This is a genomic window from Mucilaginibacter sp. NFX135, assembly GCF_048565145.1.
Lineage (GTDB): Bacteria > Bacteroidota > Bacteroidia > Sphingobacteriales > Sphingobacteriaceae > Mucilaginibacter.
Window position 1 is genome coordinate 2,824,108 of the sequence record NZ_CP183412.1, and the last position, 230,686, is coordinate 3,054,793.

Genomic DNA, 230,686 nt, shown 5'->3' on the forward strand with positions numbered 1-230,686 from the left:
GTATCAACAAACTCCGGTGCACCGGGTGGTGAAACCAAGATCCGGATACGTGGCTACAGCTCAATTAATGCGGCAACAGATCCGTTATATGTAGTGGATGGGGTGGTGTGGACCGCAGGTGGTGCATCCCTTAACCCTAATGATATTGAAACCATCGACGTACTGAAAGACGCTTCCTCAACAGCTATATACGGTACCCGTGGTGCTAATGGTGTAATTTTAGTAACTACCAAACGCGGTAAAAAAGGTGGTTCTGTAAGCTACGATGCTTATGGAAGTATCAGCTACATGGCCAAAGAACTGCCCGTATTAAATTCCAAAGAGTTTTTATCAGTTGAAGATCAGTCATATGCCAACATCCCTAAATATGACCCCACTGGCTGGGCTGCAGGTAAATATGTTGATGATGATCCTAAAAAGATCCGTACCGCACTGATTGGTAAATTGTTTGATCAGAATCTGAATCCACTGTATGACGTAGACTGGCAAAAAGCTACCACCCGGACAGCTTACAGCCAAAATCACAACGTTACGTTTACCGGCGGTTCTGACAACCTTACCTACGGTTTGTTCCTGAATTATGCCGATGATGAGGGTATTATATTGAATAGTTACCAAAGACGCTATAATGCCCGCTTAACAATTGATCACCAGGTAAAACCGTGGTTAAAAGTTGGCGCTACTATTAACTATAACAGCTCGGAACAGCGCACCGCAGATGACGGAACAGGTGGTAACAACATCCCGCGTATGCTTATTGAGATGATTCCGATTGTGCCTATAAGGTACCCGGATGGCACTTACGGTAAAAGAACCGACTATCCAAATATGGAGGGTGGCGACAACCCGGTTGCACAGGCTAATGAAATAGAAAACCTTTACAGAAAACGTGTATTTAGCGGTAACGGGTATTTAAACTTAAACCTTGCACCGGGCCTGGAGTTCCGTAGTACATTAGGTGTTACTACGCAGGCCAATTACAACCCACATTTTCAGAGTGGTTTAGTAGGTGGGGCAACGGCAGATCAAAGCAATAGCTCAGCTTCTATAAATGAATATAATGATACTTTCTGGCAGTGGGAAAATCACTTTACCTATAACAAAACGTTTAATAAAATACATTCATTAAATGTTGTTTTAGGTACAGAAAGGCAAAACTTTAATGAGTTGAGTGTTGGCTCATCAACATCGGGTTTAGCAGATAATTATTTTCAATTTAATAACCTCGGTGCTGGATCGGTACCAGGTACACCGGCTTCTGGTTATTATTCATGGCAGATCCAATCCTATTTTGCGAGAGTAAACTATGGTTATAAAGACAAGTATTTGTTAACGGTTACCGGTCGTGAAGATGGTTCATCGCGTTTTGGTACAGGTAAAAAGTATGGATTCTTCCCATCGGCGGCTTTGGCCTGGCGTGTTTCTCAGGAAGATTTCATGAAGGATAACAAAACCATTTCCGATCTGAAGCTTAGATTTAGTTATGGTTTAACCGGTAACTCCGAAATTGGTCAGTACAGATCACAAGCGTCGTTGCCCATAGGCAGCTATCCGTTTGGTGGCAACCGTAACTCGGCAACGGTAATTGATATCGGCAGCCCTGGCAACCCGGATCTGCAATGGGAAAAAACTTCGGAGTATAACTTCGGTTTGTCATTCGGCGTATTGAATAACAGGATCACCCTTGACGCTGATGCTTATTACAAAAAAACCAAAGCGTTGTTGTTAAATGCACCACTACCTGAAACCAGCGGATTTAACAGTGTATATAAAAACATTGGTAGTCTTGAAAATAAAGGTATTGAGTTAACGTTAAACACGGTTAACATTAAGACGGATAATTTTAGCTGGAATTCTACATTTAATATTTCCTTCCTGAAAAACAAGATATTGCATTTAGGGGAGGCAAATGATGATATTTTCCTTGACCCAACATTCCTTTCACAGTTTAACTTACTACGTGTTGGTCAGCCGGCCAGTGTTTTTTATGGTTATAAAGTGTTGGGTACCTGGGGTACCGGAGAAGCCGCTGAGGCAGCCAAGTACAACCTGTTGCCGGGAGACCTGAAAATTCAGGATACCAATGGTGATGGTAAGATCACCGTTGCCGATAAACAGATTCTGGGCAAATCAACCCCATCTGGTTATGGAACGTTTAGCAATACCTTCCGTTACAAAGCGTTTGACCTGGGCATCGAGTTGCAGTTTAACTACGGCAATCAGATCATGAATTTAACTCGCCACTCCGGTCAGGACCGTACTGGTCAGGCCAACAGCTATGCTACTGTGTTAAACGCATGGACGCCTACCAATCAGAATACCAGCATAGCACAGGATCGTCCGGCGTATGTTTATTATCAAACAGAGATCTACTCAACTAAAGTGGAGAGTGGTAGCTTCATCCGCGGCCGTAATGTAACCTTAGGCTATAATTTCCCGGATAATCTGGTTAAGAAAATAAAACTGAGTCGGTTAAGGGTATATGCACAAGGACAAAACCTGTTCCTGATCACCAAATATACCGGGTATGATCCTGAAACTTCAACCTATAACAGCAGCAGTAACTTTACCCAGGGTATACAATTTTACGATTATCCAAAGCCAAGAACCTTCTTATTGGGTTTAAATGCAAGTTTTTAATTAAATACCTCAATACGTATAATTATGAAATTTAATTTAAAAAAATACAGGATCGGTCTTTCAGCGCTGATCGTTATAGCAAGTGTATCTGGTTGCAAAAAATATCTTGATGAAGATAACCGCAGCAACTTTACACAGGAAAATTATTTTACCACTGCCAACCAGGCCCGTACTTTTGTGAACGGCATTTATGGGGGGTATATTAACAATATCAATTATGGTCTTTACTTTTTTCAAAATGGAGACGCATATGGTGAAGCCCCGTTTATTACACTGGAGCTTTTTGCCGGGCATACCACCACATTGGGGCAAAGTGTAAATAATAAAAAAGTAATAAACGAGAATACAGACCCAACCAACCCGGGTTTTGAAACCGTTTGGAAAAGTTGTTATACGGCTATTGAAGAAGCCAACCTTGCTCTTGCGCGCATTCCGGCTATCAGTATGGATGCTACCGTTAAAAAGTCGTTATTAGGTGAGGTTTACTTTTTGAGGGCCTTTTACTATTATCACCTGGTAAGGTTATACGGCGATGTTCCTTTGATAACCCAGCCAGTTGATCTGTCAAGTCCGCTTTTATACCCGGCCCGTACACCACAGGCACAGGTATATGATCTGATCGTTAGTGATCTGCTTGCTGCAGAGCAATCTGGTTTGCCTAATACCGATCAAACAGGTAAGGTATCATTAGGCGCGGTACACACCTTGCTTTCGAGTGTTTATTTAACCATGGCCGGTTATCCTTTGCAAAAAACAGAAAACTACCAGAAAGCTGCTGATGAAGCCAAACAGGTACTGCCTTTGTATACACTGTTTACAGATTATGCTTATTTGCATGACAATCCGCACAAAAATCAGGGCGAACTAATCTTCCAAAGTCAGTACCTGGTAGGTGTGGCTACTAATGCTATAACTCAATTAACGGTGCCTTTCAACTTACAGGTCGGTGCTTATGGGGATCACCTGGGAGCAATGATCCCGACAAACGCTTTCTTTGCCAGTTATGAAGCCGGGGATAAACGTACAGAGGAAAAGCAATTCTATTTTTCTAAATACCCGGATGCTAATAATCCTGCTGATACGATCATTTTTGGAGAGCACTGCCTGTATAAATATTTCCAGGTTGAAAGCTCGGTACCAGGTACGGCTAATAGTGGCAAATGCGATGAAAACTGGACGCTTTTACGCTTGCCGGAAGCCATGCTGATTTATGCTGAAGCATCAAATGAAGTAAATGGCCCCACCGCTGATGCTTACGATGCGGTTAACCAGATACGTGCCCGCGCAAATCTGGCACCATTAAGCGGTTTAACAAAAGATCAGTTCCGCGTAGCTATCTGGAAAGAACGCTATCATGAACTGGCTTATGAAAACAAAGCATATTTCGATATCCAGCGGACCCATCAGATATATGATGTTAAGAACAACACTTTTGGTCCGGCAACCTCTACTGCAAACGAACAGGGGGTTACCATGAAAGATCAATATTACTTGTGGCCAATCCCGCAGCGTGAGATAGCGACAAACAGTAAGCTAACCCAAAATACAGGTTGGTAATAACATTTTCAGAACAACAAAGAAGCCCTCCATTTTCGGAGGGCTTCTTTGTTTAATGCCATTCTTCGTTGTAAACAAATTTGGGCATCTGCCAGTTATAACGGATAGATAACAGGCGTAATGCCAAACCAATAATACATGCCAGTACTATGGCAAGCTCAGAACTACCGCCCAGATATTCTATGCCTAAATAAGCCGCGCCGGTAACTATAGAGGCACTGGCATAAATCTCTTTATGAAACAGCAGTGGGATATCATTACATAAAACATCACGAAGCACCCCGCCCGCGCAGCCGGTGATCATGCCGCTGAACATTACAATAATGGGAGGGAGGTTTATTTGCTGCGCTATCTGGCAGCCTATAATGGTGAATACCACCAAACCCAGTGCATCAAGATATAAGAATAGCTTTTTGAGCTTGGTCATTAACGAGGCGATGATAGCAGCCAATATAGCTGCCCCGGCTGTTATGAGCAGGTATTCCGGGTGTTCAACCCAGCTCATGGGGTAATGGTTAAATAAAATATTGCGTACAGTGCCTCCGCCCAGCGCGGTAACCCAGGCAATGATACAAACACCTACCCAATCCATATTACGCCTTCCGGCTGATAAGGCGGCTGTCATGGCTTCGGCAATAATGGCAACGATGTATAATATATGCAACATGATGATCCAAGGGATTTTGAGTGCGAATTTACGTACAGCTCAAATATAATTATTCGGGGCTACTAAATAAACGATGTTTGGATGACGCTCTGAAGGATGGCTATTCGGCCTTATTAAGCCAGTTTTTGCCTTCGCTAAAACGGGTTACCAGCATAGCGGCAACTGTATCACCGGTAGCGTTTAATAAGGTAGCCATGGGATCAACCAGGGTGCCAATGATCATGGCAGGAGGGAGTGCCTCGGGCGGAAATCCATAAGCCGATATAAATAACAGTTCTCCGATGTAACCTCCATTAGGTATACCCCCTTCAACCAGGCTTACCAGTACCGTCATGCCCAGGGCCAGGGCAATAGTATCGGCGCTATTAAAGCTTTTGCCGAACAGTGCAAAAACCACCACCATTTTTACGATGGAGGAGATACTTGAGCCATCCTTATGCAGGGTACCGCCCAGTGGGATGGTTACATTGGCAATAACATCCGGAATGCCTATTCTTTTTGCGGCATCCAAATTGGCGGGTATCGTAGCTATGCTGCTGCAGGTGCCCACAGCCGTTGCCGATGGGATAATGTTGTTGCGCCAGTACTTTTTTATCCCGTTTACACCACCGGCTATAAAGGCATATAAACTGAAGATCACTACAAAATAAAAAGCTCCCACACCATAATATAAACCCATGGAACGGGCATAACCACCAAACAATTGCGGACCGAATACCCCAACCTGGTAAGCAAAATATGCCCCCAAACCAATTGGCCCTAATTTCATGATCAGGATAAATATATTTTTAAATACCTCGTTACCGCTATGTAAAAAACGGGCAAAGGAGGCTCCTTTTTCACCCGAACGTAAAGTGGCAAAGCCTATCAGTATCGAAAATATAATAGCGGCCAGCATACTTTTCCGGGAGAGCAGTTCATAAAATTCGCTGGTGGTAAATAACTGGGTAAGCTGATCGCCAAAGGGTTTTTTGACAATGGTTTCGGTGATGGGACTGGCAACCAAATGCTGATGAATTGGAAATATCCATGTGGCTATAATGGTGATAATGGCTGCTACCAGCACAGTGCCTACAAATACCACGGAAGTAATACCTAATAAGCGACCAAGGCGTTTTGACCCATCGAGCCCGGCAATGGCCGATGCGATGGCAAAAAACACCAATGGTACCACCGCTGTGAATAATAGGTTCAGGAAAATATCGCCGATAGGTTTAATGAGCTCCACCTTTTTGTCCAAAAATAAACCGGCTATACTGCCCGCTATAATACCAATCATGAGCATGATAATGCCCTTGTAATTTTTGAACCAGCTATTCATTGGGCTAATATAGTTTTTATAAGGCAAAATATCTTCTGGTATAGGGTACGATGCGGGCACATCTTTTTGACGAACTCATAATTTTGAAAAGCTGCTCCAGAGGAGCAATATGTCGGTAGAAATAATAAAATCCCGCCTTTTTAGTGCCGTAGGTACTACACTAACCAGGAAGGTTAAGATTGACGTAACCTACGGCACGTAAATTTTTTAACCCTATTTCTACCGACATTCAACCCCTCGGAGGTATCAAAAAGATGTGTTCACACAATAGCCTGGTATATGGGGCTAAACTCAAGCTGAATTTTTAGCTGATTATAATAAAAATGTATCAGTATTTTTATTTGGATTTATTCTAAATAAAAATAACTTTGCGCCATTGAACCGCTATCGGTTTAAACATATATAACTATTGACCCTTAATGCAATTTATTCCAAAGCCATGACGCAATTTTTACGAAAAAATCACCCTCCCGCATTCGGTTTCATATTCTCTATATTTTTAACACTTTGCCTGAATACCGGTTCTGCATCGGCACAAACACAAACAGGCAGCATAAAAGGTATCGTTAAAACCGGCGATAACGAACCTATAGGCCTGGCTACCCTGCTGATCAAGGAAACCAATCAGCGCACCATGACCAGTGTAAATGGTCGTTTCAACTTTAAAAGGGTAAAACCGGGTACTTATACCTTGGTAGCTTCATTTGTAGGTTCAACCACCAAATCGCAGCAGATTACCGTTGCAGAAAACACCGAGGCTGTTGCCGAATTTATACTGGAAGATGATAGTAAAAACTTACAGGAAGTGAGTGTAAAGGGTCATAAAACCAATAAATTCCTGAAAAAGGAAACGGAAGATGTGGCCCGTTTGCCACTTAAAAACCTGGAGAACCCGCAAGTATACAGCGTAGTAACCAGCGAACTGATGAAAGAGCAGGTGGTAACCAGCTATGTGGATGGCTTTAAAAATATCCCTGGTACAGGTGTGCCATTGGTATACAACAACGGGCGCACCACGCTTTTATCCCGTGGATTTACTACAGGTAACTTTATCCGTAACAGTGTAGCCGGCTATAACTTTAATGCTATTGACCCTGCCGATATTGAAAAAATTGAAGCTATCAAAGGGCCCACAGGCACACTGTTTAACAGTAGCTTAGCCTCATTTGGCGGTTTGTTTAACCGTGTCACCAAGCAGCCTTTTGGTACGCCGCGTACCGAAATAAGCTACAATACAGGCAGTTTCGACCTTAATCGCTTAACCGCTGATGTAAATACGCCATTGAACCAGGATAAAACATTATTATTTCGTGTTAATACCGCCCTGCACACGGAGCACAGCTTTCAGGATGCCGGCTATAACCGCAGTTTTTTTGTAGCGCCAAGCATCACTTATATTATTAATGACCGTTTATCTGTTGATGTTGACGCGGAGATAGGTAACGGCAGCGCCACATCAGCTTACCGCCTGGCACCAGATCCTAAAGCTAAAATATACAATATTAAAGATCTGGGTATAGATTATAAACGTTCCTTTGCCAACAACAACCTCGATTACCAGAGCCGTCAAATTGATATTTATGGATTGATTAATTACAAAATCTCTGATAGCTGGAAATCACAAACCATGTTCAACAAAACCTTTTCTACAACCAAAGGCTATGTAACGGCAATGACCATCGCTGACACAGCGATCAGACGGCAGGTAACTAAAGAAGATTATCCTTACTATATCACCAATGTACAACAGAATTTTATTGGCGATTTTAAAATAGGTAAATTCCGCAACCGTATCGTTACCGGTTTTGAGTACTACAATCAAAAAAGCAACAATACGAATGTTGTTGTAAGCATGCCACTGATCAATTACAAAACACCTGGCGCTGCTTATAATAATTATACCCCTGAGAAAGTTTCGGCACTCATTGCGGCTCAGGCCCCAAAACCGGGTGATTATGTTCAAAATAACCAGAGTTCATATGCCGCCTATGTATCGGATGTTTTTAATATTACCGATAAGTTGAACGCCATGACCAGTATCCGTATTGACCGTTTTATAAACAAAGGCGCTTATACCCCTGCTGATGGTAAAACTACTGGTAATTTTAACCAAACGGCATGGTCGCCAAAATTTGGTTTGGTTTACCAGTTGGTTAAAGACAAGGTATCGTTGTTTGGTAACTATATGAACGGTTTTAATAATGTTACAGCTACCAGCTTTGACAATACGCCGTTTAAACCGCAATACGCCAACCAATGGGAAGGCGGTGTAAAAGTTGATGTGTGGGATCATAAGATCAGCTCAACTATTAGCTACTATGATATTTCGGTAACCAATACCACCATGGATGACCCGGCACATCCGGGATTTTCGACCCAGGCAGGTACCCAGTTAAGTAAAGGTATCGAGGCCGAACTGATAGCCAATCCGTTTGCCGGCTTTAACATTGTGGGCGGTTTTGCTTATAATAACAGTAAAATAACCAGTGCTGCGCCAGGCACAGGTTTACAAGGTTTACGCCCTGCGGCATCGGGCCCTGCACGCCTGGCTAATTTATGGGCAAGCTATCGTATCACTAATGGTATGGTAGAAGGTTTAGGTTTTGGTGTAGGCGGTAATTACGGCAGCTCATCGTACCAAACCAATACGGCAACATTTAAGTTCACTATACCATCATACACTACCATAGATGCCACGGCATTTTACGATCAGCCTAAATACCGCATTGGTGTAAAATTTGATAATTTGACTAACGAAAAATACTGGTCGTTCCGTTTAGCGCCGCAAAATCCAACCAGGTTTACACTTAACCTAACGCTTAAAATGTAAGCTGTTAAAGCATTATAAAAAGCCTGCTGAAACCCAAGTGATCAGCAGGCTTTTTTGTTGATTCTGCTATTGGGATACACAAATATGCGTCTCCCAATAAGGCAAATTATTATATTAGCGATCAATTTTAACCACAGATGCAGATTGAACAGGCCAGGCAATTTATACTGGATAAACTAAAAGAAGAGCTTCCTGAATGTTTTCATTATCATAATGCCGATCATGCTGTGGATGTATACACCGCATCGAAACAATTGGCATTAAGTGAGGGGATAGGCGGTCATGAAACCCAATTACTGCTTACCGCTGCATTGTTTCATGATTCGGGCTTTTTATCGGGACAAAAAGATCACGAAAGCAAATCATGCGATAATGCCCGTTTGTATCTGCCTGATTTTGGTTACACCACAGAAAATATCGACCAGATATGCGATATTATTATGGCCACAAAAATGCCGCAAAGCCCTCATGACCATTTAGGCGAAATTATTTGTGATGCCGATTTGGATTATTTAGGGCGGAATGATTTTTTTGTACTCAGTAAAAAGCTATTTTCGGAACTTGTAATAACCGATGGTTTGAAAAGTGAACTGGACTGGGATAAGCTGCAGATCGTTTTTCTGAAAAACCATCATTATTTTACCAAAACAGCTATCGAAAAGCGCGGTCCTGTTAAGCAGCTGCACCTGGAAGAGATCATAAAAAGAACAGTTTAAAATATAATTCATGACCAAAGCGGAACACAGTTTACCCGAAATAATTAAGGACGTAGTAACGGTAGCAATCGGGATATTATTTTGCGGTTTTGCGCTAAAGGGCTTTTTGGTGCCGAACAGTTTTTTTGATGGCGGTGTTACCGGTATATCCCTGCTTATACACGAATTATATCATTTCAACATCGCTTTTGTTATCGTGGTGGCCAATATTCCCTTCATTATTATGGGGATGTTCCAGGTTAATAAGTCCTTTGCGCTTAAAACCTTTGCCTGTGTAGTTGCGTTGGGTATTTGCCTGCACTATGTGCCATACCCTGTTATTACGTCTGACAAGCTACTGGTATCCATATTCGGTGGTGTGTTCATGGGCCTGGGCGTGGGCTTGTCTATCCGTGGCGGCTGCGCGTTGGATGGTATCGAAATACTGGCGCTTTATACCTTAAAACGAAGCAGCTTCACCATCAGCGAGATTATCCTGGGTATCAATATCATCATATTCTTAATAGCGGCCTTTAAGCTTGGCTTGCCAACTGCATTATATTCCATCTTAACTTATTATACCGCTTCTCGAACCATCAGCTTTGTAATCGACGGTCTGGAAGAGTACACGGCTGTGAACATTATATCCGGCCAAAGCGAGATCATCAAAGAAAAACTGGTGATGGAACTGGGCAGGGGCATTACCATTTATAAAGGCGAACGTGGTTTCCTGAAAGAGAGTTTTGATGTTCACCAGCCGGTTGATATTATTTTTACCGTAATAACCCGCTTTGAGGTACGCCGGTTAAAAAACCTGGTGCATAGCATCGACCCCAAAGCCTTCGTGTTTACTAACAGCATCAAGGAAGCAGCTGGCGGGGTATTGAAGAAAAGGGTTAGGGAGCATTGATTTTAAGTCAAAAGTCAAAATTAAAAAGTCAAAAAGATAAGCCAAAAACTCTAACCATAAGAGACTTTTGGCTTAAGACTTTAAACTTAAGGCTTACGAAACCACCTCGTATATCTCCACAGGCTTGGCTTTGTTTTTTAGGCTTACTTCGCCAATTTTGTTGAGTTCGAATGATTCTTTTGCTTTTTCGTAAACCTCTTCGGTAACAATGATCTGATTGGGCTGAGCTACCGACTGTAAGCGCTGTGCCAAATTAACGGCATCGCCAATTACGGTATAATCCAACCGTTTTAACGAAGCTGAACCGATATTTCCTGAGATCATTTCGCCTGAGTTGATGCCTATAGAGACCTCGGGCTTAAAAGTTTTATCGCCATAAACTATGGCTTCGGCGGTGTGCATTTTTTCGCGTACGGCAAGGGCTGCATCAATAGCCCGGTCAAGGTGATATTCGCCACGAAAAACCGCCATTACAGCATCGCCCATAAATTTATCAATATGCCCGTTTTGCGCTATGATCTCTTTCACCATTACATCAAACAGCTTGTTAACCAGGCTTACCACATTGTTGGCCGGCACATGCTCTGATATGGCCGTAAAGCCGCATATATCGATAAACAGAACGGTTGCATCGATGGTTTCGTTAGAGAGCAGGCTGGTTTCAAACTCTTTGTGAGTCATAAAGTTTAAAACATTCTCATCAACATACATACGCAATATGTTATTCTCCTTGATGGCCTGCATAGTTTTTTTAAGCTCGATAACATGCAGCAGCGTTTTTTCGATGGTAATATCCAGATCGTCGAAATTAACGGGCTTACATACAAAATCAAAGGCACCCCGGTTCATGGCGGTACGGATATTTTCCATATCGCTATAGGCCGATACCATGACCGCTTTTAGTATCGGATTAGCCTCTGGCAGTTTAGTAAGCAGGGTGAGCCCATCCATTTCGGGCATGTTGATGTCGCTTAAAACCACATCAATATCAGGCTCTTCGGCCAGTTTTTTTAGCGCGTCATAACCATTCTGGGCAAATACAAAATCAAATACCTTTTCCCTGATCTTTTTTCTGAATTTCTGCTTGATGAGCAATTCCAGATCCGATTCGTCATCAACCACCAGTATCTTGGCCATTATTGTTCTATATGTTTTAGTTTGTCTTTAAGCGTATTAAAATCAAGGGGCTTGGTTAAAAAATCATTAGCCCCCAGATCCATGGATTGTCTGTAATTTTCATCATCGCCATAAGCGGTTATCATCATCACTACCGGCGGCGGTTTTTCATAAGTGCTTCTGATGTTTTTAAGTAGCTCCAGTCCGCTCATCCCCGGCATATTAATGTCTGATAAAATAAGGATCACCTCAGAATGGTTTTGTTCCAAATATCCCATGGCCTCTTCACCAGATAACGCGAATGTAAAGGCCATTTCGCCGCTTTTGATCTCCTTCCGGAAACGCTGGGTAAATAATGGCTGTACATCGGCCTCATCATCAACAACAAGTATTTTCAATTTATTAGTGAATTATTTTAATTAGTGATTTAGTGAATTAGTGAATTAGTGAATTAGTGATTTTAAAAATCATCAAAATTTTCTTTACTCTTCAAGTCCTTGCTCTTTGTTCCAAAAATCCTTGTTCCATTTATTCTTTACTCTTCAAGTCCTTGTTCCTTGTTCCAAAAATCTTTGTTCCATTTATTCTTTACTCTTCAAGTCTTTGTTCCTTGTTCCAAAAATCTTTGTTCCCAAAGTCCTTCCTCCTCAAATTCTACCCATTTACAGGTATGGTGATAGTAAATTTGGCGTACTCACCTTCCTGGGTATCTACCTTCAGTTCACCATTATGGGCTTTGGTAATAATATCATAGCTCATGGATAACCCCAGGCCGGTTCCCTGTCCGGTAGGTTTGGTGGTGAAAAATGGCTGATATATTTTATCAAGAACCTTTTGCGGGATCCCCATACCATTATCGCTTACTGTAATTTCAACCGCACTGTGGCCATTGGTCAATGTTACATGTTTAGTGGTTACATTTACCATGGGTTCATACCCATCGCCTTTCAATTTTTTCTTTTCGGCTACAGAGTAAAACGAGTTGTTGTACAGATTAAGCAATACCCGCCCCAGGTCCTGCGCCATGGCATCTACATTGCCAATGGTTTCATCAAAACTCGTTCTCATGCCCGCGTTAAATGATTTATCCTTAGCGCGCAGGCCATGATAGCTTAAACGCAGATACTCATCGGCAAGGGCATTAATATCGGTCGGTTCTTTTTTACTGGTTGAGGCGCGCGAATGTTGCAGCATGCCTTTCACAATGGCATCGGCACGTTTACCATGCTGGTTTATCTTAGAAAGATTTTGGGTAAGATCATTGATGATGTCATCCGCATCTTCCTTTGCATCATCGGGCAGCTTTGTGAAAATATCCTCCTTAAGCTCATCCAGTAATTCGATACTTACCTCGCTAAAGTTATTAACGAAGTTTAAAGGGTTTTGTATTTCATGCGCTATACCGGCGGTAAGCTCGCCCAATGATGCCATTTTTTCCTGTTGCACCAGTTGGGCCTGGGTGCTTTTCAGCTCGGCCAGGGCTTGTTGCAATTCTTCTTTTTGGTGGGTAAGTTCCGCTGTACGCTCTTTCACCTGGCTTTCCAGATTAACTTTCATGGCGGCCATCATGCGGTTCTGCTCTTCTTCGTTTCGCCTTTTGATCCGTTCAACTTCAAGCGCTTTGTTTTGTCTGCGGTTGATAAACCACATGGCGCAGAACCAAATTATAGCAAACCATATGGCGCTCTGAAAAATGTTGTCAAGGCTATCGTATAATTTGGGAAATAAATGCTCGAACAGAAAAGTTAAAAAGCCAACCCCCACAAAAGGAATCACTGAATTGACAACAGGACGGTTTGACTTAAATTCATCCCTGACATATGGAAGGGCAACAACACCTATGGTAAGCAAATAGCCCAGTAAATGTGCAAATATCTTGCTGTCAAAAGTATAGCTCATGATCAGCAGCGCCATAGCGGCATACATTACATACAGGAGATACTGATTCCAGGGGGAGTTTATACCCTCCCTTTTTAAGGTTTTGCGCAGTTGCGTGATCAGAAAAATGGTAACAAAAGCTTCGCCTCCCGTCATATAGAGTTAGTTAATACTGGTTTTGGTAATAGTACGTGATAAAATTATCAGTTTTAAGCTAAATAACGGCCTATCCTCATCTCAAAGATATTAAATGTATTAACTGTTGATATATATTACAGTCAATTTTATATCTGCCGGCTGTTTTTTTATACGTTCCGGGTGTTTGCCCGGTTATGTTTTTAAATATCCGCGAAAAATACAACAAGTTTTCAAAACCTGTTTATTACCACTCTCTTAAATTAACCGATAAATAATTTCTGTTTTTGAGTTGGGATACATTGATATTTTGAAAGAAAATATACTACCTTAGCATTATGTTCATACAATAGAACAATTATAAGTCCATGGAGAAATCGAGAAGAAATTTTATAAAGAATTCGGCCATTGCATCCGCCCTGGTTGCTGCCGCCCCCGCAAAAAGTTTTGCTATATTACATCAGGATATGAAACCAAATGACCAAACCATCGGACAGGGAGAGTTTACCTACAAGGCCGATAAAAACTGGGCGAAGATCAGCGTGAACAGTAATCCGCTGGCCAATTGCCACGAAATGGTACAGGACAGTAAAGGCCGCCTCATTATGCTGGGCGACCATACCCATAACAACATCCTGATATTTGATAAATCGGGCAAACTGCTTGATTATTGGGGTACATCGCTGCCTGGTGGTCATGGTTTAAGTATCAGCAAAGAAGGAGGCGAGGACTTTTTATTATTGACCGATTGCGGCTGGGCCCTGGACAGAACGGGTAACAACTATGGCCAATCAGGCCAGGTGCTGAAAACCACACTCGATGGCAAACTGATATTTGCCATAGGCCACCCGCGCACCATTGGTATTTATAAGGATGATGAGCCTTTTAAACCAACCGAGACCGCTGTAGCGCCCAACGGTGATATTTATGTGGCCGATGGTTATGGCTCCGATTATATTATCCATTATAATAGCAAAGGGCAATATATCAATCATTTTGGCGGTCATCACAATACCAATAAAGATCATAACCTGGTGAATGCGCATGGTGTAACAGTTGACACCCGCGATAAAAACAACCCTACACTAATATGTACCTCGCGCGAGGAAAACTGCTTTAAGGTATTTACACTCGATGGTAAATTCATTAAACGTATTGATATGCCGGGCATGTACGTTTGCCGGGCGGTGATCAACGAGCAAAATATTTACGCGGGCGTATGCTGGTCGAAAGATGCAGCCGGCAAACGTTTTGATTATTCGGGTTTTGTAACGGTATTGGATGCGAATAACAAAGTAGTATCAAATCCAGGCGGAGCTGCACCTGTTTATAAGAATGGCGTATTGCAGCAAACTCTACAAGCGGTTAATCCAATTTTTCAGCACGGCCATGATGTTTGTGTTGACGAGGACAAAAATGTTTACGTATGCCAATGGAACGCTTACCACACCGCTCCGGTGAAATTGACACGGGTGTAATAATTATTTCATTCATTGACCCCTTCTCTTGAGAGTAATAGCCCATAAACTACAAGGTTAAAAACAAGTGGCGGAGCAGACTCACCGGTCTACGCTACGCTGGACCACCCTCTTTGCGGCTTCGCCGCATAGAAGGGCGAAAATCCCCTCTATGCGCGAAGCGGAGAGAGGGGTGGCGAGCGCAGCGATGTCGGGATGAGTCGGTATCGCCATAGACATAACAAACAAATAATATCCAAAAAGGGTCTGTCAGTTTGAGCGAATTGAGGTTAGCCCGTGTTTTTCGCTGTAACCCGGTACTGCTCCGGCGATGAGCCAACGTATTTTTTAAAGATGCGCGAAAAGTAATAAGGGTCATCATAACCAAGGGTGGTGGCTATTATTTTTATTTTATCATCATGAGTATAAAGCAGCTGACAGGCTCTTTGCATTTTTAAGTGGATAAAATAATCAATGGGCGGCATGCCGGTAGCTTTTCTGAAGATATTGGAAAAATGCGATACCGATAAACTATGCCTGGTGGCCATATCTTCCACAGTGAGCTTTTGACTGATATTACCGCGCATATTATTGATGGTTTTGGTAATGATATCACCATCTTCCTCTTTGTCATTTTGCACATGTCGCTGGGGAAACAGAAATGTAGCTATCAAATGGTGTAGGCAAAAACTGGCGTTGCACAAGTTCTCTGTGCTGTAGCCCATTTCCAATGTTTGATAAATGTTTTGCCATACCTCTATGGCTTTTTCATTAAAAGGTATGGGTATAGGGCCCTTGTTGGCATTTAGGTTGAGCGACTGGTTAAGGGTTTGGATATTTTCACCGGTGTAGTGTACCCAATAAATTGTCCATGGATCGTGCTTATCGGCCCAGTAGCGGATGTATTTGTCCGTAGCCGGTATAATGATGAATTGGTTTGATGTTACCTCATAACGCTTATTATCCAATATATAATGCCCCTTTCCCTGCAGGCAATAAATAAGGATATTGTCCTCGCAACCCTTCCGGCGCTCGCGGTAATGTGCGGCTGCTTTTGGGAAATAGCCCATATACGTAATATAGATCTGGAAAAGCTCCGGGTTTTTGTCCTTCGCTTCCCGCAGTATTTTTTGCGGAATAGCCAACATCTTTTCCCCTATAAAGCCATCCCGTCTTTTTAAGCTGCTGTTCATGAAGATAACAATTGGTTTTGTAGTGGAATATTACATCATCAAAAGATCTGTACGTAATATATAATGCTATTATAGACAAAACAATCTGCAAATACAATCCTATATGGCATATTGTATACTGGTGACAGCATTTTGCCAATATTCAACACTTATCTGTTTGTTTTTAATTGAATAATCCATTAAAAAAAATGTTTTGCCTATTATAAACAATAGTATAGGGCTTTACTTTTGAATTGTTCTATAAGCATCAATTTAACCGTACTGTTAATAAATTTTAAGGAAGTGATGTATTGAAAAGCCACACATTATGTAGCTGACCTGATACTGATTTAACTATAAAAATATATGTTACTCAAAAATAAAGTGATTTTTTTGACCGGTGGTACCGAGGGTATTGGTCTGGAATGCGCCAAAGTTTACAGCGCTGCCGGGGCGCGGTTAAGTATCATCTCCAATAATGAAACCAGTATTTTGGAAGCAAAGGCAAAACTATCCGCAGGCGGGATATTGTTTATAAAAGCTGATGTTTCCATAGCCTACGATATGCAGCAGGCCATTGCCGAAACAGTGACTGTTTTTGGTAACATTGATGTGATCCATAATAATGCCGGTATATCAAATCCCTCAAAGACTGTACACGAAACTACCGCTGAAGAATGGGATAGGCTATTTGATGTGAATGTAAAAGGTATTTATAACACCACCCGCTTTGGTATTGATGAGCTCAAAAAAACTAAGGGGAATATTTTGAATACGAGCAGCCTTGTTGGGGAGATAGGGCAGGAGATCCACGCGGCATATAGCGCCACCAAAGGGGCTGTAAATGCACTCACCAAATCCATGGCGCTTGATTACGCTTCTTACGGTATCCGGGTGAACGCGGTTGCTCCGGCAGGTGTATGGACGCCCATGTTACGCAGCTGGAGCCAGCAGCAGCCTGATCCGCTCACTATTGAAAATTACCTGAATGGTATACACGCTTTGGGGTATTGCCCCGAAGGTAATGTAGTGGCTGATGCCTGTTTGTTCCTGGTATCTGAACAAGCGCGTTTTATTACAGGCTGTATTTTACCCATAAGCGGCGGGGCCGAGTTGGGTTATCGCCGTATTATTGATCCGGCAAACCCATTAAAACAGAACTAAAATATATGATAAAAAATATTCAAGTTGAAGACGTACGCTACGCCCTTGACGGTAGCGCCGGAAGTGATGCTATACATACCAACCCGGTTTATTCCTATGCGGTAACCCGTTTGTTTGACGATAGCGGACTAACAGGCACAGGCTTTGCCTTTACCCTTGGCGAAGGCAACGACCTGGTTTGCAAAGCCGCCCATTATTATGCGAGCAAACTGACGGGTAAAGATATTGAAGAGACCATGGCTGATTTTGGTCGCTTATTTAACCAATTGTCAAATGATCAGCAATTCCGTTGGCTGGGTCCGCATAAGGGTGTGGTACACCTGGCCCTGGCTTCGGTTACCAATGCCTGTTATGATCTTTGGGCCAAAAAGAGAGGCGTTCCCTTATGGAAATTACTGACTGATCTTTCACCCGAGCAAATCGTGGCCACGCTTGATCTTTCGTACCTGGAAGATGAACTGACCCACGCGCAAGCCATCCAAATGCTGACGAATCAAAGGTCAACCAATCGTCAACGGGAAAATATTTTACAAACAGGCTATCCGGGCTATGATACTTCTATTGGCTGGTTCAACTACTCCGATGAAAAAGTGCGGGAGAACTGTAAGAAAGCGCTGGAAGAAGGTTTCACCGCAATGAAACTTAAAGTGGGTTCTGTTGATCCGGAAAGGGATATCCGCAGGGCGCACATCGTACGGGAAGTGGCGGGTGATAGCATAAAGGTTATGCTGGATGCCAACCAGCAATGGAACCTGCCGCAGGCTATATCAATCTGCAACAAATTCAAAAGCATGAACCCTTATTGGGTAGAGGAGCCTACTCATCCGGATGATGTACTGGCCCATAAAACCCTGGCCGATGCTGTAGCCCCGGTAAAACTGGCCTTGGGTGAGCACGTGCCCAATAAGATCATCTTTAAAAACTACCTGCAAACCGGCTGTGCCTCCTTTATCCAGGTGGATGCGGTGCGTGTAGGCGGGGTAAGCGAATTTATAACCGTAAGCCTGTTATGCAAAAAATATGGTGTACCGGTTGTACCGCACGTGGGCGATATGGGGCAGCTGCACCAGCATCTGGTATTGTTCAACCATATTGCTATGGGGCACGAAGCTTTGTTTTTAGAGCATATACCACATTTGCAGCAGCATTTTGTAAACCCAGTGCATATCAGTAATGGCGTATACATCACCCCGCAGGAGCCCGGCAGCAGCTGCGATCTGATTGCATTAGGGTGAGTTGTGAGTGGTGAGTGGTGAGTGGTGAGTGGTGAGTGGTGAGTGGTGAGTGGTGAGTTAAAATTACCTGGCAATTTAGAGTTTAGAATTTAGTAGTTAGAATTTAGAGTTTAAAAAGAACATGATCCACACTCCCGATTTAGTTATCAGTGCCTTATACATCGCCTTTATTTTTATCATAGGGCTATGGTCGGGCATCCGCCATCTGCGTAAAACCCGGAATAACAATAACGAGGCGGGGGAGTACTTTTTGGCCGGTAAAAAACTGCGCTGGCCTATGATCGGTTTAGCGCTGTTCGCTACTAATATATCCTGTGTGCATTTGGTAAGCCTGGCGCAAAGCGGTTTTGACAAGGGGCTGCTCAATGGCGATTTTGAGTGGATGGCGGCCTTTACGCTCATATTACTGGCTTTGTTCTTCGCTCCGTTCTATATTAAATCTGGCGTGGCTACGTTGCCCGATTTTTTAGAGAAAAGATATGACCGTGCCAGTCGAGATTGGCTGGCTATTATATCGGTAGTATCTGCAGTGCTGATTCATATCGCTTTTTCCTTACTGGCTGGTGGGGTGGTGCTGCATACGCTTTTTGGGGTTGATATGTATACCAGCGTTATCGTTATCTCCATCATTACTACCATTTATACTATTGTTGGTGGCCTAACCGCTGTAGTGGTGACTGAATCTATCCAAACCCTGGTACTGTTGGGCGGCGCTATTATTATGAGCATTGCCGCGTACAATAAAATGGGTGGTTGGGAACCCATGGTTGATGTATTGAAACATACCGGCGAACTGAATAAGCTCTCGATGCTGCGTCCTCATGGCGATCCGAGCGGTATGCCCTGGTATGCAGTATTTTTGGGTTATCCTGTATTAGGGATCTGGTATTGGTGTGCCGATCAAACCATTGTGCAGCGTGTGCTGGGTGCAAAGGACGAGAACCATGCCCGCGTTGGACCTTTATTTTGCGGCTTTATTAAAATATTACCCGTTTTTATTTTTGTGATGCCCGGTCTGTTTGCCTACACGCTGGCCCAAAGCGGTCACCTGGATATTTCGGCATTAAAAACAGTTGTTGCAGGGAAAGAGGTGGTTGACAGCAAAGGGATCTACACCCTCATGATCACGCAGTTAATTCCACAGGGATTGATAGGGGTGTTGGTTGCTGCCTTATTATCCGGCTTAATGAGCCAGATTTCGGGTGCTTTAAACTCCATCTCTACCATTGTGAGCTATGATATTTATAAAAGATACAAGCCGGAGGCAAACGATGCCGGGCTGGTAAAAGTGGGCAAAATAGCTGCCGGCATATCGCTGGTTTTATCGCTGGCCTTGCTGCCCTTGCTTAACCGGTACGGCAGTATTTTCGATGGTTTAAATGATATTATCGCACACATAGCTCCACCTATAACCTGCGTGTTCCTGCTGGGGGTATTCTGGGAAAAAGCTTCGGCGGTATCGGCTAAATATACTTTGTGGATAGGTTCTGCTATTGGAGTGATCGTATTCGCCATGAATAAGCTGTTCCCGGATACCGCGATAGGACAGATCCCCTTCATGATGATGGCTTTTTATCTTTTTGTGATCTGTGTGCTGATACAGGTAACCCTATCCTATGCCTACCCGGTAATACATACCAAAGAAAGCTCGGTATTGTATTGGCGATCACCATGGGAGCCTTTACGCGGCCCTGCATGGAGTGGTTTGGGGAATTATAAAGTGCTCTCGGTATTGCTGGTATTAATTATGGTAGTGCTTTTTTACATTTTTAGATAACCAATGATGTATATAAATAAACGCTGCATAGCGATCATCTGCCTGCTGGCTTTCACCGCGTGTAATCATCAGCAAGCACAACAATCAGCAATTGATACCATCAAAGTAAAACGCTTTGGCATGGTTACCGGCTTAAAACCCGAAAAGATGGCTTACTATAAAAAACTTCACACAGCAGCCTGGCCGGGGGTATTAAAAAAGATCAAAGCGTGCAACATCCGCAACTATTCTATCTACATTCAAAAAATAGAGGGCAGGTATTTCCTGTTCAGCTATTTTGAATATGCGGGGACTGATTTTGATAAGGACATGGCCCTGATGGCTGCCGATACGACCACACAACGCTGGTGGAAAGAAACTAACCCTACACAAAATCCACTGCCCGAAGCAGCCGCCCAGCAAAAAATATGGCAAAATATGGAAGAGGTTTTCCATACCGATTGATCATGATATCCGGTAAAATGTAACAAATATCATATGTGTTTAAATTAAAACTGTAAGTATTACATTTAATTTATATTTTTAACCCAATTGCTACATCTGGGTGCTTTTGGAGATAGAATACGGTATGAATGCCGGAGCAAGCAATAAAACCAATTAAACACATAAATTTTCTTTTCTGATGATTAAAAAGATTGCTTGTTTTTCGCTTTTTTTAACGCAAACCGTATGGGTGTTTACCGCAGGTGCCCAGCAGGTAAACCCGGGCCTGCATCAAAAAAGTTTGATGGTTTGGGATGATAAACCCGCTAAAACCTGGATGACTGAAGCCTATCCCATCGGTAATGGCCGCATAGGCGGTATGGTATTCGGCGGACTGGCGCAGGAACATATCCAGTTTAACGAGATCAGTTTATGGACAGGCGACGAAAACGAAACCGGCGCCTACCAGGCCTTCGGCGATCTGTACATCGACTTTAAGGGTAAAGATTCTACCCAAAAAATACCCGCAAATTATCGCCGTGAGCTGGATATCAGTAAGGCGGTACAGCAAATCAGCTATACCGATGCTGGTGTAACTTACAACCGTGAATATTTTTGCAGCTTTCCCGGTAAGGTGATGGTGCTGCATTTTGGCGCTGATAAAAAGGGCGCTTATTCTGCTACCATTAAATTAAAAGATGCCCATAACTCGGTGGTTGCTGCCAATGGTACAACATTGCAAATTACCGGCAAGTTAGATAATGGCCTGGCCTATGATAGCGAGGTAACTATTAAAACAGAAGGCGGTTCTACCTACGCCGAACCGGACGGTAAAGGCGGATCACAATTAGTGATCAGCAAAGCTGATGGTTTTACCATATTATTGGCTGCAGCTACCGATTACAGCAACCAGCGCGAACAACATTGGCGCGGTGAAGCCCCTGGCATGAAAGTAAAACAGGCACTTGCTGGTACTCTTGGTAAAACCTTTACTCAATTGTTAACAGCCCATTTACAGGATTACCAGGCCTTATTCGGTCGGGTGGCTATTGATCTGGGCAATACCCCGGCTGATCAAGCTGCTTTACCCACATATAAACGTCTTATCGCTTATAAAAACAAAGGCGACCCGCAGTTAGAAGCTTTATTATATCAATACGGCAGATATTTGCTCATCAGTTCATCACGTAAAGGTGGATTACCCGCTAACTTACAGGGTTTATGGAACGAAAGTAATAATCCACCATGGCGCAGCGATTACCACTCCAATATCAATATCCAGATGAATTACTGGCTGGCCGAACCAACCAATCTTTGGGAATGTTATGTTCCATACATTGATTATATAAACAGTATGCGCGAGGTGAAAAAGGAAAGCACCCGCAAACAATACCCAGGCGTTCGCGGCTGGACGGTAAAAACCGAGAATAATATTTACGGTGGTTCCAGCTTTTTGTGGAACACTCCTGGCAGCGCCTGGTATATGCAGGGCATTTGGGAGCCTTATGCCTTTGCGCTCGACAAAACCTATCTTAAAAACTTTGCTTATCCCATTTTAAAAGAAGTAGTGGAATTTTGGGACGATCACCTGAAACGCCGTCCCGACGGAACGCTGGTATCACCGCTGGGCTGGTCGCCCGAGCATGGGCCAACTGAAGATGGAGTTACCTACGACCAGGAAATAGTGTATGATCTGTTCACCAATTACATTGAAGCTGCTGATGTTTTGGGTATGGATAAGGCATATCGTGACCATGTTGCCGATATGCGGGAGCACCTCCTGTTGCCCAAGATTGGTAAATGGGGACAACTACAGGAATGGGAAACCGATCGTGACGATCCTAATGACAAACACCGCCACTCCTCAAACCTGTTTGGCCTGCATCCGGGAAGAAGGATCAGCCCCTTAAAAACACCTGAGCTGGCTAAGGCTGCCAAAGTAAGCTTACTTGCCCGTGGCGATGTATCAACAGGCTGGTCGATGGCATGGAAAATGAATTTTTGGGCCCGTTTACAGGATGGCAACCATGCCTATACTATTCTGAATAATTTTATAACGTTGGTAGGTGGTTCCGGAGTGAATTATAATGAAGGCGGCGGTTTATATTCCAATCTTTTCTGCGCTCATCCGCCGTTTCAGATCGATGGAAACTTTGGTTATACCGCTGGGGTAACCGAAATGCTGCTGCAAAGCCAAACCGGCGAACTGCAACTATTGCCCGCATTACCAAAAGCATGGCTAACGGGCAGTGTACAAGGCTTGCGTGCCCGTGGCGATTTCGAGATCAGTAATATGGAGTGGAAAGACGGCAAAATTACTAAGCTCAGCATTAAATCATTAGCAGGCGGCGAATGTAAACTGCAAAGCCCAAATGCTTTAAAAACCAATGTACAGGTGTCAAAAGCCGATGGAGCAGGCAATGATGTGGCTTATAGTTTTAAAACGGATGCGGGTAAGGTTTATGATTTTGTGGGGAACTGAACAAGATAGGCATATCGCAGAATCGACTCACCCCGTCTGCGCTTCGCTGGGCGACCCTCTCTTCCGCTTTGCGGTAAAGAGGGTTGAGAATTCTTTATTTTTATTTCTATTTTTTCAAATCCCCTCTTTGCGCCAAAGGCGGAGAGAGGGTGACCGAGCGCAGCGATGGTCGGGTGAGAAGTCTACGACATGTGAGGCAAGGGGAATTGTCCATCTACTTCAAAGATTTATCCATTTTTTGAGATACAATTAGCCAATACATTTACCAAACCAGTAAAAGCCTTCCGGCAAAACCATTATAACAGAATACAAGGCATGATAAACTTTAAATACCTATTTATTTTAACGATATCGTTCGGCGCTTTCTTACCGGTAAAAGCTCAGGACAAAACCAACCTTTGGAAAGGTTTTGAAAAAACAGTTGTAAGCATTGATGGGCATGATGCCTATTTTGTAAAACCTGCGCATCCGCTGCCCGGTAATCCCTGGGTATGGCGCGCCTCCTTCCCCGACTGGCATACCGAAATTGACAGCATATTACTTACCAGAGGATTTTACGTTGCCTTTGTGAATGTCGATAATCAATATGGCGCTCCGCGGGCATTGCAGGTTTGGGATAAATTCTATGCCTATTTAACCGAAAAACAATCATTTGCCCACAAAGTTGCGCTGGAAGGGGTGAGCCGTGGTGGTCTTTATGTGTATGGCTGGGCCAAACGCAATCCCGATAAGGTAAGCTGTATTTATGGCGAAACCCCGGTTTGCGATTTCAAAAGCTGGCCCGGCGGCAAGGGGAAAGGTCCGGGTGATGCGAATAGCTGGAAAGAGTTAAAAGAAATATATCATTTTACCGAAGAGCAGGCATTGGCTTATAAAGATAATCCTATAGATAACCTGGAAGGGCTGGCCTCGTTCCGTGTGCCGGTGCTGCATACCATCGGATTGAATGACAAACTGGTGCCGCCCGACGAAAATACTTATCCCTTTGCCAAAAACTACCTGGCTTTGGGCGGCCCGGTGAGCATTCAGCCTATAACCCAGGGACCTGTGGAACTGCAAGGTCACCATGTTAAAATTGATCGCCCGGATTATTACGCCGATTTTATCTACAGCAATTCGTACCCGGTAAAAAATGCACTGCCGTACAGTAATTATGTAAACACGGCCAGCAAGCTGAATAACTTTTATTATGCGGTTACGGTTAAAAAGAAAGCCACGGTTTCATTTTTAGGAGGATCCATCACCTTTAACCCGGGCTGGCGCAATAAGATCTGCCGGTATTTAAAAGAAACTTATCCCGAAACCGATTTTCACTTTATAGCCGCCGGGATACCTTCACTCGGTAGTTTGCCACATGCTTTCCGCGTACAGCGCGATATACTGGATTCGGGCAAAACCGATCTGCTGTTTTTAGAAGCGGCCGTGAATGATCGCGGTACCGACAGCACCACCCAGGTACGCGCGTTGGAAGGTATTGTGAGGCACGCCCGCAACGCCAACCCATATACCGACGTGATACTGATGGCCTTTGTTGATCAGCAAAAAATTGAAAACTATGCCAAAGGCAAATTATCGCCAGAATTATTCAACCATGAATTGATAGCCAAACACTATAACCTGCCTTATGTAAACCTGGCGCTGGAAGTAAACGACAAGATCAAAAATAAAGAGCTCACCTGGGCCGATGATTTTAAAGATATCCACCCGGCACATTACGGGCAGGAGCTTTACTTCGCTACCATCAGAACCTTACTACAGGAATGTGTGGAAGACAAATACAAAGCACCGTTTAAGATGCCTATGCCACAGGTAATCGATAAAGCCCGCTATGAAAACGGCAGCTACTATGATCTTACGAATGCCAAATTGGGCAAAGGCTGGCAGATCACGCCTGATTGGAGTCCGAAGGATGGTCTTTCAACCCGTGCAGGTTTTGTACACGTGCCGGTACTGAATGCCGATGAACCGGGTTCAGAACTTTCGCTGCCATTTAAAGGTAACGCGGTAGGTATTGCCGTGGTAGCCGGCGGAGATGCAGGCACCATATCCTATGCGATTGATAATGGCCCATATAAAGATAAGGACCTGTTCACCGAGTTTAGCAGTTGGCTGCACCTGCCCATTTATCATTTACTGGGCGATAATTTGAGCAATGGCAGCCATATACTCAAAATTAAGATCAGCGACAAAAAGAACAATGCGAGCAAGGGTCATGCCTGCCGGATAGTCCATTTTTTGGTAAACAATAAGTAAATCCCAAATATGATGAAGAAAAAAGCGGCGCTGATCATGGGCCTGGCATTAAGCGTTTTCGCGGCATTTGCCCAGGAAGTTAAAACACCCAAAGTGGTTATGGATCAGTTTATGGACAAACGTTTTGGCATGTTTATCCATTTTGGCCCGGTAACACAACGCGGCACCGAAATTGGCTGGAGCCGCAACAAGGAAGTGGCCCAGGCCGATTATGACAACCTGTACCATGAGTTTGACCCCCAATTATTTAATGCCGATACCTGGGTAAAAACAGCCAGGGATGCCGGTATGAAATACCTGGTTATTACCGCAAAGCATCACGATGGTTTTTGTTTATGGCCAACCGCTTTTTCAGATTATAACATATCTAATTCGCCATTTAAAAGAGATATCGTGGGCGAGCTGGCACAAGCCTGTAAAAAACAAGGCGTAACCTTTTGTATCTATTTTACTGTTTTGGACTGGCATGATCCTGATTATCCTATCCATAACCCTTACGACTCTACTAAAAACGTTACAGGTAATATGACTGCCTTTAAAAGCCGCATGAAAAATGAGCTGAAGGAAGTGATCACCAAATACAAACCCTTTATGCTTTGGTTTGACGGCTATTGGGAAAAGCCATGGACAAAAGAAGACGGTAAAGAAATATACCAGTTTATCAAAAGTGTTGATGCAAATGTTATTGTCAATAACAGGCTGGGTAAGATTAGCGAAAAGCTGAATGAGGAATCGGTAGGCGACTTTTTGACCCCAGAGCAGCGCATAGGGGAGATCAATATGAATGAACCCTGGGAAAGCTGCATCACCATTTGTAATCAATGGGCCTGGAAACCGAACGACCAGATGAAATCGCTGAAACAATGCATCCAGACGTTGGTAACCACCGCGGCCGGCAATGGCAACCTGTTGTTTAATGTTGGCCCAGCCATGGATGGACACATCGAAGCCCGGCAGGTAAAACGCCTGCAGGAAATGGGCGAATGGTTAAAACAATACGGCGAAAGCATTTACAGTACCCAGGGAGGGCCTTATGCCCCTAATGCCGTCTATGCGGCTACCCGTAAGGGCAATAAAATATACCTGCATGTTTTTCAGCGCAAAGATGGGGTGCTGACTATTCCAGCTATTCCGGGTGTTAAGATCAACAAGTCCTATTTTATGAATGGGGACGCTGTAGTTATTAAAGCAGATAAAAACAATTATCAGATTACCCTGCCTGCAATCATGCCCGATGAAAATTGCTCGGTGATTGTTCTCGATCTTAACAAAAGCGCTCAGAACCTCCCGGTAATATCTACCAAAGCCTAATTACTTAAAACTAATGATATCCAAACGTCTCACATCAATAACAAGCATGCTGTTATTAAGCTCAACGCTGAGTTTTGCACAAAAACAAGCATTGAGATTGCATTACGACAAACCCGCCGCAGTTTGGGAAGAAACTTTGCCCCTGGGTAACGGTCGCCTGGGTATGATGCCCGACGGCGGGGTGAACGATGAAAAGATCGTGCTGAATGATATTACCCTGTGGTCGGGTTCGCCGCAGGATGCCAACAACTATGAGGCCTATAAACAGCTGCCGAAGATAAAAGAACTGCTGTTAGCCGGTAAAAATGTAGAGGCACAGGCCCTTATCGATAAGGACTTTGTGTGCAAGGGCCCGGGCTCGGGCGGTGCACAATGGGGCTGCTACCAGGTTTTGGGCGATCTGGACCTGAAATTTGACTATGGTAAATCCGATGCGCAGGCTACGAACTACCAAAGAGCATTATCCCTCAATACAGCAGTAGCCAATACCAGCTATCAGGTTGACGGCGTTACCTACAAACGCGAATATTTTACCAGTTTTGGCGATGATGTGGATATGATCAGGCTAACGGCTGATAAACCCGGCAAACTCAATTTTAGTATCAATATCTCCCGTCCGGAACGCTCGGCAACCAGCACCAGTGGTAACACACTGTTATTGCAAGGTAGGCTGGATAACGGCACCGATGGTAAGGGTATGCAATACCAGGCCAGCGTAAAGGCTAAATTAACCGGTGGCACGCTAAGCAGTACCGCGAATAGTTTGGTGGTTAAAAACTCGACTGAGGTAATCATTTACATATCGGCAGCTACAGATTTCCGCAAACCGGATTTTAAGCAACGGATCCAGCGCGATCTGGATGCAGCTATGAAAAAGCCGTATGCCGTACAAAAACAACAGCATATCGCCAATTTTCAAAAGCTGTTTAACCGGGTCGACATTAATTTAGGATCGCCGGAAAGTACCGAAACTACCGATCAGCAACTGATCAGTTTTCATAAAGAACCCGGCAAGCATAAAGATATGCCGGTACTATTCTTCCAGTTCGGCAGGTATTTAAGCATCAGCAGTACACGCGTAGGTTTGTTGCCGCCAAACTTGGAGGGGCTTTGGGCCAACCAGGTGCATACCCCATGGAACGGCGATTACCACCTGGATGTGAATGTACAGATGAACCATTTTCCGGTGGAAGTATCAAACCTATCTGAACTAAACTTACCCTTGGTTGAGCTGGTACGCGGCCTGGTAAAACCCGGCGAACGTACAGCGAAAGCCTATTACAATGCCGATGGCTGGGTTGCTCACGTGATCACCAATGTTTGGGGGTGGACAGAACCCGGTGAAAGCGCCTCCTGGGGCGTAACCAAAGCTGGTTCGGGCTGGTTGTGCAGCAACCTTTGGGATCATTATGCTTTTACCAATGATAAAGCTTATCTGAAAAGCATTTATCCCATATTAAAAGGATCAGCACAGTTTTACAGCAGTATCCTCACCAAAGATCCTAAAAGCGGCTACCTGCTTACAGTGCCGTCTTCATCACCAGAAAATAGTTTTTACCTGCCCGATGGCAGTCACGCCAGTATTTGCATCGGCGCGACTATTGATAACCAGATCATCCGGGAGTTATTTACCAATGTAATTACCGCCTCTGAAACCCTGGGCATCGATAAAGCATTCCGCGATATGTTGCAGGCAAGGCTAAAACAGATCCCGCCCCCAGGTATCATCAGTAAAGATGGCCGTATACAGGAGTGGATGGAAGATTATAAGGAAACTGAACCTCAGCATCGGCATATCTCGCATCTGTACGGTATTTACCCGGCCTCCGAAATTACGCCAGATGGTACGCCCAAACTGGCCGAAGCCGCTAAAAAAACGCTCAACGTTCGCGGTGACGATGGCCCGAGCTGGTCTATCGCTTACAAACTGTTGTTCTGGGCAAGATTGCATGACGGTAACCGCGCTTATAAGCTCTTTACCGAGATCATGAAACCTACCACGCGTACCGATATCAATTATGGCTCGGGTGGCGGTATTTATCCCAACCTGCTGTCTGCCGGTCCACCGTTTCAGATCGATGGCAACTTTGGCACCACCGCGGGTATTGCCGAAATGCTGATCCAAAGCCACGCCGGTTATATCGACCTGCTGCCTGCCATACCCGATAACTGGAAAGCATCCGGTTCTGTCAAAGGCCTTAAAGCCCGTGGAAACTTTACCGTTGATTTTGCCTGGAAAGATGGTAAGGTAACCACTTACAAGATCACCTCACCAGATTCGCGCAGCGTGAAGGTTAAAGTAAACGGGGTAATAAAAAATATTACTGCGCAAAAAAGCTAAACAATTCAAACTGTACATGAAGCCTATTGCAATAGTAACAAACCTATTCATCCAAAAAATAACCCGGCCGGTTTTAGTGCTCGCACTACTACTACTGGCTTTGCCATTTGTAAGCATAGTTTCGGCGCAGGCACGTAAACAAGCTGCTGCAGACCAGGTGGTAATACCTTATGGCACAGGTAACGTTATCATCTACAACTTAAAAAGCGGCTTGTATTCCGTTATTAAAAATAAACATCAGGTATACAGCAAGGTAAGCGCCATCATTTCACTCAATGGTAAAACAATCTCCACTAAAGATTATACATCACGTACCCTTACTAAAACCAATATTACTGATGGTTTTGGCAAGGGCGTTAAATACACCATTTACACCATTACATTAAGCAGTAAAGGCTTAAAATCCATTAAACAGGTGTTTTATACCTACGCTGGGCACGAATATTTTATCACCCAAATAGAGGCCTCTGGCAAAGGGCTGCAAACCAACTCTATCATCCCGTTCTCGGGCAATATAGCCGCGGTTAGTGGTGATGCGCGGAGTATTTTTGTGCCTTTTGATAACGATACTTTTATCCGCTATAATGCCAAACCTTTTACAGCCCCGTTCACTAATATGAGCGCCGAAGTAGGAGCTGTGTACAGCAACGATAGCCGGAATGGCTTTGTAGCAGGCTCCATTGAGCACGAGGTATGGAAAACAGGCGTCCGCAGTACCACTAAAAAAGACAGCGGTAATGCCGTTGAAGTTTGGGCCGGGTACACCGAAAACAGCGTCACCCGCGATAACATCGCACACGGAACCATCAGCGGAGATGTGGTTAAATCACCAAAAATACTGATAGGCTATTTTGACGACTGGCGCACCGGCATGGAAGAGTATGCCAAAGCCAACCGCATTGCCGAACCGCCTTATGTGTTTAACTGGACAAAGTCCACACCCGTAGGCTGGAACAGCTGGGGCGTGATGCAGGAGAAACTCACCTATGAAAAAGCCACCAAAGTAGCCGACTTTTTTGCCGATAGTTTGGCCGGTTTCCGCACGGGTAAAACCGCTTTCATCGACCTGGATTCCTACTGGGATTTTATGGTAAAAGGCGGTCCTGAAGGCGATTACAGCAAGCTGAAACAATTTGCCGATTACTGCAAAAATAAAGGCCTGGAACCTGGCGTATACTGGGCGCCATTTACCGATTGGGGTTGGAAAGACGGCCCGCAGCGCAAAGTGCCCGGCAGCAAATACACCTTTGGCGATATCTGGACAAAAGTAGGCAACAGCTATCATGATATCGACGGCGCCCGTGCTATCGATCCAACACATCCCGGTACCCGCGAACGCATTGACCTGACTATAGGTAAACTGAAAGCCTGTGGTTTTAAAATGATCAAGATCGACTTTTTAGGTCATGCAACGGCCGAGTCGACACACTTTTATGATCCAACGGTAACCACCGGCATGCAGGCCTACCGCAAAGGCATGGAATACCTGACCGATAAGCTGGGCGATCAGATGCTTATTTATGCCGCTATTTCGCCAAGCCTGGCAACCGGGCGTTATGTACATACCCGCCGCATAGCCTGCGATGCCTTTAAAACCATAAAAGATACCCAATACACCCTTAACAGCGTAAGCTACGGCTGGTGGCAAACTTTTTTATATAATTATGTTGATGCTGATCATGTAGTGTTATCTACCGAGAGCGAAGGGGCTAACCGTGCCCGCTTTTTATCGGTTGTTATCACCGGTACGGTTATTACCGGTGACGATTTTTCTGTTCACGGCCAATGGAGCGACAGAGCCAAAGTCTGGTACCAAAATCCAGGGATCATCAAGCTGATCGAAAACGGTAAAACGTTTAGACCTGTTGAAGGCAATACCGGCGAAAGTGCCTCCGAAATGTTTACCCAGAAAATAGGAAATAGTATCTATATTGCCATTTTCAATTACAGCAACGAGCCCAAGACTTTTGCTATGAATGGCAAGCGCCTGGGCTTGGACGGACAGTACAAGTTACATGAATTGCTGCAGGGGAATGCTCAGGGTAAAACATTAAGCTTTAAACTGAATGGCGGCGACGCGGCTTTGTATAAATTGGATATTGATGCTAAGAAATAGATATAAAAAAAGCGTTGGGCCCATGCGAATCCCCTCTTGAGAGGGGCGGAGGGGTGTGTTTATCAAAGCGAAGAACACATCGCTGTCCGAAGTTCGCCGCTGTCCGAAGTCTCTGACTTCGGACGATTATGCCTGTAGTTTGCAACTACAGAAAGCGGGTAGTCTAAAGACTACGAGCATACAAGTTCGAAGTCAGAGATTTCGAACAGCACTGTGTGTTTAACCAAGCGAAGAACACATCGCTGTCCGAAGTTCGCCGCTGTCCGAAGTCTCTGACTTCGGACGATTATGCCTGTAGTTTGCAACTACAGAAAGCGGGTAGTCTAAAGACTACGAGCATACAAGTTCGAAGTCAGAGACTTCGAACAGCACTGTGTGTTTAACCAAGCGAAGAACACATCGCTGTCCGAAGTTCGCCGCTGTCCGAAGTCTCTGACTTCGGACGATTATACCTGTAGTTTGCAACTACCGAAAGCGGGTAGTCTGAAGACTACGAGCATACAAGTTCGAAGTCAGAGACTTCGAACAGCACTTGAGAATTAATAAAACATATAACACTGAAAATAACCTTATAAATTGAAAAGAATGTTCCGAAATCATTTACTGCCCTTATGCCTGGTGGGTGGCCTGTTTACGGCAGGCAGCAGTTTTGCCCAGGTAGTGACCATCCCGGTCGAAACACAGCACAACGCGCTGGTATTGCAAACTGATGCCAATAAAAATCTGAAGATGGTTTACTTTGGCGCCAGGTTGAGCAACACTGCCGAGTATGCGCGCATCCAAAAAATGTATAACCAAAAGGACGACTCCGGCATCCTCAACTCGGCTTATACACCATCTGGTTCAGCGAACCTTTCCGAGCCAGCCATCACCGTTACCCATGCCAATGGTGATAAATCACTGAGTCTGGCTTATGTAAGCCATGAGGTTACCAAGGTTGCCGACGATATTTCGTTATTAACCGTTACGCTGAAAGACCCTGTTTATGATTTTGAGGTGAAGCTGTTTTATAAAACCTATTTTAAAGAAGATGTTACCGAACAATGGTCGGTGATTAAACATGGCGAAAGGGGTGAGGTGATATTAAACAAATTCGCATCGGCCAATCTCAACTTAAAAGGTGATGGCTTTTGGCTGAAACAATACCATGGCAACTGGGCCGAAGAAATGCGCCCCGAAGAAGCCAGGCTGACTCACGGCATCAAAACCATCGACAGCAAACTGGGTACGCGTGCCAATTTGTACGAGCCATCTATGTTTGCTATATCTGTAGATAAACCGGCAACTGAGGATGAAGGTAAAGTACTATTAGGTGCGCTAGAATGGTCTGGCAATTTCAAGATAGACTTTGAACTGGATGTGGCTGATAACCTGCGACTGATTGCCGGCATCAACAACGCCGCGGCTGAATATCATTTAAAACCGAACGAAGAGTTTGCCACGCCTGCTTTTGTGTACACCTACTCAGATCAGGGTAAAGGCGATGCCAGCAGGAAATTACAGCGCTGGGCTCGTAAATACAAAATTGTTGATGGCGAAGGTTCGAGGCTTACCCTGCTGAACAACTGGGAATCCACCTATTTTGATTTCAACGAAACCAAGCTGGCCGAACTATTAAAAGATACCAAGAAGTTAGGTGTCGATCTGTTTTTGCTGGATGATGGTTGGTTTGCCAACAAATATCCGCGTAATGATGACCATGCAGGCTTAGGCGACTGGCAGGAAAATAAACAAAAACTGCCCGACGGTGTGAGCTGGCTGGTAAAAGAAGCACAAAACAACGGCGTAAAGTTTGGTATCTGGATTGAGCCCGAAATGGTTAATCCTAAAAGCGAGCTTTATGAAAAACATCCGGATTGGGTGATCAAACAGCCAAACCGTCCCGAAAAATATTTCCGTAATCAACTGGTGCTTGATCTGACTAATCCTAAAGTGCAGGATTTTGTATTTGGCGTAGTAGATAACTTGTTCACCAAAAATCCCGACCTGGCTTATATCAAATGGGATTGCAACGCGGTGATCTATAACGCGTATTCGGCTTATCTGAAAAAGGATCAGTCGCATTTGTATACCGATTACGTGCGTGGCTTATACAAAGTGCTGGAGCGTGTACGGGCTAAATATCCAAAAGTGCCATTGATGCTGTGTTCAGGCGGGGGTGGTCGTGTAGACTATGGCGCGCTGAAATACTTCACCGAGTTTTGGCCAAGCGACAATACCGATCCGCTGGAACGTATATTTATCCAGTGGGAGTATTCCTACTTCTATCCGGCCATCACCAGCTCAAACCACGTGACCGACTGGGGTAAACAACCGCTCAAGTTCCGTACAGATGTAGCCATGATGGGTAAACTGGGTTTTGATATTGTGGTAAGTAAACTGAGCGAGCAGGACCTGGATTATGTTCATGGGGCTCTAAAGAACTACGATAACCTGAAAGAGGCCATCTGGCACGGTGATCAATACCGTTTACAAAGCCCATGGGATAACGACGCGGCATCCATTATGTATGTAGATAATGCCAAAGCAAAGGCGGTGATGTTTAATTACCTGGTGAACAATCGGTACGGTACAGGTACCCATGTGCCAATCCGCTTAAAAGGCCTTGATCCGCAGAAAAAATACCAGGTAAAAGAGATCAATCTTTATCCCGGTGCGAAATCACCCATAGAAAACGACCTGGTATTAACCGGCGACTTTTTAATGAACGTAGGTGTAAACCCACGTGTAGACAAAAACAGAACCAGCGTGGTGTTGGAGCTGGATGAAGCGAGGTAGTGAGTGGTGAATAGTGAGTGGTGAATAGTGAGTGGTGAATAGTGAGTGGTGAATAGTGAGTGGTGCCTGGGGAACCGAAACTTCAACTGTCATTTGGAACGGGGTACGAGGAGATGTCTTTTGCGTGGGATGGGTTCTAAATACCACGGCCCGGTTCTCTATTTTGGAGAGAACGGGGCCGTTTGTATAAAAGCCAAAAAGGAACAAAAATTGACCGTTTGGTATTTAGTCATTTGATGTAAATTATTTAATACTTTTTAAACTTTTCAAAACCCATCAAAAATTTGTTAAAAAGTGTTAAAATGGCATTGAAATTTAGTTAAAATGAGCAAAAGAGGTGCGTATTTACCCTGTTTTTAGCTAAAAAATTGTTAAAATTTAAGGTTTAAAAAGTTTTTGTCCGTGGTTTATCGGGCAGTAAAAACAAAAACAGGCTAACAATAGCCAGCAAAAAAATATTGATCCCGGTAGCCAGCCGGTAAGCCGATATATACCCGGCCAAAGTGGTGTCGCCAGCCAGCTTGTAGAAAAATACACCGCCTACAATACCTATCCCCAAAGCAATAGCGGTTTGCTGAAAGGTAGAGAAAGTACCTGAGGCAGCCCCGGCAAAATGGGGCGGGATGCTTTTTAGTGCCATGGTCAATAAAGAAGGTAATACCGATCCGCAGCCGGTACCATAAATAAAGAGCACGGGTAATAGTAAATATCTACTGATGGTCAATGAGTTAAAAAACAATAAATGAAACAGGAGCGAAATAACCATGATTAATACACCTATCTGCAGCACCCGCTTACCATAACGTGGTACCAGACGAAGGGATAACAGCGAGGCTACCACATATCCAACACCCTGAAACACAAAGAATACCCCGGTTTCGGACGAGCTGATGCCGAAGCCATTCTGGAACAGGATCACGTTGATCACAAAATAGGTATCCTGCACCATAAAATAAAAAAGTACAGCACAAAGTCCGATATTGAAATCTTTAAAAGTAAAGAGGCGTACATCAACCAAAGGCTCCTGATCGGTATGTAGCTTACGACGCTGGTCGAATACAAACAGATATAACAATATAAGAGATAAAGCAATAGATACCATGCTCCACCAGGGCCAGTGAAGCTCGGGGCCGCGCACCAGCGGGTAAATCAAGGCTATCAGGGCTACGGTGAGCAAACTAACTCCCGAATGGTCGAACCGTGATTTTTTGATGGTTTTGGTATCCTTTAAAAATACAGCTGCCAGTATTACGGCAACTAAACCCAGGGGCAGATTGATGAGGAAGATTAACCGCCAGCCATCCATCAAAAAGTGAACATCAGGCAGCAGGCCGCCTAAAAACTGACCTATGACTGAGGCAGTACCGGCAATACTTCCGTAAATACCAAGCGCCCGGATACGGTCATGGTGTTGTGGGAAAAGTACCTGGATATAAGTGATGCTCTGGGGGATCATAAACGCGGCGCTGATACCCTGTAAAAAGCGTGCAGTATTGATTTGCCAGGCAGTTTGCGAAAAGCCGCACAGGCAGGAGGTAAGCACAAATAGTGACATGGCGAATATAAAAACGTTTTTCTTGCCATAGTAGTCGCCGGCCCGGCCACCGGTGATCAGGAAAGCAGCATAACCCAGCAGGTACAGCACAATAACCAACTGGATGTCGCTATCAGACCCATGTATCCCCCTTTTAATGGACGGGATGGCCACGTTGACGATAAAAATGTCGATCACCGATAAAAACACCGACGATGACAGGATAATCAGCAGGAACCACCTTGAAATTTGCTTATTCATAATTTGCAGATAAATGAATTTAACCGGCTTTAAGCCTGATTTTGTTAATTTTACGGTTCAAAGATGGGTACGGCAGGAGAGGCTCACAAGTAGTTTGAAGGAGGATACTAAGTATGAAAAATGATACTAATAATGACGATCAGCTGGTTATAAAAACCGAAAATGAAGAATTTTTGGAAGATAACTGTCCTATGACAAATACGCTGGACATTATCGGCGGAAAATGGAAGCTGATGCTGCTCAACAAGATCAGGGAAGAGTGCCCTATGAGATTCGGGGTGCTTCGTAAAAAAATGCAGTATATCACCCAGGCCACATTGACGGCTCAACTCAAAGAACTGGAACGCGATGGCATCCTGTTACGCACCGCCTATGCCGAATCGCCCCCACGGGTAGAATACAAGCTCACAGAGCTGGGTAAAACATTGATCCCTATCATGGATGCGCTGTGTGACTGGGGTAATAATTATTGCCAGATGAAAAAAACAATGGTTTAGCATAAAAAAGCCTACTGATATCTAATGGTCAGCAGGCTTAACAGGGTCATCGCGGCTTTGATCAGGCCTTCGAAGCTAAACCGGCTATTAAAAAAGATATGCCGCTAAATGCAAGGGCTACAAACAGACTTGTCCATTCGGATTCAGTATGTATACCGGCTATAACACGAGGTAAATGGAGTATCAGCACCCATATCAAAAACATGAGACCTAAAAGGCCTCCGGCCAGGCGGGTCAATCTTCCGATAATAAAGCTTATGGCTGATGCAAAAAAAGCAACCATAACCAGATAGTCGCAAAATAAATGAGCGGGTATCCAGGTGGGTATCAGATTGGCTACAAACTGGGCGTACATATAATGTTGTACCCCAAATACCAGCAGACCAATAGCAAAAAGACAGATACCTGTTTTTATCAGCTTAGTGCCATCCTTACTGATATTGCCCAACAGGATAAGCGTACCACCCATGATGCAGATCACCTCAAATACGGCTGCCCACTCTGATGGATTATTAGGATCGGCCAGTACTTTAGGAACATGGATCAGAAGCAAGGCTAATAAATATAGCAATGCTGCTAAAGAAGCGCCGTAAGTGGCGTATTTTTTTGTTAGAACAAGTACACCAGCCATAATCATTAGCGAACCGGTTAAGTAAGCCAGCACTTGTTTTGCCGGCAACGAAGCCGCAACGGGCATAAGTCCGGTGGGAAAATGACCAGATACCATGTGAATTGTGCCGATGGCGATAATACTGATCACCAGGAATAGCTTTCCGGTGTTAAGGTAAAGGTTGTTATTCATTATTTAGGTTTTATGAGTGTGGCATAAGATAAATAAAAAATCAATATATAAATAAGTTAGAATACTCATATTCAAATTATTAATCATGTTTAAACATGATTAATGCCAGCAGATTAAATGGCAGATTTGCTTGTAAATGGAAAATATTTTTTTAATTTTATTTTCCATTTATGACCAGACAAAATATCATCCAGAATTCGCTCAGTCAGTTTTTGCTCAACGGCATCCGGAAAATGACCGTTCAGCAGATCGTGGCACCATTAGGTATTTCAACCAAAACGGTGTATAAATATTTTAGTGGCAAGGAGGAATTATTGGAGGCTTGCCTGTTAGTTCATTACGAAAAAATGAGCCTGGATTTTAATAATCTGATGGCAAATAGTTCCAATCCGGCAGAAAAGTTGTTTCGCTTGTTTTTTATGAGTCTGGAGGAGGATTTTAAAGTGGCACCGGTGTTTTACCACGACCTAAATTATTACTATCCCGAAATGCAAGATAAAGTGATTGCCAGGTATTTTGAAAACAATAGTCAATATATTAATGATGTCGTCAAAAATGGTATAAAGCAGGGTTTTTTCAGGCCAGAGCTTAATACCACCGTGGTAATAACCGCTTTGCACCTGCTGTACAGATCGCTTACCCGTACCGGCGAATATCGAAAATTTAACCTAAGTCCTTTTGATCTCGCTTCCAATACGCTGGTAGTATACCTGAGAGGAATCTGTATGCCTAAAGGAATAAAAATATTGAATAACCTTAAATACTTATCACCATGAAAAAAACACTCCTGACCTGGTTTCTATTTTATGCTGTATTTGCAGCTAACGCGCAAAATAGCTCGCTTTTGCCCGTACCCCAGCATGTATCATTTGGTAACGGACGTTTCCTGCTGAACTCCAGTTTTACTATTTCGATAAAAGCTGACCCAAGCGATAGCGCCTTGTATTTTGCTGTTAACAGGGCTTTTCAAACACTTAACCGGCGCACAGCGCTTTATTTCAGGCAGCAACGGATAACCGCTAAAGATATCAGTGATACGAGTTCACTGATCATCCGGGTTAAACAGAAAAAGGAAGCGATACCGGGTGGTGACGAATCCTATACTTTAACCGTTACACCCCAAAATATACATTTGGAAGCTCCTGCCACAGCTGGCGCCTTACATGGCCTTGAAACTTTATTACAACTGGTACAGCACGATAAGGAAGGTTTCTTTTTGCCTGTAGTCAGTATACAGGATGCTCCGCGCTTTGTATGGCGGGGACTGATGATTGATGTGGCCCGGCATTTTATCCCAGTTGAGGTGATCGAAAGAAATATAGATGCCATGGCAGTCGTAAAAATGAATGTTTTGCACCTGCATCTGTCTGACGATGAGGGTTTCCGGGTGGAATCAAAACTGTTTCCGGAATTGCAGAAAAAAGGCTCCTACGGCGAATATTTTACGCAGGCACAAATAAAGCAATTGATCATTTATGCCAAACAACGGGGAATAATCATTGTGCCCGAATTTGATATGCCAGGTCACACTACCGGGTTTTTAGCCGGTTATCCCAATTTGTCGAGCACTCCAGGACAAAGCTATCAACCGGGCCCACGTTTTGATTTGGGCGATAAGCAGATGGGCCTGATGGATATCATGAAAATGATCAATACTTATCCTACGCCTTCATTTGACCCCTCTAAAGAATCTACCTATACCTTCATTGATAAATTCCTGGGCGAAATGGCGTCTCTATTCCCTTCGCCCTATATCCACATCGGCGCAGATGAGAATAACGGCGTATCCTGGCGCAATAACCCAGATATTGTAGCATTTATGCAAAAGAATAACCTGGCAGACACCCATGCCTTACAAGCTTATTTTGTAAAGCGGGTACAACAGATATTGACCAAACATCACCGGCATACCCTGGGCTGGGAGGAGTTGTTATCCAAAGATCTGCCAAAGGATGTGGCCGTACAAGTATGGACGGACGGTGCCAAAATGAATGAAGCCGCGAAGCTGGGTCACCCGGTTATCATATCAAAAGGCTTTTATCTGGATCTGTTTATGCCTGCTTATACCCATTATCAGAATGATATGCTGGCGGGTAATCTTCCCGATAGTGTAGCATCAAAAGTTTTAGGTGGCGAGGCCGCACAATGGGCCGAAGCGGTTGACAAGGATAATATTGAAACCCGGATATGGCCGCGGGCCGCCGCTGTTGCTGAGAGGCTATGGTCGCCTTATAAAGTAAATGATGTAGATGATATGTACCGTCGCCTGTTTGTGATCAGTTACCAATTGGATGAGATTGGTGTGCAGCATATCAGTAATTATGAACGTGCTTTGCGGCGCTTTACCGGCGGGGCTGATATTACACCATTAAAAACATTAACAGATGTTTTAACCCCGATAAAAGGCTATAAAAAGCTATTTGCAAGAATGACTGCACCTAAAAGCATGAGCTATCAGACTACACCGTTAACGGCCATTTCTGATATTGTTTTTGTTGATCCGGAAGTGAAAAGGCAATTCCGGGTAACGGTGAAAAATTATCTGGATAAACCCAATGATGCAGCTGCCGCATCCATCACCTTGCAGCTTGAAAAATGGCGTGATCACCGAGCTGTACTTGAGGCAATGATCAACAATGGGTTAATGGACAATAGCATCAATGAAAATTCAAAAAAACTATACGCAGCGGCTGTGATAGGGTTGGAAGCCATCAAACTATTAAAAAATAAAGAAAAGCCATCGGTCGATTGGCTAAAACAACAATTGGATGCGCTTGATCAGATGAAAAAGGCCTATGGCGAGGTGGAGTTGTCTATTATCCCTGAGATCAGAGCCTTGGCAAACCAACGGATAGATGCAGAGCCGGCGAGTTATCCTGTTTTTTAAGGTTACCGGGTAATAAGTTAAGTCAGTTTATATTTCTAAATTAGTTGATCAAATACCAGTTATAAGAACCGTTTGATCACGTATTTATCCGGAATGAAAACACAAACTATTATCCCTCATCCGACTATTTTAAATTATGTGAGCCATATTGTGGTAATCGAGAATAACAACATTTACCATGAGGCTATACTACCGCTTATTGCTAATGGTTATCCCAGTATTACCTTCCAGATAACGGATACAGGTTTATCTATAAGTAACAATAAAAAAATGGATAGCCTGGTGCTTTATGGCCAAAATATCAAACCAATTGAACTGCACACCCGTGGATATGTTATCATCATAGCTTACTTCTTATATCCGCATATGCTCAAGGCGTTGTTTGGGATCGATGCTAAAGAATTGACCAATATCAGCATCGATTTAAATTATTCTGAACCGGCCCGTTCAATGAGCTTGCAAGAACAACTCCTGAATACCATTTCATTGGATAAACGTTTGCAGCTGATGAATAATTATGTACTTAAACTGGCTGATCGTTATAAACCAGGGATCAACAATACTATTTCATTCGCTGCCCAGGCTATACAAAAGAGCAGGGGTTTGATATCGCTTACCCATGTGCAGCAAGAGTTTTTTGTAACTGAGCGTACCCTCCAGCGTATGTTTGAGTTACATGTAGGTGTTTCCCCAAAAACCTTCAGCCGGATCTGCCAGTTTCATTATGCCCTTCAGCAACTCAGTCAAAACCAATTTACCGGTATGACAGATATAGCCTTTGAAAGCGGTTATGCCGACCAAAGCCATCTGATCCGCACATTTAAAGAGTTTACCAATTATACCCCTTTGGAATATTTTAAAAGTGCTTCGGAGTTTCCGCGTTAATTTCAGATTGTCGGGTTTATTCTATCACAAGTTGCCCGGGTGCCGTTTCTTTGTGGTATAAAAACAAATAAGACGCACAATTTAAATTAAAAGAAAATGAGAAAATTAATAGTTTCAGAATGGATAACATTAGACGGTGTATTTGATGCAGATCGTATGGGCGAATGGTTTATGCCTTATTTTGGCGAAGCCAAGGCTGCTTACATTCAGGATTGTCACAATACTTGTGATGCTATGCTTTTTGGCCGTAAAACTTATGAAATGCTTGCACCATACTGGTCAACCAAAAAAAATAACGAAGATGGCGTTGCCGACAAATTAAACAGCGTACCCAAATATGTGGTTTCAACTACTTTGGAAAAAGCCGACTGGAATAATACAACCATCATTGGCAAAAATGTGGAAGAGGAAATTGCCCGCCTCAAAGAATTGCCCGGTAAAGAGATCATGCTGGAAGGAAGCGCCGAACTGGTAAAGGCATTAGCAAAAGCCGATCTGGTTGATGAATACCGTTTGATGGTTCATCCCATTGTTTTAGGCAGCGGAAAACGTTTTTTTGTAGATGACTTTCAGGCCTCGGGCTTAAAACTGGCTAAAACCCAAATATTAGATGCCGGTGTGATCGTGCTATACTATCAGAGAGAGAAATGAGAATGCAGGCCCGGTATATAAACAACAGCAAGTCGCTAAGAGATTGGCGGCTTGCTGTTGGGTTTAGCAAAGTTAAGCTTCAAGCGCCGGTGTATATTCACCACGCCTGGCGGCATTATTGATGCTCAGCCGTTTATAAAATAGTTGCTGGGCAACGGCTACATTTTCATCTTTTCCCTTCCAATATTCCATAGCTGGTTGCTGAACCGCCCTGGCAAATGAAAAAGTAAGCGCCCACGGTAACTTGTTTTTGTATTTTACATGCATGGCACTTAAATGCGCGCTTGCGGTCGGGGCCGGTTGCCCACCCGACAGAAACGCCACCCCTGGTACAGCAGCAGGCACACAACGTAGTAAACACTGAACGGTTAGGTCGGCAACCTGTTCAACGCTGGCTTGCACCGATGCATCAATTCCAGAAACCACCATGTTGGGTTTTAATATCATGCCTTCCAGGTAAATACGTTGTTGTATCAGCACTTCAAATACAATATGTAACACTCTTTGGGTTACTTCAAAGCAGCGTTCAATGGTGTGGTTGCCATCCATCAATACTTCTGGCTCTACTATAGGTACCACATCCGCTTCCTGGCAAAGGGCGGCGTAACGGGCCAGTGCGTGGGCGTTGGCGTAAATGCTGCCATCAGTTGGCGTATCGCCCGAAATAACGATCACAGCACGCCATTTGGCAAACCTGAGGCCGGCTGCTGCATAGTTTTTCAATCTTTCCCGCAGTCCATCAAGGCCTTCGGTTATTTTTTCTCCGGGGAAGGCGGGCATGTCTTTAGCGCCCTCATCCAGTTTTATGCCCGGGATAACACCGGCTTTAACCAGCAGTTCAATAAATGGGGTATCATTGTCAGCCGCTTGTTTGGTAGTTTCATCAAACAGGATAGCGCCGCTGATGCATTCGCCCAGTTTGGGGGTGGTTACTATCAGTTCGCGGTATTTTCGGCGGTACTCTTCTGTTTGGGGTATGCCGGCTTCTGCAAAGCGTTTATTACAGGTGGCTATACTTTCGTCCATGGCCAAAAGGCCTTTGTCGCCCGCCATTAGTTGTTGGGCGGTACTTTTTAAAGTTTGTTTATTCATGGGGTATGCGGTATATAGGGCAAACGTTTGGGAATGTTGCTTTGTTGTAAATATAAATAAATGATTCTGTATGGTTGATCTCTGTATTTGGTTCTACTATAAAATCAGATAAAAGTGACAAAAACAACAATGAACAACCGGTGTTTATTTAGAAATACCTAAATTGTAATCGATTACGAACCTTAAAAATCAATACCTATGAATTCACGTCGCGACTTTTTGCAGAAGTTGGGAATCTCTGCTTTAGCCTTGCATCTGGCCCCGCTTTCGGGATGGGCCGACTCAAACAGTAATAACGAAGCTCCTTATGAAGGCCGTGTGCTTCGCGTAGCCATTATGGGGCTGGGCAGCTATGGAACACGGGTGGCCGAAGCCATGCAGTCATGCGTAAAAGCCAAACTGGTTGGTGTGGTAAGTGGTACGCCTTCAAAAATTAAGGACTGGCAAAGCAAGTATGGCATCCCTGCAAAGAATTGCTACAATTACGAGAATTTCGACAGCATCAAAAATAATCCCGACATTGATGCCGTTTATGTAATCACGCCAAACGCGTTACACCATGATATGGTATTGCGGGTGGCCAAAGCGGGCAAACATGCCATTTGTGAAAAGCCCATGGCTGTAAACGCCAAAGAAGGGCAGGAGATGGTGGATGCCTGTAAAAAGGCCAATGTGAAATTGCTGGTAGGTTATCGTATGCACTTTGAACCCAAAACACTCGAGGTGATCCGGATGCGTAATAGTGGCGAGTTTGGGAAGATCCTATTTTTCCAGGGCCAGTGCGGTTTTAAAATTGGCGACCCTACACAATGGCGGCTGAATAAGCAATTGGCCGGTGGGGGCTCTATGATGGATATTGGCATTTATGCTATCAATGGGGCACGCTATATGACTGGTGAAGAGCCTGTTTGGGTTACCGCCCAGGAAACCAAAACCGATCCTGTGAAATTTAAAGAAGGAGTTGATGAAACCATCCAGTTTCAGTTTGGCTTTCCAAGCGGAGCCGTGGCATCCTGTTTATCAACCTATAATATGAATAACCTCGACCGCTTTTTCCTGAATGGTGAAAAAGGTTTTGCAGAGATGCAACCATCTACAGGTTATGGCCCCATACAGGGACGTACCCACAAAGGCGAGCTCACTCAGCCGGTTACAACACATCAAACGGTACAAATGGAAGAAATGTCGGCCATTATTTTTGATAACAAACAGCCCGTAGTGCCCGTAAATGGCGAGGAAGCGGTAAAAGACCTGAAAATCATTGATGCTATTTACCAGGCGGTAAAAACCGGATCAAAGGTGACGTTAAGTCTTTAGTCCTGAGCCTGAAAGCATAAGTGTCGTTTTTTTCTTGCAAGTGAAAACTTTAGACTTACGACTTCAGACTCAGGACTCAGTACTATTCATTCGTCAGGAAACCACCTTTACCGCGATAAAGATCGAGTTTGCCATTCAATTCAACTTTTATAACAGACATGTATTTGTCCTGTACGCTTTCGGGGATGGTGATGTACGTTAAACCTGGTACAACACTCCAGGATATCTTACCCACAACTTTATAGGTCAATGGTTTATCGCTGCCCAGCACGCTTACTTTTTTAATGCTATTTTTTAACCCTTTTATCAATATCGGCGCGCTTGTTTTGGCGGGTACAAATAAGTATACAATGGTCGAATCTTTTGACAAAGTACTTGCCCCGTAATAATGGCCCTGTGGCATTCCGGCAATGGTATTAAAACGCCTTCACCATTCTTTTTGTTCCAGGTGCCCAGTTCTTTAAGCAGATTCACTTCCTCTGGCGGGATACTGCCATCGCCCTTTGGGCCAATATCCAGCAGCAAATTTCCTCCGTAACTAACAGCATCAGTAAAAATATTGATGATCTCGTAAGGGGTTTTAAAATTTTTGTCTTGTGGCTGGTAGCCCCAGTTATCATTACTGGTTAAGCAAAGTTCCCACCATTTATAGGCAGGCCTTGATACCGGGAAATTTTGTTCTGGTGTATCATAGTCGCCGTACCCCTGTAAACGGCCATTGATGATGGTGTTGGGATTGTAACTTAATAGTTTCTGTCTCACCCCAGCTGCATTCCATTCTTCGGCGCTGTGTTCCCAATCGCCATCAAACCACCAAAGGTCAGGGTTGTATTGTTTGGCAAGCTCATCCAGCTGACCGTTCATAAAAGTTAAATATTTAGTCCACTTAGCTGGCTGATCTTTTACCTGGTACCTGCTACTATCCTTTAAAAAACCAGGATAATTGGCATGGCTCCAGTCAATCAATGAAAAATAAGCGCCGGTTTTTACACCACGCTGGCGTAAAGCGTCATAAAGCGGTTTTAACAGGTCTCTTTTAGCAGAGGTTTTCTGCACCACATTTAGCGGACCGTACTTACTGTTCCATAAAGCTACGCCGTCATGGTGTTTGGTGGTCATTACTGCGTAACGGGCGCCGCTTTCTTTGATCAGATCGGCCAGTTCATTGGGTTTATACTGGTTTGCCGTAAAGCCCTTTAATTGACTCATATAGTCAGCATAGCTGATCTTTTTGTTATGAAAACTCCAGCTTTCATCTATTCCCTTTACAGAGTAGATGCCATAATGAATAAATATGCCCAGTTTGGCATCAGCAAACCATTGCATTTTTTCTTTGATGCCATCGGGGTTTATACGGTGTTGTGCTTGTGCAAAACCCGAGTATAGCATGATAAATATGGATAAAAAGTAGTGATAAAGCTTTTTTGACATGTAGACTAATTGATTTTTTTATATAAATTTAATATCTTTTTAATAAATTTAAAAAGAATTCTTTTATTATTAAATTTTTTTTTATAAATATGCAAATATAAAATCTGTTTAAAATGTTTTTCAAGCACATAGATATTGTTAAGGGATTGTACTACGGCAAAACTGCATCGTTATATGACCTTAGCATCAGTGTCGGGAGGAGTATTCCATATATAACCAAAGGTGTAGCTGATTTAGTCAAGTTAAATATTGTAAAAGAAATTGGCATAAGAACATCAAGCGGTGGCCGCAAACCCGCAACCTACTCACTGGTAGCTGATACCGGCTTTATCATTTCGGTGGCAATGAACCAGTTTATGACCCGAATCGTTATCGTAAACATGAACAATGAGTTTGTAGATGATGTGCAGGAGTTTGAGCTGAAACTTAATGATAACCATGATGCTATTCATTCATTAGTAGCCCATATTAAAACTGTGGTTATTAATTCAGGACTGCCAAAAGATAAATTCCTGGCCATAGGCATTACCATGCCGGGCTTTATCGATGTCATTCAGGGTAATAACCTGAGCTTTCTGCAAACGCCCGAAGATACCTTAGTAAGCTATATAAACAAGCAGGTTGAATTACCGGTTTTTATAGAAAATGATTCAACAGCCATAGCCGTGGCCGAGCAAAAATTTGGTCTTCCTATTGCACAAAATAATTCTATGATCATTAACCTGGGTTGGGGTGTTGGTTTGGGAATGATCATCAACAAAGAAATGTTTAGGGGGCACAGGGGGTTTGCAGGAGAATTTAGTCACTTGCCGCTTCATAAAAACGGTAAACTATGCTCATGCGGAAAGCAAGGGTGTTTGGAAACAGAAGCCTCCCTGCTGGCTATTGAAGCCAAAGCCATTGAGGGCTTAAAACAGGGGCAGGTAAGTAGTTTAATAAAATACGATACCATATCGGCAGATAATATCATGGATGAAGCACTTAAAGGAGATGCTTTTTCTGTAAAAATAATTGCTGAAGCAGCCTATTATATTGGACAAGGGCTGGCTATACTGTTGCACCTGATGAATCCGGAAAGTATTATTCTAAGTGGAAAGGGGAGTGTTATTGGCAAATTATGGCTTAGCCCTATTCAGCAAGCCATAAATGAACATTGCATCCCTCATTTAGCTATTGATACGCAATTAGCGGTCTCTAACCTGGGTAATAATGCACAACTATTAGGAGGTGTAACCACAGTAGTAGAAAATTTATATAAACTTAATCCGGAGGCCAATATTTCTGAACCTGTATAAACAGGTATTAAAAAGCTTTTATACTTAATTAATCATATAACAAACCAAAACAATTTTACATGAAACAACTTTACTTAATTTTCAGGAAATGGGTGGTGCTGCTACTTGTACTGATTTCGGCAAGTTCATTTGCCCAAACAACCGTTACCGGCGTGGTTCGTGACGAAGCCGGGCCGCTCCCCGGTGTATCTGTACTTATAAAGGGTACAACAACCGGCGTACAAACCAACGCCAGCGGTGCGTACAGCATCAAAGCGGCAAAAGGTACGGTGCTTAAATTTTCGTCTATAGGTTATGCAGTAAAAGAAGTTACTGTTGACGACAATTCTGTTATCAATGTAACCCTGGCTGCAGGCAACAATGAATTGAAAGAAGTTGTTGTGACCACCGCCTTTGGTATTAAAAGACAGGACAGGTCTGTTGGTTATGCTACAAGCACAGTTTCGGCCAAAGAAATTACCGAAGCCGGTAATACTAATTTTGGATCGGCTTTGTATGGTAAGGCAACGGGTGTACAAATTACTACAGCTCCGGGTGGGTCAAGCAGTGCCGTTAACATCCAGATCCGCGGTTTAAATTCCCTGAATTATCAGCAGCAACCCTTATTTGTTGTGGATGGTGTAATTATCAGGAGCGAGGGCCAATATGGTGCCACCGGACGTAATAATGGTGGTTTTTATGATGATCAGCGGATCAGGGGTAATGGTATATTGGATATAAATCCCCAGGATATTGAAAGTCTTACCGTTCTTAAAGGCGCTGCGGCATCTTCACTATACGGATCTGATGCCAATGCTGGTGTAATTGTGATCACCACTAAAAAAGGCACTAAAGGTAAGGGACCAACTGTTGATTTCAATTATATTGGAACTACGGAAAGAGCCGCTTTTTTACCACAGTATCAAAATGTTTATGGCCAGGGATATGACAGGGCAACTAATTTGGCGGTAGGTGCATCAGAGGATGGATCTTTCCCAGATTCAAAGTCACCGGCAGGCTGGAGACCGAACTTTAGAGCTTATGCTGATTTTGGTCCAAAAATGGAGGGGCAACAAGTACGTTGGTGGGATGGTTCAATCCAGTCCTATTCTCCGCAGCCTGATAACTACAAAAACATTTTCAGGAACGGCTTTAGCTCATCAGCTAACGTGGCGTTATCAAACCAAACAGATGATTACAATTACCGTATTTCTGCATCAAGATTGGATTATAACAGCATCCAAAGAGAATCTGATCAGAAAAAAAATACGTTTAGTTTAAACAGCGGCTTAAAATTAAGCAAACGCGTAAGTGTTGACCTTATAGCCAACTATGTAAATACCTTAACCCATAACAGGCCTTACCAAACAAACAGGCTGGCTCAATCATTTGACGGTTTTTTTGGCCGCCAGGAAAAAATGGACCTGGTATTGGATAAATATCAAACTTCGCAAGGTTATTCATGGGTGCCTTATAACCAAACTGCCCGTAACCCTGGCGAGGCATTTACTTTTAACGTGCGCCCTAACCTTTACGACTATTTTTTCACAACTTTAAAGAACACGTATGACGAAAATGAAAACCGTTTATACTCCAGTGCAACTTTAAATATCGATCTGCTAACACATTTAAAATTCAGAGGAAGGATAGGTCAGGATTATACAGGTCGTAACAGCGAGGAAAAAGATTACAATCAATATCCGGTTGCTTTTAATAATCCTGGCTCAAGTACCGGCGCGTACAGCGTGGGTACAGGGATTTACTCCATTGTTTATGGCGATGCCTTGTTAACCTATTCCAATACCGTTAAAGACTTTGGCTATTCATTGAGTGGTGGTTTTACTTCAAGATCTGAGCGTTATAAAGATGAAACATCAAGTACCGATCAAGGTTTAGTTTCTGAAAACTTCTTTTCGATAAGTAACTCCTATGGCATACAAAAAACAACCTACGCCAGGCAGTCGCTGTTAAAATATGGTTTCTTTGGTATATTGGATTTGTCATACAAAAACTATTTGTTTTTAGAAGGAACTTATCGCCAGGAATCAGCATCAACAGTGCCTCCGCAAAATAATCGTTATAACTATCCTTCCGTAAGTGGTAGCTTTGTATTTACCGATGCCTTTAAAGATAATTTACCGGCATTTATCAGCTATGGTAAAGTACGTGCATCATATGGTGTTGTAGGTAATCCAGCAGCCATTTACAGAGCCAACATTTTGTATGAACAAAGCTCTTTACAAACATTAAACGGCTCTGTTGCCCAGGTATCAATTCCTAATAGAAACTACGGTAATAATACGCTTCAACCAGAAATGAAGCATGAAAGTGAATTTGGTCTGGAAAGTAGGTTTTTTAATGACAGGGTAGGATTTGATTTTACTTACTATCAGAACAGAATTAAAAATCAAATATTAAACCTGCAGATAGCCCCTACAAATGGTCAATCGAGCCAAATTGTTAATGCTGGTGAAATTGGCAGCCATGGATTGGAACTAGGTATTAATGGCAGTCCTTTAGTTGGTGCCTTCAGATGGCAAACAAGATTGAATTTTTCTTTCAACCGCTCCAAAGCTTATTCGTTAAATGGAGTTTCACAAATTACTTATGTTAACGTTGAAGATAGCGGCATACAGCTTTTAGTAAAACCAGGCGAGGATATAGGTAATATTTATGTTCACCCGGTAGCTACAGACAGCAAGGGTAACAAGATGATTGATGATAACGGTTATTACATCATTGATAAATTATCGTACAAAAAAGCAGGTAACGTATTGCCAAAGGTTGTTGGTGGTTTTTCCAATACATTCGGGTATAAAAACTTCTCGCTTACGGTGTTAGCCGATTACCGTTTTGGTAGTAAGGTAATATCTACACCATTGAAATATGGCATAAGCAGTGGCATGTACCAGAGTACATTGAAATACAGGGATGCCGAGCACGGTGGTATATCATACTATGATGCGGGTAGCGGAAATTATATAGGTGTGCCCGCTTCAACCACTGCCGGTCCTGGAGGACAGAAAGTTTATCATGATGGTTTGATCCAGCCGGGAGTATTGGCTAACGGACAAGCTAACACTAAGATCATAGATGCGGCTTCGTATTACGAAAATGAATTTGCTGCGGGCAGCTCTGATGCATTGAACGAAGAAGGCGCCATTTTCAAAAATGATTACATCAAATTACGTGAAGTAACTTTTGGTTACACACTGCCAAAGTCTTTAACTAACAAGTTACACGTATCAAACATCAGATTTTCCTTAATAGGAAGAAACCTTTTATACTTCTACAGGACATTGAAAAACCTGGATCCTGAAACCTTAATTGGTAACCAGTGGTACAGCCAGGGTGTTGATAACGGCTCATTGCCGGCAACACGCAGTTTTGGTGCCTCATTAAACGTGACTTTCTAAATTATTAACATTTAAGTAATTAATGATGAAAAAAATATTCATACACATCAGCTATATACTTGTTCTTGCTGTTTCTTTCAGCTCTTGTAAAAAGAGCCTGACAGATCAGTATAACAATCCCGAACTTACATCAAAAGCCAGTTTGGCTACTCTTTTTACAGGCATATTAAATAATGACAGGGTAAGACCCGCTTATTGGAACCAACGTACCTATTTAATGCCACACGCGGCGGTTTATGCTCAAACGGCTTCATTTGATAACGTAAATACTGCTTATCAGCAAATTGACGGATATGTTGGCAATTATTGGTCAGATTTTTATTATCCTGCTGGTAATGGCAGCGGTCCAATGGCAATTTACCGTACGATGGAGAAGGCCTATGCTGCATTATCTCCGGCAGATCAGGCAAGCCAGGCTGTATTTTTACAGGCTGCTAAAATAGTAATGTATGATCAGGCTTCTAAAATGATCGATGCCTGGGGCGATATCCCTTTTACCGATGCAGGTAGCCTTGAAACATACAGCATTATCAAAGATCCGAAGTTTGATGATGCCAAAACAACTTATAATACGCTTATCAGTGGTCTTAATGATGCGGCAACATTTTTTAAGTCGGCTGTTTTGCCAGCTAATACTGCCGCTGCATTTAGCAAGCAGGATATTTTGTTAAGCGGCAGTACCGATCAGTGGAGAAGATATGCTAATTCTATCCGCTTACGTTTGTTAATGCGTATATCATTTGTTGATGAAGCAAATGCTAAAACAGCGGTAACAGCCATGCTGGCCAATAGTACCGAATATCCGTTAATAGACGGTGCAAATAGCGGTACTTATAACCCGGCAACTACCGATGTGTTATTACAACCTTTAACTAATTATACCAATACACCACGGAGCGCGTTAACAGAAATAGATAGCTATTTTGCACCGGACTATATGCTGAACACCGTAATGGCGCCAGCTAACGACCCTCGTTTACCGGTTATGTTTGATAAATTTGGTCAAACAACTGGTGGTGTTTTTGTTCCTAACCCTACCTACAAGGCTATGCCGATAACATTCACAAATGATCAGCAAACTACGCAGTACACTCAGTACGCTATTATCGACTCCGCTACATTTGTTGATAACGGTAAAATACCAGGTATCGCCATAACAGCCCCTGAGGTTAACTTTTTAAAGGCTGAGGCTTTTGAGCGTTGGGGATCAACAGGTGATGCGGAAGCCGCTTATAAAATAGCATTGCGACAATCCATATCTTTTTATTACTACTTAAACAGCATTAGCTCGAGCCCGAGGGCAAAAACAAGCCTTCCATCAGAAGCCGCGATAACCGCGTTTATAAATGCGACAAATGTTGCTTATACAGGTTCATCTGATGACAAAAAGGCTAAAATCTGGATTCAGAAATGGGTGAATTTTGGCTTGCTTCAGTCAGACGAGGCCTGGTCTGAGTATCGCCGCACCAAATATCCAAAATTGACAATTGTTCCGCAAACATTGAATCCTTATCAATTACCTCCAACCAGGTTAACATATCCAAGTGTTGAAACCGGCTTTAATACCAATTACAACACAGTAAAAGCCAAAGATACCCGCACAACAAAAATATTCTGGGATGTAAACTAATACAATGGTTGATTAAGGGGTGGCTCGCCATGGTGAGTACCTCTTTTTTACTGTTTTTTCTATAGCAAAGAGGCTGTATCATCAATCATGATCAGCCTCTTTTTTTGATTTATTCAGATAGTTAAGCGATGTATAGTTTTGGGTTGGATCTATTAACAAAAGTGGGTTTACATGGTTTATCATTAGTATTGACTGTTTATAGTCAATCAATTGTGTGTTTTTTAAAAAACATGTAAACCCACTTTTATATAAATATTAAGGGCTAAATTTCAATTCATAGGTGACACCAAGGGGAGCAATTTGATTGATGATACTGCTTCTTTATGCCACCTGAGGACATCCGATCAATTTTTTTGAATAGGCGTAACGCGAAACTCGGTTTTATAATTGTTTCTCAATATACCTATAAATTGAAATTGCCCGATCTTCTCTTCAGATAACAATTTAAAAAGGGCATCGGAGCTTTCAATGGCCACATCATTAAATGAAAATAAGATATCCCCGCTTTGGATCCCGGCTTTGTCAGCAGGACTTCCTTTCGCAACATCAGAAATAAACAAAGCTTGCCGATTAGCCACTTCGGCTATTGTCCGTAATTTGGGTACAATATCTATTTGCTGTAATACCAAACCCAGATAGGCTCTTCTAACTTTTCCAAAACGTATCAACTGACTGGCTATATCTTTTGCAGTATTGATGCTTATCGCAAAACATAATCCCTGGGCACCGTTTATGGTAGCCGTATTAACACCAATTACCTCTCCATCAGTATTGATGAGTGGGCCGCCTGAGTTTCCCGGATTTAATGCCGCGTCCGTCTGGATCATGCTGTCCATTAATCGCCCATTCTGGCTTTGGAGTGTACGGCCAAGAGCGCTTACAACTCCTGCGGTTACGGTATGTTGAAAACCCAATGGGTTCCCAATAGCTATAACCAGCTGCCCTATGGCCAATGCTTCTGAGTCGCCCATGTGAACGGGTATAAAATCCGGAGCCGAAATTTTTAGTATGGCCAGGTCCGTATCCTGATCCAGACCAACAAGGGTAGCTACATGCGTTGTACCATCATGCATCTTAACTTTAATAACCTCTGCCCGCTGCACCACATGGCTGTTGGTAAAAAGATACCCATCCGAAGAAAATAAAAAACCCGAACCCGAGCCAACGGGTTGTTCCCTGCCTTTTTCTTGTTTAAAAAGCTCAATTTTGACCACTGCTGTTTTAACTTTCTCTACAGCATTAATAATGGTCGAAGAATACTGATCCATACAAATCCTTTCAATAGTTGGCCCTCAATAAGCGAACCCATTGGAAAACACTGTAATAATTTCCGTATTTGGTGTAAAACCACGAAAGAAACATGCTGTTTTGTCATCAATTAGCTTTAAAAGAAAGTTGACTCATCGATCCCTTATCTTTTTCCTTAGCAGAAATATTTTCCATGATTTATTAATATTCTTATCCTGTGTACAACTTATTTAAATATTATTATATTAGCTCTGCCAATTAAAAGAAGTGTTATAAGGACAATTATTGTTCGGTTAAACCTATTGATAATTAAATATTTACCTGATAATTCCTGGTTGATAAAGTGCACTTATCAACTTTTATCAGAAACAGCAAGTATACACAGCACCCTCTTACTCCACCTCTGAGTATCAGGACGTGATATTATTTGTCCTTGCCCTGGCATCCCGGTATCGGGCATTGCCTATATCAGCCTTTTTATTGAATTAACCAATTAGTAAAAAATAAACTAAAACAATTGCCTATGGGAAAAATGAGCTAAAACGATTATTTATTATCAGAGAGGCTATTATATGTTGATCGCCTCCTGAAAGTATCTACACATCTTATTACACGCATTAATTATTAACTAATTAAAAAAGCTATGAAACACAATTTGGATAGAAACTATCCCCTGCTAAAAGTTTATAAAACTATTTTGTGCCAAGTATTAATAATGCTGATATGGGCACCGTTTTCCTATGCGGATGCTATTAATACCCGAAAAATACCACACAAAGCAATATCGTGGAGAAAAAATAACATAAATGCCCCTGTAAAAATTTCCGGTAATGTGAGTGATCAGGCCACAGGCGAGAAATTGATCGGCGTATCGGTCATGGTTAAAGGCACTAATAACGGTACTGTAACCGATGTTAATGGGCGCTTTACTATCACCGCCCCTGAAGATGGAATCCTGGTGATAACCTATATTGGCTATAACACTTTAGAAGTACCTGTTAATGGAAAAAGTGCCATCAATATTAAATTACAAGCCTCATCAAAAGGGCTTTCAGAGGTGGTAGTAGTGGGTTATGGCGTACAGAAAAAGGTAACTGTTACAGGAGCGGTAGCCGCTGTAAGAGGGGCCGAACTTGAAAAATCGCCCACGGTAAACTTATCAAATACGCTGGCCGGCCGTTTACCGGGGGTTACAGCCGTACAATCAAGTGGTGAGCCTGGGTATGACGGTTCTGCTATCCATATCCGCGGAACAAATAGCCTGGGTAACAGTGATGCGCTGGTTGTTATTGATGGTGTTCCAGACCGAGCCGGAGGTTTAGAACGGTTAAACTCTGCTGATGTGGAAAGCATATCGGTACTGAAAGATGCGTCTGCCGCTATTTATGGTTCAAGGGCGGCAAATGGTGTAATCCTGATCACCACCAAGCATGGTAAATCGGGCAAAACACAACTTTCATACGACTTTAACCAGGGTTGGGCACAGGCAACGGTAATACCCAAAATGGCCAATTCTGCAGAATATGCAACCATGCTCAATGAACTTACTTTATTTGGGAATGTAGATCCTTCAGAGTGGGGCGCCGCATGGACCGCTTTTCAACAAACAGGTAGTTACAAGCACCTGGACAAATCTAAAATAGTTCAGCCTGTCGATCTGCAAAAATACCGGGACGGTTCAGATCCGCTTGGTCATCCCAATACCGATTGGTTTGGAACTACCTTAAAAACATGGTCGCCTCAAAGTCGTCACAATCTTCAACTTAATGGCGGATCAGAAAATTTTAAATTTCTAACCTCCCTGGGTTATACTAATCAGGATGGCTATTATAAAAATTCTGCCACGGGCTATAAGCAGTACGATTTTCGTATAAACCTGGATGCCAAGGTAAATAAGTATATCAATACCAGTATCGGCGTAACGGCACGTGAGGAGGCCCGGAATTTCCCGACCCAAAGCGCGGGATCTATATTTCGGATGTTAATGCGAGGGAAACCAACAGAGCAGGAAGTTTGGCCTAACGGCTTACCCGGCCCGGATATCGAAAACGGCCAGAACCCTATTGTAATTACAACCAATAAAACAGGTTATGACAAAGATCGGAGAGACTATTTTCAAACCAACGGAAAGGTTGAGTTGCAGGTTCCCGGAGTAGAAGGCTTAAAGTTAACAGGTACGGCTTCTATTGATAAATATATCAAGCGGGAAAAGGTATGGTCAACACCATGGACATTATATTTCTGGGACCATAAATCATATGAAGAAGATGGCAAAACCCCAGTACTTACACCCAGTGTGCGTTCTACTTTTACCGATCCGCGGTTATCACAAAGTGATGAAAATAAGCTGAATGTTTTACTCGGTGGCTTTGCTAACTACGATCGTACTTTCGGCGATCACACCATTAACCTGATGGCTGCCGTAACAAGGGAAACGATAAGTGATGATTATTTTAGCGCCTATCGCCGTTATTTTCTTTCACCAGATGTTGACCAGTTATTTGCCGGCGGTGACGCGGAAAAAGATAATTCCGGTGGTGCTTATGACCGCGCCCGCTTAAGTTATTTTGGTAGGGCGGCCTATAACTATAAGCAAAAATACCTGGCCGAGTTTTTATGGCGTTACGATGGATCATATATATTCCCGGCAGCACACCGTTTTGGGTTTTTCCCAGGTTTTCTGTTAGGATATAATATTTCTCAGGAAAATTTCTGGAAAAGTAATTTTAAGGCCATCAATTACTTAAAGATAAGGGCCTCATACGGGCAAATGGGGGCAGAGCCATATTTCAATAACAACTTACAGGAAAATCAATATCTATCAACCTACGGCTTTGGAAGCTATATACTAAATAATCAGGTAACGAAGACATTATATGAGCTTCGGGTACCTAATCCTAATTTTACCTGGGAAGTAGCCAATAATTACGATATAGGTTTAGAAGGCGAGCTGCTTGAAGGCCGTATTAGTTTTGAGCTGGATTATTTCTACAACAAACGAACCAATATACTTTGGGCACGTCAGGGTTCGACACCTGCCAGTACGGGCATAAGTAATCTTTTACCTCCCGAAAATATAGGTAAGGTTAATAACAAAGGTTATGAGTTTAAAATAGGGTATAAAGGGAAGATCGGTGAGCTTAAATATAATGTGAGCATCAACGGTGGATATGCTAAAAACAAGATCATCTATCAGGATGAAGCGCCGGGTGTCCTTCCTTACCAACGTCAAACCGGAATGCCTATTGGGTCGCCGCTTTTGTATGTTGCCGATGGTGTGTTTAAAGATCAGGCCGAAATTAATGCCAATAAGTTAGATTACAGCGAAATGACACCTCAGCTTAAACCAGGTGACCTGAGATTCAAGGATGTTAATGGCGATGGTAAAATAAATGGTGATGACCGTAAAATAATGGATATGGGCATAACACCCAAGTTTACCGGTGGTTTTGCTATTAATCTGCAGTACAAAATGTTTGATCTGTCTATATTATTTCAAGGTGCAACAGGCGGTTATCTTCCTGTTGATACAGAATCCGGGGATATTGGTAATTATCTGCAGTTTACCTATGATCACCGCTGGACAGTTGATAAGCCAAGCAGTGTTGACCCGCGTATAGCTAACCGTGGCGATGCTTGGTACTCTTTGGGTAACAAAGCCAATACCTATTTCTTCAGAAGCACCAATTATCTCCGGTTAAAGAATGTGGAACTGGGTTATAATCTGCCTGGGCTGATAGCTCAAAAAATTGGGATGAGCAATTTACGAGTATATGTAAGTGGTCTTAACCTGATCACCTGGGATAAATTGCATATATGGGATCCGGAGTCGCTTTCTGGCAACGGGCAGTATTATCCGCAGTCAAGAATTTTAAACACAGGTGTCAGAGTAACCTTTTAATAACGAAAACCATGAAAAATTTAATCAAACCTATTTTAACTGTATTAATTGTTTCGGGCGCGTTACTTACCTCATGTAAGAAAGATTTTTTAAATACCAAGCCCTTAACAGAAGTGCGTTCTGAGGATACGTGGAAAAATGACAATCTTTCTGCCGCTTTTGTAAACGAAATTTATAATGGCTTAGGCAACGGTGGTTTCGATGAACAGGAGCTGGCCTCCCTGTCAGACGAAGCTGTATTTACACATCCGGGAAGAAATATAAATATCATCAACGAAGGTACTGTTGGGCCAAGCAATATTGGCTGGACAAACAATACCTACGAATGGGGAAGCATGTACAACCGCATCAGAACATGTAATGTGGCATTACAGAACCTGGTTAGCGCACCAATTAATCAATCGCTCAAAGAACGCCTTCAAGGGGAGGCACATTTTTTAAGAGCTTATTATTATCAACAGCTGGTGCGTTATTATGGCGGAGTACCACTCATTACCAAAGTATATAAGCTAAACGAAGCAGATTATTCGGCCGCGAGAAACAGTTATGCCGACTGTATTAAGTTTATTACCACCGATTGTGACAGCGCTATTACCCTGTTAACTGGTAAAACGATGGATGTCGGCAGGGCAACTGTGCCTGCTGCGCTGGCATTAAAATCACGTGTATTGTTATATGCCGCGAGTGATCTGCATGATATTCCTACTGCAAAAGCCAAATCTGCAGTGATTAGTGCTTACGCGCATCCTGAGCTTTTAGGTTATATAAGCGGCGACAGAACAGCCCGCTGGCAGGCAGCAAAAGACGCGGCCAAAGCGGTTTTAGATGCGGCAGGGACTGGATATAAGCTGGACTTAGGTTCACCGGTCTCGTTTAATGATGCCAAAACCAATTACATTTCTATAGCGATGGGGGGTGGCAGTAAAGCCTCTTTTGTTGACCGGGCGGCGGCATCTGAACTTATTTTTGCCCGGTATTTTGTTGCTGGTAAGGATGAAGGAGGTGAGAATGTAGGTTTAAATAATGGGCCCAATGGATATCATAACTGGGCTGGTAATACACCAGTTGAAAATTTAGTGAGCGATTATGAAAATATCGATGGAACTAAATTCGACTGGAGTAATCCGGCCAATAAAGCCGCGCCTTATAAAAACAGGGATCCACGGTTGTATGCTTCTATTTTGTTTGATGGTGCCGATTGGAAACCCCGTGATAAGATCTCTGGTAATGTTGACCCGGCTAATCAAATTCAAACCGGGAGCTACCAGGTAGGCTCAGGAACGTTGGCTGGTTTGGATACCCGTCAAAGCAGTATCGAAAACTGGAACGGCAGCTGGACAGGCTACTACATGCGCAAGTTTATTGATGTCGATCCTAACGTGGTGGATAATAACACTAAACAGTTTATTCCATGGCCGTTTTTTAGATATACAGAAGCGGTGTTTAACTATGCCGAAGCCTGTATTGAGTTAGGTGAGGATGCTGAAGCCCGGACCTGGCTCAACAAGATCCGTTTCCGCGCGGGGATGCCTGCCCTTACAGAATCGGGCGACGCGTTAAGGCAACGTTACCGCAATGAGCGTAGGGTAGAGATGGTTTATGAAGAACAGCGTTACCATGACGCCCGCCGCTGGATGATTGCGCCAACTACCCTGGGTCGAAAACTGGTCTTTATAACCATAACAGGCACCTTAAAGTCAGGTCAAACGGCCCCATCGCCTTATAAACACGATGAAACTATTTATAACTATACCTATACGCCTGTTATTGATAACAGTATCGAGAATAGGCAATGGTTAGATAAGATGTACTTTTTACCTATTAGTTTAACAGAGGTAAATAAGAACCTCAAGTTGGTCCAAAACCCAGGTTATAATTAAAAAAGGAGTAATTTTTAACTAAAATAATATACTCCGAAAGCCATGCCGTTATTAATGGCATGGCTTTCTTTTTTTAAGCAGGTTAACCCGTGTGCTTATTATACACAGCTAATATTAAGCTATAACTTATTGAAATGGTATTTAAGTTTAATTCGGTCGGTTTGGTGTAACAAACCTATGATAATTGAAATATTTGTTTTTTTTCTGAGCTTAATTGATAAATTTAGAGGTAAGTCGATATATATGAAAAAAACAATACTTTTTTGCTTTCTCTTTTTTGCTCTTAAAATTTCCAATGCACAGGAAACATTCCCGGTTAATGGTGCATGGGATATCCGCCCTGGGCAGTACGCTTTTACCAATGGTACTATAGTAACCAGTGCCGATCAAACCATAAGCGGGGGTACTTTATTGGTTAAGGACAGGATAATTGAAGCCGTAGGCAAAGATATCCCCATCCCTAAAGGATATACTGTAGTAAATCTGGAAGGAAAATACGTTTATCCCGGTCTTATCGATGCATACACCACCTATGGTATGCCCGAACAACCAAGACAGGCATTTGGAGCAGGCGGTTTTGGAGGGCGCACTATAGTCCCCGTATCAACCAAACCTGGAGCTTATGGCTGGAATGAATCTATAAAACCCGAAATGAATGCCAAAACGGTATTCCATGGAGATGCTGTAAAGAGCGAAGATCTAAAGAAAAATGGTTTTAGTACCGTACAGTCGTTGATACATGACGGCATCGCCCGCGGAACTTCGGTAGTAGTAAGCTTAGGTGATGAGCGTGATAATTTAGTGATGCTAAATGATCAGGCAGCCGCACATTATTCATTTAGCAAAGGAACGGCTGCTACCAATTATCCATCATCATTAATGGGTAGTATAGCACTATTACGCCAAACTTATTATGATGCGCAATGGTATAAAACACAAAAAGCAGAGTATAATATCTCCCTTGATGAGTTTAACCATACGCAAAACCTGCCTCAAATTTTCGAGGTAAGTGATCCGCAAAGTATTTTACGGGCCGATAAAATAGCCAGGGAGTTTGGCCGGCATTATATTTACAAGACTGATGGACTGGAGTACCGTCGTATCGCTGCTATAAAGGCCACGGGCAGTGAGTTTATCATTCCCGTAAATTTCCCTGAGCCATATGATGTGGAGGATCCTATGGATGCCCGGAGCATTAAATATGAGCAATTAAAAAACTGGGAACTGGCCCCAACAAATCCTGGTGTTTTAGAAAAGGCAGGAGTGAAATTTGCCATAACCTCCTACGGGCTAACCAATGCTCATGATTTTTGGACAAACATGAGAATTGCCATTAGCAATGGCCTGAGTGAAAAACAAGCGCTGAACTCATTAACAACCATCCCGGCAGAAATACTTGGTGTAGCCGACAAAGTAGGTACTTTGGCAAAAGGCAAGCTGGCCAGCTTTATTATTACCTCGGGCGAGCTGTTTAAGCCTGATAATATCATTTATGAAAACTGGACCGAAGGTCGCCAATATGTAGTTAGTAAAATGAATATTGCCGACCTGCGTGGTAATTATTTACTAAACGGAACAGGCTTTGCCAATAGCACTTTAACCATCAGCGGCTCGCCCGGTGTGTATGAAGTGAGCGTTAAACGCTCTGGTGTGGATAGCACCCGTGCCAAGGGCACAATTACCAGAAATGGCGACCGGTTAAGCATCTATTTTGATTATAAGAAAAGCCCCGAAGGCATTATCCGTTTATCCGGATATATCGCTTCTGTATCACCGGTAACCTTGAAGGGAGACGCCATATTTCCGGATGGATCATTGAGCAAGTGGACAGCAACATTCACGAGTGCTGCACCGCCATCCAGATCTCCGCAGGATACCCCAAAGTCTAATTTAAATGTTGGGCCGGTCATTTATCCGTTTACAGCGTTTGGTAATACTGAAATACCCAAGGCTGAAACTGTGTTGTTAAAAAACGGTACAGTTTGGACAAATGAAAAAGATGGTATATTGAAAAATACCGATGTTTTATTGGAGAACGGCAAGATAAAGGCGATAGGTAAAAACCTTTCAGTGGCAGGGGCAAAAGTAATTGATGCCACAGGCAAGCATATATCTGCCGGTATTGTTGATGAACACTCGCATATCGCGGCAACCGGAGGCATTAACGAAGGTACACAATCGGTTACTTCAGAAGTTCGCATTGCTGATGTTATTGATGCGGAAGATATCAACCTGTACAGACAACTGGCTGGTGGAGTAACCACATCGCATATATTGCATGGTTCGGCTAATGCCATTGGCGGCCAAACGCAATTGATCAAACATCGCTGGGGTATGCTGGCCGAGGAGATCAAGGTTGCAGGCAGTGATGGCTTTATCAAATTTGCCCTGGGCGAAAATGTAAAAGGAAGCAATAACGGCCCCATAGCCAATAATGCAGCCCTGCGCTTTCCGCAAACACGTATGGGGGTTGAAGAGGTTTATATAGATGCCTTTACACGTGCCAAAGAATACAAGGCGGCCCGTGCTGCAAAGGGGAGCACCACCCGCAGGGATCTTGAACTGGATGCCCTGGTAGAGATATTGGATAACAAACGCTTTATTACTTGTCACTCTTACGTACAATCGGAGATCAATATGCTGATGCATGTTGCTGATTCCATGGGCTTTAAGATTAATACCTTTACCCATATATTGGAAGGCTATAAAGTAGCCGATACGATGAAGGCGCACAATATTGCCGGTTCTACATTTTCGGACTGGTGGGCATACAAAAGTGAAGTGGCCGAAGCTATTCCATACAACGGTAAGCTGATGCATGAGGTTGGTTTGGTGACCGGCTTTAACTCTGATGATGCCGAAATGGCCCGCCGCCTGAACCAGGAAGCCGGGAAAGCAATAACCTACGGACACATGAGTGAAGAGGATGCCTTAAAACTGGTGACCCTGAACCCTGCAAAAATGATGCATGTAGATAACCGGATAGGCAGTATTAAGCCAGGTAAAGACGCAGATATTGTCTTATGGTCGGCCAATCCATTGTCTGTTTATGCCGTTGCCGAAAAAACTTTTGTTGATGGGGTGCTTTACTGGGATATTGAAAAAGATGCCGAAAAACAAAAAGCTATAGCCACGGATGGAGCCCGCATCATACAAAAAATGCTGGAAGCTAAAAGCAAGGGTGCTGCTACGCAAAAGCCAACAGCTACCCGCCGCCGTTTGTACGAATGTGAAAGCGTAGAAGAAGACAATTTTGTAGTAGCTGACGATTATACAGAGATGGAACGGGCTAAACAGGCTGCACGCGAAGCAAGAGATCATAATGAGCAATAATTTATATGAATCAGGAATCAAGAGTCAGGAATCAAGAGAGAAATTAACCTTCTGTCTTAATTCTAATATCTTGGATCTTAGTTTAAAATCAACATGAAAAAAACTATATTAAGTTTAGGAGGATTATTGCTTGGCATTTCCTTCACTTACGGACAGGCAAACATTTCGCCGGCCAAACCACAGATAAAGCCCGTAGTCATAACAGGTGCAACAATACATATTGGCAACGGACAAGTAATTAACAACGGCTATATCACCTTTGTAAAGGGTAAAATTACAGCTGTTGGGGAAGGCACCGCACCAAGCGTTGCCGATGCGGATATAATTGATGCCACCGGCAAACAGATATATCCTGGCTTTATAGCTCCAATGACCACATTAGGTTTGATCGAAATAGAAGAAGGTGCCCGTGGTACGGTTGATGATACAGAAACCGGCGAGCTTAACCCGCATGTACGCTCCTTAGTGGCTTATAATGCCGATTCAAAGGTTATTCCGACGGTACGTTCCAATGGTATTTTATTGGCTCAGCCTACTCCAAATGGTGGTGTCATCTCCGGTGAGTCCTCAGTGGTACAATTGGATGCCTGGAATTGGGAAGACGCAGCTTATAAAAAAGATATCGCCATTCATTTAAACTGGCCCGTAGCTACCGGCGGTCGCGAAAGGAGAGGGGCCATAGTGCCGGTACCCGGAGTTGTTCAGGAAACACCCGCCCAGCGTGCCCAGAAGAAGATTGATGAGATCACCAGCTTGTTTGAGCAAGCTAAGGCCTATGCAGAGATCACTAAGCCTGCAGTAACCAATATCCGCTTTGAAGCTATGCGGGGTTTATTTAACGGCACAAAAAAACTGTTTATCATTGCCGATAATGCCAAAGAAATAGGGCAGGCCGTTACATTTTCTAAACGCCTGGGCATCTCGGCAGTCATTGTTGGCGGTAAGGAATCATATCTGGTTACAGACCTGTTAAAAGATAATAACGTACCGGTGATCATCCGCGAAACACAAGCCTTGCCGGATAGGGACGAAGATGATGTTTACCTGCCTTATAAGCTACCTAAGCTGCTGCAGGATGGGGGTGTACTTTATGGCTTAACCGGTACAGGTTTTTGGCGCCAGCGCAATTTGCCTTTTGAAGCAGGGCAGGCGGTAGGATATGGCCTAACCAAGGAGCAGGCTTTGTCAATGATCACCCTGAACAATGCCAAAATATTAGGTATTGATAAAACCACAGGCACATTGGAAACCGGAAAAGATGCCAATCTTTTTATATCCAAAGGTGATGCCCTGGATATGATAGGCCTCGATGTGGAAACCGCTTTTATACAGGGTCGCAATATCAACCTTGATAACCTGCACAAGCAGCTTTATAAAAAGTTTAGCGACAAATATGGCTTAAAACTATAATCAGCTATTTCTTAAACAGGGGGTATAAATGAAAGAATAATAGTAAAAAGGATGTCACTTGGTGGGCTATTACCTTTCCAGCAGCTTCTCTAAGCCATAAAATGATGTTAGGAAGTTGTGTAAAAAACTTGTTTATTATTTCAGTTGCTTATTAGTTTAATTTTATAAATTGCCGGCGCAATATGAGTAAATATCTGATCCTTCTTCTTTTTATAGGGCTTACCACATCGCTGTTTTCAAAAACACATGTACGCAAATTTAAATTAACTCATAAAATAAAACATGCAAGCGCCAGTTTATCAACAGATAGCGTTTCGGCAGATACGCTGCTGCATTTTGCACAATCCCTCTTAGGCACGCGGTATCGTTCAAAGTGCTCTGATCCATCAACGGGTTTCGATTGTTCAGGTTTTGTAAGCTATGTTTTCAAAAAATTCAACTTTAGTGTCCCTCGTTCATCCTGCGAGTTTATTGGTGTAGGTACAAAAGTGCGATTAGAGGATGCCCGGCCAGGCGATATCATCCTGTTTACAGGTACCAAGAAACATACCCGCCGGATTGGCCATGTAGGTATCGTATATTGTAATTCAAGCGATGAATTTAAGTTTATCCACTCCACATCCGGTAAAGAACACGGCGTTACCATATCCAATATGGACGAAAGGTATAAACGCCGCTTTGTACAGGTTATCCGCCTCTTAATTTAACATTTTCTTATCCTTTTGATATAAAAAGAGCTTCTGTTATGGTACAGAAGCTCTTTTATGATGATAGAAATCGACAGATTTAACAAAAATAATTTAGTTTTTTTGCTGCGAAAGAAAAGTGATGAGGGAAGCAAATTCATCGTATGACAGCGCGTTGGCCAAACCGGTTGGCATCATAGATGTTTTCAATTCCTTACGGCTGATCACGTCGGCAGCCTTTACTGTAAAAACATTGCCTGTGATATCCCGCATCACTATTTTTTGTGCCGATTCCTCGGTGATGAAACCCATGTAGTTTTTGTTTCCCTTTGCCGATATAACTACTGTGGCAAAGCCCTGTGAAATTGACGCGTTAGGTTTAAGGACCGACTCGGCAATTTGCTGCCGTGTCATAATGGAGCCGATCTGCCCCATAAACGGCCCTTTCAGTTTCTCGCCCCTGGTGAGGCTATGGCAGGCTATGCAACCCTGACGGGCAAAAAGTGCTTTCCCTTTTAAAGGATCCCCTTTTATTTTGGCTATCATCAGCATCACATCCTCGATAGAGGATTTCCCGATCTGGCCTTTTTTATTGGTGATCTTGGCCAGATCGATTTTAACTTCTTTTGTGGCAACACCTTTTTCTTCACCGCCAAATGCCGTTATGCCCATTTGATGGCGGGCATTTAAATTAGCATAAAATTGTTTCCCGGTAGGGCTCGATTTTGTCCATTGGGCCTTTAAAAACTGCTCGATCCGTGCCGAACCGGCCCAGGTAACGCCTTTGTAAATTGGGCCATGCGAATCCGGTCTTGTACCCCACCACCAGGAGGCATCATAATCAGCCTCCTTTTTATAAAGCCGTGATAGCGTTACCAGTATTTGCTTTTTAGTTTTATCGTCCTTGACTTTGGTGTAGGCTTTAATTAATCCATCAACAGCTTTAGCATCATACATATATCTTAAAGCCCATAAGGCCAGTGTTGAATTCGGAGTGCCAATGGCGTTAACACAATCATCAACCGCGTTCATACTCACCAAAGCCCTTACCGCAAGGTGCGGTAGTATAATAGGCGAATTTGGTTTGGCATGAGGACCCTCTTCGTTTTTGCCCGGCGCCACAAAAGAAGCCGGAACCGGTGTGGCTAATAAGGCCTGCGCCGCGGCTATTCTATCCAGGCGACCTAAGCCGATTATAGCGGCTGCTTCAACCCGGTCAGAAGGATCTTTCAGGCCAGCTAAAAATGGTTCGGTGGGAACCTTTTCAATGCCAGACTTCCGATCTGCGAGTGCCCTTAAGGCGAATTCTCTTAAGTCTTTATCCTTTGTAAGTTGCACTAATGCCGGTATCCCATTTTCACGGCTTGCCTGGGCATAGGTATAAATACCGGCCACCCGGGCATATAATGGCAAGCTTGTATCATTGGCAATGTCAAGTGATAGCTTACCGGCCTCATTGGCATGATGCGCAAGGAGTTCCTGGGAGGCATTTAACCGGGCTACAGCGCTTGCCGATTTAAGTAGGTTTGCCAAATCGCTTGCTGATGAAGCTTTAAGATCAGGAAAGGCTTTATAGGTCCAGCCTTTGTGCACAGCTCTTACCACATAGCCTTTAGCAGCATCGCCCGAATAACCGGCGCCATCCCATGCCGAAAGATAGAGCCTTCCGGAACCATCAACATCCAGATCTGTAATTTGCGGTAATTGAATAAATTCTTCTTCTTTTTGCTGAAAGCTGGCCCCATCGGGTTTTAAACGATTAATATACAATTCGCTTCTTCCCCAGTCGGCGGTCATGGGTACGTGGTTATATTTTTCGGGCCAGGTGGGTTCGTCCATAAATAAAGAGCCCGTGCCCGATCCGCCTCCTAAATCAACCAGGGCCGGCAATATCTCATCTGTAAAATGCTGAAACAATACGGGGTATCCATATTCGCCCGATTGGATGTGATGAGAAAAACGGATGTTCCATCCACCGCCGTCATTGGTATTGTCCCGGGTGAAAATATTCATATAGGGGTCAATAGCTACATCATAAATATTCCGGGTGCCATGAGTGTAAATCTCCATCTCGGTTCCATCGGGGCGTACCCGAACGATGCCGCCGCCCAGCATGGTTAGTTTTTTGCCGCTGCGGTCTGTAGCATCATGAAATCCAAAATCACCAACAGCAATATATATCCAACCGTCAATACCCATGCGTATGCCATTAGTGGCGTGATCTGTACCCCGTTCGGCCAGCATGTGCGCGTTACTTATGTGTTCAATAAGCGGTTTGGGTGGCCCATCGGCAATACCGTCCTGGTCTTTGTCTGTAAAAACTTCCAGGTTCATTCCGGTTGCCTTTCCAGTTTCTTTGGAAAATACAGTGTGCATTACAAAAACCTGATCGCCTATCACCAAAATACCGCGGGGATCGTCAACCTCGGCAAATTCTGTATGCTTGTCTATCTTCCCGTCATTGTCGCTGTCTACAAGCCTGATAATTTTTCCTTTCCCGGGAGTTTTGCCCAGAGAGCCTATCATATCTACACCAACAAATACCTCGCCGGTTGGCGCTGTTGCAATACAAGCCGGACTTGGCGTAAGATCCGGGCCTGCAAAGCGGGTAACCTTTAATTCATCAGGCCAGTGTAAGGTATCTGGATGAGTAATACTTAAAACATGTTTTTGATTGAGCGAAGTACGTTTAATTTGAGGTTGATCTTTCTGAAAAAAAGCGCTTGTAAAGTACCGGAGCGTACCAAGAAAAATGACAACAAAAAGCAGGGTGAAGGACAGTTTTAACATAAGTATTTAGAAATTTAGGAGAATAATAAGTGTTATTAAAGTGATAAATTTATGTGTTTCATTTTAATGATAAAGCACATTTTTTTACTTAATGGCTAAGTTAGCTGCTGATAATGATTTTTTAACCAATATCTGATAATAATTCAATAAGTTTTATAAAATACGCTGTGTTAAGGCGATTATTTAAAACTCAATGAAATAACTGGTGTTATCAAGATGATAAGTATAAAAGATTAATCTTTAAAACCCAAAAGCTATGTCAGGAGTTAATAAGGTTATCCTGGTCGGCCATATAGGAAAAGACCCGGGGTTTAGATATTTGCAGGATAATACCGCCGTTTTAAGCTTTCCGCTTGCCACGTCTGAGTTTGTTATCAAAAACGGTATCAAAACAGAACATACCGAATGGCACAATATCGTGATGTGGCGTTCGCTGGCCGAGGCTGCTCACAAAACGCTTCGTAAAGGAAAATTAATTTATATAGAAGGAAAATGCCGTACCCGGTCTTTTGAAGATAAGGAGGGCATTAAACGATACACGACCGAGATCATTCCGGAAATTTTTACGCTATTGGGGCGAAACAGTGATTTTGAAACGGATGAATTTCTGGAAAAGATTGTCCGCTCGGAAAAATAACTTTCTTTATCTGTTTTCAATGCGTTCCTCTATTGCCAGCAGGATCAGTTGTTCATCGCCTGGAATATGTATAGTCCGGGCGTTCAGGTACAGTTCACGCTTACCTGTTTTCTGAAAATCATGCGCCACCTTAAAATCTTCCATCACTGTCTTTTCAGGCAGGATGCGTTCCAGCAGTTTTTTCAATGAGGGGATGTTCCATTTGCCCTTACCAATCTCATATAATAATTGGCCTTCTACTTCTTTTTCACTCAGCTTAAACTTTAAATAAAAGCTGCGGCTGGCACGTTTGATACGCAGTTCCTGATCAATAATAAGTAGTGGGTCGCGGATGGTATCAACAATTGCTTCTGTATAAAGACGGGCACTATTAAGTTGCTCGTTGCGGTCTATCAATTCCTTATTGATGATAATGATCTCTTCGTTGGTGCTTTGCAATTCCTCCTTTGAAGTTTCCAGTTCCTCATTCAGGCTTTGCTGCTCTTCCCCCGCCGATAGGAGCTCCTCATTATAACTTTGAAGCTTTTCGTTGGTGGCTTCCTGTTCTTCGGTGATCATGCGCATATTGGCCCGCGTTTGGATCAATTCCCTTTCCAGGTGCTCAATACGGAGGGAGGAAGCGTCATACGAATCGTCGCCGCCACGCCTGGCTATTTCAAACATATTGGGCTGGATACCCGTTGATGATGCCGGCTGGAAAACAACCAGGAAGAAGATGTCGGCTGCTGATTCTAAAGGAATAGCCTGCAGATTTACAAAATGCTGCAGATCGTTATAGGTATAAGGAATTGCATATTTGTGTGCAGTTTCCCGCGATTTCTTAGCCTGTAATAATATGGTTTGTACTTCATGTGCTATTTCGTCCCTGGCAATCTTCAGCAGGTTAAAGCTGGGTTTGCCATTTGGCAAAGATAACCAGTGATCGGTAGCCCCCTTAAATTGGATGATATCGAATTTTTCGTTCACTAAAACGCAAGGCGGGATCAATTTTTGAAGCATGGCTTCTTCGGCTATTTTAAAAATATCTTTTTCTTCCTCCCTGCGTAAATCATCGTTTAATTCTTTAAACATCGTTTCGCCGGCTATGCCGGCGACATTCACATAGCGGCCTGTCGGCCCTTTGCGGCGATACAACTTATCGGCAGCTTTGTGGGGATTGAATATATCGGTATGTCTTCCGATAGTTTCTGATTTGCCCAGCCACAGAAAACCATCCTTGTTTAGCGCATAATGAAAAATAGCTAAAGCCTTGGTTTGCAGCACGGGCTCCAGATAGATCATCACATTGCGGCAACTCAGCAGGTCGATCTTGGAGAATGGCGGATCCTTCAGTAAATTATGATGGGCAAATACACACATATCCCTGATCGATTTATTGACCTGATAGCTGCCATCCAGCTTCGTGAAAAACTGCTGAATCCGTGATACACTTAATCCTGTCATTTCTGCATGCCGGTACATACCGGTGCGAGCTTTGGTAATGGCCGTTTCAGAAATATCGGTCGCGAATATCTGGATCCTCAGCCCGGTGACTTTATCGCCTAATTGCTCTTGTAAACAAATAGCCATGGAATAAGCCTCTTCGCCCGTAGCGCAGCCGGCGATCCAAATGCGCAGCGGATCCTGTTTATCGAGCTTTGAGCGCAGAAGTTCAGGGAATACCTCCGAGCATACCACATTGAAAGTTTCCGGATCACGAAAAAAGTTGGTAACCGAGATCAGCATATCATTGTATAAGGCATCGAGTTCATTTTTATTTTCCCGTAGAATTTCGAGATAAGCAGAAGGGTTTTCTGTTTTATTAAGCGCCATGCGACGGATAATGCGGCGTTTGAGGGTGCTGGATTTATAGTTTTGAAAATCGACACCCCGGCGGGTCCTTAAAACGGCAAGTATTTGCTTGAAGATCTGCTGTTCAGATTTGGCGAGTTCGTTATGATCAACGGTGGCATCTGATTGAAAAAGTTTATTGATCCCGACTAATTGTTCGGCAATTTTTGCAGGCGGCAGTACAAAATCAATAACTCCTGCCTTAACAGCGCTACTGGGCATGCTATCAAAAGCTGCCGAGCCTGTGTCCTGTGCAAAGGTTAAGCCTCCGTAAGACTTAATAACCTGCAGCCCAACCGTACCATCGCTCAATGCACCGGATAGTACAATGCCAACCGCGTAACTTTGGTGTACCACGCCCAATGAGGAAAAGAACTGGTCTATAATATCATTTTTTTTAAGATTCTTGATCCGTGGTTCCAGATGTAGGATACCATCTGATGTAGTGACCACTTTATTTTCCGGTACGATGTATAACCGGTCCGGTTCAATCCGCATGAGGTCTGTCACCTGTTGCACAGGAATAGGGGAAAGCCGCTCCAATATTTCCGGCAGAACGCTGACGTGATTAGGGTTCAAGTGTTGTATAAAAATATAAGCCATTCCCGTTTTAGCAGGCAAGGCCTGTAAAAATTGCTTGAGCGCGTCCAGTCCACCCGCGGATGCACCGATACCAACAACCGGAAACAATAATGTTGAAGTAGTAATTTGTTTTTTGTTTTTTGAGGCTGTCATTATATTTCGGCTTAAGGCAATATTAAATCTTTTAAAGCAAAAAAAAGCCGTGAATTATATTTTTAGCAGAGGTATGCGATTGAATGGGCACAATAAACCAACAAGAAAATGATATTAATAAATTAAATACATTCTCTTGTTGGTATAGGTCAGGTATAGGATTCTGAAACGCGGATTAAAAAACGCATTAAAAGTTAAGGTTCATCACACAGTAGGACTGGATCTTCTGATAATGCCCAGCAAAAGCGCAATTATTGCGATAACAAGCAAAGCATGAATTAAACCGGTTGCTGAATAAGCAAATACGCCGATCGCCCATCCTATGATCAGGATGACTGCGATCAAATACAATAATGATCTCATAGTTTTTCAGATTTGATGTATTTAAACTTTACAAAAAATCATGCCAGTTTTTAGCATTGCTGTGGAATTGGTCCAATTAAGTGTTATGCCAATAGAAATTCTGGCTGTAATTAAGGATTGCCCTATAGGGCGATCCAACGAAGCCCGGATCCAAAAAGTGATTTTGTCTTATGCGGCAGTTATATTAGTTAATCTGATCAATAGTTTTCATATTATCATTTGGATTTCTATCCACCAGCGTGCCAAACGGATCAACTCCGGCAGCGTTTGGTTTACCTTTAACTATAATTGTAAATTGGTGTTCGCCCCGGGTTAGTTTATATTTTTTGAGATAAAGGAGATTCGCCTGATTTCTTCCATTTTTATCAATCGTGTCCGCGGCGAAGATCCCGATATCGATATAGTCATTCATCTTTAATGCGGGCACGTCGTTACGATTGTTATCTATCCAAACCTTATTGATATTTATCTTTATAGTTACTTTATACTCGTTCTTGCCTGCTATTTTTATAGCTGTTACAGCGTTAACCTTACTGTCATAAAGCGTTACCTTTTGCCAGGTATCAGTCATGTAATACTGTAAAGAATCAGGTACATGTTTTTGCAGATAACGATAAAGATCATTTGTGCCCGCAAAAGGCGGCTGACTTTTAAATGCGTAGGCATTTTTAAACTCGCGGAGCGCGTTGTTCAAACTATCTTCGCCAATGAGGTTGCGTAAACCGTACATGGCTACACTTGCCTTTCCGCTCCATTCAAACCATTGATTGGCCCTAATCAGCGGATGTTCCCCTTCTTCCAGCCGGCGTCTTACAAACAGGTAATACCATAATTGGTCAAGCAATACAGCTCGGATGTTGGCTTTTCCGTATTTTTTTTCGGTCATGATCAACGCATCGTAATTGGCAAGTCCTTCGGGTATTACCAATGAACCTACCGTATTGTTCGGGGCCACCTGAAAGCGCCACCATTGCTGGGCAAGATTACGTGCAGTAGCAAAATACAGGTAATCAAACTCATTTGGTTGGGTGAAATGAGCATGCCAGCCATTGTACTCCGCATAAGTATCAAGCGTGGTTGTTGAAGATTCACGCGGGCCGTAAATGGAGGTTTCCGCAAGTCTGATGTTTTTGAATGGATAGGCGCCATATACAGAGCTGTAATATTTAAGACTCTCCTTATAAGCATCTATAAAACGGGCCGTGTTTTCATTATGAGCAGGATGATGATAGACATCGATAAATATTTTATGATCAAGCATGATGCTATCACGGCTATCGGTAAACCGGGCCGAAATAATGCTGAATGGTACGTACATGCCTGGTTTATCTTGTACGTAATGGAAATAGTTACGACCGTTCTGTTTCCATTGTTTGATCAACTCGCCGTGGGTTACAACAGTTTGATCGCCAGAGGTGCTTACCGTAACGTCAAGGCTTAGCAAGTCCGCAGATTTTCCTGCTTTCAAAGTTCTTATGCCAATTGGATCATTTTGAGGTATTTCAGTTTCTGCTGTTTTGGGTGGTAAGCCTGCCTTTTTACGTACATATGGGCTACCAACTTCATCATCGTCGTCATAGCCCAAACCAGGCAGGCCGCCTGTAAAAAAGGTGCCGTTATGCAACAGATTAGTTGAATAAAGTCCATTTGTGAAACCGATATGTGAAACCGATGAGTTAACCTCCAAAATAACCGAATCCCCGGGTGCAAGCGGTTGTCTCAATTGGTATAGTCTAAAATCGGCTGTATCCTGCTTCGGCCTAAACCAATTAAAAAATCCCCGCGAATAAAATAACGGATTAGTGAACGGAACTGGTTTTCCATTAATAGCTATGGAATAATTGAGGTCATCGGCATCAAGCAGCATTTTTGAAATAGGCTTATCTGTTTTGTTTATTATAGTGACCTGAGCTTTTACAAACTCCTGCTGCTTATCCGGAAAAATATCAACAGCCATCTTTATGCGGGTTACTTTGGGTAATGGCAGCGACTGATATTTTTTTAAGGCCTTTTCATAAATAATAGCACGGTCTTCCTGCTCATCTTTGCTTAAATAATTATTGAGGTAACTTACATTATAATAAATATATGCGCCTACAACTAAAAACAAAGGGATGAGTACCGCTGCAAATAGCTTCGTTTTTTTATCAAAGCGTTCTGATATCAGCCGCAACCGTTCTTTAAATGACGAGCTTACACCCCGGTAATAGAATAATGCGGCTACAATGATGAGAATTCCACCGCCTAAAAGCCAGTAAAGATTAAACCAACTTATTGGTGCCATCATGTGCCCCATGCCATCCATATCCGAGATGCCTGTGTTTGGGGTGTAGGAGTACAGCAATAAATGATAATTGAACATACCGGTAAGCTCCAAAAAGAAAAAGCCTATCCATAGGGTGACACCTACCGCGTAAGCAGCAAATTTATTGTTGATGATTACATGTACCAGGTAACAAAACACAACGATCAGCAGTAGCTTTGGTAATAGTATAATGAAAATATAACTCAAATATGTACTTAAATGGAGTGCTGTATATCCTTTGGTAAGCTGTACAATTACGCCAATAACTAAAGGGATAAACGACAGGCCGGCGCCAATAACGAGTAAAGGGATCAGCTTTGAGCCGTTTAATACCCAGTTTGGGGGTGGTAACGAATCATTAATAAAGGCATAGCGGGTAAGCCGGTCGCGCTGAAGCGTTTCACCGGTATAAAACATGATAATAAAGAAGATGAAGAATGGGAAGGCATCATTGAAGATACTTAAAAGCATTACGGTTCGTGGCAGATCGGGTATGCCATAATTTCTTTCGCCCAACCAAAATACAAAGCCTAAAAAGATGCTGCCGCTGCCTACAATGATCCAGAAGTAATTATCGCGGATGATGTTTAACAGTTCCAGCTTTACAAGGTTTGATAAAACCCGCCGTTCATATTTACCCGCGAAACTTACAGCTGGTATTTTAATAGGATTATTGGTTGCCTTTGTATTTATCTCATCAATGGCTGCTTTATCGCGCTTGCCGCTAAAGAATTTTTCAAAATTAAAGCGGATGTAGGTAAACAGCAGAATGACAAGTCCCAATCCTGGCCAAATAATTCTGTTAATGGCCATGGAGCCGTTGATCAGGATCAGGTTATTGTTTTGTTCGGTGGCTGTGGCATTGTTCATTTGATACCGGATGCCGTTCATTCCGAAGGGATCAGATATGCCGATAACCGTTGTGTTGTTTGTATGATTGAGGAAGAACAGGGCGATAAAATAAAAAAGAAACAAGAGGATACCACCAAAATAGATCACCTTCACATTACGGGTTATGGCTACCAGGCCAAAGAATAACGATGAGGTAAAGAACAGGTTTGGTAACGCGATGGTGAAAAATGGATATAAGTAATATAACAGTTGGTTTGGCCCATATTGAGCGCGGTCGGTTTTACCAATAAGAGGGCCTATAATGGTACCGAGATATATACCGAGTAAAATAGCCAGCGCTATAATGAGCATAAAAACAAACGAACCCAGGTATCTGCCCCAGAAATAGCCGGCCTTGGTGATGGGGTAGGTGAGGTAATAATCTTTAGTTTGATATTCAATATCGCGGTAAATTGCCGAACCCATAACCGACGAACTGATAAGCATCATCATCATGGTGATACCCGCACACCAAAATGCTATTAAAAAAGGCGAATTGATGTGCTCTTTTTCGGCTATAGGCAAAGCGCCTGTAGAAAATGCAAACACGGTAAAAAGCAATACTGCGAAAAAATACAGGTAAAAGGCTGGCCTGCGGACCCTATTCTGGATCTCGAACAGAAATATTTTCAAGAACATAAGTTATTGTTTTTTAATTGTTTACATGGTATTTACATCTACCCGTTTGGCAATGTTGCTGAAGTATACATCTTCGAGATTAGGGGTGGCCGGAACAAAGCCATCCTGTAGCCCGGTTTCCTGTAATATCCTGATATGGAGCTTGCCCGTTTTAAGCTGGGTGGATATCACATTATAAACATCACGGTAATATTTAATCTCCGAACGATCGATAGCTTTGGAATAGATCTTTCCATTCAATTCATTTACTGCAGTTTCAGGATCACCGGCATAAAGTACCTCGCCCTGACAAATAATGGCAAAGTTGGCGCAAAGAGTGCTTACATCCTCAACAATATGGGTTGACAGGATAACGATGGTATTTTCGCCCAGTTGGCTCAACAAGTTGTAAAAACGATTCCGTTCGGCCGGGTCAAGCCCTGCTGTAGGTTCATCGACAATAATAAGCTTAGGATCGCCAATGAGTGCCTGCGCTATGCCAAAGCGCTGCTTCATCCCTCCGGAATACGTGCCGAGGTGCTTTTTGCGATCCTTGAAGAGGTTCACTTTTTCAAGCAGGCCCTGTACCAGATCTTTTCGTTCGGCATTATTGCCTACACCCTTTAGCTGGGCAATATGATCAAGCATCCGTTCGGCCGATATTTTGGGATAAACGCCAAACTCCTGCGGTAAATATCCCAGTAACTGACGTACCTGTGTTTTATTTTTCAATACATTAAGGTCGTCAAGAAATACACTTCCTGAATCGGCCTCCTGTAATGTGGCTATAGTACGCATCAACGATGATTTACCTGCTCCGTTAGGCCCAAGCAAACCAAACATGCCATTTGATAGTGTGAGCGATACGTTTTTTAACGCATGCACACCATTGGCATAGGTTTTTGAAAGAGAATCGATAATTAATTTCATGGCTGTTTAAGTTTTAAAATATTTTGCGATGAACCGTTTATAATAAGTTTGGCGCTATCGGCTATATGATAATTGAACTGTGTATTGCCGGCCTCTCTGATCCATAAACGACTGCTGTTCCTGATATCAAGCTGAGCCTTGCCAATATGATTACCCTTGCCGATGGTAAGATTTGATGCGCTGCCATTAGTTATACCCGTTACAGCATCTAATACCGCTATACTATCATTTTGCAGCAGGATATTGCTGGCATGATCCTGCGTTATTTTTAAGTGATTGCTTGTAAAGCCGCTTATAATAGTTGAACGCCATTTAAAATCCTCAGCAGCAAGTGTATCTGTTACCTGATTTTCGCCTGCTGTATAACGGGCATCGGCAATAAAGGCATGGAGTTCAGGACATGAAACATACATGACGTAGGAGGAGCGCACATTATGAAAATTGGATTTAAAACTGGCTTCTACATTTAATGTATCTCCGTGCTGGTTTATTTTAGCATATTCAATGGCGTCCGGATCGGTAAGCACCTTAAAAGGTCCTTTCACAACTTTCATATTTATAGCGGTAGATGATTTGAGGTTAATCACCTTAAAGCCACTTAAATTTAACTTGATAAAGTTGCCAAATGGGTTTCTGAAGTCTCCTTTTTTATATTCAGCCCTGAGCTGAAAATCGTATAAGATCACCGATAGCAGGAGCAAGATTATGGCGGCTGCTAAAAATTTATTACTTGTTTTCATCCTGGTTATGTTGAGGTGTTATGGTGGGCTGGCTCATTTGAAATTGTCTATACTGTTCGCTGATCTCCGTTATTGAAATATCAAGCAGGTACATGTTCTTAAATAGCTCAGGCAGGTTTTGGCGCACAAAATTTTGTTTACGGTATGCTTTAACTTTGGCAAAGCCGTCGGCAGCAACAAACAAACCAAGTCCGCGTTTATTGTAAACTATTTCCAGTCCCTGCAAAAATTCGTATGATCGCATAACCGTATTGGGATTTACTTCCAGTTCAACAGCCATTTCGCGCACTGATGGTATTTTCTGATCGGCGGGCCACTTGCCCATCAAAATCTGATCGCACACAAAAGCAGCTATCTGGAGGTATATCGCTTCGTTATCCTTAAATTCCATTTCCTGTTCCTTTAAACCTGTTTTTCCTTAAGCCTGAAATAAGTAGCTATCCAGAATAGTAATATTACTATCGATAAGGATGCAAAAATCCAAAGCGTTTGTTCGTAACCCACACTAAGAGAATAAAAGTTATGGCCCTCCATAAAATTCAGGAAACCGAACGGTGTTGCCGGAAATATATTACGCCCCATAATTGATTGCAAAAAGAACGTATTACAAATGATAAGCAAGGCATAGCATATGAAAAAGCAAAAGGCAATTTTAATAAAATGCAGTTTTTCAAAAACGATTGCACCATACATGCTAATAGCGTGCAGCAACGAAAAAAGAATAATTAATATCGAAAATCTGTCCTGAAAAATGCTGAAGACTTCACTGTTATGGCCGGGCCAGTGTTTTATGCTGATGAGGCCAAGCAAAACAAGATAAAATACAGACGTATATATGATCATGAACAGCGGGTAAGAGTAAAACCAGCCTACCAGGTATTTTTCAAATGTAGACGCAGGCAGGCTTAAAGCCGGTATGGCTTTTCTTTTATCGCCCATATCTGCAAAAACGGTGCTGGTGAAAAGACTGCCGGCAATGAGCATAAGAATAGCAAACAACGCGGTTTGGAAGCCGGCATCCATTGGCCCTGGTATCATATAAAATATAAATGAACCACCAAGCAACATTACACCCGCCAAAACACCAATCGACATTAAATAAGTTCGATAATGCTCGGCGCTGTGCTTAATAAGCAGCCGTGAAAAACGTTTGAAGCTGAAAAAATTATTCATGATAGGTAGTCGGCTTTAGAATATTTAACAATTTAGTATTACTGCTGGTTGCTGCGTTAAAAAGCAGCTCGAGATCCATTTTACTGAACTTGCCGCTGGTGTTTTGTAATATGGCATGTTTGCCTTTAAGCGTATCTTCTTCATACAGTACAGGCAGCCCGTCGGTATCATTAAACACGCCAAAAATTAGTTTTTCGGTAAGTTCATCAATTGATTGTTCAATTACTATCCGGTGATCGTCCAATATCAATACGGTATCAATAAGGCTGTCCAGATCGCGTACTTGATGAGTTGATATTACAATACACCTGTCATCATTTAGTACAGATGCTATTAGTTTCCTGAATTGTACTTTCGATGGGATATCTAATCCATTGGTTGGCTCATCCATGATAAGTGTACCTGTATTAGTAGCCAGTCCGAAAGCTATAATTGTTTTCTTTTGTTGCCCGTATGACATTTTACTCATTGGCAAAGCATCGTCAATATCCAAAGTTTTCAGATAGCCATAAAAATCAATGGTGCTGAATTTGGGATAAAAACCGGCTGTGCGTTTGAGGAATTGAGCAGGTGTTAATACAGGTACATGGACCTCTTCGGCTATAAAATAAAGCTCTTGCAAAACGGATACAGATCTTTTGGAACTTTCTATCCCGTTGATCATGCATTTGCCCGATGCCGGGAATGTTAAGCCGGCAATGTTTTTTAACAAGGTTGATTTGCCTGCCCCGTTTTTTCCGAGCAGCCCATAAATATGACCGGCATTAAGGTTAAGGCTCAGGTCCTTAAACAAAGGGCGTTTGCGATCATAGCTAAAATTCAAATTGCTTATTTGAATCATTGTTTTAGTGTATTAGTTTGGTAGTACAGTCAAATGTAGAAAAAAGAATTTGTAAATCAAGTCTTATGATAAAATTATTTGTTATTACGTTTTTATATGTTTTGCCTTCCCGTTTGTTTACCATTTTTGGGATGGTATAGTAAATGGTGCTAAGGCAAATATTCTTTTGGGTAGATAACGCCTGGCTTAAAACAAACTAACCTGCTCTGTTCCGGGGTTTTGTAATTCATGCTGATAGGTGCGGATCAATCCGATCAGTTCAGGTCCATATTGCGTTGCCTTATGCACACCGATCCCTTTGATGGTGCCCAGGGTCTTAAGCGTATCCGGTAGTTTTTCCGCTATTGTCATCAGGGTCTTTTCAGAAAGTACCATATTGGGCATGATATTTTCTTTAATCGCCGTTTTTTCCCGCCAATCAAGTATTTGTTGATATAGTTTTTCATTGGGCGGGGCGTTCAGTACCTTCAGATAGGATCTGTCATATGTTTTAATCTTGTCTTTGGTCAGTTCCAGGTAGGTAGCAGTCGTAAAAGGAGCTTGCGCAAAATATTCCAATAAACGGATGCGGTTCATCAGCCAAACAACGAGCTGGTCGGCTTTTTTGGCTAATTCTTTTGATTGTTTGATCAGGCCAGGTAATTGTTGATGCAGGCTTTCGGTAGCGGCTGTAAGTTTTTCAAGAAAATAAATAGCTGCCTGTTGGCTGCGTTCGGTTTTGAGTTGTTTAGTGAACTTACCCGCAATGCTAATAATGTCTTTTTCCAGGTCGGGAAGTAGTATTTCGAAACCTCTGAGCCTGGTTTGCAGTGCATGGAAATTAAATAATTCACCCAACAAGTATTTTTCATATAGCAGTTGGTCGCGTTGAAGTGTATGTGCATCAGGAGTAATCAAAGCTGCCTGCTCGTTAAAGCGAATGACCGCCAGATCAGCAATAATATTATGGGCGCTAATAGGATTGCGTAAGACCATACCCGATAAAGTGCGGCAACGGCTTAGTGCAACATAGGCCTGTCCGGAGGCAAAGGCTTCACTAACATCAATAATAGCTTTGTCGAAGGTTAAGCCCTGGCTTTTATGGATAGTGATGGCCCAGGCCAGTTTTAGGGGGATCTGCGCAAAACTACCAGCATCGCTTTCACTGATAGCCTCACCATTCAGTTGGTATTTCACATTCGTCCATTCTGCAGTTTCTACCGCAAGCTCTTTATCTTCCCGGCTGCATTGAACAAATACGGTATTGCCCTCGATGCGGCTAACTGTACCGATCTTGCCATTATAATACAGCTTTTCTGCTGATCCATCATTTTTGACAAACATCACCTGAGCTCCTATCTTGAGTTTGAGCCGGGTTTCGGTAGGGTAAGCATCTTTAGGGAAATCACCACGTATAGTGGCTGCAAATTCAAATTCCTGTTCCGGCAAAGCCGCTAAAAATTCCGTATTCACCTGTTGGGCAATGCTGTTATGTGTGGTCAACGTAATATAAGGATCGTCGGCGGCCGATCGAAAATCAGGCATGTAGCGTTCATTCAGCAAGGCTAAGCTTTCCTTACTGATCTGCTGGTTTCGCACTTCATTCAGGATATCCACAAAAGCTTGTTCCTTTTGCCGGTAGATGTGATTCAGTTCGACCCGGACATAAGATGCCTTTTGCATAGCCAGAGCACTGAAAAAATAGGGCGTTGCATAATAACGACTTAATAATGTCCATTCTTCATCCCGGATGATGGGACTCAGTTGTGAAAGATCTCCGATCAATAATAGCTGTACACCGCCAAAAGGATGGGGAGATTCCTTAACATTCCGCAAGATCAGATCAATCTGATCCAGTATATCCGGGCGTACCATACTAATTTCGTCAATGATCAGCAGCTCCAGATTGCCCAGCAGTTCCTTCTTTTCCTGGTTATAATGGATGTCGGGTCGCTCATTCCCACCGGGTATAAGCGGTCCAAATGGCAATTGAAATAAAGAATGGATGGTCATGCCCCCTGCGTTAATCGCCGCTACACCGGTTGGCGCCGCCACGGCCAGTTTCTTTTTCGAAGTATGCTTTAAGTTTTGCAGAAAAGTGGTTTTGCCAGTACCCGCCTTACCTGTAAGAAAAATAACCGTGTTGGTCAATTCCAGGTAATCGGCGGCCAATTGCATCGCGGGATTAAGTTCAGTCATTCGTTTACAATAATAACATTATCAATAGAATTCATCTTATATAAAAAGCTCTTTCCATAAAGAAAGGCTCTTGCGTAACAGTAAATGATATCTGCTTTAATTTCTGACATATTAAATCATGAGGGTAAAGTTAATACTAAAAATATTAGTATTTTATTTATCTTTGAAAAAATTATAACCGTTAAAAATGACCACGCATAGCTATCTGACCAGGGAGGCTAAAGCTTTTGTAAAGCGCATTAATGGCCCCGATGAAATTATACGGGTAGTGCCAGGTAATCCGCCTGGTAAAGTAGCCCAATGTTATCAGCTGTATACCGCTTTTGATGAAAAGCCTGATGACCTGGGCTGTATCTTATTTGATGAGCAGGGATATTGGATCTATGATGGTGATCTGTTATCTATTGGGGAGCAGGAGCAGCTTGCGAATTTTATCATCAATTATATAGAAAGACTATGAAAAAAACGATCAGCTATCGACCTGCCCTGGCGGAAAAACAAATACTTATAGCTAAAAGGTAAGCCAAAAGCTATTTTTATGGAAGATCTGAAGAAATTGGCTTCAATCACTTTAAACTCCTCATTAGATTTTCGCGATAAACTTTCCCTACCGGCAATTTTATGCTATTAAGGGCTACTTCGTTACCCTCCAGATATTTAACGGCTTTCAGCGATAATAGGTAGGATTTGTGTATCCGTATAAATTTATGTACAGGTAATTGTTCCTCAAACTGTGTAAGGGTTTGTTTAGACATGATGCGGTCGCCGGTGTTCCGGTATATAAAGATATAATTGCCATAAGCTTCCACATATTCAATTTCCTCTAAAAATATTTTGGTTAGTTTTTTATCGGATTTAACCATCAGGAAATCTTCATCATAAGCCGTTATTTTATAGGCCGCAGCCGAATCATTGTTCCTGTTTACTGCCTTTTCGGTAGCCTGCACAAAACGAGGGAAGGAAAAAGGTTTTAACAGATAATCTGTTACCGATAGTTCAAAACCTTCAAGTGCATATTCAGGATATGCTGAAGTGATGATCACCGCCGGATGTTTCTTTAGGGAGCGCAACATCTCAAACCCGGTGAGGCGCGGCATATTGATATCCAGAATAATCAGATCAATCTCATTCCTGTTCAGGATCTGCATTGCTTCAAAGGCATCTTCACAGCCAGCAATTAGTGTTAAATACGGTATCTGCTCAATATAGGTTTTGAGTATGTCACGGGCAATGGGTTCATCGTCAACAATGATGCAATTAATATTCATTTAGCTTAAATCTATTTCAAGGTTTACTTCATAATAAGCATTTTCTTTTGCTGTTTTTAGGGTATATTGTTGCGGATAGATCAAATCTAACCGTTGTTTGACATTGCCCAGGCCCAGACCGCCTTTGGATTTATTTTGAACAAGGATATAATTCTCATCAATCGAGTTTTTAACGTGGAAGTGTAAACGATTTTCCCTGATTTTAAAAAAGATATGTACAAAGGCCTGCTGACCTTTTGCAGCCGAAAAATGTTTAAAACAATTCTCGACAAAAATGATCAGTAATAATGGTGCAATATACTGATCTGTAAAGTCCCCTATAATATCCAGCTTAATGTCAGCCTTGTCACTCAAACGTATTCTTTCCAATTCTATGTAATTGCTGATGTAATCCAATTCTTTTTGCACTGCTACATAGTTTTGATTGGTATCGTATAATGAGTAGCGTAGCAATTCAGACAATTTCAGCATCAGACCCGGGAGTTTTTTGGATTCGGCTACGGATAAGCCATATAGATTATTTAAGGTGTTGAACAAAAAGTGTGGGTTGAGCTGAGCTTTCAAGTGCCGTAGTTCATTTTCCTTTCGCTGTTTGTCAAGGATCAGCTTGTCAAGGCCCATTTTAAAGATGGAGGCAATGATCGTAAAGGCTACTACGCTAAAAGCAATGTGCTCATTATGCCAGTTTACCTTGTCCCGGATGGGGAATATTAAACCTATAGTATTAAGAAGATAGGGTAAACCATAAATGAGCACCACCAGTTGCACCAGGTAAAGCAAACTGCCCAAAAGCCACTGTCGACGTTTGAAAAAAGGCAGAATGAACAGGTTTTGTGAGTAGGAGGGTATCGCCAGTTCCAATGTTTCCTGCAAAACCAGACAGATCAACGTTGCGCCAGTCATCCGGTTAGGGTATTCTTTCAGTACAATATAAAGAATGAAAACAATAACCCAGAACACGAGCTGGGTGTAAACCTTGTACGGCCCGGTAAATAATTGTGTCCAGTCAAATTGTTTCATGATTCAAAGAAAGCGCAAGCTTTAACATAAACCAAATTTTGGTGATGAACGTATACTTTTTGATGATAAACGTTTTATCACCGCCGTAAGTGAGTTCATCATCAGCCTGGTTATGTTCAACACTTATATTTTGGCTGGTGTTTGAGCCAAAATACTTTTGAGTAAATCTTTAAAAAACATGAAAACTTTCCTTACCTCTTTCATTAGTTTATTTATGCTGATGGGTTTAGCTTTTGCTCAAACAGACACGGTTCAATCAAATCTGTTAAAGGACATCCCGGTTTGGATGACTGAGTACCATGTGCCTTGTGTAGGTGTAGGTGTAGGTGTCATCGAAAACGGGAAGATTAAATGGATGAAAAACTTTGGTGAATTGCAAAAAGGGCATTCCGCACCAAAAAATACTTTATTCAATATTGCCTCACAAACCAAACCAGTTACTGCAATGATGACGCTAAAGCTGGTGGAAACGGGGCAATGGGATCTTGATGAGCCGCTGGCTCATTATTGGATCGACCCGGATATAGCAGGTAATCCTTATTTGATGAAGTTAACTACACGCCTTGTACTGAGCCACCAGACCGGTTTTCCAAACTGGCGATTGGACAATGGCAGCACTAAATTGTATTTTAAGTTTGAGCCGGGCACTGCTTCTGGTTATTCCGGTGAGGGTTTTGAGTATTTACGCAGGGCGCTGGAAGCAAAGTTTCATAAATCACTGGCAGCGCTGATGGACTCGCTACTGTTTAAGCCTTTGGGCATGAAGGATACCTATTACTGGAATGACCGGCTGGATACCAGCCGTTTTGCGATGTGGCACGATGGGCAGGGCAAACGCTATAATACTTCGATCCAAACCCCAATAAACGCTGCTGATGATCTGATCACTACTATAGCTGACTATTGCCGCCTGGGTATTTATACCATGGATTTGGTCGATAAAGGCAGCCCGATTTATGGCGAAATGATCAAACCGCAGAGACGGACTAAACCTGGTAATGCCTCTGGCCTGGGCTGGGGCCTGGTTGATGGTCTGCCGGACGGCGGTTATGCTCTCCAGCATGGCGGCTCCGATATTGGCGTACGGACAATGGCTGTTTTCCTGCCCAAATCAAAAAACGGTATTGTTGTAATGACCAATGCTGATAATGGCGAATTCATCTGCGATCGGATCATTAAACGCGCGCTGACAGCGGGTACGCAGATCCTGGCCACAATGAACAGATCGGCAACCAGTCACGAAAGGATCGTCATCGCTGACAAGTTGATCGAAGGCTATACCGGCACCTATGAACAGAGCAATGGCAAACTGGTAAAGGTAGAGAAAGAGGGTAACGCATTAAAAATTTCCGGTGACGGTGTACCAACTGTAGTCGTATTCCCAGAATCAGCCAACAAATTCTTTATGGAAGGTTATGACGTACAGTTACAGTTCCCTGATGTAAACTCGATGATTGTTTTTGAAGGTGGTAAACAAGTATTAAAAGTTAACCGCAAATAAGATTGTCGCCACTCCTGGTTTTAAGAAAAAATTTATATCGTGGGACAGTGCTTCTAAAGCCAGACCTGAAATACACCAATTGATAGCCTTTTAAATGAGCTCAGTAATACAAATACATATCGTTTTATAAAAGCGTTCCTTCTGTTTTACTGTCTTCCGGTGGTTTTGATGAACGTCATTCGCCATTAGATAAAATCGCGCTGATTGCAGGCGATTGATTTATAATAAATATCCTTTCCCTTATCCATATAAAGGTAAACCTCTTTTATTCCAATAAACCAAGTTATAAAGGTTGAGATTCCCAACTTTATATATTATGAAACCGATTGTATTTATTTACAATTTTATAGGTTTTAGGATGGATAACTTTGATTGATAACACTACCTGTCTGCTACTCAAATGTTTTGCTTTTCTTTCCCCTCAATGATCATAAGATTGTATTTACATGTCTTATTTATAGTTAATTTAACTTTATTTGGCTGGTTTTAAACTTGTAAAAAGAGAAGCTCCTCTTTTTTAATAATCACTATGCCTTAAACTCAAACGAATAAGGTAGGGAAAAAAATATATTGCAATCGATTGCATTTTTAAATAAATTCTTCTACTTTAGTCATCTGATTATAAACCAGCCGGATAAATCCCGGCACTGTACACCATAATTAATCTTTTATTAACCTATTTAATTGTACGCTTATGCGAATGACAGTTTACTCAAAAAAAAAGGTAACTGAGTCGTGCAGGTTTCACTCTAAAAGCATTTTTACCATCGCTTTTATGGCCCTGTTGACTCTTTTTTCCTTGTCGCTTTATGCACAAAACATCAAAATTCACGGACGGGTAATGGACTCATCCGGTCAACCAGTTCCCGGAGCCATAATTAAGGTAAAAGGTTCTCAGATTGGAGTAGTAGCCGATGCTAACGGCAGTTTTCAGCTTTCTGCACCTGGCAATGCCATATTGCAAATATCTTTTATAGGCTTTACCAGACAGGAAAAGGCTGTAAATAACCAAACTAACATCATTGTTACATTGGCATCAGAGACAAAAAATTTACAGGACGTGGTGGTAGTAGGGTATGGCAGCCAGCGCCGGGAGGCCGTAACTGGTTCAGTGGCTTCTGTAAGCGGGGCTAAATTGAATGAAGTACCCTCGGCCAATATTGCGCAGGCTTTACAAGGCCGCGTGGCAGGTGTGGAATTGGCTCAAACATCAACAAAGCCTGGCGCCACTATGCAAATCCGCATCCGCGGTACACGTTCTATCAATGCCGAAAACGATCCTTTGATTGTTCTGGACGGAATCCCTTTTGGCGGAACTATTGCAGATATTAGTCCGGACGATATTAAAAGTTTAGACATTTTGAAGGATGCTTCTGCAACCGCTATATACGGATCTCGAGGAGCTAATGGTGTAATATTAATTACTACAAAAAAAGGCAGCAAGGGGCAGGAACCGCAAGTATCTTATAACGGTTATTACGGCATTAAAGACGTTATGAAATATCCCATGATGCAAGCCGATCAATATATTGCATTGCGGAAAAGAGCCGGGTTGAATATGAATCCGGGCGCTGACGAAGACCCGACAGGAAAGATAAATACAGACTGGCAGGATTTATTTTATAGAAATGCCGCTGTGCAAAATCATGATATAAGCGTAACGGGAGGTGCAACCAAAACAAGCTACAAATTTGGTGTGGGCTATTATAGGGATGAGGCCCCTATACCCTTGTCTCAATACAACCGTATTTCACTTCGTGGCTCTGTAGATCAGGAAATAGGTAAGTTGTTCCGTATAGGGTTTACTACTAATAACAGTTACAGTATCACCGATGGCGCCAACTTAGGTATGTACGGTGTTTTAAGCATGTCGCCGATCGCAAACCCGTTTAATGCCGATGGAACTACCAAAAGAGTAGTTACCATGCCACAAGATATTCAATGGGTTTATACCAAAGGAACGATGAATGCATTGGGTGATAAATACGTAAACAGAACAAAGGAATTTGGTTCATATAATTCAGCTTATGCCGAAATGAAAATTCCCGGGGTGGATGGACTGAAATATCGTTTAAATCTGGGAGGCAACTATCGTACCGGATACACAGGAAGCTACACGGGTATCGGTGTTTTTAGTTCCGATGTAGCAAATCCTAACACGGCATCAGTTAATAATTCGCTTACCACGCAATGGGCAATTGAAAACCTGCTTTCATACGACAAAACTTTTGCCCAAAAGCACACTATTAATGTGGTAGGATTATATTCATCAGAACAAATAAGCTATAACAGCTCATCTATCGGCAGAAAAAACCTTGCCGGCGACGATTTTCAATATTTCAACCTGGGGCAAACCTCAACAGGAAGTAACGATGATATCACAATAGATCCCAACAACCAATCTTATTGGATTAGTGGCTTAAAGTCGTATATGGCCCGCGTAATGTACTCTTATGACGATCGTTACCTGCTGAGTGCTACCTTCCGCAGTGATGCTTCATCAAGACTGGCTAAAGGCCATAAGTGGCACAGTTATCCAGCGGTTTCGGCCGGATGGAACATTCATCGGGAATCGTTTATGCAAGGCCTGAACTGGATCAATTCCCTGAAACTTAGGGTAGGTTACGGGCAAACATCCAACCAGTCTGTAGCGCCGTATGCCACCCTCGGACAATTGAGTGTAAGACCTTATAACTTTGGCGCTACAAACGCCAACGGATATTATGTAACCCAATTGCCTAATAACGCATTAGGGTGGGAGTACTCCAAAACTAAAAACCTGGGATTAGATTTCTCCTTATTCCAAAGCCGACTTTCGGGTACGGTTGAAGGCTATATTACCAATACCAATGATCTTTTACTTAGCGTAGGCTTGCCTGCTACTTCTGGTGTAAGTAGCTATACCGGGAATGTTGGATCTACACAAAACAAAGGATTTGAGATTTCACTTAACGGAGTGATCTTCAGCAATAAAAATGGCTGGACGTGGGAAGCTGGTGTGAATTTATATCGTAACGTTAATAAAATCACCAGCCTTGCATCCGGACAAACACGTGACGAAAGTAACTGGCTTTTTGTCGGGCATCCTCTGAACGTGATATTCGATTATCAAAAGGTAGGGATCTGGCAGGCAAATGAAGCTACCGCGGTGAAGCAATATGAAGGAAGCGGCGGGCAGGTAGGTATGATTAAAGTGCTTTATACAGGTGATCACAATCCTGACGGCTCACCTACACGTGTTATTGGGTCTGATGACAGGCAAATTATAAATGCTGACCCTAAATTTCAAGGTGGATTTAACACACGGGTAGCCTATAAAGCAATTGACCTTACAATTGTAGGAGTTTTCCAGAATGGTGGGATATTAAACAGTACCCTGTATGGTTCCAATGGCTATCTGAATCTTGAAGATGGACGGCGCGGGCAGATTGCCATAGACTACTGGACCCCGGATAACCCCAATGGCCAATACCCTGATCCTAACGGACCTAAAAATAGTAACAACCCCAAATACGGTTCTACTTTGGGTTATTTCAGCGCCTCTTATATGAAAATACGTACTATTTCGCTGGGTTACAATATAACAGGTAATTGGGCGCAAAAGGCCGGCATAAAAAGGCTACGTGTTTACGCTACTGCACAAAATCCATTTATATTCTTTTCTCCTTATTACAGTCAGTCAAAATTGGATCCAGAACCTAACTCATATGCAAACGACAACGCAAATATGGCTGTTGCCTATGGATATGGACAACGAAGGCTGCTGACAGTGGGGTATAATACACCTACAACACGTAACTATCTATTGGGTATTAATGTAACATTTTAAAATATAAGACAATGAAGCGTGTATATACAAACATATTTAGACTAACAGTCTTAACCGCATTCGTCTTAACAGGATGCAAAAAAATTCTGAATGAAAAACCGCGTAGTATTTTTACGCCGGAGTATTTTAAAACACAGGCAGGCGTAGTAGGTGGAATCACCTCATGCTACGCTCACCTGCGATTGATGTATGGTAATGGCTATTTTTTAAATTCAAATGAAATTAGTACGGATGAGGCAACCTGGGGGCAAAACTCGGATGGAAATGTAAGAAGCCTTGATTTTTCAGGTGTAGGAAATATAGATCCATCAACAAGTAATACGGGTATTCTTTGGGGAGCCGCATTTCCCAATATCAATACGGCCAGCGGTGTAATTGAAAATGGCGCGGCCGTAGGTGTTTCCGATGCCCTGATTGCAGAAGCCAAATTCTTCCGGGCGTTTGATTACTTTCTGCTGGTACAAACCTTTGGTGGGGTACCATTGGATCTGGGTGGAGGTGAATTGAAGTTTAACACATCTACCATAAGAACTTCAAAACGAAATACGGTACCAGAGGTTTACACGAAAGCAGTGTTTCCGGATCTGTTAACCGCGATAGATAAGTTGCCGCCCACCGGGCGTGTTGTTGGTGGAGTTACCAAAACGGTGGCGCGTCTTTTCCTGGCGAAAGCTTATTTGACCTACGCCTGGTGGCTGCAAAATCCCAACAATATCCCAACTTTTCCAAGCACACCAAGAACCGATCCCAATGGTCATGATGCGGCATGGTATTTTCAGCAGGCCTATGATGTTGCAACCTCTGCTATCCAGGATCCCGGGACGTTTGGTTTACAGCCCACGTTTTACGACGTGAACGTAGCCACCAACGATCGTAATAACGAACTTTTGTTGTATGCTGATCACACACAAACCAGCAGCATTTACAACGGCGGCGATTTAGGCTATAGCGGTGGCGGCTTTGGTACCGACAGCTTTGCACAATGGTTTGAGCAATGGAATTATACAAATATTAAAAGCAGCACTTCCAGTAATAGTTGGACACCTGTAAGCTCTGTACAACGTGCGGCAGTACAGTCATTGGGCCGCCCATGGACAATGCTCGCTCCCCCTCAGGCTATATTTAAAAGTACTTTTGCCGATAAAACGAGCGATTCGCGTTATGACGGTACATTCGTAACCCGCTACCGTACAAATTTTGTGGAGGCAGCTGTAAAAGTAAATAATGCAACTCCGGCTTATTTGTACAACGCCAACTTTTTGCCGGTAGCCGAAGGTGAGCCCGTACTTACTTTTTTAAGTGACGATGTAAATGGTGTGGATTATTCCAATTCACAATTTAAAAGCACGGTTGGTGCCGGAGTATTACCTGGCCGGGCAGATTTTGTGATTGAACCAAGTGCATTCAGCAGAATTTGTTACCCTGGCAACTGGAAACTGGGTCCTTACCGTACGGATAATAATGGAGGTTTGGGTCAGCCTAACGGTAGCCTTACTCGGCCATTTCCGGTAGCTAAATTCTCTGAGCTGTTCTTCATAGCAGCTGAAGCCGCGGTTAAGGGCGCTGCTACAAAGGGAGTTGGCGGTACCTACGCAAATGATGGTACTGCGAGAGGACTCATTAACGTTATTCGCGGGCGCGCCGGGAAATGGCGTTGGGATAATGGCAACAATGTGGCTAAGGTACAGGATAATAGTGCTGCAGTGATAGCTGCTACGCCGGCTTCTATCGATATTAATTATATTTTAGCCGAAAGAACCCGTGAGTATTTTGGAGAAGGTTATCGCTGGTTTGATCTTGTGCGTACACAAAAATGGGCCGAATTAAGCAGCTCCTTTGTAATTGCAGGCAAAACAAACGCGAATGATTGGAACGATCATACCGTTGGTACATTTACACGTACTATTGCACCAAATTATTACCTGCGTCCTATTCCCCAATCACAATTGGACGGAATGGATATGAGCGCGGCAGATAAAAAGAGCTATCAAAATCCGGGATATTGATTTGTTTATGTATCTGTTGATTAACAATTAAGATTGTACTAATAAGGGGAGGTGAATTCACCTCCCCTTATTATTTTTTAATAAAATTACTCACCCGAACCACTTTGTCTGATATGAAATCTTCAGTCCTCATAGTTTTTAACCAGCAAAATATTTTAAAGCGGTTTCTTTTTCATCCAAGTAAAATCGGTTTGAATTTTTTGTCATTCATTTTGATATTAATCCATTTTCAATCCATAGCTCAGCAAAAAGTGATTAATCGGGCAAAAGCGAGAGAAAGAATCAATATCAACAAGGGCTGGATGTTTATGCGCTACAATGGCAAAGCTGACGATCTGATTTATGATGAACGCCCCGCTGTTTTCAACCACAAAGATGACGTCATAGCAGACAGCAGACCGTCTCAAACCGTATTTGAAGGCACTTCCGAAAAAGTATTGAAAAAATGGATACTGCCAACAGCAAATGATTTTATTAAGGATTCTTCAAAGCGTTTTGTACGACCGCAGGGAAATCCCGGCAGTGATTTTCCCTTTGTACAAAAGGGCTTTAACGACAAAAACTGGGAAAATATAAACCTGCCCCACGATTGGGCTGCAAAAGGACCTTTTTATAAAGACGCAGATGCCATTGTTGGCGGTGGCATGGGGCGGTTACCTATCCAGGGTGTTGCCTGGTACAGAAAAAAGATCAATATTGTGGGGACAGACCGGGGTAAGTCCATTTATCTGGAAATTGATGGCGCCATGTCTTATGCTATGGTATGGTTAAACGGAAACCTGGTAGGAGGATGGCCCTATGGTTACAATTCTTTCAGACTTGATTTAACCCCATACATCAAGTTTGGTCAGAACAATCAAATAGCCATCAGGCTGGATAATCCTCCCAACTCATCCCGATGGTATCCGGGCAGTGGATTATACAGAAATGTCTGGCTGGTTAAAACCCACGCGGTGCAAATAGCGCAATGGGGAACCTTTGTACATACATCAAATGTTTCTGGATCCTCCGCAACTGTGGCCCTGGACTTAAATATCGAGAATAAGGGAGCGACAAACAAACGGGTGAATGTAGTGACAGACATATACAGTTTGAGCGAGAGAGGTAGAAAGTTAAAAAAGATCAGCAGTTTTCCTGAGGCAGCAATTAATCTTGGCAGCCATGCTAAATATTTGGTAAAAAGCCAAGTATTGCTACATCACCCAGCTCTATGGGGTCCTCTGCCAAAGCAAACCCCCAATTTGTATGTAGCTGTAACCCGTTTATTTACGGATGGCCGGGCCACTGATACATATGAAACCCAATTTGGTATCAGGGATATCAGGTTTGACCCTGTTAAAGGTGTATTGGTTAACGGAAAGCCTGTTAAAATACAAGGTGTTAACCAACATCATGATCTGGGGGCACTCGGTGCCGCATTTAATTACAGAGCGGCAGAAAGACAACTGGAATTATTGCGGGAACTGGGATGCAATGCGATCCGATTGTCTCATAATCCGCCAGCTCCTGAACTATTGGATATAACAGACCGGATGGGGTTTTTGGTAATTGATGAAATATTTGACTGCTGGGAACAGGGAAAAACACCCTTAGATTTTCATCTCATCTTCCCGGACTGGTACGAGGCGGATACCAGGTCGTTTATCAGGAGGGATAAAAATCATCCGTCTGTCATAGCCTGGAGCTTCGGCAATGAGGTAGGGGAACAATACACGGCAGAAACAGGGGCAGGCGTGGCCAATAAATTAAAAGCTATTGTAAAAGATGAGGACCCAACAAGGCCTGCCACGGCTTCAATGAATTATGCAAAGCCGGAAATGCCGTTTCCGAAGGTTATGGATATTATTTCGCTCAATTACCAGGGTGAAGGCATCCGAGATGCACCGGCGTATGCTCATTTGAAGGGAATTAAAGCGCCGCCGTTGTATCCGGCCTTTCATGACAAGTTTCCTGAAAAGCTTATCATTAGTAGTGAAACCGCGTCTGCACTGAGTACACGCGGTACCTATATATTTCCGGTATTTAGTGGGTTTAGTGCACCGGTGAGTGACACCACAGGTGGCGATCCTAAGAATCAATATGTGAGTGCGTATGAGCTGTATACCGCTCAATTTGGTGCTTCGCCCGACAAAGTATTTGCCTCACAGGACAAGCATCCTTTTGTAGGCGGCGAGTTTGTTTGGTCGGGTTGGGATTATTTAGGAGAGCCGACCCCTTATTACGGGGCCCGGAGTTCATACTCCGGTATCATAGATCTCGCTGGTTTTAAAAAGGACAGATTTTATTTATATCAGGCGCGATGGAGGCCCGATTTGCGATTTGCTCATATTCTGCCGCATTGGACCTGGCCTGGTAGGGAAGGGCAAGTTACCCCGGTCCATGTCTTTTCTTCTGCAGATGAGGCCGAACTGTTTCTTAATGGAAAATCAATGGGGCGAAAAAAGCGCGGTGAGTATGAATATCGTTTCAGATGGGACGAGATAAAGTATGAGCCTGGTGAACTCAAAGTGGTGAGTTACAAGCATGGAAAACCTTGGGCAACAGAAACCGTTAAAACTGCGGGCAATTCAGCTAATCTGCAATTAACCGCCGATCGGGATGAGATCAGGGCGGATGGATCTGATTTATCTTTTGTTACGCTAAAGGTTTTGGATAAGGATGGAAACCTGGTACCACAAGCTAACAATAGCATTACCTTTTCCATATCCGGACCGGCAGAAATTGCAGCCACGGATAATGGAGATCCAACAGATCTGGTGGCTTTTTCTTCAAAAGTGCGAAAAGCATTTGGCGGCATGGCCTTGGTCATTATCCGCTCGAGAAGCAAACAAGCAGGTAAATTGATATTGACCGCTAAAGCACCAAACATGAAAACGGCTAAGCTTGTTTTGTCGAGCAGAGATTAATTTAAGACGAGATACATCTTTGCAGTGAAGGAAAATACTTTATCAAAAAGAGCAGCCGGTTGGAGAAGGTTAACCGGCTGCTCTTTTTAATTTAAGGTTTGTCCGTCCGGAAAGGAGCGGCGGGTAAACCTTCTTTATTAATCAGGTTTGGATTAACCGGATCATCTGCCCAGGCATAGCGTACATACATCGGGTGAGGCACTTCATTATTTGTCAGTGCTATTTTATTGCCCTCAATTTTTGCTTTAGCCCAAACAAATACCTTATCGGCACCCGCTATAGCAAACTCTTGTGGCTCCTCACCATCTTTGGTGGCCAAACCAGAGCCAACTGAATTAAAAACAACGGTGATCTTATGGTCATCAATCGCTGCCGATTGGAAAACCGGTCCGGATGCCACTACCTTATTATCATGATAAGCTGTTTTTTCCGCTGCTAAGGCTAATCTTTGGCCTACTTCCTTTTTTGCATCAGGATGAATGTCGTTCCACTGACCAGCATCAATCGCCACAGCCATAGCTGTGTTTGGAACGGATAGCGAAGCCGCCTGCGCCTCGCGAAAGGCCGCCCACTGGCTTTCGGAAGGCAGATAATTCATATCCATGAAGCCGGGGAGCTGAACAAAAAGAAACGGCGCATCCGGTTTTTGAAATTTTTGCCGCCAATCAGCAATCATTGCTGGTTGTAGTTTGGCATACTGGGCAGATTTGCCTGTATTTGCTTCCCCCTGGTACCACAGAAATCCCTTAATTCCATAATTAAGCAAAGGGGCAATCATCGAATTATATAATGCAGTTGGCTGATTTTGCGCAGCAAAGCCTCCCCCGCCCGTAGAAGTGCGCTGGGGAACTTTTACGAGGCCAACCTTATATTGCCAGTATCCGGTCAACTCAATCGTGTCGGCTCCGGCAATAAGCTGATAGGGTTTATCAGGCACAAAGCCACCTTTACCAGTGTTATTGGTAACGCGCACTACAAACAGGTTTTTGCCCGGTTTTAGTACCCCGTCGGGAATGGTATAACGCCGTTGCGGATACAAATAAGAGGTAGTGCCAACCTGCTTGCCGTTTATATACATGACATCCGCGTCAACAATACGCCCCATAAAAACCTTTGCCTGCGCAGTAAGCATCGACTGTGGAATGTTAATCTCCCTGCGATACCAAACTATGCCATCCAGATTGTGAATACCCTGGTCTTCCCAATAACCAGGGACGGCAATTCTACGCCATCCTTTTGGTGTGTAAGCCGGATCAAACCACTTTTCTGATAGGCCTTGATCCTGTGGAGGATGCGACTCGGTAGTATTTGCAGGTATCTTTTTTATTTGGTTAAGGAAGGTTGTGTCTCTGTTCCTCATTACTATATTTTCCAAATCCGGAAAAGTTTTAAGACTTTCATCACTCATCCAGGCCTCAATCGGTGTGCCGCCCCAACTCGAATTAATTAACCCGATAGGCACGTGATATTTTTGATAAAGCGCATCAGCAAAAAAATAAGCAACTGCAGAAAATTCTCTGATATTAGCAGGCTCAGCCTTTTTCCATGAACCGCCAGGTACATCCTGTTGAGGTGCCAGCATGTTGGTGGTATTGGTTACCCAAAAATGCCGGATTGCCGGGTTGTTTGAGTTGGCAATTTCTTTGGCGTACCGGACGCTATGTAATTCCATTTGATGAACCATGTTTGACTGCCCTGAGCAAATCCATACATCACCGATAAGAATATCGCTTAATAAAATTTGATTTGTTCCGTCAATTTTCATGGTGAATGGTCCGCCGGCTTTCATAGCGGGCAGGGTAACGGTCCATTTTCCGTCCGATGTAGTAATCGTTTTAAATGTTTTGTTATTAAACTTAACAGTAATGTTTTCTCCTGGCGAGGCCCACCCCCATATTTTTATTTTGGTATCTCGCTGCAGCACCATACCATTGCTGATCAATTTTGGCAATCGCACTTCCGAATGCGAGGTATATCCTGTAAGCAGAAGCATTGTCAATATGAATAGGCTCTTTATTTTTATCATCATATAGGTTTTTGGATTAATCAATTAAAAACCAACAGAATTTCCGCCGTCTACAACTAATACAGTGCCGGTTACATACTTAGCAGCGTCAGAAGCCAGGTAGTAAATAGCTTCGGCAATATCGGCTGGTTCGCCCAGTGTTCCCATTGGTGTTCTCGACATTACTTTGTTTTTCCGCTCCGGGTCGTTATTAAGTGCCTGGGCTGACATGTCTGTGGCGATGAAACCCGGAGCAACGCAATTGACACGGATGCCTTTTGGCGAAAGCTCTGTTGACATGGCCCTGGTCATACCTTCAATGGCCGATTTGGCTGCCGAATAGGCAATAACGTAAGGTATGCCGTATCTTGATGCCATTGAACTGATATTAATTATACTCCCGGATTCTTTTTCAATCATGTATTTGATCACCTCCCGGCTGATGACAAATACCGATGTTAAGTTAGTTTGCAGAACGCGCTGAAAATCTTCATCAGTAACATCAAGAAAAGCTTTTTTTTGATTGATACCGGCATTGTTTACCAAAATATCAGGTATGCCGTATTCCTTTATAATTTCATTAATAAGCGCAGGAATACCCTCCAGATTATTTAAATCATATGATTTGTAAATACAAAGGGGGCCAAATTTTGCTACTGCTTCAGCCAGTTTTTGTTCATTGCGACCAATTATTATAGTTTTAATGCCGCTTTCAACAAACTTCTTAGTTGTTGCCAAACCCAGGCCTGAGGCGCCTCCGGTAACAATAGCAACTTTAGTTTCAGAAATCATTTATTATTATTTAGGTATAAAACAGGTTATTTTCTCAGTGATGATTCCCTTATCAAAAGCTCATAGCGTAAGATAACGCTATGGGCAGGCTGAGCATCATCTTTGTCAATCAGATAATTGATCATCATTTTAGCGGCTACTTCTCCCATTTCATAGCCTTTGTAGTTTACCGTAGTAAGATTTGGTTCAACCACACAACATGTGGGATCGTTGTTAAATCCAGCAAAAGCAAGTTGTTGGGGGATTTTAATTCCCGCTTGCTTAACCGCTAACATACAGGCAATAGCGCAAATATCGTTTGAAGAAAATACACCATCAGGTAAAGGAGTCATTTGTAAAATTTGTTCGGCGGCGGCAGTACCCGCGGCTGCACTTAAATCGTTAACAATAACAAAACTATCATCAAAAGGTATCCCTCTGTCTTCCAGGGCTTTTTTGTATCCGGCAAACCGATCTGCATAAACGTTTCTTAACAGGTTACCCGTAATATGAACAATGCGTTTACAGCCCTGGTCAATCAAATGCAATGTGATTTCATAAGCCGCTTTAAAATTGTCAATATGAATAAGCGGGCAATTTTCGAGCTCTGTTACCCGGTCAAAGAATATGACAGGAGTTTTTCGTCTGATAAATTCTTTGAAGTGATCAACATCAGTAGTATTATAAGCAAGAGACACCAGCAAACCCTCCACCCGGTTATTTAACATGGCTTCAGCGTTGGTAATTTCCCTTTGCATGGTTTCCAGCGACTGGCTGATGAAAAGGCCGTAATTGGCATTATTTACAACTTTTTCAATGCCGGCAATCACATCCGACATAAAGTTGCTGTTAAGGCGGGGAACGATTACTCCGATAACTTTACTTTTCTTTTTTCGTAAATTACTGGCAAAGCTGTTAAAATGATATCCCATTTCTTCGGCGGTCTTTCTAATCAGCTTTTTGGTGTTTTTGTTAACGCGGGGATGATCTTGAAGCGCCCGGCTCACGGTAGCTGCAGAAATGTGAAGCTTTTTCGCGATATCATAAATTGTTATGTCTTTCCGGTTGTCTGCCATCTAAGTTTTTTTAGTTAACAGGTAAAGATAAAAAAATGAATTAGAATTGCGGAAAAATAAGGCAATCGATTGCCTTATTTTTTTATATTTGAATTTAAGAAAAAATACCGTTATGATACCCAATTTAGAGCAGACCTTTCGCTGGTTTGGACCAAATGATCAGGTTACTTTAGAAGCCATTAAACAAACGGGTGCCACCGGAATAGTAACCGCATTGCATCACATACCTTGTGGGGATGTTTGGAGTATTGAGGAGATACAACAAAGGAAAATATTAATTGAGGCGGTCGGCTTCAGATGGTCGGTTGTGGAGAGTGTAAATATTCATGAAAGTATTAAGATCGGTTCGTTGGGGCGGGATGAATACATCAATAAATACATTGAAACACTTAACAACCTGAAGAAATGTGGTATTAACATTGTTTGCTATAACTTTATGCCTGTGCTTGACTGGACACGTACGCATCTGGATTATCGTTTAAACAATGGCGCTTCGGCTTTGCGTTTTCATGCACCTGCACTTGCCGCATTCGATTTGTTTATTTTACAGCGGGATGGTGCTTGTGATGATTTTACTTCTGAACAACAAAAAGCTGCCAAAGTTTATTTTGATAATCTTAGCGAGCAGGAAAGAGAAGTGCTGAAAAATACCATACTGGCAGGTTTGCCAGGTACAGATGAAGTATTTACTGTTGAAGAGTTTAAAGGGCATCTACAGAAATATTCAGCGGTTAATGCATTAGCGCTCAAGGATCATCTTGCTTACTTTCTGCGTGCAATTATGCCTGAAGCGGAGCGTTTGGGTATCAAAATGTGCATCCATCCTGATGATCCGCCATTCCCGGTGCTGGGTCTGCCGCGCGTTGTTTGTAGCGAGCAGGACCTGCAAGATGTTGTGAATGCCTGTCCGTCACCGTCCAATGGTTTAACTCTTTGCACAGGCTCACTGGGTGCTAATCCACAGAATGATGTTCCTGGCATTATAGATCGATTGGGCAATCATATTCACTTTTTACACTTACGCAATGTAAGGATTGAGCCCGATGGTAGCTTTTATGAAGATGAACATCTGGCTGGTAATATTGATATGGGCGCGGTGATGAAAAGTGTCGTAAAGGAGCAAATACGGAGAAAATTAGCCGGAAGAGATGACGTTGTTATACCCATGCGCCCCGATCACGGACATAAAATACTTGATGATTACCGCTATGATACCTATCCCGGCTACTCGGTTATCGGTCGCTTGAAAGGACTGGCGGAATTGCGTGGTTTGGAAATGGGAATTAAGCAAGGGATAGAGAGGAGTGGGCTCTTCCCTAATGATTCTGTAACGGCCTAATGTTATTGTTATAAATTAAGCAGCTCTTGAAAATATCAATAAACATTTATATATTGGCAATCGATTGCATTGTGTGTTTGTAGATAAACTTGTCCGAACACCGCATCCGGTTGTAATCTTTAACCTACTTTTATGAAATTAGTGATATTATTCAGAAAAATCTTGTTGACTGTTTTGGCAATTGCAGCAAGTAACAGCGTTAGGGCTGATAACGGCTACAAACTATGGCTGGAATATCATCAGATTACGGATGCTGGCAAGGTGAAAGCCTATACTTCACAATTGGGGAAAGTCTTTTTTTCGGCTAAATCCGAACAACAGCAGGTTGCCTTCAATGAACTTTCTACCGGATTGGTTGGCACACTTAATCTCAGGCCCATTAAAGTAAGCAGCATAACCGATGGCGAGCTGATTATAGGCACACGCGACGAATTACGCACTATAAGTCATGTTATTGCACCCGATAGTGTTTTTGAGCGCATAGGCAATGAGGGATACGTGATTAAAAGTGTAGTTATAACCGGCAGAAAAAGGATAGTAGTGACCGCAAATACTGATATTGGAATATTATATGGTGTTTTTGGTTTTTTACAGCTGCTTGAAACGCAAAAGGATCTTGATAAAGTAAACATTGTTGATTATCCGCGAACGATGTACCGCATACTTGATCACTGGGATAACCTAAACCGGACAGTTGAACGTGGATATGCAGGTGCGTCTATATGGAATTGGCATAAATTACCGGAGTATATTGATCAGCGATATATTGATTATGCACGCGCCAACGCCTCCATTGGTATTAATGGTTCTGTATTAAATAATGTAAATGCCAATGCACTGATCCTCACACCTGATTATTTGATAAAGGTAAAAGCATTGGCAGACGCCTTTCGGCCTTATGGCATTAAGGTTTACCTGTCTGTTAAATTTAGCAGTCCGATAGAAATTGGTAAGCTAAAAACAGCCGATCCACTAGACTCGCAAGTACGGCAATGGTGGAACGATAAGGCAAATGAGATTTACCGGTACATACCCGACTTTGGCGGCTTTTTGGTTAAAGCCAACTCTGAGGGGCAACCGGGGCCACAAGCTTACGGGCGTACCCATGCAGATGGCGCCAATATGCTGGCAGATGCCTTAGCGCCTCATAAAGGGATTGTGATGTGGCGTGCGTTTGTATATGACAACAATGTTCCTGATGATCGGGCCAAACAGGCTTATAACGAATTTAAGCCTTTAGATGGTAAGTTCCGGCCGAATGTAATTGTTCAGGTTAAGAATGGTCCGATAGATTTTCAGCCACGTGAACCGTTTCACCCATTATTTGGTGCAATGCCCAATACTTCGCTGATGATGGAATTTCAGATTACCCAGGAATATCTGGGATTCTCCACTCATTTGGTTTTCGAAGCGCCTTTGTTTAAGGAGTGCCTTGATGCCGATACCTATGCCCACGGTAAGGGGACTTCAGTAGCAAATGTCCTGGAAGGCAAATACAATCGCAAATTGATAACTGGCATGGCCGGTGTTGCAAATATTGGTTCTGATATCAACTGGTGTGGTCATCCGTTTGCTCAAGCCAACTGGTTTGCATTTGGCAGATTAGCGTGGAACCCGGGTACAAGCTCAGATGAAATTGCGGATGAATGGCTGCGTTTGACCTTCAACAATGATCCCGACTTTGTTAAGCCTATGAAGCGGGTTATGCTACAATCGAGAGAAACTACCGTAAACTATATGACGCCCTTGGGCCTGCACCATATTATGGGGGTCAATACGCATTATGGACCTGGTCCCTGGGTAGATAACGCCGGGCGTGCCGACTGGACAGCTGTTTATTACCATAAAGCAGATTCCAATGGAATAGGTTTTGACCGGACAAGTACGGGGAGTAACGCTGTTGATCAATACATGGCACCCGTGCGTGATAAGTTTGAAAATTTGAACACTTGTCCAGACGAATATTTGTTATGGTTTCATCATGTAAAATGGACTTATCCTACAAAATCCGGCCGCAATGTTTGGAATGAATTAATATATAGATATTATTCAGGTGCGGACTCGGTTAAAAGTATGCAGCAAATATGGAATAAGATGGCTTCAAAGGTAGATGCAGAGCGTTTTATAGCCGTGAAGCAACTGATGACCATACAATATCAGGAGGCGCTGCGCTGGCGCGATGCATGCGTGCTGTATTTTCAAACCTTCTCCCTGTTGTCGATTCCTGCCGGATATGAAAAACCGGCTCATTCGCTGTCCTATTATCGAGACCAAAAGTTTTTTATGCCGCCCGGGATAGGCGGTAATCAATAAATTAAATTACATTAAAATAGTTTTAATATGTTTATTATCAACAGCAAAAAGAAGCTGATGTTGCCGTTCCTGTTCATGCTCACAGTCTATCTTCCAACATCACTCGCGCAATCGAAAAGGGAGTTTTTAACAAAGCCACTTATTAAAAATATATATACCGCCGACCCATCGGCGCATGTATTTAATGGCAAAATTTACATCTATCCGTCGCATGATATAGACGCGGGTATTCCTGAGAATGATAACGGCGACCATTTCGCTATGCGCGATTATCATATCCTTTCGATGGACAAAGTAGGAGGAAAGGTTACGGATCATGGAGTAGCGCTTGATATTAAAGATATACCATGGGCAGGCAGGCAACTATGGGCACCTGATGCAGCTTATAAAAATGGCGTTTACTATTTGTACTTTCCGGTGAAGGACAAGAATGATATTTTTCGTATTGGTGTTGCTACGTCTAAAAATCCATCGGGGCCTTTTAAAGCAGAGCCTGCTCCCATACCTGGGAGTTTCAGTATAGACCCTGCCGTGTTTACAGACACAGATGGTAAAACCTATATGTACTTTGGGGGTATTTGGGGAGGGCAACTACAACGGTGGGCAACGGGTAAGTATGAAATGAATGGATCGAAAACGGATTTACAGCAAGACAATGCACCAGCGCTGAGTTGTAAGGTGGTGCTGCTAAAACCCAATATGAAGGAATTTGCCGGAAAAGTAAAAGATATAGTGATAGTAGATAAGGCTGGAAAGCCGTTACTGGGGAAAGATCATGACCGCCGCTTTTTTGAAGGCTCCTGGATGCATAAGTACCAGGGCAAATACTACTTTACATACTCAACCGGCGACACTCATTTCCTGTGCTATGCCATTGGTAATAACCCGTTAGGACCGTTTACTTACAAAGGTGTATTCATGAAACCAGTACAAGGATGGACAACGCACCATTCAATCGTTGCATTTAAAGGCAAATGGTACATTTTTTATCACGATACAGAACTGTCTGGAAAAACGCATTTGCGCAATATTAAAATGACCAAACTCCATCATAACAAAGATGGCGGTATACAGTTAATTGATACATTTAAATAATTGAAATGGTGTATACGCGCATTTATATCATTAGAAAGCAGCATGTTTTTTGAATGAAAAGCATCAATGCTGCGCAACATTTGCCTCCCGTTCCTCAGGTTAAACCCACTATCATCATTCCTCAGATTGAACTTAAAAATGTCGCCAGCCTGGATGATCATAAATTTAAAGGTTTGTAAAACTCCTCACCGGGGTTAAAATGAGGTCTGCACATACAGAATGCAGACCTCATTGAATTTAAATCGTTATAATTTGATCCGGCTATTGACAAATAAACTCATCGCCTGATCAAGACAACGTTTATAGCAATCGTTTGTAATTAAATGATAGGCTGCCAAAATAGTACCCGCTGGTGTTGCCGGGTATATAATCAACGGTATTTAATTGCAGCACATATAATACAGTTGCTTGATGAATGCTTGATCCTTTAAACAGTACAACATAGCGATCTTTTACAGGAATAAGTCCGTATTGCTTGCTGTCGGTATAGGTGTACCAATTCTTTGTACTGTTTTCCTTACCTTTTGCTGTTGTATCAACAAGCTGTAATGAAGTTGCGAGTATATCCTTTAAAGTAATGGTACTTAATGAGCTACCGGTTATATCTACATAACCTAAAGTATAACCATTGCCAGCGTGGATTTCCTTACACAAAGTACCATCAAAGCTAAGGAGCACCGAATCACCGGCCGCTTTGTTGCTGGCCAGATCGTAATTTACCTTTCCCCCGTTGCTACCAACTATACCTGCAACAGAATCTGGAGTGGTAAAGGTAGCTTTGGTTACGGCATTGAGCGTTAAAGCGGATGTTTTTGCATTGGCAGTAGCCGGACTTTCCGTAATCTGTTTTTTACAGCCCATGAAAGAAATCAATGCGATAAACACGCACAGGACGGGCAGGAATTTATTTGTCTTCATTTTAAGATATTTTAGAATAATAATTTGAGGAATTATGACAGTTGATTAATGCTTTATTTAAACTGATCTGCCGAGATCAATAAAAGTAACTTGTATTTCTGAAGCCTTGTTTGTTAAGATAATCATTGATCAGGTTTACTGGCTCATCAGTAGTAATCCAGCGTACGCCGATGTCAACTAAAAACTGCCAACTGCCCCGGTTATCCTGGGTGTCGACTTTGCTTGGGTCTTTAGCAGATCTAAAGTAAAGACTTGCCAGTGTATAACAACAAGTTCCATTAGCGTAGTAAAAATTATTACCCCCTGCATCTGGTATAGCATTAAAACAGGCGATAGTTTTATGATCTCCCCATGCCTGGTTCATCACATCCTGATGAATGCCATTACGTTGTTTGATATCAATTTCGGCTGCTATAAAATAGGGTTTGCCTCTGAACGACTTATACTGCCCCAAACAGTCAATCTTATCAATCATATTAGTGGTATAAACAGGTACAAATCTAAAGTCATTATATCTGCTTCCGCTTAATCCCAAGCTTTTTTCCAGATCACCCGGTCCATTATAAACAGTGGCGTTAATCTTAAAGATAGTCCATTTCGCGGCAGGATTTCCCCAATGATTCTTCCAGCCCCCGCCTTCGTTCATGATGTTCCAGCAGGCCCATGCAGCATTTTTATCCTTAATATCTAATGCCAGTATTATCGCGATTTGATGGTCACGGATATAGGAAAGTACCTGTCTGAACGTAGGTAAATGCTCGTTAGTTAAATTTCCGTTTTTGTCTTTTAAACGGAGGGTTTGTAATGCACCGTTTGGCCAACTGCTCACCAGGTCATTTCTACCCATTCCCAGTTCTGTAGTGCGGCCCAAATTCCAATCATGCATCAGCACCGGCTCACCGTCGCTGCTCATTTTTATATCAATTTCTACCATTTCGATCTTATTGTCAAAAGCCCGCTGAATGGCACGTAAAGAGTTTTCAGGTACGCCATTTTCTCGCCAGTAGCCCCGGTGGGCACATACCGTAACGAGGTCATTTTTCCATCCAGATTTTAATGTATTGATTACTTTATCTGTGTTTAAAAGCTGTGCCTGTAACAGGTTGGAAGCACAGACCAGCAATAGTAATAGACTTAATTTTTTAATGTTTTTCATAATAATGATGAATGTCCTTTTTTCTTTTTTTTTTAGTTTTTTAAGCGATGTTTTTCTTTGACGCAATTGGCATCTGCGAATTGCACATTTTGTGTGTGGGCGATGTTTTTAAGGTGGTTTCATTTTAATAGGGGTTTTATAATTTAATTTGTTGATTAGTCTCGTTTCAAAGGAAATGGATGTCTTTATCGCTTAGACCACAGTAGCCGGCGTGCTCAATCATTAAACCGACTTTATAAGCAATAGCAGGCACAGAAAAGCCTACCATTAGTAAGTTTCATGGAATATCCCGGTAAAAAGTATTTGAATGAGTTAGCTGATTTTTAAGGGTGCAGTTTTCCTGATCTTAAGTAATTAAGCAGATCCCTGGGCCTGTCTGTCTGTATAATATTTGCGCCATGGCTAATCAGCCATCCCCATGTTTCATCTGGTTTATTTTCTTCAACGGCAGTATCGTCATCATGCCCGCCATTTTGCTCAGGCCATAAAGCGTTGAACCAGATCGAGTAGCTTTTCTTTAAAGCGTGAACTTTACCGAGAATGGCATCGGCATCATTACTGAAAATAATCTGTATAATGGTTTTACGGTGGCTTTTGTAGGAGCTAATGATGTTTTCAGCATTCGGATCTTTGGGGTTCACGATTACCTGCAAAGTCAATTCTTCGGGGATGTTTTGATGGTGAGCCTTTACGCTGTCCAATGGCAAACTATAGATATTAAAAATAGACTGATCAAACATCTTAGCCGAGTCCAGTTTTTGGATGATCTCATCATAATATTCATACCCTTTATCAATATCGATAATAATTTTCCCCTTTGAGGCAGCCAGCATTTCATTAAATGTAGGGATGGGATGTACGGTTGGATGCCCGGTACCGCTTTTTAACCGGAACTTCCTGATCTCTGCCAGTGTATAGTCTTCCGGTTTACCTTTTCCGTTAGTACTGCGGTCAATGGTTTTGTCATGCATAATAATCAGCCGCCCATCTTTTGTTTTACCCATATCAAACTCTGCAATATCAACCCCCATTGCTATACAGTTTTTTAATGCCTGAACAGAGTTTTCGGGCGAGCTCCGCCAATCGCACCGGTGTGCGGTAACTAAAACTGATTTTGAATTTTTATTATTCAGTTGCTCAACCGTCCATTGATAATGCTGCTGAATATTATTAATGGTGTTATTGTTTTTTGACTGACAGAAGCCTGTAACAGGGATCAGAAAAAAACAAAAGTTTATAATGTTTTTAATAGGGATCATTTTGAAAATTTAATTAGCAGATGCCTATCAGGCACCTGCTTGGTTAGCAATTTAGTAACCCGGGTTTTGTGTATACCCTGCCAGATCCTTCTCTGTTTGAGGGATGGGATAGTATAACAAATAGGTACGCCCATTCAGTGTAGTCAGCAAATCTGTGCGACCGGTTCTTTTAATGTCATACCACCAATGCCCCTCGCCAAAAAACTCACGACGTGATTCATTCAGGATCATGTCCTGGTATTGTGAAGCCGTTAAGGCAGCAATTGATGCTGCGGTAGGCGCTAACTTATACCGGTTGGTAAGGTAGGATGCAAGTGTAACCGAGCCAGCCGATGCACCCTGTGCTTCTGCTTTGATCAGATACATTTCGGCCAGCCTGGATATGATGATCGGTGTGGCGATAGGGGTGGAAGATACGGCTAATTGCTGCCCTGTTTTACCATTCGGGAATTTGATGATCCGGGTAGGATCTACGGAAAAGACCGCTGCTTTTCTTTTATCTCCCGTTTTGATCAACGGCGCAGATGCATCGCTATACAAATTTTTATAAGTAAGCATGGCGGGCGAATACGGCCAGGTTGCTTTGGTATCATTTACCTGGCTCAAAAATGAATGTGTACTGGCCGTGCTGTTATTGGCCAGGGCAAATATGATCTCTTTACTGGTTGTGCCTGCAGTAAACATAGAAGAATAAGACATGGAGTCTGTAGATAAAGCAAATTTACCACTGCTGTAATTAATCAGAGAATCGGCATAGGTTATGGCATTGGCGTTGTCACCTGTAGCCAGATAAACCCTTGCCATTAATGCTTTTACGGCCTGGTCAGACACGTAAAGGTTATTGCTGAAAGCGCTAACCAATGATCGAGCAGCTATCAGATCGCTTTTTATCTGTGCCCAAACCTGCGCTTCACTTGAACGCTGAACGGCATCAGTTGAGCTTTTTAAAAGGATAGGCACACCACCGTACCTGATCACCAGATCATAATAGATGAGCGCCCTGAAATACAAAGCCTCGCCTTTATAGGATAGTTGTGTTGTGGTAGCGCCAGCGCCTAAATTATTAACATTCTGAATTAAAATATTGGCGGTATTTATGCCTTTATAGCAACCTCGCCAATAGCTGGTTATATCTGCATCAGAAGCATTCATACTTACCGGGTCGACTACATTATAGCCCGGGCCACCCGTCAGGTTTTCGCCCCTTTTATCAAAATCAAACCAAAAATTGAACAGTACATCTTCCATGGTAGCATACAGGCCTGTTCTTAATTGTGGTATATCGTTTACGCCAAGTGAACTCACGGGTATGGCATTTTGTGGCGATAGATCCAGTTGTTTGGAGCAGCTCCATAGGGTTATGCTTAAACAGGATAGTATCATTAATCTTTTTAAGTTTTTCATCATCTTATATTTATACATGATTAAAATTTTAAATTAAATCCGAAAAGGATAGTTCTTAATGCCGATTGTAAGCCAAAATCAACTCCATAGTTAGAATCACCAGGATTGGTAACATATGATTGTTCCGGATCGTAACCATCATACCTGGTAAAGGTGTACAGATTATCGACAGAAGCAAAGATCTTAAGTGCGCTGATATGATATCTTTTTAAAACAGCAGGAGGGATATTATAGCCCAGGGTAACTGTTTTTAAACGCAGGTATGATCCGTTTTCTAAAAAATGCGTTGATGGCTCCTGGTTGTATCCATTGGTATAACCCGTAAATACACCTCCTCTTACTGCTCTGGGCATAAAGTTGCTGGTACCGGGCCCGGTCCAATAATGCGTTGCAGCATAAGCGTCAACATTGTAAAACTGCTCGGTTTTACTGCCATCATTTAAAGTCGCGGTTGAAAAGGCATTTCCTAAAGATTCGATCCCTTCCGGGCTACCTCCTTTATAGGAAGCATATACTTTAGCGCCTACTGAATATTGTGCAAATACACTCAGATCAAAACCTTTATAGCTAACATTGTTGGTAAAACCGCCATAATAATCAGGGGTAGCTTTACCAGCATATTGCCGATCGGCAGCGGTAATATCACCATCGCCATTAATATCATCATATTTAATATCACCGGCCCTTACACCTTTTGCGTATAATTTGGCCGGCACCTCGTTATCCTGTTGGTAGATCCCGGTTTGTTTTAATAAATAAAACGCGCTGATAGGTTCGCCATTGATCAGGGCATGAATACCGGTTCCGCCGCCTAATAAACTGCTTCCCGTAGCAGGGATAATATACTGCTGACTGCCATCATACAAGGAGAGCAGTTTGTTTTTAACAAACGTAATATTGGCGGAGGCATCCCATTTAAACTCCCCTGTGAGTATTTTAGCAGTTAAACTTAACTCTAAACCTTTATTGTTTAATGCCCCGATATTGGCTGCTACAGAAGTAAATCCGGTTGTAGCATAAACGGGTTTATTATACAACAGATTGGTTGTTTTCTGATAAAAATAGTCTGTTGTAAATCCTACACGTCCGTTCCACAACTCGGCATCTATCCCTACATCAAACTGACCGGCTTTTTCCCAGGTAAGGTTTTGGGCATTTTGTGTAATAACCAGGCCACCCTGGTTATTATAGGAATTACCACCCGAAACCAACGATTGATTAGCATAATTACCAATACCCGCCAAGCTTCCGGTAACACCATAGCTCGTTCTTAATTTAAGTTGCGAAAGTGTATTGGCAAGTGGGCTGTTTTTCATAAAAGATTCATTCATTACCTGCCAACCAACAGAAACTGAAGGAAATGTGCCATACCTTTTACTGGAGGAGAACCGGGAAGAGCCATCAGTGCGTAAACTCGCGTTCAGGATATAACGGTTATCATAGTCCAGGGTCAACCTTCCAAAATAGCTTTCCAACGCATATGAATCATAACTAACCGCATCCGGGTAAATATTTGTTCCGGCATTAACTGAATTTAAGTTAGCTGAGGGATATGCGGCGTTAGCATAATTGCTGCTGTACACACCCAATTGATCATTGGTGTATTTTTCATAAGAATGGCCTGCCAGTACATTGTAGTTTAATTTACCTATGCTGTTCTTATAATTAAGTATATTATCCACCACATAGCGGTAGGCAAGGTTTCTATCCTGTAAAATGGCGCCATTGCCTGCTGTAACATTCCTGGCTACCATTTTATCCGTTAACTTTTTATTATTATTAAATAAGGAGCCAAACGCACTTACAGACGGTGTATAGGTTAACCCTTTTATGGGGGTAATATCCAAACTTATCCTTCCTATTCCCTCTGTAGTATTTGTTTTCCAGATCTCTTCGTTAATCAGCATCACCGGATTATGGCGAATGATGCCATTTACCCCGTTTACAGCATAACTGCCATCTGCATTATAGGGGCCATACCAGGGTTGCTCTTCTCTTGCGGTGTATAATACTTTGAGTCCTACGTTACCTTCTTCCAATAAGCGTTGAGCGGTATAGGAGCCGGATAAATTGGTATGCAAAGTAAAGTATTTGCTAATAGTATGATTAAGATTTAAACGATAATTGTACTGATTATAATTACTGTTCTTCAAAATACCCTGCTGACCAAAATACCCAAAAGAGGTAAAAACATTGGTGTTTTTGTTTCCTCCGGAGATATCAATGGCTGCGGAATTGTTAACAGCCGATTCGCGAGAAATTAGTTTTACCCAATTAGTTTCCTGAATTACCGGGGGAACGTATAAGGTAAGGCTGGTACCTTTCTGAATATTATAGTTTTTAACCGCGTCCTGCATCACGGCAGTGTATTGCGCGGCGTTGGCCATGGGGATATCATTATAAATCCTGCCTGTTCCGGTATGAGCCGTTACATTCACTTGCGTTTTACCCTCTTTACCCGATTTGGTGGTGATAATGACCACACCGCTGTTTGCCCTTGAACCATATATGGCTGATGCTGCAGCATCCTTTAATACATCTATGGATTCTACGTCATCCGGGTTTAGGTTAGGCGCAGTTTCAAAAGGCACGCCATCAATAACATATAACGGTGAACTTGCCCCACTAATGGAGCCCGTACCGCGTACCAGCACAATAGGTTTTGCACCAGGGATACCCGATGGGGTTAATACGTTAACACCTGTAACCCTTCCCTGTAAAAATTTAACAGGATCATTGGTTGCTCCCTTATCTACTTTATCAGGTTTTATCGAAGCAATAGATGAGCTTATATCCTGCTTTTTCTGGCTGCCATAACCTACTACCACAACCTGATTAAGCGCGGAAACCCCGGCGAACAGCTTAACATCAATACGCGATTGTGTACCAACAGGAATCTCTTTTATGGTGTAACCAATGTAAGAAAATACAAGCACAGCATCCTCACTGACCACATTGACACTGTACTCACCCCTGGCGTTGGTTATGGTCGATTGGTTGCCTCCTTTAATCGTTACCGTTACACCAACAAGGCTTTCGCCGGTAGTTGCGTCAATAACGGTACCTGTAATAATACCAGACCTTTTTGCTGATGCTGCTTTTTTAGGTTTGATCAGCACATAATTGCCGGAATACTCAATATTAACCGGATAGCCTTTAAGTAAACGCACCAGGGTGTTATTTAGCGACTGATTTTTTACCTCCAGCGATACAAGTTCAGTTAAAGGCAACACGTCTTCACCGTAAACAAATTTACACCGGCTTTTATTTTCAATTTGTGAAAGGGCGTTTTCTAAAGTAACATGTTTAAGTTTTAACGAGATGATCTGATCTGCTATTGATTGCGCCTTTACTGGTTCAGCATAGCTTAAGGTATTCAGTATAACGATGACGACTGTTATCAGCGTACTGTATTTCATGATCTTCCATGTTTTTTTTGGTGCATTTATAGAAAGGCACAAAAGATTATTCATAATTTTGATTTGGTTTTAAGTAAACGCTTAAAGCAATAGAGCTCCCTGTTAAGGTCCCTTGGATCTTAATGATAGTGTTTAGCGACATCTGTATGGGAGAAGGATCAATACCGGAGGTGTTAGTAGCATCTTCGGTATTTTTATTTTTGGTTCTTTATTTTATCATCAATAATTTTTAAGGTCAATAGTTCAGGTTAATTGTTGGTTATCTTATCAGGTACGTTGTACCTTCGCGCTTATACCTGGCATCAACATAGGTGCATAAAACGCTGATCACATTTTCGAGCGATTCATTTTTATCAAAATGCGCGTTCAATATCGACTCAGCTATACGGTTATTCTGAATAATGATATTTGTGTTGTACCTGCGGATCAATGTCCGGGTAATTTCGTTCAGTGTCTGGTCTCTGAAAATTAAGGTGCCGTTTGTCCAGGCTTTCAAAGTCGATGCATTTGTTATAGTGCTTTTTAATAGTTTACCATCTTTAATATAATAATCAGCCGTTTGGTTGGGAATAAGCAACGCAGATGATTTCCCGGCTACAACACCTACTTTACCGCTGGTTACGGCTACCATGATTTTAGGTTCATTGGCATAAGCTTTTACATTGAAACTCGTTCCCAAAACCTGGGTCTTTACTTTACCTGTATATATTAAAAATGGCTTTTCGGGATTGTGCACTACCTCGAAATAGGCTTCGCCTATCAAAGTAACCTCCCTGGTTGTCGTGTTGAATTTACTGGGAAAGCTTATCCGGGTAGCGGCGTTTAAAAATACCCTTGAGCCATCTGGAAGGGTTATCGTTTTGAGCTGGCCGGCAGGGTTGTAAATGCTGGTATATTGCTCGGGTTGTTTACCGCTATATTTATTCCAGCCCCAAATACCAATAGCACTCACTAGTAATAGCATTGCGGCGATTTTCAGGATGCTTTGTAAATGGATATGGTCGCTTTTTTTCTTTTTAGCAAATAAGCTGCTTTTTATCTGGAAACGGATATCTTCTTTTAGTCTGTTTTCCTGCTCATCGCTTTGGAATTGATAATTGGGTTGACCATGGCCCTGCTCATCGATCCATTGGTTCAATATTTCCATTTCTTCCTCGGAACACAAACCTTTTTTATATTTTGTAATGAGTTCAAGAGCTTGTTCTTTATCCATCGTACGCTTGGCTTTATAAATACATTATCAGTTATGAGGCCACATAGTACTATACCCAATTAAAATTTATTTAAAAAAAGTTTGTTTCACGCGGGATGTTAGCCCAATAACGAAGATTAGGAATGGTATTCAAACTGAAAAGACAGACAACTATTTCAGAAGAAAGTAGATCACCGCGATGGTCAAGTAATCGGCGAAGTTTAATTTCAATCGTTTTAACGCGGTCGAAAGCTGGTTTTTAACAGTTTGTTCAGAAATATTAAGTTGTTCGGAAATTTGCAGTGTTGAATGACCGTCAATACGGCTTAGCTTAAAAATTTCCTTCATTTTACAAGGTAAGTTCTGTATAGACGAGTTTAATAAGCTGTTCACTTCATTGATATGAACTCTTTGATCTATGTTGTTTTCTGAAGGATGATCATGTTGATTAACACGCAAGGCATGTAGTTTCCTGACCTCATTGGCGTGGTAAAAATTGATTAACTTAAACCGGAGTATCGAAAAAAGATAGGCAGATAACGAAGAGTTTAATTTTAAACCATCTCTTTTGTTCCACAGTGAAATAAAAACATCCTGCACCATGTCTTTGGCAATATCCTCAGACTGTAATCGATTGTGAGCGTATTGAAAAAGTTGCTTCCAGTAAAGATCATAAATGTAATCGAACGCCCTTTCACCATCCTGCAGTAGTTGTTCAATTAAAAGCTGGTCATCGTGGTAAACAATATTCATAACAATATATAATCGCGCAAAAATAACGACATATTAAAGACTCTGCATTAACTTATCATTAAGTTAAATCATTATCAAGGAAATTTGATTGCCCCCTCAGCAATTTAAAATCATTACCTTGGCGTTAACATTAAGAGATTACGCCATACTGGTTTATCTCGGTAGGCACTTATACCGGGAACATACTGGACATTGCGAGGCATGTCAATGCAACTTGCTTTTTTTAAACTCGCTTGGTGTGCAGTCATATTTTGCTTTAAATACCGTTGCAAAATAGTTCGGGTTGGAAAAGCCAACCATATAGGTAATTTCGGCGATGGTATAGTTTTCATTAATCAGCAGGTATTTAGCTTTTTTTAAACGCCTGTTCAAAATATAATCAGTAATACTACAGCCCATCAACGCTTTAACCTTACGATAAAGTTGCACCCTTGATATACCTATAATTTTACAAATATCATCAACACTCAAATTCTCGTTTGACAGGTTTTGCTCCACAATTCCAGAAAAATCGTTAACGAATTTTTTGTCGAGATTTTTTGAAAGCGGGAGCTTATCTAAACCACTGATATCACTGGAAAAATGCTCTTTTAATATCAACCTGTTTCTAAGCAGATTTTGAATATTCGCTGCCAGGTAAGCCAAATTAAAGGGCTTGACTATATACATATCCGCCATGGACTTCAATCCGTCAATCTGCTGTTCAACACTGGCCTGCGCCGTAAGCAGAATAACGGGGATATGTGAGGTTCGCAAATCTGATTTTAACTTTTCCACTAAAACCTTGCCGGTGAGGCCAGGCATCATTACATCAGCAACGATAAGGTCAGGGACTTTTTCAAAAGCCTCGTTTAAAGCCTCGTTACCGTTGCTTGCCGTATAAATATCATATTGTTCAGAGAGCTTTTCCTTGAGGTAGCATAGCAATTCGGCATTATCTTCCGCCAGCAAAAGCGAGTACTCTTTGGGCGCACTGAGGGCATCGTTTGGGCCATCCGGGTTTATCCGTTCAAGATCCGCCTGATAAATCTTCGACTTTTCACCGAGGTCATCATGACCTAAAGGTATATCTGATTTTTGTTCTTCATTGAATTGGTGAGCTCCCAAAGGTAAAGCGACGGTAAAAGTAGTTCCTTTCCATTTTTGACTGTGGACTTCTATTGTGCCGCCATGGAGCAGCACAATCTCCTGGGAAAGTGAAAGCCCGATACCTGATCCCTGACCTTTATGATGATCAACCTGGTAAAACTGGTCAAATATCTTAAGTTCCTCCTCCGGGGTCAGCCCAACTCCGCTATCCGCTATGTCAACATACACTTGTGATTCGTTTTTCCTGACATGGATGCTGATCTGTCCCTTTTCCGAACTAAACTTGATCGCATTGGATATCAGGTTAAAAAATACCTTGTCGAGCATATTCACATCAAACCATAACTTAATTTCTTTTTCTGCCGGGAAAAATTTAAGATCGATCTGCATTTTACCGGCATGATGTGTAAAGCTTTCGATAATATCCTGTAAAAACTTAACGAGGTTGTGCTCAGAAACCTGTAGTTGCTGCTTATCATATTCTATCCTGCGATAATCAATTAACTGATTAACCAGGCGCAGCAGACGGTAAATATTCTGATGCACCATTTTAAGCTGACGCCCTGCAATGGAGATGATCTTTTCGTTTTGAAAAAGCTCTTCTATCGGCGACAACATGAGCGTTAACGGTGTACGGAACTCGTGTGATATATTGGTGAAAAAATTAAGTTTCGCCTCTGTAGCTGCCTCAGCCTTCACAGACATCTCCATCAGCTGGTTACGTTGTTCCAAAATCTCGGCATTTTTTAATTCCAGGCTTTTATTGATCTTCCGGTTCTCCATCAGGAAGTAGAACGCCAGCCCTCCTAAAATAACCGCCAAAACCAATGTTATAATAATAATGTTGAGTACAACCTGCTGACTGTTATAAACCGCTTCCTGTTCCTCCAACAATAATTTCTGTTTTTCAATATCTTTTTGTTGACTGCTGATCCTGCTCCATTGCATTTTCATTAATTGTACGTTCGAGGAATCAATTACGAGCGACTGGAGGATACGTTCCCTTTCAAACGGTTCCTTGTTAAGGATGTTGAAAGCGGTGGTAATGGCTTCTTTTCCGCCGGTAGGGTAAAGTAAACTGGCGTCCAATATTTTGTCAGAAACCATCTGCAATCCGCCGCCGGGGCCAGGCAAGGCATCAATGCCAATTATTTTTGCATTGTGGGTCGTATGTTGCCGGTTGAATACTTCGCGTGCACCGCTCGCCATGACATCATTATGCGCGAATACCGTATTAAAGCCGGGGAGCTGGTTGTTTATTTTAATTAACTGGTCCTCTGCATTTTTCTTGAGCCAATCTCCATAAATCTTGCTTTTGATCCGGATGTTTTTGTACCTGCGGATACCGTCCTCAAAGCCACGGTCGCGTTCGATAGCGGGCGAGGAACCCGGCAGCCCCATGATTTCTAATAAATTAACCGGGCCTTTCAGGGTGTTGCCGACATAGGTTCCCGCCATAAAACCGAGTTGATAATTATCTGCACCGACATAAGCAGTATATAAAGATGACGAAGTTTTTCGGTCAATAACAATCACCGGGATGCCTTTATTATAAGCCTGTTCTACTACTTTGGTCAGTGGCCGGGCTTCATTTGGTGATATAATGAGCAGATCTATACCGTCATCGACCATTTTTTCTACCTGGGCAATTTGTTTTTTGCTGCTTCCGCCAGCATCTGCATAAATGAAGTCAGCACCGGGATGCAGGGAAAGCTCCATTTTCATCTCTTCCAGCATCGTTCTTCGCCATTGATCGGACCCTACGCATTGGGAAAAACCGATGACATATTGCGATTTTTTGTTAGCCGGCCGGCATCCGAAAATGCAACAAACAAGAATAAGTGAGAATATGGTTTTAAAATAGCTCATAAAAACAAGGCTGCACAACTGGAATATGATCAAAAAATAATCGGCAAGATCTCCGCAATTGGCTGACGGAAGACTTCTTTGATGTAAAAATAACCATAATGGAACGGCATAACAAAACCTTGCTTTGGCCAGGGCACACTTCAGTTGCATAAAAATGTAACCATACAAGAGATAGCTGTAACAAAAACAAAGATTTCTACACCTTAAATTGTGTTTTTTATTATATATTATTGAAAATCAAATATTTATAAAAAGTTTTAAATTTTGAGATTTTTGATATAAAAACGTTCACCCATAGTGTTGTAATCAGCCTACTTTCGATTTGTTAACCAATTAACACCTATAATTTATGAGAAAAAATTCCGTCCTGGCCTGGTCCATGGTCGTAGCCCTTGGTGGGTTTTTATTCGGATTTGACACCGCCGTTATCTCAGGTGCCGAAAAATCAATTCAGCAATTCTGGCACCTGTCTGTTTTTGAACATGGATTAACCATTTCCATCGCTTTAATAGGTACAGTGATCGGTTCTTTATTAGGCTCGCGGCCATCTGACCGTTTTGGTCGCAAAAACACACTATATTTTGTAGCACTGGCTTACCTGCTTTCTTCTATCGGTACCTCGCTCGCTGGTAACTGGTACCTGTTTTTAGGATTCCGTTTTTTAGGAGGCCTGGGTGTGGGTGCTTCTTCGGTAACTGCACCTATTTATATATCCGAAGTTTCTCCGGCTGATCGTCGTGGTCGCTTGGTGGGCTTGTTCCAGTTCAATGTCGTCTTAGGTATACTGGTTTCTTATTTGTCTAACTACCTGATCAGCCAGGGGGGCGAGACGTCCTGGCGGTGGATGCTCGGCGTACAGGCCTTTCCGTCATTGGTCTTCCTGATCCTGATCCGCTTTATTCCCGAAAGCCCTCGTTGGCTGATCCTGAAAAAAGGCGCTACGGAACGCGCATTACAAATACTGCGTATTATAAATCCGCTCAATTGCGATGCTGAGCTGGAATCAATAAAAAACTCGCAGTTAGGCAGCGATTCACATCAGCGTAATGCAAGCCTTTTTTCCGGGGAATATAAATTACCCATTATCCTGGCCGTACTTTTTGCTTTTTTTAACCAGGTATCAGGCATAAACGCGATCATCTATTATGCGCCGCGTATTTTTGAGATGGCAGGTCTCGGCGCACACTCCTCCCTTTTGTCCACCGTCGGTATCGGGATGATCAATTTCATTTTTACCCTGCTGGCTATTAACATTATTGACAAGGTTGGCCGGAAATTATTAATGCTCGTTGGATCGGTTGGCCTCATTGCCTCCTTGTTTATGGTGAGTTACACTTTTTTCACCGGTAATTTTAGTGGTTTTGCTATTCCTGTCTATATGATGATCTTTATCGCCTTTTTTGCCTTTTCACAAGGGGCTGTCATCTGGGTGTTTATTTCTGAGATCTTCCCTAACCAAGTACGTGCGAAGGGCCAGACCCTGGGTAGCTCCACGCACTGGATCATGGCCGCTTTAATTGCCTTTAGCTTTCCCTATTTCGCTGAAAAACTTGGCGGAACCATCACTTTCTCCTTTTTCGGGACTATGATGGTGTTGCAACTCATCTTCGTTTGGCGACTGATGCCCGAAACCAAAGGCAAATCCTTGGAGCAAATAGAAAACAATATCGTAATGCATTAAATGACTGCGTGATGAAAACAAATACACTTGAAATACCTGTAATCTGCTATGGCGAAATACTATGGGACATGTTACCCGATGGTCCCCAGCCTGGCGGAGCGCCGTTAAATGTTTCGTATCACCTGAATAAACTGGGCTTGCTTACCAGCATTGTCAGCAGGGTAGGGAACGACACCAATGGGGAAAAATTGATAAAGTTGCTTGAAAACTGGGGAATAAATCACGATTTCGTACAGGAAGATGCGGAATATCCAACAAGCGAGGTGATCGCAAAAATGAATAATGGGAACGAAGTTTCCTACGACATTGTATACCCGGTTGCCTGGGATTTTATCGGGGTTTCCGATGCTATTGCGGGGCAGCTGTCGCCTGATACGTATTTCGTATATGGTAGCCTGTCTTCACGAAATACGATTACCAGAAAGACCCTGATGGAGCTTTTGGAAATAGACTGCATCAAAGTTTTTGATATCAATTTAAGACCGCCATTTGTAAACAAGGATCTACTGGAGATGCTGCTGGCAAAAGCAGACATCGTTAAGTTCAACCAGGCAGAACTGGAAATGGCGCAGATATTATTTGGCGGTTCTTTCAGTCAGGAACTTTCTCAAATCAGGTTTATCCAGGACAAGTTCAATGTTCCGGAAATCATTGTGACTAAAGGCGAGTTCGGCGCTTCTTACTATAAAAATGACAAAGTTTATCATGCCTGGGGCACCGAAGTCAAAGTGAAGGACACCATCGGCAGCGGCGATTCATTTTTATCGGCATTCATTGCCAACCATCATTTAAAACAGGATCCTAAAGTCACGATCAAAAATTCAGTCGCGATGGGCGCGTTTATAGCCACCAAGAAAGGAGGATGTCCACCATATGAAATAGCAGAGTATACAAACTTCAGAAATCAAATATTTTAAACCAATCAATAACCATTTAATAATTATGAGAAAAATTTTATTTTTTTGTTCCCTGCTGGTAACAATGGCCAGCGGAAGTTTTGGGCAGTCCCGCTTAATTAAGGGTACCGTTACAGACAAATCTTCCAACACCTTAGAGGCGGTTACTGTTGCCGTTATCGAAACCCAAAAAGCGGTGTTGACAGATAAGAACGGCAAGTTTGCTATTGAGGCAACGCCAGGCCAGACCCTAAGATTCTCTTATGTAGGCTTAACGTCGCAAACGGTAAAAATTACATCGGCATCGGCAAATCTGCAAATTACACTGGAAGGTAATTCAAACCTGAACGAGGTGGTAGTTACCGGTTATCAGAAAGAACGTAAAAAGGATATTACGGGTGCGGTTGCTGTTGTGAATGTAAGTGAGATCAAAGATATTCCTGTAGGTAATCCTATTAAAGCGTTGCAAGGCAGGGTACCAGGCTTGTTTATCACCGCAGATGGTTCGCCTAACGGAACAGCAACAGTACGGGTACGCGGTAACACCACGCTGCCACTGCCGGGCCTTCCGGGTAACGATCCACTGTATATTATTGATGGTGTACAAACCCAGCGCGGGCTGCAGGAAATAAACCAGAGCGATATCGAGTCGATACAGATCCTGAAGGACGCTGCGTCGGCCTCTATTTATGGTTCACGCGCGGCAGCAGGTGTTATTATTGTTACCACCAAAAAAGCAAAGGCCGGATTTAGCCGTATCAACTTTGATGCTTCTACATCCATGCAGTTTTATACCACCAAGTTAAAAACATTAAACACCCAACAGCGCGGAGCAGCCTACTGGCAGGCATCCGTAAACGATAAGCTTGACCCTAATCTGAATCAGACCTATCAGTACGACTGGAATAAAGACTACAATAACCCGGTACTGAACCAAGTTATATTGCCTGAGTTTTTGGATGCAGCCAAAACAATGAAGCCTGCCAATACAAACTGGTTTAATGAAATTGGTCAAACATCGGTTATTCAATCATACAACCTATCGGTAGCTAATGGTAATGAAAAAGGAAATTCGCTGTTTTCTGTAAGTTATTATGATAACAAGGGTGTAATTAAAGAAACTCACGATCAAAAGATCACAGCCCGCTTTAATTCGGAATACAACTTTTTTAATAACCGTTTAAAAATAGGCGAAACCTTTACGGGCACCTATATGAAGGATGTGCTGATTCCCACCGGCGATGTTACCAGCCTTTCTCAAATTGAAGAGCCAGCTGTACCTGTACATACGGTTGATGGCATAGGCTGGGGTGGCCCGGGCCCGGGCATGGCCGACAGGCAAAATCCAGTAAGGCTGATAGAAGATAACAAACAAAATAAAAACAATTTTGGCCGGATACTGGGCAACGCCTATGCCGAATTAAATATTATTAAGGGCTTAAATTTTCGCACAAGCATATCGGCAGACTATAACGGAAATTATGCGCGTACTTTGCGTAAATCATATGTTTCCGGCTTTCTTTCCGATCCCACAAACCTCGTTAATCAAAATGCCAATTATGAGGGTAACTGGATATTCAGCAATACACTTACCTATAATTTTAATAAAGGAAAACATAAACTGGATGTACTGGCAGGCCAGGAAGAACTTAAATACATTAATCAATCGCTTTACGGAACAAGACAAGGTGTTGGAGAAGAAAATATAGATTATGCCTACCTGAGTTCCGGATCAACCAATATAGATAATGGCGGTTCGGGTGCCACCTATTCCTTGTTATCATACTTTGGTAAGGCCAACTATTCTTACGACGACAAATACCTGTTGTCAGCTACTATCCGCAGAGATGGCTCGTCGAGGTTTGGTTCCAACAACAGGTATGGGGTATTTCCGGCTGTTTCCGCGGGCTGGCGTTTGAGCCAGGAAAGTTTTATCAAGGATAATATTTCTGCCGTGTCTGACCTGAAATTAAGGTATTCTTACGGTCAAACTGGAAATCAGGCAAGTCCATATTATGCTCCCTATACGCTTTACTCGGCTATTTATGGCGTAAACCACATTTTTGGCTATGAAACCGGTTCGGCCTATGATATCTCAGGGGCTGGTACAGGCCAGCTGCCATCTGGTTTTACGCAAATACAGCAAGGTAATGATAATTTAAAATGGGAAACTACCACACAATCAAACTTTGGTTTGGATTTTGGTCTGTTTAACAATACCATTACCGGATCGGCTGATTATTTTGTTAAAAATACCAAAGATATTTTGCTTACCCCCGCTTACCTTGCCGTTTTGGGCGAGGCCGGCAACCGCACTATTAATGCAGCCTCGGTGCGTAACACCGGTTTTGAGTTTTTGTTAAATTATAGTGGCAGGGTGTCAAATGACCTTTCTTTTACGCTAACAGGTAATATAGCCGCATATCGCAATAAGATCACCAGTTTGCCCCAGGATGCAATAGCTTCCTATCCGGGTAATGGAACCGACCAAACTATTCTGGGCCGGTCAGTTAACTCTATATACGGGTACGTTGCCGATGGATTGTTCAGGTCGCAGGCCGAGGTTGATAATTCTGCCAGCCAGCCGGGTAAAGGCCTGGGCCGTATCAGGTACAAAGACTTGAATGGCGATGGCGTTATTGATAGCAAGGACCAGAAATTTATAGGTAACACTGATCCCGACTTCACCTATGGTTTAAACACCACGGTTAACTTTAAGCAATTTGACCTCGTATTTTTTTTTCAGGGAGTGCAGGGTGTTATGGAGTACAATACCTACAAAGGCTTAACCGACTTTTCATCAATTGCACCCGGAGCTAATTGGGGCGTAAGAACGCTGAGCGCCTGGACTCCTAAGAATCCTAACTCAACCATTCCCGCATTAACCACTGTTGACAGGAACAACGAGGGACGGTCATCTACCTATTACATTGAAAATGGTTCCTACTTAAAATTAAGGAATATTCAAGTAGGTTATAACCTTAAAAGTGCGCTCAGAAGCATAAATGTTAAAACTGCACGCGTATTTGTGCAAGCCAGTAATCTGTTTACGGTTAAGAGTAAATCATACACGGCAACTGATCCGGAAAATCCGAATAACATTTATCCGATCCCGGTTATTGCTACCCTGGGTGTAAACCTTTCCTTTTAAATATTTATAAAATAAAGACATGAAAAGTAAAATATATATAGCGGGCTTTATTTGTATCTGCCTGTTGTCCTGCAAAAAAACTCTGGACACCATACCTCAGGGTACGGCGGCAAGTGCCGATTTAAATACACCTGCCAATGTTGATAAAATGGTAATTGCCGCTTACTCGGCCTTAGGTAATGATGAGTATATGACCCCTTACAGCAGTATGTGGCCTTATGGCAGCATTAGGAGTGGAGATGCCTATAAAGGCGGCGATGGCCCCGGCGATATCAGCGAGTTTCATGGCTACGAAACGTTTTCATTGAACCGTGTAGATTATGGACCAACAGATGCGCTCTGGTTTCGCATATATGTAGGAATAGGCCGGGTAAATGACGCATTAAGCCGGGTTAATGCTATAACCGAAACTGATTATCCTAATAAGACCATAAGGCAGGGCGAGCTGCGCTTTTTACGCGGGCATTTCTATTTCCTCCTAAAGATATTGTTTAAGTATGTGCCTTATATTGATGAAACGATAGCCAAAACTGATTATCCAACCATTTCAAACCGTGCGCTGACCGATGATGCTTTATGGAAAAAAATTGAAGATGATTTCCGTGCAGGAGTAGCCAATTTACCAAAAACACAATCTGATGTGGGCAGGGCTAATAAATTTGCTGCGGAAGCGTACCTGGCTAAAGCGTTATTATACCATGCCTACACTCAGGATGACAATAATAATGTAACCTCGGTCGATCAGGCAAAACTTACAGAAGTTAATAGCCTGTGTGATGATGTGATCAATTCCGGCTCTTATGCTTTAAGCACTGATTTTGCCAATAACTTTTTATCGCAATTTGAAAACGGCAAGGAATCTGTTTTCGCTATTCAATATTCTATAAATGACGGTACACCGCAAGGTCGCGAGGATTTTGGTCATGAGCTCGATTACCCGATGAATCAGGAGTATGGTTGCTGCGGATTTCATGTACCCAGCAATAACCTGATCAATGCGTTTAAAACTGATAATACGGGCTTACCTATGTTTGGTACTTTTAATAATGCCGATGTGGAACCTACCGGTAATTATCAGGCCAACTCATTTGATCCGCGTATTGACCATACTGTGGCAACCCCCGGACATCCGTATAAATACGATCCAAATTTTATATTTCAGACATCGTGGGCAAGGGCTCCGCAGGTTTACGGACCTCATTTGAGTATGAAAGAAACCGTGTTGCCGGGTGATGCCGCCTTTAAAAAGTTCCCGCCATTTATGTCGAGCGGTAAAAACTGGGCCATTATCCGCTATGCCGATGTACTTTTATTTAAGGCCGAGGCGTTGATAGAGTTAGGAAGGCAACTGGAAGCTGTACCATTGATCAATCAGGTACGCCAGCGTGCAGCTAATAGCGAATCACTGCTTAAGCAGGCCAACGGAAACAGCATATCCAATTACAAAATTGATACCTACAAACCGGGTGTCAACTGTGTATGGACACAGGATTATGCAAGGCAGGCATTACGCTTTGAGCGCCGCCTGGAGTTTGCCATGGAAGGGTACCGCTTTTTTGACCTGGTGCGCTGGGGTATTGCTGCGGAATATATGAATAGCTATTTTACTGTGGAGAAAACCAGGAAATCGCATTTGCAGGATGCAGTATTTAAAAAGAACCGGGACGAATACATGCCAATTCCGCTAAACCAGATTAATTTTAGCAAAGGATTATACAAACAAAATACCGGATGGTAATTTAATTGATAACTCAACCATGAAAAGAAATTTTAAACATCTCCTCAGTCTGGCTTTCGTAGCGATAGGTGCAACAGCTTTGGCACAAACACAGGACAATAACAGATATCAGGAGCAATATCGGCCGCAGGTGCATTTCTCGCCCAGGGAGCACTGGATCAATGACCCGAATGGTATGGTTTATTATAACGGAACTTATCATTTGTTCTATCAATACTATCCCGGCGGCACAACATGGGGCCCCATGCACTGGGGACATGCACAAAGTAAAGATCTGATGCACTGGAAAGAAATGCCGATTGCGTTATATCCGGACAGTTTGGGTTATATTTTTTCTGGCAGCGCAGTTGCCGACATTCATAACACCTCGGGCTTTGGAAAAAATGGCCGTATTCCCTTAGTCGCCATTTTTACACATCACGATCCGAAAGGCGAAAAAAGCGGACGGAACGATTTTCAGAACCAAAGTATTGCCTACAGCCTGGACGAGGGTAAAACCTGGACGAAATACGCCGGTAATCCTGTTTTGAAGAATACCGGAATACGGGACTTTCGTGATCCTAAAGTGATGTGGTTTGAGCCGCAAAAGAAATGGATAATGACATTGGCCACTCAGGATCATATCACTTTTTTTTCTTCACCTGATCTGAAGCACTGGAAACAGGAAAGTGAATTCGGAAAACAGTTGGGCGCTCATGGCGGTGTTTGGGAATGTCCAGATCTGTTTCCGTTAAAAGTCGATGGGAAAACTTATTGGGTATTAGTTGTAAACCTGAATCCTGGCGGCCCAAATGGCGGATCGGCAACTCAATATTTTATCGGAACGTTTGACGGACATGGCTTTGCAGCGGTGGATGAGAAGACCCGCTGGCTTGACTATGGGCCTGACGAATATGCAGGGGTGACCTGGAGCAATACCGGCGACCGTAAAATATTTCTGGGCTGGATGAGTAACTGGGCGTACGCCAATTTGGTGCCTACAGAAAAGTGGCGTAATGCCATGACCATACCCCGGGACCTGTCACTAAAACAGGTGAACGGAGAAGTACTCCTTGCCTCATTGCCTGTGCTCGAATTGAATGGAATCAAAGAGCCAGCTAAATCAGTAGTATTGAACAAAGCAGGTACATTTACAGGACGCGGTTTGCTCAAGTTGTCAACGGTGTCATTGAGCGATTACCGCGTGACATTGTCAAATAGCCTCGAGGAGGAATTGGTCATTGGTTATGACAAAAAAGCCAGGCAATATTATATTGACCGTACGAAGGCCGGCAATACAGCTTTTCAGAAAGACTTCAAGGGGCGTTTCTTTGCACCCAGATTTTCGTCCTCACAAAGCTCTGATCTTACCCTGGTAATTGATGCAGCTTCAATAGAACTCTTCGCCGACCAGGGCCTTACCACGATGACTGCCATCTTTTTTCCCGATAAGCCATTTGATCATGTTAAAGTTGAAAGTAAAGACAGGCTCAAGGACCTTAAACTATCGGGGCTTAACGCTATCTGGAAATAGATGAATTAGGACTCCAGTTTGAGAATTAGTTGATATAAGCGCTCCGGTAAAATGGGGCGCTTATTTTTTTTTAAAAATAAAAATGGGACAGAGTACGATTTTACATCTCTGTCCCACTGAGTGACCTGGGAGAGGCTCGAACTCTCGACCCACTGATTAAGAGTCAGTTGCTCTACCGGCTGAGCTACCAAGTCTTTTATTTTTATTGGGTTGCAAATATGCTGATTTATTTTTGATTTTAGCTTCAGGATATTTGATTTTGGATATTTTTTTGATTAAAAACTCTAAGAATGGTCTTCTTCGTATTGAGGTATTAGGTGAAAATTAATATTCGGCCAATACATTGAAGCCAATACCCGCTATGCCTACTTTTTCCCATTTTGCCTGGCTGGTTTCGCGCGAGATGATGGAGCCACCTAAGAAACTTGCAGAAAACATTACGCCATGGCCCTCTGTATTTTGTATCCATTCAAGGCTTACATAAAATTTGTCGTCAGCAACTATGTTAAAGGGTTCCAGATTTATACTTATCCTTTGCTGGCCTTTTTTAACGGTCACAAATATGTTTTCATTTTGCAAAAGCTGATCGGGCATACCGTCTTTAACGCTGTAAAAGTTTAGGCGAAGTTTTACAGAATCGGTTACTTCGGTTGCTATATTGGCGTTAAATTGCTTTATAAAAGTAGGCGATTTTTTGATCTTGATAATGGTACCTATCTCATATCCAAGTTTATTGTCGGTAAAACCCGCGTTGGTAGATTTAGATTGTGAAGTATTTCCCAATACTACTTGTTTCCATTTATGGTTGTTAACCTTTACTTCTTTTAGCTGGGTAACTGTGGGCTGTAAAAGCAGTGTTTTATGAGCTTCTGTATCCTTAATAAAACTGGCCACTTGGTAGGTGAGTGATTTATACCCTATCATAGATAGCTTCAAACTATCGGCATCATGACCGGTTAAATTAAGCTTAAAGCGGCCGGCATTATCGGTAACAGAACCTATGCCTTTATCAACAATACCCACATTTACATAAGGTAAGGGCATACCGGTTTTGGCATCTTTAACAACACCATCAAACACCTGGGCATGGGCAAATAAAGTGCAAATGGTAAATAGGCTAATAAGTATTGGATTTTTCATGCCTGTAAGACTATTTACCTGCTCTTTGGTTACACTAAAGCATATAGGTCAGTCCGCTGTTTTTCTACAACATCGCTGTTGATGTATTCGTCGTAGGTCATCAGCTTATCGATGTAGCCGCCTGGTGTTAGTTCAAATATGCGGTTGGCTACTGTTTCTACCAGTTCATGATCTCGTGAGGTGAACAGAATGGTGCCCCTGAAGTCTTTCATGCCATTATTAAGCGCTGTGATCGATTCCAGGTCCAGGTGATTGGTTGGCTCATCAAACATTAGTAAATTGGCTTGTTGCAGCATCATGCGGCTAAACATGCAGCGCATTTTCTCGCCTCCTGATAGTACATTGCTCTTCTTTAATACCTCTTCACCAGAGAACAGCATCCGGCCCAAAAAGCCACGGATAAATTGGTCGTCTTTTTCGCCAGGTGAGTATTCACGCAGCCAGTCAATCAGGTTTTCATCCTTACCTTTAAAGTATTCGGCATTATCAATCGGAATATCAGCGTGGTTAATAGTAACGCCCCATTTAAAGGTGCCTTTAAAGTCTGTATCTCTGCCGGTTAAAATGTTGTACAGAGCAGTAGTTGCCAAACTGTTTTGTGAGAGTATGGCAATCTTATCGCCTTTGTTTACCGTAAGACTGATGTTGTTGAATAAAAGTTCACCATTAAGGGTTTTACTTAAATTCTCGATCTGTAATATCTGGTCGCCGGCTTCGCGGCCCAGGTTATTGAATATAATTCCGGGATATTTACGGTTTGATGGCTGTATCTCGTCGATATTGATCTTATCCAGTGCCTTTTTACGACTGGTAGCTTGTTTCGATTTAGAAGCGTTGGCGCTAAAGCGGCGGATAAACTCCTGCAATTCCTTAACACGATCTTCTGTCTTTTTATTCTGATCAGAGCGTTGTTTCAAAGCCAGCTGACTTGACTCATACCAGAAAGTATAGTTACCGGTATAAATGGTCATCTTACCAAAATCAATATCCACCACGTGGGTACAAACCGTATCCAGGAAGTGCCTGTCGTGCGATACCACCAATACAATAGCTTCGTACGATGCTAAAAAGTCTTCAAGCCAGCTTACGGTGTGGATGTCCAGGTCGTTTGTAGGCTCATCCAGTAGTAAAATATCAGGTTTGCCAAAAAGTGCCTGAGCTAACAATACGCGTACTTTTTGGGTATTGTCCAGATCTTTTACCAGGTTGTAATGATATTCTTCTTTGATACCCAGGTTACTTAGCAAGGTAGCGGCATTGCTTTCGGCATTCCAGCCATCCATTTCGGCAAACAGGTTCTCCAGTTCGCCGGCGCGTTCGCCATCGGCATCGGTGAAATCTTCTTTCAGGTAAATGGCGTCTTTTTCCTTCATTACGGCATACATCTCTTTGTAGCCCATCATCACAGTCTCTATAACCGTAAACTCGTCAAAGGCATAGTGATTTTGGCTTAAAACCGCCATACGCTCGCCCGGAGTAAAGCTTACTGAACCGCTTGTTGGATCAATATCGCCCGAAAGGATCTTTAAAAATGTTGATTTGCCGGCACCATTGGCACCTATAATGCCATAACAATTGCCTTGTGAAAATTTAAGGTTAACGTCTTCAAATAAAGTCCGTTTTCCGTAACGTAATGATAGATTGGATACCGTAATCATGCTGCACCTATAATTTGCCGCAAAAATACGGTAAATAGTTCATTTTTTTGGTATTGAGACTGATTTTAAATGGGGAGTTTTGTGGATTTAAGTACGTATTCCGTCACATTTAATTGACATTAGCGTGTACATATTTGCCCATATTATGGGTAACTTTAAAACTAAGAGCTCAGTTTAGCGTTATACAGTTATAAATTAACCAATTACAGAAAATGGAACAACCTTTGACTCAACAGATTCATACATTATTAAATATTACCAGTCATGGGAGCATTAATCATCACATTGGTTATTATCAACGTAATAATAGCCATCAACAATACACAGAAAAGGAAAGTATATTGATAGGCAGATGCTGCGCTTAACTTAATATTTCGGTTAAGCTATTTGTTTCATGATCCGCCAGTTTTTGCAGCGGACCTGAGGCAAGCATCTTCATCATCATGTTCAGATCTGCATCGATAGTAAAAATAACATCAGTATGGTCGTTATCATAAGATAGCGACCATTTTAATTTCAGATCAAACGGCGGCTTTGCTGCCGGCACAATAATAATTTCCTGGTCAGGCAGCCGGCTTTCAATCTTCAAGGAAAGTTTAGCCATATTCTGGATGCTGAAATGAGCCTCGTTGGCAGTTGAAACCCATTCCTGTATATTTTCCGGCATCAGTTTCTGGTGATTGTTAAAATCGGCCAAAAAAGCGTAAACCTCACTGATGGGTTTATTAATGCTGATATTGCTGGTGAAAGTGCTCATATTTTTGTGTTACGTGATACGTTGTAAGTTTTACGTTAGGAAACGACTATATCAAAAAAATCATCACCATCCTTTAACCGGTTAATCATGGTTTCCGACAGAATCAACGCAATCATCGGAATCAAAAAAATCAACGGTCTTAACTGGAAGCTATCTGCCCCCAGGCTGCCGGGTTTTCGCGCCATTGTTTTAAAATAGCCACGTCTTTATCGGCAATGTATTGGTGCTCTTCAGCATATTTTATCAATGCATTATAGTTTGATAGAGTAACAAAGGGGCAACCAGCTTGTTTAAAGTTTTCGGTGGCCACATCAAAACCATAGCTGAATATGGCTGCAAGACCAGCAACCTCGAAACCGGCAGTGCGTAAAGCTTCAACGGCCTGTAAGCTGCTTTTACCGGTTGATATCAGGTCTTCAATAACCACTACACGTTTGCCGGTGGTTGTAGAGGCATCCCCCTCAATAAGGCTGCCGGTTCCATGATCTTTCGGTTTCGAGCGTACGTAAATAAAAGGTAATCCCAATTCCTGGGCTACAAGCGCCCCTTGTGGTATACCGGCGGTTGCCACACCGGCTATGCAACCCACGCTGCCAAATTTTTCCTGTATAGCAACGGTTAATTGCTGACGGATATAAGTACGGATAGACGGATGAGAAAGTGTTACGCGGTTATCACAATAAATTGGCGATTTCCATCCCGACGCCCATGTAAAAGGATTGTTAGGTTGTAATTTAATTGCTTTAATTTGCAGCAGAAATTCAGCAACTTGCTGCTCGATCTCATTATTATTAAACATGGCTCAAAAATACAGAATTTATATCAACGAAAAGGTTATCCTGTTAACTGAATCAGAACCATCGCATGCAGAAAGTTATGAAAGGCTTGATGCAGAGACATTTGATCTGCGAATAATTTATACCTGGATACTGGCAAATCCCAAAAAGTTATTCTATGTGCCCTGCACCAATGCCAAACTTTTTTTAAAATCGGTTATCAAAAATATTACGCTTATTGAGGCTGCCGGCGGCCTGGTCATGAATACGGCTGGCGATTATTTGTTTATTTACCGTAACGATAAATGGGACCTGCCCAAAGGTAAAATTGAGAAGGACGAGAAAGTAAAAGAAGCTGCCGTACGCGAAGTAGAAGAGGAATGCGGCATAAAAGTGAGCAAGCTGAATGAGAAGATATGCAAAACCTACCATGTTTACATCAGCAGGGGCGAGGTGGTGCTTAAAAAAACGCACTGGTTTGCCATGGACAGCAAGGGTAAGGACAAACTAAAGCCACAAAAAGAAGAAGGCATTACCGATGTGCGCTGGTTTAAGAAAGAGCATATTGAACCTATTGTGGAAAATACATTCCCATCCATTATGGATGTATTGCATAAAGAAAAGTTGGTTACAAATAAGCTAATGCCTCTGCGGGGATAAACTGTGCCACATCGCCATGATGACGCATAATTTCGCGTACGATGGTTGAGCTGATGGATGAATAGCCCGGTTTGCTTACAATAAAAATGCTTTCAATATCGGGCACCAGGGCATGGTTCATCTGGGCTATGGCTTTTTCGTATTCAAAATCGGATACGGTACGAATCCCCCTGATCATGTAGGTAGCGCCGATGCTTTTGCAAAAGTTTACCGTTAACCCTTCATAAGCCACAATATGTATCCGCTCATCATGTTTAAAAACCGCACGGAGCATCTGTTCGCGGGTTGCTATACTGAGCAGACCCTGTTTGCTGCTATTGGCGCCTATGCCAATATAAACCTTGTCGAACAGGTCAACCGAGCGTTTTACAATATCGACATGGGCTTTGGTAACCGGATCAAAAGAACCTGGGAAAAGAGCGATCTTCATTTTAGGCTGATGTTAATGCTTTGATCAAAAGTAGCTTTTTTAGCGTCAGGAAGCAAGAGACTTGTAAGAAGAGTCAAGAATTAAGAGTCAAGAATCAAGAAGGGAAAAGCTTGTCGTTTTTGTCTCACATATAACAATATATAGAAACGACGTCATTGATGACGGGTTGTGGAGAAATAGTATTTATAAAGCTCTACCTACCAACAATATCCTCCAACTGGTAATAAACCTTCAGGCCACGTTCCTGCGCTATCCGTACATCTTCATCGGCTCCTTTTGAAGCGCCGGTGATCCTTAAAACGGCGTCGCATTTGGTGAGCAGGCGCTGGGCAACGGGGTATAGGATCTCTTCATAAGCGGCATCGCCCGGGTGTTTTGAACCGGCCTGCTCCAGCAGGGGTAAGGCAAACCATTCGCCAATTACCGGGATATGCCCCGCCCTGAATATCGGCAATGCCATTTCTTCCAGTTTTTTTAAATTCTGAGCCATCAGGGTTGGGTCATCATTGGTGCCCGAACGGTACGGGCCTGCTATTAAAATTACTAAAGGTGTATTGGTCATGATATTAACTGATTAAGTTGTGCATACTGTAAAAGCATAATGGTTTTGCCGTCTTTTATTTCGCCGGTTTGTACCATTTGCAGGGCTGTGGTAAATGGCAGTTCCAGTACCTCAATATTTTCGTGTTCTTCTTCCAGTCCGCCGCCATCGCTTATCTTCATGTCACTTGTATACTCCGCCACAAAAAAATATAAGATCTCTGTTACCGAGCCCGGCGACATATAAGCTTCGAATACCTTTTTTACATTCCTGATCTGGTAACCTGTTTCCTCTTCGGTTTCCCGCCTGATGCAGTCTTCGGCATTGCTTTGATCCAGCAAACCTGCGCAGCATTCAATCAGCATCCCATTATCATTGCCATTGATATAAGTAGCAACTCTGAATTGTTTAGTCAGTATCACCGTTTTAGTATCCCGGTTGTATAAAAGTATGGTAGCGCCGTTGCCCCGGTCGTAAGCCTCGCGGCTAAGTTTTAAAACAGTGCCATCTTTTTTTGTAGCTTCAAAAAATATTTTCCGGAGGATGTACCAGTTGTCTGATAGTACCTCTGTTTTTAAGATTTTGATATCTGTCATCTATAAATTGATTAAAAATGATCAATTATGATTATTTTTGATCGAATATAAAACTATTTGAATGAACTTTCAAAAAAGAAAGCAAAAAATATTAGAGCAACTGGACCATACCGGCGAAGTTGACATCAAAGAGCTGGCCGTCGCATTAGATATTTCGGAGATCACCGCCCGGCGCGATCTGAACCAATTGGCTAATGACGGCCTGCTTTATCGCACCCATGGCGGCGCCATGAAAGTTGACCCTTTAGCTAAACCGCATGATTTTGTAAACAAGGCGGCTCAAAATGCTGATGTGAAGGATAGTATTTGCCGCAAGGCGGCTGAACATATTAACGATGGCGATATCATTTTTATGGATTGCGGCAGTACGGTTTTCAGACTGTGCCAGTTTATTAAGCATAAAAAGATCAAGGTGATCACCAACTCATTGCCTGTTATTTATGAACTGCAAAACTGTTCAGTATCAATCAATATCATTGGGGGCGAGTTTAATAACGAGCGGCAGGCAACCCATGGTAAAATAGCCAATGAGCACGTTGCCAGATACCGGGCTGGTAAGGCTTTTTTAGGAGTGGACGGTATATCGGCTAATGGCTTGTTTGCCAACAGCGAGCTGGAGGCCGAAATTACATCAATGTATATTAATCAAAGCGCCTACACTTATGTGTTATGCGACGATAGCAAAATAGGGAAGGAAACCTACCTCAAATTTGCCGATATCAACCAGGTTGAGGCGATCATTACCAACGCGGATGAAGGAAAGCTGACAGGCTTTAAAGGTACCGCCTTGACTATTTTACAGGTAGGGTAGATCTTTGCAGACTATAAAAGACTTTACTCCAGTAGTTGCTAAGGCTATAGCAGGGTGAGCTAAGAGGAGTTTTGAATGTCACTATCATAACTTATGAAGTTTTTAAGTGCTGTGCAAGTATGGTAAATACTGGTCGGATTTTTGCAGGCTATTCAGCAAGGTGCCTGAAAAATGAAAAGGAAGAATGTCCGTATTTTCGTTGCTCCACAAAAGAGGGGTGGTTATTGAGATTTTGCATGGATTGGTGCTCCACGATCAGCAAGCCATCGGGTGCCAGAAGGTTGCATTCAAAAACTATTTTTGAAATTTCGGGGATCCGGTTAAGGTCGTAAGGCGGGTCGGCAAAGATGAGGGCGTACTGTTCAGTTTCCATTTGCAGGTACTTAAAAACATCCTCTTTATAAGCCTTTATCTGCTCCATCTTATGCTGGCGGGATATATCCTTCAAATAGTTCACGCAATGGATGCTACGATCAACCGAAATCACCTGTGCAGCTCCTCTGGATGCAAACTCCATAGAGATATTACCTGTACCGCTAAACAGATCAAGCACCTTAATTTCCTCAAATTCAATTTGATTTTGCAGGATATTAAACAGGGCTTCCTTAGCCAGATCGGTTGTAGGGCGTACCGGAAGATTTTTGGGTGGGTTAAGTCGCAGTCCCTTTAAACTACCTCCGATGATGCGCATAAAGATAAAGCAGCGAGTGATAATATTTGGTGTGCAGGTATTTCGGCTGGAATTTGTACCACCTGCAGATGATTAAGCTCTACCTGGCCAAAAAAATCTGCCAGGTAGCTGATGCTTTTATCGCCGGTGTCAATATCACCATTTAAATAAATATGAGTATCGGCAGGTTGTAAACCCAACTCATTAGCTGTGAGGGCCACAAAGTAAGCAAGTTCGTCGTTATTTTGAAATTCGAACCGGTTATAGAAGCGCAGTTTGTTATCCTTAAAGGTTATAATTTCGACTTGTGAACCATTTAAATTCAGGTACAGGTCATGGTCGGCTGGGTTATTTCCTGCAATGGCGCTTATCCATCCTTTCGACGAAAAAACACTGTTACGCAGTCCAAATTCTTCAGCTGCGTTGATTATCGCGCTGTCTGTCTTGTAAATAATGATGTTGCTGCTATCTAAAGGCTGAGCGGATATCTTTTCGCTTGAGTTTACATCCAAAAAGCGGGCAAAATCGGTAATATGATCTGGGCTAAACAGGCTTTGAGGGACTAAAGTAAAGCCATTAGCAGGCAAACCTACAACTACCTGTTTGTATTTGGCCGATAAAAGATCAAGCAGTTCCTGCGGATTGGTTAGCTCATCCAATGGGTGCATATCCGCACAGGCAACCAGTTTATCCTGATCAGTGATCGCATACGAAAATGTAGCTTTATTAATCTGTATCAATAAATTATAACGTTCGGCCTCGTCAAGGCTAAAGTTATCATCATGGTAGTTATAATTGTATTCGCTCATGCCAGTTTAACAAAAGTAATATTTTTTGGCAGATACTATGAATTACCGTAGTTAAAAAAGCATTGTCTCATTAAAACCCTCTGCCTCCCAAAAACAATGTTAAAAGGATATAAATCAATATTGGCCACAAAACGGACCTTGGATAATAGTCATCGTCGGGGAAATATTTCTTAAAGAAATACCTTGTCAAAACAATGCCTGCTAAAATATTGTAAAATAGGGTTAAACAGAATAATTGAAAAAAAGGCATTATCTGGCTAAACGATGTTACTGGGGTGCTGCCAGAAGCAAACTTCCGGAGCGCTTCCAGATCGGGTTTAATATTTAACGCCCTGATGGCAAACAACAAAACAAGATTGCCGAACAGTAAAAACATGATCACCTGACCTATTACCCATTTGTAGCCGGCTACCCATAAATTGATAATGAGTAATATACCTGCATACAAAGGGCTGAATGCAGCAAACCAGAATATGGCTCGCCTGGAATATATTTCAACATAGTCTCCTCCGGTTTCTTCTATTTTATCTTCATCAAATTCCATGGTCAAATTTATAAAAATGCTGATAAGTAATTAACTTATCGTCATTTTTGCAAAGTGACTGAATTTGATCATATACGTAAGGCCTTTCCGCATCAACCTACCGGGCAGCAACTGGAGTTGTTTAATCGTTTACATGAATTTTTGCTAAGCGGTGATGGGGATGAATGTTTTATACTAAAAGGATACGCTGGTACGGGTAAAACCACGGTATTAGGCGCACTGGTAAAGGCATTGCGAGAGTATAAGTATAAAGCGGTTTTATTAGCGCCAACCGGTCGTGCGGCTAAAGTGATCACTAATTATTCGGGTCGCAAGGCATTTACCATACATAAGCGTATTTACCGGAAAAAATCGGCATTAACTTTAGATGATGGCTTTGCCATCGCAGATAACCTGGCCAGCGATACACTGTTTATTGTAGATGAGGCATCCATGATATCGGATGAACCAGGTGGTTTAAACCGTACATCGCTGTTGTACGACCTTTTAAGATACGCGTATAATGATAAAAATTGTAAGTTGATATTAGTGGGTGATACCGCCCAATTACCGCCTGTAGGCTCTGAAAATAGCCCCGCGCTCGATGCCGGTTTGATGAAAGATAAATTTGGATTAACCGTGTTTAGCTACGAATTGACAGATGTGCTGCGGCAGGGAAAAGATTCAGGGATCCTGTATAATGCTACCCGGATCCGTGATATAATCAGAGCTAAAGAAATAAGCACACCCAAGGTAATTACCAAAGGATATAAAGATGTATTCAGGATGACAGGTGAGCGACTGTCCGAGGGCCTTGAATATGCTTACCGGAAATATGGTTATGATCGTACGCTAATCATCTGCCGATCCAACAAAAACGCCAACCTCTACAATGGTCAAATCAGGAATCGCATTCTGTACCGGGAAGAGGAACTTACCGGGGGCGACCAGATCATGGTGGTGAAGAATAACTATTTCTGGCTGCAGGAACAGGACGAAAGCAGCACCAATTTTATCGCCAATGGCGATATTGCCCGCATCAGAAAGGTGCGCCGTATAGAAGATATGTACGGCTTCAGGTTTGCCGATGTACAAATAGAATTCATTGACTATGCCGAAGACCCGGTGCTGGATTGTAAAATATTACTGGATACCTTGTATGCCGATTCACCTGCCTTATCACAGGCCGACCAGAAACGGTTTTATGAGGAAGTGATGAAAGATTATGAGGGAATGGCGAATAAACGTGCGATGCATAACGAATTAAAGCAAAACCCATACTACAATGCATTACAGATTAAATTTGCCTATGCCATTACCTGCCACAAGGCCCAGGGCGGGCAGTGGGATGCAGTATTTGTAGATCAGGGCTACGTAACAGACGAAATGATCAATATGGATTTTCTGCGCTGGTTTTATACCGCTGTAACCCGCGCTACCACCGAGCTTTTCCTGGTTAATTTTGACGGCCGGTTTTATGCTGCCCCGGCAGAGGAGTAGGTGAAAGTGGGTTTACATGGTTTAAACTTTTTATGGTTTGTATCTTATTAATTAATTGATAGTCAATTTATTAATTTGTAAATTATCATAGATTTTATATTAACCGAATTAAGCAAAAGAATTGCTAACATCTGAATAGTGCCCATTTCATTTCTATATCGAAAATATTCCTATCTTTAAAGCATAATTACTTTTACCACATATCAAACAAGGATTGCCAAAAATCCGGCCTGTTAAACAGGTTATTAAAGCACTGAACTATTAGTGTCGGTGTTTCGCACGAACTAAATTTTACATCATTTTTTATTACCAGTAATGGAAATCACCAAACTACAGGCAATAGCTATTTTCTGCATTTTATTGTGCAGCAGCTTGCCTGCCAAAGCAAATACAGTTATGGATACCTTAACCAATAAACAAAAAGTACTTTCATTTTATAAATTAATTGTTGGTCAACGCCGGGCTGAACTGATTCCTGAGTTTGTGCGTGAGGATTATATTCAGCATAATCCCACCGTTAAACAGGGGAGGGCCGGTATTACCGAAATGATCAACTATTTGAAAACCTTGCCGCCACCGCCGGTGGATGCAAAATCACCCATCATCAGGGCCATACAGGAAGGTGATCTGGTGGTTACGCACCTGGATATTGAATTCATGGGCAAACGAATGGCAGTAATCGATCTGTTTAAATTAAAAGATGGCCTGTTGGCCGAACATTGGGACGCCATACAACAAATGCCTGATCAAACCGGTATGACCATCACTGCTACTAACGGAAGTAATGAGATAGATCAAAATGCCTCGGCTATTAAAAGTAAAGGGATCGTTGACCGGTTTTACAAAGCAATTATGAATAAAGACGCTGCTGCTAATTTTATAAAGTCAGATTATATCGAACATAATCCCGCGGTAATTCATAGCGGCAAAAGCCTTGATGTTTATTTAAGTGATGATATCAACCGGGAAATCGAAATACATCGTACTATTGGCGAAGGTAATTTTGCGGTAGTTCAATCAGAATTTAAAAGAGGAGATAAGGCATTTGCCCTTTATGAGATATTCAGAATAGCACAAAACAAGATAGCTGAACACTGGAGCGTGGAGCAAGCTATTCCGGGTGGGGTAGAACCAGCTGCTATGTTTTGATGAATGCGTCTAAACCCAGAAACATGTTATTGCGAGAAGGAACGACGAAGCAATCGCGAATAATGCATGCTTCTCTGTAAAGTATGCGATTGCCACTCCGCCATTCGGCAGATCGCAATGACATATTAATTATGAATATAAAGCTAACCATAAAAACAAAAGAGGCTCCAATTTGGAGCCTCTTTTAATATCATTTATAGTAATTTTTAAACAGAGAAGCTTTCGCCGCAACCACAAGTACGGCTGGCGTTAGGATTATTGAATGCAAAGCCCTTTCCGTTCAAACCATCAGAAAAATCAAGTTCGGTACCGGCAAGGTACAGGAATGACTTCATGTCAAGTGCGAAACGAACACCTTTATCTTCAAAAAACTGGTCGCCTTTTTTCTCTTCGTTATCAAAATCAAGATTATAAGATAAACCTGAGCAGCCACCACCCTGAACAGATACACGCAGGAAATAAGAGGCATCAAGCCCTGAATCCTGCATCAGGTGTTCTATTTTGCTTTTTGCTTTATCAGTTACAGTTACCATATTATAGTGAATAGTGATTAGTGAGTTGTGAGTAGTTCCAGTGACTCTTAACCATTCACCGTTCGCTGCTCTCCACTCACCAATAATTAATGATGTACTTTTTCGCTTTCAATTGGCGCTAAGCCGTTTTTTACACGGAAATCATTGATCGCAGCTTTGATAGCATCTTCTGCTAATACTGAACAGTGGATTTTAACAGGTGGCAGAGCCAACTCTTCAACGATATCCATGTTGTCAATTTTCATCGCGTCGTCGATGCTTTTACCTTTTAACCACTCTGTGGCTAATGATGAAGAAGCGATAGCCGAACCGCATCCGAAAGTTTTAAATTTTGCATCGGTAATAACATTGTTATCATCTACCTGTATTTGCAGGCGCATTACGTCGCCGCACTCAGGTGCACCTACTAAGCCGGTACCTACTTTGTGGCTGCTTTTATCCAAAGTGCCCACATTGCGGGGATTAGTATAGTGATCGATTACTTTATCTGAATATGCCATTTTCTTTTAATTATTTAATTAGTGAGTTAATGAATTATTAAATAATCTGAACTCGTAATATTTTATCTTTTAAAGCATCTGCACATTTGGAATCTGCACATCTGCATATTTTATTAATGTTCTGCCCACTCAATAGAGTTAAGGTCGATGCCTTCTTTAAACATTTCCCAAAGCGGTGATAGTTCACGCAGGTGGGTAACCGCTTTTTTGGTTACTTCAACGGCGTAATCAACTTCTTCTTCGGTAGTGAACCTGCCTAAACCAAAACGGATAGACGAGTGTGCCAGATCATCTGATAAACCTAAGCTTTTCAGTACATATGATGGTTCCAGTGAAGCTGATGTACAGGCGGATCCGGATGATACAGCAAGATCTTTCATAGCCATCATTAAGCCTTCACCTTCTACATATTTAAATGAAATGTTAGCTACATGTGGCAAGCGGTGTTCAATGTTACCGTTTACATAGCTTTCTTCCAGTACGGTTAACGCTGATTGCAGTTTGTCGCGTAAAGCTGAAAGACGTTTTGCTTCGCTTTCCATTTCCAGGGCGCAAAGCTCACAGGCTTTACCTAAACCAACAATACCAGGAACGTTCAAGGTGCCTGAACGCATACCACGTTCATGGCCTCCGCCGTCCATTTGAGCGGTAACTTTAACACGCGGGCCTTTACGGCGTACGTATAAAGCGCCAACACCTTTAGGACCGTATATTTTGTGTGCCGATAAAGCCAGTAAATCAATACCATCAGCATTAACATCAACAGGTATTTTACCAACAGCCTGGGTAGCATCTGTCATAAACAGTGCGCCATGTTTGTGTGCAATAGCAGCAATTTCTTTAACCGGTTGAATTACGCCTATCTCGTTATTACCGTACATGATCGATACCAGGATGGTTTCTGGTGTCATATTTTTTTCCAGTTCAGCCAGATCAATCAATCCATCTTCTTTTACAGGCAGATAGGTAACCTTTCCTCCCAATTTTTCTACGTGTTTACAGGCATCAAGCACAGCTTTATGTTCTGTAACAGCAGTGATAATGTGGTTACCTTTATCTTTATACATTTCAAATACGCCTTTAATTGCAAGGTTATCTGATTCAGTAGCGCCCGAAGTGAAAATGATCTCCTTATCAGATGCGCCAATTAATTTGGCTACCTGCTCACGTGCATAATCAACAGCCTCTTCAGCCACCCAGCCAAAAGCATGGTTACGGCTTGCCGCATTACCGAATTTTTCGTTAAAATAAGGTAACATAGCTTCCAGGACCCGCGGATCCATCGGAGTTGTCGCATTATTATCTAAATAAATTGGGATATTCATATCTTAAGTATATTAACAGAACAAAGATACGCAAGTTTTTATTTAAATTCATTCAAAACAAACGGCAAATTATTAATCCTGACTATTAATTTACAATATTTGGACATGAACAAAGTTGAACATATCGGTATTGCGGTAAGTGATATTAAAATAGCGGGAGATATATATGAAAAGTTGCTAAATACAGGCATTTATAAAACTGAATTGGTGGAACAGGAAGGGGTGGAGACCGCTTTTTTGAAAACAGGTCCTAATAAGATAGAACTGTTGCAAGCTATAAACGCCGATAGCCCGATAGCTAAATTTATAGCAAAAAAGGGCGAAGGGATACATCACATCGCTTTTGAGGTTGATGATATTGAGGCCGAAATGGTAAGGCTGAAAAATGAAGGCTTTGTGCTCTTAAGCGATAAACCCAAACCCGGTGCCGATAACAAACTGGTATGTTTTGTACATCCAAAAAGCGCTGGCGGGGTACTGGTAGAATTGTGCCAGAGTATTTAGGGGGTGTTGCGAGGTTCGTATTGCTGGAGGATTTAACTTCAATACACGCAACTCGGGCCCCGAACCCCGAAACAAATAAATGTTTTTAAATTGACTTTTTAATTTTGAATTTTTGATTATATTTGCGCCTCTTTTAAAAAGTACAGAAGGTATAAGTTTATATATAATGAAAAAAGATCTGCATCCATCAAACTATAGATTAGTTGTATTCAAAGACATGTCAAACGACTATTCTTTCATAACTAAATCTTGCATCGATACCCGTGAATCCGTAAAATGGGAAGACGGTAATGAGTATCCATTAGTGAAATTAGAAATTTCGCATACATCTCACCCTTTCTATACCGGTAAAATGAAACTGGTTGATACTGCAGGACGTATCGATAAATTCCGCTCACGTTACAACAAGAAATAATTACTTGTTGAATTAAATATTTGAAAGTCGCCCGATACATCGGGCGACTTTTTTATTTTTGCTCCATGTCTATTATCCTTTTTGACGATAACGCACGCCAAACGCTACTGCCCCTTACTTATACCCGGCCAGTGGCCGATCTGCGGATAGGTATATTAACCATAGCCGAGAAATGGGCAAAGCATCTAAATACAGATCATTCTTTTCATACCGCTGATTATTTACAAGCAAAGTATCCAGCTAAGATCGGCGCCAATAATTTATTTATAAACGGAGCTGTTTGCCCGGATGAGAGCCTGCTGGAAGCTATTGATAAATTACAAACGGGTGAAGCGCTTAAATATAATGATCAATTACTGGCGGTAAAACTAAATCAAACCAATGCAGGTAGTTTTGATCCGGAAGCTAAATTTGACAGTATTGTTAATTACCCAAGCCTTTTTGTTGCTATTCGCTATCCCGAGGATATTTTCCGCAAAAATGACATCGAACTGCGTAAGGATTTTCAATTACTTACCAAAGGCCGTACCAGCACAACCATAAGCGCCACAAACGTTATTATTGGTAACGATTTTTTTGCCGAAGAAGGTGCAGTTGCCGAATGCTCAACATTCAATACCACTAATGGCCCTATATATTTATCAAACAATACCGAAGTTTGGGAGGGTACCCACATTCGCGGCGCTTTTGCTATTTGCGAACATTCACAGGTGAAAATGGGCACAAAGATCTACGGTGCTACAACGGTTGGGCCATATTCGCGTGTAGGAGGTGAGATAAACAACGCGGTGATATGGGGGTATTCGTCTAAAGGACATGAGGGTTACCTCGGCAACTCGGTATTGGGCGAGTGGTGTAATATTGGAGCCGATTCCAATAACTCCAACCTGAAAAATAATTATGCAGAAGTTAAGTTGTGGGATTATACTACGAAGGGCTTCCGTAAAACAGGTCTGCAATTTTGTGGTTTAATCATGGCCGATCATGCTAAATGCGGTATCAATACTATGTTCAATACCGGAAGCGTAGTAGGGGTAGGGGTCAATGTTTTTGGCGCGGGTTTTCCGCATAATTTTATCCCCGACTTTTCCTGGGGCGGAGCGGCAGGTCTTGAGGTTTACGAGCTCAACAAAATGCTCGAAACTGCTCAGAAGGTTTTTGAACGCCGGGAGCATCGCCAGTTTAACCAAATGGAGAAAGATCTGTTAAAGCGAATATTTGAATTAACCGAAGAATACAGGAAATTTTAAGCGGATATATCTGTAAAGACGAATATTTGCGTCTTTCAATAATTTATCAACTCAATAAAAACAATCATAAAAAACACCATCATGAGAAAAAAAATTGTTGCCGGTAACTGGAAAATGAATCTTGACTATAACGAAGGTTTAGGCGTATTTTCTGAAATCATCAACATGATAAAAGATGAAGCTACCGGTACACAGGAAGCGGTTATCTGCAGTCCGTTTATCCACCTGCATAGCCTGGTACAATTGGCAAAAGGATATACTAAAGTTTCGTTAGGAGCTCAGAATGCACATCAGGCAGAATCAGGGGCATATACCGGCGAAACATCTGCCAAAATGATCAAATCAATAGGCGCTGCTTATGTGATCCTTGGTCACTCAGAGCGTCGCCAGTATTTTGGTGAAAGCAATGAACTGCTTGCAAAAAAAACAGATACGGTACTGGCAAATGATCTTCGCCCTATATTCTGTATCGGCGAAACTTTACAGGAACGCGAAGCTAACAAGCATTTTGATGTGATCAAAAGCCAGCTTGCTGAAGGCGTATTTCACCTGGATGCGGCGCACTTTTCAAAGTTAGTTATCGCTTACGAGCCGGTTTGGGCTATTGGTACAGGTGTAACTGCGTCATCAGAGCAGGCACAGGAAATACATGCGTTTATCCGGAAAGAGATTGCTGCTAAATACAACCAGGAAGTAGCTGATAATACCACTATTTTATATGGAGGCAGCTGCACCCCTAAAAACGCACCTGAGTTGTTTGCTCAACCTGATATTGATGGTGGTTTAATAGGCGGCGCTTCCCTTAAATCGCGCGATTTTGTGGACATTGTAAAAGTATTCAATTAATTAGATTTGAGATGTGAGATATGAGTATTGAGACTGTATTGTCTCATCTGAAACAGAAACAAATATCTGATGTTAGATAGAAATGATCTCAAATCTCATATCTCAATACTCAAATCTAAATGAGAAAGCTGTTAAAAGTTATTTTACCCATTTTAATTGATTTCGGCATTTATTGGGCCGTGGTGGAGTACAATATGCCCACCCATCCCATGAAGCTGATTGAGATAGGCGAGGGTAACTTATACAGTTTAATGGCTTACTTTCATCTATTCTGGCCCCTGCTGCTTGCGGTTGGTATTTTAACCCAATACCTTATTGTGGTGCCATTATGGGATAATTATGCTGTAAAAAGCTTTAAAGCCCGTTTGATTATAGGGGGCTGTATTGCGGCGGTTTGCATAGCTTTCGCAGGGGGCATCAGTTATATCATATGGGATCAAACCGAAGGGACGACGCCATTTTACAGCTTTTGGTGGTACATGTCCGAAATTCAGTTTTTTTACTGGGTTTTTACCTTTGTTATCCTGTTTTTGATCGACCGGCGCAGGTTTGTTAAGCCACCGGCGTCTGCAGAAGTGGAGGTTTCGGCATAGGAATAGGCTACATAATGACTTATTAATAATAAATGAATTATTACGAACTACTTTTTACTACCATAACCACCGAAGATTACCAGCAGGACTTGCTGATCAATGCTTTGGGCGAGATAGGTTTTGATACTTTTGAAGAGGTTGAATTTGGCTTTAAGGCATATATCCCTACAGATGATTTTGATGAACAACAACTAAAAGAGCATCTGCTGCCATATCAGGACATGTTCACTTTTAGCTATGAGATAAACTTTATACCACAAAAAAACTGGAACGAAGTATGGGAAAGTAATTTTGAACCCATTGAGATAGGGAATAAGATTTATGTGCGTGCAACATTTCACCCGGCCAAACCTGAGTTTCCATATGAGATCGTGATCGATCCGAAAATGGCTTTTGGCACAGGTCATCACCAAACCACATCCATGATGCTGGAATTCATATTAGAAAATGATTTTTCAGGTAAAAAAGTGTTGGATATGGGTTGCGGCACAGGTATCCTCGCCATTATGGCTGCTAAATTAAACGCCGCAGAAGTTACCGCGATTGATTATGACCCGGTATGCTATGACAGCACGATTGAAAACTCGGCCCTCAATCATATAACCAATATCATTCCGCTATGCGGCTCAAAAGAGGTGATCCCGGATGAACAGTATGATACTATTCTGGCTAATATTAACCGCAATATCCTGCTTGATCAAATAGAGCGCTATGCCACGGCATTAAAGCCCGGAGGAGAGATTTATTTCAGCGGTTTCTATGAATCTCCTGATCTGGAAATCATTACCGATGAGGCGCGAAAATATGGTTTAAAATATATCTCGCACAAAAAAACGAATGACTGGGTAGCTGCTAAATTTGTAAAGTAGGGTAAGGGCATGTCATGTTGATAATCAATCCGTCATTGCGAGGTACGAAGCAATCTCTATGCTATACAGGGCGAATAGAAAAGCACTCGTTGATCTGCCTGTGTAGAGATTGCTTCGTACCTCGCAATGACGGGTTGAGGAAAGGATATTAAATCTTAATAACCTAAAGTAAACCTGCGTTTTATAAATTGGTTGTTTTCCAGTTCATCAATAACAGCCACAGCCAGGTCTTCAATAAGAATATTGTTTTCTCCTTTTTCATTAAATACCGGCTGATCGGTACCTAAGCGGAATTTTCTTAACGGTTCGCCATGCGCGTCGGGGTGCATGTTTATAGCTGGACTTAAAAATGTCCAATCTAAATCTTCTTCCTTACGAAGAATATTCAAATAATCACGGGCGGCCGAAGCACCAGGCTTGTAGGCTGCCGGAAAGTTTGGAGAGTCAACCAATTGAACACCAGGCGTAATTTCCAAGCTTCCGGCACCGCCAATAACCAATAAGCGCTTAACACCTGCTTGTTTTACTGCCTGCTGAATAGCTTTAGAACCAGCAATAAAGTCATCATAAATGTTAGGGTTCGCCCATCCTGAATTGTAAGCGCTTACTACCGCGTCGTGACCTTTAAGCACATCAGCCAGGCCATCAATGTTGAATACATCAACAGCTTTCAATGTTAGTTTATCATTGGTTATATCCAATTTTTTTGGATCGCGGGCAATGGCTGTTACTTCATAACCTCGTAATAGTGCTTCGTTTAAAATGGTTTGTCCTACGTTACCTGTGGCGCCTATCAGTGCTAATTTCATAATGAATTTGTTTTTTATATTGTAATTAAATTTGTTACAGTTTTGTTTAAAAAAAATTATTTAAATTTTTGACTAAAATCCGCCAGGGTGATTTTTGTTAATTTACCGATGATAGCCGTGTCTACTTCTGTGGCTAAAGCATCCAGATGCTGGTTGATCTGCCTGCCAATAGCGCAGGCAGGATTGGGTAGATTTTTGGCCTGTCCAAGTGCTGGATGGCTTTTTACAGCCTTATATACATCAGCCAAGGCAATGTTATCCGGAGCTTTACCCAGGCTATAACCGCCTGTTTTTCCTTCTTTACTGTTAATCAATCCATAATTGCGCAGGTTGCGTATCTCTTTACGTACCAATGCCGGATTAATGTTGATGCTGCCAGCAATATATTCAGACGATAAAAGCTCGCCATTGGCCTGTTCAAGCAGAGTGAGAATGTGAATAGCTATCTGAAATTGCCCGTTCATCTGTAATTAAAAAAGTTACAGTACAAAAGTAAAATATATATTTTATAACCAGGTAAATTTTGATTATTTTAACATTAAATTACTTTTCAATGATGAATAATAACTTAATTAAGAATTAATGTGCTGATTTAATGATTGTTAAGAATACACTTTGCCCAGTAAAAAAACGTTAAACGAAGAATGTTTAAAAAAGTTTCACTTTTAAATAAAAAAAAGTGCAAATTAGTTGATAATTAGCGTAATAATAAATACTATTGTAAAGTAATTAACTTTCGCGAAACCTAACTATTACTATTATTAAACTTACATGAAAACACTTGGGAAAAAAATCAGACTGTTACGTCATCAAAAAGGGTGGAGCCAGGAAGATGTTGCAAAACGTTTGGATATCTCTATTCCAGCCTTTTCGAAGATTGAAACTGGAATAACCGACATCAATTTATCGAGGCTTGAGCAAATTGCAACTTTGTTCGAAATGTCTGTAGTTCAGCTTCTTACGTTTAACGATGCCGAACAGGATCAAAAATTTGTAAATGAACTTGAAACCGTTAACAAGCGGTTAATGGATCGGGAAACAGAAGTTATTGACCTGCAAAAAAAGGTGATCGAACTTTTTGAAGAATTAAGACACTCAAAAGCTACTGCATAATTTAAGGCCCGGTGTAATGCCGGGCTTAGTTAAAAAATGTAACGCATTGTTAAATGCTTTTTGCCAAATGTAGCCCCAACTGCACTGTGTATGGCAATCATTTTCTCATTAAAATCACCAACCCACGATAATTCCAATTCGTCATATTGCTTTAAAGGCAAAACATATTCCTTTAATTTGATAAATATGGCTGACTCCAAACCATGCTTCTGAAACTTTTGTTTGGTACCCATAACAATGGCTCGCATGCGGGATACGCCCTTCCAGCGGTAATACAAAAATTTAAGTTTGCCTATTAAATTTAATTTTCCGTTAAGCGGTTTGAGCATCTGATTAGCGTCTGGCAAAATGATGATAAATGATGCAGGTTCATCATCTATATAAGCAAACCATATCAGTTTTTCATCCATCAATGGTTTCATTTTCTCAAAACTTTCGGCTATAGTCGCATGCGTAATGGGGACAAAGTTTTCGAAATCTTGCCAGGCGTCATTGTATATTTCTATGAAATCGGCAGCAAACTTTTCCATTTCCTTTACCCTGAAATGCCGGAAATCATATCCCGGTTTCTTGATCACCCAATTGGCAATTTTTGTAAACCTCTCTGAAAATGGCTTGTGCACATCTAAATGATTGGTTATCTGTTCGTAAAGTGTTTTAAAACCGTAAGCCTCAAAAAAAGCCCGATAATAGGGGGGATTATAATTCATCCCATAGGAGGGATGAGTAAAGCCTTCAACCAACAGTCCCCAAAAATTATCATTTTCACCAAAATTGATAGGGCCGTCCATGGCTTGCATGCCGTTATCCTGCAGCCACTTTTTAGCGGTATCAAACAGTAAAAAGGCGGCGTCCTGGTTATTAATACATTCAAAAAAGCCCATGCCGCCTGTTGGCTGTTCATAATGATAGGCCTTTTTGTTATTAATAAATGCCGCAACGCGACCAATTAACCGGTTATTATTATCGGTGAGTATCCAGCGTGTGCATTTTCCATCCTGGTGAAAGTTGTTTTTTGTTGGATCAAATACGGCTTCAATATCATTATCAAGCGGACAAACCCAGGTTTTATCATCTTTATAAATAACACGGGCTACGTTTAAAAATGCTTTTTGGGTGGTGGTGTCTTTTACTTCTGTAATGGTCATAGGGATGTTGCTCACGGCCAAATATAAAAAAAGCATTCAGGGCATACCACTGAATGCTTTTGTAAAATATGTGTATCTTAAAAATTAAAAGTCGTCGTCATCATCATCGTCAAAAGACTCATACCCTGCTCTGCCCAAATCATCATCTAAGGGTTGATCATAATCGTCCTCATCCTCATCAACCACTTTTTTCTTTTTCGGAGTAAGCGATAGATCATCGTCGTCATCATTTTCGTCTTCTGAGTTGTCGATCTTTTTAGTGCTCGGTTTTTTTGGCGTTCCCATTGTAACGGATTTTTTTAGTAAAACTTTATCAATATAATTTAAATCGGCCTAGGTTGTTTTTTTACTTCTGGCGGCTAATTCAGTAGTAAAAATAATTAAAATCATTTTTATTAAAAATATCTTTTAAAATTATTCTGTTTGTTCGCCTATGGATGCTGTGTTCGTTGTAAAATCCTTAATTTGAGGTAATTCATCTATGCTATTTATGCCGAAATAATCCATAAACATGCTGCTGGTGCCATATAGAATGGGTTTTCCAACACTTTCAGACTTCCCGGTTATGGCTATCAGTTCTTTTTCCAGTAATTTTTGTATCGAATAATCGCAATTTACACCGCGTATCTGTTCAACATCAGTTTTGGTTACCGGCTGCTTATAAGCAATAATAGCCAGTGTTTCTAAAGCCGCCTGACTAAGCCTTTTTTTAGAGCGCTGCAGCTGTAATAAATTGATAACCGGGTGATACTGTTTTTTGGTCAGAAACTGGTATCCATTGTTAATTTTAACCAACTCAATAGCCAGGCTATCATTACTATATTTGTTTTTGATAGCAGTTAAACTTTCATTGACCTCGTCGGCAGTGAAATCGCGTTCAAAGGCAGCTTGCAGGCAATACATGATCTCCTCCATGCGAATACCCTGTTCCGACGCGAAAATTAATGCCTCTATATGATGCTCCATTTTTGTGAGTGGTGAGTGGTGAGTGGTGAATAGTGAGCTGTGAATGGTTAGATAACTCTCCATTTTCACTCACCACTTCCTATTCACCACTCACTCTAATAGTTTATAACCTGTTCTTCAATTTCGGCGGGGATATCGCGCCAGTCGTATTTCTGTGTACGCAGTTGTGGCTCAAAACCAGCTTCTTTGATAGAGTCTTGAATGCCTTTGGCAGTAAACCTATGTGGTGCCCCGGCTGCGGATACCACATTTTCTTCGATCATGATAGATCCAAAGTCATTAGCACCGGCATGTAAACAGATCTGTGCTACCTGTTTACCTACGGTGAGCCATGATGCCTGTATGTTTTTGATATTGGGCAACATGATACGGCTTAGCGCTATCATGCGGATATATTCGTCGCCGGTTACGTTGTTGGTAATACCCCGTACTTTACGTAACAGGGTGCCATCGTCCTGGAAAGGCCAGGGGATAAAGGCTACAAAGCCATGGGCACCTTCCGGTTTTTCGGCTTGTACTTCGCGGATCCAAACCAGGTGTTCAAAGCGCTCCCCGATAGTTTCAATATGCCCAAACATCATGGTAGCGGATGTAGGCAGGTTAAGTTGGTGTGCCGCGCGCATTACATCGAGCCACTCTTTACCACCGCATTTACCTTTTGATATCAGTCGGCGAACACGGTCATTCAGAATCTCGGCGCCGGCACCTGGTAATGAATCCAGGCCAGCTTCTTTCATCGCTCTCAGTACATCAATATGGGCCATACCTTCCAGTTTGGCTACGTGTGCTATCTCCGGCGGACCTAAGGAGTGCAGTTTTAGCTTAGGATATAACTGTTTCAACTCCCTGAACAAGTCGGTGTAAAACTGAAGACCCAAATCGGGGTGATGGCCTCCCTGGAGCAGTAATTGATCGCCACCATAGCGGAAAGTTTCCTCGATCTTCTTTTTATAAGTCTCAATATCAGTAATATAGCTATCCTCATGGCCAGGCCTGCGGAAAAAGTTACAGAACTTGCAATTGGCTATACAAACATTGGTCGTGTTCACGTTACGGTCTATCTGCCAGGTAACCTTGCCATGCGGAACCTGCTTTTTACGCAGTTCGTTGGCAGTGTACATCAAATCGGCAGTAGAGGCATTGTTATATAGATAAACCCCTTCGTCCTGGGTTAAAAAATCAAACCGCAAAGCGCGTTGCAACAGATCGGCTGTGTTCATTTAACAAAGATAAAACTTTAGATGATGAATAGTTTCATGTGGATTGTAAGATTGACAAATTAATGAGGTTGCTTTTTGAAACTTATTTTAAGGATTCTGAATCGGCTAAGAAAATTTCCTCAAAAGAAACCTTTTTAAACCCCAGATTTTAACATTTTTCGATTCAAAAACGACCTGAAAACTGCTCAAAATTCATTCAAAAGCATCGATTTTAACGCTTTTTAACAAGTCTGAACGCTGTTTTGACGTGTTTTTAAAACTTTAAGAAGTATTAACTTTTGATTGTCAAATACCTGAATGCCAAATGGCCTGTTTTTGTTGCCTTTTTATCCTTAACCAAACAGCCCGGCTCTCTTGGATTGGAGAGCCGGGCTGTTGTTTGATACAATATACGGAAAATTTTGGAATTTTGGGGTTACAGTGATGAGACCGACCACTCACCCCGCCTGCGCATTTTTTCTCAACCCGTCATTGCGAGGTACGAAGCAATCCCCGATTAGCAAAGCGGCTCTGTAAAGTTAGGGATTGCTTCGTACCTCGCAATGACGCGTGTGAGTTTTATCCATTCCCGTAACCCGAAGTCTTTTAAAGCCCTCTTCAAAGGAGAGGGTTGGGTGAGGTTTACCTCACCTTCAACATATTATTGCTCCTGTTCAAATCAGGCAGTGCATTATCCGGATCAACAGTTACGCTTTCGGCTTCCTGGGTGCCAGGTAGGGTAAGGGTGATCTGTTTGTTTTGCAGCCAGGTTTCTACCGGCAGGTAGGTGCGTTTTTTGCTGCCGTCTTTGTATTTTACTTCGATGGTGAAAGGCATCGGTAGTTTTTCTTTGTTTACTACTGTGATGGTCACACCTTTTTCATCCTTGTTATTAACTTGTTTGGCATCAATCAGGGCTAGATCCAGTGTCCAGTTGTTGTAGAACCAGCCTTTCCAAAACCAGCTCAGATCTTCGCCGGCTCCGTTTTCCATCGAGCGGAAAAAATCATCAGGTTGCGGGTGCTTATAGGCCCATTGATGGATGTAATTGCGGAAAGCGTAATCAAACTTATCTTTACCCAGGATCTGCTCGCGCAGCAAAACCAGACCGAAAGCTGGTTTAAAATAGGTGAGAGGGTGACGGTATTTTTCGGCAAGGCCATCAGCCGCAGTCATGATACTTGGTGATCCCGGGGCAGTGATAAATGGAATGATCTCATCGGCAGGGTTACCGCCTTTTTCGGCATACTCGCTGTCGCGTTTAGGGGCAAATTCGCCTTTGTTAAAAGCGTCAGAAGCATAGATGTCAATAAATGTGTTCAAACCTTCGTCCATCCAGCCAAAGCGGCGCTCGTCAGATCCTACGATCATCGGGAACCAGTTATGGCCGATCTCATGTGCGGTTACCCAATACAATACAGCACCCTTATCGGTAATACCGTCAAACACAATGCCTGGGTATTCCATGCCACCGGCAATACCAGCCTCGTTAACAGCAACGGGATATGGATAAACAAACCATTTCTCTGAAAAATATTCGATTGATTTTTTGAGGTATTCGGTTGCACGGCCCCAGGCATCGTTACCATAGCTTTCGGCCGGGTAAACGCTCATAGCCAGCGATTTTTTGCCTTCGGGCAAGTTCACACGCGCGGCATCCCAGATAAAAGCTTTGGATGCGCCAAAGGCCACATCGCGGGTGTTGAGCATTTTAAAATGCCAGGTAAGCGTGCCTTTTTGTACCGGGCGACTTGCCGGATCGTTCACTTCGGCCAGATCGCGGATCATAATGGTTTTATCGCTGTTACGGGCAGTTTCCAGTCGCGCTAATTGTTTGGCAGTCAATACTTCCCTTGGGTTCTGTAACTCGCCCGATCCGGCCACGATCATGTCCCAGGGTACGTTTACGCTATAGTCGATATCGCCATAATCCAGGTAAAACTCGCCGCTGCCCAAAAATGGCAAGGTATCCCAGCCGCGACTATCATCATACACGCACATACGCGGGAACCATTGGGCAATTTCAAAGATCTTGCCGTTTTTGGTATCGGTATAATCGGTACGACCGCCAAAAGCGCCGGGAATAGTATAATGGTATTTAATTTTGAGGCGGATATTCCCTTTAGCTGAGACCGCTTTGGGCAGGCGGATCTGCATACGCGTGTCAGTGATCACATATTTTACTTCTTTGCTTATACCGCCTTCTTCAACAGCAACCGATTCAATTTGATAGCCATCGGTATGATCGGCCGGTTTGGGCGCAAAACCAGTCACGAAATTGGAGCGTGCATCTTTTTTATAGGTGTTTTGATCCAGTTGCAGCCACAGGAAAGGCAGCGCATCCGGACTGTTATTAATATAATCGATAGTTTCGGTACCGCCAATGGTTTTGGCTGCGGTATCCAGTTTTACGTTTAAGGTATAATTTGCCCGGTTTTGCCAGTACCGCGGCCCCGGATTGCCATTGGCCGAATGAAAATCATTACCCTTATCGGTATAAAACTGCGGTGAAAATGCTTCGGCAGGATTGTAGTTGGAGGTGGTATCGTTAGGGTTGATCTTTCGTTGCTGCGCCTGTGCCGAAACGGCAAATAGGGCCAACAAGGCAAAGCCGGTAAATTTTAATTTCATGTAGGGATTTTAAGGCCACAATATACAAAGGATAGCGGTAAAAATGGGGAGAGTTTTAAAATGGTGCAGAAGACTCACCCGACCATCGCTTCGCTCGGTCACCCTCTCTACGACTTCGTCGCAAAGAGGGTTTTTGGAAAAAAAGTTCATGAGGAGACTCACCCGACCATCGCTGCGCTTGGTCACCCTCTCTACGACTTCGTCGCAAAGAGGGTTTTTGGAAAAAAAGTTCATGAATAGACTCACCCGACCATCACTTCGCTCGGTCACCCTCTCTATGGCTTTCGTCGCAAAGAGGGTTTTTGGAAAAAAAGTTCATGAATAGACTCACCCGACCATCGCTTCGCTCGGTCACCCTCTCTATGGCTTTGCCATAAAGAGGGTTTAGGAAGAAAAGTTAAGAAAATATATGAGAATAAAAAGGTCTTTACCCTCTTTGCACCGAAGGTGTAGAGAGGGTCGGCGAGCGAAGCGATGCCGGGGTGAGTCTTTTCAGGACAATAAGACTTCTTTTATAGAATTTAAAACCCCATCAATATTATTTAATACCATCTTATTTTCAAATCTTAGAATGCGTAATCCCAATGTGGTCATCACTTCGTCCCTGTTTTTATCATAATCTTTTTTATACAGATGAACCGGGCCATCGGCTTCGATTACTAATTTTGCTTCTGCACAATAAAAATCTGGAATATAATATAAGTTTCTGCCTAAGATTGATTGTATCAAAAGAGGATGCTGGCGGAAAAACTTCCTTTCGCACAATTTTCTATTCCTGAGATGTTGCCATAATAGCTTCTCTGCTTCGGTTTCACGTCGTCTTAATTCGCGGCAAAGATCGATTATGGATGGCATTTTTAAAGTTAAAAAATAGTTTCAGAAAAGACTCACCCGACCATCGCTGCGCTCGGTCACCCTCTCTACGACTTCGTCGCAAAGAGGGTTGGGGAAAAATACAAAGAAAATATAAAAGAATAAAAAGGTCTTTACCCTCTTTGCACCGCAGGTGTAGAGAGGGTCGGCAAGCGCAGCGATGCCGGGGTGAGTCTATTCCGGACAATAAAACCTACGAGCATTTTAAAATGATACCATGAATTGGTACATTGCTCTTGCTATAACATTTACACATCTTGCATTTCCCTGTCAACATTCCCATAGGTCATTCATCGTCCATTCCCGTACATTTTGTGTGCGAAACCCTGAGCTATTTTGTGGGTTACCGGTATTATGTGTATCTACGCCGCCACACGGTCGACCAGATCAGTGACCATAACCGGCTGCTGATATTTATAGGTGCGGCTTTCGGGGCTTTTATTGGCTCGCATGTGGTGGGTGTATTGGAGAACCCCACGTTATTGTCGCACTTTGGGTTAATCTATTTTATGGGTAATAAAACCATTGTAGGTGGTATGCTGGGTGGATTGATCGGGGTTGAGCTGACCAAAAAACGGATAGGTGTAACCGTATCATCTGGCGATATGATGGTTTACCCGCTTATACTGGCCATGATCATCGGGCGTACCGGCTGTTTCCTTGCCGGGTTAGAAGATGGCACCTATGGCATCGCCTCCAATCTGCCCTGGGCCATCAACTTTGGCGATGGTATCCGCAGGCATCCTACCAATTTATACGAGATTGTTTTTTGGCTGCTGCTTTGGATTGTTTTGCAGATGATTGAAAAGAAACATCCCTTTGCCGATGGCGCCCGTTTTAAACTGTTTATGGCGAGCTACCTGTTATTCAGGCTGCTGGTTGAGTTTATTAAGCCCGACTATTTCTTTAGCTTTGGTTTATCGGTAATTCAGTTGGTTTGTATCGGGGGGATTTTGTATTATTATAAAGTATTTCTGTATCCAGTCAAACTCCTGAAAAACCATGCCTGAACGCCCGTATATTTATTATGATTTTACACAGAGCATTTGCTCCACCTGTTTGCGCAGGGTTGATGCCAAGATAGTTTTTGAGGATGATAAAGTATACATGCTTAAAAACTGCCGTCGGCATGGCTTCGAAAAAGTATTGATAGCTACTGATATAGCCTATTATAAAAATTGCCGCAACTACGCCAAGCGCAGTGAAATGCCGCTGAAATTTAATACCAAAACCCATTATGGCTGTCCGTACGATTGTGGTTTGTGCCAGGATCATGAGCAGCATTCCTGCCTTACCGTGGTGGAAGTTACCGATAGGTGTAATTTAAGCTGTCCTACGTGCTATGCCATGTCGTCTCCAAGTTATGGCCGGCACCGCACGCTGCAAGAAATTGAGCAGATGTTGGATGTAGTGGTGACCAACGAAGGCAACCCCGATGTGGTGCAGATAAGCGGCGGCGAACCTACCGTGCACCCGCAGTTTTTTGAGATCCTGGATATTGCCAAAACCAAACCTATCAAACACCTGATGGTGAACACCAATGGCATTCGCATAGCTAAAGATGAGCAGTTTGTAAAACGCCTGGCTACCTATATGCCCGATTTTGAAATTTACCTGCAATTTGATTCGTTCAAAAAAGAAGCCCTGAAGCAATTGCGGGGGGAAGACCTGCGCGAGGTAAGGCTTAAAGCATTGGAACATCTGAACAAGTATAACCTATCGACCACGCTGGTAGTAACCCTGCAAAAAGGATTGAATACCGATGAGATAGGTAAAATTATAGAATACGCCCTGCTACAACCGTGTGTACGCGGCGTAACGTTTCAGCCTACGCAGCAGGCAGGCCGTCTGGAGAACTTTAATGAAAAAACCGATCGTTATACCCTGACCGAAGTCCGCAGCGCCATATTGGAGCAAACCAAGGTATTTAACCATAACGACCTGATCCCGGTGCCCTGCAATCCCGATGCGCTGGTGATGGGCTACGCGTTGAAACTGGGCGGTGAAGTAATACCACTAACCCGGATGATCAACCCGGATGATTTGCTGGATAACTCCAAAAACACCATCGTTTACGAACAGGACGAACGTTTGAAAGGGCATTTGCTCAATATGTTCAGTACGGGAAATTCGGTGGATAAGGCGAAGGAGCATCTGCATTCGTTGTTATGCTGCCTGCCGGAGATTGACGCGCCGAGTTTGAGCTATGATAATTTGTTCAGGGTGATCATTATGCAGTTTATCGACGCACAGAACTTTGATGTGCGCGCTATCAAAAAATCATGTGTACATATCGTGAATAAGGATATGCAGATCATTCCCTTTGAAACCATGAATATTTTTTACCGCGATGATAAACGGGAATATCTGGAACAATTAAGAAACGAAATGGCAATATGATGGAAGACGATAATATAGATAAAGATTTGGCTGCAGGAGGGAGCAATCCGCCGTCAGAACAGCCTGAAAGCCAGAATGTCAATATGAAAATAGTGGGCTACAATATATTGGCCTTGATTATATATACACTATTATGCAGGCTTGGGGGGAATGAAGTTGGTCTTATTTTCGACGCGTTTATCATAGTTGTGCATGTGTTTGTTTGTATCATTGCGGCTATTATCAACAAAAGCTGGGCTTGGTTGCTATCTGGTATATTGGTGCTGGTTGTTGGTTTTTCAACTTGCGTAGGTTTGGGAAGTATAGGTTAAAGGCATAAAAAATAATTTCTTTTATGGAATGCGATGATTAATGGCATCATGGTATAAAAGATAAATACCATGACACCAATCCAAAACATCAGCATTCCCGAAGCCTGCCACGCATCATGGCAGCAAATGACACCCGTTGAACAGGGACGGCACTGCCAGCAATGTTGCAAAACAGTAACCGATTTTACGGTAATGAGCAATCAAGAGATCATCGCTTACTTGTCAACAACCCATGATGTTTGTGGCAGGTTTGACAGGGAGCAACTAAGCAGCCTTAATAATCGGCTTGATATAGAAAATCTACAGCCGAACAGCTGGCGAAGATGGGTAATGGCCATTGGGTTATTAAGTCAAACCATGCTTTATAAAGCTGTGGCGCAAACCAAACCCTCACAGGTGGTTATCCAACAGACTAAGCCAGTGCCTTATGACAAGATATTATTGGGCAAAGTAGCCGCACCTGACACCAGTAAACAGGTGAAGGTGAGCGGACAAATTACAGATGAAAATCATGAGCCGTTGCCTGCTGTAATGGTGAAGATCAAGGGATCAAACAGGAGTACAGTAACCAATGCCGATGGCCGGTTTGTTTTAAATGGAGCTAAATTGGGAGATATATTAAATATTAGCTTTGTCGGCTATAGTTCACAAGAAATAGTAGTTAATACACCTATAGCTCAAACATGTGATATTATGATGCGGCAGTACTTGTTAGGGGATGTAGTAGTATATAAACGCCCATCGTTCACCAAGAGGACCTGGAATAAAATAAAACACATTTTTTAACCCAGCATCCCGGCCAAAACGCCCTCTTTCAGGGAGTTGGTGCACATCAATACTTTTTGAATAGCCAGTTTGTGTATAATGAACCGGGTAATAAGTGAGGCCACCACGATCATATCTACCCGTACGGGGATAATATTTTTATTGGCGGCTCTTTGCAGGTGGGTTGATTGCACAATTTTATTGGTTTCGATCAGGAGTTCTTCATGATCAAAGTTATAGGTTGGGGTGGTTTTGAGATCAAAGGAATGGCCTTTTTCTGTTTCGATGATTGCGGCGAAGGATTCAAATACACCAGAGGAGCCGATCAGGGTATCCAGTTCATGACCGTCGACTGCTGCAAACAGATCGGTGAGGTTATCTTGCAGGTAAACATCCAGGGCTTCGATAGAGGCCGGTGGGATAGGGTCGGTCCGATGGAAAAGATCCATCAATCGCGCCGCGCCGATTTCAAAACTTTGTTTCCAGATAATATGATCGGCATTGCCCAGGATAAATTCCACACTGCCACCGCCAATATCCATAATGAGTGAATTTTTAGCCGATAAGCAACCGCTGATCTTTACGCCATCATAAATAAAGCCGGCTTCCTGCTCGCCGTTGATGATCTCGATGCTGATGCCTGTTTTTGCTTTTACTTCGTCAATAAAATCCTTCCCGTTTGACGCGCTGCGTAATGCCGACGTAGCCAGGGCGCGTACTTGCTGTACCTGGTTGCTGCTGATCTGCTCCTGAAATTGCTGCATGGTTTTTATGCCCCGGGCAAATGCCTCGGGTAAAATATAACCTTTGTTAATGCCGCCTTCGCCCAGTTTTACAGGCTCCTGGTAGTGTGCAATTTCCTGATAGTTGTGTATGGTACCCTCGGCAATCAGCAGATGAAAAGTATTGGTACCCAAATCCATTACGGCAACGCGTTTACTCATGGGGCTAAAAATAAGGAAAGTCCGCGTAAGTTAGGAAGTCCGCGTAAGTCCGAAAGTATTTAAAAAGCATTTTGTTTTCAAGCTTTCTGTCTTTCGGACTTACGCAGACTTTCCGACTCTCTTTACTCTTTATAAAAAAACCATTTGCCCAGTTCTTTAAAGCTTACTTTTTTACCGTACATCAATACGCCAACCCGGTATATGCGGGCGGCTACGTAAGTGGTGAACAGGAAGCCTAGCACCATTAAGCTCATGGATAAGGCTAATTGCCAGCCTGGTACACCAAAAGGTATTCGTATCATCATGGCCACCGGTGATGTAAAAGGAATCATGGAAAGCCATACTGCCAGCGTGCTATCGGGCGACCGGAATAATACGGTTACAGAAAGTAAATAAGTGAAAAGTAGGGGTAAAGTGATGGGGAACATGAACTGCTGTGTTTCTGTTTCGCTGTCCACCGCCGAACCTACTGCTGCAAATAGGGCACTGTATAGTAAATATCCGCTCAAAAAATAAAACAGGAAGCAGCCCAGTATGTACCCAAAAGGGATGGTTTGCAATATAGCCATGGCGCTTGCAATTGGGCTTTGAGGTGAGTTAAAGGCGTGACCTGCTATTTTTGAGGATATAACGGATAAAATTATCCATGCCGCAAATTGCGTTAAGCCCACCAACCCAACGCCAATTATTTTACCCAGCATTAGCTGGAATGGCTTAACCGATGAAATGATAACTTCAATAATACGGCTTGTTTTTTCTTCGATAACCCCGCGCATTACCTGGGCTCCATATATAAACAATGAGAGATATATCAATATAGCACAGGCCACACCTATCCCCATATTAGTACCTACATTGGCATCTTTAGCGCCGGTATCCGTAATTTCGACACCATTTACGTTGATATTGCTTTTTATGGAGTGCAATACTGCCGTATCAATATGATGCTGGAGCATGCCGTTGTTCACCGCAATATCATTCATTTGCCGGGCTATTTCATCGGTAATAAGCAGGGATGGTTTCTTTTTGGAGAATACTTTTACGTTATCCTTTTTTGCATAATCTGCAGGGATAGATAGTATCAACAGATTTTCATCGCTTTTGGTAGCCAGTTTTAAATCCTCCAGCGATTGGCCGCCGGGTTTAAACCTGATATTTTTGGTGCTTTGGAGTTTTGCGGCAAAAAGGCCGCTATCGTCAATTACGTTAACCACTTGTTCCCCGGATAGTTTGTCGCTGTTTTTGGCAACCAGTGTAATAAGACCACCCATGCCCAGAATAAGCAATGGCACAACAAATATCATAACGATGAATGATTTTTTCCTTACCCGGGTAAGGTATTCACGCTGTATAATGAGTAAAACTTTGTTCATGGCTTATTGGTTCTGGTTTACTTTTTCAATAAATATCTCGTTCATGCTGGGTATTACTTCCTGCAGCATATTAATGCGGGTTTGGGGGATGAGGTATTGCAGTACATCATTGGAGCTGCGGCCATCATGGAGTTTAATCCTGATGGTATGCCTGTCGTCATCGCTGATGGTTTCACCGATCTGGTCAAAAGGTTGTACACCGTTAAAGTTTAACGGATCGCCTGAATATTCCACCAGGTAAACATCATTGCGGTAGGAGTTGCGGATGTGTTTAACCTTGCCATCCAGTATTTTGTGCGATTTATGGATCAGCGCTATCGAATCGCAAAGCTCCTCGACCGATTCCATGCGGTGGGTAGAGAACAGGATGGTAGCTCCTTTTCTGTTAAGCTCCAGGATCTCATCCTTGATCACTTCGGCATTTACCGGGTCGAAGCCGCTGAAAGGTTCGTCCAGGATGATCAGGTCGGGCTCATGCAGTACGGTAGCCACAAATTGGGCTTTTTGCTGCATCCCTTTGGATAGTTCTTCTATCTTCTTTTTCCACCAGCTCTCCATATCCAGTTTTTTGAACCAGAATTTAAGGCGTTTATTGGCTTCATCGCGACTTAGTCCTTTCAATCGGGCCAGGTAGATCATCTGCTCGCCGATCTCCATTTTTTTGTACAAGCCGCGTTCTTCGGGCAGGTAACCGATGCGCTCGATGTGTGATTGATTGAGCTTTTGTCCGTCGAAATAAATTTCGCCCGAATCGGGTGCCGTGATCTGGTTCACAATGCGGATGAGGGAAGTTTTACCCGCACCATTAGGCCCTAAAAGCCCGAAGATTTGTCCGCTTTCCACTTCCAGACTTACATCGTCCAGGGCCCGGTGGCCGGCGTACTGTTTAACAATATGGCGTATGCTTAACATTTAATTGGTTTATGATGTTAATTGTACGCTTTAGATACGGGCTATTGCGTAATGTTACATAAACTTTTCAGGAACGTTAATCTTTACTTATATTGCTATATGACAGAAAATATGATACATAAGGTGGGAAGAATTGATCAAATTGTAAGAGATTATTTTGTGGACAATAAGTCTATCAATGAAGTTCTTGCTAAGGATTTGATGCCTCAATTTATTGAGAAAGGGATTTTTAATAAAGATTATAAGGCGGCAGGACTACCTATAAGGAGCATTTTAAGAAATTTAAACGCAATCAATAAATTACAGTTATTGGTTCATGTTAAAGCTGTAAGAAAAAAAGTTAATACAAGCTGGTATTTTGAAAGAATTTAATTAATGTGATTTTAACTGATCTAAACTAAACCGCAATGTTTCAATAGCCTCTTTTTGCCGGGAGATGATCACATACATATAGCCGTTATAGGTGATGGTATGCGGATAGCCATACTGGCCACCCTTCCATAAGCCTTCCTTTTTCAGGTGGTAAAGTTCATCGGCAATAATATAGTTCTTGTCAAATGTTTCACCGTTTTTGGAGAGTGATAGTACCAGCGGGTTACGGTCGTAATGATGCAGCGTATCCGGGATGCCTGCATAATAAAAACGTTTATCGGGCAGGCGACCGAAATGAAATTTGCTGTCGTTATCAGAAAAGGTGGTTTCTACCGGGCGCGACCAGCTTCGGCCCTTATCCCTGCTTTCGGTAAGCCATAAGCGGCCTTTCCAGCCCTTACCGGTAACGCGTAGCAGCATGTGCAGTATGTGGTTGTCCGTTTCAAAAAAGGAGCCCTCACAAAGCGGAGGCAAGCCCAGCTTGGCAGCCGGGGCGTAAAAGGCGGCAGAGTTATCCTGGGTGTATAATGAGTCGGGGTAAAAACTGCTGATTTTCCAACCCGAAATACCTTTAGGGTCATCGGTATACGGAAACATGAAATTACCACTGATGATGAGCCGCCCGCTTTTGGTAGCCTCGGGGCCATGATTGGGGATTAGCGGTACGTGCATATCTATAGCATTGCTCCAATGGATGCCGTCGGTACTGGTTTTGGCCCACAAGTGCGTGTTCTGGCGGTGTTTAGTGTATTCGCCATAATAAGCCACCAGGGTGCCTTTGTACTGATATAAACCGGCAGCTGTAAGCACGGTTAAGGTATCATTTACTTTTACAGGGGATGCCAGTACTTCGGGTTTTGACCAATGTGTGAAATCTTTAGAAGTAGCATAAACCACCCGCTGGCCCGGTGAATCTTCATCGATCAAACCATTGCTCCATATCGCTATAAACTGATCCTTAAAATGAATAATAGAAGGGTGGTGGTTATACAGCCATTCCTTATCCGGCGAGTAGATCATGCTCCGCTCAATTTTTAAATGGGGCACACCGGCTTCGGTTTGGTAGTTATTGCGGATGGATGGGGTTTGGGCACAGCAAAATATGTTACAAAGAATTGAAAGAAGAAATAATGCGAAAGATTTTATGGACATTTTGTAGTGGTAAATAAATTAGTGAGGTTCATTGGTATTGCGATAGCCTGATTAAACATGGGTTATCTTTCCAAAATCGTAATTATCTTTCTTAGTGGTCATCGTACTATTCATAACTGAGACTTTATGCTCTTAATTTATCTCAATATTTTCAAGACGTTGAAATAGTTCAACAAAATCCACAGGTAAAAATTCAGGATATAATTTAATGATTTTTTTTAAAACTTCTTTCTTAAGAGTATCCACATCCCCATTTCTTCTTAAATTTTCAAATGTATCTGAATATAATTTTTCTAAAATTTTATTATTATAATTAAATAACCAATTAGGTATTTTAATTACTTTCCCGCATATTAAATTCACCGATATTAAGGTTTCATTTAGTCGACGTTTTAAAATATCAGATAAATTTTCTTTTAGTTTAGAGACAATTATATCTGTGAGTTTTTGAAGCTTATTTTCATCAAAATCAGGAACCTTTCTTATGTCATCATAATCCTCATAGCCTAAATCTTTTTTAGATGGGTTTTCTTCGTTTAAAAGGAAAAAAGACATAATTAACGGGTCTAATACATAGTTTTCAATCGAATATCTTTGATTCAATCCTGCAACCTTTACTCTATCAGTTTCTTTATTGTTATCATCATAATCGATTATTCCACAGATTGATTTGTTTTCCGCATCAAATAGTTTTTGTGTGTATTCTAAAACTCTACTTGAACCACCTTCTTTTTTTCCACAAGAAATAAAATAAACAAATTCAGAATTTGCAATAGAATCGAGGCGTATTTTTGGGTATATAGCTTCGTAGAACAATGCATCAAAATCGCCTTCAACCATTACTTGCCTTTTGTTTTCATATAAGACGTTTAGGTTTTTTAAACCATAAGTTAAAGACTTTATAGCTTCATCTTTACTTGCCTTTTTTAACAATCCATCCTCCATCACATATATAGAATCAGGTGGAGAAAGCGCAACAGTGGTTGGTGAATGAGTGGTAAGTATAATCTTAACTTTTCGCTTGCCAACAAATTCTTTAAGCAGAACATCTAAGTATCTCTTAGTAAATGATGGATGAAACATTGAATCGGATTCGTCAAACAAAATAACTTCCGGGAAACTGTTTCCTATCTGAGATTGATAAAGAGTTACTATTAAAGAGATAATATTTTGCTCCCCAGATGATAACCAATCAAAGTACAATCTCTTGTCATTATGAAGGATTTTCATTTCGTAAAAGTCAATTTTTCCATCCACTTCTATGGGTTTATCAACCGTATATTTAATATGTGCTTGTTTAAGTAAATCATTAAGAACAACCCAAGGAGCATTTACATCTTCATCGTTATTAATATTTTTTAAACTATTCCTTACGTAATAGTTTAAAAACAAAGACGATAAGTTACCCAAGGATGGGTCAAAAATAGGAGCAGCTTTTATGTAGTCATTAAAAGTTATATCTTCAAAGCTTTTTCCGGTTGTTTCGGAGAGAGTTTTGAAGATTTCAGGGATGTCTTCGGAATCTATACCTTGACCTTTGTTTTTCCAGAGATTGGTGATAAACTCGGTGTATACCAAAAGCCAATTGCTCACTAATGATTCAGTCCTTGATGCTCCAATGTCAATTATTCTTATATCTCCAAGCGGAAAATAATTGATGTTGTTTAAAATAATTCCATTCTCTGATAGTGTGCTTATCCCACTAAGTATATTCATTCCTTTGAAACTTCTTAATAGATGTGTTTTACCTGAACCATTTGTACCTGTTATAACTACGAAATCAGGTAGTTCACCACTGAATTGTTTTAAAACATTATCAGATGCTATATCAATTATCATGAGTATGTATATTTCGACCTGTAAGATACAATCGATAAAGTAATATTAAAAGTCAGAAATTAACAAGTAAATCGGCACAAACAAAAAGCCCGAAGTATAAACTCCGGGCTTTTTGTTTGTGCGTTCGGCTTTAAGCCTTCTGCTTTTAGCTTTTATTCAAAATATTCCTTCATCCGTTCAAAAAAGCTTTTTTCGTTTTTGCCCGGGTTGGGTTTAAAGTTGGGCGACGACTGCAATTTCTCCAACAGTTCGCGCTCTTCACGGCTCAGTGCTTTGGGTGTCCAGATGTTGATGTGTATCAATTGGTCGCCACGATGATAAGAGTTTACCTCTGGCACACCTTTGCCTTTCAGGCGCAGGATCTTACCACCCTGGGTCCCCGGATCAATTTTGATCTTGGCTTTACCATCAATGGTAGGCACTTCAACTGTGGTACCTAAGGCGGCATCAACAAAGTTTACATGCAGGTCGTATATTATATTATTGCCGTCGCGTTTTAATGTTTCGTGCGGGATCTCTTCAATCAGGATGATCAGATCGCCCGGTACACCGCCACGTGGGGCAGCATTACCTTTGCCGCTCATGCTCAGTTGCATACCTTCGCTTACACCGGCAGGCACGTTAATGGTGATCAGTTCTTCGCCGCGAACCACGCCATCGCCATGACAAACGGTACATTTTGACAGTATGGTTGAGCCTTCGCCGTTACAGGTAGGGCAGGTACTGGTAGTTTGCATCTGGCCCAGTATGGTATTGGTTACCCTACGCACCGCGCCCGAGCCACCACATGTTTTACAGGTTTGGAACGATGATTTATCTTTAGCGCCCGAGCCATCGCAGGTTTTACAAACTATCTGTTTGTTTACTTTGATCTTCTTTTCGGCGCCGTTAGCTATTTCTTCCAGGGTTAAGCGTACTTTGATGCGCAGGTTACTGCCGCGTGCCACACGTCTGCCACCACCGCCACTTTGACGGCCGCCGCCAAAAAAGCCTTCGAACGGACTGCCACCGCCAAAAATGTCACCAAACTGGCTAAATATGTCGTCCATATTCATGCTGCCGCCATAACCGCCACCACCATTTGGTGATGAAGCATTGGCCGCATGACCAAACTGATCATAACGCTGGCGCTTTTCTGGACTGCTTAGTACTTCATAAGCTTCGGCAGCTTCCTTGAATTTTTCTTCGGCCTCTTTATCGCCCTGGTTTTTATCCGGGTGATATTTAATAGCCATTTTACGATATGCCTTTTTTATCTCGTCGGCATCGGCACCTTTGGCGACTCCCAGGATATCGTAATAATCTCTCTTAGCCATATTTTTAATGTTGAATTATTGAATTAGTGAGTTAGTGAATTATAAAAAAACACTTACCCGGATAATTCAACCACTTTATTTTATTGTTGAATTATTGATTTAGTGAATTAGTGATTGACGAAGAGTAACCAATAATTCCATTCTTTTACTTTAATCATATTAATAGCTGAATAATTGAACTGTAGACAAGGAGTGAAAAAATTCACTAAATCATTAATTCAATAATTCACTAATTAATTTATGCTCCTACAATTACTTTGGCAAAACGTATTACCCTGTCTTTCAGGTAATAACCTTTTTCCATTTCATCCATCACTTTACCTTTAAGGTCATCGGTAGGGGCTGGTATATTGGTAATGGCCTCATGCAGGTCGGCGTCAAAAGGTTCGCCTATTGCTGTCATCTCCTTCAGGCCTTTTTGACCCAGTATGTTTTTTAGTTTGTTCTGTATCAGTGTAACACCCTCTTTAACCGGGGCAACGTCAACAGCGTTTTCCATAGAACGTTGTGCGCGCTCAAAATCGTCCAAAACAGGCAACAAAGCTACTAACAGCTCTTTACCTTCTGTTTCACGGGCTTCCGCGCGCTCTTTAATAGTACGTCTTCTGAAGTTGTCAAATTCGGCATATAAGCGCAGGTACTTGTCGTTTGCCTGTGCTAATTCTTCTTTCAATTTGTCTTCGGCAGATACAACTTCTGCTGTTGTTGCTTCAGTAGTTTCGGTCTGGGCCTGTTCCTGCCCATTCTCGTTTAAATTTTCCTGTTCTGCCGTATTCATATTTTCTGTGGTGTCCGTATTTTCTTTCTTCTTTTTCTTCAACATATCGTTAAATTTCATAGCTGATAGTGCCAATCAAGTATCCTGCCATTAGCATAAAGCCGACAAGCTGTCAGTGGTATGTTTTAATATCAGGAAGGTGTGACACGTTTTATGCAGGGGTGACAGGATGACCGTTGATTTTTTTGATTGCGTTGATGACGCTGATTTTTATAGAGACACATGTGATGTGTCTCTACGGTAGTAAGGCAATCAACGAAATCAGCGTCATCAAAGGAATCAGCGGTTATATTTCCGCGTCTTCCAAAACCTTACCGTTTTCGCATTTGATAATGCGTGAGGGGAAAGCGCGGATGATATGATAATCGTGCGTAGCTACCAATACAGCGGTGCCCGACTGGCTGATCTGTTTCAACAGCAGTACAATTTCTTCGGATGTTTCAGGGTCAAGATTGCCGGTTGGCTCATCGGCGAGGATAATTTCGGGATCATTCAACAGGGCGCGGGCAATTACCACGCGTTGCTGCTCGCCGCCTGACAGCTCATGCGGCATTTTCTTTAATTTGGAACGCAGGCCTACTTTTTCCAACACATCCAGAGTACGGTCGGCTATCAGTTTTTTATCTGTCCAACCGGTGGCGCGCATTACAAATAACAGGTTTTGTTCGATGGAGCGATCGGTAAGCAACTGAAAATCCTGAAAAACGATACCCAGCTTGCGGCGCAGATAGGGCACATCGCGGCTGGGCAGCTTGCTCAGCTCATATCCACAGGCATGACCGGTACCAGCCTTCGGGATCAGATCGCCGTAAATTACTTTAAGCAAACTGCTCTTGCCCGATCCGGTTTGGCCAATGAGCCATACAAAATCGCCTTTGTCAATATGCAGGTTAACGTTTGACAGTACCAGGTGCGACTGCTGAAAAATATCGACATTGTTTAGCTTAATAATAGAATTTCCGATCATCTTTTTTATAGCTCTAATTTTAGGATCTGTCCAAACGGCAGGTCCTTGATTATATTCATAATATATTCGGCTTTATCTGCCAGCCCAACCTTATCCAGTGATTTATCAGGCCTGTCGACCCTGAAATAAGCCAGCAGCGTAAACTTATCATCACGCAGCTGTACGTAATCGGGTATTTTGGCAACGCCTTTTACTTTAATAATATACATGTTAGTTCATGGTTCATGGTTCATGGTTCATGGTGTTCAATCGCTTTTGCTATGATCTATGAACTATCAACTATATGCTACCTCACCAAAGGTATTGTTATTTTAAAGATTTGCCAAGAAATCCATTGTATCAATCCCATCGGCATAATCCCATAAAGCGGGTTGCTGGCTTTGGCCAAAACCCACCACCTGGCTTTGTACCTCAATGGGAGCTTTGGTAACGATACATTGCAGGTTTTCGCTTTGATCTGTGAGCAATTGCTGCGCTGCCTGCAGATCAGTATAATGGCTATAATATACTACCGCCAGGGGCGATGCTATCCGTTCGTCTTCCTTAGCCATCAAAAAACCGTTGTCAAAATGCTTGTCGCTGTTTACCAGGTAAATGGATTTGTTGTAATCGTAATTGTTGCTGTATTTGTGGTGATGGATGATGGTTTTAAATTCCTCTATCGATTCAAAAAAGAAATTGAAAACATACCCTTCAGGCACCAGTAATTTTGACACGTTACGGCAGCCCAGTCCATAATAATCAAATATATCATGACCCAGGTTAAACAGGTCTTCCGCGGTTTCGTTGCCGGTAAGCAGGGCAATACTGTTGCGGTTTTTGCGGATGATATTAGGTACTTTACCAAAATAATAATCAAAATAACGGGAGCTGTTATTGCTGCCGGTGGCTATAATGGCGTCAAAATCGGTGAGGCGTTCAATGAAACTGAACTGAGCGGCAAAACTATTATCGATATCAACTAATCGTTGCAGTACATGTTTGATGAGATAAGCATCCTGCGATGAGGTTTTAATGAGCGCGTGGTTGCCTGTGGCCAGTACGCAAAGTACATCATGAAAACCCACCAGCGGAATGTTACCGGCCAGGATTAATCCCACTTTTTTGGGTTGGGCTTCGCTCGAAAGGTTGTATCCAGAAAGCCAGGTAGTTAAATCGGTCTTGTTAAGCATCTGGCCAATGGCGGTAACGGCGCGTAAAACACTTTCGGGTGTAAACCAGGCGTTGTGGTACTGTTCGTCGTTAATAATGGCTATTAACTGCTCATCTGGCTTAGCTAACTGCTCTCCTAAGGCTGAAAATGAATTTATTGCGTTTTTTATATTAATTTTTGACATATATATGGTAAGGTTTTAAACCCCGAAACCCTTTTTTTGTTATATTTGTACGCTTGTTAATTTCAGGCAAAGTTAATTGAGAATATTAGATATTTAGAAATATGGCGATTAAAATCACCGATGAATGCATAAACTGCGGAGCCTGCGAACCGGAGTGCCCCAATAATGCCATTTATGATGCCGGCGCGGCATGGCGCTTTAGCGACGGTACCGGACTTAAAGGGGTTATTGATTTTGGCGATGGTAACACATTAAATGCCGAAGAATCTCAGGCTGCTCTTTCTGACGATATATATTATATTGTACCTGATAAATGTACTGAATGTGTTGGTTTTCATGACGAACCACAATGTGCTGCAGTATGCCCTGTAGATTGTTGTGTGGATGATGAAGATATCCGCGAAAGCAAAGAAGAACTGTTAGCCAAGAAGGACTGGCTGCACATGAATGAGTAATATTTTTAGATGTGAGATATGAGATGTGAGATTTGAGAAAAAAACACAGATACAAAAAAAGGAACAGCTTGCTGTTCCTTTTTTTGTATCTCATATCTCATATCTCATATCTCATATCTCATATCTCATATCTCATATCTCATATCTCATATCTCATATCTCATATCTCATATCTCATATCTCATACAGATCCATTTCCATATGGATATTGGCACGGGTATAGGGTGATGCGGCCGCCTGGAACTCTTTAAAGCCGTATTTTTTATATAAAGTAATGGCAGGCGTAAGTTTGGTGTTTGAACCCAGCCAAATACGAGTACCCCCCAATTCTTTGGTTTTAGCTATAGCCGCGTCCATCAGGGTATTGCCAATTTTACGCCCCTGGTATTTGGGGCTTACCGCCATTTTGGCCAGCTCGTATTCTGCCGGACCTGTTTTGATGACCGCGCAGGTACCCACAACATCGTCATCGATATGTGCGAAAAGGATCTCGCCGCCATCGGCCAATATATGATCTTCGGGGTGGTTTAATTGCTCCAGGTCGTGTTCCTCAACTGTGAAATAGGTATTGATCCACTCTATGTTGAGGTTTTTAAAATGACGGGCATATTGGGGATCGTAAGTAGTAACTCTTACCGGATTGTTGCCCTGCGGATTAAACATTTCCTGAAAACGCTGGTAGTACGGTTTTTCGTTCAATTGTGCTTCTGTTTCCATAATGGCGCTTAGTAAATTATTTTGCTGACTATTAAATAATGATTTATTAAGGGCTAGGATCTTGGCCCATACCCGCTCAAATTTTGGCAGGGAGGCTTTGCCTTTTTCTGATAAGCGGAGTATACGTTTGCGACTGTCGGTAGCCGATTTTACCGACTCGATGAAGCCCAGTTCTTCGAGCTCTTTGGCCAAATGGATGACACCGGGATGGGTACAGCCCAGTTCTTCGGCAATTTCGGTTACGGCTGCTTCGCCCTGCTTACTGATCAGGTAGTAAAGGGTAAAATACTTGGGCTCAAAGTTTAGCTCTTCATCTTTGTATATCAAAACCACATCCTTTGCAAAGTATTCATATAACCGTTTGAGCCTTGCTCCAACAGCCAGTTCTTCTAAATCATCTATTAAACTCATATTACTTACGTAAGTACTTACAAATATATAAATTATTTTTATTTCTATATTTGTTTTTCACTATTATCAATGGAATACGGTATTTGTAATCTGGCGGTTATTCCGCTGCGTGCCGAGGCTAATGACCGCAGCGAACAGGTGTCGCAGCTATTGTTTGGCGAAGCATTTGAGATCATAGAATGGACTGACCGCTGGGTGAGGATCATCACAGAGAATGATGGTTATGAAGGCTGGATCGGTCGCCTGCAATTTACTATGCTGGGTCATATCGCTTACAAAAGTTTCAAGCATGTAAAACCACCGCTTACCTACCGGGCGGTAACACAAGCCTGGAAAGTTGCCGACAACAGTGTTGTTTATCTGCCAGCAGGTAGCTCTTTAGCCTTTTTGGAAGGTACCACCTGCCGCATAGGCACCGAGCGTTTTGAGATCATCGGTGAAATAGGTGAACGGGAAGATATAGCCACCACAGCCAAATCATTTTTAAATTCGCCCTATTTATGGGGTGGCCGTACGCATTTTGGTATTGATTGTTCGGGGTTTACACAGGTGGTGTTTAGCCTTAACAATATTAAAATCAAACGTGATGCCAGTCAGCAGGTGGAGGAAGGTATCCTGGTTGAAAGTATTGAGCAAGCCCGCTTAGGCGACCTGGCTTTTTTTGACAATGAGGCTGGCAAAGTAACCCATGTAGGTATTATGCTGAACAATGAACACATTATCCATGCCTCAGGAAAAGTTAAAATTGATACGATAGATACAGAGGGTATTTACTCGAAAGAGCAGAAACGGCATACACATAAGCTGCATAGCATCAAAAGGTTTATGTAGTATTCAAAGAAAGCGGGGATAGTGCGATTCCCCTCTTGAGAGGGGCGGAGGGGTGTGTTATCTACTTTTAGAACACACCCCTGCTACTACACATAACCACGCTCCCCCTCTCAAGAGGGGATTGTTGAACTTGTCTTGTTATTCCCTCAATCAAACTTAATATCCCACACTACCACTTTCTTGTCGTCGCTCACAGAAATCAGCTGATCTCCGTTCCAGGCCAGTTTATTGACTGATAATACATGACCCGGATGGCCTTTTTCACGGCTGATGATCTTATATAATTTAAAATCATCGGCTCCCCAGATCTTGATGCCCTTATCCATACTGGCGGTGGCAAAGTAGAGCTTTGTGGGATGAAACAGGATATGATTTATAGCAAATAAATGTGCCGGAATATTTTTGACAGGCTGATAAGTGACACTATCCCAGATCTTGATCTGCGCGTCGCGGCCACCTGATGCAAGGTAAGTACCATCGGGACTATAAGCCAGTGCAAAAACCGACATGGTATGGCCATGTAACGATTTAAGTAAGGTATAATCATGCAGATCGTAAATTTTGATGGAGTTATCCCTGCAGCCAAAAGCTACCTGTGTTTCATCTGGCGATATGGATATGCAGCGTACTGTATCGGCAGATACTTTGATACTGTGCACCATCTCTAAACTGGCCAGACTCCATACCGAAACTGTACCATCTTCGGAGGCTATCAGTAATTCGTTCTTAGTACTTACCGACTTGATATCGAAGATCGGCTTAAGATGATGGGCAAGCGATTTCAGAAGTTTTTGCTGTATAAAGTCAAACACCAGTACCTCGCCGCTGCGTAGGCCCGTCAATAATATGGGATAGCCTACAGGGCCATGTATAGCATAAATAGAAGCCCTAACCGGGAACATCACTTTAATGAACGAGAAACTTTCCAGGTTCCATTCCACCAGGCCTTTATCGTTGCCGCCGGTAAATAATATACCCGGTTTTTGCGAAAGTTCTAATGTGAAAATGGGGTTGCCATGCCCGGTCAATTCTGCTATTTTTTCTGCGGTCATTTTAAGGTGTTTTTAATTGATATCCGTAATCATGATCATAAGAATCATCACCGAACAAAATTATCATTTTTGCGGCGATACCTTTAATGGTAGCCTATCAGCTTAAAGTAACTACTTTACAGCCTCATCATAGGCTGCTTTAGCAATGCGAGATATAATCGATTCACGGATGGTTTGGTTAACCGGAGTATCCGATACAAAAACGGCTATCGCTAAATGTTTACCATTGGGTAAAGTAATTATCCCAATGTCGTTAGTAGCGGCGGTAATTCCTTGTTCGTTGGTGCCAGAACGACCTGTTTTATGATATACCACCGTACCCACAGGTAGTAGGCCTTTAATCTGGTTTGGCCCTGTTGAGGTTTCCTGCATGATCTTCCAGAGGTAAGCGTGGTTTGCAGGCGAAAGAAAGTCGGGTTTAAAAGCCAGATCCAACAAATGAGTAAGACCGGTAGCCTCGGCCCAATTGGTGTATTGTACATCCCATGACTGTGCCATCTGAAACTCTGTAGCCTTAAAGGCAATGTTAGGTATGCCGATGCTATGGATATAGGTATTTACTTTATCAATGCCGCCAAGCGTTTTTAGCAGCACATCACAAGCCACATTATCACTTAAGGATACCATGTAACTTAACAGCTCCCTAATAGTGATATCAAAATTGCCCCCCGGATGTTTATCTTTCAGCGGACTGTAAGTATCATAATAGTCACTTTTGTCAATATGGATTGGCTGATCTAATTTGAAATGACCTTCATCAATTCCATGCAAAACAGTAATAGCTATCGAAAACTTCATTACACTCTGCATAGGCAATTGTGCATGGCCGTTATAGGACAAGGTATCGTGGGTATCCAGGTTCAATATAGAAACACCAACAGTGCCTTTACCTTCTTTAGCTATTTCTATGATTCTACTTCTCAAATTGTTTGTTTGAGCATTAGCAACTATACCCAAGCCGTAAATACAAAAAAGCAAAAGGTAAAAACTCTTCAGCATATTCAATTTCATGATTAACGGCTATTTGTGCCTGTTCTCTAAATTCTTTGCTATCGTTTTCAGGTCGAGTCCTTTTTCACGAAGCAGCACTAATAAATGAAATACAAGGTCTGACGATTCATTGATCAGGTCTGTTTCGGTTTCGGCCAGGGCCGCTATAACGGTTTCAACGCCTTCTTCACCTACTTTTTGGGCTATTTTGTTGAGGCCCTTGTTGCGCAGTTTATTTACGTATGAGCCTTCAACCGGGTTCTCGTACCTATCAGCAATAATATTTTCCAGCTCCAGGATAAAGTTCTGATTAAACTCCGTTTTAAAGCAGCTGCGCGAACCAGTGTGACAGGTTGGGCCATCGGCTTTAACTTTGATGAGCAAGGTATCGTTATCGCAATCAATGCTGATGTTTTTTACATGCAGAAAATTGCTGCTGGTTTCGCCTTTTGTCCACAAACGTTGTTTGGAACGGGAAAAGAAAGTTACTATGTTTTCCTGTACAGTTTTATTATAGGCTTCCTGGTTCATATAGCCCAGCATCAGCACTTCAAGTGTTTGCTCATCCTGTATGATCACCGGAACCAATCCGTCGGTTTTGTTAAAATCTATATTCATTTTTTATCTTTATTACCACTGCCTGTGTCCTCACAGGCAGTTATGTAGTTGTCTGTGAGGACACAGACAACGGAGTTGAAGGCTCATTCGCACTTAATCAAATCCTTACCTCAATATTGTTACTTTTTAACACCGCTTTCAAGTCCGGTATCAGTATCTCACCATAGTGAAATACAGATGCCGCCAATGCCGCATCTACATTTGTTTTTTCAAAAACATCAACAAAATGCTGCACCGCGCCCGCACCACCCGACGCTATAACCGGAATATGCACGGCATCGTTAATAATTTTTAGCAGTCCATTATCGAAACCATTTTTAGTGCCGTCATGATCCATGGAGGTGAGCAGTATTTCGCCCGCACCACGGCTTTCGGCCTCTTTTATCCATTCCAAAGTTTGGCGCTCCGTTGGGAGGCGACCGCCGTTCAGGTGCACGATGTTTTTATCATCTATGAGGCGGGTATCAACCGCTATTACCACAAACTGCACGCCGAATGCTTTGGCAAGTTCATCAATGAGGGCCGGGTTGCGCACTGCGGCAGAATTGATAGATATTTTATCGGCGCCGGCATTTAATAACGCGTCGGCGTCGGCAATTTCATTGATGCCACCACCTATGGTAAAGGGTATATTGATCTGCCTTGCTACTGATTTTACCAGCTCAACCATGGTTTTGCGGCGCTCCACGGTAGCGGTAATGTCCAGGAAAACGAGTTCGTCGGCACCTTGGCGCGAGTAGTTCCAGGCCAGTTCAACCGGGTCGCCGGCATCGCGCAGATCGACAAAGTTTACGCCTTTTACCGTACGACCGTCTTTAACATCGAGACAAGGGATAATGCGCTTTGATAACCCCCCCCGCCCCCTAAAAGGGGTGCTTTTGATTTGCTTGGTTATATCTTCCAATACTTTATTTAGGTTGTTGAATACTTGTTCGTTTGTGAATCTTAATACTTTTAGTCCCTGACTTTCAAGAAATGTTTGTTTTTCAAAGTCATTTACTTTCACTTCTGGAAGAGCATGAATACTTCCGTCTACTTCGATTACCAACTTATGCTGATGACTATAAAAATCAGCTATGTAACTTCCGAGAGGATGTTGTCTTCTGAATTTTGTATCGCTCAAATAAACATTTAGCTGGCTCCATAAAAAGTTTTCAGCAGGGGTCATGCTGTATCTTAGTGCTTTAGCATTTGCAAATATTTCAGCATTGGCCCCAAGAAATAACTTTTTTTTCATCAATCTAAAGTTACGTATGCATATAAGCTCCCCCTTCAGGGGGCTGGGGGGTTAAATGGAGATCAAAGATTCCAGGTTCCAGTTCTTTACGTCTTCTATAGTGATATGACCTTCGTAAATGGCTTTGCCCACTACGCATGACTCAACCTTAAGACGGCTCAATTGTTCGATATCCTTCATGGAACTAACACCACCCGAAGCGATCAATTTAATAAAAGGCGAATGGTCCAGCAGCTTTTCATACAGCTCAATACCTGCACCACCCAGTTTACCGTCTTTATTGATATCGGTACATAGGAAACGGAAAAAGCCAAGGGAAAGGCATTTGTCAACGTAATCCATCAGTTTTATGGGTGAACTTTCCATCCAGCCGGAGTATTTGATCACTTCATCCAACACATCGATGGCAATAACTACCTGGTCTGAGCATTTATCTTTACCACAAATCTCAGAACCCAGTTCGGGTAAAAAGCTTGGGTTAGTGAGGGCTTGTGTGCCTACAATAACGCGGTGAACGCCTGCATCTATCAGCTCTTTCACTTTATCAATGCTGCGGATACCGCCGCCATATTGCACCTTCATGTCGGTTTTACGGATCACATCAAACAGGTATTGCTGGTTACTGAAATCGTTTTTGGCGCCATTAAGATCAATAACGTGGATGAAATTGGTGCCATTGCTCTGATAGCGCTCAATCATTTCTTCCAATGTAACATCGTATTCTGTAACCTGACCGTAATCGCCTTCACGCAAACGCACCACCTTTTTGTTCAATATGTCAATAGCAGGGATAATGTACATGTCTTTTATAGTTTTGAAAAATTAGTTAATAGCGTTTCGCCGTATACCCCAGATTTTTCGGGGTGAAATTGTACGCCGTAAAAATTATCATGCCAAATTGATGCCGAAAATTCGGTGCTGTAATTTGCTGATAGTAAAGTATATGTTTTGTCATACTCAATAAAGTATGAATGTACAAAGTAAAAATGTGAACCTGACGGTATATTTTTAAATAAAGGGTTGTCTTTTTCAGGATACACCTGGTTCCAGCCTGTATGAGGTACCTTATATTCAGAACTATCCTGAAACTTTAGGGTTTTGATCGGGAAGATATTTAACAGATCAGAATCGCCTTCTTCGGAGTAGGAAGTAAGCAGCTGCATCCCTACGCAAATGCCCAAAGTAGGCTTTTTAAGCGCTTTAATAGCTGGAACCAAGCCGGTTTTCTCCAGTTTGTCCATAGCCGCGCCTGCGTGACCAACTCCGGGAATAATATAACGGTCGAACTTTTCAAAATCCTCCTGGCTATTGATAAAGCCATAAGGAATGCCCAGCCGCTCCAAAGCCGCCGTTAAAGAAAATATATTGCCAGCGCCGTATAAAATAATGCCGACCCCCCCGCTCCCTAAAGGGGGAGCTTTTGAAGTAGCGGCTGTATTTTGATCGTTAGTTTGCATATTGTTTACTTACTCCCCCTTCAGGGGGCGGGGGGGTTATAGTACCCCTTTAGTACTTGGTAAAACCATCTTATCTACATCACGCTTTACGGCCATTTTTATTGCCTTGGCAAAGACTTTAAATATAGCCTCAATTTTGTGATGTTCGTTTTGCCCTTCCGCTTTTACGTTCAGATTGCATTTGGCCGCGTCTGAGAACGATTTGAAGAAATGATAAAACATTTCTGTTGGTACATCGCCCACTTTTTCGCGGTTAAATTCTGCTTCCCAAACTATCCAGTTACGGCCACCAAAATCAATGGCTGCCTGTGCCAGACAATCGTCCATAGGCAGACAAAAACCGTAACGTTCAATACCTTTTTTATTACCTAAAGCTTCCGCAAAAACCTCGCCTAAAGCTATGCCGGTATCTTCAATGGTATGATGCTCGTCAATATGCAGATCACCTTTGGCTATTACTTCCAGGTCGATGCTGCCGTGGCGGGCTATTTGATCCAGCATGTGATCAAAAAAATGCAGACCGGTTGATACTTTGGCTTCGCCGGTACCATCCAGGTTTATTTTGATATAGATGTCGGTTTCTTTAGTAGCACGGCGGTGTTCAACTACACGCTGGCCCAGTTTCAGAAACTCGTAGATCTTTTGCCAGTCGGTTGTTTCCAGGGCAATGGTATCGCCGATATGGTCGGCTTCGGTAAACTCAGCGCCACCTAAACCCGATTCATTATTGATCCAGATGGCCTTTGCCCCTAAATTACGGGCCAGCAGCACATCGTTTTTACGGTCGCCGATGGTAAATGAACCTGGCAGATCATACTTTTCGGTATCAAAATATGGAGTAAGCAAGGCTGTACCCGGCTTGCGTGTTGGCGCCTTTTCGGCAGGGAAGGTACGGTCGATCACAATGTTATCAAACTTTACCCCTTCGGCCTCAAATGTTTTCAGGATGAAATTATGCACCGGCCAAAAGGTATCTTCCGGGTAAGAAGCTGTACCCAAACCATCCTGATTGGTGATCATCACCAGTTCAAAATCAAGCTCCTTGGCAATTTTGGGCAGATAAGTTAACGCGCCGGGGTAAAACTCCAGCTTTTCAAAAGAGTCTATCTGCTCATCGGCAGGTTCTTTGATCAGTGTACCGTCGCGGTCAACAAACAATATTTTCCGTTTCATTTAAAGTTTTGTAGCGTTTGAAGTAGTGTAGTGTTTTCATCAGGCGTACCCACGGTAATGCGCAGGCAGCCTTCGCAAAGCTCCACTTTGGAGCGGTTGCGTATAATGATGCCTTTGCTTACCAGGTAGTCGTAGATACGGTTGGCATCGGTTGTTTTCACAAGGATAAAGTTAGCATCGGATGGATAAATATCCAGTACAAAATCAAAGTTTTTAAGTTCAAGCACCAGTCTGTCGCGCTGTAACAGTGTTTCCTTGATCCAGCTATTGATCTGATCGATATTGGCCAGCGCTTCCAAAGCCAGTTGCTGAGAGGCTTCGTTCACATTATAAGGTGGTTTTACTTTGTTCATTACCTCAATGATCTCTTCGCTGGCAAAGGCCATGCCCACGCGTAAACCAGCTAATCCCCAGGCTTTTGACAGGGTTTGTAAAACCACCAGGTTGGCATATTCGGTCAGCTCCTGTATAAAAGTTTTCTGGCGACTGAAATTGATATAAGCTTCATCAACAATCACCAGTCCGTTAAAATTGGCCAGCAGGGTTTCCACATCCGCACGGTTAATGGAGTTGCCGGTTGGGTTATTGGGCGAGCAAATAAAGATGAGTTTGGTGTGCTCATCGATAGCTTCGGCAATGCCTTCCAGGTTAAGCTGGTAATCTTGGGTAAGCAAAACCTTGCGGGCCTCCACATCATTGATATTGGCCGATACCTGGTACATGCCATAAGTAGGGGGCACGATGATCACATTATCAACACCCGGATTGCAGAAACTGCGAAAAAGGATGTCGATAGCTTCATCGCTGCCGTTGCCTACAAAAATATTGCGGGGCGGTACCCCTTTAATTTCGGTGATGCGTTTTTTTAACTGGTATTGCAATGGATCAGGATAGCGGTTAAACTGCTGGTTCAACGGCGACCCGAACGCGTTTTCATTAGCATCCAGAAAAACACTGGCCTCACCCTGGTACTCGTCACGTGCGGAAGAGTAGGGAGTTAGGTTTTTGATGTTTTCGCGGAGTATATTGTTGATGTTATACATTGTAATATTAATCATGTCATTGCGAGCGTAGCGTGGCAATCTCCTCGCGTCTATGTATACGATGAGATTGCTTCGTCGTTCCTCCTCGCAATGACATATTTGATAGAGAAACGCTGTTCTTTAATTATATTTTAATTTTTATTCCTTATTGATACTGCATTAGCATGTGCATGCAAGCCCTCTAATTCGGCCAGCGTTTGCACCGTTGGACCTATGTTGTTAATCCCTTCACGGGTGATATGCTGGAAAGTGATCTTTTTGACAAAAGAGTCAACGGATACACCTGAATAGGCCCGGGCATAGCTGCTGGTTGGCAGGGTATGGTTGGTGCCTGAGGCATAATCGCCTGCACTCTCAGGAGTTAAATTACCCAGGAATACCGAGCCTGCGTTAATGATGTAACCAGTGATCTCTTTCCACCTTTCGGTAGCCAGTATCAAATGCTCCGGTGCGTACTGATTACTGAAATCCATAGCTTGCTCCAGATTGGAAGTAACCACGATGTAGGAGTTATCTATGGCCAGTTTAGCTATCTCGGCACGTGGCAGAGTAGGTAGCTGTTTCTCCACTTCGGCCAGGGTTTCCTGCGCTATTTTAGCAGAGGTACATACCAATACCGATTGGCTGTCGATACCATGTTCGGCCTGCGCCAAAAGGTCGGCAGCAATGTAAGCCGGGATAGCGGTTTCATCGGCAATAACCAATACTTCTGATGGGCCAGCAGGCATATCAATAGCGGTTGTGGTGGTCGACTGGATGATAGTTTTTGCTTTGGTAACAAACTGATTTCCAGGGCCAAATATCTTATCAACTTTAGTCATGCTTTCGGTTCCGTAGGCCATGGCTGCAATAGCCTGTGAACCACCGGCCAGGTATATTTTATCGATACCCAATAGCAAGGCCACATAGGCTATAAAAGCATTCACCTTGCCGTTTTTTTGCGGCGGCGAACACACCACAATTTCATGACAGCCTGCTATGCGTGCAGGGATACCCAACATTAAAAAAGTGCTTGGCAAAACGGCTGTTCCGCCAGGGATGTACAGGCCAACTTTTTCAATCGGTCTTAACTCGCGCCAGCAGGTAACGCCGGGCATGGTCTCTACTTTATCTTCGGTTTTTACCTGTGTGCGATGGAATTTATAGATATTGTTATAGGCGGTTTCCAACGCGGATTTTTGCTCGGCAGATACCGATCCGGCCAGTTCTTCCAGATCGGTTTTGTCAAGGTATAGGTTGCTTAATTCAACCTTGTCGAATTTGCGGGCATAATCATACAGGGCACGGTCGCCATGTTGCTGCACGTTATCGATAACCTCCTCAACAATAGTGCGGATCTCATTAGCCGGATCAACATTGCGCTGAACAAGTTTCTGAATATCGGTGCTACTTAAATCTGAATAATTATATGTCTTCATTTCGGTTTGCAGTTTTCAGTTGGCAGTTTTCTTTTAGTTAGCAGCTATCAGTTTACAATTAACATTAAGAATAATGCCAACTGCCAACCGCTATCTGCCAACTGAAACTGCACACTAACTATAAAATTATCTTCTCAATCGGCATGACTACAATGCCCTGGGCGCCGGCTTGTTTCAGCTGACTTATCCTGTCCCAGAAATCGCGCTCAGGGATTACGGTGTGTACCGCAACCCATTCCGGTTCGGCCAGGTTTACTACCGATGGGCTTTTTACGCCTGGTAATAAAGCGGTTACTGCTTCAAGGTTACCTACATGAACGTTAAGTACCACGTACTTAGTTTCTTTGGCGCGTAAAACAGACTGAATCCGCTGGATCAATTCCTGTACCAGGTGGTTGTCTTCTATAGTTTTACAGCCGATCAATACCGCCTCTGACGACATTACATCGGCAAATGGTTTCAATCCGTTGCTTTTTAGCGTACCGCCTGTCGAAACCAAATCGCAGATCGCATCGCTCAGGCCCAGGCCCGGAGAAATCTCCACAGAACCCGAAATAGTACGGATATCTGATTGGATACCTTGCTGTTTCAGGAATTTACCTAAAATAACCGGGTAGGTGGTAGCGATGGCTTTACCGTTCAGGTCGCTCAGATTTTGAATATCGTTGTTATTGGGTACGGCTATTTTTAGCGAGCATTTGCCAAAGCCTAAACGTTGCAGGTAGCTTACCTCAACTTCGGTTTCCTGTATCACGTTTTCGCCTACAATACCCAGATCTGCAATGCCATCCTGAACATATTCGGGAATGTCATCATCGCGCAAAAAAAGGATCTCTAAAGGGAAGTTGGAAACGGGGGAGATAAGCGAGCTTTTGTAATTTTCGAAATTTAAGCCGCAATTTTTTAGTAATTCAACAGATTTTTCGTTGAGCCGACCAGATTTCTGGATCGCTATTTTAAGTGTTTTCAAAAGATTGAATTTAAGAAACTATGATAAAAAAGAGTATAAACGGAGGTTGTTATTTCGCGTAGAAACATACATATTAGCTGATCACCACATGGTGGTGATGCAGATGAAGATGATGTAGTGCGATACCGTTCATTTTTATATAGTAAAACTATAGATTAGCTGCCGCAAATATAGACAGATGTTTTTTAAATCAAAATGTTTTTTTGATTTCGGATTTCGGATGTTCGATTTCGGATTTATTTTAGGATTTTGAAAGGGATAGATCTAAAATATCCATTTGGTAAATCCGAAATCGAACATCCGAAATCCGAATTATTCACTACATTCATAAATACCACCCTCTTCGCCAAAATCCTTGATCAGCTTCAATGATTTTACTTTTTGGATATCTTTTAAGTTGATCAGCTCGGGATTTTCGAGTACGTTGAACCAGATGAGGTAAAAATGTTTCTTTTTATAGAAACTGGCTATATCTTTTTTGAAGAACCGGTGCGGCACCAGGTATGACGACATGCCCGAGAAGAAATAAACAGCTTCATGCGCATCGGTATAAATGGTAACCTTGGGCTTAAACATACTTTTATCAATATGCTTCAAATAAGCTGCAAAGGGCGATTCCAGCCAATCGTCAGAAGTATAGCCGGGCACACCGTAATCATCGGCTATCTGCTCGCTGTAGCGTTGTTTATCTATAAAAAACTCCTTGGTTACAAAGCCCAGCATCATCACTATAAATGCGGCGGCTACTATGCGGCGGGTTGTGATATTACTGATCTTTTTCAGGATCAATAGTCCCCAACTGGTATAACCCCAAAGCGCTGGTATAAAAATAGGCGCCAGTAAACGGTGATTGATGCGTTCATAACGAGAAAAGGTAGAGGAAATAATGATGAACAAACCATAAACCAGAGCAAAGGTAATGGCCAGGTTTTCAAAACTGTCCAATCTGCGGCGATAGTAATTATAGGCCAGCGCCGCTATAAAGCCCAATAACATCACTGTAGCAATGGGGGTAGCCAGGTAGTATTGGTTAGGAGTAAAGCCCATCCAGTCGCACATCACGGTACCAAAATAATACAGGTTTTTGCCAAACGGGGTGATAGAAGGCTCACGCGGCCCGGTTGTAGTACCCGACATAAACGCGTTGAACAGCAGGTTGCTTACCAGCAGCGATATGCAAACAAAGCCGTATATAATAATATGTACGATCTTCTTTTTGAGCGGCAGTACCCTATCAAGCAGTAACAATAAGCCACCCGTACCTACAATAGTAACCGCGGCATAACGGGTAATGCAACTTATAGCTGCGATAATAGCAGCTACTAATAAGGGTTTAAGGGTATGTTTTAAAAGATATTGCCGGAAAGCGACGAGAAACAAAAGCGTTTCGAAAATAAACAAGGTCTCTGACCATAAATAGGAGTATACTTGTAAAAGCGCCGGGCTCAGTACAATAGCCACCAGTATTAACCATTTATAAACCCGCGATGTGGGTACAAAGCGGTGCATGATCCAGCCGCTCATATATATTAGGGTAGCAAACATCAACCCGTTCAATACCGAGCCGAAAATAACCGGATCAGTACGGGTGATGAATTTGATGCAACCCAGGAAAATAGGGTAAAACACCGGGAAATCAACTATAGGCAGGTGGTTAAAGGTTTGCAACGTGCCGTTGGTATTCAAACTCCGGGCGGCGCTCACGTACATGATCGAATCGGGCGAGATCCCTATACCACTATAACTGCAAAATATACGCACGGCAAAAAAACCAAGGAGCGCGGCTATAAAAGTATCGTAATTTTTTAAGTAGCGGTTTAGTTGCATGTGATGTTTTACTGGTTAATAGGGATAAAAGTTGTACAGAGCGAAAATGTTTTAAAAAAATACATTTCATAACACGTCATTGCGAGCATAGCGTGGCAATCCCTAACTCTACAGAGCGACTTTGCATATTTGCCCTGCTAATTGGGGATTGCCACGCTATGCTCGCAATGACGCGTTTTATTTTTTATGACATCTTTGATTAATTATTTAATCAATTAAATCCAATACTGTACTTATCGGCTGGTCGCTGTTTATTAATATACCTTTAACGCCTGCTGCGGTTCCGGCTTCTACATCGCGCTCACGGTCACCAATGAAGTATGACTTTGCCGGATCGATATCATATTTGGCAATGCCTTGTAATAATAGGCCCGGTTTTGGTTTGCGGCAATCACAATCTCCGGTAAACAGGGGGTGGTGCGGGCAATAAAAAAAGTCGGTTATCTCTACACCGTGTTCGTGGTAGGTTTGTTTCAGCAGAGCGTGCATTTTAGCCAATTCCTCTTCGGTATACCAACCTTTGGCCAGGCCACCCTGGTTGGTAGCCACCAGTAACAGGTAACCGCGATCCTGCAGGGTTTTCAGGGCTTCAAAATTGTCGAGGATATGAAAATCCTCCAGGCGGCGCACATAGTCGCCCATTTCCTGGTTAAGTACCCCATCACGATCTAAAAAAACGGCTTTATTTTTTGCTGGCATCAGTTTTAAATTTTTCGCGAAGTTACAATTCTAAAATTTAGGTTGAAAGCCAGGTGTATCTTTAATCGGCGTCAACTCACCCACCTGTAGCCACGCTCGGTCGTCCAGCGAAGCGTAGACGGGTTGAGTCTACAACGCTGGTGCCGAAGCGATAATTAGAAATGATACCTTAATGTAAATAATACACTACGTTAAATTAGGCGTTACCCTATAGAATACATAGATAAATTACACAAAATTTAATTCTGTTATAATAATAATTACCGTTGCTATAATTGAATATTGCTTTGTTTGTGCAACTTTATATCGATTCTAAATAAGAAAACTAAGCGTTTCATTTTCTAAATCATAATATTCTGTATTTTTTGTTACCGATTTGTTAAATAAACATTACTTCGGTAATGGATTTTTTAGATATTTTAAAAAATAACCGATAATTTTATAATTTATGTAGTATTTAGTAATTTCGTAGTTACACCCTTTTTATAAAACTGGTTTAAATTTTACGATGAATCAAACTGAGAGCAACCAGGGCCTTTACCGGCCAGAATTTGAACACGACTCCTGCGGAACAGGATTTATAACCAATATTAACGGTCATAAATCATACCAGATCATTGACGATGCGCTAACTATGTTGGAGAACATGGAACACCGTGGTGCTTGCGGATGCGATCCTGAAACCGGCGACGGCGCAGGTATACTGATACAATTACCACATGAATTTTTGATGGAAGAATGCTCAAACCTGGAGATCAGCCTGCCTGAGCCGGGTGAGTATGGTGTGGGGATGATATTTTTTCCGAAAGATTCGGCACAAAAGAAAGCCTGCCGTAAGGTAATTACCAATGCTATTGAAAAATTAGGCATGCATGCCTTAGGTTATCGCAAAGTAACCGTTAACTCCATGGCAGTGGGCGAAACCGCCCGTCATTCTGAACCGGATGTGGAACAAATATTTATTGGCAGGCCCAATCATATTACCAATGCCGATGATTTTGAACGTAAACTGTTTGTATTAAGAAGGTATATTTATAAAACCATTACCGAAACGGTACCCGGAGCTCCGGAATATTTTTATTTCACCTCACTATCATGCAAAACCCTTGTTTACAAGGGTATGGTGACTACCTTTCAGCTGCGTAAATACTATTCAGACCTGAACGATCCGCGTATCGCGTCTGGCTTTGCCATGATCCACTCGCGTTTCTCAACCAATACTTTCCCGTCATGGAAACTGGCGCAACCTTTCCGCCTGATTGCCCATAACGGCGAGATCAATACCCTTACCGGTAACTTAAACTGGTTTTACTCCGGTTTAAAATCTTATGCTTCGACTTATTTTAGCGCCGAAGAAATGGAAATGATCATGCCGGTGATCGATAATAACCAGTCTGACTCTGCCTGTCTGGATAATATCATCGAGATCCTGTTGCACTCTGGCCGTTCATTACCACATGTAATGATGATGCTGATCCCCGAAGCATGGGATGGCAACGAACAAATGGACCCGATTAAAAAAGCATTTTACGAATACCATGCTACCTTAATGGAGCCATGGGATGGCCCTGCCGCTATCAGCTTTACCGATGGTAAACTGGTTGGCGCTGTGCTTGACCGTAATGGTTTGCGCCCGCTGCGTTATGTGATCACCAATGATGGCCGTGTAATTGCCGCTTCCGAAGCCGGTACTTTAGCTATCGACGAGAGCACCGTATTGCGTAAAGGCCGTTTACAGCCAGGCAAAATGTTGCTGATCGATACTGAGCAGGCCCGCATTATTACCGACGAAGAAATTAAACAACAAATTGCCTCACAGCAGCCTTATGGCCGCTGGTTGGAGAACTATAAAATAAACCTGAGCGAACTGGCCGAACCACGCCTGGCATTTGCGCCATTGTCTGAACCGGCGGTGTTCCGCTACCAGCAGGTGTTTGGCTACAGCCGCGAGGACATCGACACCATCATTAAACCGATGGCGATTGATGGTAAAGAGCCCGTAGGTTCAATGGGGACGGATGTGCCATTGGCTATCCTGTCTGACAAGCCACAGCACCTGTCGAGCTATTTTAAACAATTTTTTGCCCAGGTTACCAATCCGCCGATAGATCCTATCCGAGAGCGATTGGTAATGAGTTTGGCTACCTTCATTGGTAACAACGGTAATTTGTTGGATGAAGATAAAATGCACTGCCATTGTGTAGTGTTAAAACACCCGATATTAAAAAATCACCAGTTAGAGAAACTGCGCAGTATTGATACCGGCCTGTTCCATGCTAAAACCCTCCAAACTTATTTTAATGCCGATGGCATGCCGGGTTCGCTGGAAAAAGGTATAGCCAGGCTTTGCCGTTATGCCGAGGACGCGGTTGATGACGGTTTTGAGGTATTGATCCTGTCAGATCGTGCTGTTGATTCTGAACATGCGCCTATACCATCATTACTGGCGGTATCTGCTGTTCACCATCATTTGGTTAAAATTGGTCGCCGTGGCGCGGTAGGTTTGGTTGTAGAAACCGGCGATGCCTGGGAAGTACACCATTTTGCCTGCTTGCTGGCCTTTGGTGCAACTGCTATTAATCCATACCTGGCCCTATCAACCATTGAAACTATTAAAAACAATGGTAGCCTGGAAACCAGTCTGGATATCAAATACCTGCAAAAGAATTATGTAAAATCTGTAAATGATGGCTTGCTGAAGATCTTCTCTAAAATGGGGATCTCTACCTTGCAATCATACCACGGATCGCAGGTGTTTGAAATATTAGGTTTAAACAAGTCGGTTGTCGACCGTTATTTTTCTGGTGCAGTTACCCGTATAGGCGGCTTAGGCCTGGATGAAATTGCCCGCGAAGCGCTTTGCAAACATCGTATCGGCTTTAGCGCCAAAGCGGCTGATAATTTACTGCCCGAAGGTGGTATCTATCAGTGGAAACGCCGTGGTGAAGCACACTTATTTAACCCAACAACGGTACACTTATTACAGCACGCTACCCGTACCAATGATTACGAGGTATATAAAAAGTACGCTAAGGAAATCAACGAGCAAACCGAAAAGCATTTCACCATACGTGGTCTGCTTGATTTTGCCCATCACCGTGAAGCTATCAGCATTGATGAGGTTGAACCGGCCGAAAACATCATGAAACGCTTTGCTACAGGCGCCATGTCATTCGGCTCTATCTCGCACGAGGCGCACAGCACTATGGCTATCGCCATGAACCGCATTGGTGGTAAAAGTAATACCGGCGAAGGTGGTGAGGACGAAATGCGCTACGAAGTATTGCCAAATGGCGATTCTATGCGTTCGGCCATCAAACAGATCGCTTCGGCACGTTTTGGAGTAACTTCCAACTATTTGACCAACGCCGATGAGCTACAGATAAAAATGGCCCAGGGTGCAAAACCGGGCGAAGGCGGGCAATTACCTGGTCATAAAGTTGATGACTGGATCGCTAAAACCCGTCACTCTACACCGGGTGTTGGTTTGATATCGCCGCCGCCGCACCACGATATTTATTCTATCGAGGATCTGGCCCAGTTGATATTCGACTTAAAGAATGCTAACCGTGCCGCGCGTATCAACGTAAAACTGGTTTCAAAAGCCGGTGTTGGTACTATTGCAGCGGGTGTTGCCAAAGCACATGCCGATGTGATCCTGATTGCCGGATATGATGGCGGTACAGGCGCATCACCTATAAGCTCTGTAAAACACGCGGGTTTACCATGGGAACTTGGTTTAACCGAGGCTCACCAAACACTGGTACGCAACAAACTGCGCAGCCGTGTGGTACTGCAAACAGACGGCCAGTTAAAAACCGGCAGGGATTTGGCTATTGCCGCCCTGATGGGTGCCGAAGAATGGGGTGTGGCTACCGCTGCCCTTGTTGCCGGCGGCTGTATCATGATGCGTAAATGCCACCTGAACACCTGCCCGGTAGGTGTGGCTACTCAGGATCCTGAACTGAGAAAACTATTCTCGGGCAAGCCTGAGCATGTGGTTAACCTGTTCCGCTTTATGGCTGAGGAATTACGTGAGATCATGGCCGAACTTGGCTTCCGTACCATTCATGAAATGGTTGGCCGTGTTCAGTTCCTGAAAGTAAAAGACCACCTGGATAACTGGAAAGCTAAAAAGATCGATCTATCCGGCATCCTGCACCCGGTAACCAATACCAAAGGTATGACCTTGTATAATAGCGAAAGCCAGGATCATGGCATGGCCGATATACTGGACTGGAAACTGGTAGAAAGCGCAAAAGCTGCTTTAGAAGATAAAACCCCGGTGTTCGCGTCGTTCGACGTGATCAACGTTAACCGTACCATTGGTACTTTGTTATCAAACGAGGTATCTAAAAAATATGGATCGGCAGGATTACCAGACAATACTATCAACTATAAATTCAAAGGCTCGGCCGGACAAAGTTTTGGCGCGTTTGCCACCAAAGGTTTATCCTTTGAGCTGGAAGGCGAGGCCAATGATTATGTAGGTAAAGGTTTATCAGGCGCACAGCTGGCTATTTACCCGGCAGCCAATGCCACCTTTGTACCAAAAGACAATATCATCATTGGTAACGTGGCCCTGTATGGCGCTACATCCGGCGAATTATTTATAGGCGGTATGGCAGGTGAGCGTTTCGCGGTGCGCAACTCTGGTGCTACTACAGTTGTTGAGGGTATAGGCGATCACGGTTGCGAATACATGACCGGTGGCCGTGCACTGATACTGGGACAAACAGGCCGCAATTTCGCGGCTGGCATGAGCGGCGGATTAGCCTGGGTATACAATCCCGAAGGTACTTTTGCCGAAAACTGTAACACCGAGATGGTTGATCTTGATCCGCTATCGTTACAGGATACCGAGCAGATACAGACACTGTTACGCAAGCACATTAGCCTAACCGGCAGTAAGCTGGCACAGCAGATACTGAAAGACTGGGCACTGGCATCTACACAATTTGTGAAGGTATATCCAAAAGAGTATAAAAAAGCAATAGAGAAATTACAATATCAAACAATAGGCTAAATTTCAATGGGAAAACCAACAGGATTTCAGGAGTTTAACAGGGAATTACCAACCAAGGTTCCCGCTGCTGAACGCGTAAAGAACTATAAAGAGTTTGTTAATTTATATACAGACGAAAAGCTGAACCAGCAATCGGCCAGGTGTATGAATTGCGGTATTCCGTTTTGCCATTCGGGATGCCCGCTGGGAAACATCATTCCGGAGTTTAACGATGCGGTGTATCGTAAAAACTGGGAAGAGGCTTACCATATTTTATCGTCAACCAATAACTTCCCCGAGTTTACAGGTCGCATATGCCCCGCTCCATGTGAGTCGGCATGTGTGTTGGGCATCAATAAACCCGCTGTTGCTATTGAGGAAATTGAGAAACATATTATTGAGATCGCTTACCAGAAAAACCTGGTAAAACAAACCGCACCATTGGTTAAAACCGGTAAAAAGGTAGCTGTAGTAGGTTCAGGTCCGGCAGGACTGGCTGCTGCTGCTCAGTTAACAAAAGCAGGACACGCGGTTACCGTTTACGAACGGGATGATAAACCAGGAGGCTTGTTACGCTACGGCATCCCCGATTTTAAACTGGAAAAATGGGTGGTAGAGCGTCGTATCGAGGTGATGGAAAAAGATGGCGTGGTATTTAAATTAAACAGCGAGGTTGGTGTTAACGTAGCTGCCGATGAACTGGTACGTAATAACGATGCCGTTGTTTTGGCAGGTGGTTCAACCATACCACGTAACCTCAACATCCCGGGCCGTGAGCTAAAAGGTATCCACTTTGCGATGGATTTTTTGAAACAGCAAAATAAGCGGGTGAGCGACATCCAGGTTAAGGGCGAAGATATTCTGGTGAACGGTAAAGATGTGGTAGTGATTGGCGGTGGTGATACCGGTTCTGATTGCGTGGGTACATCAAACCGCCAGGGTGCAAGCTCTATCAAACAGTTTGAGGTGATGTTTCAACCACCTGAGCAACGCACCAAGCACATGCCATGGCCAACTTACCCTATGATCATGAAAACTACCAGCTCGCACGAAGAAGGCGCTGAGCGTTTCTGGGGTGTAAATACACTGGAGTTTTTAGGCGACGAAGAAGGTAACCTGAGAGCGCTTAAGGTAGTTGACGTTGAGTGGGAGCAGGATTTTCTGGGTCGCCCGGTAAAATTCAATATCGTTGAAGGATCTGAGCGCGAAATACCTTGTCAGCGTGTGTTCCTGGCTATGGGCTTTTTACACCCGCAGCATGAGGGTCTGATCCAACAGTTAAGTGTAGAGCTTGATGAGCGTAAAAACGTAAAAGCAAAAGAAGGTGTTTACCGTACCAATGTAAGCAAAGTATTTACCGCAGGTGATATGCGCCGCGGACAATCGCTGGTGGTATGGGCTATATCTGAGGGCCGGGAAACCGCCCGCAAGGTTGATGAGTTTTTGATGGGCCACTCTGTGCTCGAAAGCAAAGACGCTGTTAACCAGTTTGACCAAGTATTTTAATTAGCGTGTTCTAATTTGAATTATAAATCCAAATCCAAAAGCCGGGCTCCTGAAAAAGACCCGGCTTTTTTGGTTATTGAAGTTTCTTGTCATGCTGAACGGAGTGAAGCATCTGTTATGCGACATGTATACTGAAGAGGATCCTTCGTTCCTCAGGATGACAAATGGGATAGAGTTACAAACTCGGCTGCATGCCTGTAGCAATACCTATCCGGTTCCAGGCGCTGATGTTGATAATGGCCATGATTACCTGGGCCAGGTATTTTTCGCCTAAAATGCGTTCTGCTTCTTCATAGGTTTTGTCAGATACATGGTTTTGTATCAGGGTAACTTCTTCGGTTAAGGCCAGTATAGCACGCTCTTCTTCGGTAAAGAAAGGCGTTTCGCGCCAGGCGTTCAAGGCATAAATACGTTGTTCGGTTTCGCCAGCTTTGCGGGCATCCTTGGTGTGCATGTCGATACAATAGGCACAGCCGTTTATTTGCGAAGCACGTATTTTGATCAGCTCTTTATGGGTTTTGGTTAAGCTGCTGTTTTCAATATAGGCGTTTAAAACACCTAATGCCTTGTATGCTTCAGGATCTACTTTGGGGATTAAAATTCTTGGTTTCATTTTCTTTATGTTTTGTGATACCCAAAGTTGCGGACAAAACAAGCCCCGAAAAATGAATCAAGATTAAGAAAAGCAGGAGAGGCTAAACTTTTTTTGCCCGTATTTTGCTCATAAACTGCGGGGTAAAACCCAGGTAGGAGGCCAGCATATATTGCGGTATGCGCTGTATAAAATCAGGAAATAAGCTGCTGAAATGACGATAGCGCTCTTCGTCGCTCATGCTGTAAATGTATTCGATGCGCTTTTGCGAGGCGGTAAAGGCCCTTTGCTGCACTATCCGGAAATAACGCTCCAATTGTGGGGCTTTTTCAAAAAGCTCCTCGAGCTTGGGTTTGCTGATGCTGATGATCTCGGAATTTTCAACAGCCTGAATAAAATAGGTGGATGGTTTGCCGCTCTCCAGGCTGCCATGATCACTCATCCACCAGTTTTCAATGGCAAACTGGGTTATTTGCTCGTTGAGTTTTTTGTTGATGAAATACAGGCGCAGGCAACCTTTGCTTACAAAATACAGCTCGCGGCAGATGTGATCTGGCTGTAGCAGAAAGGTTTTTTTCTTAACTTGTTTTACCGCCACGGCTTTGCTGATCAGTTCTTCATCAGCCTCGTCAAGCTTCACGAACTTTTTGATATGGTTGGTAAGATTGTTCAGCATAACGTTCATTCGAAGATAATAAGAATTACGGTACCCTGTATAGGAGACACATGTAATGTGTCTCTACGTTTTGGTTCGGTAGGGACGCATCACATGCGTCTATTGATATTTTCAATTACGCCTTCTCTACATATTCCTTCAGCATACGGCCAACAATCTCGGTCCATCCAGCGGTAAAGCTTTCTCTGGCGAAATCTTTTAGTGGCGGGAAGGTTTCCAGACCGGTATGGGTTAATACAAGCCTGGTTTTATCGCCCTCGGGGAATAATTCCCAGGTAACCACCGAGTCACCCTCATAATCTCTGTATCGCCAGGTATGTGCAAGTTTTTTGCCTTCAATAACCTCAATCACACGGCACAAGTGTACATATGTTTTTTCTTCACTTCCGCCAGTGAAAGTAAATTCAAAGCCTACTACCGGTTTAAAATTAGGTATATCAAAATACCATTCCTTCATTTTGTTGTTGTCGGTAATAGCCTCCCATACTCTTTCAGTAGGGGCGTTATAAACACGGTCTATCACAAATGGTTGTGCGCTCATAAATGTTCATTTTTAGGTTTATAATTATTGATTTAACTTTTTGCTTTCAGCTTTATGCCTTCCGTTTTATGCCTTCAGCTTTTAGCTTTTTTCTTTATCCAGGAAATCGCCCAGGGCATCCAGTTTTTGCATCCAGAACTGGCGGTATTGTTCGGCCCAGTCGGTTACTTCCTGTAGCTGGCGCAGATCAGCCTGGCAAAAACGTTCCCGGCCTTGTTGTTTAATCACCAGCAAACCACACTCGGTTAGTATTTTAATATGTTTTGATACTGCCGGGCGACTGATGTTAAAATTATCGGCCAGGGCATTTAAATTCATATTGCTGTGAGCAATCAAATTGATGATCTCGCGCCGTGTAGGATCAGCAATGGCTTTAAAAACGTCTCTTTGAAGCATAGTTAATAGTATTTGAAACCGTTAGGTTACAAATATAAATGAAACCTTTTGGTTACACAACAAGAAAATGAAAATAGATATGTAACAATTGGAATGCATAAACCGATAATGGATGTTTTGATTAAACCTATAGGATTAAAGTTTGTTAAGCTTTATATAAGATACACACAAGTAAATGAAGCAGATAGCAGGAATATTAATGGGACTGATCACACTGGTTTGGGTACAGGGTTGCACAGATCGCAAGCGGCCCAGTAATTATAACAATGAACCTACCGTAAATGCAAGGGAAGAAGCTTTTTTGAAAGATGCAACTGAGGCCAGCCAGGCTGTTGTTAAAATTTCGGATCTGGCGATGTCTAATTCAAAAAACCGACAAATTATCCGGTTTGCAAAAGTGATGATGGATAAGCACACACAGCTTGGCACTGATTTAAAAAAACTTGCGACCGATAATTTTGTAACATCAGAAGATTCCCTGAATACGGCTCACCAAAAATTAATTACTGATCTTGAAAAAAAACAGGCAAAGCAATTTGATAAGGCTTATTTGCAGGAAATAATTAATGAATACGAACCGGAGATCAAGCGATACACTTTAGCCAGCCACTACCCAAATGCCAATGTAGCCGACTTTGCCAAACAAAAGCTGCCGGTTTTGCAGGCACAATTAGATTCGGCAAAGGCCATTGCGATGGTATTAAAATAACTTTAATTGCTGCTGTACAGGCGGTTTGGCGCGGCCCATTACCGTACGACCACCATATTTCCAGGAATCCTCACGTTCACGGGCTATTACCTGTTCAAAATTGGCGTTCGGAGTAAAATCCTTTTCGGCATTCTCGGCTATTTTCGACAGACGTTTGATGGCCTCATTCTTGTCCGATTGACCCAGTTTGGCTTTGTAGATCGCGTTTTGCAAAGTGCCAATGGTTTCGTCATAAACTTTGGTTGGTACGGGGAAGGGGTGACCATCCTTACCACCATGCGCGAACGAAAACCTGGCCGGATCTTTAAATCGCGATGGTGTGCCATGTATCACTTCGCTTACCAGGGCCAAGGACTGTAATGTCCGCGGACCTAATCCCTGTAACAATAAGAGCTCTTCAAAATCGGCAGGTTGCTTTTCATGAGCCAGCCATAGTACAGCGCCCAGTCGTTTCAGATCGACATCCTTCGCGGTAACATGATGGTGGCCGGGCATTACCAGTTTATTGATCTCCCGCAGCATCTGCTCTGGATTTTCGCTGGCTATTTGCATTACGCCGTTGCGGGAGCTATCAGCCTGCTTGTCGGTCATGTTGAGGATAAGGCCATGATTTTGCCCATAAATAAAGGTATGTGGATCGTTAACAAAAGAGGTCAATTGTTCCGAATGCCAGTGATATCTGCGTGCGGTATGGCTTTCGGCGCTCATGCCTTGCTGCACTACGGCCCATTTGCCGGTATCGCTCAGGATAAAATTATGTGTGTAAAGCTGAAAGCCGTCCTGTATTGCGGTATTATCCACCTTGGCGCTCAGTTTGCTGCATTTAACCAGGTGGTTACCGTCGAGCCCTATAGTTTCACTGATCTTTATCAACTCGGCCGGGGTTTGTTTGGAGTACTTGCCTTTACCGCCGCAAATATAAATGCCCAGCTCACGGCTATGCGGGTTAATGGCCCTTTTGAGCGCGCCCATCACCGAAGTGGTAATACCCGACGAATGCCAGTCCATCCCCATCACCGCGCCCAGGCTCTGAAACCAGAAAGGATCGCTCAGGCGGCGCAGCACCTCTTCTTTGCCATAATCAAGCACAATATTTTCCACCACGGCCAGGCCCAGCTTAGCCATACGCTCGGCAAGCCATTGCGGCACATAACCATAATGTAAAGGCAGATCTGCGCTCCCGGATCGTTTCATACTAACAAAGTTAGCAAAAAAAGACCGTTGATTTTTTCTTTTGATTACATTGATTTCGTTGATTTTTTTTGAGTCTTTTCTTCTCCACGCGTCATTGCGAGGTACGAAGCAAAAGAGCCTCACCCAACCCTCTCCAAAGGAGAGGGCTTTAAAATGTTTTTTTTGAAGTCTCCCCCTTTGGGGGAGATTTAGAGGGGGCTAACGTGGTGGCTAAACAAAAAGAGACCCATGTGATGTGTCTCTACGAATAATATAATTAAGCTGCGCTCGCAACGACGTTGTGGTTAATCCATCAGCGAAATCAACGTAATCAAAAAAATCAGCGGTCTAATCAGCTTCAGTTTCCTGCAGATACATTTCGTCGATGTCGGCAGCGTATTTCTTTTCGATCACCTTGCGTTTGGCTTTCATGGTAGGGGTTATCTCGCCATCGTCCATGCTGAAAGGGTTACGTTTTACTTTAAAAGCTTTAATGCGTTCAAACTTGGCCAGCTCGTTGCTCAGCTTGCGCAGGTCCTGACCGATCCAGTCAACCAGTTCCTTGTCTTCAATAAACACGTCAGGTTGTTCAAAAAACGCGTCTTTTAAGTCAAATGTTTCCTGCATGGTTTCGCGCGATGGTACAATGATGGCCGTAATGTACTCGCGTTTATCGCCCACTAAAAATATCTGTTCAATTTTAGGGCTTTTGAGGTAGGTGTTCTCTACCGGGGTAGGATATATATTTTTACCGTAGGCATTTACCAGCATGTTTTTTAAGCGGTCGGTTATTTGCAGGTTACCGCGATAAAACCTGCCGATATCGCCGGTGTGGAACCAGCCGTCCTTATCAATCACAGTGGCAGTTTCTTCAGGTTTGTTCCAGTAGCCTTTCATTACGCAATGCCCGCGAACGATGATCTCACCTTCTTCCGATTGCAGATCCTCTTTAAAGTTATCATGCGTTTGAATGGTATAAATGTGCTGTGTTTCTACATTCTGAATAGCCACCTCAATACCCGGAATAATACGACCAACGGTGCCATATATTACCCGGTGATATTCGGTAACAGCCATAACCGGCGACGTTTCTGTTAAGCCAAAGCCTTCCAGTATCACAATACCCAGGTCGCCAAAAAACTCGCCGATATTGCGTGGTAAAGCACCGCCTCCCGAAACCATAAATTTTAGGCGACCGCCGGTTTTCTCCTTGATCTTGCTGAACACCAGTTTCTCGGCAATTTTATGCTGATTTTTTAAAATGAGGCCCGGTTTTTTGCCGGCTTCCTGAACCAGGCGGTATTTTTTACCGATCTCCAAAGCCCAAAGGAATATTTTTGATTTTACGCCTCCGGCAGATGTGCCGTTTTTGATAGCCTTATCATGGATCCGCTCCAGCAAGCGTGGCACGCAGCAAAGTACAGTTGGTTTCACTTCGGCCATGTTTTTGGCCAGCAGCTCCAGGCTTTGCGCAAAGGCGATGGTACAACCTTTCGACAGGCAAATATGATAGGTAGCTGTACGCTCAAACACGTGCGACAGCGGAAGGAACGACAGGAACAGATCTGTTTTCTCGATGTACGGGATCTGGATCAAACTGTTGATCACGTTTTGGGTAAGGTTGTGGTGCGTCAGCATAACCCCCTTGGGGATACCCGTAGTACCCGAAGTATAGATCAAGCAGGAAATATCGGTAGTTAAAATAGCTTCGCGGGCGGCGCCGATGGCGTGTTTATATTGTTCAACCAAGGTAAGGCCTTCCTGTATCACCTGGTCAAAACCAATCACTCCGGCATTCAGGTTTACTTTATCGCTGTATTTTTCAAAATCGTCAAAAGCCGGGATAATGCGGATCAGCGCCTCGCAGGTATTGGCTACCCTTAAAACTTTCCGTAACAGAAAAGGGTTGCCTACCAAAATGGTTTTGGCGCCCGAATCGTTCAGAATATACTCGATCTCGCTTTCGCTAAGCGTAGGGTAGATGGAGGTGTTGATAGCGCCGATCTGCTGCAGGGCCTGATCGTAATAAACATAATCCGGACCGTTCTCGATAATGAGCGAAAGACGATCGCCTTTTTGTACACCCATGCGCAGGAACCAGGCCGATATGGCGTCAATTTTTTCTAATGCCTGTTTATAGGTTATTTCAACCCAGGTATCTTTTACCTTGTGCATTAAAAAAGTATGGCTATCGGGATGGATATTGGCTACAACATTACGTATAAAGCCTGGAACAGTTGACGATTCGATTAACTGGCTCATTAAATTAAAAAGGATTTACAGAGATCAAACTTATGTTTTTTAAACCTAAAACTCAAATGAAATGATGTATATCCCTGCTTTGGGGAAGTGGAGGTGTGATTGGATCAGGTAACTATGTGCGTTGTCTGAAGTCTCTGACTTCAGACGACTATGCTCGTAGTCTTTTGACTACCTAAATGATCTGTAGTTGCAAACTACAGGCATAGTAGTTCGAAGTCGGAGACTTCGAACAGCGCGGTTTAGGGGAGAGAGGGGCGGATGTGATTGGATTAAGCAGCGCGTAGTCATAAAAAATATTTGTCATTCTGAACGGAGTGAAGAATTCGCCGATTCAAGCGTCCACGCTTGAATCCAAACCTAATGTAAGCGTCTACGCTTAAGGTTATTAAAAAGTAAGCGTGGACGCTTACCAAAAACAATATCCAAGCGTGGACGCTTGGATAGGCGGGTGAATTTGAGTAGACCTCACCTAAATCGTCTCCAAAGGAGAGGACTTTACTTAGCATATTTATTATAGCTCCCTCTCCTTTGGAGAGGGTTGGGGTGAGGCTACCAAACCTGTATCACCTGCCCGGTTAAGGCGCCAAAAACGCTTTTGTAATAGGCGTTGGCTACTTTATCCATAGTTACGGGGATATGGCCCGGAAAGTAGGGGAAATAGCCCGGAGCATCCTCTACCACGCCGGCACTGATGGCGTTGATGCGTACACCGTTTTCCAATTCAATAGCGGCAGCTTTAGCAAAAGAATTAATTGCCCCGTTCACGGTGCTCAGGTTGGCGCCCAGCACAATAGGATCATCGGCGAGGATACCTGATGTGAGCGTGAACGAGCCTTTAGGGTTGATATGATGCTGACCGATGAGCACCAGATTTACCTGTCCCAGCAATTTGTTTTGCAGGCCAAGGTCGAAATCCTTGGCAGTCATGGTTTTAAGCGGGCCGAAATGCGCGCTGCCGGTAACGCTCACCAAGGCGTCAAAGCTGCCTGTTTGTTTGTAAAATGCTTCGATGGACTCTGTACTGGTAATATCCACTTGTATATCGCCGCTTTTGGAGCCCGCGGTGATGATCTCATTTTCACCGCGAAGGGCCTCTGTTACTTTTTTGCCTATAGTGCCGCTGGCACCAACAATAATTATTTTCATACAGGATGCGTGTTTATTTAGATGTTAATGGTTTGGGTTAAATAGTACACGCCATTTTAATCATAAAGTTTTATAGAAAAATGATAATGGTGTCAAAAAAATGACCCGACAAAAAATAACGTTATTGGAGCGAAGCGTGGCAATCCCCAATTAGTAGGGGCGCTCTGTAAGTAGGGGATTGCCACGTCGTTCTTCCTCAATGACGCGCGGAGGGATTCTTAGTCTCACTTTCAGCGCAAGTGGAGGGATGCCAGGGTAAGTTGGTAGTGTTAAACCAGACAAAACTCCGCCACCAAATCTTCCAATAACTTTTCGTATATTGTATATACAACACAGCCCGGTCTCCTTTTTTGGACGACCGGGCTGTTTGGTTAAGACAAAATGAGGTCAAAAAAAGACTTTTTTGTATTTAGTTATTTTACAATCAATAAATTAAAACTTTTTAAAGTTTCAAGAACGCATCAAAACCGCGTTGAAATTTGTTAAAAAGTGTTAAAATCGATGTTTTTGAATGAGTTTTTGCCTGTTTTTACGCCGTTTTTGAGCAGAAATTTGTTAAAATTCAAGGTTTAAAAAGCTTTTACTCAGCCGGTATCGGCAAAGGCTCTCCCGTTTTGAGGGGCGCACCAAAATTTGGCGAACCATCTTTATTCCAGGTGAATTTTTGCGCCCGCGGAGAGCGATCATGCCCGCAACCCTGGCCGGGTTTGGAATTGGCATGGTACAGGATCCAGTCTTCCTTACCATTTGGCGATTTAAAAAATGAATTGTGCCCTGGTGCGTAAACACCATTCTCCGGCGACTGTTTAAAAACAGGCTCTGGTGATTTTCTCCAGGAGGCGGCATTAAGTAAATTGCTGCTGGCAGTGGTACTGAGCATTCCCAGTGCATAATAATCTGTCCAGCAACCGCTTGCGGAGTATATCAGGAATAGTTTGTTGCCATGTTTTAGTATCTCCGGGCCTTCGTTCACATTGACATGGGCCGGGTTTTTATCGTCATGGAGGTCGCCATATTTTTCCCAGGCGTATTCAGGGCTTGATATTTTCACCCTTTCGCTACTAACGGTGTATGGATCCTTCATTTTGGCGATATAGATATTCTGCTGACCGTTGGTATCACCTTCCCAGCCGGCCCAGATCAGGTAAAGCTGGCCCTTGTTCTCAAATACGGAACCATCAATGGCCCACTTGTTGGTACTATCGCCGATTTGTCCTTTAAATATCCATTCGCCCTGTAACGGATCGGTAGAGGCGTTTTCCAGTACGTATAAACGGTGGTGGTTGTTATCGCCATCATCGGCAGCAAAATACATATACCATTTGCCCTGTAAAAAATGGAGTTCGGGAGCCCATAGTTCTTTGGAATGTGTTGTACCGGTGGGCGGTGTCCAGATCATTTTTTTCTCCGCCTTGTTCAAATCCGTGATCCGTTTAGTTTTCCAGATCACGAGGTTGCTACCGGTCGAGTTGGTATAGTAATAATAACCATTGTGGTAAACAACCCATGGATCGGCACCTGATGGCAGCAATGGATTGGTAAAGGTGCGCTGAGCCATACAGGCCATGATGCTGAGTATGAAAAGACAAAAAGTAAGGGATAACTTTTTCATATATAACGAGGTGCAGTGTTTAATTAACCGGTCGGGTTTTGAGGTTTTTTTTGTTTTGCTGATACTCTGAAGGGGTAGTGCCAAACTGTTTCAGGAAGTTACGTCCCAGGTGTGATTGCGAACTGTAGCCCACCATGGCAGCCACTTCGTAAATTTTATAATCGCCATCTTCCAGCAGTTTGGCGGCAGCTTTTAGCCGGGTAATGTTGATGAGCTCATTTATGGTGAGGTTTGATATGGCCTTTACCTTACGATACAGGGTAGGTTTGCTCATGTTCATTAAGCTGGCAATTTGCTCCACATCAAGCTCAGGGTTCTGGATGTTTTTGTTGATAGCTGCGTTTAGCCGATCCAGAAAGCTTTCATCGGGCTTGGAGTAAGCCATGGTATTGATACCCGCCAGCGGCGAACTGGCAAAGTGCTCCCGGATCTTGCTGCGGTTAATTAACAAGTTGGCTATCTGTACCTGTAAATGTTCAGGAGAGAATGGCTTTTCGATATAGGCATCGGCACCAACTTCGAGACCCTCTATCTTGCTTTGCAGGGTGTTTTTGGCTGTAAGCAGTATAATGGGAATGTGGCTATGATCAAAGTTAGTTTTGATTCTTTTGCACAGTTCAAAGCCATCCATTACAGGCATCATCACATCACTAATGATGAGTTGAATGTTCTCGATCTCGATCATGTCCAATGCTTCCTGACCGTTCAGGGCCTTAATGACCGAATATTTTTCGCTCAGGTCGTCCGAAATAAAATCGAGTATTTCGGGATTATCATCCACTAAAAGTATAATTGGTTTCATAAAGTCAAAATCCTCCTCTTTAGTTTTATCAGTTAGTTCATAATCATCGGGTATATTATACAGATCAAATTCTTCATCCTGATGTATGGGCAGGGTTAATAAAAATGTGTTCAAGTCACCAATGGGCTTATTTAATACCAGTACACCTTTATGCAGCCCGGCGAGAGAGCGTGAAAGGGAGAGCCCGATGCCGGTACCGATCTGTTTTTCAGATTCTTTAAGGCGAAAGAATGGCTCAAATATTTTTTCGCGCATTTCATAAGGAACGATGTGGCCATTGTTTCTGATCTCGATAGAAAATGTGCCCTCATCAGGTTGAAGCTCCAGCAATTCCACTTCAACCACCGAACGGCCATACTTGATAGCGTTGTTAATGAGGTTACTTATAATTTTGGTGAAAGCCTCAATGTCTACATAAGCGTACAGGCTCTTTGGCGGGTGCTTAAGTTCATAATGAATGCTTTTTTGCTCGGCCAAGGGCTTAAACCTTAAAAAGGTATCGGCAAGTAATTCGGCGATGTCGGTTTTAACAAAGCTGAGGCTAAAACCATTGGTTTCGGTTTTCCGGAAATCAAGCAATTGATTGGTTAACTCCAATAAACGATTGGTGTTTTTTTCCATGATCTGCAGGTTATGCTGGATCTCCGGAACGCTGCCCGCTTTTTTGATCACTTTTTCCATCGGACCTTTTATTAAGGTAAGTGGTGTACGTATTTCATGAGCCACATTAGTGAAAAATTCTATTTTGGCATTATAGATCTGCTTTTCTTTGTCGTTTTCCAGGATCTCGATAAGTCGTTTGTTCTTGTCGCGGGTCTTAATGTGGTATTGCCTTAGTATATAATACATGGCAAACAGTATCAATAGCATATAAACCATATAAGCCCAAATGCTTTCCCAGAAAGGAGGTGTTATGGTGATATCGAGCCTTGCTTCTTGGGATAACCATTGCCCGTTGTTATTGGCCGCTTTAACAATAAAAGTGTACTGACCTGGCCTTAATTGCGTAAAGTATACTTTACGGTTGGTTTTTAAGAAAGTCCACCCTTTATCAAGTCCCTTCATCATGTATTTATACTGGGTCATCTCGGGTGAAGGGTAACTTAATGCCGCGAAATCAATACTGAATGAGGATTGATTATGGTTAAGATTGAGTTGTTTGGTACTGATGATTGATTGATGAAGCAGAGAATCGTGGCCATTAACGGAGATCTCCTGGTTATGCACCTGTATCCCGGTGATATATACCGGCGCTACAAAATCGTTTATTTTAAATTGCGAGGGGTTAAAGCTTACCATGCCTTTTACACAGCCAAAATACATGGTGCCATCAGTATCTTTAAAGGCCGAGTTATAGTTAAACTGATCGCTCAACAAACCGCTGGCTTTAGTATATACCTTGATGTTTTTGGCTGGGATATTTAAACATACTAATCCACGGGTAGTGCTTATCCAAAGGTTTTTATGAGCGTCTTCCAATATCCGGAACACATAGTTGCTGGGGAAGCCATTGCTGAGATCGTAAAACTTAAAGGTTTTTTGTGCAAGGTTATAGTTCCATAAACCCAGACCTTCCGTGGCAAACCAAAGCCGATGATCACTGTCTTCAAAAATGCCATTAACCGTACTGTTATCCAGTGCATTGGTTATGCCATGCACATCCCTTAACTTGTAACCCGAATTTTTGTCTGGATCATAAAAATAAACACCATCGTGCACCGTACCTACCCATATCTTTCCGTTATGATCTTCGGTAATACTGTAAATAAAATCATGAGTGGGTACACCGTTAATCTGTGTAAAATCTTTGGTAGCAGTATTGTATCTGTAGAGCCCCTGCGTTGTACCTACCAGGATAAGGCCTGATCGTGTTTTACAAAAGGTAATAACAAAATTACTTTTAAGCATGTTTTTGGCATTGCCAGCCAGGTAATATTTAATCACTTTACCACTGGGAATATCCAGGATATTTAATCCACGTTCCAGTGTACCTATAAAAAGCCCATTGCCATTGGCTATCAAGCCGTGTATGTTGGTGTTTGATATAGTGTTTTTACCACCGGGATAGTAATGCGTCCAGGTATGTTTATCAGGACTTAGTTTGTTCAAGCCATTGTCTTCGGTACCCATCCACAGGTTGCCATACTGATCTTTACATATCTCGCGCACTACGTTACCCTGCAAACCTGTTTTGTCAGACCCAGGATAAAACTTATTGAATGCGGAGTATTGCTTGGGATAATAATTTACTCCGCCAAAATAGGTTCCGGCCCAGAGCCCGCCTTCTGAGTCTTTGTAAACCGCATACACAGCATTGTCTGATATGGAGTAGGGATCATTAAATTGTTTCTTCAGATTGGTGAATGTTCCCTTTTGCACGTCATAAATGAATATGCCCGATTCGGTGGCTATCCAGAATTCATGGTCGTTATATTTTACAAAATCACGCACATATATCTCGGTATTATTGGAATTATAGGTTAGCAGGTCGCGATAAGTGCCGTTTGAAGAGTCAAACTCTTTAATACCTTGATTGGTGGTGCCAATGAGTATTTGGTTACCTGAACTGTATATTTTTTCGATAAATTTTGAAGCAACTGGTGGCGAGTTTTTAAATACGCTATAACTGCTGAAAGAGCGTGTTACAGTATCCAGTTTTTCTAAACTACCAGAGGTTGACGATACCCAAACGTCGCCAGAACCATTGACGGTTACCGAAGTAGCGTCAAAATGTTGAAAAGGCCTGTAATCAATTAATTTTCCAGTCTTTTTATCATACTTCATTAACGCCGACCGGGAAACAAACCAGCAGTTATAAAATTGATCTGTCACCATGAACCTGATGGCGTTGTTGTTTGATGTAAGATGTATAAAGCTTTCTGTTTGAGGGTTATATTTGTCGATCCCGTGATCAGTACCTATCCAGAAGCTGCCATCCTTATCCAGGCAAAGGGTATGAACCATATTACCCGAAATGCTTTTTTTATCCTTTGCATCATGCCTGAAAGTTTTAAAGGAATAACCGTCAAAACGATTGAGCCCATCCTTGGTTCCAAGCCACAGAAAGCCGCGCTTGTCCTGCACAATGCAGTAAACGGTGTTGTTTGACAACCCCTGTTCTACCTGGTAATGCCTGAAATAGTACGATTGCGCACAGCAGATATTAAATGACAGGAGTAATAATAAAGAAGTTAAAAATACAGGTTTCAAAATCGTTCAATAAGCAAATATAACCATTCTGGGCAAGCGTTTTCGTTACGGTAAAAAATGATACGTTTTGACTAATAATTGATATGATTTGGTTAATAGGCGGGGGCTAAAATGCTTTTTCTTTACAGTATGATTTAAATCTGTCAAACCTACATTTTAAATCAAAATACTTAACCAATTAAATAAATCATTTATGAGAAAAATTTTACTACTCAAACAAGTAGATTATTTCCGCTTGCAATGGCCGCCCAGTAAATGGAGCCCAAAATTAGCATTGATTGCTTTTATGCTATGCCTGCTTACCTCATTTTCTGCATCAGCTCAAAATAAGTTTAAGGTAAGCGGTACAGTGACTGATACCACGGGCGAGGTGCTTACCGGGGTAGCCATCCGGGTGCAAGGAACGCAGGTGGGCACAGCAACAGACATCAAAGGAAAGTTTACCCTCAGTGTTCCCGACGCTAATGGCACCCTTGTTTTGAGTTACATTGGCTTTGTTACAGCCGAGATCCCAATCAATGGCAGATCAGTTATTGCTGTCCGTTTAAAATCAAATAATTCAGCGCTTCAGGAAGTAGTGGTAACAGGTTATGGTACACAAAAAAGGGCATCGATAACAGGCTCAATTGCCAGCGTTACCAGTAAGGATATCGAAAGGGTGCATGGCGGTTCTACCGTTAGCACAGGGTTGGCAGGTAAAATACCCGGCGTAACTTTCAGACAGGCAGAAGGACGACCAGGAGCCAGCGCCAGCGTGCAGATCCGTAATTTGGGCGCCCCATTATATGTAATTGATGGGATTCAGCAGGATGAAGGACAGTTTAATAATCTGGCACCAAATGATGTGGAAAGTATCTCGGTACTAAAAGATGCATCAGCGGCTATTTATGGTGTACGTGCCGGAAACGGTGTGGTGGTGGTAACCACTAAAAGAGGATCAGGCGAGGGGCGCATCAATATCGACTCTTATCTGGGTTTCCAATCGTGGGACAGATTCCCCAACGTATTGACCAATTCCTATGATTATATGAAAGCGTTGGCCGCGGCACAGGTAATTACCAACGGCAGCACCTCTATTACCGATGCCGAACTGGCAAAGTATAAGGCCGGTACAGAACCAGGATACCAGAGTTTTAACTGGAAACCATTTGTATTGGCAAACTCAGGTGCTCCACTAAATTCGTTCCATGCCGATTTTACCGGGGGCAATGAGAAGGTTACCTATTACGTAGCTGGAACTCATTTGACCCAAAACTCACCAGCCGGAGCTGAATACCTTTTCAGACGTACCAATATCCAATCAAATGTAAAGGCAAGGGTAGCTGCCGGTCTTTCAGTGAGCATGAATATTAACGGCCGGATAGAAACACGCGAAAATCCTGGTGTTCCCGGTGGTGACGATTATTTTTTAGCAAAACTGGGGATATTGGAAAATACTCCTTTAGATAGGCCTTATGCCAATGACAACCCGGCCTATTTGCGCGATAACGGTCCACACACCGAAGCCAACTACGCGTTTCTAAATGACAAGCTTTCGGGTATCTGGCACCAGGACTGGCGGGTATTGCAAACCAATTTCGAAGCTGAGTATATTATCCCTGGTATAAAGGGACTTACAGCAAAGTATGACTATTCTTATTACTATGCCGACGAGTTATTAAACAACCATGAGTATACTTACAATGCCTATACCTATAACCAACAAACTGGTAATTATGATATAACCCATGCCGTTACCAACCCGTGGCGTGAGCGTGAGCAACGAAAAGAGCTTAGCACTACAACCCAGTTGCAGTTAAGTTATAATAATACTTTTGGTAAAAGCACCATTGGCGCTACGTTGGTTAACGAACGTATCCATAAAGAGCACCTGAGGAACTGGCTGCATGCTAATCCTATATCCAACAATCTGCCTTTGATCTATTTCCCAACTATGGATCAGTATCAGGATAGTGATGATTCTGAGGCCCGCATAGGTTATGTAGCGCGTTTCAATTACAATTATGATAACCGGTATTATTTAGAAGCACTCGGTAGAAGAGATGCATCCTACTTATTTGACCCAGCTCACCGCGTTGGTTATTTTCCGGGTGTATCGGTAGGATGGCGTATCACCAATGAGAGTTTTATGAAAAAGCTGTTGGGTGATAATAGTTTATTGAATGATTTGAAATTTAGGGCTTCATATGGTGTACTGGGTGACGATAGGAGCCCTTATGATGCGAGCGGAAATACACCAATTGTAACACCGTATGCATATCTGCCTGGTTATAATTACGCAAACGGGGCATCCGGCAATGTAGCCATATTGGATGGTAACCCGGTTTCAACATCGCTCAATAAAGGTGTTCCGGTTACTAACGTATCCTGGATGAAAAGTAAAATATTTAACATAGGCGCCGATTTTAGCCTGTTGAACAATAGGTTAACCGGTTCTGTGGAATATTTTAAAAGATCACGTACCGGTATTGTTGGAACCGATTATAGTGTAGTATTGCCGGTAGAAGTAGGCTTTGGCTTGCCAGGGATTAACGAAAACAGTGATTCACAGAGTGGTGCGGAAATATCGCTGGCTTACAACAACAAAATTGGGGCAGTAAGCTATAACATCAGTGGAAACTTCTCTTACAGTCGTAAAAAAACAGGGATTTTTGCCGATAGCCCTTTTGGGAACTCCTTGGATGAGTACTTCCGCTCGCAAAATAACCGTACTGCCAATATTTTCTGGGGATACCAGGTTATCGGACAATTTACCTCGGCCGATCAGATCAATGCCTATAAAGTAAATGAAGATGGCAAAGGTAACAGCACTGTATTACCCGGCGATCTGATCTATAAAGATCAAAATGGCGACGGTAAAATTGATGGTAATGATTCCCGCCCTATAGGTTACGGCCTGGGATCGCAGCCTAATACGAACTTTGGTTTTTCATTGGGACTGGGTTATAAGGGCTTTGACTTTCATGCCGACTTTTCAGGTGGTTCAGGCTATTCATGGAACCAGAACTGGGAATCGAGATGGGCCTTCCAGAATAATGGCAACTTAAATACCATTTTCCTGGATAGCTGGCACCTAAGTAATCCTAATGATTTGAATAGTACCTGGGTATCTGGCAAATACCCTGTGAACCGGAATAACGTAGGTACTAATCATTACGACTACTCTTCAAATTCTACTTTCTGGTTACATAACGTGAAATATTTAAGGGCACGGACAATTGAAATAGGTTACTCTTTACCCAAAGACCTATTAGCGAAAGTGAAAATTAAAAGGGCGAGGTTTTATGCCAACGTATATAACCTGTTTTCGATAGACAATCTGCGTCAGTATGGAGTTGACCCGGAAGTTAATGATGATAACGGTTTACAAACGCCGCAAAGCAGGGTTTACAACTTTGGTGTTAACCTAACTTTTTAATTAAAACATAAAGAAAATATTCAATGAAAAAGATATTTACGATAGCAATGATCTCGGTGTTGATAAGCGCGGAATCATGCAAAAAAGATAGCGATTTTTTAAATGTGCCACCAAAATCGGTGGTCACCACCGATGTGGTTTTTTCAGATCCTGCACTGGTATTATCTGTATTAGGCGACCTGTATAATCGTGTGCTCGATTTTTCGAGCCTGGATGCCGGCTGGACAACCTTTGCCGATTTTGGAGAGTCGTTCCCTTCAGATAATGGACAATACGGCTTTGTTCAAAACAGGTCATGGGACTATAATACCTGGAATACCTGGGATTATGGGTATGTGCGTGATCTTAACCTGTTTATTGACAATGTTACTGCATCAACCAAGTTGTTGGCTGCCGATAAAAGCCGTTTTCTGGCCGAGGGGCGTTTTTTACGTGCCAGCTATTATTTTGAAATGGTTAAAAGAATGGGCGGTGTGCCTTTGATCACGCAAACACTTACTTATGATAACAGCGGTAATGTAGTGGGCTTGCAATTCCCGCGGGCAAAGGAATCAGATATTTATGATTTTGTGATCAGCGAAGCCGAAGCCATCAAAGGCTTATTACCTGCCGACCCAACAGAAAAATCAAGAGCAACCAAAGCTGCCGCGCTTGCAATGGAAGCCAGAGCGGCATTATATGCCGGCTCTATAGCAAAATATGGGGCTGCAACACCACAGGTTTCATTACCAGGGGGCGAGGTTGGCATTCCATCAAATATGGCCTCAGGATACTACACTAAAGCTTTGGCTGCAGCAAAGGAAATTATCAACGGCTCTGCCGGATCATATAAATTATACCAGGTGCTGCCCAACCTTTCCGACAATTTTGCAGCTATATTTTTAGATAAAAGCAGCGTAAACCAGGAATCAATTTGGGTAGAAGATTTCAAGGCTCTTGCCGGTAAGGTACACTCGTTTACCACCAACGATCAGCCTTATTCTGTTTCGGATGAAGCTTCTGATGCCGGTCGTTTAGATCCATCCTTAAACCTGGTACAATCCTTTGAAAAACTGGATAACACTTTTGCACCAATAGCTACCAAAGATGGCTCAGGTAACCCAATCTACTATGCAGATCAGCAGGATCCATTTGCGGGCAGAGATGCCAGACTGGCTGGTACAGTAATGTTGCCGAACTTTTTCTGGAAAACAGCATACATTGATATCTGGGGAGGTTATCTGCTGGCTAATGGCAATATCATCAGCAGCGATGATGCGACACACTATGCAGCGCTGCCTGGTAGTACAACACAGGTACAGGTGGTGGGTAAAGATGGTCCAACACCAACCGGAGAACCGCTCCGTACTCAAACTGGTTTTTATGTTCGTAAATATCTTGACCCTGCAACAGGCTCAGGGCGCAGAGGGCGCCAGAGCGATGTTAACTTTATCCGTTACCGCTACGCCGAAGTTTTATTAAATGCCGCGGAAGCTGCCTTCGAATTGGGGCAAACCAGTGATGCCGCGCTTTATATGAACCAGGTTAGGGCACGCGCTGGTTTAACCATCCCTCTTACAGCAGGTGATATCACTTTTGATCGTATAGTACATGAACGCCGTGCAGAGCTTTCATTTGAAGGGCACGTTTTGTTTGATATGAAACGCTGGAGAATAGCCACCAAAGTTTGGGATGGCAATCCGGAAAGCTTAAATGACTTAACCAGCAATATCGGCTCTGCAACCAAAAGAAATACACAGCCGTGGGGTCTGTATCCGTACAAATATTACAATCCGGGCAATCCGAATAATGGTAAATGGGTATTCAGGGAGGTGTTGCCATCACCGGTAACAGGTGTGCTTACTTTCAGGCTGGGTAATTACTATTCCCAAATTAACGATGGTATCATATCCGCCAATCCAAAAATTAAGAGACAACCAAACCAATAAGCAATATTATTATAAATTGAAGATCATGAAAATTAAATTTCATTACATAGTCCTATTTATCCTCATGCTTTCGGCCGCCGGTTGTAGTAAGCTGGATAATGTTAAACCGCCTTCAGTAAAACTTACCGGGCAGTTGATGTACAAGGGTTCACCAATTGGAGTGGAGTACAACCAGGTTCCTTTTCAGCTTTATCAGTCAGGTTATAAAGGCAATACGCCTATTACCGGCACCTTCGATCAGGACGGTACTTACTCTGTATTAACCTTCAACGGTAATTATAAATTTACTATCCAGGGCGGACAAGGCCCTTTTCAGTGGAAAGAGCTCCCTTCAGGAGGAAGGGATACCATAAACATCGCCCTTAATGGCGATCAAACCGTAAACATAGAAGTAACACCTTATTATATGATCAGGAACGCGCAGATAGCGGCTGCCAGCGGGAAAATCACGGCCAACTTCAGCATTGAAAAGGTGATCACAGATGCTACGGCTAAAAACATACAAACTGTAAGTTTATTTGTAAACAAAACCCAGTTTGTATCGCCGGGTGACCACGCTGCGGAAGCCGATCTGGATGGTGCGGCTATTACCGATCCGGCAAACGTATCGTTGAACGTGGCTATACCTTCGTTTCCGGTAACGCAAAACTATGTTTATGCACGTGTTGGTATCAGGATAGCCGGAGTGGAGGATATGATATTTTCGCCGGTAGTTAAAGTATCATATTAATTACAATTTAAAGGGGCCATACAATGGGATGGTCCCTTATATTTATAAAATAAATCTTAATTCCATATACCATTACACATCATCCCTGATGAAAAAACTGAATTTTTGCTTATCCCTCTTAATTTCTGCTTCCTTGTCGGTCAGCGCACAGCAAAGCGACTGGCATTTGATCAAAGACCATATTACCACGCCCTGGGCCGAAAAGGTTGATCCCAAAGCACCCTTGCCGGAATACCCACGACCGCAGTTGGTACGCCCTAACTGGCAAAACCTGAATGGTTTGTGGGATTATGCAATAATACCTAAAGCAACAACTGGTCCCGCAAGATATGAAGGAAAAATATTGGTGCCTTTTGCTGTTGAATCAGCATTATCGGGCGTAAGCAAAACAGTGGGTAAGGATAGCATGTTATGGTATAAAACAAGTATCACCCTTAATAAAACCATAAAAGGAAAAGATATTTTATTGCACTTTGGCGCTGTTGACTGGCGTACAGAAGTATTTGTGAACGGTAAAAGCGCCGGTATTCACGAAGGCGGTTTTGATCCCTTTACTTTCAATATAACTCCTTATTTAAAAGGCGGTTCAAAGCAGGAGATTAAAGTAAGCGTTTGGGATCCAACGGATGATGGTCCACAGCCGCGTGGCAAGCAGGTTAAAAAGCCGGAAGGTATCTGGTATACCCCTGTTACCGGGATCTGGCAAACCGTTTGGTTAGAAGGTGTTGCAAAAACGCATATCGACGCTACCAAGCAAATACCCAATATTGATGATCACACCCTTTCGGTTTCGGCGGAAGTTACCAATAGTCAGCCTGGCGATAAATTGAAGATCACCGCCTGGGACGGGCAAACGCAGGTGGATGAAAAGATAGTAGATGCCGGTGCAACCGCCCTGCTGGATATTAAGAATGAAAAATTATGGTCAACAACAGATCCTTTCCTGTATGATCTGCGGGTAGCTCTTATTCGGAACAATAAACCGGTTGACGAAGTGAAAAGTTATTTCGCTATGCGTAAAATATCATTAGGCGCTGATGCCAATGGTGTGCAGCGCATGTTGCTGAACAACAAATTTGTATTTGAATATGGTCCGCTTGACCAGGGCTGGTGGCCCGACGGTTTATACACCCCGCCGACATATGAAGCCATGAGCTTTGATATCGATAAGCTGAAAGCCATGGGCTTTAACATGATCCGCAAGCACATCAAGGTAGAATCTGCCCGCTATTATGCTTATTGCGATAAAACCGGAATGCTGCTTTGGCAGGATATGCCCAGCGGCGATTTAGGTAACCATTGGGAAAACCGCCCGGGTGTGTATGACCGGGCAACAGATCAGCAACGTACGCCGGAGTCTGAAGGGTATTACCGTAAGGAATGGAACGCCATCATCAATGCCCTATATAACTATCCATGCATTGTAGTTTGGACGCCATTTAATGAAGCCTGGGGACAATTTAAAACAGTAGAGATAACCGAGTGGACGATGAAAAAAGACCCGTCACGCCTGGTGAACAGCGCCAGTGGAGGTAATTTTTATGCAACCGGCAATATCGTCGACTTACATAATTACCCGCATCCGGCTATGCCACGCGCCGAGATCTTCGGCAAAACGCAGGCCGTAGTATTGGGCGAATTTGGGGGCTTAGGCTGGCCGGTAGAAGGCCATACCTGGCAGGCTAATAAAAACTGGGGCTACCAGAACTTTAAAAATGGTGACGACCTGTTTAAAAAATACGCTTCGTTTACCGACAGGTTGCAGGAACTGATCAGATTAGGTCTTTCGGCAGCAGTATATACCCAAACCACCGATGTGGAAGGCGAGGTGAACGGCTTTATGACCTATGATCGTAAGGTGATCAAAATGCCGGTTGAATCGCTGCAAAAAGTAAATGTTAAACTGTACGATCCATCTTTAGTAAAATAAGTGTTGAATATGAACTTTAAAAACAAGATCAACATTATTAAAACGAGTCTTTGCTTTACCACAGCCCTGGTATGCTCGGGTATGGAAGTAAGCGCTCAAACGGGTGTAAAAGCTACCTTCATAACCAAGATTGATAATGGACAGGCCAATGCATTTTATGTAAATAACCGTGCGCCCCTGCAAAGGCAATATTTTACCAAATTGCCTGTTGGCAGCATCAAAGCGGGTGGATGGCTCAAGAAAGCGCTGGAACTGCAGCGTGACGGCCTGACCGGAAACCTGGGCGAGATCAGTATCTGGCTATCTAAAACCAATAATGCCTGGCTCAATAAAGAGGGTAAGGGTGAATACGGATGGGAAGAGCTACCCTACTGGTTAAAAGGTTATGCCGATATCGGTTATATGCTGAAGGATCAGAAAATGATAGCTGAAGCTAAATTCTGGATAGATGCAGTGCTGAGCAATCAACGGGATAATGGTGATTTTGGTCCGGCCCGGATGAACAAGGGTAACCGTGACCTGTGGACGAATATGCCGATGCTCTGGTGCCTGCAATCGTACTACGAATACAGTAAAGATCCGCGGGTTATCCCCTTCATGACCAAATATTTTAAGTACGAGTTATCTATACCTGATGACCATTTTTTAGAGGATTACTGGGAAAACAGTCGGGGAGGTGATAATATGCTCAGCGTATACTGGTTGTATAACCGTACCGGCGATAAATTCCTGCTTGACCTGGCAGCCAAGCTCGACAGGAATACGGCCAACTGGCGCCAGACAAACACCCTGCCCAACTGGCATAACGTAAATGTGGCCCAGTGTTTCCGCGAGCCGGCAACCTATTACCTGCAAAGCCATGATCCGAAAGATCTGAATGCCACATATAACGACTTTAAACTCATACGCACCATCTATGGGCAGGTGCCCGGCGGCATGTTCGGTGCCGATGAAAATGCCCGAAAAGGTTACGATGATCCACGCCAGGCTGTTGAAACCTGCGGTATGGTAGAGCAGATGACATCAGACCAAATGCTGCTGGGTTCAACAGGTGATACCTTTTGGGCCGAGAATTCCGAGGATGTGGCTTTCAATACTTTCTCAGCCGCCTTTATGCCCGATTACCGGTCACTGCGTTACCTAACAGCGCCAAACATGGTGGTAAGCGATAGTAAAGACCATCACCCCGGTATCTCCAACGAAGGACCGTTTTTGATGATGAACCCCTTCAGCAGCCGCTGCTGCCAGCATAACCATGCTGCGGGCTGGGTTTATTACGCCGAAAATAGCTGGATGGCAACGCCAGATAATGGCCTCGCTGTGCAGTTGTATACGCAGGGACAAGTAAATGCCAAAGTAGGTAACGGTACAAAGGTCAATCTCACAGAAACCACTAAATATCCATTTGAAGATCAAGTGGATTTTACAATTAATGCACCCAAACCGGTGAGCTTCCCGCTTTATCTACGCATCCCCGAGTGGTGTAAAGGAGCCACCGTAAAAGTAAACGGCGCTGCTATACAGGTAAACACCGCCGCTGGTAACTATATCAGGTTGGCCAAAACCTGGAAAAACGGCGATAAAATAACCCTGCATTTACCTATGCAACTTAAAGTTCGCCAATGGGTTACCAACAAAAATAGTGTGAGCGTAAACTACGGTCCGCTTACCTATTCGCTCAAAATTGATGAACAATATACTAAGCAGGATAGCCGGAAATCAACCCAGGGCGATTCGCATTGGCAAGCCAGTGCCGATCCACTGAAATGGCCCTCGTATGAGATCCATCCGGCATCTGCCTGGAACTATGGTTTGGTGATTGATGAACAACATCCGGAGAGATCAATCGAGATCATCCGCCGCAGCTGGCCAAAGGATGATAACCCTTTTACCAACGCTAGCGCGCCAATTGAACTCAAAGCAAAAGGCAAACAAATCCCAGGCTGGACGATAGATCAATACGGCTTATGTGGTGTACTACCTCAAAGCCCGGTAAAAACAGATAAACCTTTATCAGAATTAACGCTGGTACCTATGGGCGGGGCCAGGTTAAGGATATCATCATTCCCGGTTGTGGAATAGTTATTAAAGTAGATTTTGAAAGCTTTTATAACCATATTGACCTTTGTTTTACTATCGGGCGCACAGCTTAAGGCTCAAAATTCGCATGCCATTGCGTGGGATCAATCAACGCTAAAACAGGTGGCGCCACTATCGGGAAGTAAAAGCGCCAATTATGCCCGTATGATACAGCTGCATAATGGCAGCCTGTTATGCATATATGAAAGCAATGGAAGTGTTGAGTGTACGCAAAGTCATGATCTGGGTAAAACCTGGCTTAAACCGGTTATAATAGCTTCTGCTGTTTCCGGTGTAAATATGAGTGTGCCTGAGATTCTGGAACTCAAAGATCATTCCCTGCTGATATCTTATAATCCGCGGCCGCATAAAATAAATGGCAGCTGGGATACCACCAAGCATTTTGCCATCCGTACCAAAAAAAGCTACGACGAGGGTAAAACCTGGCGCGATGAGCGGTTGATATACGAGGCCAGTTATCAGTTTGAAGATGGCTGCTGGGAACCATCGCAAATACAGCTTCCCAATGACGAAATACAGTTATACTTTTCCAACGAAGGGGTTTACATACACTCTAACGAGCAAAATATCTCCATTTTTAGGTCGCATGATAATGGCATAACATGGACTAAACAACCCGAGATAGTTTCTTTTACACCTGCTCATCGCGATGGTATGCCTGTGCCTATTATACTGAAAGGGACGAAAGAGATCTTGTTTTCTATCGAAGACAATGCCGGCGGACAGTTTAAGCCATCCATCATCCGTAATAGTTTTAATCAAAACTGGCAAAAAACGGTAGGCTCTAAGGACCCGGAACGTACTTATGCCATAACACCTAAACTCCCGGATACCGTTTATGCCGGCGCGCCATACTTACGTCAATTACCAGGCGGACAAACCATATTATCATACCAAAGTACCTTTGGCAGGAACGGTAATTGGGAATTGGCTTGTATGCAGATAGCGGTAGGCAATAACAAAGGCGAGGATTTTGTAAATACTGCTACGCCATTTAACATCCCCCTAAATAAACATGGATTATGGAACTCGTTATGTGTACTTAATGACGGCACCATCATCGCCCTTACCTCAACCGATGCTTATAACAGTTATACAGCCATTTGGATGATTAAAGGACATTTAATCAATAAAAAAAGCACTTACTAAATAATAACACATGCAAAATAAACTGAAATTATTTGCCATCGCATCGATCGTCTTGCTCCATGTGACAGCATCAGCACAACAAAAAGCACCTGCACAGGTATGGTCGGCGCAAAAAGCAAAAACATGGTATGCGCAGCATCAATGGCTGGTGGGCAGCGACTTTATACCCAGTACGGCCATTAACCAACTGGAAATGTGGCAGGCCGATACCTTTGATCCCAATACCATTGATAAAGAGCTGGGCTACGCGCAAGGTATAGGCATGAATGTGATGCGCGTGTTTTTGCATCACCTGGCCTGGCAGCAGGATCCGGAAGGTTTTAAAAAACGGGTTGATCAGTACCTGGCTATTTCCAGTAAGCACGGCATCCAAACCATGTTTGTGTTTTTTGATGATTGCTGGAACAAAGAACCTAAAACAGGGAAGCAGCCCGAACCCAAACCTGGTATCCATAACTCCGGCTGGATGCAGGACCCTGGTCAGCCGGCTTCTGAAGACCCTGCCAATTTTCCGGCGCTTGAAAAATATGTAAAAGATGTATTAAAACGCTTCGCTGCCGATAAACGTATATTACTGTGGGATCTGTATAACGAACCTGGTAACTCCGGCAAAGGCGATAAATCGCTGCCCTTATTAAAATCTGTATTTAAATGGGCCAGGGCGGTAAACCCAAGCCAGCCGGTAAGTGCCGGGGTATGGAGCTGGAATTTAGAAACTCTGAACCAATATCAGATAGCCAATTCCGATGTGATCACATATCATGATTATTCGCCCGAGGCAGATCATTTAAAAACGGTTCAGTTCCTGAAAATGATTGGTCGCCCTTTGATCTGTACCGAGTACATGGCCCGCCCGCGCAATAGTTTCTTCAGCACAGTGTTACCTATGCTGAAGAAAGAAAATGTAGGCGCTATTAACTGGGGTTTTGTATCGGGCAAAACTAATACCATTTACGCCTGGGATACCCCAATACCTGATGGCAGCGAACCAAAACTGTGGTTCCATGATATTTTCCGCAAGGATGGCACGCCTTACAAAACAGAAGAGACCGAACTGATCAAAAACTTGACCGGCAGAGGAAAATAAAAAACACGTCATTGCGAGGTACGAAGCAATCCCCGATTTGCAGATCGACTCTGTACAGTTAGGGATTGCTTCGTACCTCGCAATGACGCGTTTTTATAAATTAAAAAGTATAAACAACTTTTCCGGACAAAAACCTGCCGTTAAATCCAAATTGCGATACCGCACGGCTGTATACAAAGTGACCGTTGGAGGTATTATCGCGGTTGGTGGTGTAATTATTGGCCGGGTTACCGCTTAAGTTATTCACATTATTGCGCGGGTCCATGTAGTTTTTATCCGGGTAAACATCAAACAGGTTGCTGGCGCTGATGGTAACGCCCAATTGTTTGATCACCTTATAGCTTATCGCCAAATCGGTTACCCATTTGCCTGAGTAAGTTTGGTCAAGCTCCAGGGGCAGATTGTTGGCGGGAATGGTAGGATCAACCGAATTGAGGTAAGTTACCTTGCCAAAATAAACTGATCTTAGTGAAAAGTCGAGTTTCTTGATGTTGTACAAGGCGCTCAGATTGATCTTGCTGGCTGGTACTGATGATTCAAAACGGGAACGTTCTGTACGGTCGAACAGTTTGGCTTTTAATGCAGCACTACCTTCTATAATGTCGGATCCTTGTATCGAGCGTACTTTGGTCTGGTTAAAATTAGCCGCTGCAGAAAGCGTTAAACTGCTTGCAGAGTTGATACTGATCCTATCCGCCAATACAATGTCCAAGCCTTTGGTACGGGTGGAGATGGCATTGGTGAAAAACTGTACACTGTTGATCTGGCCGTTGGGGTCAACCGTATTTAATATGTCGGCCACTGCGGGAATAGCCCGGGTAAACTGGCTCGAAAACACGATACGGTCTTTGATATCTATCTGGTAAGCATCTATTGTGAATGTTAATGCTGAGGTTATTTTACCGGCCAGGCCTAAGCTATAAGATTTTGATTTCTCGGGCTTCAACGATCCTACACCAAACTTCCTCACAATGGGATTGTCGTTATTAACGGTTAATACCTGCGTAGGGTTACCACTCACAAACTGCGTGCTCTCATTATTAAAATACCGTTGAGCCAATGAAGGCGCCCTAAAGCCAGTCGCGATAGCACCACGGATGGCCAACTGATCGATCACCTTTACTTTGCCGGTAAATTTATAAGAGAAGTTGGAGCCAAAATCGCTGAAATGCTCATAACGGCCGGCGGCTTCTAACAATACGCGAGGGCCAAATTCGGCTTCGTAATCGGCGTATAAACTCTGGTTGTTTCTTGATTTGTCAATAGCATTGCTTGGTTTAAAACCAGGAAATACCTGTGAACCCGCCGCGGCCGGTGTGGTACCAACCAATCTGCCGGGAATATTTTTTGATGGCTGTCCATAAGAGTAAGACAACTCCTCGCCGGGTTTTATTTCGTAATTATCAATACGGTATTCAGCGCCGTATGCCATGTTCAACGAAGTCAGGAAACCTGTAAAATCATACTTGCGGGAAACATCAAGATTCACTGTGTTTTGCTTAAAGATCAGTTCGCCGGCCTTGAATGATGTCGGACTTGTACCAATCGGCAACGAAGCATTCAGGGTATGGTCAATAGTATAGCTCAGGTTGTTTTCGCCAAAGGTATTACTCAGGTCGTAGGTCCAGTCGCTGAGTTTTCCTTTAACCCCACCGCTTGCCGATATATCATTGATAGAAGTATTGATAAATGGTAAAAAGCCATCGGGATAAATAGTAGCGTCGATTTGGGTAAACTGGTTGGGCAGGCGAATAAATCCTGCCGCCGAGCCGGTTTTATGTGTGTAACCCGTTGCCAGGTAAACGGTAGCCCAATCAGCCACGCTGTACTGCGCATTACCAAAACTTCCAAAATTTTTAGAGTGGGAATTACCCACGATCATATTATCGCGACTAAAACCATCAGCCTTGGCTTTGGCATCATCGGCGGCTTTGATGCCTGCAAAACGTGTTTCAAAATCAGCTTCTGATTCATTGGTACCTTTGGTAGGCAATGCCGAGTAGATTAAAGGGTGGGTATCCAAACCACCCCGGTTGGTTGCTCCGCGATCCAAATACTGGGCTGCTATGTTCACAAACCCTTTTCCGTTCAGATCCCAACCCTTGCTGCCGTCTATCTGGTAAGTTTTACCATCGGTATAAGTATTCCCATTGGTTGATGATGCCGATTGTCCGTAACTGGTAGATATTACCAGTGGGGTAACTTTCTTCAATACAATATTGATCACCCCGGCAATAGCGTCTGATCCGTACTGAGCTGCTGCACCATCGCGCAAAACTTCAATATGATCAATAGCGGCGAGAGGGATGGAGTTCATATCAGTACCAACTGTACCACGACCAAATGTACCGTTGATGTTCACCAAAGCTGTGGTATGGCGCCGTTTGCCATTCACCAGTACCAATACCTGGTCGGGCCCAAGACCTCTTAACGATGCCGGATCGATGTGGTCGGTACCATCGGCCACAGTTTGCCGGTTTGAGCTGAAGGAGGGAGCTATATAATTTAATACCTGTGTAATATCCGTTTGCGGAAAACTGCGCATCTCTTTAGCCGAGATCACATCCACAGGTACAGGCGATTCGATATTGGTGCGTGGCTTGGTGGAGCGCGAACCAACCACTGCCACTTCATTAAGCGCGTTGCTCAAAGGTTTGAGGCTAAAATCAAGTGTTTGGGTTCCGCTACTGATGGTTACATTGCTGGTTTGGCTCTCGTACCCGATGAAGGAAACTTTAAGCTGATAACTGCTCTGCGATAGCTTGAGCGTGTATTCGCCTTTTTCGTTTGAGGATGCTCCCTGCGAAGTGCCCACAACCGAAATGCTTACGCCAGGCATGGCCAAGCCGTTTGCGGCATCAGTTATTTTACCTTTTATTCCCTGGCCGAATAATATATTAGCGCTGGCCAAAAACACTAATAATAACGAAGTTTTAATGTACAGAATTTTCATAGTTAATAAGATTTGGGTTTAATATAGCGATTTGTATCAAGAAAAATACATTATCGTCGCAGTTAATTCATTATAAATCAAATTAATTAATGGTATTTGTAATAATTGATATTAAATAGTATAAATATGGAAGATGAATAAGCCATGTCAGATATATTGTTTGCCTTGAATGATTTATAACCCGTTTATCCCCAAAATGCCCCGTTCCTGTACTTTATTTTTTTGTTGCGGATAGATTTTGTTGCTTTGGATAATAAATAAAAACCAAAGTGAAAAAGAAGCTATCTCTCACCCTTTACTGGAAATGTCAGCTCATCGGCTGGTCGGTAGCTGCGTTGTATTGGGGGTACACAGGCATCACCAGTGAACGCTTTGATCCATTACTGGGCCTGCTGCTGTTTATAACCGATGTGGGCTTTTATATCCTCATCACCCATTTATACCGCAATTTTGCGCTGCGCCACCAATGGCAATTGCTGGGACTTAAACAATTGCTTCCACGGATTATAACCTCGGTTATTGTATTGGGTTTAGTCTTTACCTTGGTTACCATAGTCAAGATATATTTTTTAAAATGTTGGTTTATACCTGGTTTTCAGCAACCATTCGCGGAATTCGTTCAGGTGAACAGGCAGCCGATTTTTGTAGCAGGAGTTCGGCTCATGTCCATCTGGTTGCTGGCTTATCATTTATATCAATATGAGCAGCGGGAGATCCGTATCACTAAAGAAAACGCCCGCTTGGCCATCATTACCCGTGAGGCGCAGCTGAATAACCTGTCGGCCCAGCTTAATCCGCATTTTCTGTTCAATTCGCTCAATAACATAAAAGCACTGGTGATCGAAAATCCCGAGTCGGCACGCAGGGGTATCGATCTGCTGTCAGATATCCTGCGTACCAGTTTGTATAGTGGTGATATGATGTTGACATTCGTAAACAATGAAATTGAACTGGTAAAAGATTACCTCGAACTGGAAAAACTGCGCTTTGAGGAGCGATTGCAATTTACCATTAAGGTTGATGATGAACTTTTAAAAATATCGATACTAAGACTGAGCGTGCAAACCTTGGTCGAAAATGCCATTAAACATGGCATCTCGAAGCAAAAAGATGGCGGACTTGTCAGCATCCAGGTCGAAAAATTTCCGGAACATATTTGTATCAGCGTTCAAAATCCAGGGCATTTGGATATTGACGAATCTGCAAGTGGCGTGGGGCTTAAAAATTTGCAGGAGCGACTGGGGTTACAGTATAAAGGTAAGGCGACCTTTATCATTACCGGGCGTATGCCAGGTGTAGTTTTAGCTACTATAATGATCCCCAACCTATGAAAAAGCTGCGTATATTGATAATTGATGATGAACGTATGGCCCGGCAGGAGGTGAAACGCCTGCTGATACCTTATCTCGATATGGAGGTCATCGGAGAAGCTGGAAACGCCGATGATGCGGCTATACAAATAGCAGAAAAACATCCCGATTTACTTTTTCTGGATGTGCAAATGCCCGAACGCTCGGGGTTTGATCTGCTGGAATCATTGACCGAAGTGCCCGAAGTGATATTCACCACAGCTTTTGATGAGTACGCGGTAAAGGCTTTTGAAGTGAACGCGATGGATTACCTCACCAAGCCCATCCGCGAAGAACGTTTTGCCCAGGCTATGGAAAAGGTAAGGCAAAAGCAGGCACAGCAAACCAACGATCCACAAATATTTATAAAAGACAGACAGCAATATCATTTCATTAAATGGAGCAAGGTACACTTGATCGAATCGATGGATAATTACGCCCGGCTATATTTTGAAGAAAAAAATGTATTCCTGAAAAGCTCCCTCAACCAGTTAGAAGAGAAACTGGATCCGGATATTTTTTTCAGGATCAATCGTTCACAGATCATCAATCTGCAGTTTATTAAAAAAATTAACATTAGCCTTAATGGCCGTCTGCAAATCAGTATGCAAACAGGCGAGGAGCTGGAAGCATCAGACCGGCAATCCGTAAAGCTAAAAAGCATGGGGCGCATATAAGCCTCATCCGGCCTTTGGCCACCTTCTCCAAAGGAGAAGGGAAACGACATGGGTTAGATCTGATTAGCTTAATAACAAAAGAATCATCCTGCTAATCCAAGTCCTCTCCTTTGGAGAGGATTTAGGTGAGGCTTAAACACTAAAATTATGAACAGAATACGCTGCATGGCATTGCTATGCCTTTTTTTAACCAACTATTGCAGGGCACAAAAGGTTGATTATCATAAAATTAATGCTATCGATAGTGCAACTATTGCCCGGCAAGACCGCGATAGACGATATAACATCCAAAATGTTTTGATCAAAACAAAAGATGGAGCTTCTATAGCTGCCATCGTTGTAAGGCTTAGAGGTGTAACTGCCCCCCAGCCGGTAATTTTACAGTACACCATTTATGCCGATAGTACAGCCTGGAAGAGCATTCTTGAGCCTGCTGTTCATGGTTATACCGGTGTGATTGCATATACCCGTGGCAAGGGTTTAAGTCCGGATCAGATTGTGCCTTATGAGCATGACGGCAAAGATGCTAATGAGGTGATCGACTGGATCAGTAAACAAAGCTGGTGTAATGGTAAAATAGGTATGTATGGAGGCAGCTATAATGGTTTTACGCAATGGGCTGCGGCCAAATACCATCACCCGGCACTCAAAACCATTGTGCCTTATGTGGCGGCAATACCAGGTTTGGGTTTGCCAATGGAAAACAACGTGTTTATTAATGCCAATTATGGCTGGTTTCTGTATGTAACCAATAATAAGTACCTGGATAACGAGGTGTACTACAATCCGAGGCGCTGGCGATCAATAAACGATAGGTGGTATACCAGTGGCGCAGCCTATAACAAACTCGACAGCGTTGACGGAACGCCCAATCCCTGGTTGCAACACTCGTTGAAACATCCTGGTTTCGACAAATACTGGCAGGCTCAGGTGCCCTATCAAAAAGACTTTGCCAATATCAATATCCCTGTGCTTACCGTTACCGGTTATTATGATGATGGCCAGATATCGGCTTTGCATTATCTGCAGGAGCACTTAAAATATAATCCCAAAGCCGAGCATTATCTCATCATCGGTCCTTATGATCATTTTGGAGCCCAGCGGGGCGGATATCCTGTATTGCGCGATTATGCCGTTGATTCCGTAGCCTTGATCAATACCCGGGATATTACCTTTCAATGGCTTGATTATATATTAAAGGGTGCTAAAAAGCCGGTTATACTACAGGATAGGGTGAATTTTGAAGTGATGGGCGCTAACAAGTGGGAGCACGTGGCCTCTATTTCTAAAATGGCCAATACCACGCTTAATTTATATCTTACTGATAAAAAAGAAGGTGATCATTATCTCCTCTCTGATAAAAAGCCCGGTACACAGGCGGCACTAAACCAGGAAGTGAACCTGGCCGATCATCAAACCTCCAACAATAACAACTACTATCCTTATCCCATCATTAAAAAAGAGCTCGACCATAGCACTGGTTTATTTTTTATGAGCCGTCCTTTTGACAAACCGGTAGAGGTAAACGGTATGTTTGCTGGTAGCTTAAAGGCCATGATCAACAAAAAGGATATGGATATCGGCGTTTCCTTGTATGAAGCGATGCCCAATGGTGATCTGTTTGATCTATCGTACTTTTTGGGGCGCGCCAGTTATGCGCATGATATGAGCGTGAGGAAATTGCTGCAGCCAGGTAAAATAGAAACAATCCCCTTGCACCGTAGCCGTATGGTGAGCCGTCAACTGAGCAAAGGCAGCCGCCTGCTGGTGATATTGGATATTAATAAAAACTCATTCGCGCAGGTTAATTATGGAACGGGTAAAGATGTAAGCTCCGAAAATATAAGCGACGGAAAAATTCCGCTGCGTATTAAATGGTATAATGATAGTTTTATAAGTGTACCAGTTAAAGAATAAATAGGTAATAGGAGGTATATAAATACATGAAAATGCCCTCAAATGGCCGTTTTTGGCTTATTTCCGTCAATATTACAGCTATAAATATTTCAAAAACAATTTACTACCGAAATTGATGATAACACCCTGATTAGTAGATAGAACTGGCTTAGTGTATTGAATACAACTGATTGATTATCAGTGATTATATATTTTGAAATGCGTTTTGGTAGTCTTAGTTTTGTTCCAAACCAATAACAAAATTTAATGTGATATGGGACAAATCACTAATAAAACTACAAGCTTTCGAACGGAGTTTCCGGAGTTAAATAAAGCTCAGGAAATCCACTATCAATTACCGCCGGAAGATTTGATAAAAGCCGCCCTGGAACGTAAGGAGGGCTATTTAACAGATCATGATGTATTAACTATTGACACCGGCGAGTTTACCGGCCGCTCGCCCAAAGATCGCTTTATTGTGCTGGATAGTGTGACAAAAGATACGGTTTGGTGGAGTGATATTAATATCCCTGTTGATGCGGAAGTGTTTGATAGTCTGTACACTAAGGTAATGACTTACCTTTATGATAAGTCTATTTTTATACGTGATGCCATGGTCTGTGCCAACAAAAGCAGCCGTCTCACTTTACGTGTGATTACCGAAACTGCCAGCCAGAACCTGTTTGCTTATAACCTGTTCCTGCGCCCTGATGGGGTTATTGATCCGGAATGGACTATTATATCGGCACCGGATTTTAAGGCTAATCCTGCTGTAGATGGTACCCGTCAGCATAATTTTTCGATCATCAATTTTACACGCAAGGTGATTTTAATAGGAGGGACGGGTTATACAGGCGAGATCAAGAAAGCGGTATTTACTGTGCTCAATTTTTTGTTGCCTCAGCAGGAGATCCTGCCCATGCATTGTGCCGCCAATAAAGGCGTTGATGGCGATACGGCCATCTTTTTCGGTTTATCGGGCACCGGAAAAACTACACTCTCTGCCGATCAGGACCGACAACTGATCGGGGATGATGAGCATGGTTGGGGCGAAAATTCGGTATTTAATTTTGAAGGGGGATGTTACGCTAAAATAGCAGGACTGACTGCCGAAAAAGAGCCGCAAATATATCATGCTATGCAACCAGGAGCACTTTTGGAAAATATTTGTTTTAAACCCTGGTCAAAAACGGTGGATTTTGATAATCTATCCAAAACGGAAAATATCCGCCTGTCGTATCCTATGAGTTTTATCACCAATGCAATAGAGCCGGCAATTGGTGATATTCCAAAGAATATATTTTTTCTTACGGCAGATGCTTTTGGTGTGCTGCCACCTATTTCCAGGCTGAATAAGGCACAGGCTATGTATTATTTTCTTTCGGGCTATACCGCTAAAATAGCCGGAACGGAATATGGTATCAACGAGCCGGAAGCTACTTTCTCTGCTTGTTTTGGTAGGGCGTTTTTACCCTTGCACCCCACCAAATACGCCGAAATGCTGGGTGAGAAACTGGATAAGTACCCGTTGAATGTATGGCTGGTAAATACCGGCTGGACAGGAGGGTCATACGGGACAGGTGAGCGCATTAAACTGAGTTATACCCGAGCCATGATCAAAGCCGCACTTGGGGGAAAGCTGAACGATGTGCCTTATCAAAAGCTGCCCATTTTTGATCTGATGATACCAGAAAGTTGCCCAGGCGTGCCATCAGAGATATTGAACCCGGTAAATACCTGGACTGATTCATATAACTACGAAGAAACAGCCAATCACCTGGCCAGTCTTTTCCGCCAAAACTGCAGCCAATACAAAGGTTTTTCTGACGGAATGTTATGTTCTGTTGGTCCAACAGTTGGAGCGGCTGGATAATAGATCATAATTGTGTTTCGTTTTCAAATAAGAAAACCCCGGTAACTTGCCGGGGCTTTTGTTTTTTTATGGAAGCCTCACCCAACCCTCTCCAAAGGAGAGGGCTTTAAAATCTTTTTTTGAAGTCTCCCCCTTTGGGGGAAATTTAGAGGGGGCTTTTTACCCCGCCAGGTCCATACTTATTTCCTCCTCTACAGCGTTGGCCATAAATTCCTCGGCTTTAAGCACCATTTGTTCGGAGCCGATAAAAATAGGGGTACGCTGATGCAGGGAATTAACATCCAGTTCCATAATGCGGTTTTTGCCGTCTGTAGCACGACCGCCGGCTTGCTCAATAACAAAGGACATGGGGTTACATTCATAAACCAGTCGTAATTTACCGCCTGGGGTGGCCGCAGTAACCGGGTAAATAAATATACCACCTTTGATCATGCTGCGGTGCAGGTCGGCTATCATAGAGCCTACATAGCGCGAACTGTAAGGGCGATGGGTAGCTTCGTCCTCTACCTGGCAATATTTGATGTATGATTTTACCCCTTGCGGGAAATGTACATAGTAACCTTCGTTGATAGAGTAGATAATACCTGTTTTAGGTATTTTCATATCCGGGTGCGACAGGCAAAATTCGCCTATGGATGGATCCAGCGTAAATCCGTTAACTCCCTTGCCGGTAGTGTAAACCAACATGGTTGATGTCCCGTAGATGACATAACCCGCGGCAACCTGGTTTACCCCTTTTTGTAATACATCGGCCAGTGTAGCCCGGCCCGAGGTGCTTTGTCTGCGGTATATAGAAAAAATGGTGCCTACTGATACATTTACATCAATATTGGATGATCCATCCAATGGGTCAATGGCCACAATATATTTAGCATCGAGGGAAACATCGGTATCCAGCATCACGATCTCCTCATTCTCTTCGGATGCAACAATACAGCACTCCCCACCGCTTTTAAGGGCGGTTATGAATTGTTCATTGGCATAAATATCCAGTTTTTGCTGACTTTCGCCCTGAACGTTAGTGCTGCCTGCTTCTCCCTGCATATCCATCAAGCCTGCTTTGTTTACCTCACGGTTCACAATTTTTGCCGCGATACCTATATCGCGCAGCAAACGTGAAAGCTCACCTTTGGCGTAAGGAAAATCGGCTTGTTTTTCAATGATAAATTGTCCTAATGTTTTTGCTTGTGCCATAGGCTTAGTGTGTTTTTTACGTATTAATTTGTCCTTGGTTTGCTGACAAGATAATCATAAAAAAGCCTAAAATGAAACAATTCGGCAATATTTATCGTCGATAACGATTGCGTAACTCAGTTTGATAGTGTAAAAATGGCTACTAAAAGGTGTTAGCATGGTTTATTCTTCACCGGCATATGTCCAGGCGCTTTCGTAGGCATTCAGGCGTTCGGTGTATTCAATCAGGTCCGCATAAAAAGGTAGCCTGCTGAGGGTGGAGCTGTTGCCGATAACCACCAGTTTCTTTCTGGCGCGGGTTAAGGCAACGTTCATCCGGCGGATATCTGAAAGGAAACCGATCTCACCTTCGGAATTACTGCGCGTCATGCTGATATAAACCACATCCCGTTCCTGTCCCTGGAAACTATCAACCGTATTAATAGAAATATGTTCGCTGTGGGGAAGTAATTCCGGATGGGCAGCCATCAACTCATTCAACACCCTGATCTGTTCCTTATAAGGCGCGATAATGGCAACGCTGGGGAAATTGGCGGTATCAGTTAAATTGACTACCAACTTATTCAGGTGTTTTAATAAAAACGCGGCCTCTTCCGGATTAGCTACACTTGTACCTTGCTGTTGTTCATCAAAGCCACAACCCGCGGTATCTACAAATGAAACCGGCATATCACCCTGAAATAACAGGCGTTGCGCTACTGAAGTATGTGCTTTAAGTCTGTTCTGATAAAACTCTGCCGATGAAAAGCCCATGATGGCTTCGTGCATGCGGTATTGTTCTTCCAGTAATACCATGGCTTCAGGGTGTAGAGTGGCGCATTTTTCGAGCAGGGTAGTACTCAGTCCATTTTTCGCCGCTTCTGCCGATTTAATGGTAGGGGGTAGCTGGCAATGATCGCCGGCCAGTATTACTTTTTGCGCTTTCAGTATTGGGATCCAGCAGGCGGGTTCCAGCGCCTGGCCAGCTTCGTCAATAACTACGGTTTCAAATTTTACATCGCGTATGGTGTAATGATTGGCGCCTACCAAAGTAGCGGTGATCACCTGGGCTTTGCTCACCAGGTCGTCAACAATATGCTGTTCGGTAGCCGCCACATCTTTCATGATCTTGTGCGCTTCGTTAAACAGGGCTTTGCGCTGGTCGCGTTCTGCTTTACCAAAGCTGCGTTTGTATTTGTGGGCCATGTCCTTATAAGCACTGGCCTGTTTCTTGAGTTTTTTGATCTCTTTGTTATCGCTGTGCTCAGCTATCTTACTATCGAGTGTTAACGAGAACAATTTTTCGGATACCCGGGCAGGGTTGCCAATGCGCAATACATTCAAACCTTCATCAGTTAGTTTTTCGCTGAGCAGATCAACCGCTGTATTGCTGGGGGCGACAACCAAAACTTGTTTTTTATTTTGTTGAATAAGTGCCTTAATAGCCTGTACCAAAGTAGTGGTCTTACCTGTGCCCGGCGGCCCGTGAACAATAGCCAGGTCTTGTGCCGAAACTATTTTATTAACCGCCTCTGTCTGCGACGCATTTAAGCGTGGAGCGAAAAAGGGGGCAAGGGTATTAAACATGGGTGGTTTTTCGCCGGTAAGGATATGGATCAACCGCCCTTCCTGTGGTTTTGCCGCCAGTGCCGAAGCCTGTTTTATGGCGTTCTGCATTTCGTCGTAACTGTTGTTGTCAAAAAGCAGGTCGATGCCCAGTTTGCCATCGCGGCTCCAGTCGGGCAGCTCGTCGGTGTATAGAGTAATTTTTAAGCGGTCGCCGCCCTGATAGGTGATGGTTCCTTCCACGCGATCGGTTTTTGGATCGTGATTGGAAAACAGGGCAGCCGGTACGCCAAAGCGCAATTGGTGAGCCAGGTCTTTGTGCGTGGTGCGTTCTACCTCTACGCTGATATAATCGCCCCGGCCGGGTTCTGTACCGCGAATGGCGATAGGATACCAGCTAAGGCCCTGTGCCCGGCGGTCGGCAGCAGATGTGTTTTCGGTTAGTTTAAGATAGGCGTTACGGTCCTCCTCTTTTTCTTTATTCAGTAGATCAAGGAGCTTTTTGAAATAATCCATTGCCTGCAAAGGTAGGATTTTTGGGAGTAAGGATAGGGAGAGCAAGGAGCAAGGATTTTTGGGAGTAAGGATAAAAGGAGCAAAGCACAAAGATTAAAGACATTAGCAGCCAGCATCAATACGCTATTCATCCTTGTGCCTGCTCCAAGAACCTTTGCTCCAAAAAAACATGTAAGGGTGCGCCGTACGATACGACTAACTCTTAAAAAGGGGAGGAATATGGATGAACTAACAAAAGTAGCATACAACTGTCGTAAAGCCACTCATTTAATTGAGAAGAAGCTGATAGACCATTTAACGCTTCGCGAAAAATTGGAGTTGAAGATCCACCTGGCCGGTTGCTCGGTTTGCCGGGTGTTTGAGCAGCAAAGCGGGTTGATCAATAAAATGGTGCGCGAGCTTTTCCATCCGTCAAAAGTTACTGAATTAAAGCTGGATGAAGAGTGTAAAAAACAGATGCAGGAACGTATTGAAGAAAAACTGAACAAGCATTGAGATAAAAATTTACTAAACCGATATAGCTTGCCGGGAGTGAAGAAAATGAGCTGATGAAAATTAAGTCAGGTAACAATTTACTTACAATATTTAATGAATAGAGATTAGTGTAGTAAATACACAAATAAATATTAATATTGTAATAACCAATTGCTTAACCGGTAATACTTCATCTGTAGATAGTGCTTTTTATCATTGCGCGCTTATTAAGAGATAATTGTGCTTTATGACGATGGATTTTTGCCGGTTGATAGAATAAAAAATATCAACTAAATCTCACATCATGTCTCTGAAATTCAAACTCATCTGTGTTTTATGGCTTGGGCTTAGCTTTTTACTGTATTCGTTTAAAAAGCCGGCTCCGGAACCACGTGTCCTGGTGTTTTCAAAAACACTGGGCTGGCATCATTCCTGTATCCCTTTTGGTATAGCGGCTATCCAAAAGCTCGGGAAAGAGAACGGTTTTGAGGTGGATACCACCACCAACTCGGCGCTTTTTACCGACGATAACCTTAAAAAGTACCAGGCGGTGATATTTAACTGTACCACCGGTAATGTATTAAATGCTGAAGAACAGGCTGCTTTTGAGCGTTATATCCAGGCCGGTGGTGGTTTTGCCGGCGTGCATTCCGCCGCGGATACAGAGTACGACTGGCCCTGGTATGGTAAACTGGTGGGGGCATACTTTTCCAGTCACCCCAATAATTCCAATATCCGTAAGGCTACTATCGATGTTACCGACCATACTAACCCAATTACGGCTAATTTACCCGCCCGTTGGGAACGTACCGACGAATGGTACAACTATAAGTCTATCTTCAGTGGCATTCATGTGTTGGCCAGTCTGGATGAAAATACCTACGATGGCGGTACCAACGGCGCCGACCATCCCATTACCTGGTACCATGAGTTTGATGGCGGCCGCTCTTTTTATACCGGTTGCGGCCATACCGACGAAAGCTACAGTGATCCGCTGTTTTTAGGACAGTTGCTGGGCGGTATCAAATACGCCATGGGTAATGGCAAAGCCCTGGATTATAGTAAAGCCTACTCCAAAGTAGCACCAGATCAGGGCCGTTTTGTGAAAACCGTACTGGTGAATAACATCGCTTCGCCTATGGAACTGGCTGTGGCCAAAGATGGCCGGGTGTTTTTTACGCAGTTGTATGGCAATTTTTCGGTGTACAATACCCGCACCAAACAGTACAAGGTCATCCATAAATTTCCCATTACTGATGATGGAGGCACAGGTGTTATCGGTCTTACACTCGACCCTAAGTTTGAAAGCAACGGCTATGTTTACATCTATTACATGCCAGCCGGGCAAACCATAGAGCCATTGAATTTTCAACTATCGAGGTTCACCATAAGTCAGCAGAACGTACTCGATCTCAAATCAGAAAAGATCTTATTTAAAGTACCAGTTCAAAAGGTGAGCGGCGCACATCACGGCGGCTCCCTGGCCTGGGATAAAAATGGCAACCTGTATCTTTCCGTGGGCGATAGCTCCAGTCCCTTCCCCTCAGATGGTTATGCGCCACTTGATGAACGCCCCGGTCAGGAGCACTATAGCCTGGATGCGCAACGCAGCGCCGGTAATACCAATGATCTTAAAGGAAAGATCCTGAGGATCCACCCAGAGGCCGATGGTACCTATACCATTCCCGAGGGTAACCTGTTCCCGAAAGGCACACCAAAAACCCGCCCCGAAATTTATGTGATGGGCTGTCGTAACCCATACCGTATAGCGGTTAATCCCAAAACCTCGGTATTGTACTGGGGCGAGATAGGGCCCGACGCAGGGCATGATTCGCCACGCGGTCCACGAGGTTATGATGAATTTAACCAGGCCAAAAAAGCCGGTAACTTCGGCTGGCCCTATTTTGTGGGTAATAACTTTGCATACTCACATTGGGATTTTGTAACCGGCAAGGCCGGCCCGCTGTTTGATCCAAAAGCACCCGTGAATAATTCGCCCAATAATACAGGTTTAAATGTATTGCCTCCGGCTACACCGGCTATGATCTGGTATCCTTACGCTGCTTCGGACGAGTTTCCAGAGCTGGGCCTGGGTGGCCGCTGTGCTATCGGCGGCGATTTTTATGAATATGATGCCAGCAATCCTAATCCTAATAAATTTCCTGCGTATTATGACGGTACCTTATTTGTTGCCGACTGGATGCGCAACTGGGTTATCGACCTCAGGTTTGATCAGAATGAGAATTATGTGCGCAACGAAGCCTTTATGCCCTCAACCGGCGATTTCAGGCGCCCCATTGATATGGAGTTTGGCCCTGATGGTGTATTTTATATGCTGGAATACGGGTCGGTTTATGGTGCGCAGAATGAAGATGCCCGCCTGGTGAAAATTGAATACAATACCGGTAACCGTGCCCCGATAGCCAAGGCATCCATTACCGATACAGCCATGATCAATCTCTATCAGCATACCAAATACCTCACTGCCGAGTTGAAAACCATGCCGGTTAAAAAAGAAATTGCCAGTCAGGCGCCGCTTACGGTAACCGTTAACGGACAAGGCAGTCGCGATCTGGACGACGATGACAAGATCAGTTATCAATGGCTTTTTGATGGTAAAACCGTTGGCGCTACCACAGCTTCCGCAACGCATACTTATACTAAACCAGGTATTTATAAGGCTATACTTAAAGTAACAGATAAGGCTGGCGCGATTGGTCGCGATACCATATTAGTGAAGGTTGGCAATACAGTACCGTCTGTTAGTATTGCAAGTGCCGATAATAAATCGTTCATCTGGAAAGGCAAGCCATTCAAGTACAATGTGGTGGTAAAGGATAAGGAAGATAAAGTGATCGATCCAAAACGGGTAAAGCTGTTTTATGTTTATAATCCGCAGCCTTCCACAGATGGTAAAACGGTTAAAAGCCTGGCAGCCTTATCGACAGCTGAGATCAGTTATCCGGGTAAAGCCATGATGGCAGCCAGCGATTGCAAATCGTGCCATACGGTTAATAAAACCGCCGTAGGGCCAAGCTTTACAGCAATAGCCAATCGTTATAAAACACAAAAGGGCTCGGTTGATAAATTGGCCAAAAAGATCATCAATGGTGGGGCAGGCAGCTGGGGTACGGAGCATTTGATGAGCGCGCACCCGCAGTTATCTACTCCGGACACCAAAGAAATCGTACGCTATATTTTTTCGCTCACGGATAAAAAGAACAAGGTTATGCCTCTGCCGCTGCATGGGAGTCTGAATTTGAAATTTAACGATGCCGAACCACGTGGCCAATACACCTTATTTGCTTCCTACACCGATAAAGGAGGTAAAGTAGTTGGCCCATTGACAGGTACCGACGTGGTAACCTTGCGCAACTCGGATGTGAAAGCGGCTTATGCTGACGAACTGAAGGGCTTTAATCGTTTTAAGAACGACCTATCAGCCGGGAACCATAAATCATACGTAATGTTTAAGGATATCAACCTGTCGAACATCAAAAAGTTTGTTTACCAATATGCGTCTAAAGATGCAGCGGGCGAGATAGAAGTGCGTATCGATTCCCAGGCCGGACCGGTGATCAGCTCTGCAGCCTACACAGAAACCGGCGATTGGAAAAAAACTGCCTCCTTAACTGCCGACATACAAAAAACGGTGAGTGGCAAGCATGATATCTACTTTTTCGCCATCAAACGAAGCAAACCAAGCGAAGGTATTTTGAGTATTAAAGATATACAGTTTGAATGATTGGCCCCGACTTTGCAGTTGGTTTCCTCTACGCGTCATTGCGAGCGCAGCGTGGCAATCCCTAAAATACAGAGCCGCTCTGCTAATCGGGGATTGCTTCGTACCTCACAATGACGCATGGAAAGGAAGATTCCCTCTTTCCGCCGCAGGCGAAGAGAGGGGGATCCAGCGAAGCGCAGATCGGGTGAGTCGATTCATGAGTTAGCAACCATAACAACAATAAATTATGAAAAAACATATCATCATTTTAACCACCTGCCTGGCACTCACATCTTCAAGCTTTGCCCAGAGCGGCAAGCCACTTTTTACCAACGCTATAGGCGTGCAGGCTTATACCTTTCGTAGCAGTATGCCCAAAGCTACTGTTGCTGTATTGGATACCATTAAAGCGCTGGGAATAACCGAGCTGGAAGGTGAGGGGCCGAAGGACATGCCCAAGGAGCAATTTAAAAAGCTTTGTGACGAGCGCGGTATCAAGATCCCATCCGTTGGGGCAGGGTACGATGATATTGTAAAAGACCCGCAAGCTGTAATTAAACTGGCTAAAGCGTTGGGTGCAAGCTATGTAATGGTGGCCTGGATTCCGCATAAAAAAGAGTTTACGCTGGAGGATGCCAAAAAGGCCGCTGCCGATTTTAACCGGGTAGGCAAAATACTTAAGGATAACGGGCTTACCTTTTGCTATCATAACCATGGCTATGAGTTTGGCAAATATGAGGATGGTACGCTGTTTGATTATATCGCCAAAAATACCGACCCGCGGTATGTATCGTTTGAGATTGATATCTTGTGGTCGTTTCATGGTGGGCAGGATCCGGCGCAACTTATCAATAAATACCCTTCACGCATGAAGCTGATGCACCTGAAAGACATTCGCAAAGGCATAACTAACGACCTGACCGGTGGCACCGAAACCCGCAACGATGTGGCCCTGGGAACCGGGCAGATCAATATCCCAGAGGTGCTGAAGGCGGCTAAAAAGGCAGGCATCAAACATTATTTTATTGAAGATGAAAGTCCGTCGTACAGTAAACAATTGCCGGTGACCATAGCTTATATCAAAAGTTTAAAAAATTAATATAAGCCAATGAATATCAAATATGTAACCAGAAGAACCGCATTGAAAACTTTAGGTATAGCAGCAGGGGCGGCGGTTGTTGGCAACCGTTCCGAAGCCGCCATTAAAGTTGATAAAAACGGACGCGGTTTTGAGTACTCCTTAAACATGAGTACCATCCGCGGGCAAAACCTGGGTTTTATAAAAGAGCTGGAAACAGCTGCCAAAGCCGGCTTTACTTCCGTGGAGATCTGGCTGGATACTTTGCAAACCTATTTGAAAAATGGCGGCTCGGTAACGGAGGCTAAAAAGATTGCTGATGGTTTGGGTATCACCATTCAAAATGCCATAGGCTTTGCCCAATGGATAGTTGATGACGAGGCTATCCGTAAACAGGCCTTGACCCAGCTACAGGGTGAAATGGAACTACTGGCCAAATTGGGCTGTAAGCGTATTGCCGCTCCGCCTGCTGGTGCTACCAAAGGCGATGTGATCAACCTGGATACCGTAACTGAACGCTATAACATCATCCTGACTATGGGCAAAGATACCGGCGTTATGCCGCAACTGGAAATGTGGGGTGGATCGGTCAATCTGAAACACATCAGCCAGGTGCTGTATGTGGCCCTGCAAAGCGGGCATCCCGATGCCCGGGTATTGCTGGATGTGTTTCATATATACAAAGGTCAATCGGCAGTGGAGAGCCTGCAATTGATTGGTAAACCCGCGCTGGAGATATTCCATGTAAACGATTATCCTTCAGGTATCAACCCGGATGTTATATCCGAGCCCGACCGCGTATATCCCAGCGATGGTGTTGCGCCATTAAAGCGGATCCTGCAACTTGTAAAACATCCGGAAAAGCCGCTCATCATATCCTGCGAAG

General features: G+C 43.0%; 171 protein-coding genes, 1 tRNA gene and 1 pseudogene (2 of these 173 running past the window's edge). 80 read left to right on the forward strand and 93 right to left on the reverse strand.

From position 1 onward, the window contains the following. Together ACNURT_RS12160 and ACNURT_RS12165 are read left to right on the forward strand one after the other, a co-directional pair. Positions 1-2,640: the 3' portion of a TonB-dependent receptor gene (locus ACNURT_RS12160; protein WP_419701965.1), read on the forward strand. It extends 765 nt beyond the left edge of the window; 2,640 of the gene's 3,405 nt are visible here — the last part of the coding sequence; its start codon lies off the left edge, out of view; it ends in the stop codon at positions 2,638-2,640. Positions 2,641-2,664: 24 nt separating this feature from the next. Continuing rightward, positions 2,665-4,197 carry a RagB/SusD family nutrient uptake outer membrane protein gene (locus ACNURT_RS12165; protein WP_370994139.1) on the forward strand — a complete coding sequence of 511 codons (1,533 nt, stop codon included), beginning with the start codon at positions 2,665-2,667 and terminating at the stop codon, positions 4,195-4,197. Positions 4,198-4,249: 52 nt separating this feature from the next. Here the strand turns inward: ACNURT_RS12165 and ACNURT_RS12170 are convergent, their stop codons facing one another. Both ACNURT_RS12170 and ACNURT_RS12175 read right to left on the reverse strand, forming a co-directional pair. Next, the gene (locus ACNURT_RS12170; RefSeq protein ID WP_370994138.1) at positions 4,250-4,864 is read right to left on the reverse strand and encodes a trimeric intracellular cation channel family protein; all 615 of its coding nucleotides are present in this window, start codon (positions 4,862-4,864) and stop codon (positions 4,250-4,252) included. Between the two features lie 100 nt (positions 4,865-4,964). Continuing rightward, positions 4,965-6,185 (reverse strand): dicarboxylate/amino acid:cation symporter, encoded by a 1,221-nt coding sequence (locus ACNURT_RS12175; protein WP_419701966.1) that lies wholly within the window; start codon positions 6,183-6,185, stop codon positions 4,965-4,967. A 439-nt stretch (positions 6,186-6,624) separates the two neighbouring features. Between ACNURT_RS12175 and ACNURT_RS12180 the strand changes: the two genes are divergently transcribed. The 3 genes from ACNURT_RS12180 (at position 6,625) to ACNURT_RS12190 (ending at position 10,620) form a co-directional block, all read left to right on the forward strand. Further along, on the forward strand, positions 6,625-9,015 hold the full coding sequence (locus ACNURT_RS12180; RefSeq protein WP_419701967.1) for a TonB-dependent receptor domain-containing protein: 2,391 nt from the start codon (positions 6,625-6,627) through the stop codon (positions 9,013-9,015). Between the two features lie 137 nt (positions 9,016-9,152). Further along, on the forward strand, positions 9,153-9,731 hold the full coding sequence (locus tag ACNURT_RS12185; protein ID WP_419701968.1) for a hypothetical protein: 579 nt from the start codon (positions 9,153-9,155) through the stop codon (positions 9,729-9,731). Positions 9,732-9,741: 10 nt separating this feature from the next. Next, a complete protein-coding gene (locus ACNURT_RS12190; protein WP_370994134.1) occupies positions 9,742-10,620 on the forward strand; it encodes a YitT family protein in 879 nt (292 codons plus the stop codon). Positions 10,621-10,713: 93 nt separating this feature from the next. On the opposite strand, the gene ACNURT_RS12195 is transcribed toward ACNURT_RS12190, so the two are convergent. The 3 genes from ACNURT_RS12195 to ACNURT_RS12205 all read right to left on the reverse strand — a co-directional run bounded on the left by ACNURT_RS12195 (position 10,714) and on the right by ACNURT_RS12205 (position 13,770). Next, positions 10,714-11,757 (reverse strand): adenylate/guanylate cyclase domain-containing protein, encoded by a 1,044-nt coding sequence (locus ACNURT_RS12195; RefSeq protein WP_419701969.1) that lies wholly within the window; start codon positions 11,755-11,757, stop codon positions 10,714-10,716. Then, positions 11,757-12,134 (reverse strand): response regulator, encoded by a 378-nt coding sequence (locus ACNURT_RS12200; protein WP_370994132.1) that lies wholly within the window; start codon positions 12,132-12,134, stop codon positions 11,757-11,759. Before ACNURT_RS12200 ends, ACNURT_RS12195 begins: the two co-directional genes overlap by 1 nt. Positions 12,135-12,390: 256 nt before the next feature. After that, positions 12,391-13,770: a sensor histidine kinase gene (locus ACNURT_RS12205; protein ID WP_419701970.1), complete on the reverse strand. Its 1,380-nt coding sequence runs from the start codon at positions 13,768-13,770 to the stop codon at positions 12,391-12,393. Between the two features lie 347 nt (positions 13,771-14,117). Here ACNURT_RS12205 and ACNURT_RS12210 point away from each other — a divergent pair, with 347 nt between their 5' ends. Continuing rightward, positions 14,118-15,227, forward strand: a complete 1,110-nt coding sequence (locus tag ACNURT_RS12210) for a twin-arginine translocation signal domain-containing protein (RefSeq protein WP_419701971.1) — start codon at positions 14,118-14,120, stop codon at positions 15,225-15,227. Between the two features lie 269 nt (positions 15,228-15,496). On the opposite strand, the gene ACNURT_RS12215 is transcribed toward ACNURT_RS12210, so the two are convergent. Beyond that, positions 15,497-16,399: an AraC family transcriptional regulator gene (locus tag ACNURT_RS12215; RefSeq protein WP_419701972.1), complete on the reverse strand. Its 903-nt coding sequence runs from the start codon at positions 16,397-16,399 to the stop codon at positions 15,497-15,499. Between the two features lie 345 nt (positions 16,400-16,744). On the opposite strand from ACNURT_RS12215, the gene ACNURT_RS12220 reads away from it, so the two are divergent. The 10 genes from ACNURT_RS12220 to ACNURT_RS12265 all read left to right on the forward strand — a co-directional run bounded on the left by ACNURT_RS12220 (position 16,745) and on the right by ACNURT_RS12265 (position 34,258). Then, positions 16,745-17,542 (forward strand): SDR family NAD(P)-dependent oxidoreductase, encoded by a 798-nt coding sequence (locus ACNURT_RS12220; RefSeq protein ID WP_419701973.1) that lies wholly within the window; start codon positions 16,745-16,747, stop codon positions 17,540-17,542. Between the two features lie 5 nt (positions 17,543-17,547). Further along, positions 17,548-18,777, forward strand: coding sequence for an enolase C-terminal domain-like protein (locus ACNURT_RS12225; RefSeq protein WP_419701974.1), 1,230 nt, complete (start codon positions 17,548-17,550; stop codon positions 18,775-18,777). 121 nt (positions 18,778-18,898) lie between these two features. Further along, a complete protein-coding gene (locus tag ACNURT_RS12230; RefSeq protein ID WP_419701975.1) occupies positions 18,899-20,554 on the forward strand; it encodes a sodium:solute symporter family transporter in 1,656 nt (551 codons plus the stop codon). Between the two features lie 3 nt (positions 20,555-20,557). Continuing rightward, positions 20,558-20,998, forward strand: a complete 441-nt coding sequence (locus ACNURT_RS12235) for an L-rhamnose mutarotase (RefSeq protein ID WP_419701976.1) — start codon at positions 20,558-20,560, stop codon at positions 20,996-20,998. Positions 20,999-21,176: 178 nt separating this feature from the next. Then, positions 21,177-23,459 carry a glycosyl hydrolase family 95 catalytic domain-containing protein gene (locus tag ACNURT_RS12240; protein WP_419701977.1) on the forward strand — a complete coding sequence of 761 codons (2,283 nt, stop codon included), beginning with the start codon at positions 21,177-21,179 and terminating at the stop codon, positions 23,457-23,459. Between the two features lie 315 nt (positions 23,460-23,774). Further along, complete coding sequence (locus ACNURT_RS12245) at positions 23,775-25,712, forward strand: GDSL-type esterase/lipase family protein (RefSeq protein WP_419701978.1); 1,938 nt, start codon at positions 23,775-23,777, stop codon at positions 25,710-25,712. Between the two features lie 9 nt (positions 25,713-25,721). After that, complete coding sequence (locus tag ACNURT_RS12250) at positions 25,722-27,023, forward strand: alpha-L-fucosidase (protein WP_419701979.1); 1,302 nt, start codon at positions 25,722-25,724, stop codon at positions 27,021-27,023. 13 nt (positions 27,024-27,036) lie between these two features. Next, on the forward strand, positions 27,037-29,364 hold the full coding sequence (locus tag ACNURT_RS12255; RefSeq protein WP_419701980.1) for a glycosyl hydrolase family 95 catalytic domain-containing protein: 2,328 nt from the start codon (positions 27,037-27,039) through the stop codon (positions 29,362-29,364). 16 nt (positions 29,365-29,380) lie between these two features. Then, positions 29,381-31,480, forward strand: coding sequence for an alpha-galactosidase (locus ACNURT_RS12260; protein WP_419701981.1), 2,100 nt, complete (start codon positions 29,381-29,383; stop codon positions 31,478-31,480). 585 nt (positions 31,481-32,065) lie between these two features. Continuing rightward, positions 32,066-34,258: an alpha-galactosidase gene (locus tag ACNURT_RS12265; protein ID WP_419701982.1), complete on the forward strand. Its 2,193-nt coding sequence runs from the start codon at positions 32,066-32,068 to the stop codon at positions 34,256-34,258. A gap of 385 nt (positions 34,259-34,643) precedes the next feature. Here the strand turns inward: ACNURT_RS12265 and ACNURT_RS12270 are convergent, their stop codons facing one another. Further along, positions 34,644-36,053 carry an MFS transporter gene (locus ACNURT_RS12270; protein ID WP_419701983.1) on the reverse strand — a complete coding sequence of 470 codons (1,410 nt, stop codon included), beginning with the start codon at positions 36,051-36,053 and terminating at the stop codon, positions 34,644-34,646. Between the two features lie 113 nt (positions 36,054-36,166). Here ACNURT_RS12270 and ACNURT_RS12275 point away from each other — a divergent pair, with 113 nt between their 5' ends. Continuing rightward, positions 36,167-36,550, forward strand: a complete 384-nt coding sequence (locus ACNURT_RS12275) for a winged helix-turn-helix transcriptional regulator (protein WP_419701984.1) — start codon at positions 36,167-36,169, stop codon at positions 36,548-36,550. 61 nt (positions 36,551-36,611) lie between these two features. Here the strand turns inward: ACNURT_RS12275 and ACNURT_RS12280 are convergent, their stop codons facing one another. Further along, a complete protein-coding gene (locus tag ACNURT_RS12280) occupies positions 36,612-37,352 on the reverse strand; it encodes a hypothetical protein (RefSeq protein ID WP_419701985.1) in 741 nt (246 codons plus the stop codon). Positions 37,353-37,522: 170 nt separating this feature from the next. Here ACNURT_RS12280 and ACNURT_RS12285 point away from each other — a divergent pair, with 170 nt between their 5' ends. From ACNURT_RS12285 to ACNURT_RS12300, 4 genes are all read left to right on the forward strand, one after another. Beyond that, complete coding sequence (locus ACNURT_RS12285; protein ID WP_419701986.1) at positions 37,523-38,128, forward strand: TetR/AcrR family transcriptional regulator; 606 nt, start codon at positions 37,523-37,525, stop codon at positions 38,126-38,128. After that, positions 38,125-40,239: a beta-N-acetylhexosaminidase gene (locus ACNURT_RS12290; protein ID WP_419701987.1), complete on the forward strand. Its 2,115-nt coding sequence runs from the start codon at positions 38,125-38,127 to the stop codon at positions 40,237-40,239. The genes ACNURT_RS12285 and ACNURT_RS12290 overlap by 4 nt, the downstream gene beginning before the upstream one ends. A 93-nt stretch (positions 40,240-40,332) precedes the next feature. Continuing rightward, entirely contained in the window at positions 40,333-41,124 is a 792-nt protein-coding gene (locus ACNURT_RS12295; RefSeq protein ID WP_419701988.1) for a helix-turn-helix domain-containing protein, read from the forward strand. 96 nt (positions 41,125-41,220) lie between these two features. Continuing rightward, the gene (locus tag ACNURT_RS12300; protein ID WP_419701989.1) at positions 41,221-41,775 is read left to right on the forward strand and encodes a dihydrofolate reductase family protein; all 555 of its coding nucleotides are present in this window, start codon (positions 41,221-41,223) and stop codon (positions 41,773-41,775) included. 72 nt (positions 41,776-41,847) lie between these two features. Here ACNURT_RS12300 and ACNURT_RS12305 read toward each other — a convergent pair whose 3' ends face one another. Then, complete coding sequence (locus tag ACNURT_RS12305) at positions 41,848-42,867, reverse strand: class I fructose-bisphosphate aldolase (RefSeq protein WP_419701990.1); 1,020 nt, start codon at positions 42,865-42,867, stop codon at positions 41,848-41,850. Positions 42,868-43,065: 198 nt separating this feature from the next. On the opposite strand from ACNURT_RS12305, the gene ACNURT_RS12310 reads away from it, so the two are divergent. Then, positions 43,066-44,184 (forward strand): Gfo/Idh/MocA family protein, encoded by a 1,119-nt coding sequence (locus tag ACNURT_RS12310; protein WP_419701991.1) that lies wholly within the window; start codon positions 43,066-43,068, stop codon positions 44,182-44,184. Positions 44,185-44,266: 82 nt separating this feature from the next. Here the strand turns inward: ACNURT_RS12310 and ACNURT_RS12315 are convergent, their stop codons facing one another. Continuing rightward, positions 44,267-44,494: a hypothetical protein gene (locus tag ACNURT_RS12315; protein WP_419701992.1), complete on the reverse strand. Its 228-nt coding sequence runs from the start codon at positions 44,492-44,494 to the stop codon at positions 44,267-44,269. After that, entirely contained in the window at positions 44,491-45,615 is a 1,125-nt protein-coding gene (locus tag ACNURT_RS12320; protein ID WP_419701993.1) for an alpha-L-fucosidase, read from the reverse strand. Before ACNURT_RS12320 ends, ACNURT_RS12315 begins: the two co-directional genes overlap by 4 nt. Positions 45,616-45,728: 113 nt before the next feature. On the opposite strand from ACNURT_RS12320, the gene ACNURT_RS12325 reads away from it, so the two are divergent. From ACNURT_RS12325 to ACNURT_RS12335, 3 genes are read left to right on the forward strand one after another with little or no spacing between them, the layout of a single operon-like run. After that, positions 45,729-46,910, forward strand: coding sequence for an ROK family protein (locus ACNURT_RS12325; protein ID WP_419701994.1), 1,182 nt, complete (start codon positions 45,729-45,731; stop codon positions 46,908-46,910). Between the two features lie 59 nt (positions 46,911-46,969). Next, entirely contained in the window at positions 46,970-50,305 is a 3,336-nt protein-coding gene (locus ACNURT_RS12330) for a SusC/RagA family TonB-linked outer membrane protein (RefSeq protein WP_419701995.1), read from the forward strand. 25 nt (positions 50,306-50,330) lie between these two features. Continuing rightward, complete coding sequence (locus tag ACNURT_RS12335) at positions 50,331-51,935, forward strand: SusD/RagB family nutrient-binding outer membrane lipoprotein (RefSeq protein WP_419701996.1); 1,605 nt, start codon at positions 50,331-50,333, stop codon at positions 51,933-51,935. 344 nt (positions 51,936-52,279) lie between these two features. Here ACNURT_RS12335 and ACNURT_RS12340 read toward each other — a convergent pair whose 3' ends face one another. Next, on the reverse strand, positions 52,280-53,203 hold the full coding sequence (locus tag ACNURT_RS12340) for a S1C family serine protease (RefSeq protein ID WP_419701997.1): 924 nt from the start codon (positions 53,201-53,203) through the stop codon (positions 52,280-52,282). 623 nt (positions 53,204-53,826) lie between these two features. On the opposite strand from ACNURT_RS12340, the gene ACNURT_RS12345 reads away from it, so the two are divergent. From ACNURT_RS12345 to ACNURT_RS12365, 5 genes are all read left to right on the forward strand, one after another. Then, positions 53,827-57,084: a SusC/RagA family TonB-linked outer membrane protein gene (locus ACNURT_RS12345; RefSeq protein WP_419701998.1), complete on the forward strand. Its 3,258-nt coding sequence runs from the start codon at positions 53,827-53,829 to the stop codon at positions 57,082-57,084. A gap of 11 nt (positions 57,085-57,095) precedes the next feature. Further along, the gene (locus tag ACNURT_RS12350; RefSeq protein ID WP_419701999.1) at positions 57,096-58,964 is read left to right on the forward strand and encodes a RagB/SusD family nutrient uptake outer membrane protein; all 1,869 of its coding nucleotides are present in this window, start codon (positions 57,096-57,098) and stop codon (positions 58,962-58,964) included. A gap of 243 nt (positions 58,965-59,207) precedes the next feature. After that, a complete protein-coding gene (locus tag ACNURT_RS12355; RefSeq protein ID WP_419702000.1) occupies positions 59,208-62,297 on the forward strand; it encodes an amidohydrolase family protein in 3,090 nt (1,029 codons plus the stop codon). A 93-nt stretch (positions 62,298-62,390) separates the two neighbouring features. Then, entirely contained in the window at positions 62,391-63,707 is a 1,317-nt protein-coding gene (locus ACNURT_RS12360) for an amidohydrolase family protein (RefSeq protein WP_419702001.1), read from the forward strand. A 182-nt stretch (positions 63,708-63,889) separates the two neighbouring features. Continuing rightward, complete coding sequence (locus tag ACNURT_RS12365) at positions 63,890-64,414, forward strand: C40 family peptidase (RefSeq protein ID WP_419702002.1); 525 nt, start codon at positions 63,890-63,892, stop codon at positions 64,412-64,414. A gap of 93 nt (positions 64,415-64,507) precedes the next feature. Here ACNURT_RS12365 and ACNURT_RS12370 read toward each other — a convergent pair whose 3' ends face one another. Next, positions 64,508-67,183, reverse strand: a complete 2,676-nt coding sequence (locus ACNURT_RS12370; protein ID WP_419702003.1) for a DUF7133 domain-containing protein — start codon at positions 67,181-67,183, stop codon at positions 64,508-64,510. A 256-nt stretch (positions 67,184-67,439) separates the two neighbouring features. On the opposite strand from ACNURT_RS12370, the gene ACNURT_RS12375 reads away from it, so the two are divergent. Next, positions 67,440-67,820: a single-stranded DNA-binding protein gene (locus ACNURT_RS12375; protein WP_419702004.1), complete on the forward strand. Its 381-nt coding sequence runs from the start codon at positions 67,440-67,442 to the stop codon at positions 67,818-67,820. Between the two features lie 6 nt (positions 67,821-67,826). Here ACNURT_RS12375 and ACNURT_RS12380 read toward each other — a convergent pair whose 3' ends face one another. The 9 genes from ACNURT_RS12380 to ACNURT_RS12420 all read right to left on the reverse strand — a co-directional run bounded on the left by ACNURT_RS12380 (position 67,827) and on the right by ACNURT_RS12420 (position 80,424). Further along, positions 67,827-70,385 carry a CheR family methyltransferase gene (locus ACNURT_RS12380; RefSeq protein ID WP_419702005.1) on the reverse strand — a complete coding sequence of 853 codons (2,559 nt, stop codon included), beginning with the start codon at positions 70,383-70,385 and terminating at the stop codon, positions 67,827-67,829. Between the two features lie 204 nt (positions 70,386-70,589). Further along, positions 70,590-70,748, reverse strand: coding sequence for a lmo0937 family membrane protein (locus ACNURT_RS12385; RefSeq protein WP_370994095.1), 159 nt, complete (start codon positions 70,746-70,748; stop codon positions 70,590-70,592). A 184-nt stretch (positions 70,749-70,932) separates the two neighbouring features. After that, on the reverse strand, positions 70,933-74,583 hold the full coding sequence (locus ACNURT_RS12390) for a hypothetical protein (RefSeq protein WP_419702006.1): 3,651 nt from the start codon (positions 74,581-74,583) through the stop codon (positions 70,933-70,935). A 21-nt stretch (positions 74,584-74,604) separates the two neighbouring features. After that, complete coding sequence (locus tag ACNURT_RS12395) at positions 74,605-75,492, reverse strand: ABC transporter ATP-binding protein (protein ID WP_370994093.1); 888 nt, start codon at positions 75,490-75,492, stop codon at positions 74,605-74,607. After that, positions 75,489-76,232, reverse strand: a complete 744-nt coding sequence (locus ACNURT_RS12400; RefSeq protein WP_419702007.1) for a hypothetical protein — start codon at positions 76,230-76,232, stop codon at positions 75,489-75,491. The genes ACNURT_RS12395 and ACNURT_RS12400 overlap by 4 nt, the downstream gene beginning before the upstream one ends. After that, complete coding sequence (locus tag ACNURT_RS12405) at positions 76,219-76,623, reverse strand: GntR family transcriptional regulator (protein WP_419702008.1); 405 nt, start codon at positions 76,621-76,623, stop codon at positions 76,219-76,221. Before ACNURT_RS12405 ends, ACNURT_RS12400 begins: the two co-directional genes overlap by 14 nt. An 11-nt stretch (positions 76,624-76,634) precedes the next feature. Then, the gene (locus ACNURT_RS12410) at positions 76,635-77,405 is read right to left on the reverse strand and encodes a hypothetical protein (protein WP_419702009.1); all 771 of its coding nucleotides are present in this window, start codon (positions 77,403-77,405) and stop codon (positions 76,635-76,637) included. Further along, positions 77,398-78,246 carry an ATP-binding cassette domain-containing protein gene (locus ACNURT_RS12415; protein WP_419702010.1) on the reverse strand — a complete coding sequence of 283 codons (849 nt, stop codon included), beginning with the start codon at positions 78,244-78,246 and terminating at the stop codon, positions 77,398-77,400. Before ACNURT_RS12415 ends, ACNURT_RS12410 begins: the two co-directional genes overlap by 8 nt. A 186-nt stretch (positions 78,247-78,432) precedes the next feature. Next, on the reverse strand, positions 78,433-80,424 hold the full coding sequence (locus ACNURT_RS12420; RefSeq protein ID WP_419702011.1) for an HRDC domain-containing protein: 1,992 nt from the start codon (positions 80,422-80,424) through the stop codon (positions 78,433-78,435). Between the two features lie 187 nt (positions 80,425-80,611). Between ACNURT_RS12420 and ACNURT_RS12425 the strand changes: the two genes are divergently transcribed. Next, on the forward strand, positions 80,612-80,884 hold the full coding sequence (locus ACNURT_RS12425; RefSeq protein ID WP_419702012.1) for a hypothetical protein: 273 nt from the start codon (positions 80,612-80,614) through the stop codon (positions 80,882-80,884). 106 nt (positions 80,885-80,990) lie between these two features. On the opposite strand, the gene ACNURT_RS12430 is transcribed toward ACNURT_RS12425, so the two are convergent. Next, positions 80,991-81,692: a LytR/AlgR family response regulator transcription factor gene (locus ACNURT_RS12430; RefSeq protein ID WP_419702013.1), complete on the reverse strand. Its 702-nt coding sequence runs from the start codon at positions 81,690-81,692 to the stop codon at positions 80,991-80,993. Next, the gene (locus ACNURT_RS12435; RefSeq protein WP_419702014.1) at positions 81,693-82,712 is read right to left on the reverse strand and encodes a sensor histidine kinase; all 1,020 of its coding nucleotides are present in this window, start codon (positions 82,710-82,712) and stop codon (positions 81,693-81,695) included. 178 nt (positions 82,713-82,890) lie between these two features. Between ACNURT_RS12435 and ACNURT_RS12440 the strand changes: the two genes are divergently transcribed. The 4 genes from ACNURT_RS12440 to galB all read left to right on the forward strand — a co-directional run bounded on the left by ACNURT_RS12440 (position 82,891) and on the right by galB (position 92,954). Beyond that, positions 82,891-84,213 carry a serine hydrolase domain-containing protein gene (locus tag ACNURT_RS12440; protein WP_419702015.1) on the forward strand — a complete coding sequence of 441 codons (1,323 nt, stop codon included), beginning with the start codon at positions 82,891-82,893 and terminating at the stop codon, positions 84,211-84,213. 700 nt (positions 84,214-84,913) lie between these two features. Next, positions 84,914-88,042: a SusC/RagA family TonB-linked outer membrane protein gene (locus ACNURT_RS12445; protein WP_419702016.1), complete on the forward strand. Its 3,129-nt coding sequence runs from the start codon at positions 84,914-84,916 to the stop codon at positions 88,040-88,042. A gap of 11 nt (positions 88,043-88,053) precedes the next feature. Next, positions 88,054-90,048 carry a RagB/SusD family nutrient uptake outer membrane protein gene (locus tag ACNURT_RS12450; RefSeq protein ID WP_419702017.1) on the forward strand — a complete coding sequence of 665 codons (1,995 nt, stop codon included), beginning with the start codon at positions 88,054-88,056 and terminating at the stop codon, positions 90,046-90,048. A 212-nt stretch (positions 90,049-90,260) separates the two neighbouring features. After that, positions 90,261-92,954 (forward strand): beta-galactosidase GalB, encoded by a 2,694-nt coding sequence (galB, locus tag ACNURT_RS12455; protein ID WP_419702018.1) that lies wholly within the window; start codon positions 90,261-90,263, stop codon positions 92,952-92,954. A gap of 91 nt (positions 92,955-93,045) precedes the next feature. Here the strand turns inward: galB and ACNURT_RS12460 are convergent, their stop codons facing one another. From ACNURT_RS12460 to ACNURT_RS12470, 3 genes are read right to left on the reverse strand one after another with little or no spacing between them, the layout of a single operon-like run. After that, positions 93,046-94,947, reverse strand: coding sequence for a sialate O-acetylesterase (locus ACNURT_RS12460; RefSeq protein ID WP_419702019.1), 1,902 nt, complete (start codon positions 94,945-94,947; stop codon positions 93,046-93,048). A 57-nt stretch (positions 94,948-95,004) separates the two neighbouring features. Next, complete coding sequence (locus ACNURT_RS12465) at positions 95,005-95,751, reverse strand: SDR family NAD(P)-dependent oxidoreductase (protein WP_419702020.1); 747 nt, start codon at positions 95,749-95,751, stop codon at positions 95,005-95,007. 26 nt (positions 95,752-95,777) lie between these two features. Beyond that, positions 95,778-96,806 (reverse strand): LacI family DNA-binding transcriptional regulator, encoded by a 1,029-nt coding sequence (locus tag ACNURT_RS12470; RefSeq protein WP_419702021.1) that lies wholly within the window; start codon positions 96,804-96,806, stop codon positions 95,778-95,780. Between the two features lie 112 nt (positions 96,807-96,918). Between ACNURT_RS12470 and uxuA the strand changes: the two genes are divergently transcribed. From uxuA to ACNURT_RS12485, 3 genes are all read left to right on the forward strand, one after another. After that, positions 96,919-98,145, forward strand: a complete 1,227-nt coding sequence (gene uxuA / locus ACNURT_RS12475) for a mannonate dehydratase (RefSeq protein WP_419702022.1) — start codon at positions 96,919-96,921, stop codon at positions 98,143-98,145. Between the two features lie 132 nt (positions 98,146-98,277). Next, entirely contained in the window at positions 98,278-100,458 is a 2,181-nt protein-coding gene (locus tag ACNURT_RS12480; RefSeq protein ID WP_419702023.1) for an alpha-glucuronidase family glycosyl hydrolase, read from the forward strand. 27 nt (positions 100,459-100,485) lie between these two features. After that, positions 100,486-101,553, forward strand: a complete 1,068-nt coding sequence (locus tag ACNURT_RS12485) for a glycoside hydrolase family 43 protein (RefSeq protein ID WP_419702024.1) — start codon at positions 100,486-100,488, stop codon at positions 101,551-101,553. A 300-nt stretch (positions 101,554-101,853) separates the two neighbouring features. Here the strand turns inward: ACNURT_RS12485 and ACNURT_RS12490 are convergent, their stop codons facing one another. The 8 genes from ACNURT_RS12490 to ACNURT_RS12525 all read right to left on the reverse strand — a co-directional run bounded on the left by ACNURT_RS12490 (position 101,854) and on the right by ACNURT_RS12525 (position 114,612). After that, the gene (locus tag ACNURT_RS12490) at positions 101,854-102,471 is read right to left on the reverse strand and encodes a hypothetical protein (RefSeq protein ID WP_419702025.1); all 618 of its coding nucleotides are present in this window, start codon (positions 102,469-102,471) and stop codon (positions 101,854-101,856) included. Positions 102,472-102,547: 76 nt separating this feature from the next. Next, positions 102,548-103,627, reverse strand: coding sequence for a glycerophosphodiester phosphodiesterase family protein (locus ACNURT_RS12495; protein WP_419702026.1), 1,080 nt, complete (start codon positions 103,625-103,627; stop codon positions 102,548-102,550). A gap of 323 nt (positions 103,628-103,950) precedes the next feature. Next, positions 103,951-104,886, reverse strand: coding sequence for a glycerophosphodiester phosphodiesterase family protein (locus ACNURT_RS12500; protein ID WP_419702027.1), 936 nt, complete (start codon positions 104,884-104,886; stop codon positions 103,951-103,953). 51 nt (positions 104,887-104,937) lie between these two features. Then, a complete protein-coding gene (locus tag ACNURT_RS12505) occupies positions 104,938-106,308 on the reverse strand; it encodes a RagB/SusD family nutrient uptake outer membrane protein (RefSeq protein WP_419702028.1) in 1,371 nt (456 codons plus the stop codon). A gap of 2 nt (positions 106,309-106,310) precedes the next feature. Then, on the reverse strand, positions 106,311-109,763 hold the full coding sequence (locus tag ACNURT_RS12510; RefSeq protein WP_419702029.1) for a TonB-dependent receptor: 3,453 nt from the start codon (positions 109,761-109,763) through the stop codon (positions 106,311-106,313). 205 nt (positions 109,764-109,968) lie between these two features. Further along, entirely contained in the window at positions 109,969-110,922 is a 954-nt protein-coding gene (locus ACNURT_RS12515; RefSeq protein WP_419702030.1) for a FecR family protein, read from the reverse strand. A gap of 150 nt (positions 110,923-111,072) precedes the next feature. Further along, entirely contained in the window at positions 111,073-111,654 is a 582-nt protein-coding gene (locus ACNURT_RS12520; RefSeq protein WP_419702031.1) for an RNA polymerase sigma factor, read from the reverse strand. A 204-nt stretch (positions 111,655-111,858) separates the two neighbouring features. Further along, positions 111,859-114,612: a substrate-binding domain-containing protein gene (locus ACNURT_RS12525; RefSeq protein ID WP_419702032.1), complete on the reverse strand. Its 2,754-nt coding sequence runs from the start codon at positions 114,610-114,612 to the stop codon at positions 111,859-111,861. Positions 114,613-114,961: 349 nt separating this feature from the next. Between ACNURT_RS12525 and ACNURT_RS12530 the strand changes: the two genes are divergently transcribed. From ACNURT_RS12530 to ACNURT_RS12550, 5 genes are read left to right on the forward strand one after another with little or no spacing between them, the layout of a single operon-like run. Further along, on the forward strand, positions 114,962-116,293 hold the full coding sequence (locus ACNURT_RS12530; RefSeq protein WP_419702033.1) for a sugar porter family MFS transporter: 1,332 nt from the start codon (positions 114,962-114,964) through the stop codon (positions 116,291-116,293). Between the two features lie 11 nt (positions 116,294-116,304). Beyond that, a complete protein-coding gene (locus ACNURT_RS12535) occupies positions 116,305-117,210 on the forward strand; it encodes a carbohydrate kinase family protein (protein ID WP_419702034.1) in 906 nt (301 codons plus the stop codon). 25 nt (positions 117,211-117,235) lie between these two features. Further along, entirely contained in the window at positions 117,236-120,340 is a 3,105-nt protein-coding gene (locus ACNURT_RS12540) for a SusC/RagA family TonB-linked outer membrane protein (protein WP_419702035.1), read from the forward strand. A 19-nt stretch (positions 120,341-120,359) separates the two neighbouring features. Next, positions 120,360-122,078: a RagB/SusD family nutrient uptake outer membrane protein gene (locus ACNURT_RS12545; protein WP_419702036.1), complete on the forward strand. Its 1,719-nt coding sequence runs from the start codon at positions 120,360-120,362 to the stop codon at positions 122,076-122,078. A 19-nt stretch (positions 122,079-122,097) separates the two neighbouring features. Continuing rightward, positions 122,098-123,591 (forward strand): glycoside hydrolase family 32 protein, encoded by a 1,494-nt coding sequence (locus tag ACNURT_RS12550; protein WP_419702037.1) that lies wholly within the window; start codon positions 122,098-122,100, stop codon positions 123,589-123,591. 121 nt (positions 123,592-123,712) lie between these two features. Here the strand turns inward: ACNURT_RS12550 and ACNURT_RS12555 are convergent. From ACNURT_RS12555 to pyrE, 5 genes are all read right to left on the reverse strand, one after another. Continuing rightward, positions 123,713-123,785 (reverse strand) — tRNA-Lys (locus tag ACNURT_RS12555). A gap of 130 nt (positions 123,786-123,915) precedes the next feature. Continuing rightward, positions 123,916-124,731 carry a carboxypeptidase-like regulatory domain-containing protein gene (locus ACNURT_RS12560; RefSeq protein ID WP_419702038.1) on the reverse strand — a complete coding sequence of 272 codons (816 nt, stop codon included), beginning with the start codon at positions 124,729-124,731 and terminating at the stop codon, positions 123,916-123,918. A 29-nt stretch (positions 124,732-124,760) separates the two neighbouring features. Next, positions 124,761-126,389, reverse strand: a complete 1,629-nt coding sequence (locus ACNURT_RS12565) for an ABC-F family ATP-binding cassette domain-containing protein (RefSeq protein WP_419702039.1) — start codon at positions 126,387-126,389, stop codon at positions 124,761-124,763. A 361-nt stretch (positions 126,390-126,750) separates the two neighbouring features. Continuing rightward, the gene (locus tag ACNURT_RS12570; RefSeq protein WP_419702040.1) at positions 126,751-127,146 is read right to left on the reverse strand and encodes an SRPBCC family protein; all 396 of its coding nucleotides are present in this window, start codon (positions 127,144-127,146) and stop codon (positions 126,751-126,753) included. A 139-nt stretch (positions 127,147-127,285) separates the two neighbouring features. Continuing rightward, positions 127,286-127,945: an orotate phosphoribosyltransferase gene (pyrE, locus tag ACNURT_RS12575; RefSeq protein ID WP_419702041.1), complete on the reverse strand. Its 660-nt coding sequence runs from the start codon at positions 127,943-127,945 to the stop codon at positions 127,286-127,288. On the opposite strand from pyrE, the gene ACNURT_RS12580 reads away from it, so the two are divergent. Further along, positions 127,944-128,582 (forward strand): NUDIX hydrolase, encoded by a 639-nt coding sequence (locus ACNURT_RS12580; protein WP_419702042.1) that lies wholly within the window; start codon positions 127,944-127,946, stop codon positions 128,580-128,582. The genes pyrE and ACNURT_RS12580 overlap by 2 nt on opposite strands. Here ACNURT_RS12580 and coaD read toward each other — a convergent pair. The 3 genes from coaD to nudK all read right to left on the reverse strand — a co-directional run bounded on the left by coaD (position 128,551) and on the right by nudK (position 130,149). Continuing rightward, positions 128,551-129,012: a pantetheine-phosphate adenylyltransferase gene (gene coaD / locus ACNURT_RS12585; protein WP_419702043.1), complete on the reverse strand. Its 462-nt coding sequence runs from the start codon at positions 129,010-129,012 to the stop codon at positions 128,551-128,553. The genes ACNURT_RS12580 and coaD overlap by 32 nt on opposite strands. Positions 129,013-129,205: 193 nt before the next feature. Next, a complete protein-coding gene (locus tag ACNURT_RS12590; protein ID WP_419702044.1) occupies positions 129,206-129,574 on the reverse strand; it encodes a DUF4406 domain-containing protein in 369 nt (122 codons plus the stop codon). Beyond that, positions 129,571-130,149 (reverse strand): GDP-mannose pyrophosphatase NudK, encoded by a 579-nt coding sequence (gene nudK, locus ACNURT_RS12595; RefSeq protein ID WP_419702045.1) that lies wholly within the window; start codon positions 130,147-130,149, stop codon positions 129,571-129,573. The genes ACNURT_RS12590 and nudK overlap by 4 nt, the downstream gene beginning before the upstream one ends. A gap of 61 nt (positions 130,150-130,210) precedes the next feature. On the opposite strand from nudK, the gene ACNURT_RS12600 reads away from it, so the two are divergent. Then, positions 130,211-130,960, forward strand: coding sequence for a DeoR/GlpR family DNA-binding transcription regulator (locus tag ACNURT_RS12600; protein WP_419702046.1), 750 nt, complete (start codon positions 130,211-130,213; stop codon positions 130,958-130,960). Positions 130,961-131,108: 148 nt separating this feature from the next. Here ACNURT_RS12600 and rsmD read toward each other — a convergent pair whose 3' ends face one another. From rsmD to ACNURT_RS12615, 3 genes are all read right to left on the reverse strand, one after another. Then, complete coding sequence (rsmD, locus tag ACNURT_RS12605; RefSeq protein WP_419702047.1) at positions 131,109-131,651, reverse strand: 16S rRNA (guanine(966)-N(2))-methyltransferase RsmD; 543 nt, start codon at positions 131,649-131,651, stop codon at positions 131,109-131,111. After that, on the reverse strand, positions 131,627-132,439 hold the full coding sequence (locus ACNURT_RS12610) for a DUF3822 family protein (protein WP_419702048.1): 813 nt from the start codon (positions 132,437-132,439) through the stop codon (positions 131,627-131,629). The genes rsmD and ACNURT_RS12610 overlap by 25 nt, the downstream gene beginning before the upstream one ends. Positions 132,440-132,509: 70 nt before the next feature. Beyond that, a complete protein-coding gene (locus ACNURT_RS12615; RefSeq protein WP_419702049.1) occupies positions 132,510-132,983 on the reverse strand; it encodes a hypothetical protein in 474 nt (157 codons plus the stop codon). A 54-nt stretch (positions 132,984-133,037) separates the two neighbouring features. Between ACNURT_RS12615 and ACNURT_RS12620 the strand changes: the two genes are divergently transcribed. Then, the gene (locus ACNURT_RS12620; RefSeq protein WP_419702050.1) at positions 133,038-134,462 is read left to right on the forward strand and encodes an ATP-dependent DNA helicase; all 1,425 of its coding nucleotides are present in this window, start codon (positions 133,038-133,040) and stop codon (positions 134,460-134,462) included. Positions 134,463-134,777: 315 nt separating this feature from the next. After that, entirely contained in the window at positions 134,778-135,611 is an 834-nt protein-coding gene (locus ACNURT_RS12625; protein ID WP_419702051.1) for a nuclear transport factor 2 family protein, read from the forward strand. A gap of 206 nt (positions 135,612-135,817) precedes the next feature. Here ACNURT_RS12625 and ACNURT_RS12630 read toward each other — a convergent pair whose 3' ends face one another. The 3 genes from ACNURT_RS12630 to ACNURT_RS12640 all read right to left on the reverse strand — a co-directional run bounded on the left by ACNURT_RS12630 (position 135,818) and on the right by ACNURT_RS12640 (position 137,969). After that, positions 135,818-136,144, reverse strand: coding sequence for a HesB/IscA family protein (locus ACNURT_RS12630; protein WP_419702052.1), 327 nt, complete (start codon positions 136,142-136,144; stop codon positions 135,818-135,820). An 86-nt stretch (positions 136,145-136,230) separates the two neighbouring features. Further along, positions 136,231-136,644, reverse strand: coding sequence for a Fe-S cluster assembly scaffold IscU (iscU, locus tag ACNURT_RS12635; protein ID WP_076378185.1), 414 nt, complete (start codon positions 136,642-136,644; stop codon positions 136,231-136,233). Between the two features lie 113 nt (positions 136,645-136,757). Next, a complete protein-coding gene (locus ACNURT_RS12640) occupies positions 136,758-137,969 on the reverse strand; it encodes an IscS subfamily cysteine desulfurase (protein ID WP_419702053.1) in 1,212 nt (403 codons plus the stop codon). 105 nt (positions 137,970-138,074) lie between these two features. Here ACNURT_RS12640 and mce point away from each other — a divergent pair, with 105 nt between their 5' ends. The 6 genes from mce to prmA all read left to right on the forward strand — a co-directional run bounded on the left by mce (position 138,075) and on the right by prmA (position 142,446). Then, positions 138,075-138,473 (forward strand): methylmalonyl-CoA epimerase, encoded by a 399-nt coding sequence (gene mce / locus ACNURT_RS12645; protein WP_419702054.1) that lies wholly within the window; start codon positions 138,075-138,077, stop codon positions 138,471-138,473. Between the two features lie 166 nt (positions 138,474-138,639). Then, entirely contained in the window at positions 138,640-138,888 is a 249-nt protein-coding gene (locus ACNURT_RS12650) for a type B 50S ribosomal protein L31 (RefSeq protein WP_166087813.1), read from the forward strand. A gap of 65 nt (positions 138,889-138,953) precedes the next feature. Then, positions 138,954-140,138 carry a putative sugar nucleotidyl transferase gene (locus ACNURT_RS12655; RefSeq protein WP_419702055.1) on the forward strand — a complete coding sequence of 395 codons (1,185 nt, stop codon included), beginning with the start codon at positions 138,954-138,956 and terminating at the stop codon, positions 140,136-140,138. Positions 140,139-140,219: 81 nt separating this feature from the next. Continuing rightward, entirely contained in the window at positions 140,220-140,984 is a 765-nt protein-coding gene (gene tpiA / locus ACNURT_RS12660; RefSeq protein ID WP_419702056.1) for a triose-phosphate isomerase, read from the forward strand. A gap of 119 nt (positions 140,985-141,103) precedes the next feature. Then, complete coding sequence (locus ACNURT_RS12665; RefSeq protein ID WP_419702057.1) at positions 141,104-141,577, forward strand: hypothetical protein; 474 nt, start codon at positions 141,104-141,106, stop codon at positions 141,575-141,577. Positions 141,578-141,609: 32 nt separating this feature from the next. Further along, positions 141,610-142,446: a 50S ribosomal protein L11 methyltransferase gene (prmA, locus tag ACNURT_RS12670; RefSeq protein ID WP_419702058.1), complete on the forward strand. Its 837-nt coding sequence runs from the start codon at positions 141,610-141,612 to the stop codon at positions 142,444-142,446. Positions 142,447-142,601: 155 nt separating this feature from the next. Here prmA and ACNURT_RS12675 read toward each other — a convergent pair whose 3' ends face one another. Beyond that, positions 142,602-143,255 carry an NAD(P)-dependent oxidoreductase gene (locus ACNURT_RS12675; protein WP_419702059.1) on the reverse strand — a complete coding sequence of 218 codons (654 nt, stop codon included), beginning with the start codon at positions 143,253-143,255 and terminating at the stop codon, positions 142,602-142,604. Positions 143,256-143,311: 56 nt separating this feature from the next. Further along, positions 143,312-143,719, reverse strand: coding sequence for an Rrf2 family transcriptional regulator (locus ACNURT_RS12680; RefSeq protein WP_370999186.1), 408 nt, complete (start codon positions 143,717-143,719; stop codon positions 143,312-143,314). Positions 143,720-144,026: 307 nt separating this feature from the next. On the opposite strand from ACNURT_RS12680, the gene ACNURT_RS12685 reads away from it, so the two are divergent. Beyond that, positions 144,027-144,368 carry a helix-turn-helix domain-containing protein gene (locus ACNURT_RS12685; RefSeq protein ID WP_076378169.1) on the forward strand — a complete coding sequence of 114 codons (342 nt, stop codon included), beginning with the start codon at positions 144,027-144,029 and terminating at the stop codon, positions 144,366-144,368. Between the two features lie 29 nt (positions 144,369-144,397). Here the strand turns inward: ACNURT_RS12685 and ACNURT_RS12690 are convergent, their stop codons facing one another. The 6 genes from ACNURT_RS12690 to ACNURT_RS12715 form a co-directional block, all read right to left on the reverse strand. Next, a complete protein-coding gene (locus ACNURT_RS12690; RefSeq protein ID WP_419702060.1) occupies positions 144,398-145,516 on the reverse strand; it encodes a GNAT family N-acetyltransferase in 1,119 nt (372 codons plus the stop codon). Positions 145,517-145,600: 84 nt separating this feature from the next. Beyond that, positions 145,601-145,801, reverse strand: coding sequence for a hypothetical protein (locus ACNURT_RS12695; protein ID WP_370999184.1), 201 nt, complete (start codon positions 145,799-145,801; stop codon positions 145,601-145,603). A gap of 129 nt (positions 145,802-145,930) precedes the next feature. Then, positions 145,931-146,482, reverse strand: coding sequence for an SMC-Scp complex subunit ScpB (scpB, locus tag ACNURT_RS12700; protein ID WP_419702061.1), 552 nt, complete (start codon positions 146,480-146,482; stop codon positions 145,931-145,933). Positions 146,483-146,577: 95 nt separating this feature from the next. Next, positions 146,578-147,702, reverse strand: a complete 1,125-nt coding sequence (gene mqnC / locus ACNURT_RS12705) for a cyclic dehypoxanthinyl futalosine synthase (protein WP_419702062.1) — start codon at positions 147,700-147,702, stop codon at positions 146,578-146,580. Between the two features lie 621 nt (positions 147,703-148,323). Next, positions 148,324-150,312: a M1 family metallopeptidase gene (locus tag ACNURT_RS12710; RefSeq protein WP_419702063.1), complete on the reverse strand. Its 1,989-nt coding sequence runs from the start codon at positions 150,310-150,312 to the stop codon at positions 148,324-148,326. Positions 150,313-150,804: 492 nt separating this feature from the next. Then, positions 150,805-151,167 carry an endonuclease domain-containing protein gene (locus ACNURT_RS12715; RefSeq protein WP_419702064.1) on the reverse strand — a complete coding sequence of 121 codons (363 nt, stop codon included), beginning with the start codon at positions 151,165-151,167 and terminating at the stop codon, positions 150,805-150,807. A gap of 275 nt (positions 151,168-151,442) precedes the next feature. Here ACNURT_RS12715 and ACNURT_RS12720 point away from each other — a divergent pair, with 275 nt between their 5' ends. The 4 genes from ACNURT_RS12720 to ACNURT_RS12735 all read left to right on the forward strand — a co-directional run bounded on the left by ACNURT_RS12720 (position 151,443) and on the right by ACNURT_RS12735 (position 154,682). Beyond that, entirely contained in the window at positions 151,443-152,195 is a 753-nt protein-coding gene (locus tag ACNURT_RS12720) for a prolipoprotein diacylglyceryl transferase (protein ID WP_419702065.1), read from the forward strand. Further along, positions 152,188-153,585: a radical SAM protein gene (locus ACNURT_RS12725; protein ID WP_419702066.1), complete on the forward strand. Its 1,398-nt coding sequence runs from the start codon at positions 152,188-152,190 to the stop codon at positions 153,583-153,585. Before ACNURT_RS12720 ends, ACNURT_RS12725 begins: the two co-directional genes overlap by 8 nt. After that, a complete protein-coding gene (locus ACNURT_RS12730; protein ID WP_419702067.1) occupies positions 153,582-153,896 on the forward strand; it encodes a hypothetical protein in 315 nt (104 codons plus the stop codon). Before ACNURT_RS12725 ends, ACNURT_RS12730 begins: the two co-directional genes overlap by 4 nt. 69 nt (positions 153,897-153,965) lie before the next feature. Then, positions 153,966-154,682, forward strand: coding sequence for a carboxypeptidase-like regulatory domain-containing protein (locus tag ACNURT_RS12735; RefSeq protein WP_419702068.1), 717 nt, complete (start codon positions 153,966-153,968; stop codon positions 154,680-154,682). On the opposite strand, the gene ACNURT_RS12740 is transcribed toward ACNURT_RS12735, so the two are convergent. The 3 genes from ACNURT_RS12740 to ACNURT_RS12750 all read right to left on the reverse strand — a co-directional run bounded on the left by ACNURT_RS12740 (position 154,679) and on the right by ACNURT_RS12750 (position 157,890). Then, the gene (locus ACNURT_RS12740; protein WP_419702069.1) at positions 154,679-155,605 is read right to left on the reverse strand and encodes an exopolyphosphatase; all 927 of its coding nucleotides are present in this window, start codon (positions 155,603-155,605) and stop codon (positions 154,679-154,681) included. The genes ACNURT_RS12735 and ACNURT_RS12740 overlap by 4 nt on opposite strands. Positions 155,606-155,727: 122 nt before the next feature. Beyond that, on the reverse strand, positions 155,728-156,978 hold the full coding sequence (locus ACNURT_RS12745; protein ID WP_419702070.1) for an ABC transporter permease: 1,251 nt from the start codon (positions 156,976-156,978) through the stop codon (positions 155,728-155,730). A 3-nt stretch (positions 156,979-156,981) separates the two neighbouring features. Then, the gene (locus tag ACNURT_RS12750) at positions 156,982-157,890 is read right to left on the reverse strand and encodes an ABC transporter ATP-binding protein (protein ID WP_419702071.1); all 909 of its coding nucleotides are present in this window, start codon (positions 157,888-157,890) and stop codon (positions 156,982-156,984) included. Between the two features lie 99 nt (positions 157,891-157,989). Between ACNURT_RS12750 and ACNURT_RS12755 the strand changes: the two genes are divergently transcribed. Further along, a complete protein-coding gene (locus ACNURT_RS12755; RefSeq protein WP_419702072.1) occupies positions 157,990-158,262 on the forward strand; it encodes a hypothetical protein in 273 nt (90 codons plus the stop codon). Here ACNURT_RS12755 and ACNURT_RS12760 read toward each other — a convergent pair whose 3' ends face one another. From ACNURT_RS12760 to ACNURT_RS12790, 7 genes are all read right to left on the reverse strand, one after another. Then, entirely contained in the window at positions 158,263-159,414 is a 1,152-nt protein-coding gene (locus tag ACNURT_RS12760; RefSeq protein WP_419702073.1) for an exo-alpha-sialidase, read from the reverse strand. 132 nt (positions 159,415-159,546) lie between these two features. Continuing rightward, a complete protein-coding gene (locus tag ACNURT_RS12765; RefSeq protein WP_419702074.1) occupies positions 159,547-161,253 on the reverse strand; it encodes an AAA family ATPase in 1,707 nt (568 codons plus the stop codon). 152 nt (positions 161,254-161,405) lie between these two features. Further along, positions 161,406-162,569, reverse strand: a complete 1,164-nt coding sequence (dnaJ, locus tag ACNURT_RS12770; protein WP_419702075.1) for a molecular chaperone DnaJ — start codon at positions 162,567-162,569, stop codon at positions 161,406-161,408. 238 nt (positions 162,570-162,807) lie between these two features. Further along, the gene (locus tag ACNURT_RS12775; protein WP_419702076.1) at positions 162,808-163,407 is read right to left on the reverse strand and encodes a nucleotide exchange factor GrpE; all 600 of its coding nucleotides are present in this window, start codon (positions 163,405-163,407) and stop codon (positions 162,808-162,810) included. A gap of 226 nt (positions 163,408-163,633) precedes the next feature. Next, positions 163,634-164,314: a cell division ATP-binding protein FtsE gene (locus ACNURT_RS12780; RefSeq protein ID WP_370999166.1), complete on the reverse strand. Its 681-nt coding sequence runs from the start codon at positions 164,312-164,314 to the stop codon at positions 163,634-163,636. A 5-nt stretch (positions 164,315-164,319) separates the two neighbouring features. Continuing rightward, positions 164,320-164,523: a fructose-6-phosphate aldolase gene (locus ACNURT_RS12785; RefSeq protein WP_076378137.1), complete on the reverse strand. Its 204-nt coding sequence runs from the start codon at positions 164,521-164,523 to the stop codon at positions 164,320-164,322. Between the two features lie 102 nt (positions 164,524-164,625). Continuing rightward, positions 164,626-165,651: an acyl-CoA reductase gene (locus ACNURT_RS12790; protein ID WP_419702077.1), complete on the reverse strand. Its 1,026-nt coding sequence runs from the start codon at positions 165,649-165,651 to the stop codon at positions 164,626-164,628. A gap of 101 nt (positions 165,652-165,752) precedes the next feature. Between ACNURT_RS12790 and ACNURT_RS12795 the strand changes: the two genes are divergently transcribed. After that, entirely contained in the window at positions 165,753-166,106 is a 354-nt protein-coding gene (locus tag ACNURT_RS12795; protein ID WP_370999164.1) for a 4Fe-4S dicluster domain-containing protein, read from the forward strand. A 174-nt stretch (positions 166,107-166,280) separates the two neighbouring features. Here the strand turns inward: ACNURT_RS12795 and ACNURT_RS12800 are convergent, their stop codons facing one another. Then, positions 166,281-167,234: a bifunctional helix-turn-helix transcriptional regulator/GNAT family N-acetyltransferase gene (locus ACNURT_RS12800; protein ID WP_419702078.1), complete on the reverse strand. Its 954-nt coding sequence runs from the start codon at positions 167,232-167,234 to the stop codon at positions 166,281-166,283. Positions 167,235-167,303: 69 nt separating this feature from the next. Here ACNURT_RS12800 and ACNURT_RS12805 point away from each other — a divergent pair, with 69 nt between their 5' ends. Then, positions 167,304-168,065: an NlpC/P60 family protein gene (locus ACNURT_RS12805; protein ID WP_419702079.1), complete on the forward strand. Its 762-nt coding sequence runs from the start codon at positions 167,304-167,306 to the stop codon at positions 168,063-168,065. Between the two features lie 146 nt (positions 168,066-168,211). Here the strand turns inward: ACNURT_RS12805 and ACNURT_RS12810 are convergent, their stop codons facing one another. From ACNURT_RS12810 to ACNURT_RS12870, 13 genes and pseudogenes are all read right to left on the reverse strand, one after another. Next, positions 168,212-169,117, reverse strand: a complete 906-nt coding sequence (locus tag ACNURT_RS12810; RefSeq protein ID WP_419702080.1) for a WD40 repeat domain-containing protein — start codon at positions 169,115-169,117, stop codon at positions 168,212-168,214. Positions 169,118-169,228: 111 nt separating this feature from the next. After that, a complete protein-coding gene (gene bla / locus ACNURT_RS12815; protein ID WP_419702081.1) occupies positions 169,229-170,041 on the reverse strand; it encodes a class A beta-lactamase, subclass A2 in 813 nt (270 codons plus the stop codon). Positions 170,042-170,137: 96 nt separating this feature from the next. Then, on the reverse strand, positions 170,138-170,725 hold the full coding sequence (hisIE, locus tag ACNURT_RS12820) for a bifunctional phosphoribosyl-AMP cyclohydrolase/phosphoribosyl-ATP diphosphatase HisIE (protein ID WP_419702082.1): 588 nt from the start codon (positions 170,723-170,725) through the stop codon (positions 170,138-170,140). A gap of 97 nt (positions 170,726-170,822) precedes the next feature. Continuing rightward, positions 170,823-171,608, reverse strand: a complete 786-nt coding sequence (gene hisF, locus ACNURT_RS12825; RefSeq protein WP_370999195.1) for an imidazole glycerol phosphate synthase subunit HisF — start codon at positions 171,606-171,608, stop codon at positions 170,823-170,825. Between the two features lie 9 nt (positions 171,609-171,617). Then, a pseudogene (locus ACNURT_RS12830) lies at positions 171,618-171,962 on the reverse strand (endonuclease domain-containing protein); the annotation flags it as partial. A 51-nt stretch (positions 171,963-172,013) separates the two neighbouring features. Next, complete coding sequence (locus ACNURT_RS12835; RefSeq protein ID WP_370999159.1) at positions 172,014-172,763, reverse strand: HisA/HisF-related TIM barrel protein; 750 nt, start codon at positions 172,761-172,763, stop codon at positions 172,014-172,016. 5 nt (positions 172,764-172,768) lie between these two features. Next, on the reverse strand, positions 172,769-173,419 hold the full coding sequence (gene hisH / locus ACNURT_RS12840) for an imidazole glycerol phosphate synthase subunit HisH (protein WP_419702083.1): 651 nt from the start codon (positions 173,417-173,419) through the stop codon (positions 172,769-172,771). A 36-nt stretch (positions 173,420-173,455) separates the two neighbouring features. After that, the gene (gene hisB, locus ACNURT_RS12845) at positions 173,456-174,592 is read right to left on the reverse strand and encodes a bifunctional histidinol-phosphatase/imidazoleglycerol-phosphate dehydratase HisB (protein WP_419702084.1); all 1,137 of its coding nucleotides are present in this window, start codon (positions 174,590-174,592) and stop codon (positions 173,456-173,458) included. Next, the gene (hisC, locus tag ACNURT_RS12850; RefSeq protein WP_419702085.1) at positions 174,589-175,650 is read right to left on the reverse strand and encodes a histidinol-phosphate transaminase; all 1,062 of its coding nucleotides are present in this window, start codon (positions 175,648-175,650) and stop codon (positions 174,589-174,591) included. Before hisC ends, hisB begins: the two co-directional genes overlap by 4 nt. A gap of 116 nt (positions 175,651-175,766) precedes the next feature. After that, positions 175,767-177,053 carry a histidinol dehydrogenase gene (hisD, locus tag ACNURT_RS12855; protein WP_419702086.1) on the reverse strand — a complete coding sequence of 429 codons (1,287 nt, stop codon included), beginning with the start codon at positions 177,051-177,053 and terminating at the stop codon, positions 175,767-175,769. 118 nt (positions 177,054-177,171) lie between these two features. Next, positions 177,172-178,023, reverse strand: coding sequence for an ATP phosphoribosyltransferase (gene hisG / locus ACNURT_RS12860; RefSeq protein ID WP_419702087.1), 852 nt, complete (start codon positions 178,021-178,023; stop codon positions 177,172-177,174). 312 nt (positions 178,024-178,335) lie between these two features. Beyond that, complete coding sequence (locus ACNURT_RS12865; RefSeq protein WP_419702088.1) at positions 178,336-179,850, reverse strand: hypothetical protein; 1,515 nt, start codon at positions 179,848-179,850, stop codon at positions 178,336-178,338. Between the two features lie 207 nt (positions 179,851-180,057). Further along, entirely contained in the window at positions 180,058-180,549 is a 492-nt protein-coding gene (locus ACNURT_RS12870; protein WP_419702089.1) for a D-glycero-alpha-D-manno-heptose-1,7-bisphosphate 7-phosphatase, read from the reverse strand. A gap of 508 nt (positions 180,550-181,057) precedes the next feature. Here ACNURT_RS12870 and gltB point away from each other — a divergent pair. Further along, positions 181,058-185,575 carry a glutamate synthase large subunit gene (gene gltB / locus ACNURT_RS12875; protein WP_370994328.1) on the forward strand — a complete coding sequence of 1,506 codons (4,518 nt, stop codon included), beginning with the start codon at positions 181,058-181,060 and terminating at the stop codon, positions 185,573-185,575. 6 nt (positions 185,576-185,581) lie between these two features. Next, positions 185,582-187,060, forward strand: a complete 1,479-nt coding sequence (locus ACNURT_RS12880) for a glutamate synthase subunit beta (protein WP_419702090.1) — start codon at positions 185,582-185,584, stop codon at positions 187,058-187,060. A gap of 175 nt (positions 187,061-187,235) precedes the next feature. Here the strand turns inward: ACNURT_RS12880 and ACNURT_RS12885 are convergent, their stop codons facing one another. The 4 genes from ACNURT_RS12885 to ACNURT_RS12900 form a co-directional block, all read right to left on the reverse strand. Further along, positions 187,236-187,673 (reverse strand): carboxymuconolactone decarboxylase family protein, encoded by a 438-nt coding sequence (locus ACNURT_RS12885; protein WP_419702091.1) that lies wholly within the window; start codon positions 187,671-187,673, stop codon positions 187,236-187,238. Between the two features lie 82 nt (positions 187,674-187,755). Continuing rightward, positions 187,756-188,328: a Crp/Fnr family transcriptional regulator gene (locus ACNURT_RS12890; RefSeq protein WP_419702092.1), complete on the reverse strand. Its 573-nt coding sequence runs from the start codon at positions 188,326-188,328 to the stop codon at positions 187,756-187,758. 115 nt (positions 188,329-188,443) lie between these two features. Further along, a complete protein-coding gene (locus tag ACNURT_RS12895; RefSeq protein WP_419702093.1) occupies positions 188,444-188,869 on the reverse strand; it encodes an SRPBCC family protein in 426 nt (141 codons plus the stop codon). Positions 188,870-188,950: 81 nt separating this feature from the next. Then, the gene (locus tag ACNURT_RS12900) at positions 188,951-189,265 is read right to left on the reverse strand and encodes an ArsR/SmtB family transcription factor (protein ID WP_419702094.1); all 315 of its coding nucleotides are present in this window, start codon (positions 189,263-189,265) and stop codon (positions 188,951-188,953) included. A gap of 301 nt (positions 189,266-189,566) precedes the next feature. Here ACNURT_RS12900 and ACNURT_RS12905 point away from each other — a divergent pair, with 301 nt between their 5' ends. Continuing rightward, entirely contained in the window at positions 189,567-189,974 is a 408-nt protein-coding gene (locus tag ACNURT_RS12905; RefSeq protein ID WP_419702095.1) for a DUF4142 domain-containing protein, read from the forward strand. On the opposite strand, the gene ACNURT_RS12910 is transcribed toward ACNURT_RS12905, so the two are convergent. The 5 genes from ACNURT_RS12910 to ACNURT_RS12930 all read right to left on the reverse strand — a co-directional run bounded on the left by ACNURT_RS12910 (position 189,966) and on the right by ACNURT_RS12930 (position 200,179). Then, entirely contained in the window at positions 189,966-191,168 is a 1,203-nt protein-coding gene (locus ACNURT_RS12910; RefSeq protein ID WP_419702096.1) for a DUF763 domain-containing protein, read from the reverse strand. The two genes, ACNURT_RS12905 and ACNURT_RS12910, sit on opposite strands and share 9 nt — an antisense overlap. A 327-nt stretch (positions 191,169-191,495) precedes the next feature. Beyond that, a complete protein-coding gene (locus ACNURT_RS12915; RefSeq protein ID WP_419702097.1) occupies positions 191,496-193,409 on the reverse strand; it encodes an AMP-dependent synthetase/ligase in 1,914 nt (637 codons plus the stop codon). Between the two features lie 549 nt (positions 193,410-193,958). Beyond that, positions 193,959-194,555, reverse strand: a complete 597-nt coding sequence (locus tag ACNURT_RS12920; RefSeq protein ID WP_370994337.1) for a short chain dehydrogenase — start codon at positions 194,553-194,555, stop codon at positions 193,959-193,961. A 580-nt stretch (positions 194,556-195,135) separates the two neighbouring features. After that, positions 195,136-196,167, reverse strand: a complete 1,032-nt coding sequence (locus tag ACNURT_RS12925; RefSeq protein WP_419702098.1) for a family 43 glycosylhydrolase — start codon at positions 196,165-196,167, stop codon at positions 195,136-195,138. A 19-nt stretch (positions 196,168-196,186) separates the two neighbouring features. Continuing rightward, positions 196,187-200,179 (reverse strand): hybrid sensor histidine kinase/response regulator transcription factor, encoded by a 3,993-nt coding sequence (locus ACNURT_RS12930; protein ID WP_419702099.1) that lies wholly within the window; start codon positions 200,177-200,179, stop codon positions 196,187-196,189. Between the two features lie 193 nt (positions 200,180-200,372). On the opposite strand from ACNURT_RS12930, the gene ACNURT_RS12935 reads away from it, so the two are divergent. From ACNURT_RS12935 to ACNURT_RS12965, 7 genes are all read left to right on the forward strand, one after another. After that, positions 200,373-203,597: a SusC/RagA family TonB-linked outer membrane protein gene (locus ACNURT_RS12935; RefSeq protein WP_419702100.1), complete on the forward strand. Its 3,225-nt coding sequence runs from the start codon at positions 200,373-200,375 to the stop codon at positions 203,595-203,597. Positions 203,598-203,620: 23 nt separating this feature from the next. Then, on the forward strand, positions 203,621-205,525 hold the full coding sequence (locus tag ACNURT_RS12940) for a RagB/SusD family nutrient uptake outer membrane protein (protein WP_419702101.1): 1,905 nt from the start codon (positions 203,621-203,623) through the stop codon (positions 205,523-205,525). 25 nt (positions 205,526-205,550) lie between these two features. After that, positions 205,551-206,255: a DUF3823 domain-containing protein gene (locus ACNURT_RS12945; protein WP_419702102.1), complete on the forward strand. Its 705-nt coding sequence runs from the start codon at positions 205,551-205,553 to the stop codon at positions 206,253-206,255. 88 nt (positions 206,256-206,343) lie between these two features. Further along, the gene (locus tag ACNURT_RS12950; RefSeq protein WP_419702103.1) at positions 206,344-208,185 is read left to right on the forward strand and encodes a glycoside hydrolase family 2 protein; all 1,842 of its coding nucleotides are present in this window, start codon (positions 206,344-206,346) and stop codon (positions 208,183-208,185) included. A gap of 9 nt (positions 208,186-208,194) precedes the next feature. Beyond that, positions 208,195-210,267: a beta-L-arabinofuranosidase domain-containing protein gene (locus ACNURT_RS12955; protein WP_419702104.1), complete on the forward strand. Its 2,073-nt coding sequence runs from the start codon at positions 208,195-208,197 to the stop codon at positions 210,265-210,267. 15 nt (positions 210,268-210,282) lie between these two features. Continuing rightward, on the forward strand, positions 210,283-211,434 hold the full coding sequence (locus ACNURT_RS12960) for a sialidase family protein (protein WP_419698019.1): 1,152 nt from the start codon (positions 210,283-210,285) through the stop codon (positions 211,432-211,434). A gap of 10 nt (positions 211,435-211,444) precedes the next feature. Further along, positions 211,445-212,521, forward strand: coding sequence for a cellulase family glycosylhydrolase (locus ACNURT_RS12965; RefSeq protein ID WP_419698020.1), 1,077 nt, complete (start codon positions 211,445-211,447; stop codon positions 212,519-212,521). Positions 212,522-212,621: 100 nt separating this feature from the next. On the opposite strand, the gene ACNURT_RS12970 is transcribed toward ACNURT_RS12965, so the two are convergent. After that, positions 212,622-215,474 carry a TonB-dependent receptor gene (locus tag ACNURT_RS12970; protein WP_419698021.1) on the reverse strand — a complete coding sequence of 951 codons (2,853 nt, stop codon included), beginning with the start codon at positions 215,472-215,474 and terminating at the stop codon, positions 212,622-212,624. A 269-nt stretch (positions 215,475-215,743) separates the two neighbouring features. On the opposite strand from ACNURT_RS12970, the gene ACNURT_RS12975 reads away from it, so the two are divergent. The 4 genes from ACNURT_RS12975 to pckA all read left to right on the forward strand — a co-directional run bounded on the left by ACNURT_RS12975 (position 215,744) and on the right by pckA (position 221,269). Further along, positions 215,744-216,805 carry a sensor histidine kinase gene (locus tag ACNURT_RS12975; protein ID WP_419698022.1) on the forward strand — a complete coding sequence of 354 codons (1,062 nt, stop codon included), beginning with the start codon at positions 215,744-215,746 and terminating at the stop codon, positions 216,803-216,805. Further along, positions 216,802-217,500: a LytR/AlgR family response regulator transcription factor gene (locus ACNURT_RS12980; RefSeq protein ID WP_419698023.1), complete on the forward strand. Its 699-nt coding sequence runs from the start codon at positions 216,802-216,804 to the stop codon at positions 217,498-217,500. The genes ACNURT_RS12975 and ACNURT_RS12980 overlap by 4 nt, the downstream gene beginning before the upstream one ends. Positions 217,501-217,647: 147 nt before the next feature. Further along, entirely contained in the window at positions 217,648-219,417 is a 1,770-nt protein-coding gene (locus tag ACNURT_RS12985) for a CocE/NonD family hydrolase (protein ID WP_419698024.1), read from the forward strand. Positions 219,418-219,670: 253 nt separating this feature from the next. Next, the gene (gene pckA / locus ACNURT_RS12990; RefSeq protein WP_370994351.1) at positions 219,671-221,269 is read left to right on the forward strand and encodes a phosphoenolpyruvate carboxykinase (ATP); all 1,599 of its coding nucleotides are present in this window, start codon (positions 219,671-219,673) and stop codon (positions 221,267-221,269) included. A 159-nt stretch (positions 221,270-221,428) separates the two neighbouring features. Here the strand turns inward: pckA and fbp are convergent, their stop codons facing one another. Both fbp and ACNURT_RS13000 read right to left on the reverse strand, forming a co-directional pair. Further along, positions 221,429-222,463 (reverse strand): class 1 fructose-bisphosphatase, encoded by a 1,035-nt coding sequence (gene fbp, locus ACNURT_RS12995; RefSeq protein WP_370994352.1) that lies wholly within the window; start codon positions 222,461-222,463, stop codon positions 221,429-221,431. A gap of 162 nt (positions 222,464-222,625) precedes the next feature. After that, positions 222,626-224,524 carry an AAA domain-containing protein gene (locus tag ACNURT_RS13000; protein ID WP_419698025.1) on the reverse strand — a complete coding sequence of 633 codons (1,899 nt, stop codon included), beginning with the start codon at positions 224,522-224,524 and terminating at the stop codon, positions 222,626-222,628. A gap of 219 nt (positions 224,525-224,743) precedes the next feature. On the opposite strand from ACNURT_RS13000, the gene ACNURT_RS13005 reads away from it, so the two are divergent. The 4 genes from ACNURT_RS13005 to ACNURT_RS13020 all read left to right on the forward strand — a co-directional run. After that, positions 224,744-225,019: a hypothetical protein gene (locus ACNURT_RS13005; RefSeq protein ID WP_370994354.1), complete on the forward strand. Its 276-nt coding sequence runs from the start codon at positions 224,744-224,746 to the stop codon at positions 225,017-225,019. 283 nt (positions 225,020-225,302) lie between these two features. Continuing rightward, positions 225,303-228,743, forward strand: a complete 3,441-nt coding sequence (locus ACNURT_RS13010; protein WP_419698026.1) for a ThuA domain-containing protein — start codon at positions 225,303-225,305, stop codon at positions 228,741-228,743. 226 nt (positions 228,744-228,969) lie between these two features. Beyond that, a complete protein-coding gene (locus ACNURT_RS13015; RefSeq protein ID WP_419698027.1) occupies positions 228,970-229,821 on the forward strand; it encodes a sugar phosphate isomerase/epimerase family protein in 852 nt (283 codons plus the stop codon). Between the two features lie 9 nt (positions 229,822-229,830). Next, positions 229,831-230,686 carry the 5' portion of a sugar phosphate isomerase/epimerase family protein gene (locus ACNURT_RS13020; RefSeq protein WP_419698028.1) on the forward strand. 89 nt of this gene lie beyond the right edge of the window, so 856 of the gene's 945 nt are visible here — the first part of the coding sequence; its start codon is at positions 229,831-229,833; the stop codon falls past the right edge of the window.

Bases quoted from the DNA above. Each gene is read 5' to 3' on its own strand.
- ACNURT_RS12515 (WP_419702030.1), bottom strand. From the start codon at position 110,922: ATGGATAAAGAACAAGCTCTTGAACTCATTACAAAATATAAAAAAGGT.
- dnaJ (WP_419702075.1), bottom strand. From the start codon at position 162,569: ATGGCTAAGAGAGATTATTACGATATCCTGGGAGTCGCCAAAGGTGCC.
- ACNURT_RS12530 (WP_419702033.1), top strand. From the start codon at position 114,962: ATGAGAAAAAATTCCGTCCTGGCCTGGTCCATGGTCGTAGCCCTTGGT.
- ACNURT_RS12485 (WP_419702024.1), top strand. From the start codon at position 100,486: ATGTTTATTATCAACAGCAAAAAGAAGCTGATGTTGCCGTTCCTGTTC.
- ACNURT_RS12525 (WP_419702032.1), bottom strand. From the start codon at position 114,612: ATGAGCTATTTTAAAACCATATTCTCACTTATTCTTGTTTGTTGCATT.
- ACNURT_RS12275 (WP_419701984.1), top strand. From the start codon at position 36,167: ATGAAAAATGATACTAATAATGACGATCAGCTGGTTATAAAAACCGAA.
- ACNURT_RS12540 (WP_419702035.1), top strand. From the start codon at position 117,236: ATGAGAAAAATTTTATTTTTTTGTTCCCTGCTGGTAACAATGGCCAGC.
- ACNURT_RS12365 (WP_419702002.1), top strand. From the start codon at position 63,890: ATGAGTAAATATCTGATCCTTCTTCTTTTTATAGGGCTTACCACATCG.
- ACNURT_RS12780 (WP_370999166.1), bottom strand. From the start codon at position 164,314: ATGATCGGAAATTCTATTATTAAGCTAAACAATGTCGATATTTTTCAG.
- ACNURT_RS12800 (WP_419702078.1), bottom strand. From the start codon at position 167,234: ATGAGTTTAATAGATGATTTAGAAGAACTGGCTGTTGGAGCAAGGCTC.
- ACNURT_RS12740 (WP_419702069.1), bottom strand. From the start codon at position 155,605: ATGAGTAAACGCGTTGCCGTAATGGATTTGGGTACCAATACTTTTCAT.
- ACNURT_RS12280 (WP_419701985.1), bottom strand. From the start codon at position 37,352: ATGAATAACAACCTTTACCTTAACACCGGAAAGCTATTCCTGGTGATC.
- ACNURT_RS12610 (WP_419702048.1), bottom strand. From the start codon at position 132,439: ATGAGCGAATACAATTATAACTACCATGATGATAACTTTAGCCTTGAC.
- ACNURT_RS12935 (WP_419702100.1), top strand. From the start codon at position 200,373: ATGAGAAAAATTTTACTACTCAAACAAGTAGATTATTTCCGCTTGCAA.
- ACNURT_RS12170 (WP_370994138.1), bottom strand. From the start codon at position 4,864: ATGTTGCATATATTATACATCGTTGCCATTATTGCCGAAGCCATGACA.
- pyrE (WP_419702041.1), bottom strand. From the start codon at position 127,945: ATGTTTAATAATAATGAGATCGAGCAGCAAGTTGCTGAATTTCTGCTG.
- ACNURT_RS12235 (WP_419701976.1), top strand. From the start codon at position 20,558: ATGATGTATATAAATAAACGCTGCATAGCGATCATCTGCCTGCTGGCT.
- tpiA (WP_419702056.1), top strand. From the start codon at position 140,220: ATGAGAAAAAAAATTGTTGCCGGTAACTGGAAAATGAATCTTGACTAT.
- ACNURT_RS12465 (WP_419702020.1), bottom strand. From the start codon at position 95,751: ATGATTTCTGAAACTAAAGTTGCTATTGTTACCGGAGGCGCCTCAGGC.
- ACNURT_RS12710 (WP_419702063.1), bottom strand. From the start codon at position 150,312: ATGAAATTAAAATTTACCGGCTTTGCCTTGTTGGCCCTATTTGCCGTT.
- ACNURT_RS12640 (WP_419702053.1), bottom strand. From the start codon at position 137,969: ATGAATATCCCAATTTATTTAGATAATAATGCGACAACTCCGATGGAT.
- uxuA (WP_419702022.1), top strand. From the start codon at position 96,919: ATGATACCCAATTTAGAGCAGACCTTTCGCTGGTTTGGACCAAATGAT.
- ACNURT_RS12695 (WP_370999184.1), bottom strand. From the start codon at position 145,801: ATGGGAACGCCAAAAAAACCGAGCACTAAAAAGATCGACAACTCAGAA.
- ACNURT_RS12630 (WP_419702052.1), bottom strand. From the start codon at position 136,144: ATGGTAACTGTAACTGATAAAGCAAAAAGCAAAATAGAACACCTGATG.
- ACNURT_RS12900 (WP_419702094.1), bottom strand. From the start codon at position 189,265: ATGCTTCAAAGAGACGTTTTTAAAGCCATTGCTGATCCTACACGGCGC.
- ACNURT_RS12325 (WP_419701994.1), top strand. From the start codon at position 45,729: ATGTTTTTCAAGCACATAGATATTGTTAAGGGATTGTACTACGGCAAA.
- ACNURT_RS12760 (WP_419702073.1), bottom strand. From the start codon at position 159,414: ATGTCCATAAAATCTTTCGCATTATTTCTTCTTTCAATTCTTTGTAAC.
- ACNURT_RS12835 (WP_370999159.1), bottom strand. From the start codon at position 172,763: ATGTACATTATCCCTGCTATTGACATATTGAACAAAAAGGTGGTGCGT.
- ACNURT_RS12890 (WP_419702092.1), bottom strand. From the start codon at position 188,328: ATGCTGAACAATCTTACCAACCATATCAAAAAGTTCGTGAAGCTTGAC.
- ACNURT_RS12340 (WP_419701997.1), bottom strand. From the start codon at position 53,203: ATGGATCAGTATTCTTCGACCATTATTAATGCTGTAGAGAAAGTTAAA.
- ACNURT_RS12600 (WP_419702046.1), top strand. From the start codon at position 130,211: ATGAACTTTCAAAAAAGAAAGCAAAAAATATTAGAGCAACTGGACCAT.
- fbp (WP_370994352.1), bottom strand. From the start codon at position 222,463: ATGGCACAAGCAAAAACATTAGGACAATTTATCATTGAAAAACAAGCC.
- ACNURT_RS12250 (WP_419701979.1), top strand. From the start codon at position 25,722: ATGATGAAGAAAAAAGCGGCGCTGATCATGGGCCTGGCATTAAGCGTT.
- nudK (WP_419702045.1), bottom strand. From the start codon at position 130,149: ATGACAGATATCAAAATCTTAAAAACAGAGGTACTATCAGACAACTGG.
- ACNURT_RS12305 (WP_419701990.1), bottom strand. From the start codon at position 42,867: ATGAATAAACAAACTTTAAAAAGTACCGCCCAACAACTAATGGCGGGC.
- ACNURT_RS12395 (WP_370994093.1), bottom strand. From the start codon at position 75,492: ATGAAATTAATTATCGATTCTCTTTCAAAAACCTATGCCAATGGTGTG.
- ACNURT_RS12215 (WP_419701972.1), bottom strand. From the start codon at position 16,399: ATGAACAGCAGCTTAAAAAGACGGGATGGCTTTATAGGGGAAAAGATG.
- ACNURT_RS12435 (WP_419702014.1), bottom strand. From the start codon at position 82,712: ATGAAACAATTTGACTGGACACAATTATTTACCGGGCCGTACAAGGTT.
- hisH (WP_419702083.1), bottom strand. From the start codon at position 173,419: ATGCAAACTAACGATCAAAATACAGCCGCTACTTCAAAAGCTCCCCCT.
- ACNURT_RS12550 (WP_419702037.1), top strand. From the start codon at position 122,098: ATGAAAAGAAATTTTAAACATCTCCTCAGTCTGGCTTTCGTAGCGATA.
- ACNURT_RS12980 (WP_419698023.1), top strand. From the start codon at position 216,802: ATGAAAAAGCTGCGTATATTGATAATTGATGATGAACGTATGGCCCGG.
- rsmD (WP_419702047.1), bottom strand. From the start codon at position 131,651: ATGCGCATCATCGGAGGTAGTTTAAAGGGACTGCGACTTAACCCACCC.
- ACNURT_RS12415 (WP_419702010.1), bottom strand. From the start codon at position 78,246: ATGATTCAAATAAGCAATTTGAATTTTAGCTATGATCGCAAACGCCCT.
- ACNURT_RS12430 (WP_419702013.1), bottom strand. From the start codon at position 81,692: ATGAATATTAATTGCATCATTGTTGACGATGAACCCATTGCCCGTGAC.
- ACNURT_RS12425 (WP_419702012.1), top strand. From the start codon at position 80,612: ATGACCACGCATAGCTATCTGACCAGGGAGGCTAAAGCTTTTGTAAAG.
- ACNURT_RS12470 (WP_419702021.1), bottom strand. From the start codon at position 96,806: ATGGCAGACAACCGGAAAGACATAACAATTTATGATATCGCGAAAAAG.
- ACNURT_RS12945 (WP_419702102.1), top strand. From the start codon at position 205,551: ATGAAAATTAAATTTCATTACATAGTCCTATTTATCCTCATGCTTTCG.
- ACNURT_RS12970 (WP_419698021.1), bottom strand. From the start codon at position 215,474: ATGAAAATTCTGTACATTAAAACTTCGTTATTATTAGTGTTTTTGGCC.
- ACNURT_RS12580 (WP_419702042.1), top strand. From the start codon at position 127,944: ATGGCTCAAAAATACAGAATTTATATCAACGAAAAGGTTATCCTGTTA.
- ACNURT_RS12165 (WP_370994139.1), top strand. From the start codon at position 2,665: ATGAAATTTAATTTAAAAAAATACAGGATCGGTCTTTCAGCGCTGATC.
- ACNURT_RS12220 (WP_419701973.1), top strand. From the start codon at position 16,745: ATGTTACTCAAAAATAAAGTGATTTTTTTGACCGGTGGTACCGAGGGT.
- ACNURT_RS12290 (WP_419701987.1), top strand. From the start codon at position 38,125: ATGAAAAAAACACTCCTGACCTGGTTTCTATTTTATGCTGTATTTGCA.
- ACNURT_RS12965 (WP_419698020.1), top strand. From the start codon at position 211,445: ATGCAAAATAAACTGAAATTATTTGCCATCGCATCGATCGTCTTGCTC.
- ACNURT_RS12805 (WP_419702079.1), top strand. From the start codon at position 167,304: ATGGAATACGGTATTTGTAATCTGGCGGTTATTCCGCTGCGTGCCGAG.
- ACNURT_RS12380 (WP_419702005.1), bottom strand. From the start codon at position 70,385: ATGACAGCCTCAAAAAACAAAAAACAAATTACTACTTCAACATTATTG.
- ACNURT_RS12735 (WP_419702068.1), top strand. From the start codon at position 153,966: ATGACACCAATCCAAAACATCAGCATTCCCGAAGCCTGCCACGCATCA.
- ACNURT_RS12410 (WP_419702009.1), bottom strand. From the start codon at position 77,405: ATGAATAATTTTTTCAGCTTCAAACGTTTTTCACGGCTGCTTATTAAG.
- ACNURT_RS12450 (WP_419702017.1), top strand. From the start codon at position 88,054: ATGAAGCGTGTATATACAAACATATTTAGACTAACAGTCTTAACCGCA.
- ACNURT_RS12345 (WP_419701998.1), top strand. From the start codon at position 53,827: ATGAAACACAATTTGGATAGAAACTATCCCCTGCTAAAAGTTTATAAA.
- ACNURT_RS12625 (WP_419702051.1), top strand. From the start codon at position 134,778: ATGGAAATCACCAAACTACAGGCAATAGCTATTTTCTGCATTTTATTG.
- ACNURT_RS12210 (WP_419701971.1), top strand. From the start codon at position 14,118: ATGGAGAAATCGAGAAGAAATTTTATAAAGAATTCGGCCATTGCATCC.
- ACNURT_RS12750 (WP_419702071.1), bottom strand. From the start codon at position 157,890: ATGTTAAGCATACGCCATATTGTTAAACAGTACGCCGGCCACCGGGCC.
- ACNURT_RS12480 (WP_419702023.1), top strand. From the start codon at position 98,278: ATGAAATTAGTGATATTATTCAGAAAAATCTTGTTGACTGTTTTGGCA.
- ACNURT_RS12510 (WP_419702029.1), bottom strand. From the start codon at position 109,763: ATGAATAATCTTTTGTGCCTTTCTATAAATGCACCAAAAAAAACATGG.
- ACNURT_RS12295 (WP_419701988.1), top strand. From the start codon at position 40,333: ATGAAAACACAAACTATTATCCCTCATCCGACTATTTTAAATTATGTG.
- ACNURT_RS12370 (WP_419702003.1), bottom strand. From the start codon at position 67,183: ATGTTAAAACTGTCCTTCACCCTGCTTTTTGTTGTCATTTTTCTTGGT.
- ACNURT_RS12690 (WP_419702060.1), bottom strand. From the start codon at position 145,516: ATGACCATTACAGAAGTAAAAGACACCACCACCCAAAAAGCATTTTTA.
- ACNURT_RS12310 (WP_419701991.1), top strand. From the start codon at position 43,066: ATGAATTCACGTCGCGACTTTTTGCAGAAGTTGGGAATCTCTGCTTTA.
- ACNURT_RS12665 (WP_419702057.1), top strand. From the start codon at position 141,104: ATGAGAAAGCTGTTAAAAGTTATTTTACCCATTTTAATTGATTTCGGC.
- ACNURT_RS12490 (WP_419702025.1), bottom strand. From the start codon at position 102,471: ATGAAGACAAATAAATTCCTGCCCGTCCTGTGCGTGTTTATCGCATTG.
- ACNURT_RS13000 (WP_419698025.1), bottom strand. From the start codon at position 224,524: ATGGATTATTTCAAAAAGCTCCTTGATCTACTGAATAAAGAAAAAGAG.
- ACNURT_RS12180 (WP_419701967.1), top strand. From the start codon at position 6,625: ATGACGCAATTTTTACGAAAAAATCACCCTCCCGCATTCGGTTTCATA.
- ACNURT_RS12520 (WP_419702031.1), bottom strand. From the start codon at position 111,654: ATGAATATTGTTTACCACGATGACCAGCTTTTAATTGAACAACTACTG.
- ACNURT_RS13015 (WP_419698027.1), top strand. From the start codon at position 228,970: ATGAAAAAACATATCATCATTTTAACCACCTGCCTGGCACTCACATCT.
- ACNURT_RS12925 (WP_419702098.1), bottom strand. From the start codon at position 196,167: ATGAAAAAGTTATCCCTTACTTTTTGTCTTTTCATACTCAGCATCATG.
- ACNURT_RS12955 (WP_419702104.1), top strand. From the start codon at position 208,195: ATGAACTTTAAAAACAAGATCAACATTATTAAAACGAGTCTTTGCTTT.
- ACNURT_RS12405 (WP_419702008.1), bottom strand. From the start codon at position 76,623: ATGGAATTTAAGGATAACGAAGCGATATACCTCCAGATAGCTGCTTTT.
- hisC (WP_419702085.1), bottom strand. From the start codon at position 175,650: ATGATTAATATTACAATGTATAACATCAACAATATACTCCGCGAAAAC.
- ACNURT_RS12460 (WP_419702019.1), bottom strand. From the start codon at position 94,947: ATGCTTCTGCTTACAGGATATACCTCGCATTCGGAAGTGCGATTGCCA.
- ACNURT_RS12650 (WP_166087813.1), top strand. From the start codon at position 138,640: ATGAAAAAAGATCTGCATCCATCAAACTATAGATTAGTTGTATTCAAA.
- ACNURT_RS12745 (WP_419702070.1), bottom strand. From the start codon at position 156,978: ATGAACAAAGTTTTACTCATTATACAGCGTGAATACCTTACCCGGGTA.
- ACNURT_RS12870 (WP_419702089.1), bottom strand. From the start codon at position 180,549: ATGCCAGCAAAAAATAAAGCCGTTTTTTTAGATCGTGATGGGGTACTT.
- ACNURT_RS12765 (WP_419702074.1), bottom strand. From the start codon at position 161,253: ATGATAATTGATATAGCATCTGATAATGTTTTAAAACAATTCAGTGGT.
- ACNURT_RS12195 (WP_419701969.1), bottom strand. From the start codon at position 11,757: ATGGCCAAGATACTGGTGGTTGATGACGAATCGGATCTGGAATTGCTC.
- prmA (WP_419702058.1), top strand. From the start codon at position 141,610: ATGAATTATTACGAACTACTTTTTACTACCATAACCACCGAAGATTAC.
- ACNURT_RS12545 (WP_419702036.1), top strand. From the start codon at position 120,360: ATGAAAAGTAAAATATATATAGCGGGCTTTATTTGTATCTGCCTGTTG.
- ACNURT_RS12320 (WP_419701993.1), bottom strand. From the start codon at position 45,615: ATGTCAAAAAAGCTTTATCACTACTTTTTATCCATATTTATCATGCTA.
- ACNURT_RS12360 (WP_419702001.1), top strand. From the start codon at position 62,391: ATGAAAAAAACTATATTAAGTTTAGGAGGATTATTGCTTGGCATTTCC.
- ACNURT_RS12895 (WP_419702093.1), bottom strand. From the start codon at position 188,869: ATGAGCGCACAACCATTTGTGATAGACCGTGTTTATAACGCCCCTACT.
- ACNURT_RS12775 (WP_419702076.1), bottom strand. From the start codon at position 163,407: ATGAAATTTAACGATATGTTGAAGAAAAAGAAGAAAGAAAATACGGAC.
- gltB (WP_370994328.1), top strand. From the start codon at position 181,058: ATGAATCAAACTGAGAGCAACCAGGGCCTTTACCGGCCAGAATTTGAA.
- mce (WP_419702054.1), top strand. From the start codon at position 138,075: ATGAACAAAGTTGAACATATCGGTATTGCGGTAAGTGATATTAAAATA.
- mqnC (WP_419702062.1), bottom strand. From the start codon at position 147,702: ATGAACACAGCCGATCTGTTGCAACGCGCTTTGCGGTTTGATTTTTTA.
- ACNURT_RS12175 (WP_419701966.1), bottom strand. From the start codon at position 6,185: ATGAATAGCTGGTTCAAAAATTACAAGGGCATTATCATGCTCATGATT.
- scpB (WP_419702061.1), bottom strand. From the start codon at position 146,482: ATGGAGCATCATATAGAGGCATTAATTTTCGCGTCGGAACAGGGTATT.
- ACNURT_RS12385 (WP_370994095.1), bottom strand. From the start codon at position 70,748: ATGAGATCATTATTGTATTTGATCGCAGTCATCCTGATCATAGGATGG.
- ACNURT_RS12240 (WP_419701977.1), top strand. From the start codon at position 21,177: ATGATTAAAAAGATTGCTTGTTTTTCGCTTTTTTTAACGCAAACCGTA.
- coaD (WP_419702043.1), bottom strand. From the start codon at position 129,012: ATGAAGATCGCTCTTTTCCCAGGTTCTTTTGATCCGGTTACCAAAGCC.
- ACNURT_RS12265 (WP_419701982.1), top strand. From the start codon at position 32,066: ATGTTCCGAAATCATTTACTGCCCTTATGCCTGGTGGGTGGCCTGTTT.
- ACNURT_RS12335 (WP_419701996.1), top strand. From the start codon at position 50,331: ATGAAAAAAATATTCATACACATCAGCTATATACTTGTTCTTGCTGTT.
- ACNURT_RS13005 (WP_370994354.1), top strand. From the start codon at position 224,744: ATGGATGAACTAACAAAAGTAGCATACAACTGTCGTAAAGCCACTCAT.
- ACNURT_RS12985 (WP_419698024.1), top strand. From the start codon at position 217,648: ATGAACAGAATACGCTGCATGGCATTGCTATGCCTTTTTTTAACCAAC.
- iscU (WP_076378185.1), bottom strand. From the start codon at position 136,644: ATGGCATATTCAGATAAAGTAATCGATCACTATACTAATCCCCGCAAT.
- ACNURT_RS12865 (WP_419702088.1), bottom strand. From the start codon at position 179,850: ATGCAACTAAACCGCTACTTAAAAAATTACGATACTTTTATAGCCGCG.
- ACNURT_RS12300 (WP_419701989.1), top strand. From the start codon at position 41,221: ATGAGAAAATTAATAGTTTCAGAATGGATAACATTAGACGGTGTATTT.
- ACNURT_RS12940 (WP_419702101.1), top strand. From the start codon at position 203,621: ATGAAAAAGATATTTACGATAGCAATGATCTCGGTGTTGATAAGCGCG.
- ACNURT_RS12185 (WP_419701968.1), top strand. From the start codon at position 9,153: ATGCAGATTGAACAGGCCAGGCAATTTATACTGGATAAACTAAAAGAA.
- ACNURT_RS12565 (WP_419702039.1), bottom strand. From the start codon at position 126,389: ATGATTACGGTATCCAATCTATCATTACGTTACGGAAAACGGACTTTA.
- ACNURT_RS12245 (WP_419701978.1), top strand. From the start codon at position 23,775: ATGATAAACTTTAAATACCTATTTATTTTAACGATATCGTTCGGCGCT.
- ACNURT_RS12500 (WP_419702027.1), bottom strand. From the start codon at position 104,886: ATGATCCCTATTAAAAACATTATAAACTTTTGTTTTTTTCTGATCCCT.
- ACNURT_RS12715 (WP_419702064.1), bottom strand. From the start codon at position 151,167: ATGCCATCCATAATCGATCTTTGCCGCGAATTAAGACGACGTGAAACC.
- ACNURT_RS12950 (WP_419702103.1), top strand. From the start codon at position 206,344: ATGAAAAAACTGAATTTTTGCTTATCCCTCTTAATTTCTGCTTCCTTG.
- ACNURT_RS12420 (WP_419702011.1), bottom strand. From the start codon at position 80,424: ATGACTGAACTTAATCCCGCGATGCAATTGGCCGCCGATTACCTGGAA.
- ACNURT_RS12795 (WP_370999164.1), top strand. From the start codon at position 165,753: ATGGCGATTAAAATCACCGATGAATGCATAAACTGCGGAGCCTGCGAA.
- ACNURT_RS12910 (WP_419702096.1), bottom strand. From the start codon at position 191,168: ATGAAACGATCCGGGAGCGCAGATCTGCCTTTACATTATGGTTATGTG.
- ACNURT_RS12190 (WP_370994134.1), top strand. From the start codon at position 9,742: ATGACCAAAGCGGAACACAGTTTACCCGAAATAATTAAGGACGTAGTA.
- ACNURT_RS12225 (WP_419701974.1), top strand. From the start codon at position 17,548: ATGATAAAAAATATTCAAGTTGAAGACGTACGCTACGCCCTTGACGGT.
- ACNURT_RS12350 (WP_419701999.1), top strand. From the start codon at position 57,096: ATGAAAAATTTAATCAAACCTATTTTAACTGTATTAATTGTTTCGGGC.
- ACNURT_RS12535 (WP_419702034.1), top strand. From the start codon at position 116,305: ATGAAAACAAATACACTTGAAATACCTGTAATCTGCTATGGCGAAATA.
- ACNURT_RS12790 (WP_419702077.1), bottom strand. From the start codon at position 165,651: ATGTCAAAAATTAATATAAAAAACGCAATAAATTCATTTTCAGCCTTA.
- hisB (WP_419702084.1), bottom strand. From the start codon at position 174,592: ATGAAACGGAAAATATTGTTTGTTGACCGCGACGGTACACTGATCAAA.
- ACNURT_RS12445 (WP_419702016.1), top strand. From the start codon at position 84,914: ATGACAGTTTACTCAAAAAAAAAGGTAACTGAGTCGTGCAGGTTTCAC.
- ACNURT_RS12680 (WP_370999186.1), bottom strand. From the start codon at position 143,719: ATGAACGGGCAATTTCAGATAGCTATTCACATTCTCACTCTGCTTGAA.
- ACNURT_RS12255 (WP_419701980.1), top strand. From the start codon at position 27,037: ATGATATCCAAACGTCTCACATCAATAACAAGCATGCTGTTATTAAGC.
- ACNURT_RS12390 (WP_419702006.1), bottom strand. From the start codon at position 74,583: ATGTTCTTGAAAATATTTCTGTTCGAGATCCAGAATAGGGTCCGCAGG.
- ACNURT_RS12330 (WP_419701995.1), top strand. From the start codon at position 46,970: ATGAAACAACTTTACTTAATTTTCAGGAAATGGGTGGTGCTGCTACTT.
- ACNURT_RS12590 (WP_419702044.1), bottom strand. From the start codon at position 129,574: ATGACCAATACACCTTTAGTAATTTTAATAGCAGGCCCGTACCGTTCG.
- ACNURT_RS12755 (WP_419702072.1), top strand. From the start codon at position 157,990: ATGACAGAAAATATGATACATAAGGTGGGAAGAATTGATCAAATTGTA.
- ACNURT_RS12355 (WP_419702000.1), top strand. From the start codon at position 59,208: ATGAAAAAAACAATACTTTTTTGCTTTCTCTTTTTTGCTCTTAAAATT.
- ACNURT_RS12785 (WP_076378137.1), bottom strand. From the start codon at position 164,523: ATGTATATTATTAAAGTAAAAGGCGTTGCCAAAATACCCGATTACGTA.
- ACNURT_RS12505 (WP_419702028.1), bottom strand. From the start codon at position 106,308: ATGTATAAATATAAGATGATGAAAAACTTAAAAAGATTAATGATACTA.
- ACNURT_RS12495 (WP_419702026.1), bottom strand. From the start codon at position 103,627: ATGAAAAACATTAAAAAATTAAGTCTATTACTATTGCTGGTCTGTGCT.
- pckA (WP_370994351.1), top strand. From the start codon at position 219,671: ATGGGACAAATCACTAATAAAACTACAAGCTTTCGAACGGAGTTTCCG.
- ACNURT_RS12920 (WP_370994337.1), bottom strand. From the start codon at position 194,555: ATGAAAATAATTATTGTTGGTGCCAGCGGCACTATAGGCAAAAAAGTA.
- ACNURT_RS12260 (WP_419701981.1), top strand. From the start codon at position 29,381: ATGAAGCCTATTGCAATAGTAACAAACCTATTCATCCAAAAAATAACC.
- ACNURT_RS12440 (WP_419702015.1), top strand. From the start codon at position 82,891: ATGAAAACTTTCCTTACCTCTTTCATTAGTTTATTTATGCTGATGGGT.
- ACNURT_RS12205 (WP_419701970.1), bottom strand. From the start codon at position 13,770: ATGACGGGAGGCGAAGCTTTTGTTACCATTTTTCTGATCACGCAACTG.
- ACNURT_RS13010 (WP_419698026.1), top strand. From the start codon at position 225,303: ATGTCTCTGAAATTCAAACTCATCTGTGTTTTATGGCTTGGGCTTAGC.
- ACNURT_RS12810 (WP_419702080.1), bottom strand. From the start codon at position 169,117: ATGACCGCAGAAAAAATAGCAGAATTGACCGGGCATGGCAACCCCATT.
- ACNURT_RS12270 (WP_419701983.1), bottom strand. From the start codon at position 36,053: ATGAATAAGCAAATTTCAAGGTGGTTCCTGCTGATTATCCTGTCATCG.
- ACNURT_RS12730 (WP_419702067.1), top strand. From the start codon at position 153,582: ATGATGGAAGACGATAATATAGATAAAGATTTGGCTGCAGGAGGGAGC.
- ACNURT_RS12915 (WP_419702097.1), bottom strand. From the start codon at position 193,409: ATGAGCCAGTTAATCGAATCGTCAACTGTTCCAGGCTTTATACGTAAT.
- ACNURT_RS12230 (WP_419701975.1), top strand. From the start codon at position 18,899: ATGATCCACACTCCCGATTTAGTTATCAGTGCCTTATACATCGCCTTT.
- ACNURT_RS12885 (WP_419702091.1), bottom strand. From the start codon at position 187,673: ATGAAACCAAGAATTTTAATCCCCAAAGTAGATCCTGAAGCATACAAG.
- hisIE (WP_419702082.1), bottom strand. From the start codon at position 170,725: ATGAATATAGATTTTAACAAAACCGACGGATTGGTTCCGGTGATCATA.
- hisD (WP_419702086.1), bottom strand. From the start codon at position 177,053: ATGAAGACATATAATTATTCAGATTTAAGTAGCACCGATATTCAGAAA.
- ACNURT_RS12400 (WP_419702007.1), bottom strand. From the start codon at position 76,232: ATGAAAACAAGTAATAAATTTTTAGCAGCCGCCATAATCTTGCTCCTG.
- ACNURT_RS12880 (WP_419702090.1), top strand. From the start codon at position 185,582: ATGGGAAAACCAACAGGATTTCAGGAGTTTAACAGGGAATTACCAACC.
- ACNURT_RS12655 (WP_419702055.1), top strand. From the start codon at position 138,954: ATGTCTATTATCCTTTTTGACGATAACGCACGCCAAACGCTACTGCCC.
- ACNURT_RS12570 (WP_419702040.1), bottom strand. From the start codon at position 127,146: ATGAGCACTTTCACCAGCAATATCAGCATTAATAAACCCATCAGTGAG.
- ACNURT_RS12725 (WP_419702066.1), top strand. From the start codon at position 152,188: ATGCCTGAACGCCCGTATATTTATTATGATTTTACACAGAGCATTTGC.
- ACNURT_RS12285 (WP_419701986.1), top strand. From the start codon at position 37,523: ATGACCAGACAAAATATCATCCAGAATTCGCTCAGTCAGTTTTTGCTC.
- ACNURT_RS12685 (WP_076378169.1), top strand. From the start codon at position 144,027: ATGAAAACACTTGGGAAAAAAATCAGACTGTTACGTCATCAAAAAGGG.
- ACNURT_RS12560 (WP_419702038.1), bottom strand. From the start codon at position 124,731: ATGAAAAATCCAATACTTATTAGCCTATTTACCATTTGCACTTTATTT.
- ACNURT_RS12375 (WP_419702004.1), top strand. From the start codon at position 67,440: ATGTCAGGAGTTAATAAGGTTATCCTGGTCGGCCATATAGGAAAAGAC.
- ACNURT_RS12615 (WP_419702049.1), bottom strand. From the start codon at position 132,983: ATGGAATTTGATGAAGATAAAATAGAAGAAACCGGAGGAGACTATGTT.
- ACNURT_RS12675 (WP_419702059.1), bottom strand. From the start codon at position 143,255: ATGAAATTAGCACTGATAGGCGCCACAGGTAACGTAGGACAAACCATT.